The organism is Ignavibacteriales bacterium (genome assembly GCA_016700155.1).
In the GTDB taxonomy this organism is placed as follows: Bacteria; Bacteroidota; Ignavibacteria; order Ignavibacteriales; family Ignavibacteriaceae.
On the sequence record CP065001.1, the window covers coordinates 3,517,535 to 3,748,220 of the forward strand.

General features: G+C 36.6%; 192 protein-coding genes and 2 pseudogenes (1 of these 194 only partly in view). 119 read left to right on the forward strand and 75 right to left on the reverse strand.

The window, feature by feature from the left end; translation table 11 throughout:
- The 63 genes and pseudogenes from IPM56_14595 to IPM56_14905 form a co-directional block, all read left to right on the forward strand.
- Positions 1–3,393, forward strand: partial view of a PAS domain S-box protein gene (locus IPM56_14595; protein QQS35463.1) — the 3' portion only. Its footprint begins 672 nt before the window's first position; 3,393 of the gene's 4,065 nt are visible here — the last part of the coding sequence; its start codon lies off the left edge, out of view; it ends in the stop codon at positions 3,391–3,393.
- A 384-nt stretch (positions 3,394–3,777) separates the two neighbouring features.
- The gene (locus IPM56_14600) at positions 3,778–5,184 is read left to right on the forward strand and encodes a HEAT repeat domain-containing protein (GenBank protein ID QQS35464.1); all 1,407 of its coding nucleotides are present in this window, start codon (positions 3,778–3,780) and stop codon (positions 5,182–5,184) included.
- Position 5,185: 1 nt separating this feature from the next.
- The gene (locus IPM56_14605) at positions 5,186–6,085 is read left to right on the forward strand and encodes a protein-glutamate O-methyltransferase CheR (GenBank protein ID QQS35465.1); all 900 of its coding nucleotides are present in this window, start codon (positions 5,186–5,188) and stop codon (positions 6,083–6,085) included.
- Positions 6,086–6,092: 7 nt separating this feature from the next.
- Positions 6,093–6,458 carry a response regulator gene (locus IPM56_14610; protein ID QQS35466.1) on the forward strand — a complete coding sequence of 122 codons (366 nt, stop codon included), beginning with the start codon at positions 6,093–6,095 and terminating at the stop codon, positions 6,456–6,458.
- Positions 6,459–6,477: 19 nt separating this feature from the next.
- A complete protein-coding gene (locus IPM56_14615; protein QQS35467.1) occupies positions 6,478–6,855 on the forward strand; it encodes a response regulator in 378 nt (125 codons plus the stop codon).
- Between the two features lie 13 nt (positions 6,856–6,868).
- The gene (locus tag IPM56_14620; protein QQS35468.1) at positions 6,869–7,627 is read left to right on the forward strand and encodes a protein phosphatase CheZ; all 759 of its coding nucleotides are present in this window, start codon (positions 6,869–6,871) and stop codon (positions 7,625–7,627) included.
- A 26-nt stretch (positions 7,628–7,653) separates the two neighbouring features.
- The gene (locus IPM56_14625; GenBank protein QQS38322.1) at positions 7,654–9,420 is read left to right on the forward strand and encodes a chemotaxis protein CheA; all 1,767 of its coding nucleotides are present in this window, start codon (positions 7,654–7,656) and stop codon (positions 9,418–9,420) included.
- Positions 9,420–10,502, forward strand: a complete 1,083-nt coding sequence (locus IPM56_14630) for a chemotaxis response regulator protein-glutamate methylesterase (GenBank protein ID QQS35469.1) — start codon at positions 9,420–9,422, stop codon at positions 10,500–10,502. The genes IPM56_14625 and IPM56_14630 overlap by 1 nt, the downstream gene beginning before the upstream one ends.
- Complete coding sequence (locus IPM56_14635; protein QQS35470.1) at positions 10,492–10,734, forward strand: hypothetical protein; 243 nt, start codon at positions 10,492–10,494, stop codon at positions 10,732–10,734. Before IPM56_14630 ends, IPM56_14635 begins: the two co-directional genes overlap by 11 nt.
- A 370-nt stretch (positions 10,735–11,104) precedes the next feature.
- Positions 11,105–11,491: a flagellar basal body rod protein FlgB gene (flgB, locus tag IPM56_14640; GenBank protein ID QQS35471.1), complete on the forward strand. Its 387-nt coding sequence runs from the start codon at positions 11,105–11,107 to the stop codon at positions 11,489–11,491.
- Positions 11,488–11,988: a flagellar basal body rod protein FlgC gene (gene flgC, locus IPM56_14645; protein QQS35472.1), complete on the forward strand. Its 501-nt coding sequence runs from the start codon at positions 11,488–11,490 to the stop codon at positions 11,986–11,988. Before flgB ends, flgC begins: the two co-directional genes overlap by 4 nt.
- A 4-nt stretch (positions 11,989–11,992) precedes the next feature.
- Positions 11,993–12,211: a hypothetical protein gene (locus tag IPM56_14650; protein ID QQS35473.1), complete on the forward strand. Its 219-nt coding sequence runs from the start codon at positions 11,993–11,995 to the stop codon at positions 12,209–12,211.
- Entirely contained in the window at positions 12,208–12,447 is a 240-nt protein-coding gene (locus tag IPM56_14655) for a hypothetical protein (protein QQS35474.1), read from the forward strand. The genes IPM56_14650 and IPM56_14655 overlap by 4 nt, the downstream gene beginning before the upstream one ends.
- 1 nt (position 12,448) lies before the next feature.
- Positions 12,449–12,736, forward strand: a complete 288-nt coding sequence (fliE, locus tag IPM56_14660; GenBank protein QQS38323.1) for a flagellar hook-basal body complex protein FliE — start codon at positions 12,449–12,451, stop codon at positions 12,734–12,736.
- 3 nt (positions 12,737–12,739) lie between these two features.
- Positions 12,740–14,359 carry a flagellar M-ring protein FliF gene (fliF, locus tag IPM56_14665; GenBank protein ID QQS35475.1) on the forward strand — a complete coding sequence of 540 codons (1,620 nt, stop codon included), beginning with the start codon at positions 12,740–12,742 and terminating at the stop codon, positions 14,357–14,359.
- On the forward strand, positions 14,331–15,365 hold the full coding sequence (gene fliG, locus IPM56_14670) for a flagellar motor switch protein FliG (protein ID QQS35476.1): 1,035 nt from the start codon (positions 14,331–14,333) through the stop codon (positions 15,363–15,365). The genes fliF and fliG overlap by 29 nt, the downstream gene beginning before the upstream one ends.
- Positions 15,358–15,990, forward strand: a complete 633-nt coding sequence (locus IPM56_14675) for a hypothetical protein (protein QQS35477.1) — start codon at positions 15,358–15,360, stop codon at positions 15,988–15,990. Before fliG ends, IPM56_14675 begins: the two co-directional genes overlap by 8 nt.
- Positions 15,987–17,315 carry a flagellar protein export ATPase FliI gene (fliI, locus tag IPM56_14680; protein QQS35478.1) on the forward strand — a complete coding sequence of 443 codons (1,329 nt, stop codon included), beginning with the start codon at positions 15,987–15,989 and terminating at the stop codon, positions 17,313–17,315. Before IPM56_14675 ends, fliI begins: the two co-directional genes overlap by 4 nt.
- Before the next feature lie 6 nt (positions 17,316–17,321).
- The gene (locus tag IPM56_14685) at positions 17,322–17,756 is read left to right on the forward strand and encodes a hypothetical protein (GenBank protein ID QQS35479.1); all 435 of its coding nucleotides are present in this window, start codon (positions 17,322–17,324) and stop codon (positions 17,754–17,756) included.
- Positions 17,753–18,373: a hypothetical protein gene (locus tag IPM56_14690; protein QQS35480.1), complete on the forward strand. Its 621-nt coding sequence runs from the start codon at positions 17,753–17,755 to the stop codon at positions 18,371–18,373. The genes IPM56_14685 and IPM56_14690 overlap by 4 nt, the downstream gene beginning before the upstream one ends.
- Positions 18,370–21,219, forward strand: a complete 2,850-nt coding sequence (locus tag IPM56_14695) for a flagellar hook-length control protein FliK (GenBank protein ID QQS35481.1) — start codon at positions 18,370–18,372, stop codon at positions 21,217–21,219. Before IPM56_14690 ends, IPM56_14695 begins: the two co-directional genes overlap by 4 nt.
- An 8-nt stretch (positions 21,220–21,227) precedes the next feature.
- Positions 21,228–21,923 (forward strand): flagellar hook capping protein, encoded by a 696-nt coding sequence (locus IPM56_14700; protein QQS35482.1) that lies wholly within the window; start codon positions 21,228–21,230, stop codon positions 21,921–21,923.
- Positions 21,923–22,300, forward strand: coding sequence for a flagellar protein (locus IPM56_14705; GenBank protein ID QQS35483.1), 378 nt, complete (start codon positions 21,923–21,925; stop codon positions 22,298–22,300). The genes IPM56_14700 and IPM56_14705 overlap by 1 nt, the downstream gene beginning before the upstream one ends.
- A 103-nt stretch (positions 22,301–22,403) precedes the next feature.
- Positions 22,404–24,071, forward strand: coding sequence for a flagellar hook-basal body complex protein (locus IPM56_14710; GenBank protein QQS35484.1), 1,668 nt, complete (start codon positions 22,404–22,406; stop codon positions 24,069–24,071).
- Between the two features lie 168 nt (positions 24,072–24,239).
- Positions 24,240–24,809, forward strand: a complete 570-nt coding sequence (locus tag IPM56_14715; GenBank protein ID QQS35485.1) for a flagellar basal body-associated FliL family protein — start codon at positions 24,240–24,242, stop codon at positions 24,807–24,809.
- A 2-nt stretch (positions 24,810–24,811) separates the two neighbouring features.
- A complete protein-coding gene (gene fliM / locus IPM56_14720) occupies positions 24,812–25,798 on the forward strand; it encodes a flagellar motor switch protein FliM (GenBank protein QQS35486.1) in 987 nt (328 codons plus the stop codon).
- Between the two features lie 9 nt (positions 25,799–25,807).
- Entirely contained in the window at positions 25,808–26,218 is a 411-nt protein-coding gene (gene fliN, locus IPM56_14725; GenBank protein QQS35487.1) for a flagellar motor switch protein FliN, read from the forward strand.
- Positions 26,218–26,565, forward strand: a complete 348-nt coding sequence (fliO, locus tag IPM56_14730) for a flagellar biosynthetic protein FliO (GenBank protein QQS35488.1) — start codon at positions 26,218–26,220, stop codon at positions 26,563–26,565. Before fliN ends, fliO begins: the two co-directional genes overlap by 1 nt.
- The gene (fliP, locus tag IPM56_14735) at positions 26,562–27,320 is read left to right on the forward strand and encodes a flagellar type III secretion system pore protein FliP (GenBank protein QQS35489.1); all 759 of its coding nucleotides are present in this window, start codon (positions 26,562–26,564) and stop codon (positions 27,318–27,320) included. The genes fliO and fliP overlap by 4 nt, the downstream gene beginning before the upstream one ends.
- The gene (gene fliQ, locus IPM56_14740) at positions 27,320–27,589 is read left to right on the forward strand and encodes a flagellar biosynthesis protein FliQ (protein QQS35490.1); all 270 of its coding nucleotides are present in this window, start codon (positions 27,320–27,322) and stop codon (positions 27,587–27,589) included. The genes fliP and fliQ overlap by 1 nt, the downstream gene beginning before the upstream one ends.
- Positions 27,586–28,362: a flagellar biosynthetic protein FliR gene (gene fliR, locus IPM56_14745; GenBank protein ID QQS35491.1), complete on the forward strand. Its 777-nt coding sequence runs from the start codon at positions 27,586–27,588 to the stop codon at positions 28,360–28,362. Before fliQ ends, fliR begins: the two co-directional genes overlap by 4 nt.
- Positions 28,363–29,448, forward strand: coding sequence for a flagellar biosynthesis protein FlhB (flhB, locus tag IPM56_14750; protein QQS35492.1), 1,086 nt, complete (start codon positions 28,363–28,365; stop codon positions 29,446–29,448).
- A 1-nt stretch (position 29,449) separates the two neighbouring features.
- A complete protein-coding gene (gene flhA, locus IPM56_14755; protein QQS35493.1) occupies positions 29,450–31,498 on the forward strand; it encodes a flagellar biosynthesis protein FlhA in 2,049 nt (682 codons plus the stop codon).
- The gene (gene flhF, locus IPM56_14760; protein ID QQS35494.1) at positions 31,488–32,624 is read left to right on the forward strand and encodes a flagellar biosynthesis protein FlhF; all 1,137 of its coding nucleotides are present in this window, start codon (positions 31,488–31,490) and stop codon (positions 32,622–32,624) included. The genes flhA and flhF overlap by 11 nt, the downstream gene beginning before the upstream one ends.
- Complete coding sequence (locus IPM56_14765; protein QQS35495.1) at positions 32,621–33,478, forward strand: AAA family ATPase; 858 nt, start codon at positions 32,621–32,623, stop codon at positions 33,476–33,478. Before flhF ends, IPM56_14765 begins: the two co-directional genes overlap by 4 nt.
- 92 nt (positions 33,479–33,570) lie before the next feature.
- The gene (locus IPM56_14770; GenBank protein QQS35496.1) at positions 33,571–33,774 is read left to right on the forward strand and encodes a hypothetical protein; all 204 of its coding nucleotides are present in this window, start codon (positions 33,571–33,573) and stop codon (positions 33,772–33,774) included.
- Between the two features lie 23 nt (positions 33,775–33,797).
- Positions 33,798–34,427: a sigma-70 family RNA polymerase sigma factor gene (locus IPM56_14775; protein ID QQS35497.1), complete on the forward strand. Its 630-nt coding sequence runs from the start codon at positions 33,798–33,800 to the stop codon at positions 34,425–34,427.
- Positions 34,420–35,295, forward strand: a complete 876-nt coding sequence (locus IPM56_14780) for an HDOD domain-containing protein (protein QQS35498.1) — start codon at positions 34,420–34,422, stop codon at positions 35,293–35,295. Before IPM56_14775 ends, IPM56_14780 begins: the two co-directional genes overlap by 8 nt.
- A gap of 12 nt (positions 35,296–35,307) precedes the next feature.
- Positions 35,308–36,192, forward strand: coding sequence for an HDOD domain-containing protein (locus tag IPM56_14785; protein QQS35499.1), 885 nt, complete (start codon positions 35,308–35,310; stop codon positions 36,190–36,192).
- The gene (locus IPM56_14790; GenBank protein QQS35500.1) at positions 36,189–37,490 is read left to right on the forward strand and encodes a HAMP domain-containing histidine kinase; all 1,302 of its coding nucleotides are present in this window, start codon (positions 36,189–36,191) and stop codon (positions 37,488–37,490) included. The genes IPM56_14785 and IPM56_14790 overlap by 4 nt, the downstream gene beginning before the upstream one ends.
- Entirely contained in the window at positions 37,487–38,179 is a 693-nt protein-coding gene (locus tag IPM56_14795) for a hypothetical protein (protein ID QQS35501.1), read from the forward strand. Before IPM56_14790 ends, IPM56_14795 begins: the two co-directional genes overlap by 4 nt.
- A complete protein-coding gene (locus IPM56_14800) occupies positions 38,161–39,312 on the forward strand; it encodes a flagellar hook-length control protein FliK (GenBank protein ID QQS35502.1) in 1,152 nt (383 codons plus the stop codon). The genes IPM56_14795 and IPM56_14800 overlap by 19 nt, the downstream gene beginning before the upstream one ends.
- Positions 39,299–39,583, forward strand: a complete 285-nt coding sequence (locus IPM56_14805) for an EscU/YscU/HrcU family type III secretion system export apparatus switch protein (GenBank protein QQS35503.1) — start codon at positions 39,299–39,301, stop codon at positions 39,581–39,583. The genes IPM56_14800 and IPM56_14805 overlap by 14 nt, the downstream gene beginning before the upstream one ends.
- On the forward strand, positions 39,580–40,287 hold the full coding sequence (locus IPM56_14810; protein QQS35504.1) for a flagellar hook-basal body protein: 708 nt from the start codon (positions 39,580–39,582) through the stop codon (positions 40,285–40,287). The genes IPM56_14805 and IPM56_14810 overlap by 4 nt, the downstream gene beginning before the upstream one ends.
- A gap of 15 nt (positions 40,288–40,302) precedes the next feature.
- Positions 40,303–41,103, forward strand: a complete 801-nt coding sequence (gene flgG / locus IPM56_14815) for a flagellar basal-body rod protein FlgG (GenBank protein QQS35505.1) — start codon at positions 40,303–40,305, stop codon at positions 41,101–41,103.
- Positions 41,104–41,105: 2 nt separating this feature from the next.
- Positions 41,106–41,753, forward strand: a complete 648-nt coding sequence (gene flgA, locus IPM56_14820; protein ID QQS35506.1) for a flagellar basal body P-ring formation protein FlgA — start codon at positions 41,106–41,108, stop codon at positions 41,751–41,753.
- Positions 41,754–41,756: 3 nt separating this feature from the next.
- Positions 41,757–42,329 (forward strand): flagellar basal body L-ring protein FlgH, encoded by a 573-nt coding sequence (locus IPM56_14825; protein ID QQS35507.1) that lies wholly within the window; start codon positions 41,757–41,759, stop codon positions 42,327–42,329.
- Between the two features lie 7 nt (positions 42,330–42,336).
- Positions 42,337–43,431 carry a flagellar basal body P-ring protein FlgI gene (locus tag IPM56_14830; GenBank protein ID QQS35508.1) on the forward strand — a complete coding sequence of 365 codons (1,095 nt, stop codon included), beginning with the start codon at positions 42,337–42,339 and terminating at the stop codon, positions 43,429–43,431.
- A 5-nt stretch (positions 43,432–43,436) separates the two neighbouring features.
- Entirely contained in the window at positions 43,437–44,252 is an 816-nt protein-coding gene (locus IPM56_14835) for a transglycosylase SLT domain-containing protein (GenBank protein ID QQS38324.1), read from the forward strand.
- 7 nt (positions 44,253–44,259) lie between these two features.
- Positions 44,260–44,706 carry a flagellar protein FlgN gene (locus tag IPM56_14840; protein ID QQS35509.1) on the forward strand — a complete coding sequence of 149 codons (447 nt, stop codon included), beginning with the start codon at positions 44,260–44,262 and terminating at the stop codon, positions 44,704–44,706.
- A gap of 1 nt (position 44,707) precedes the next feature.
- Complete coding sequence (gene flgK, locus IPM56_14845; GenBank protein QQS35510.1) at positions 44,708–46,066, forward strand: flagellar hook-associated protein FlgK; 1,359 nt, start codon at positions 44,708–44,710, stop codon at positions 46,064–46,066.
- 3 nt (positions 46,067–46,069) lie between these two features.
- A complete protein-coding gene (gene flgL / locus IPM56_14850) occupies positions 46,070–47,326 on the forward strand; it encodes a flagellar hook-associated protein FlgL (protein ID QQS35511.1) in 1,257 nt (418 codons plus the stop codon).
- Positions 47,323–48,093 carry a MotA/TolQ/ExbB proton channel family protein gene (locus IPM56_14855; protein QQS35512.1) on the forward strand — a complete coding sequence of 257 codons (771 nt, stop codon included), beginning with the start codon at positions 47,323–47,325 and terminating at the stop codon, positions 48,091–48,093. The genes flgL and IPM56_14855 overlap by 4 nt, the downstream gene beginning before the upstream one ends.
- Before the next feature lie 89 nt (positions 48,094–48,182).
- A pseudogene (locus IPM56_14860) lies at positions 48,183–48,773 on the forward strand (OmpA family protein).
- A 6-nt stretch (positions 48,774–48,779) separates the two neighbouring features.
- Complete coding sequence (gene fliW, locus IPM56_14865; protein ID QQS35513.1) at positions 48,780–49,163, forward strand: flagellar assembly protein FliW; 384 nt, start codon at positions 48,780–48,782, stop codon at positions 49,161–49,163.
- A gap of 11 nt (positions 49,164–49,174) precedes the next feature.
- On the forward strand, positions 49,175–49,414 hold the full coding sequence (gene csrA, locus IPM56_14870; protein QQS35514.1) for a carbon storage regulator CsrA: 240 nt from the start codon (positions 49,175–49,177) through the stop codon (positions 49,412–49,414).
- Position 49,415: 1 nt separating this feature from the next.
- Positions 49,416–50,135 (forward strand): response regulator, encoded by a 720-nt coding sequence (locus IPM56_14875; protein ID QQS35515.1) that lies wholly within the window; start codon positions 49,416–49,418, stop codon positions 50,133–50,135.
- Entirely contained in the window at positions 50,126–50,983 is an 858-nt protein-coding gene (motA, locus tag IPM56_14880) for a flagellar motor stator protein MotA (GenBank protein QQS35516.1), read from the forward strand. The genes IPM56_14875 and motA overlap by 10 nt, the downstream gene beginning before the upstream one ends.
- 2 nt (positions 50,984–50,985) lie before the next feature.
- The gene (locus tag IPM56_14885; GenBank protein ID QQS35517.1) at positions 50,986–51,762 is read left to right on the forward strand and encodes an OmpA family protein; all 777 of its coding nucleotides are present in this window, start codon (positions 50,986–50,988) and stop codon (positions 51,760–51,762) included.
- Positions 51,759–52,154, forward strand: a complete 396-nt coding sequence (locus tag IPM56_14890; GenBank protein ID QQS35518.1) for a response regulator — start codon at positions 51,759–51,761, stop codon at positions 52,152–52,154. Before IPM56_14885 ends, IPM56_14890 begins: the two co-directional genes overlap by 4 nt.
- Positions 52,154–52,810 (forward strand): response regulator, encoded by a 657-nt coding sequence (locus IPM56_14895; GenBank protein QQS35519.1) that lies wholly within the window; start codon positions 52,154–52,156, stop codon positions 52,808–52,810. The genes IPM56_14890 and IPM56_14895 overlap by 1 nt, the downstream gene beginning before the upstream one ends.
- A gap of 53 nt (positions 52,811–52,863) precedes the next feature.
- Positions 52,864–53,517 carry a hypothetical protein gene (locus tag IPM56_14900; GenBank protein ID QQS35520.1) on the forward strand — a complete coding sequence of 218 codons (654 nt, stop codon included), beginning with the start codon at positions 52,864–52,866 and terminating at the stop codon, positions 53,515–53,517.
- A complete protein-coding gene (locus IPM56_14905; protein QQS35521.1) occupies positions 53,510–55,057 on the forward strand; it encodes a hypothetical protein in 1,548 nt (515 codons plus the stop codon). Before IPM56_14900 ends, IPM56_14905 begins: the two co-directional genes overlap by 8 nt.
- On the opposite strand, the gene IPM56_14910 is transcribed toward IPM56_14905, so the two are convergent.
- From IPM56_14910 to tviB, 26 genes are all read right to left on the reverse strand, one after another.
- Positions 55,044–56,480: an OmpA family protein gene (locus IPM56_14910; protein QQS35522.1), complete on the reverse strand. Its 1,437-nt coding sequence runs from the start codon at positions 56,478–56,480 to the stop codon at positions 55,044–55,046. The two genes, IPM56_14905 and IPM56_14910, sit on opposite strands and share 14 nt — an antisense overlap.
- 192 nt (positions 56,481–56,672) lie before the next feature.
- Positions 56,673–58,889 carry a polysaccharide biosynthesis tyrosine autokinase gene (locus IPM56_14915; protein ID QQS35523.1) on the reverse strand — a complete coding sequence of 739 codons (2,217 nt, stop codon included), beginning with the start codon at positions 58,887–58,889 and terminating at the stop codon, positions 56,673–56,675.
- 19 nt (positions 58,890–58,908) lie between these two features.
- On the reverse strand, positions 58,909–59,448 hold the full coding sequence (locus IPM56_14920; GenBank protein QQS35524.1) for an SLBB domain-containing protein: 540 nt from the start codon (positions 59,446–59,448) through the stop codon (positions 58,909–58,911).
- A 370-nt stretch (positions 59,449–59,818) separates the two neighbouring features.
- Entirely contained in the window at positions 59,819–60,940 is a 1,122-nt protein-coding gene (locus IPM56_14925) for a glycosyltransferase family 4 protein (protein QQS35525.1), read from the reverse strand.
- Positions 60,933–61,814 carry a dTDP-4-dehydrorhamnose reductase gene (gene rfbD / locus IPM56_14930; protein ID QQS35526.1) on the reverse strand — a complete coding sequence of 294 codons (882 nt, stop codon included), beginning with the start codon at positions 61,812–61,814 and terminating at the stop codon, positions 60,933–60,935. The genes IPM56_14925 and rfbD overlap by 8 nt, the downstream gene beginning before the upstream one ends.
- The gene (locus tag IPM56_14935; GenBank protein ID QQS35527.1) at positions 61,815–62,711 is read right to left on the reverse strand and encodes an NAD(P)-dependent oxidoreductase; all 897 of its coding nucleotides are present in this window, start codon (positions 62,709–62,711) and stop codon (positions 61,815–61,817) included.
- A gap of 1 nt (position 62,712) precedes the next feature.
- Entirely contained in the window at positions 62,713–63,975 is a 1,263-nt protein-coding gene (locus IPM56_14940; protein QQS35528.1) for a glycosyltransferase family 4 protein, read from the reverse strand.
- A gap of 5 nt (positions 63,976–63,980) precedes the next feature.
- Positions 63,981–64,931 (reverse strand): GDP-mannose 4,6-dehydratase, encoded by a 951-nt coding sequence (locus tag IPM56_14945; protein ID QQS38325.1) that lies wholly within the window; start codon positions 64,929–64,931, stop codon positions 63,981–63,983.
- Between the two features lie 15 nt (positions 64,932–64,946).
- Positions 64,947–66,803: an asparagine synthase (glutamine-hydrolyzing) gene (gene asnB, locus IPM56_14950; protein ID QQS35529.1), complete on the reverse strand. Its 1,857-nt coding sequence runs from the start codon at positions 66,801–66,803 to the stop codon at positions 64,947–64,949.
- A gap of 1 nt (position 66,804) precedes the next feature.
- On the reverse strand, positions 66,805–67,899 hold the full coding sequence (locus IPM56_14955; GenBank protein QQS35530.1) for a glycosyltransferase: 1,095 nt from the start codon (positions 67,897–67,899) through the stop codon (positions 66,805–66,807).
- A gap of 60 nt (positions 67,900–67,959) precedes the next feature.
- Complete coding sequence (locus tag IPM56_14960) at positions 67,960–68,949, reverse strand: class I SAM-dependent methyltransferase (GenBank protein QQS35531.1); 990 nt, start codon at positions 68,947–68,949, stop codon at positions 67,960–67,962.
- Between the two features lie 32 nt (positions 68,950–68,981).
- A complete protein-coding gene (locus IPM56_14965; GenBank protein ID QQS35532.1) occupies positions 68,982–70,076 on the reverse strand; it encodes a glycosyltransferase in 1,095 nt (364 codons plus the stop codon).
- A 30-nt stretch (positions 70,077–70,106) separates the two neighbouring features.
- Complete coding sequence (locus IPM56_14970; GenBank protein QQS35533.1) at positions 70,107–71,336, reverse strand: glycosyltransferase; 1,230 nt, start codon at positions 71,334–71,336, stop codon at positions 70,107–70,109.
- Between the two features lie 4 nt (positions 71,337–71,340).
- Entirely contained in the window at positions 71,341–72,702 is a 1,362-nt protein-coding gene (locus tag IPM56_14975) for a glycosyltransferase (protein QQS35534.1), read from the reverse strand.
- A gap of 35 nt (positions 72,703–72,737) precedes the next feature.
- A complete protein-coding gene (locus IPM56_14980; protein QQS35535.1) occupies positions 72,738–73,709 on the reverse strand; it encodes a GDP-mannose 4,6-dehydratase in 972 nt (323 codons plus the stop codon).
- A gap of 30 nt (positions 73,710–73,739) precedes the next feature.
- Entirely contained in the window at positions 73,740–75,251 is a 1,512-nt protein-coding gene (locus IPM56_14985) for an O-antigen ligase family protein (protein ID QQS35536.1), read from the reverse strand.
- A 27-nt stretch (positions 75,252–75,278) separates the two neighbouring features.
- Entirely contained in the window at positions 75,279–75,836 is a 558-nt protein-coding gene (locus IPM56_14990) for a class I SAM-dependent methyltransferase (protein ID QQS35537.1), read from the reverse strand.
- A gap of 6 nt (positions 75,837–75,842) precedes the next feature.
- Positions 75,843–76,979 (reverse strand): DegT/DnrJ/EryC1/StrS family aminotransferase, encoded by a 1,137-nt coding sequence (locus tag IPM56_14995; GenBank protein QQS35538.1) that lies wholly within the window; start codon positions 76,977–76,979, stop codon positions 75,843–75,845.
- An 11-nt stretch (positions 76,980–76,990) separates the two neighbouring features.
- The gene (locus tag IPM56_15000) at positions 76,991–77,965 is read right to left on the reverse strand and encodes a GDP-mannose 4,6-dehydratase (GenBank protein ID QQS35539.1); all 975 of its coding nucleotides are present in this window, start codon (positions 77,963–77,965) and stop codon (positions 76,991–76,993) included.
- Positions 77,965–78,669, reverse strand: a complete 705-nt coding sequence (locus IPM56_15005; protein ID QQS35540.1) for an NTP transferase domain-containing protein — start codon at positions 78,667–78,669, stop codon at positions 77,965–77,967. The genes IPM56_15000 and IPM56_15005 overlap by 1 nt, the downstream gene beginning before the upstream one ends.
- 89 nt (positions 78,670–78,758) lie before the next feature.
- On the reverse strand, positions 78,759–80,057 hold the full coding sequence (locus IPM56_15010) for a glycosyltransferase family 4 protein (protein ID QQS35541.1): 1,299 nt from the start codon (positions 80,055–80,057) through the stop codon (positions 78,759–78,761).
- A gap of 129 nt (positions 80,058–80,186) precedes the next feature.
- Complete coding sequence (locus IPM56_15015; GenBank protein ID QQS35542.1) at positions 80,187–81,461, reverse strand: glycosyltransferase; 1,275 nt, start codon at positions 81,459–81,461, stop codon at positions 80,187–80,189.
- 37 nt (positions 81,462–81,498) lie between these two features.
- The gene (locus IPM56_15020; protein ID QQS35543.1) at positions 81,499–82,476 is read right to left on the reverse strand and encodes a polysaccharide deacetylase family protein; all 978 of its coding nucleotides are present in this window, start codon (positions 82,474–82,476) and stop codon (positions 81,499–81,501) included.
- A gap of 3 nt (positions 82,477–82,479) precedes the next feature.
- Positions 82,480–83,850: an MATE family efflux transporter gene (locus tag IPM56_15025; GenBank protein ID QQS35544.1), complete on the reverse strand. Its 1,371-nt coding sequence runs from the start codon at positions 83,848–83,850 to the stop codon at positions 82,480–82,482.
- A gap of 22 nt (positions 83,851–83,872) precedes the next feature.
- On the reverse strand, positions 83,873–84,799 hold the full coding sequence (locus IPM56_15030; protein ID QQS38326.1) for an SDR family oxidoreductase: 927 nt from the start codon (positions 84,797–84,799) through the stop codon (positions 83,873–83,875).
- Positions 84,800–84,846: 47 nt separating this feature from the next.
- Positions 84,847–86,124: a Vi polysaccharide biosynthesis UDP-N-acetylglucosamine C-6 dehydrogenase TviB gene (gene tviB, locus IPM56_15035; protein ID QQS35545.1), complete on the reverse strand. Its 1,278-nt coding sequence runs from the start codon at positions 86,122–86,124 to the stop codon at positions 84,847–84,849.
- A gap of 820 nt (positions 86,125–86,944) precedes the next feature.
- On the opposite strand from tviB, the gene IPM56_15040 reads away from it, so the two are divergent.
- From IPM56_15040 to IPM56_15050, 3 genes are all read left to right on the forward strand, one after another.
- Entirely contained in the window at positions 86,945–89,104 is a 2,160-nt protein-coding gene (locus IPM56_15040; GenBank protein QQS35546.1) for a right-handed parallel beta-helix repeat-containing protein, read from the forward strand.
- 200 nt (positions 89,105–89,304) lie between these two features.
- A complete protein-coding gene (locus tag IPM56_15045; protein ID QQS35547.1) occupies positions 89,305–90,564 on the forward strand; it encodes a T9SS type A sorting domain-containing protein in 1,260 nt (419 codons plus the stop codon).
- A 271-nt stretch (positions 90,565–90,835) separates the two neighbouring features.
- Positions 90,836–92,326: a discoidin domain-containing protein gene (locus IPM56_15050; GenBank protein QQS35548.1), complete on the forward strand. Its 1,491-nt coding sequence runs from the start codon at positions 90,836–90,838 to the stop codon at positions 92,324–92,326.
- Here the strand turns inward: IPM56_15050 and mnmA are convergent.
- From mnmA to IPM56_15070, 4 genes are all read right to left on the reverse strand, one after another.
- Complete coding sequence (gene mnmA, locus IPM56_15055) at positions 92,316–93,362, reverse strand: tRNA 2-thiouridine(34) synthase MnmA (protein ID QQS35549.1); 1,047 nt, start codon at positions 93,360–93,362, stop codon at positions 92,316–92,318. The two genes, IPM56_15050 and mnmA, sit on opposite strands and share 11 nt — an antisense overlap.
- A gap of 2 nt (positions 93,363–93,364) precedes the next feature.
- Positions 93,365–93,880, reverse strand: a complete 516-nt coding sequence (locus IPM56_15060) for a hypothetical protein (GenBank protein QQS35550.1) — start codon at positions 93,878–93,880, stop codon at positions 93,365–93,367.
- A gap of 101 nt (positions 93,881–93,981) precedes the next feature.
- Complete coding sequence (locus IPM56_15065) at positions 93,982–94,791, reverse strand: hypothetical protein (GenBank protein QQS35551.1); 810 nt, start codon at positions 94,789–94,791, stop codon at positions 93,982–93,984.
- An 18-nt stretch (positions 94,792–94,809) separates the two neighbouring features.
- The gene (locus IPM56_15070) at positions 94,810–96,165 is read right to left on the reverse strand and encodes a PhoH family protein (GenBank protein ID QQS35552.1); all 1,356 of its coding nucleotides are present in this window, start codon (positions 96,163–96,165) and stop codon (positions 94,810–94,812) included.
- 385 nt (positions 96,166–96,550) lie between these two features.
- Between IPM56_15070 and carA the strand changes: the two genes are divergently transcribed.
- The 3 genes from carA to IPM56_15085 all read left to right on the forward strand — a co-directional run bounded on the left by carA (position 96,551) and on the right by IPM56_15085 (position 103,498).
- Entirely contained in the window at positions 96,551–97,630 is a 1,080-nt protein-coding gene (gene carA / locus IPM56_15075; GenBank protein QQS35553.1) for a glutamine-hydrolyzing carbamoyl-phosphate synthase small subunit, read from the forward strand.
- Between the two features lie 94 nt (positions 97,631–97,724).
- Entirely contained in the window at positions 97,725–100,919 is a 3,195-nt protein-coding gene (carB, locus tag IPM56_15080; protein QQS35554.1) for a carbamoyl-phosphate synthase (glutamine-hydrolyzing) large subunit, read from the forward strand.
- 98 nt (positions 100,920–101,017) lie between these two features.
- Positions 101,018–103,498 (forward strand): T9SS type A sorting domain-containing protein, encoded by a 2,481-nt coding sequence (locus tag IPM56_15085; protein ID QQS35555.1) that lies wholly within the window; start codon positions 101,018–101,020, stop codon positions 103,496–103,498.
- A 17-nt stretch (positions 103,499–103,515) separates the two neighbouring features.
- Here the strand turns inward: IPM56_15085 and IPM56_15090 are convergent, their stop codons facing one another.
- Positions 103,516–104,460: an AEC family transporter gene (locus tag IPM56_15090; GenBank protein ID QQS35556.1), complete on the reverse strand. Its 945-nt coding sequence runs from the start codon at positions 104,458–104,460 to the stop codon at positions 103,516–103,518.
- Between the two features lie 224 nt (positions 104,461–104,684).
- Between IPM56_15090 and IPM56_15095 the strand changes: the two genes are divergently transcribed.
- Positions 104,685–107,363, forward strand: coding sequence for a M6 family metalloprotease domain-containing protein (locus IPM56_15095; GenBank protein QQS35557.1), 2,679 nt, complete (start codon positions 104,685–104,687; stop codon positions 107,361–107,363).
- A gap of 146 nt (positions 107,364–107,509) precedes the next feature.
- Positions 107,510–108,586 (forward strand): redox-regulated ATPase YchF, encoded by a 1,077-nt coding sequence (gene ychF / locus IPM56_15100; protein ID QQS35558.1) that lies wholly within the window; start codon positions 107,510–107,512, stop codon positions 108,584–108,586.
- Between the two features lie 128 nt (positions 108,587–108,714).
- Here ychF and tnpA read toward each other — a convergent pair whose 3' ends face one another.
- From tnpA to IPM56_15120, 4 genes are all read right to left on the reverse strand, one after another.
- The gene (gene tnpA, locus IPM56_15105) at positions 108,715–109,167 is read right to left on the reverse strand and encodes an IS200/IS605 family transposase (GenBank protein ID QQS38327.1); all 453 of its coding nucleotides are present in this window, start codon (positions 109,165–109,167) and stop codon (positions 108,715–108,717) included.
- A gap of 126 nt (positions 109,168–109,293) precedes the next feature.
- Positions 109,294–110,430: a hypothetical protein gene (locus IPM56_15110; GenBank protein ID QQS35559.1), complete on the reverse strand. Its 1,137-nt coding sequence runs from the start codon at positions 110,428–110,430 to the stop codon at positions 109,294–109,296.
- 4 nt (positions 110,431–110,434) lie between these two features.
- The gene (locus tag IPM56_15115) at positions 110,435–111,760 is read right to left on the reverse strand and encodes a hypothetical protein (GenBank protein QQS35560.1); all 1,326 of its coding nucleotides are present in this window, start codon (positions 111,758–111,760) and stop codon (positions 110,435–110,437) included.
- A 54-nt stretch (positions 111,761–111,814) separates the two neighbouring features.
- A complete protein-coding gene (locus tag IPM56_15120) occupies positions 111,815–113,248 on the reverse strand; it encodes a DNA integrity scanning protein DisA nucleotide-binding domain protein (protein ID QQS35561.1) in 1,434 nt (477 codons plus the stop codon).
- 352 nt (positions 113,249–113,600) lie between these two features.
- Between IPM56_15120 and nifJ the strand changes: the two genes are divergently transcribed.
- The 3 genes from nifJ to IPM56_15135 all read left to right on the forward strand — a co-directional run bounded on the left by nifJ (position 113,601) and on the right by IPM56_15135 (position 119,762).
- Complete coding sequence (gene nifJ, locus IPM56_15125; protein ID QQS35562.1) at positions 113,601–117,191, forward strand: pyruvate:ferredoxin (flavodoxin) oxidoreductase; 3,591 nt, start codon at positions 113,601–113,603, stop codon at positions 117,189–117,191.
- A gap of 37 nt (positions 117,192–117,228) precedes the next feature.
- Entirely contained in the window at positions 117,229–118,218 is a 990-nt protein-coding gene (locus IPM56_15130) for a dihydroorotate dehydrogenase-like protein (protein QQS35563.1), read from the forward strand.
- A gap of 401 nt (positions 118,219–118,619) precedes the next feature.
- Positions 118,620–119,762 (forward strand): metallophosphoesterase, encoded by a 1,143-nt coding sequence (locus IPM56_15135; protein QQS35564.1) that lies wholly within the window; start codon positions 118,620–118,622, stop codon positions 119,760–119,762.
- Between the two features lie 80 nt (positions 119,763–119,842).
- On the opposite strand, the gene IPM56_15140 is transcribed toward IPM56_15135, so the two are convergent.
- The 7 genes from IPM56_15140 to IPM56_15170 all read right to left on the reverse strand — a co-directional run bounded on the left by IPM56_15140 (position 119,843) and on the right by IPM56_15170 (position 128,231).
- On the reverse strand, positions 119,843–120,775 hold the full coding sequence (locus IPM56_15140) for an outer membrane beta-barrel protein (GenBank protein QQS35565.1): 933 nt from the start codon (positions 120,773–120,775) through the stop codon (positions 119,843–119,845).
- A gap of 263 nt (positions 120,776–121,038) precedes the next feature.
- Complete coding sequence (locus IPM56_15145) at positions 121,039–123,486, reverse strand: sigma 54-interacting transcriptional regulator (protein QQS35566.1); 2,448 nt, start codon at positions 123,484–123,486, stop codon at positions 121,039–121,041.
- A 100-nt stretch (positions 123,487–123,586) separates the two neighbouring features.
- On the reverse strand, positions 123,587–124,963 hold the full coding sequence (gene hslU / locus IPM56_15150; protein QQS35567.1) for an ATP-dependent protease ATPase subunit HslU: 1,377 nt from the start codon (positions 124,961–124,963) through the stop codon (positions 123,587–123,589).
- Positions 124,964–124,983: 20 nt separating this feature from the next.
- Positions 124,984–125,517, reverse strand: a complete 534-nt coding sequence (gene hslV / locus IPM56_15155; protein ID QQS35568.1) for an ATP-dependent protease subunit HslV — start codon at positions 125,515–125,517, stop codon at positions 124,984–124,986.
- A 48-nt stretch (positions 125,518–125,565) separates the two neighbouring features.
- Positions 125,566–126,207, reverse strand: a complete 642-nt coding sequence (locus IPM56_15160) for an isoprenylcysteine carboxylmethyltransferase family protein (GenBank protein ID QQS35569.1) — start codon at positions 126,205–126,207, stop codon at positions 125,566–125,568.
- The gene (gene rpoN / locus IPM56_15165) at positions 126,204–127,661 is read right to left on the reverse strand and encodes an RNA polymerase factor sigma-54 (GenBank protein QQS35570.1); all 1,458 of its coding nucleotides are present in this window, start codon (positions 127,659–127,661) and stop codon (positions 126,204–126,206) included. The genes IPM56_15160 and rpoN overlap by 4 nt, the downstream gene beginning before the upstream one ends.
- A gap of 3 nt (positions 127,662–127,664) precedes the next feature.
- Positions 127,665–128,231 (reverse strand): DUF3109 family protein, encoded by a 567-nt coding sequence (locus IPM56_15170; GenBank protein QQS35571.1) that lies wholly within the window; start codon positions 128,229–128,231, stop codon positions 127,665–127,667.
- Between the two features lie 509 nt (positions 128,232–128,740).
- On the opposite strand from IPM56_15170, the gene IPM56_15175 reads away from it, so the two are divergent.
- The 13 genes from IPM56_15175 to IPM56_15235 all read left to right on the forward strand — a co-directional run bounded on the left by IPM56_15175 (position 128,741) and on the right by IPM56_15235 (position 142,825).
- A complete protein-coding gene (locus IPM56_15175; GenBank protein ID QQS35572.1) occupies positions 128,741–130,060 on the forward strand; it encodes a GTPase in 1,320 nt (439 codons plus the stop codon).
- Entirely contained in the window at positions 130,057–130,998 is a 942-nt protein-coding gene (gene arcC, locus IPM56_15180) for a carbamate kinase (protein QQS35573.1), read from the forward strand. Before IPM56_15175 ends, arcC begins: the two co-directional genes overlap by 4 nt.
- 18 nt (positions 130,999–131,016) lie before the next feature.
- Positions 131,017–131,949: an ornithine carbamoyltransferase gene (gene argF, locus IPM56_15185; GenBank protein ID QQS35574.1), complete on the forward strand. Its 933-nt coding sequence runs from the start codon at positions 131,017–131,019 to the stop codon at positions 131,947–131,949.
- Positions 131,950–132,107: 158 nt separating this feature from the next.
- A complete protein-coding gene (locus IPM56_15190) occupies positions 132,108–132,878 on the forward strand; it encodes an SDR family NAD(P)-dependent oxidoreductase (GenBank protein ID QQS35575.1) in 771 nt (256 codons plus the stop codon).
- A 160-nt stretch (positions 132,879–133,038) separates the two neighbouring features.
- Positions 133,039–137,715: a lamin tail domain-containing protein gene (locus IPM56_15195; GenBank protein QQS35576.1), complete on the forward strand. Its 4,677-nt coding sequence runs from the start codon at positions 133,039–133,041 to the stop codon at positions 137,713–137,715.
- A gap of 32 nt (positions 137,716–137,747) precedes the next feature.
- Positions 137,748–138,209: a DinB family protein gene (locus tag IPM56_15200; protein QQS35577.1), complete on the forward strand. Its 462-nt coding sequence runs from the start codon at positions 137,748–137,750 to the stop codon at positions 138,207–138,209.
- Positions 138,210–138,285: 76 nt separating this feature from the next.
- Positions 138,286–138,705 (forward strand): hypothetical protein, encoded by a 420-nt coding sequence (locus IPM56_15205; GenBank protein QQS35578.1) that lies wholly within the window; start codon positions 138,286–138,288, stop codon positions 138,703–138,705.
- Positions 138,706–138,736: 31 nt separating this feature from the next.
- Positions 138,737–139,264: a GNAT family N-acetyltransferase gene (locus tag IPM56_15210; protein ID QQS35579.1), complete on the forward strand. Its 528-nt coding sequence runs from the start codon at positions 138,737–138,739 to the stop codon at positions 139,262–139,264.
- 417 nt (positions 139,265–139,681) lie between these two features.
- Positions 139,682–139,966: a hypothetical protein gene (locus tag IPM56_15215; GenBank protein ID QQS35580.1), complete on the forward strand. Its 285-nt coding sequence runs from the start codon at positions 139,682–139,684 to the stop codon at positions 139,964–139,966.
- Between the two features lie 191 nt (positions 139,967–140,157).
- Entirely contained in the window at positions 140,158–140,841 is a 684-nt protein-coding gene (locus IPM56_15220) for a DUF4397 domain-containing protein (protein QQS35581.1), read from the forward strand.
- Positions 140,842–140,997: 156 nt separating this feature from the next.
- Complete coding sequence (locus IPM56_15225; GenBank protein QQS35582.1) at positions 140,998–141,729, forward strand: ABC transporter ATP-binding protein; 732 nt, start codon at positions 140,998–141,000, stop codon at positions 141,727–141,729.
- Between the two features lie 42 nt (positions 141,730–141,771).
- Positions 141,772–142,212, forward strand: coding sequence for a DUF2721 domain-containing protein (locus IPM56_15230; GenBank protein QQS38328.1), 441 nt, complete (start codon positions 141,772–141,774; stop codon positions 142,210–142,212).
- 13 nt (positions 142,213–142,225) lie between these two features.
- Entirely contained in the window at positions 142,226–142,825 is a 600-nt protein-coding gene (locus IPM56_15235; protein QQS35583.1) for a leucyl/phenylalanyl-tRNA--protein transferase, read from the forward strand.
- Between the two features lie 32 nt (positions 142,826–142,857).
- Here IPM56_15235 and IPM56_15240 read toward each other — a convergent pair.
- Positions 142,858–144,046: pseudogene (locus IPM56_15240) on the reverse strand (aminopeptidase P family protein).
- Positions 144,047–144,526: 480 nt separating this feature from the next.
- Here IPM56_15240 and gdhA (IPM56_15245) point away from each other — a divergent pair.
- The 8 genes from gdhA (IPM56_15245) (at position 144,527) to IPM56_15280 (ending at position 157,389) form a co-directional block, all read left to right on the forward strand.
- Positions 144,527–145,867, forward strand: a complete 1,341-nt coding sequence (gdhA, locus tag IPM56_15245; GenBank protein ID QQS35584.1) for an NADP-specific glutamate dehydrogenase — start codon at positions 144,527–144,529, stop codon at positions 145,865–145,867.
- A gap of 177 nt (positions 145,868–146,044) precedes the next feature.
- The gene (locus IPM56_15250; protein ID QQS38329.1) at positions 146,045–148,969 is read left to right on the forward strand and encodes a histidine kinase; all 2,925 of its coding nucleotides are present in this window, start codon (positions 146,045–146,047) and stop codon (positions 148,967–148,969) included.
- A gap of 179 nt (positions 148,970–149,148) precedes the next feature.
- Complete coding sequence (locus tag IPM56_15255; GenBank protein ID QQS35585.1) at positions 149,149–150,558, forward strand: PAS domain S-box protein; 1,410 nt, start codon at positions 149,149–149,151, stop codon at positions 150,556–150,558.
- Positions 150,559–150,578: 20 nt separating this feature from the next.
- Positions 150,579–151,211: a response regulator transcription factor gene (locus IPM56_15260; GenBank protein ID QQS35586.1), complete on the forward strand. Its 633-nt coding sequence runs from the start codon at positions 150,579–150,581 to the stop codon at positions 151,209–151,211.
- 178 nt (positions 151,212–151,389) lie between these two features.
- Positions 151,390–152,751, forward strand: a complete 1,362-nt coding sequence (gene gdhA / locus IPM56_15265) for an NADP-specific glutamate dehydrogenase (GenBank protein QQS35587.1) — start codon at positions 151,390–151,392, stop codon at positions 152,749–152,751.
- A 228-nt stretch (positions 152,752–152,979) separates the two neighbouring features.
- A complete protein-coding gene (locus IPM56_15270) occupies positions 152,980–155,883 on the forward strand; it encodes a histidine kinase (protein ID QQS38330.1) in 2,904 nt (967 codons plus the stop codon).
- Positions 155,884–155,935: 52 nt separating this feature from the next.
- Complete coding sequence (locus IPM56_15275) at positions 155,936–156,139, forward strand: hypothetical protein (protein QQS35588.1); 204 nt, start codon at positions 155,936–155,938, stop codon at positions 156,137–156,139.
- A gap of 2 nt (positions 156,140–156,141) precedes the next feature.
- Positions 156,142–157,389, forward strand: coding sequence for a Glu/Leu/Phe/Val dehydrogenase (locus IPM56_15280; protein ID QQS35589.1), 1,248 nt, complete (start codon positions 156,142–156,144; stop codon positions 157,387–157,389).
- Between the two features lie 59 nt (positions 157,390–157,448).
- On the opposite strand, the gene IPM56_15285 is transcribed toward IPM56_15280, so the two are convergent.
- The 5 genes from IPM56_15285 to IPM56_15305 all read right to left on the reverse strand — a co-directional run bounded on the left by IPM56_15285 (position 157,449) and on the right by IPM56_15305 (position 164,266).
- Entirely contained in the window at positions 157,449–158,474 is a 1,026-nt protein-coding gene (locus IPM56_15285; protein QQS35590.1) for a polysaccharide biosynthesis protein, read from the reverse strand.
- 18 nt (positions 158,475–158,492) lie between these two features.
- The gene (locus IPM56_15290) at positions 158,493–159,167 is read right to left on the reverse strand and encodes a PIG-L family deacetylase (protein QQS35591.1); all 675 of its coding nucleotides are present in this window, start codon (positions 159,165–159,167) and stop codon (positions 158,493–158,495) included.
- Between the two features lie 22 nt (positions 159,168–159,189).
- Positions 159,190–161,022 carry a right-handed parallel beta-helix repeat-containing protein gene (locus IPM56_15295; protein QQS35592.1) on the reverse strand — a complete coding sequence of 611 codons (1,833 nt, stop codon included), beginning with the start codon at positions 161,020–161,022 and terminating at the stop codon, positions 159,190–159,192.
- Between the two features lie 217 nt (positions 161,023–161,239).
- Positions 161,240–162,157 carry a sigma-70 family RNA polymerase sigma factor gene (locus tag IPM56_15300; protein QQS35593.1) on the reverse strand — a complete coding sequence of 306 codons (918 nt, stop codon included), beginning with the start codon at positions 162,155–162,157 and terminating at the stop codon, positions 161,240–161,242.
- A 66-nt stretch (positions 162,158–162,223) separates the two neighbouring features.
- Positions 162,224–164,266: a thioredoxin domain-containing protein gene (locus IPM56_15305; protein ID QQS35594.1), complete on the reverse strand. Its 2,043-nt coding sequence runs from the start codon at positions 164,264–164,266 to the stop codon at positions 162,224–162,226.
- A gap of 124 nt (positions 164,267–164,390) precedes the next feature.
- Between IPM56_15305 and IPM56_15310 the strand changes: the two genes are divergently transcribed.
- The 4 genes from IPM56_15310 (at position 164,391) to IPM56_15325 (ending at position 168,328) form a co-directional block, all read left to right on the forward strand.
- Positions 164,391–165,122: an SIMPL domain-containing protein gene (locus tag IPM56_15310; protein QQS35595.1), complete on the forward strand. Its 732-nt coding sequence runs from the start codon at positions 164,391–164,393 to the stop codon at positions 165,120–165,122.
- A 149-nt stretch (positions 165,123–165,271) separates the two neighbouring features.
- Positions 165,272–165,697, forward strand: coding sequence for a cytochrome c (locus tag IPM56_15315; protein QQS35596.1), 426 nt, complete (start codon positions 165,272–165,274; stop codon positions 165,695–165,697).
- Positions 165,698–165,946: 249 nt separating this feature from the next.
- Complete coding sequence (locus IPM56_15320; protein QQS35597.1) at positions 165,947–167,161, forward strand: PQQ-like beta-propeller repeat protein; 1,215 nt, start codon at positions 165,947–165,949, stop codon at positions 167,159–167,161.
- Between the two features lie 15 nt (positions 167,162–167,176).
- Positions 167,177–168,328, forward strand: coding sequence for a T9SS type A sorting domain-containing protein (locus tag IPM56_15325; GenBank protein QQS35598.1), 1,152 nt, complete (start codon positions 167,177–167,179; stop codon positions 168,326–168,328).
- A gap of 93 nt (positions 168,329–168,421) precedes the next feature.
- On the opposite strand, the gene lpdA is transcribed toward IPM56_15325, so the two are convergent.
- From lpdA to aceE, 4 genes are all read right to left on the reverse strand, one after another.
- A complete protein-coding gene (gene lpdA / locus IPM56_15330) occupies positions 168,422–169,837 on the reverse strand; it encodes a dihydrolipoyl dehydrogenase (protein QQS35599.1) in 1,416 nt (471 codons plus the stop codon).
- A 39-nt stretch (positions 169,838–169,876) separates the two neighbouring features.
- On the reverse strand, positions 169,877–170,287 hold the full coding sequence (locus IPM56_15335; protein ID QQS35600.1) for a four helix bundle protein: 411 nt from the start codon (positions 170,285–170,287) through the stop codon (positions 169,877–169,879).
- Positions 170,288–170,329: 42 nt separating this feature from the next.
- Positions 170,330–171,994 (reverse strand): dihydrolipoyllysine-residue acetyltransferase, encoded by a 1,665-nt coding sequence (locus IPM56_15340; GenBank protein QQS35601.1) that lies wholly within the window; start codon positions 171,992–171,994, stop codon positions 170,330–170,332.
- A gap of 193 nt (positions 171,995–172,187) precedes the next feature.
- Entirely contained in the window at positions 172,188–174,863 is a 2,676-nt protein-coding gene (aceE, locus tag IPM56_15345) for a pyruvate dehydrogenase (acetyl-transferring), homodimeric type (protein ID QQS35602.1), read from the reverse strand.
- A 362-nt stretch (positions 174,864–175,225) separates the two neighbouring features.
- Between aceE and IPM56_15350 the strand changes: the two genes are divergently transcribed.
- From IPM56_15350 to IPM56_15360, 3 genes are all read left to right on the forward strand, one after another.
- Positions 175,226–177,661 (forward strand): T9SS type A sorting domain-containing protein, encoded by a 2,436-nt coding sequence (locus IPM56_15350; protein QQS35603.1) that lies wholly within the window; start codon positions 175,226–175,228, stop codon positions 177,659–177,661.
- 81 nt (positions 177,662–177,742) lie between these two features.
- The gene (locus IPM56_15355; protein ID QQS35604.1) at positions 177,743–180,784 is read left to right on the forward strand and encodes a T9SS type A sorting domain-containing protein; all 3,042 of its coding nucleotides are present in this window, start codon (positions 177,743–177,745) and stop codon (positions 180,782–180,784) included.
- A 1,628-nt stretch (positions 180,785–182,412) separates the two neighbouring features.
- Positions 182,413–182,790 (forward strand): T9SS type A sorting domain-containing protein, encoded by a 378-nt coding sequence (locus tag IPM56_15360; protein QQS38331.1) that lies wholly within the window; start codon positions 182,413–182,415, stop codon positions 182,788–182,790.
- 5 nt (positions 182,791–182,795) lie between these two features.
- On the opposite strand, the gene IPM56_15365 is transcribed toward IPM56_15360, so the two are convergent.
- The gene (locus tag IPM56_15365; GenBank protein ID QQS35605.1) at positions 182,796–185,105 is read right to left on the reverse strand and encodes a hypothetical protein; all 2,310 of its coding nucleotides are present in this window, start codon (positions 185,103–185,105) and stop codon (positions 182,796–182,798) included.
- Between the two features lie 342 nt (positions 185,106–185,447).
- Here IPM56_15365 and IPM56_15370 point away from each other — a divergent pair, with 342 nt between their 5' ends.
- From IPM56_15370 to IPM56_15400, 7 genes are all read left to right on the forward strand, one after another.
- Positions 185,448–186,260: a T9SS type A sorting domain-containing protein gene (locus IPM56_15370; protein ID QQS35606.1), complete on the forward strand. Its 813-nt coding sequence runs from the start codon at positions 185,448–185,450 to the stop codon at positions 186,258–186,260.
- Between the two features lie 28 nt (positions 186,261–186,288).
- Positions 186,289–187,002, forward strand: a complete 714-nt coding sequence (locus tag IPM56_15375) for a hypothetical protein (GenBank protein ID QQS35607.1) — start codon at positions 186,289–186,291, stop codon at positions 187,000–187,002.
- 6 nt (positions 187,003–187,008) lie between these two features.
- Positions 187,009–188,358: a TlpA family protein disulfide reductase gene (locus tag IPM56_15380; protein QQS35608.1), complete on the forward strand. Its 1,350-nt coding sequence runs from the start codon at positions 187,009–187,011 to the stop codon at positions 188,356–188,358.
- A gap of 150 nt (positions 188,359–188,508) precedes the next feature.
- Positions 188,509–190,293: a T9SS type A sorting domain-containing protein gene (locus IPM56_15385; protein QQS35609.1), complete on the forward strand. Its 1,785-nt coding sequence runs from the start codon at positions 188,509–188,511 to the stop codon at positions 190,291–190,293.
- Between the two features lie 1,385 nt (positions 190,294–191,678).
- Positions 191,679–192,326, forward strand: coding sequence for a T9SS type A sorting domain-containing protein (locus tag IPM56_15390; GenBank protein ID QQS38332.1), 648 nt, complete (start codon positions 191,679–191,681; stop codon positions 192,324–192,326).
- 39 nt (positions 192,327–192,365) lie between these two features.
- Positions 192,366–193,970, forward strand: coding sequence for a T9SS type A sorting domain-containing protein (locus IPM56_15395; GenBank protein QQS35610.1), 1,605 nt, complete (start codon positions 192,366–192,368; stop codon positions 193,968–193,970).
- Positions 193,971–194,081: 111 nt separating this feature from the next.
- Complete coding sequence (locus tag IPM56_15400; GenBank protein ID QQS38333.1) at positions 194,082–195,926, forward strand: T9SS type A sorting domain-containing protein; 1,845 nt, start codon at positions 194,082–194,084, stop codon at positions 195,924–195,926.
- Positions 195,927–195,984: 58 nt separating this feature from the next.
- Here the strand turns inward: IPM56_15400 and IPM56_15405 are convergent, their stop codons facing one another.
- Entirely contained in the window at positions 195,985–196,833 is an 849-nt protein-coding gene (locus IPM56_15405; GenBank protein ID QQS35611.1) for a prolyl oligopeptidase family serine peptidase, read from the reverse strand.
- Between the two features lie 53 nt (positions 196,834–196,886).
- Here IPM56_15405 and IPM56_15410 point away from each other — a divergent pair, with 53 nt between their 5' ends.
- Positions 196,887–197,450, forward strand: a complete 564-nt coding sequence (locus IPM56_15410) for a DUF192 domain-containing protein (protein QQS35612.1) — start codon at positions 196,887–196,889, stop codon at positions 197,448–197,450.
- Between the two features lie 65 nt (positions 197,451–197,515).
- Here the strand turns inward: IPM56_15410 and IPM56_15415 are convergent, their stop codons facing one another.
- From IPM56_15415 to IPM56_15495, 17 genes are all read right to left on the reverse strand, one after another.
- The gene (locus IPM56_15415; GenBank protein QQS35613.1) at positions 197,516–198,097 is read right to left on the reverse strand and encodes a D-sedoheptulose 7-phosphate isomerase; all 582 of its coding nucleotides are present in this window, start codon (positions 198,095–198,097) and stop codon (positions 197,516–197,518) included.
- A gap of 8 nt (positions 198,098–198,105) precedes the next feature.
- The gene (locus IPM56_15420; protein QQS35614.1) at positions 198,106–198,522 is read right to left on the reverse strand and encodes a type II toxin-antitoxin system VapC family toxin; all 417 of its coding nucleotides are present in this window, start codon (positions 198,520–198,522) and stop codon (positions 198,106–198,108) included.
- Complete coding sequence (locus tag IPM56_15425) at positions 198,500–198,736, reverse strand: hypothetical protein (GenBank protein QQS35615.1); 237 nt, start codon at positions 198,734–198,736, stop codon at positions 198,500–198,502. The genes IPM56_15420 and IPM56_15425 overlap by 23 nt, the downstream gene beginning before the upstream one ends.
- 7 nt (positions 198,737–198,743) lie before the next feature.
- Positions 198,744–199,502, reverse strand: a complete 759-nt coding sequence (locus IPM56_15430; protein ID QQS35616.1) for a geranylgeranylglyceryl/heptaprenylglyceryl phosphate synthase — start codon at positions 199,500–199,502, stop codon at positions 198,744–198,746.
- A gap of 105 nt (positions 199,503–199,607) precedes the next feature.
- Positions 199,608–200,471, reverse strand: a complete 864-nt coding sequence (locus IPM56_15435) for a polyphosphate kinase 2 family protein (GenBank protein QQS35617.1) — start codon at positions 200,469–200,471, stop codon at positions 199,608–199,610.
- A 25-nt stretch (positions 200,472–200,496) separates the two neighbouring features.
- Positions 200,497–201,714: a hypothetical protein gene (locus IPM56_15440; GenBank protein QQS35618.1), complete on the reverse strand. Its 1,218-nt coding sequence runs from the start codon at positions 201,712–201,714 to the stop codon at positions 200,497–200,499.
- A gap of 40 nt (positions 201,715–201,754) precedes the next feature.
- Positions 201,755–204,229, reverse strand: coding sequence for a T9SS type A sorting domain-containing protein (locus IPM56_15445; GenBank protein QQS35619.1), 2,475 nt, complete (start codon positions 204,227–204,229; stop codon positions 201,755–201,757).
- A gap of 152 nt (positions 204,230–204,381) precedes the next feature.
- Positions 204,382–204,969 (reverse strand): T9SS type A sorting domain-containing protein, encoded by a 588-nt coding sequence (locus tag IPM56_15450; protein ID QQS38334.1) that lies wholly within the window; start codon positions 204,967–204,969, stop codon positions 204,382–204,384.
- 2,085 nt (positions 204,970–207,054) lie between these two features.
- On the reverse strand, positions 207,055–208,041 hold the full coding sequence (locus tag IPM56_15455; protein QQS35620.1) for a c-type cytochrome: 987 nt from the start codon (positions 208,039–208,041) through the stop codon (positions 207,055–207,057).
- Positions 208,042–208,533: 492 nt separating this feature from the next.
- Positions 208,534–209,025, reverse strand: coding sequence for an SRPBCC family protein (locus IPM56_15460; GenBank protein ID QQS35621.1), 492 nt, complete (start codon positions 209,023–209,025; stop codon positions 208,534–208,536).
- Between the two features lie 35 nt (positions 209,026–209,060).
- The gene (locus IPM56_15465) at positions 209,061–209,732 is read right to left on the reverse strand and encodes an outer membrane beta-barrel protein (GenBank protein ID QQS35622.1); all 672 of its coding nucleotides are present in this window, start codon (positions 209,730–209,732) and stop codon (positions 209,061–209,063) included.
- A 37-nt stretch (positions 209,733–209,769) separates the two neighbouring features.
- The gene (locus IPM56_15470) at positions 209,770–211,326 is read right to left on the reverse strand and encodes a hypothetical protein (protein ID QQS35623.1); all 1,557 of its coding nucleotides are present in this window, start codon (positions 211,324–211,326) and stop codon (positions 209,770–209,772) included.
- Between the two features lie 18 nt (positions 211,327–211,344).
- The gene (locus tag IPM56_15475) at positions 211,345–212,325 is read right to left on the reverse strand and encodes a c-type cytochrome (protein QQS35624.1); all 981 of its coding nucleotides are present in this window, start codon (positions 212,323–212,325) and stop codon (positions 211,345–211,347) included.
- 28 nt (positions 212,326–212,353) lie between these two features.
- Positions 212,354–213,061 carry a hypothetical protein gene (locus IPM56_15480; GenBank protein QQS35625.1) on the reverse strand — a complete coding sequence of 236 codons (708 nt, stop codon included), beginning with the start codon at positions 213,059–213,061 and terminating at the stop codon, positions 212,354–212,356.
- Between the two features lie 9 nt (positions 213,062–213,070).
- Entirely contained in the window at positions 213,071–213,538 is a 468-nt protein-coding gene (locus tag IPM56_15485) for a hypothetical protein (GenBank protein ID QQS35626.1), read from the reverse strand.
- Positions 213,539–213,849: 311 nt separating this feature from the next.
- Positions 213,850–214,494, reverse strand: coding sequence for a response regulator transcription factor (locus tag IPM56_15490; protein ID QQS35627.1), 645 nt, complete (start codon positions 214,492–214,494; stop codon positions 213,850–213,852).
- A gap of 85 nt (positions 214,495–214,579) precedes the next feature.
- On the reverse strand, positions 214,580–217,624 hold the full coding sequence (locus IPM56_15495; GenBank protein ID QQS35628.1) for a hypothetical protein: 3,045 nt from the start codon (positions 217,622–217,624) through the stop codon (positions 214,580–214,582).
- 234 nt (positions 217,625–217,858) lie between these two features.
- Between IPM56_15495 and IPM56_15500 the strand changes: the two genes are divergently transcribed.
- From IPM56_15500 to IPM56_15510, 3 genes are read left to right on the forward strand one after another with little or no spacing between them, the layout of a single operon-like run.
- Complete coding sequence (locus tag IPM56_15500) at positions 217,859–218,074, forward strand: hypothetical protein (protein QQS35629.1); 216 nt, start codon at positions 217,859–217,861, stop codon at positions 218,072–218,074.
- Positions 218,075–218,111: 37 nt separating this feature from the next.
- A complete protein-coding gene (locus IPM56_15505) occupies positions 218,112–218,687 on the forward strand; it encodes an isoprenylcysteine carboxylmethyltransferase family protein (GenBank protein QQS35630.1) in 576 nt (191 codons plus the stop codon).
- 11 nt (positions 218,688–218,698) lie between these two features.
- Positions 218,699–220,252: an N-acetylmuramoyl-L-alanine amidase gene (locus IPM56_15510; protein ID QQS35631.1), complete on the forward strand. Its 1,554-nt coding sequence runs from the start codon at positions 218,699–218,701 to the stop codon at positions 220,250–220,252.
- An 86-nt stretch (positions 220,253–220,338) separates the two neighbouring features.
- Here the strand turns inward: IPM56_15510 and IPM56_15515 are convergent, their stop codons facing one another.
- Positions 220,339–221,187, reverse strand: coding sequence for a DUF3078 domain-containing protein (locus IPM56_15515; protein ID QQS35632.1), 849 nt, complete (start codon positions 221,185–221,187; stop codon positions 220,339–220,341).
- Between the two features lie 311 nt (positions 221,188–221,498).
- Between IPM56_15515 and trxA the strand changes: the two genes are divergently transcribed.
- Complete coding sequence (trxA, locus tag IPM56_15520; GenBank protein ID QQS35633.1) at positions 221,499–221,834, forward strand: thioredoxin; 336 nt, start codon at positions 221,499–221,501, stop codon at positions 221,832–221,834.
- Positions 221,835–221,890: 56 nt separating this feature from the next.
- Here the strand turns inward: trxA and IPM56_15525 are convergent, their stop codons facing one another.
- On the reverse strand, positions 221,891–222,277 hold the full coding sequence (locus IPM56_15525; protein QQS35634.1) for a hypothetical protein: 387 nt from the start codon (positions 222,275–222,277) through the stop codon (positions 221,891–221,893).
- Between the two features lie 206 nt (positions 222,278–222,483).
- Between IPM56_15525 and IPM56_15530 the strand changes: the two genes are divergently transcribed.
- Positions 222,484–224,448, forward strand: coding sequence for a cation:proton antiporter (locus IPM56_15530; GenBank protein ID QQS35635.1), 1,965 nt, complete (start codon positions 222,484–222,486; stop codon positions 224,446–224,448).
- A gap of 89 nt (positions 224,449–224,537) precedes the next feature.
- On the opposite strand, the gene IPM56_15535 is transcribed toward IPM56_15530, so the two are convergent.
- Positions 224,538–225,206: a nitroreductase family protein gene (locus IPM56_15535; protein QQS35636.1), complete on the reverse strand. Its 669-nt coding sequence runs from the start codon at positions 225,204–225,206 to the stop codon at positions 224,538–224,540.
- A gap of 224 nt (positions 225,207–225,430) precedes the next feature.
- Between IPM56_15535 and IPM56_15540 the strand changes: the two genes are divergently transcribed.
- The 4 genes from IPM56_15540 to IPM56_15555 all read left to right on the forward strand — a co-directional run bounded on the left by IPM56_15540 (position 225,431) and on the right by IPM56_15555 (position 229,354).
- Positions 225,431–226,369, forward strand: coding sequence for a DUF4097 family beta strand repeat protein (locus IPM56_15540; protein ID QQS35637.1), 939 nt, complete (start codon positions 225,431–225,433; stop codon positions 226,367–226,369).
- A gap of 154 nt (positions 226,370–226,523) precedes the next feature.
- Positions 226,524–226,982, forward strand: coding sequence for a TPM domain-containing protein (locus IPM56_15545; GenBank protein ID QQS35638.1), 459 nt, complete (start codon positions 226,524–226,526; stop codon positions 226,980–226,982).
- 55 nt (positions 226,983–227,037) lie between these two features.
- Positions 227,038–228,882: a right-handed parallel beta-helix repeat-containing protein gene (locus IPM56_15550; GenBank protein QQS35639.1), complete on the forward strand. Its 1,845-nt coding sequence runs from the start codon at positions 227,038–227,040 to the stop codon at positions 228,880–228,882.
- Positions 228,883–228,952: 70 nt separating this feature from the next.
- Positions 228,953–229,354, forward strand: coding sequence for a hypothetical protein (locus IPM56_15555; protein ID QQS35640.1), 402 nt, complete (start codon positions 228,953–228,955; stop codon positions 229,352–229,354).
- Positions 229,355–229,416: 62 nt separating this feature from the next.
- Here the strand turns inward: IPM56_15555 and IPM56_15560 are convergent, their stop codons facing one another.
- Positions 229,417–230,646 (reverse strand): PQQ-like beta-propeller repeat protein, encoded by a 1,230-nt coding sequence (locus IPM56_15560; GenBank protein QQS35641.1) that lies wholly within the window; start codon positions 230,644–230,646, stop codon positions 229,417–229,419.
- Positions 230,647–230,686 lie beyond the last annotated feature (40 nt).

A 230,686-nucleotide genomic window follows, 5' to 3' on the forward strand; every position in this document is an offset into this window, starting at 1 on the left:
ACATCAAACGCTAAGCTCGATTTTACAATCCAAATTAGTGATACAAACATAACTTCTGTAAAAGGGGTTCTGGGGAGGCAGGGCGAACTCGATGGAATTGATTACAGAGGCGTATCAGTACTAGCCAACCTTCAGAAAATTCCGGGGACCGACTGGTTTATAACTTCAGAAATTGATAAAGATGAAATCTACAAAGACATCATTTACAGAATAGAAACTCTGATTGCAATTGTATTGATCTCAATGATTGCCCTGTTACTTGGTTATCTATTTCTAAAAAAGTCTGAACAATCAAAACAGTTTGAAAATAAATTCCTGAAAGAAAAAGAACTGGTTGAGATTCAGAAAGAGTTCAGAACAACCCTGTACAGTATTGGTGATGCTGTAATAACCTCGGACAGCAACGGCAGAATAAAATATATGAACACAGTTGCCGAGTCATTAACAGACTGGACAGAATCTGAAGCAAGCGGACTACCGCTTGAAAAAGTTTTCAAAATTATAAATGAAACGACAAGAGAAAAGATTGATAATCCTGTACAAAAAGTTATGAAGCAGGGAACTGTAGTCAGTCTTGCTAACCATACTTTATTGATCTCCAAACAAGGTAAAGAAATACCAATTGCGGACAGCGGCGCACCTATAAAAGATCATCACGGAAATATTATTGGAGTAGTACTTGTATTCAGAGACCAAACAGAGGAAAGAGCTAAAGAAAAAGCAATATTGGAAAGCGAAGAAAAGTTTAGAAAGATGACCCTAAACTCTCCTATGGGGATGCACTTTTATGAATTGAAAGAAAATAATTCTTTGGTCTTTATAGGAAGTAATCCTGCGGCAGATAAATTACTAGGAATTGATCATAAAATGTTTTTAGGTAAAACTATTGAGGATGCATTTCCTCAATTGGCAAATACCGAAATTCCGCAAAGATATATTGAAGCTGCTTCCAAAGGAATATTATGGGCTACAGAACAGATATCTTACAAGGATGAAAAGATTGAAGGTGCATTTGAAGTAAAAGCCTATCAGACAAAACCTAATAATATGGTTGCTGTTTTTACAGATATAACAGAACGTAAGAGATTTGAAGCTGTCCTAAAAAACGAAAGAGATAGAGTTAGTACGATTCTCAACCTTATAGTAGATCCGATATTTGTTAAAGATGATCAGCACCGGTTTACATTTGGTAATAAAGCATTGTTTGAGATGGTCGGGCTTGATGAAAAAAATGTGATCGGAAAAACTTTAGCAGAGGACATACCAAAAGATGAGATGGATCATTTCCTTAAAGTTGATCGTCTTGTTCTTGATACCGGAATAACTGATACGCGTGAGGAAGAGCTAACTATCAACAACCAAAAAAGAATAATTATTACAAGTAAAACCCGGTTAACTGATGATTCCGGAAACAGATTTTTAATTGGTTCTTTACATGATATTACCGATCGTATAAACGCTGAAAATGAAAAAGCGCATTTTAATGACTTGATGAAATATATTATCTCTAATACAAAAAGCTCTATATCTGTGTTCGATCCACAAATGAATTACATCTATGTAAGCGAGCGGTATTTTGAGGATTTTCATCTTTCTGATAAAAATATAATCGGGCGTAATCATTATGATGTTTTTCCGGATCTGCCCCAGTTTTTGCGTGACATACATAAACGCTCCCTGAGAGGCGAAACTATTAGCGGTGAAGATGATCCGCTGTTACATCCAGATGGTTCTATGGATTGGGCAAACTGGACATGTATGCCCTGGTACAATAATGATGAAACAATTGGTGGAATAATAGTCTATATAGAAGTTATTACTGAGCGTAAAAAAGCAGAGGAAGAATTAAGAAAACTATCCCGTGCTATTGAACAAAGTACTGCAACAATTATGGTAACAAGTGCAGATGGTACAATTGAATATGTCAATCCACGATTTTCAGAAGTAACCGGTTATACATTTGAAGAAGCTGTTGGTAAAAATCCAAGATTATTCAAATCTGATTACACATCGAAGGAAGAATACTCGGATTTATGGAATACCATTTTAAGCGGCAGAGAATGGCGAGGTGTATTTTACAACCGGAAAAAGAACGGTGAGCTTTACTGGGAGTCTTCGGTCATCTCACCGATTGTAAATAAGGATGGAAAAATTTCGAACTTCGTTGCCATAAAAGAAGACATCACCGAACAAAAAAGAATTACTGAAGAATTGATACGGTCTAAAGAAAAAGCCGAAGAGATGAACAGAATAAAATCATACTTCTATGCTAATATGAGTCATGAATTACGAACACCATTTGTTGGTATTCTTGGTTATTCTGAACTGCTTGTTGATGTACTAACTAATCCTGAACATCAGCAAATGGCAAAACAGATTTTTACATCCTCAAAAAGACTTACAGAAACTCTGAACAACATTTTAAATATTACCAAGCTGGAGTTTGACAGAATTGTTCCGGTTATAGCCGAAACTAATCTTTACGCACTTTTATATGAGATCAAATCGCTTTACGAAATAGCTGCCAAACAAAGGAACACCGAGTTACTTCTTGAATATGAACATTCATCCAAGATAATTCCTACAGATGCAAAATTGCTACGTGAAGTCCTGGTAAATCTTATAAACAACGCAATTAAGTTTACCTCAAATGGTTCGATAAAAATAAAAGCTGAATCCTTTATTGAAGGTAAAGATGAAATGATACGCATTAAGGTTTCTGATTCAGGACTGGGTATTCCAAAGGAAAAACAAAATATTATCTGGCAGGAATTCAGACAGGTAAGCGAAGGTCTTAACCGTTCATTTGAAGGTACAGGGTTAGGATTAACAATCACAAAAAAATATGTTGAAATGCTCGGTGGAAATATTTCTCTCGAAAGTGAAGTAGGGCAGGGTTCGGTTTTTACAATAATATTACCATTATTAAAAAATTATCCTCTCAATGAACCTGAGACTGAATCAATTGCCAATACGGCGGGAAATGTCATCGAACAAAAAAAACAAAAACATCCTCACCTGTTATATGTTGATGATGATATCGTATCAAGAGAGTTCATAAAACTTGTGGTAGAAAGAACTGATTGCACCCTGGATATTTCTCCAAATGCTATTGAAGTTCTTAGACTGATCAATGAAAAGAAATATGATGGATTTTTAATTGATATAAATCTCGGTTCGGGTATGGATGGAGTTGAACTAATTAGAAACATCCGTAAGATCAGTAATTACAAAAACACTCCTGCTATTGCAATTACTGCATATGCGGCTGAATCCGACAGAGAAGAATTTTTATCAAAGGGATTTTCACACTATATTTCTAAGCCATTTACAATAAATGAACTTAAGGAATTACTATTCACAATGTTAGCCAATGACAATTATAAAACGTAATTTTTTTTTTGAATATTGAATATTAAAAACTAATTTTGCATCGTAGTTCTGCAATCCCACCACACTGACTAAATCATGCAGGACTACATAAAACCCCACGCCCGGAGTGTTCCTGCCCGTCACTTCGGGCATTTGTATTTTAAAACGTGGGTGACAAGTCCGCATAAAAACCTGATCACATATTCACACCTGGCTAATAATAGGCAATCACCCAAACTTTAAATGATGATTATCACCACAAAATATCTTTATAAAAAAAGGCACTTATTTTGTTTATAAAGGGCAGTTATCTATAAATAATCATTAAAATTATTCGATAATCATAGCACTGGGGAATAACAAAAACCAAATAAGTCCTGAAGATCTATACATAGAAAGAAAAAAATGGATTCAGCTCAATTAAACAAAGAAGAAATTTTGCGGCTTTTGAATTCTGCAGACCCGGTTTCCAAAGCAGAAATTATCAATCAGCTTGAAGATGAAACTGCTGATGAAACTGTGGTGGAAAAATTATGTTCACTTCTTTCTGATGAGGATAAGTGGGTACGATTTTCCGCGTCTGTAAAACTGAAGGCACTAAGCAATTCTAAAATTCCTTTTATGCTGGTAAAATTTATTCCGTCTCCGGATATCGCATTAAGAAATCTTGCGGGAGATATTCTTCTTAACTGCAGAAGCAACCCTGTAACCGCATTAACGGAGTTTTTACCTACCGGAAATGATGATGACAAAAAATTCGCGGCGGATTTACTTGGATTAATCGGAGATAAAAATGCGGCGCCTTCAATAATTCAGTTATTAAAATCTTCGGACAATGATAATGTAATACTCGCATGCCTTGAGGCGTTCGGTAATATGCAATGTGATGCCGCTGTTGATGATATAATTACAATATATGATAAGAACGAAGTATTCAAACCAACCGCGGTTGAAGCACTCGGCAAGATAGGCTCGGATGACGCACTGCGTTTTATAATTTCCCGATACGAAGATGAGGACTCTTTAACTCAATTCTCAATGATCGAAGCTTTGGGTTTAATAGGATCGGAAGAAACTTACTTCTTCTGTCTTAACCAGCTTAATAACACATCCGGTCCTTTAACGTGGCCATTGCTTCATTCTATCCAGCAGTTAAAAATGAAATTCGGGTTTGATATTCCTTATGATGAAAAAATTAAGAACTCCATTTTATACACACTTAAAGAAGGCGAAGTAAAATACAAACTGGCGGCAGCGCATATTGTTTCCGTGTTCGGTGACCCTGATCTGCTTGTTGAAACCCTTAATGTTCTTGGTATTGACGCTGAGCTTGATGATGAAATAAAATCAAAAGTGTTTGAGAATGCCGGAATGCTTCTTCCAAAACTATCAGCATTGATAAAAACCTCACCGGCAGGTTTGAAAAACTTATTACTTATAGTCGAAGAACTTCTGCTCATTAACAGGGAAAGGTTTGTATCACTTATTTCACCGATTGAATTCAGAAACCTTGTGGATGGTTTTGCGTCATGTCTTGAAAACCCGGATGAAGAAATAAGAAGGCTTGCAATGGAGTTGCTGTTTGGTGTTGATGAATCAACCGCAATGTTGTTTACCGATATTATGCTCGGTGATTCCAACATCTGGAATAAACTTAAACTTGTGGAACTGCTCGACTCTGTACAGAGTGAGCAGTCAAATGAAGCCTTAAAGAAATTAGCTGATGATTCAGAAGTTATGATTGCAGACAGAGCATCTTTCACGTTATCATCAAGAAATATTGCCACGACAACTTTAGGAATTAACAATTAACATGGCTTTACAAACGAATACTTTTCAATCTGCGTTTCAACCTGCTACATACGATACCGGTAAAGATCTTGTTCTAAGCGCCCAGGGGTTTTCCAACTGGAGAAAGTATATTTATGACAACTGCGGTATTTATTTTCAGGATAACAAAAAATATCTTCTTGAAAGCAGGCTGCTTAAAAGAATAAAATTTCTCGGGCTTCAGACTTACGAAGAATATTTTGATTTCATACGCTTTAACACAAAAGGATTAAGTGAAAAAAAATATTTGTATGAAGCTATAACCATTAATGAAACTTTTTTCTTCAGGAATCAGCCGCAGCTTGATGCGATGGTCTCGACAATAATTCCCGATCTAATAAAACAAAAAGCAAATGGCGGTAAAACAAAAATTAAAATATGGAGCGCGGCATCATCATCAGGTGAAGAAGCGTACTCCATTGCAATGGTGCTGACTGATCTTATCAAGCCAAAGTATCCGAATGTTGAATTTGAAATTGTAGGTACGGATATAAACTTTGCAGTTGTTGAAACCGCGAAGCGCGGTGTTTACAGGGAATATTCAATACGAAACGCACCTCCCTACTATCTCAAAAAATATTTCCGGTTCAATAACGGCGAGTATGAAATTGATGACAATATCAGGAAGATGGCATCATTTAAAATTTTAAACCTGTTCGATGAAGCAGGGATGAAATCAATGATCAACTTTGATATAATCTTTTGCGCAAACGTGCTTATTTATTTTGACGCAGCGTCAAAGATCAAAGTTGTTTCCAACCTTTATAATTCACTTAACCGCAGCGGATACCTTTTTATAGGTTATGCTGAAACGCTGCATGGTATTTCAAACGCATTTAAAATTGTCAGCTATCCAAAAACAATTGGTTACAAAAAGGAGTAACTAAGGAATGAAAAAAGTTATCCTGGTTGCAGATGATTCTCCAACCATTCGCAAGTTCGTTTCATTTGCTCTAACTGTTCAGGGCTTCGAGATAATCCAGGTTTGCGACGGTATGGAAGCTCTTGAGAAACTGCCGGCGGAAAAAATAGATCTGATTATAACCGATCTGAATATGCCCAACCTTGACGGGTTTGAACTCATAAAATCAATCCGCGAAAATCCGGAGTTGAAAGAGATACCTATCATCATACTTTCATCACTATCGGGAAGTGAAGAAATTGAAAAAGGTTTATCATCAGGCGCTAATTCATATATAATAAAACCATTCGATCCGAAGCGGATAGTTTATGAAGTTTCAAAATATTTAAATTGAAAAGAAGAGGAACAATGTTATGTCACTAAAATTTTTGGTTGTTGATGATTCAGTTACAATGCGAAGAATAGTTGCTAACTCACTGAAAAATCTTGGTTATAATGATTTTGTTGAAGCAGGCGACGGTAAGGAAGCACTTACTAAACTTGCTACGGACGATTCAATAAATTTTGTAATCACTGACTGGAATATGCCTGTGTTCTCAGGACTCGAACTTATAAAAGCCATTCGCAGTGACGACAGGCTTTCCAAATTACCTGTGCTAATGGTAACAACCCGCGGGGTAAAGGAAGATATTGTTGATGCGCTTCAGTCGGGCGTAAATAATTATGTGGTAAAACCTTTCACGCCGCAGATATTAAAAGAAAAAATTGACCAGATAATGGCAGCGGCATAATAAGGAGAAAATGATGAAACAACTAAGTAACATGCAGCAGATTTTCGATAAACTTGATGATCTGAAAAAATTATTCCTCTACGGCGAAAAGATTATTCCTGTAATCAAAAATCTTGTTGACTTTATGCGCGAGACGGGTCCACTGCTTGAGAACATTAATAATTCTATTGCAGACAGCACAAATAAAATTCCCAAAGCTTCGGATCAAATAGATAATGTTACAAGTGCAACGGAACTTGCAACAACTGAGATTCTTGATCTTGTTGATGTGATTTCAAACGAAGTTACTCTCATTGAGAAATCTCTCAAACAAATTGTTGATGTTGAAAACAAAAGAGAAAAAATATTAGCGGCAATCAGTTCTGAAGCAAAAGATAATTCCAAAATCATTTCGCTCCTTAATGATTATAAATCTTCCGGAAATATTATCCAGGTTGCGACTCCTTTACTTGAATCGTTAAAGAGGATCGGAACGGATGTTTACAACATTACGCTTTCATTACAGGTTCAGGATATTACCGCACAGCAGTTAGCTGCTGTAAACCATCTTATCGGTTCGGTTCAGGAAAAACTTACTTCTCTAATTACAGAAATCGAAGATACTGATGTACGAGACCTGAGCGATAAATCAGTTTCGGTTCCTGATTCAGGTTCATTTAATCCTGACGCAAGATATAACAGTTCTGCCAGCAGGCAGCAGTTAGCAGATTCACTTGTTAACCAGGAAACAAAAAAAACAACACAGGCGGAAATAGATAAATTCTTTGCATAACCATGGAAAACAATAATACATACGCAATGTTGACCGATCCCGAGATGAAGGAAATCGTCGACAGTTTTATAGTTGAAACAACTGAAATTCTTGAAAACCTGAATTCGGATCTTGTTGTACTGGAAAAGAAACCAAAGGATGCAGAGCTCCTTAACAAGATTTTCAGATCCTTCCATACTATAAAAGGTACATCAGGATTTTTAGGACTTGAACAGACAACTAAAGTAACTCATAAGTGCGAGGATATCCTCAACAAACTGCGTAAAGGTGAAGCCGACCTGACCACCGAGATAATGGACGGAATACTTCTCTCTTATGATAAGATAAAGAGTCTGCTGGCAGCTATCGCAAATGATAAAAATGAAAATGTTGAAGTTGAGGAGACAATAGAAATTCTTACTTCACTTATCAGTGAAATGGAAACAGGTACACAGCCGGCAAAGAAGAAATCCAGAAAGAAGCAGACAAAAAAAACTGAAGTAAAAACACCGGAACCTGTTGTTGAAGTAACTGCCGGTAAAGTTGAAGAAAAACCTTTGGTTAAAGAAAAAGAATCCCCCGTTAAAGTTGAAAAAACTGCTGACAAAATTTCTACAGCTAAGATTGAAGATACAAGCATACGAGTTGATGTAGAACGTCTTGATGAACTTTTGAATATAGTTTCTGAGCTCGTTCTCGGCAGGAACAGACTTGCACAGGTAAACTCAGAAGCGGCACTTGAATATGAAGGGACAAAACTTTCGCGCGATCTTTCTGAAGCAGTAAAACAAATCGACCTGATGACAAATGAACTTCAGCTTGTTGTGATGAAAACAAGAATGGTTAAAATAGGAAAGGTGTTTAACCGGTATCCGCGCATTGTACGTGACTTATCAAAGGAAACAAATAAAAATGTCAACCTCGTTATCAGGGGTGAGGAAACTGAACTCGATAAAACTCTGATTGAAGAAATTAATGATCCGCTTGTTCATCTTATAAGAAATTCTGTCGATCACGGTATAGAAAAACCAGATGTAAGAAAAAAGAAAGGTAAAGATGCAGCCGGCACAATAACTCTTTCCGCGGAACATGAAGGCAACAACATAATTATTACAATTGAAGATGACGGAAAAGGAATTGATCCTGAAATGCTTAAAGAAAAAGCTGTTGCAAAAGGATTGATAACAAAAGAAAGAGCAAAGGAACTTTCAAGACAGGAAGCGCTGAACCTTATAATGCTTCCGGGATTTTCGACTGCGGAAGTTGTTACAAATGTTTCCGGCAGAGGCGTTGGTATGGACGTTGTTAAAACCAATGTAACCAAGCTGCGCGGATTGATTAACATCGAATCAACGGTTGATAAGGGAACAAAAATAATTATTAAGCTTCCTCTTACCCTCGCAATTATTCCGGGTATGATCGTAGGAATCAAATCAGAAAAAGTTGTAATACCGCTAAGTACCGTGATAGAAGTTGTAAGAGTTCACCAGGAAAATATTTATACAATCAATCAGCGTGAAGTGATAAAAATGCGTGACAGCATTCTGCCGCTTGTTGATATGACGCCGGTTCTTGCGCCGCATTATAACGGGGAGTTAACATCAATCTGGCAGTACGTTGTTGTTGTTGGAATTGCAGAAAAAAGATTCGGAATTAAAGTTGATGAAATGGTCGGACAGAAAGAGGTTGTTATCAAATCACTCGGAAGCTACCTCGGAAGTATTCACGGTATAGCCGGCTCCACAATAATGGGCGACGGCACTGTTGTAATGATCCTGGATATCGGCGAACTACTAAATGACGTGACACAATAATGGCAAGAAAAATAAAAGTTGTAGTTGTAGATGATTCGGCGTTTATGCGCAAATCACTTTCAATCATGCTGGAAAGTGATCCAGATATTGAAATAATCGGTACAGCCCGCGATGGTGTGGAAGGATATGAACTTGTAAAGAAAACAGCACCCGATATCGTAACTCTTGATATTGAGATGCCGAGAATGGATGGTCTTACAACGCTAAAAAAAATAATGAAAGACTGTCCAACTTCCGTGCTTATGGTAAGCTCGCTTACTACAGAAGGTGCAGAGGCAACAATGAAAGCATTGGAATACGGAGCTGTTGACTTCATTCCCAAAGAACTTTCATTCGTGAATGTTAACATCATTAACATTCGTGAAGACCTGATTCGAAAAGTAAAAGAGATTGTCAAACAGAAATCATTACGTGACAGGCTTAAAAGATTACAGAGTTTAAAACCCGTTTCTGATACTACAAAGTCAGCGCACCCGGCAAAACTTGTACTTCCTAAAATGCTGTACAAGGCAGTGGCGTTAGGAATTTCAACAGGCGGACCGATGTCTCTTCAAAAAGTAATTCCAACTCTTTCAAAAAAAATTGACATGCCGGTATTTATAGTTCAGCATATGCCGCCGAAGTTTACAAGGTCACTGGCGGAAAGACTGAACGGAATGTCGCAGCTTGAAGTGAAAGAGGCTGAAGCTGATGAAGTTGTAAAAAACGGAGTGGTTTATATTGCGCCGGGTGGTTATCACATGACGGTTAAAAAAAATTCCGGCTCACAAATTGTAATTAAAATCTCAGATGAACCTTCAACAACATTGCACAGACCTTCAGTCGATGTAATGATAAACTCCGTCGTTGAAATATACGGGAAGCATACGCTGGGCGTGATAATGACAGGAATGGGAAAAGACGGATATGAAGGTATAAGAGAAATAAAAAGATTAGGCGGATATTGTCTTGCACAGGATGAGGAATCATGCGTTGTTTACGGCATGCCAAAAGCAATAGTTGACGCGGGATTTGCAGATGCAATTGCGCCATTAAATAAAATTTCAGAAACAATAAATAATGCGGTCAGTTATGGGAAATGATTTTGAACAAAACCTTTACAAGGAATTCGCCGGGAAACTTTCATCAGGCGAGAATGTTATTAAAGCTTCACAGCTTGAGCTGAACGGCAAAACAAAGATCGATGTTGAGCAGGACTCTCATGGCGGAGTAAAAATCATTCTTAAAAAAGATGAACACGACGCAATTAAAGAGATCAAGTTTGTCTGCTCTTGCGGTGAAACAAAATCCATCGTACTGGACTACACCGAATAAAAATATCACACCCGGTTACTTACAAACATCAGAATAACTCTGTGGTTCTCCGTGACTTCTCTGTGAATCTCCGTGTAATTTTTCTCCTTCATTTATTAACCTGTATTTTCTCATTTGATTTTAATGTACACCATCTAGGTCAATCAAGGTGATAAAATCATAATTAGGCTGACATTCATTAATGCATTTGAGGTTTACTATAATCATTCAACCCAATCTAAAATTGTTAAGCGGAATACTGACCAATAATTTGCACCTGCACACATTTAGCCAATCACTTTGATATTAAATCCCCAATCTTCGTTTTATTTCATTTTTACCTGATGGCATTTCGTTTGAGAATTCTTATCAAAAATTAAGGATTAACTGAATGTCAACATCAAACATAAGCCTGCTTGAAAAGTTTATCGGCTATTGTTCTGATAAAAACAAAATCATCAGCCAGAACATCGCAAATGTAGGTACTGAAAATTATAAACGGCAGGATGTAGTGTTTAAAGATATTCTTAATGAGAATATGAATCCCCAGATAAAGTTAACTAACCCGAAACATTTCGAAGGCATTACTCCTGTTTCATCCCCGGAAATTATTGATGATAACAACAAGGACATGGTTTCCGGAATAAACAATGTTGATATCGAAAAAGAAATGACAGACCTGGCACAGAACTCAATCAACTTCAAGTTTGCATCAAGAAAAATAAGCGATCATTTCAAAGGACTTCAAAACGTAATTAAAGGAGGAGGCAGATTTTGAAAATCGGCGGTGAATATCCCGGCTTTAATATCAGCGCAAAAGGTTTAAGCATTCAGCGTAAGAAGATGAACCTGATTGCAGAGAACATTGCCAATGCTGATTCAGTAAGAACCGACAATGGTATGCCTTATAAAAGAAAACAGTTACAGATAACTCAGGCAAAAAATAATTTCCCGGTTATGCTGAATAACAGCACAAGCACTATCAGGCTAAAGACTTCTGATGAATTTCATATAAACACATCACCATCACTTAACAAAGAACTTGCTGAAACAAAACAGACATTAAACTCAAGTGTTAGTGAAGATCAGACTGAAGGTGATCTTGTGTACATGCCTGATCATCCGAATGCGAATGAAAAAGGTTATGTGCAAATGTCGAATGTAAATATTATCACCGAGATGGTGGATATGATTGCAGCTTCACGAAGTTATGAGGCAAACCTTACAGCGCTTAATTCATCAAAACAAATGGCTAAAGATTCATTAGAGATCTGAGACTATGAGAAATTTATCATTTGAAAATTATAAGCAGAGGAATGAAGATTACATCTTCATGCCCGGACATCCCGATGCGGACAAACGAGGCTATGTGAACACTTCGAATTTAAAATTCATCAATGAACTAATCGAAATGATAAATGCAGAACGCGATCAAAATATCAGCGATGAAATTAAAACCGTTCAGACAAAAATAAACTTCCCCGGAACTATTCAATGAAAATTTCTACAAATCCTGTCGGTAACTACACCAGACCAATGATGCGTACAACAGCCCCGTTACAGAAACAGGAAGTACAGGCAAACCAGCCTGCGAAAGTAACTGCAGATGAAAAAGATTTTTTTGTAAAACTCTATCCTGAAAACAAAACCGAAATAATAGACTACCATTTTTACGGACGCGAAGGAAAGATGAATGGCGTGTCCATCGGTTCATTATTCGACAAGAGAGGTTGATATGGAAATTGGTTCAATAGGTAAAATATCTGACCTGATACATTCCTATGAAATAAAAGAGAACAAAGGTAAAAAGTTTGAAAATGTTCTTACAGAATTTATCGGTGAAGTAAATACGAATCAGATGGATTCAAAAAATATTACCGAAGATTTTATTGCGGGCGAAGATGTTGAACTTCACGAAGTTATGATAGCCGGTGAAAAAGCAAAGACAAGCCTTGAATTATTAATGGAGATCAGAAATAAAACAGTAGATATGTACAAAGAATTAATCAGAATGCAGTCATAAGCCATGAATAAAAATCCACTCGAAGCATTACTAGGTATATTCAACAAAATATCTTTACAGCAAAAATTATTAATCGGGATTGCGTCAATCATTGCGGTTGTCCTTTTAATCTCTGCACTTGTTTTCCTTAATGAGCCTTCATATTCGGTTTTATATTCAAACCTTTCTCAGGAAGACGCTTCAAAGGTACTTGAAGTTTTAAACACACAAAAAATTCCTTACAAAATTGAGGACAATGGAAGCTCAATAAAAGTTCCTAAAGACAAAGTCTATGAAACCAGGCTGGTACTTGCAGGAAAAGGAATTCCAAATTCAGGAATTATTGGTTACGAAATTTTTGACAAGACAACAATGGGAATGTCCGAGTTCATGCAAAAGCTGAATTACAAACGGGCACTTGAAGGTGAATTAGCGCGTACGATTATGCAGCAGGATGGAATTCAAGGTGCAAGAGTGCACATAGTATTCCCGGCAAAAACAGTGTTTAAAGATGATGAAAAACTTCCGACTGCATCGGTTGTACTTAAATTAAGCGGCGGCACAACTCTCTCGCAGGCAAATGTCGCGGCGATTGTAAACCTGATATCAAGCAGTGTTGAGGGGCTTGTACCCGGCAAAGTAACTCTTCTTGACACGAAAGGAAGATTACTCTCTAAAGAGAACAATGAAGATCCGCTGGCTGTATCGAGTTCAAAGCAATATGAGATGAAGCAGTCTGTTGAAAATTATCTTTCACTTAAAGCACAGAACATACTTGATAATGTTGTCGGTTATGATAACGCGATTGTAAAAGTTGATGCGGATATAAATTTTGATCAGATAGAAAAAACAATGGAGCTATATGATCCTGACTCGCAGGTAGCAGTAAGTGAACAGAATGTGAGGACGGAAAGCAACGGCAGAAATATGAGTGATACCAGTGTAACGGTAAGTGAAAACAGCACAACAAACTATGAGATAAGTAAAACAATTCAGCGTGTTGTTGAGGGTTCCGGAACAATAAAGCGGTTAAGCGTTGCGGTAGTAATCAATGATATACCCAAAGAAGTAGTGAAAGATGAAAAGACTGAGATAGTGTATGAACCGCGTTCACAGGAACAAATGAGGAAGCTGGAGGAGATAGTTAAAAATGCTGTAGGATTAAATCCTGAAAGACAGGATCAGTTCTCCATTGTAAGTATTCCCTTTGAAACAAGACTCGTAGATGATGTTCAGCTTGAGGAGCCGACAATTATCGAAGATGTTAATGAATATATAAATCCCCTGCTGATACTTGTCGCTATCGGAGCTTCATTATTTATACTACGCGGATTAATGACAAAACTTAAAAATGAAAAAATAATTATCGGTTCAATTGACTCATTGAACCTGAACACAGAACATTATTCACAACCGGCTGTTACTTCGGGCTCAACTGCTCAGGCACCGCAGATAAAACCCGCAAAGAGAAAAGGACTTCTGCAGGTTGGCGATCTTGAAGATGAGATCTCTGACGAAGCAGTTCTTAAAAAAACACAGCAGGAAAAAATCAGTAATTACGTTTCCAAAAACCCAATGGATGCCGCAAAATTAATAAACGCCTGGTTACACGAAGATGAATTCGAATCAAAGACTGTCCACTAAAACTTCAGACATAACCGGTGCACAAAAAGCTGCACTGCTAATGATCGCCCTTAATGTTGAAACAGCTTCATCAGTATTCAAATACCTTGATGCCGAAGAAGTAGAATTAATTTCAACCGAAATTACAAAAGTAAGGAACATCCCTTCTCACGTAGTTGATAACGTGATGGAAGAATTCCACACAATGGTAACTGCACGTGAGTATGTGCTTGAAGGCGGAATTGAATTCGCGCAGGCTGTGCTTGAAAAATCTTTCGGCATTTCAAAAGCTGTAGAGATAATTGATAAAGTAAGAAACCTTACAACGCTAAAAGGATTTGATGTTCTAAAAAAAGCTGACTCATCGCAGTTAATAAATTTTCTAAACAAGGAACATCCGCAGACTGTTGCGCTGATCCTTTCGCATTTAAATCCCGAACAGACAGCAAGCGCTTTAAAAGATCTTCCGGAACAACTCCGTGATGATGTAGCATTCAGAATTGCGACACTTGGTAAAATTTCCCCACAGACCCTTAAGCAGATCGAGAAAGTGGTTGATGAGATGGCGGGGCTTACAATGAGCCAGACGGTTGGAAAAATCGGCGGCACAAAAAGCCTCGCTACTATTTTGAACAGAGCAAGTGTTACTCTCAGTAAAGAAATACTTGAGAATATCGAGCAGCGTGATTCGGATGTCGCACTTGAGATTAAAAGACTGATGTTCCTGTTTGAAGATGTTATCAATATACAGGATAAAGATATTCAGAAGATTATGCGTGAGATCGACAGAAAAGATCTGGCACTTGCATTGAAAGTTTCAGATGACAAGCTGAAGAATAAAATTTTCGCAAACATGTCGGAACGTGCATCAGACCTTCTTAAAGAAGAACTGCAGTACATGGGAATGGTAAAACTTAAAGAAGTAGAAGCTGCACAGGCAAAAATAATAGATGTGATAAAAGCCCTTGAAGAAGCCGGTGAAATTTCCCTCAACATCCGCGGCAGTAAAGAAGAAGTATATGTCTGAGAAAATTAAAATACCAGCTCGTGCTACCAAGATAGCTGTTAAGATAAAAGACAATAATTCCACGAAACTTAATTCACAGGATTCAACTGAAGATTTTATTCAGAAACAGCTTGACCAGTACTATCAGCAGGGATTCACGGAAGGTCAGCAGAAAGAACGCCAGGAACTCGAACAGATTTTTTCACAAAGGCTGATCGACAAGTATGAAGAGCTGAACAATCTTATGTCATCTGTAGATCAGAAAGTTCTTCTGTATGAAAAAGAATTTGAAAGCCTTGTCATCAACCTTGCTTTTATTGTCGCTGAATCAATTACCAGGAAAGAAATTCAGCAGCAGCCAAATATTGTTTCGACTTTAAAAGATGCTGTGAAAAAAATTCTCGGCGCAAATGATGTTAAAGTAAAACTAAACCCCGAAGATCACAGCGAAATTGCAGGCAGCGATGATCCCATATTCAGAGATGATTCATTCTCACGTATAAAATTTGAAGCCGATGACAGAATTGAAAAAGGCGGCTGCTTTGTTGAAACCGAAATCGGAAATGTTGATGCCAGAATTTCAACACAACTTGGAGAACTTAAACGGCAGTTTGACTCATACCTTTCAATATCGCAGGCACAATGAATTTATCAGAACATTATATCGACAGGTATAAAAAAATAATTTCACGGACTGAACTTTTGAAAATAAATGGAAAAGTATCTGATGTAATTGGTCTTGTTATTGTTTCAATCGGACCAAATGTTGCGCTGGGTGAAGTCTGCACAATCGTTGATAAGAATGGTCAGGAAGTTTGTAAATCAGAAGTAGTCGGGTTTAAAGAAGGTAAAGTCTTATCAATTGCAATTGGTGAAGTTCACAAGATCTCACCGGCATGTGAAATAATTGCAACAGGTAAAACTTTTTCAATAGGTGTTGGTAAAGAATTACTCGGACGAGTGATCGATGGTCTCGGAAATCCAATTGACGGCAAGGGTGAAATATTTTGTTCTTCAATAAGAAGCATACACAACTCTCCTCCCAATCCGCTTGAGCGTAAAAGAATTTCAACTCCATTACAAAGCGGAATCAGATCGATTGACGGCTTGCTGACAATGGGTCGCGGACAAAGGATGGGAATCTTTGCTGGCAGCGGTGTCGGCAAAAGCGTTACACTTGGTATGATCGCTCGTAACACGGATGCAGATGTAAACGTGATTTGTCTTATTGGTGAACGTGGAAGAGAAGTCCGTGAGTTCATTGAAAAAGATCTTGGTGAAGAAGGATTGAAACGCTCAGTAGTGATAGCTGCTACAAGTGATAAGTCAGCTTTAGTAAGATTGAAAGGTGCTTTCATCGGCACAACCATTGCGGAATACTTTCGCGATCTTGGAATGGATGTGGTTCTTATGATGGATTCAGTTACACGCTTTGCAATGGCACAACGTGAAATCGGATTAACTATCGGCGAGCCTCCCACAACAAAGGGATACACGCCTTCAGTTTTTGCTTTACTTCCTAAACTGCTTGAACGTGCCGGGAATCTTGATAATGGTTCCATCACAGGCTTATACACTGTACTTGTTGACGGTGATGATATGAATGAACCTATTGCTGATGCGGTACGCTCAATACTTGACGGACATATTGTTCTTTCACGTAAACTTGCAAACCGTGGTCAGTATCCTGCTGTTGATCCGCTTCAAAGTGTAAGCAGGGTTATGCCTGATATTGTTTCACCGGATCACTTTGAGCGTACAATTGCGTTCAACGAAATACTTGCAACATACAAAGAAGCTGAAGACCTCATAAACATCGGGGCTTATGTAAAAGGCAGCAACCCGCAGATTGACCATGCTTTATCAAAAATTAATCATCTGCGCTCTTTCCTGAAACAGGATATAAATGAAACTGCACTTTTTGCAGAATCCGTTTCCAGGCTCGAACAAATAATCGAAAAACCATTGTAGTAAACCATGAGTAAATTCATTTACAAATTTGAAGCAGTAAAGAATGTAAAAGAAAAACTGGAGAAAAAAGTTCAGAAGGAACTCGCACTCATTGAAGCGCAGATAGACAAATGCCAAAAAGATTTTGAACAGCTTGTTGATGAGGAAACAAAAAATAAATCTGCTGCAAAAAGAAGAACTAAAATCTCCGAGATAAACTTCAATAAAGGCTATGAACTTTACATGGAGAAGCGGAAGAATATGGTTCTTCAGAAAATAAATGAACTGAACAAACAAAAAGAAAAAAAGATGAATGAACTTGTTCAGAAAAGCAAAGAGCACAAAATTTTTGATTCACTTGAAGAAAAACACAAAGAAATTTTTATGCAGGAACAAAACAAAGCCGAACTCGTTAACACAGATGAGATGGCTATTCAACGATATGTGAGGGAACCAAATTGAATGTAAAAATTTTATATGCTGCTTCCTTCCTGGCGGTATTTCTTCTTGTGACCGGCGGAGTTATGTACGTCAATACAATTTTCAAAAATATTTTTGCGTTTGATTTCAGATCTGTAAATGAAACCGGAGTTGAAGTTGAAGAACCGGTGCTTGCCGGCGGTCCTGAAAACCTGAACCTTGCTGAAATTAAAAAATATTTTGAGACTGAATTTAAAGGACAGATACTCGATTCACTAAAATCATTATCACCAAACGGAAAAACAGATACTGTAGTTCAAACCGTCTTAATGGATTCAAGTCTAATTGACAGCCTCGTTCACCTGCAAAAATTACTTACGTCAAAAACAAACACACTCGCAAATAACCAGTCAACTGTTGAAATAAAGCCAGTTGTAGAAACAACAACCGAAAAGCCCGACAGCAGCTACAAAGAGTGGCTAATAAAAACCGCTGGACTGTATGAGTCAATGGACTCCAAGAAGGCTGCTAAAATAATAGAGAATTACTCCGATAATGTGGCAAGAGATATTATTTATTTAATGAAAAAGAAAAAAGCAGCGGAAATACTTTCAGAACTAAATCCGGATTTCGCTATAAGAGTTACAAAATCAAAATGATGAACTTCAATCCACTTTTTATCGGACAGGTAAACACAGCAGCGGGAACAAGCAGTTTAGGCGCTGTCAAGCTAAGCAAATCCTCGTACCTGTTTTCTGATATAATAAAAGTTATACTCGAAGATGAAAACTCATCATTGCCTGTTGAAGGAATTGAAGTTAACCAGTTAAATGAAAATGATAATAATACTTCTTCATACTCAACTGAATTATTATCCGGGATCGTTTTATCACCAAGCACACGCTTATCAAAAGATTTTGTAGAATTAAATCCTGATACAATTAATAGTTATTCTGAATCTTTTTCAGAAGCAGAATCCTCACCAACATCCTTTGAACTTGATAAATCTGAACTTCAGAATTTACTTTTGACTCTGACCGGTTCAACCTCAGCACCAACAGTTGTTAGCTTAGCTGAGAATACATTGCCGGAAGCAGTTACCGGAATTCTGAATATGGTAGATGAATTACAAAGTGATAATAGCCTTGTTATCGAAGTTGAAGGATTAACAGAACCGCTGAAAGTAGAGATAAGCAAACCACAACAAATTGTTAAAGAATATTCTGTCAGCATAACAGTACCCTCTTCAAAGTCCAATCCTGAAATTGAAATACCTGTAATTAAAAACAATTCCAACCCTATTGATCTAAAAAATGTTACAGGCGATGTTTTGCCGGAATTGCATACAAACGATGGCAAGTCAATTTCATTCACACTGCAAGAAGCAACAAAGTTTGCGAATACCAGTGACCACGTCACTGAGCCTAAGATTGAAACCGAATCCGGTAACAATATCTTAAAGAAGATAAAAGTTAAGACAGCCAGTACAGCCCCTGAAATGAATACTAAACCAGGCATAACAGCAGATACTGCTAAAAATGTAATTGTAAATACAAATACTCAAAACAACACAATAAAAGTTGAAAAGGATGTCTTAACCAGCGAAAATATTCTACCCGATAAAACAAAAGATAATTTTGCGACTATTAAGCCTGAACAAAAAATTAAACTTGACGAGAAGATTAATTTTTCACCCGATGATGCCGAAAGTGATATTAAAATTAAAGCTGCGTTAAAACCAAATCAGTTTGTACAGTCAACACATCAGGATTTAAAAGAATCAGTTTTTACATCTTCCACAAAAAATATTCTTGTCTCAAATAAGCTGACTAAAGAGACTACCTCGACTCCAATTAAAGTCGCCGAAAAAGAAATTGCAACAACTTTGCCCAAAGTTAAAAGTGAATCAACAGTCCAAAAGTTTTCTGCCGAAGAAAATTTAATTACAGATACAAAGAAGGCTGAAATTAAAATCGAGACTAACACTGCAAAGTTTATAAACAGTGAGAACACACACAAAGATCAGCCTGTAAAAGTTGTTAAGATTAAATTTGAGAATCCTGAACAAGTCAAGGTGAAGGATGTACTTAAAACATTGTTGAGCAATGAAAAAGAAATTATTACTTCGGATAAAATTCCTGTCGACAAAAGTAATGAGAATAAACCGGTAAGTGTTTTGCACCGGAATTCAACCAAACTTGAACAGAACCAGGTAAGAATAAATTCCGGCTTGAACATTTCTGATCCGGTCAATGCAAAAACTGAATTGAAGTCGAATAACAGTTTTATTCAGGTTCAGGAAAATTCATTCACAAAACTGTCGGAACTTGAAAAACCTCAGTTGAATATTAAACCTTCTGAACAAAAATATTCTTCAGGGTTAAATGAAAAGAACGTAATTGTTGAAAAGAACTTGCCCAAGATTGAATCAGAAAAACATGTTGAGCATAAAGCTGACAATGATATCCAGCCAAAAACTGAAATTAAAAACAAGCCGTTAACAAATCTTTCAACAGATATTCATACAGATGATACTGATAAGCCTTTGAAGCTTGTTACAAATAGTGATTCAAAAAATATTCAACTACAAGATGACAAGAATACGATTGATTTGAATAAAGTAGAGCACAGTTTTAACAAAGTAAAATTTGATAAAGTTAACAATGAAATTGATCCTGAACCTCAAGTAATAAAACAAAATCCTGGTACCGAAAAAATTGAGTATAAGAATCCTGAACTAAAAGCACGTATTGAAGAGTCATTTGAAATCCCAACGAAAACAAGGGAAGAAAAAGTTCAAAGCGAAACAAAAACTTCAGATACTAAACAGGAAATAGTTTTTACTTCTGACGTAGAGAATGAAAATAACTTATCTCAGCAAAGTCACGATCAGAAAGAAAACGGTTGGCAGAATCAGCAAAAAGAAATTCCTGTTGCTAAGACAGAAGTTGAAAAAAATGTTAAATCTCCTGCTGATTCATCATCAAAACAAACCGAAGAATCTAAAATTGAAGTAACAACCAAAGTTGAAGTGAAGGAAAACCAGGTTATCACAAAAGAAAAAATTGTTGTTGAAACAAAACAGATGAATGAAACTTTCAAAACAATTAAATCTTCGGAGATAGTAAAAGAGATTTCAAACTTTGTTAAAACAGGTGAAACAAAAACAGTTGTGTTCAAAGTGGTTCCTGAAAATCTCGGTAAAATAAAGGTATCACTTGATGTTGCTGAGAATTTTGCAAAGGCAACAATAGAAGTTGAAAATGAAAGTGTTAAACAGATAGTTCAGTCAAACCTTGAGACACTTAAAAATTCTTTATCGCAGAACGGCATCACGTTAAGCGCGATAAATGTTACGTTAAACGGCAATCAGCAAAAAGGCTACAAGCCGGTTGACAGTAAACGCAGAGTAAATGACAACACAAATGAAAATAAAATTGAAACTGCACCTGAAGTGTTGTTAAGAAAAGACCTTGGCTATAACACTTACGAATATTTAGTATAGGAGGTAGAATGTTAACAGGAATATCAGGTTCATCGACAAGTCCCGTTTATACCGAAGCAGGCGCGAACGGAGTACTTGGCAAAGATGATTTTATGAAGCTCCTTCTGACTCAGTTGAGATATCAGGATCCTCTCAGCCCGCTCGGTGGTGCTGAGTTTGCTGCGCAATTAGCTCAGTTCAGTTCGCTTGAACAACTTTCAAACCTAAATGAACTGATGACACAAAGTGTTGATGCAAACTACTATCTGACCCAGTCAATCAACAATACAATGACAGCCACATTGATCGGCAAAGAAGTAAAACTGCTGGGTGATAAAATTCAGTTTAACGGACAGGAAGAAGCAAAGCTGGGTTATAAACTGCCTGCAGATGCTTCAACAGTGACCATAAATATTTATGACAAAAACGGTGTTTTGGTAAGAACAATTGATGATGTTCCCAGGGACGCAGGTGACCATAAACTTTCATGGGATTTTCTCGATAATAATGGCAACGAAGTACCTAACGGTGAATACAGATTTGAAATAACTGCAAAGACAATGGACGAAAAGGATATGGCCGTCGAATCATACAAATGGGGAACAATAAACGGACTGAGATTCAGTGAATACGGTACCAAACTATTGGTAGACAACATCGAATACATGTTATCCGATATACTCGAGATCATTAAGCCTTCGGAGACAGGAGGAGGCGAAGGATAATGGCAGAGATAAACGGTATAAGCGTACCATTTATTCCAATAGTTCAGAATGACGGCCTATCCAGGGTTAGTTCAACTCCTGACAGCGCGGTTAGTTTTGATTCAATCTTCCAGCAGGAACTTGAAAAAATAAAATTCTCTAACCACGCACTTAAAAGATTAGAATCACGAAACATTACTCTTGGATCTGAAGAACTGAACAAAATTAATTCAGCGGTACAAAAAGCAGAACAAAAAGGATCAAAGGATTCATTGGTGATGATGCAGGATACAGCATTCATCATAAACATACCTAACAGGACTGTTGTTACAGCATTGCCTGTTGGTGAATCAAATGAAAATGTTTTTACGAATATAGACAGCGTAGTTTTTACATAACAAAATAAATAACAACAATAGAGCGGGACCTTTTGAGGACGCTCTGGTTCCGGCTGACTGACTGATGCCGGGACAAATAACTTAAAAACCTTAGGAGGTTACAATGGCACTTCTCAATTCTCTTTTCGCAGGTGTATCAGGTTTACGCAATCATCAATCAATGATGGACGTAATCGGCAACAACATTGCAAACGTAAACACAATCGGATTCAAAGGTTCCCGCGTTACTTTCAGCGATACATTCAACCAGTTTGTAAAAGCAGGAACAAATCCTACCGAAACAACTGGCGGAACAAACTCATTCCAGATTGGTCTTGGTATGAAAATTAATTCGATAGACAGAAACTGGAACCAGGGAACATTTGAAAGAACAGGAATAGCAACCGACCTTGCATTACAGGGACCCGGTTTATTTGTGCTTAAGAGTGACGGACAGAACTTCTTCTCAAGAGCCGGAGCTTTTGTATTTGATGCTGACGGTAAACTAGTAAGTCCACAGAACGGCGCAATTGTTCAGGGTAAAGTTGCAAACGATGAAGGCGTTGTTCCTCCTGGAAATAATCTTGAAGATATCATCATCGATACAAATCTTAAACTGCCTGCAGTCGCAACCACACTGATCGAATGGGGCGGAAACTTAAAAAGTAATTCAGTGTTAACAAGAACTGAAGAAGTTGTACAAAGAGGAAATATTAATTCAGCACTGGCGGGTCCGTTTGAAACAACAACAACCGTGTATAACGAATTGGGAGAAGCATATACATTAAGAATGTCTTATGCTAAAACAGCTAACCCGGATGAATATACATTAACGTGGGAAGTTCTTGATAGTGAAACTCCCCCCAACCAGGTAGGCACCGGTCAAATAACACCTTTACAATTTGAAGATGATGGCAACGGAAACTGGAATCTTAATGCAGCTTCAGTGGCTTTATTTGACGGTACAAACAACAGAGTAAATATTCCAAGCAGCAATCTCGACTTTACTTTTGATGCAACAGAAATCACACAGAATTCTGCAACCTCAACATTAAGCCTCTCTGCAGATGGTAACAGACAACCTAACATAGTAACTGGTGCAGTTACAATATTTGATTCGTTAGGAACCTCACACCAGGTTACAATACGATTTACAAAGATCGGAGATAATCAATGGCTATTCAAAGCATCAGTTCCGGCCACAAGTACTGATAACGGACTTGAAGCATATACAACAGGTTCAGTTACATTTAACCCTGATGGTACTCTTGATCCGGCAAATATTTCACCAACTAATCCTCAGTTAACATTTACACCTAAAGGCGGCGCAAATCCTGTAGTGCTTGATCTTGATTTCGGACAAGGATTTGAAGGTATCACACAAACATCAGCAAGTTCAGTTATATCTGCATTGAGCCAGAACGGTGCTGCATCCGCATCACTTTCAAATATCAACATTGATCAGTACGGAAACATAGTTGGTATTTTCTCGAACGGAAATTCACGGACACTTGCACAGGTGATGGTTGCAACATTTAAAAACCTTAATGGTTTGATAAGTGTTGGTGACAACATGTACACAGCATACGCAAACTCAGGTGAACCGAGAATCGGAGCTCTTGGTGAAGAAACAGGAACAACGGTTCAGTCAGGTGCGCTTGAACAATCAAACGTTGATCTTTCAGAAGAGTTTACAAAAATGATAGTATCACAGAGAGGATTCCAGGCGAACGCCAGGGTGATTACAACTGCTGATACTTTACTCCAGGAAATTACCAATCTAATTAGGTAACACGCACAAAGACCCATCGAATAAGCCCGTCAATTGACGGGCTTTCTTTTTAATCTGGTATTTCAGCCAGGTGTTTAATAATAACCAATAAATAAGCTGAATAGCTGACATTCAATTGAAACAATGAAAAAATCTGCTGGCATATCTATTGAGTAATAATTACCACTTATGGATACAAAAGACGAAAAACCCGAATCAAACGAAACGATTGAAGTTCCGGCGGAAAAGAAAAAATCAGCTTTAAACCCGAAGGTATTTATCTTCGGTGTTCCGTTGTTCATACTTCAATTATTAATTGTGTACTTCGTAACAGCCAATATTCTTTTAAGTAAGATACATCAGAATAATCCTGAACTGGCTGGAGGCGAAAGTGAAAACGGACAGCAGACAGAAAATGCTGATACGTTACAGAACAGTCAGCAGAATGTTGAACTGGGTAAATTCATTTTTCTTGTTGAAGATGTAATTGTAAATCCGGCAGGAACTGAAGGTAAAAGATTTTTACTGACCACAGTCGGATTTGATATTGCAACCGAAGAAGAGATGAAGGAACTTCAGAGTAAGGAAGTGCTGGTGAAAGACATGGTCATTTCAAAATTATCTTCAAAAGATATTGTCCAGTTAAACAATTCAGCTTACCGCGATACAATCAGAACAGAACTTTCATCCGAAATCAAAAGATTAATACCGCGGGTCAATATCAACAACATTTATTTCAGTAAATATATTTTTCAATAACTATGGCAGAAGTACTTTCACAACAGGAGATTGATCTTCTTCTGAACAAAATGAAAGACGGTACAGCGGAAGAGCCTGCGCCGACAGAAACAAAGGAAGTTATTCCTTTTGACTTCCGTCTGCCTAACCGTATTTCTAAAAACCAGCTTCGTACATTGAAAAATGTTCACGAAAATTTTTCAGAAAGTTTTGCTTCCTACCTTGTCAGCAAGCTGCAGGCAATTGTAAATATTAATGTCACATCTGTCGATCAGATATATTATTCAGAATATGTTCTTTCAGTTTCCAATCCCGCATGTCTCTTTACCTTCGATATAAACAATACGGACATAAAAGGCATACTTGAGCTAAGTCCTGATTTTGCTTTTGCCCTGGTTGACCGTTTGCTCGGCGGAAACGGTTTGGGAACAAAATCAAATAAGATAATAACACCTATTGAACAGATGGTGCTTAATGTAGTGGTAGAAAGAATTATGCTTGATCTGAAAAAAGCATGGCAGGCAATTGATTCTTTTGATTTTGCTGTTGAGCGATTTGAACCGGACATTGATTTTGCGCAGATCACTTCACAAAGTGAATCAGTATTGCTTATTAGTTTTGAGATAACATTCGGTGAGCAGAGTTATATGATGAATCTCTGTTTCGCTTTATTTGCGTTTGATACTATACTGACAAAAATGTCATCTCAAAAACTTTCTGCCATTCGTCCCGGTAAATACCAGGGCACAACGGCTCAGGAAATAATATCGTCACAGCTTTACAAAACCATCTTACCTGTTTCAGTTGAATTCGGCAAAGCCTCGATATCAGTAAATGAACTGATTGAACTTCAAAAAGGTGATGTGATAAAACTCAGCACAAAAATTTCCGATGAACACAAAATTAAAATCGGGAATAAAGAAATGTTCCTCGGCAGAGCCGGAACAGTAAACAGCAAAAAAGCAATTAAGGTTACTGAACGTATCGAACAAAAAGAAAATTTACTTTAAGGTATAAACATGAGTGAAGAAATATTAAACGAACAAAACAACCCCGGAAAAACTAAACCTGAATCGCTTCCCGACAGCACAAACGGTTCATTGAAAGTCAGCGGCGCAATTGCGGACTTTGACGAATTCGATGAATCATTTAAACATGGCGGCTACGGCGAGGATAAGCTGGAATTCCTTAAAGACCTTCAGCTTAATGTTTATATCGAACTTGGAAAAACACAGATGCAGATTAAGGATGTTCTTGAACTTGAACGCGGTTACGTAATTGAGCTTGATAAACTTGCAAGCGAGCCGGTTGATATTTATGTCAACAATAAAAAAATCGCTGAAGGCGAAGTAGTTGTTATCGATAAACACTTCGGAATAAGAATAACAAACCTTCACGATTCGAATAACAGGTTAAAGGGATTGTACTGATGTCATTCTTCGATATTCTGAAGACGGTACTACCTTTAATTTTTCTTCTTGGATTCCTTTATCTCGTTCTTTACCTGGTAAAGAAATATTCTTTTTCATTCCGGAAAAAGAATATCAAAATGCTGAACGTAAAAGTTCTTGCAACTCAAATGATACTTCCCAAAAAATTTATTTCAATTATTAAAGTTCAGGATAAACTGCTTGTACTCGGTATAAGTGATGCATCCATAACACTTCTTAAAGAACTTGACAGTACTGATGAAATTGATCAGGAGCAGTCAGCTGCCGACAGCGATGTAAAGCTGGACTTCAAAGATATCTTCAAAAAAAATCTCGGCATAAAATGAAAAAGTACTTTTTATTGATACTGGTAATCTTCTTCGTTCTTACTGCTGGACTTACCCCTGCTCAGCAGAACCCGACGATATCATTGCCTAAAATCGGTATCGATGTTGGTACTTCCGATTCGCCGCAGGATATTTCTGTAACGCTCCAGATTCTGCTCCTGATGACTATTCTTTCATTAGCTCCTTCTATCATGATTATGACGACATGTTATCTCAGGATCATAATCGTATTTCACTTTTTAAAAAGTGCTATGGGAACACAATCAATGCCTCCGGGACAACTGCTCGCGGGCATTGCGTTGTTCATAACATTTTTTGTTATGGCTCCAACCTGGAAACAGGTAAATGATGAAGCGCTTAAACCATTAATGGATGGCAAGATTACAGTCAATGAAGCTTATGATAAAGGCATTGAACCAATACGAAGTTTTATGTTCAGAAATGTAAGGGATGAAGATCTGGAACTGTTTATCGGGCTTGCGTCACTGGAGCGTCCGGCAAACAGGAATGAATTACCTACATACATAGTGGTTCCGGCGTTCGCAATCAGTGAACTCAGAGCAGGATTTATAATCGGTTTCTTTTTATTTATACCTTTCCTTATGGTGGATATGATCATATCAAGTATTCTTATGTCAATGGGTATGATGATGCTTCCTCCAATGCTGATATCGCTTCCTTTTAAAATTCTTCTATTCATATTAGTTGACGGATGGAACCTGATAATAGGCTCTGTTGTGAGGAGTATTCAATAATGACAGAAGAATTAATTATAGAAATAATGAAGGAAGTTTTCTTCACAACTTTTCTTGTCCTGCTTCCCGTACTTGGTGTTTCGCTTGTTGTAGGTATAATCATCTCGATTTTCCAGTCCGCTACATCAATACAGGAAATGACATTAACTTTTGTTCCTAAAATTTTAATTACAGCACTCGCAATAATTTTTATGCTGCCGTGGATGATGGACAAGATGATAAACATTACACTCAAACTATTCACAATGTTTACCACGGTAGTCCGATGACTAACATACTTGTAGCTGATTTTGTCCTGGTTCTTTTGATCTTTTTGCGGATAATATCTGCTATGGTTGCCTCCCCTGTTTTCAGCAATAAAGCATTACCGGTAATTCCCAAAATTTTTATCTCGTTTGTAATTGCTTACATAGTTTTTCTTTCTGTTGACACGGCACAGGTAAAGTTTGATATCACTGTATGGTCGCTTTTCTTTTTTGCTGTCAAAGAAATTATTACAGGACTGATTATAGGCTTCATGATGAATTTCGTGTTTTACGGAATTTCATTTGCTGGACACATAATAGGATTTGACATGGGTTTAACAATTGCCGATGTATTTAATCCAATGGAAGAGACAAACAATAACGTGGTCGGTGAAGTGATTTACATCTCTGCGCTGCTCGTTTTTTTTCTTATCAACGGACACCATTATTTAATAAGAGGTCTGGCTTATTCATTTTCAGTTGTTCAGCTCGGTAAGTTTTCAATCAATGCCTCCGTTTATGATCTTCTTGTAAAATACTCAGCATCAATATTTATAATTGCTGTTAAGATTTCATCACCGATACTTGTTTCATTTTTCCTGGTACATCTTGGTGAAGCAGTAATTGCACGCGTGATGCCCCAGGTTCAGATATTTTTTGTGACTCAACCTTTGAAAATAGGGATTGGGTTTTTACTGATTATGATCGCGGTTCCGTTTTGTATCTATGTAATAAAAATTCTTTTGAAGGATTATGAGAATAATCTTTTCACACTTGTTAAAGCGATGGGTTCATAAATGGCAGAAGTAGACGGCCAGGAAAAAACCGAACAACCTACCAGTAAAAAGCTGCAGGAAGCACGCGATAAAGGTCAGGTTGCAAAAAGTATGGAGATAAACTCCTTTGCAATATTTACATCGGGACTACTTCTTGTTTTAATAAGTCAAAGTCATTTGGGAACACAAATGTCCGAAATGTCTATAAAAATTTTTAATTCACTTGATGTGCTTGAACTAAACGCAAATATGATACAGGGATACGCCGCACAGGCTTTAGCATTTTTTGTTATAACAATCGGACCTGTGTTCGCTGGTATTTTTGTTGTCGCGTTAATTGCTGGAATTTCCCAGGTCGGATTTAAGATCAGCGTAAAGGCATTAAAACCAAAATTCAATAAACTTAATCCTATCAACGGAATAAAAAGTTTGTTCTTTTCATCAAGATCTTTTGTTGAATTCGGCAAAGCACTCGCTAAACTAACAGTGATTGGATTGTTCACTTACTTAGTTCTTTACGATTTTGTAATTAACTCGCCATCATTAACTGATCTTACTGTTTCTGAAATCGTTTCATACCTGCTTGACGCGGCTTATTCATTCCTATGGAAAGTTGCGTTGGTATTTGCGGCTATAGCTGCAATTGATTTTCTATATCAGCGAAAAAAGTTTAACAAAGATATGATGATGACCAAACAGGAAGTGAAAGAAGAATTTAAACAGAGTGAGGGTGATCCTTTAATTAAATCGAGGATTAAAAAACTTCAGTATGAAGCTGCAAAAAAACGTATGATGCAGAATATTCCCAAGGCTGATGTTATCATAACAAACCCTACACACTATGCCATAGCATTGAAATACGATATGCAGAAGGATAAAGCTCCCCGCGTATTAGCTAAAGGCGTAGATGAGCTTGCTCAAAGAATTAAAAAGATTGCAGCAGAAAATGATATACCGATGCATGAAGACAGGGAACTTGCAAGGATGTTATATAAAATGTGTGACATCGGAGACTTAATTCCTACTGTGTTATTTAAAGCGGTAGCACAAATCCTGGCTTATGTCTACCAATTAAAAAATGAAAAGAAAAAAAGATCGATAGTATAACGTGAAATCATTAGGAAGAAATTCAGATTTAATACTTGCATTCGGGTTGATATTTATGTTAGCCCTTATGCTGGTCCCGCTTCCGGCTGGATTGCTTGATTTCTTTCTTGCACTCAACATTACACTTTCAGTATTGATACTGATAGTCGCATTGTATATTCAATCACCTCTTGATATATCTGTCTTCCCCGGCTTGTTGCTTGTACTAACTCTTTTCAGACTTGCATTAAATATCAGTTCCACAAGATTAATACTGATTGATGGTTATGCCGGAAAAGTTATTGAAACTTTCGGGTCATTTGTTGTAAGCGGAAATTACGTTGTAGGATTTATCGTCTTTATAATTCTTGTAATCATCCAGTTTATAGTGATCGTGAAAGGTTCAGGAAGAATTTCAGAAGTTGCCGCAAGATTTACTCTGGATGCAATGCCCGGCAAACAAATGGCTATTGATGCTGATCTGAATACCGGACTAATAACTGAAGCTGACGCACGCAAAAGAAGAGATGAAATCAGTCGTGAAGCAGAGTTCTACGGTGCAATGGACGGTGCAAGTAAATTTGTAAAGGGAGATGCAGTAGCGGGAATTTTAATTAATGGTATTAACATCATCGGCGGATTTATTATTGGTGTCGCACAGCGAGGCTTAACATTTGGTGATGCACTTCAGTCATATACAATACTTACAATTGGTGATGGTCTTGTATCTCAGATTCCGGCGCTGATAATTGCCACAGCCGCCGGTCTTGTTGTTACAAGAAGCGCTGCCGGCACCGCGCTTGATTCACAAATGAAAACGCAGTTGTTCTCAAACCCGCGCGTACTTGCAACAGTTTCAGGAATGGTTTTATTGTTTGCTGCTTTACCGGGAATGCCTACAATACCTTTCGTCGTGTTAAGCATTACACTGGGCACCTCATCTTATCTGACTAAGAAAAAACGTTCCCTAGTACAGACAGTTGTTAAAGAGGAAGAAGTTGCACCCGAACAGACAGAAGAAAGAGTTGAACAATATTTACAAGTCGACCCAATTGAAATTGAAATTGGCTACGGGCTTATAAGTCTTGTTGATGAAAAACAGGGCGGAAATCTTTTTCAGAAAATTTCTTCAACAAGAAAATTTATGGCGCTTGAGTATGGAATATTAATTCCGCCGGTTCGGGTAAGAGATAATCTCCAGCTTGAGCCGAACGAATACCTGATAAAAATAAAAGGCAACATTGCTTCAACATTTGAAATTTATACCGACAGATTTCTTGCAATGAATCCCGGAGGCATAGCAGAAACACTTAACGGAATACCAACACAGGATCCTGCTTTTAACCTGCCGAGTTACTGGGTTACTTCGCAGGAAAAAGACAGGGCTGAAGTTCTCGGATATACGGTGGTCGATAGTATTTCAGTTCTGTCAACACATCTGCAGGAAACCTTGAAACAAAATTTCGATAAAATATTAACAAGGCAGGCTGTTAAACAACTTCTTGAAAATCTTAAGAAGGATTACCCGGCTGTAATTGAAGATATTCATCCGGATGCACTTTCAATCGGGACAATTCAAAAGGTACTCCAGAATCTTTTAAAAGAGTTTATTCCTATAAAAGATCTTGTACAGATTCTTGAAGCATTGATCGACTATTCGAAAGTAACTAAGAACATAGATGTATTAACTGAATACGTGCGTCATTCAATAGGCGATACAATTGCAAGCCTTCACAAAGACAGCAACGGAATAATACACGCAGCAGCACTCGGTGAAGTACTTGAATCATCAATAACAAAATCATTACAGAACCAGAAGGAAGCCGTACAAACGCTGGGTCTTAGCCCGAACGTGCTTCGTGAGCTTAACAATATTCTTGAACAAACTGTAGAAAAATTTAAAGGTCTGGGCTATTTGCCGCTCATAATTACATCGGCGACAATCCGACCATACTTTTACAGGTTAATCAATTCAAGCTTCAGGGATATTATTGTGTTGTCATATTCGGAATTACCATCACAGATAGAAATTGAGTTAATAGACAGGATAGAGGTTTCAAATGCAAATTAAAAAATTTGTTGCCCCGACACTTAAAGACGCAACTGAACAAATGAAAAGTGAACTCGGAAGTGATTCACTGATTCTCAGCACAAGGATCATCGAAGGCAATAACAAGTATGGTAAGAAGAAAATGTTTGAAGTTACCGCCGGCATCGAGGATACATTTGATAAAATGCCCGGGATGAAACATACTGCCGTTGAAGAAGCTGAGGATGAAAAAAGTTTCGCCCGTGAACTTAAAAATCTATCAGAAAAGATCTACGCGGAAAAGGATAAACAAAGACGTAAGGTTGTACAGGAACGGCTGCCGGTATTTGATGAAATATCAGACAACGGCAATTCGGACATTGAAAAAGAATTAAAAGAAATTGTTGATACCTTATTACTTCGCGAAGTTCAGAAACCAATTATCACTTCTATTCTTAATCAATTAAAGAAGTACAAGAGTTTCCTTCATTCTTCCAACATCGATAACTACGTTGTTTCTTCAATCGCATCAATGATACCGACAACAAGTTTTCAGTTAGTCAAAAGAGATAATCCGAAAATTGTTGCACTGGTTGGTCCTACCGGAGTTGGTAAAACAACCTGTATCGCAAAGCTTGCTGTAATTTCAAAGATACTTCACAATCTTAACATCGGGTTGATATCAATTGATACATACAGACTCGGAGCAATTGACCAGTTAAGAATTTTTTCCGAGGTAAGTAATATCGATATGCTTGTTGCTTATGAACCGGATGATATCCCTAAACTTATAAACCAGTTTAAGAAAAAAGATCTGATATTTATTGATACAGCCGGAAGAAGTCAGAAGAACAAAGAATATCTTTTAAAGACAAAACAATATCTTGATGCAGCTAAAGTGGATGAAACCTATCTTGTAATGAGCGCTACCAGCACTACTAAAACTTTGTTTGATGTTGCGGAAAATTTTAAACTCTTCAACTATAAAGCGTTGATGTTCACAAAGATTGATGAAGCCGTAGCACTCGGTAATGTTCTAAACATGGTATCTAACTTTAAAGTGCCAACAATATTTTTAGCTAACGGACAGGTTATTCCGGATGATATAATATCTGCCGATGCTGAGTTTATTGCAAAAATGATTTATACAGGAAAGTTCAGTAAATGATAGGTCAGGTTGAAAGGGTTGTTGAACTAAACAATCTGAAAAACGGAAAGAACAAAAAAACTGCAGTTAAGACGATTGCTTTTACTTCCGGAAAAGGAGGAACAGGTAAAACTTTTCTGGCAGTTAATATGGCGTATGCAATTTCCGAGTTGAACAAGAAAGTTCTCCTTGTCGATCTTGATTCAAACCTGTCGAATGTGAATATCCTTCTAAATATGAATTCAAAAAAAACATTAAATGAATTCTTCACCGGAAGGAAACTGCTTCCCGAACTTATCACGCCTTTCGAAAATAATCTTCATATAATTTTCGGTGATTCAGGAAAATTAGATTATGATATTCCAAAACCTGAAATGGTAAAACTTTTGTTCAGTCATCTTTCAAAAGTCTCCGCAGATTATGATTACATTTTTCTGGATACCGGTGCAGGCGCACACGATGACACGATAAATTTTTTGCTTCACTCATCACTCAATGTAATTGTAACAACACCGGAGCCTACATCGGTGATGGATGCTTATGTTATGGTAAAGCTTTTAAAAAGCAACGGCTACGCCCATAAAAATATTGTGATCGTGAATAAGTGTTCGACTGATGAAGAAGGAGCAATGGCATTCAATAATCTTAATGTCGCATCAAAACATTTTCTTAGTGAAGATCTTCACCTGCTCGGATTTGTACTGTTGGATTCACTTGTAAGAAAATCAATTATTGACCAGGAAGTACTTCTTAAAAATTACCAGAACACGAAATCCGCAGGTCAGGTTCGCAAGCTTTCACAGGGTTTAATTGAATTCATTCAACTGGCCAATATTAACCAATCTAAAGTTTCAGCATATCAGCATAACCGCTGAAAACCCTTTATTTATCAACACATAACTGATCTTTTCATTCGCGTTCCGGTGGTATAGTCTTTGAGTTTATCATCTGAAAAATTGAAAAGGTTATGAATAAAATAGTACTTCACTTCGGTTTGCTGGTCTTCTTTTTAACAATAATATTCTTCAGCCAGAAAGGGGAACCGCTGGAAGGTATTCTGTTAAAATCCACCGTAGTTTTTATTCTTACCACTACTATCCTGAGCATACTCACATTACTCTTCATGCGCTCGATAACCAAAAGTACAATTAATAAACAAAAAGATTTGTAGGATAAACAGCAGGAAGTAAGGGAATGAACAACACAAACTTATGGACGGAATATAAAACCTCCCCTTCATCAGGTCTTAAAAAACAAATTATGATGAATTATACCAGCCTCGTTCACTACGTTATTCACCACTCTAAATTCGTAAACCTGGAAATACTCGATGACAGAGATTACTTTCAATTTGGTATCGAAGGGTTGAGTGAAGCCATTGACAGGTTTGATCCTGATTATGGAACCAAGTTTGAAACTTACGCAATCCAGAGGATCAGGGGAAAAATTTTAGATGAGCTGAGAAAGATCCAGATCAAACCACGACCTGTAACCGCGGATAGCCAGAATGAAGTTTACTATTCAAACGTATCTCTTAACAGTTCCTATGATGATGAAGACGGATATATGCTTTATGAAATGATACCCAACCAGGAAGAAATACCTGACGTTACAGTTGAAAAAATTGAAGCAAAGGAAATGCTCGTAAACGCAATGAAGGAACTGGAAGAAAGGGACCGCTTAATACTCAGTTTATACTACTACGAAAACCTAAACTACAAAGAGATAGCAAAAATTTTAAAGATAACCGTTTCGCGTGTGTCACAAATCCATTCACGAATACTTGAATTGTTAAAAGATAAACTTGTGTTTTTAAATGACTAATACTCAATCAAATACTAAAACTGCAGCTATAAAAAAGTTTAACCTTGAAAGCATAAGGAATCTTCCCTCAATACCTATTGTGATGCTGGAAGTTTCCCGTATGCTTGATAATCCCGCTACCAATGCTTCAGAGCTTGGTAAAGTAATAAGCACTGACCAGGGAATGGTTGCAAAAATACTTACAGTAGCTAACTCACCTCTGTATGGTCTTCCGAGAAGGGTCTCTACAATTGATTTTGCAATTGTAGTGCTTGGATTTGATCATATAAAAAATATTGTCATCGCTCTTTCAATGATGGAGGCTTTTAAGGAAAGTTTTGATCCGGCATGGAATAAAAAAGCATACTGGGTGCATTCACTTACAACGGCAAGTGCCGCAAAAAGAATAGCGGATGAACTCGGTTACAGAAAATCTGGTGAAGTATTTACTGCAGCATTACTGCACGACCTTGGTATTTCAGTTATTCAAAGATACCTGCACGATGATTACAAAAGTATTTGTGAACTGGTAAGACAAGACGACTGCTCGTACCTTGAAGCCGAGAATGAAGTGATGGGTTTAACACACCAGGAGATCGGTGAGTTCCTGGCTGACAGGTGGAACCTGCCTTCAGTGCTTGGTGATGCAATTGCTCATCATCACACACCTTCCCAGTCAAAGGAAAATAAAACACTCACATCAATAATTCATCTTGCGGATTATATGACGCAAAGATTAAACATTGGACATTTTGAGTGGGACAACAAAATAGCATTAGATAAAGAGATTATTTCAATTTTAAATCTTGGGGATGAAAATTATCTAAACAACTTCATAGCCAGCTATGAAAAATTATTCCAAAGCCAACTTGATTCACTAAACAATTAAAAAGAAAAAATTATGATGACGATGATTTCAACTCAACAGCAAAGAAAATCCAAAACAGAATTGGTGCTGACAAATATTTACAACCTCCCTCCTATTCCAAAAATTATTACGGAGGTTTTAAAACTGATCGAAAATGAAAAAACAAGTACATCTGAATTAAGTAAGGTGATCTCCAAAGACCAGGGACTTGTAACAAAGATTTTAACAATAGCCAACTCCCCTCTTTATGGTCTTCAGAGAAAAGTAACAACTATTGACTTTGCGGTGATGATACTCGGGTTTAGTGAACTGAGAAGCATCGTTTCTGTGCTTTCGATGATTGAGTCATTCAGAAATAAAACTGATAAATATCTTGATCAGAAAGAATTCTGGATACACTCTTTCCTTACAGGTACCGCAACAAAACGTATTGCCGAAGATCTTGGATTTTCAAACAGCGGTGAAGCTTTCATCGTTGGTTTTCTGCATGAGATGGGAGTATCCGTAATGCACAGGTATCTGCATTCAAACTTTATGACCATTTGTGATCTCGTAAATACAAAAGGATATACTTATCCTGAAGCAGAGATGGAAGTACTCGGGATGAACCATCAACAGATAGGAAATTTTCTTATGGAAAGATGGAATTTCCCATCAACACTTTCACAGGCAGTGTTAAATCATCATACTCCGACAGAGAACAGCAGCAATGTAATTCTGCCATCGCTCATTCACCTTGCTGATCTTATGACAAAAACATTAAGAGTCGGAAATTTTAAATGGGATGATCACCTTGTAATGGATGTTGATGCTATCAAAGCGCTTGGATTTCATTTTGAAGACGATGTTGAAAAATTTATAGCACGATACAATGAATTATTTACAAACCAGTTAGAAGCGATAAGGCATATCAGTTGAGAGTCATAAAACAAAATAATCTTAGATTTGAATCATTTCAAAAATCACTACCGGTTGTTGACCGGAACGGTGATCCGGTAAAAAAACTTAAGCTTGTTGTTAACGGTACTGAAAACAATATAGTTCAGGAATCCGTAGTTGAGAACAGGTTCGTTTCGATATTTAACAGGTACTCTGCAAAAGTTTCTGTTCTTAATGATGAACAGGAAATTGCCGAATTATTTTCTTCAGTTATAAAGCAGATCATCCCGGCATCCCAGGCTGAAATTTTTCTTCTTAATAAATCACAATCACAATTTGAAGCAGTACGAAATAACTGCGATCAAAGCCTGCTGCGTTTCATTAATTCGGCTTACAAAGAAGGGATAATCGATTGGATATTTGAAACTGGTAAACCTAAAATAATTCCAGAACTAAGTTCATATAAACTGAATGAAAGAAAATATAATTATATCCTGCTTCCGATTTCAGAAGGAGTTGAGAATAAAGGTATACTACTGATACTGACTTCTCTTCAGAATCTTGGTGAAGAAGGAAAAGATTATCAACTGGTCCGCATCGTTATTAACTCAACATTAACAAAACTTGAACTGCTCAAGGCAAGATCCGAACTTGTTTCCACATACAGGGAAATGCAGGTTTATCAATCAAAGCTCTCCAATGATTTTAAACTTTCCGCGATAGGCGAGCTCACATCAGGAATAGTTGAAGATATTTTATCACCATTGCAGGTAATCATGAGCAATGCAGATTACCTAAGCAAAGGAATAAATGATGAAGATGCGGGGATTGTTGACAACATAAAAAGCCAGGTTAAAAAAGTTGAGAACGTGATCAGCCGGCTTGTTAAGTTTGCTGATGTCGGTGATGAGCAGATAAAAATTTATCCTTGCAGCGTAAATGAGCTTATCAACGATTATTACAGCGTTGTACAATCCTCTTTAAGAGCTAAGAATGTAGAATGTATACTCGATTTTGAAAAAAACATTCCTCCTGTTTTAACACACCCTGACTATATAAGCCAGCTATTAACAAATGTTTTCAGTCTGATTGGTTCTACGAAAAGCGATGAGGGTGGAATACTTCTTCAGACCAAATACCAGCAGGAGAAAATTCATATAAGAATAATCACAACAGTTTTTATCAAAGAACTTAATAAGGCTGAACAAAGCGTTGAAATGCAGATAATCTCCAACCTGATGAAAAAACACGAAGGTAATGTTGATGCAAGTTCAGACCTGTCAAAAGGTTCAACCATAATTTTAAGTTTTCCTTTAAAAAGAAAATTAAGAAAATGAAAAAACTCTGCCCGTTTTTATTGCTGGTCTCACTTAACTATTTAATGATGAGCAGTTCCGCTCTGTCGCAGAAAATTTATCTCGACAGTATTGCTGTTGTAACGGAAACACAATCCGGTGATTCGATTAACATCAGTGAAATCGTAAGCCGACAGATAGAATCAGCTCTGCTAAAGCAAACTTTAGCTGATCAGATTGATTCAGTTAAAATTGATTCAACCTCATTATCAGTATCGGATCAAAAATCAGAAGAGACTGACAGCGCTGTTGTAATACCGGCTGCTAATCTTAACAATAATATTAAGGTTGAGTTCAACACTTCAGGTATAACCAAAAACATAAAGAAGGAAGAAAGCGGAATTGATTACCGTGTAACCGTCCTCTCAGCAGCGGTTTTACTTGCTGCAGGTGTTGTTTCCTTCAGAAGAATAAGGATAAACCGGAAATCAGGTTTTAAAAATTTAAAGCAGAATATCAACCTTTTGCGTGAAGAAAAAATTATTAAATCAGCCGATAAAAAATTATCCCGTTTAAGAACGGCACTAAAAAAATCTGCTGACACAATGGGTGACCTGGAAAAATCAGTTTCATCGACAGCAAAAAATCTTAACATCGCAAAAGGTGAACTTATGCTTGCCGCAAAAATTAAATCATTTGAATTATCCAAATCATGTACACCACAGCAATAAGCAAGATACTCCCCGTCTTTGATGTGATTCCGGTTCAGGAAATAACACTCCCGAAATCAGCATTAAAAATAAATTCACTTGTTGATATAACTGTTATTGACAAAGCCCAATCATTATACCGGATACTTGCAGGCGGTAAAGTTTTTGAAACAAGACTTCCTGTTCCTGCCAGCATCGGTGAAAACCTGTTAGCAATCGTAGTTAATAATAATCCGACTGTATTCAGGTTGAATAACCTTTTCGGTTTTATACCGGGAGATAAAATACTTTCTGAAGTGTTAATGAAACTTAATCTGCCCATAACCCGGGATACAAAAAATATTTTACAGCTTCTTATCGAAACCGATAAACCGTTATTAAAGTCAAAGATAAAAAAGCTTGCAGAACTTATTGAAAGCGGAGATACCGAGATTGACAAAAGTTCGGTTGAACTTTTTGCTCAACTTATCTGGTCTGCAGAAAGCTTTGAAGATTTTGATAAGAAAAACCTGAAGCATTTCTATTACAGTTTTGAAGACCTTGCACAAAAGATTCTTATTGAACTGAACCACATTTATAAAAAGAATCCTTACGATGAATTGTTTCCGTCACTTAATAACTGGTTGATAATTCAGCCGGAAACAATCAGCGGTGATTCAAAAATGCTTCTGCACATCATGAAACATTTTGAATCCAGTTTATCTGAATGGCTGGATAACAATTCGGAATTGAAAAACTCATCCATTTACTCTCTTCTGAATTCATACTCAATGCAAACATACTACAGAAAAAGAGCGGGACTAACAAACGGAATGCTTCTTATAAATACAGATGACTCGCTGGAGTATGCTTCCTATGAATTAAAAAATGCAGGCATACAGGATGATACATTGTTTTTCAAACTTCAGATGAATCCTTCGGCTCTTGGCAGGATTAACATTGAAGGATATTATAGTAACGGGAGTATGCGGGTAAATTTCATAAGTACATCAGATTCAAAAAAAATAATTGAAGCAAATTCAGCAGAGTTGAAAAATTCACTGGACAAAAAAGCCCGATTGATTTCATCCATAACCGCACATGCTTTTGGTCAGAATGATTCGACAGTTATAACTCAAACTTTTTCAAACAGGAGTATAAATGCTACAGCCTGAAAAAATTAAGGGTGCCGTTGCTTTGGGCTATGATGCTGAAACCAATTCCGCTCCGGCAATTCTTGCAAAAGGAAAAGGTGAACTGGCAGAAAGAATTATCAAAGCCGGTGAGGAGAACAATATTTTTATTCAACAGGACGAGATGTTATTCGAATCACTATATCCTTTAACAGTTGGCGATGAAGTCCCGGTAAAAGTATACAGAGCGGTTGCTGAAATATTAGCATTCGTTTATAAACTCGAAGAAAAAGAGAAAGCAGGAATAATATGATAAAAGGAATTTATGTTGCAGGCAGAAGTCTTGATCAGAAGATGAAGAACATAAGCACGGTTGCAAATAACATTGCAAACCTGAATACAACAGGTTATAAAAGAGAAGTCCCTTTTCTTGAAATTCTCTCTCAGGTATCACAACCGGTTGTAAAGGATATAACGGACTTCAACCAGGGTGATGCTATCCCGACCGAAAACCCGCTTGACCTTTTTATAAATGGGAAAGGATTTTTCACAATTAAAACCGAGCGCGGGCTTGAATTTACACGTAACGGAAAATTTAATGTATCGAATGACGGTTTTCTTGTAAACGACCAGGGCTATAGGGTTATGGGAAGAAACGGCGAAATAAATTTAACAACTACAAAGTTTGATGAGAACCAGACCTTATCAATTTCAAAAACAGGCGAGATAAAAATCGGTGAACAGCCGGTTGATACACTTTTAATTGCTCATCTTGATAATCTACAGCAGCCTAAAAGAATTGACGGCGCAAGTTTCATTACTGTTGATGATGAATTTCAATTAGCAGGTGAAAGTGATTTCGAAATCAAACAGGGTTATTTAGAAGAATCGAATGTGAATGCTATCATCGAAATGGAATCGATGATACAGATCAACAAAGAATATGAAACTGCAAGCAAGATGATCGCAGCACTCGATCAGTCACTTGAAAAAGCAGTGGATATTGGAAGAGTTTAATAACAGGAGGAGAAAATGCCAACAAGAGCATTAAGAACAGCAGCTTCGGGAATGTACGCTCAACAGCTTAACATTGAAATTATCTCGAACAACATTGCAAACATGAACACAACCGGCTTTAAGAAAAATAAAGCCGAGTTCCAGGATCTTATGTACCAGGATGTAAACGTCCAGCCGGTATCATCTCAGACTCCGGGTATTTATGACTCGGCAACAAATAAAATTCAGGTTGGTAACGGAGTACAGACTTCTTCCACATCTAAACTTTTTAAACAAGGCGATGTTACACCGACAAACAATCCTCTTGATGTTGCAATCCAGGGTGAAGGATTCTTCCAGATAAGAAAACCCGACGGATCGTTTGTGTATACAAGAGATGGTTCATTCAAAATAAATTCAGAAGGACAGATTGTTACTACAAACGGTTATGTTCTTGATCCCGAACTAACTCTTGACCAGGATGCGCTTAGTGTAGCAATCGGAAGAGACGGCACAGTAGAAGTTCACCAGGTCGGCGGAGAAAGTTTTGTGATCGGTAGTATTGAACTGGTAAGATTTATGAATCCCGGCGGCTTAGATGCACTTGGTGAAAATCTTTATGCTGAAACTGAAGCATCAGGCAACCCGATACTTGGGACTCCCGGTACAGATGGCTTTGGTGAAGTGATGCAGGGCTACCTTGAAGCATCCAACGTAGATATTGTTGAAGAAATGATCTCAATGATATCCGCACAGAGAGCTTATGAAATAAACTCCAAGACTGTTAAGACAGTTGAAGAGATGATGACAATGACCAACAATCTTAAACGCGGTTAATGATGTTAGCAATACTGCTTAACATATTGTTAATGTTTAATGGAAATGATCAGCTAAAAATTTCAGTTGAGGAATATTTAAAGAATAATCTTACTGGTTATTCGTCATTTGAATTTCAGATAATCAATCAGCCTGAGAATTATAAAAGCATTTCAATTGATGAAAGCGGTCTTTTCACACTGAACGGAAATTTAGCAACCGTTCCTGTGAAAGTTTTTTATGCTGATAACTCATCTCAAAAGAATCATCTCATTTTGCGTATGCGTTTATTTAAAGAAGTGTTCATTGCTTCAAGACAAATAAAAAGGAATGAGAGCATTGCAATTTCAGATATTAAAATTGAAACTAAAGACATCACACAAATGCGCGGCACTCCTGTTCAAACAATTTCAGAATTGAATGACTATATAGTTAAATCAAATATTCCCCAAGGTTCAGTTTTGATTTATGAATACCTGACCACGGCACCAATAATTAAAGTCGGTGAAAAAATAACCGCGCAATCACGTTCAGGTAATGTTTTAATAACTGTTGAAGCATTTGCCAAACAGGATGGTGCTGAAGGTGAAACCATAAAAATTCAAACAAAAGATAAAAAACAGTTTAGGGCACGGGTCCTTGATTCACAAAACGTTTTAATAATTGAGTAAAAAATGAAAACGATATTCACCCTTTTAATTTTAATCACTGTACCAACATTATTTGCACAGGATATGCGGAACAATTCATTCAGTTCTTTGTTCTCAGATCAGAAAGCAAACAGGGTTGGTGATGCTGTTACAATACTTGTTGTTGAATCTTCGCAAGCATCAAACAATGCAGAAACTTCAACAGGTAAAAAAAGTGACCTTGGTTTTAACTTCAGCGGCGGACTTGATGATACGCAGCTTCCTTCTGTTGATGTTGGTATTGGCAGCAACAATGATTTCCGCGGAGCCGGATCAACAAAAACGACAGGGATGATACGCACTAAAATCAGCGCTACAATTGATTCTGTTCTGCAAAACGGAAACCTTCTTATAAGAGGAAGCAGAAAAATTGTAATCAATGGTGATGAACAGGTTCTAAACATAAAAGGAATTGTAAGATCATCAGATATATCTGCTGATAACTCTGTGTTATCGTATAATATTTCTGAAGCAGAAATTGTATTTGAAGGTTCAGGTATGATTCAGGACGCACAAAACCCAGGCTGGTTAACAAAATTTTTCCACTGGATATTTTAGGATGAATATGAAAAAGTTGTTAATGATTTTATCGTTTGTATTATTCATTCACTCTTTATCCTTTGCACAGAGGATAAAAGATATTACATACCTGACAGGAGAAAATTCCGAACAGGTAATCGGATATGGAATTGTAGTTGGTTTATCAGGGACCGGTGATAGTCACAGATCAATTTTTACAGTTCAGTCCATTACAAGTATGTTAAAAAGATTTGGAATAACCGTTCCTCAATCTGATTTAAGAACAAAAAACGTTGCCGCAGTTATGGTTACAGCAACATTAAATTCATACCTGAAAACAGGGGCTAAGTTTGATGTTACAGTTTCATCTCTTGGTGATGCATCAAGTCTGTTAGGCGGAACTTTACTTATGACTCCCCTTTCAGGAATGAGCGGAACAGTTTATGGTTTTGCACAAGGTCCGGTTTCTGTCGGAGGTTATGATATAAATACACCCACCGGAAATCGTGTTGCAAAAAATCAAACTCTTGCGGGTAGAGTTCCAATGGGTGGTGTTTTAAAAGAAGCAGTTAAACAAAATCCATTATCAAACCAGGATTTAAGTTTGTATCTAATCAAACCTGATATGACAACATCATTTAATGTTACAACTGTTATTAATGGAAAGTTTGGAGACGGCACTGCAATATCAACAGATGCAACAGAAATAAAAGTTAAAGTTCCTGCTGACAGGCAAGCTGATATTGTAGGATTTATTGCTGAACTTGAATCAATTCCAGTTACAATAGACAACACAGCAAAAGTAGTTTTAAATGAAAGAACCGGAACAATTGTCGCCGGAAGTAATGTTAAAATTCTTCCTGTGACAATCTCACATGGAAATCTTAACATAACCATAAGATCATATCCAATCATTTCACAGCCGGGAGCTTTTTCTTCAGGAAGAACTGAAGTATTCAACAACATAGTTCCTTACGCAACACAGGATTCAACAAACTCAATTGCAATTGAAGGTGCATCAAACGTACAGGAAGTCGCTGCAGCTTTAAATTCATTAAAGGTTAGACCACTTGATATAATCCAAATATTCCAGGCGTTAAAAGAAGCCGGAGCTTTGGTTGCAGAATTAGTAATCATCTGATAATGATGGACGAAATAAAATTAAAAATAACTGATCCGAAAAAACACTTTGAGCAGTCGGCTGCTATAACAAAAAATTATAGCGACGAACAGAAGTTCAAAATTGCAAAGACATCAAAAGATTTTGAAAGTCTTTTAACATCTATGATGTTGAAGAGTATGACTTCAACAACGAACGGTTTATTCGGTGATGAGAGTTACGGCGGTGATTTCTTTAACACAATTTTTGAAACGGAACTTGCAACGCACATTTCAAATCAACAGAGTCTTGGTGTTGCCCAGATGTTGTACAAAAAAATAACCGGCGAAGAAATGCCCAACCAGCCGGTCAAAATAAATATGAACCCGGTTGAATCTAAACCAAAATTAGAACTGAAAGTAGATATTCCAGAGAATCATACTATCAAACCGACCAATCAGTCATTAAAAAGACTGAATAAATATGAAAACATAATTGAAGATGCAGCTAATAAATTTGGGTTGGATAAAAACCTTATAAAATCGGTTGTTTTAACAGAATCTGCCGGAAATGAACGTGCTTTATCAACAGCAAAAGCAAAAGGTTTAATGCAATTAATGGATGGAACCGCCTCTGATATGGGTGTAAAAAACGTGTGGGATCCCCGCGAAAATATCTTCGGCGGGACTAAATATTTAAGCGAAATGCTTCGACAATATAATGGGGATTTGAAGCTTGCCCTTGCCAGTTATAATGCTGGTCCGGGCAATGTAAATAAATATAATGGTGTTCCTCCTTTTGAAGAAACGAGGAATTATATCCAGAGAGTTCTCGGATATTACAATCATTTAAATCAAATATGAGATGATGATGAACGAACTATTAAATTCTTTAACCGAACAGCAATCAAATCTTCAGGAGTTTCTTGGTGTTGTACAGAAGCAACAACGAGCATTGGTGGAAAATAATCTTACTTCGCTTGAGGAAAGCATCAGCCTTGAGGAAAAGGTTCTTCAAAAAATTGAAATGACTGAAAAGAACCGTGAAGAAATAATGAAGAACTTATCAAGCGCTTATTCGATCAAAATTAAATCGTTAAGTGTTAGTGATTTTTTAAAGCAAATAGGAAACGTCAATCATCCTTTGGTTCAGAAAATAACAGAACTATCGGATGCAATAAAAACAGTTATCACAGATATAACTAAAGTTAATTACCAGAATAAACAGTTGATAAATCACTCAAGAAATTTTATTAAGGAAACAGTTAACCTGGTATTTGGAACAAGCGGGAGTCAACTCTTAGATAAGAGGATGTAAAATGAGTATCAGCAGAATATTTGATATATCAAGAAGGTCTTTAGCAGTTTATCAGCGTGCGCTTGATGTTACTGCTCATAATATTTCTAACTCGTCTAATCCGAATTTTTCAAGACAGAGAGTTTTAATCACCACAGAGACTCCGGAAATAACTGCCGGATTTATCTGGGGAACAGGTGCTAAACTTGACAATATTCTGCGTGCCCGTAACCAGATGAACGATTCACAGATAAGAACAAATAATTACAAGTTTGCAAGCAGCTACAAACAATCAGAACTATTGGGACAGGTAGAAGAAGCTTTTTCCGAACCATCCGAACTGGGATTATCAAGTTTGATGAATGAGTTTTTCAGTTCATGGACTGAATTATCCGTTTCACCAAACTCAACACCTTTAAGAAGCAACGTTGTGCATGCCGCGCAAAAACTTTCATCAAAAGTAAAAAGTATTCACGATAATCTTGAAGTAATAAAGAATGATACTTTAAGTGAATATAAAGAAGGTGTAAATACACTAAACAGACTTCTTTCAGAAATCAAAACTCTTAATCAGCAGATCTATGAAACAAGTGTGGCGGGATATTCGCCTAACGATTTACTTGATCAACGGGATGCAGCGATTGACCAGTTAAGCACGCTTACAAACATTACTGTTTCAATGGACAGTGATAATATGGTCAGCATATCCATTGGCGGCGTGTTTGCGGTTAACAGGAATCATTCATCAGAATTTAAGATAAAAACAACAAACGGAAAACTTGGATTAACAACAACGGATTCCAATCTTGATGTGAATATAATCGGCGGTGAACTTCACGCTTTATCCGATGTTTATTCAAACAAGATTCCCGACTACCTGGATAAAGTTGATGAAGTAGTTAACCAGTTATTTAATTCAGTTAATGCTCTTCATACAACAGGTCATACTTTAACTGATCCTCCGCAGACGAATATTAATTTCTTTGAAAGTTTTACGAACGGTTTCCTTACAATAAATAATGATATCATCAATAACCCTAATCTCATCGCCGCTTCTGCAGATGGAACCTCCGGCAACGGAGAGATTGCTTTGCAGATTTCTGAATTGATGAATCAAACGATTTTAAATGGTTCCACTCTGGGCGATATATACGGTAATCTGGTAAGCCAGATTGGAAATGAAAAATTATCAGCTTCGCAATCTGCTGAATCAAGCTTGCTGATACTTGAGCAGCTTGATATGCAGCGCGCATCTTATTCAGGTGTTTCGATTGATGAAGAGATGACAAATGTTATAAAATTCCAGCGTTCTTACGATGCATCGGCAAAATTAATAAAGGTTGCTGATGAAATGCTGGAAACACTAATCAATATGGTGTAAGCTATGAGAATATCTGATTTAATGATCTCTAATAATTACCTGAGAAACCTTAACAGGAATAAATCACGTCTTGAAGAGATCCAGTCACAACTGTCGACAATGAAAAAAATTAATAGACCTTCAGACTCGCCGGCGGCTGCAACTAAAATTTTAAGATTAAACACACAGATCGGACAATCGGATCTTTTCGCAAAAAATATTTCTAACAGCCTGTCGTTTATACAGGAAACAACATTCGGTATGGAGAACATACAGGATGAGATCACGAAAATAATGTCGACCCTTACAGAAATTGGTAATACTACAAACCAGGAAAATCTTGACCTGTTTGCAGACCAGATAGACCTGGCAATAAAGGCAATTCTTGATGCCGCTAATTCAAATTATGACGGCAAGTATGTATTTGGTGGTACCGACTATTCAACTACTCCTTTTGGTTTTACTGCCGACGGAACAGCTATCGAAATCAAACCAGGAGATATTTCAGGTAAACAGAATGTGAAAGTTGGACACAATATCTTTCAGAAAATAAATATTACGGGTACAGAATTATTCGGAACGATTGTTAAACAAGCAGGTAATCTTGATGTAAATGCTGCTGTTGGTTCAGTTACAACTAATCAGCTTTCAGTTTATGATGCACAGGGACAACAGTATACACTTACCCTTAACTACACAAAAACCGCCGCAAACACGTATGATCTTTCTTATGATATAACAGATAGTGGCGGCACATCAGTTTATACAACAGCTCCTGCACCAAAACAAATTGTATTCAATTCTTCTACAGGAAGAATTGAAAGTATTGACGGAGACGAACCATCCTCTTTTAATATAACCGTCCCGGGAAGAAATATTAATTTTAACTTTGATCCGCTATCACTTAAGGAAACGAATGCAGCGGCTTCAATAAGTATGAGTGCAAACCAGGATGTAGATATTTTTAATACTCTTATAATGATCCGCGATAATCTGAGAAACGGTGTTGTTCCTACTTCTGTTGAAGAAGAAAGAGTAAAATCATTCAACAGGCATTTACTTAATAAAATGTCTGAACTGGGAAATGTCACCAACCAGCTATATTCTGCCGAAGAATTATTAGGCAGCCAGAAACTTATTCTGGAAGGATTGAAATCTAAAGAACAGGACGTTGATGTTGCCAAAGCAATAATGGATTTGCAAACACAGGATTATCTTCTTCAGGTATCATATAAACTCTCTGCGACTGTGCTACCGAAGTCGCTTCTTGATTACTTATGATTAATAAACTCGGCACATTAAACGGCTTATTTTTGGGGATTGCATCGATATTCGGTGCATTTCTTATTGAAGGAGGTTCCTTATCAGCGCTTTTTCTCTTTGCCCCGCTGCTTGTTGTATTCGGCGGAACTTTTTCGGCAACTATAATTGGATTCGGGATGGAGAGGTTCAAAAATATTTTCAGCCTGATTAAAAGAGCGTACTTCCCCGTTGAGTATAATCTTAGACAGATGATTTACAGCTTTGTGGATTTTTCAGTAAAGAGCCGGAGAGAAGGATTGCTTTCCATTGAACGTGATATCGAAACACTTGAGTATGAATTCCCGAAAAAACTTTTGAAGTATGCTGTTGACGGAACTGATTCAGAATCACTGCAGAACCTTGCATTACTTGAAATGAAAGCGACACAGGAAAGACACTATTCCAATATTTTTATTTTTACAAAGATGGGCGGTTATGCCCCGACAATGGGAATACTTGGAACAGTTATGGCGTTGATAATGACCCTTGCCAACGCAGGCAGTGAACCAACAATACTTATTAAGAATATTGCATCCGCATTTATTGCTACACTATGGGGTGTACTTAGCGCAAATATAATATGGCTCCCTATCGGAGATAGATTAAAGAAATGTCATTTAGAAGAAAAACATATGATGGAGATATCCTTGGAGGGGGCATTAGCATTACAGAATGGCGAGATCCCTTCAATACTGAAGGCAAGAATGGTAAGCCTGCTGCCCCAAAAAGATCAACTAAGCATGTAAGGCTGCTCGAGCTCGAAGATACTCCATATACTGAAGACGCTGAAAAAGACCGGTACCTGATAACGTACGCTGATCTTATAACTTTGTTATTAGGACTTTTTATTATTTTGTATTCAATTTCAAATGTTGATGTTCAAAAGTTCAGCAAGATGATTTCCGCAATGGGTAATTTTTTTGGAAGTGAAGGAAAGATCATCGGGCTAACCCAGAACCAGAATATAATTGATGTATCACCGATTGAAAATCTTAAATCGGGTCTTGACAAACTGATTAAAGAAAACGGATATGAAAGTTCAATACGTCTTGAAGAAAATGAAAGAGGTATAACACTTCATATTCTTGAAGATATATTGTTTGCATCCGGCAAAGCCGATCTCAATTCAGGTTCGGATGTTTTACTGAGCAGGATTGCCGGAATAATCCGTGAACTGCCCAACGATTTAAGAGTTGAAGGACACACGGATAATGTTCCGATTAATTCGGTTCAGTTCCCTTCCAACTGGCATCTGTCAGTTGCGCGAGCTTTAAGCACGGCATATTATCTGATACATAGTGAAGGACTTTCTCCTGAAAAAGTTTCGGTTGTCGGTTATTCAGAATATAAACCGATGGCAGATAACAGCTCGGAATCAGGCCGGGCACAAAACAGACGAGTAGATATAGTAATCATAAAAAAATAAGTAAGTATGAAAATCAACACACATCAATTCGGTGAAATAACTTTCGAAAAAGAGAATATCGTTAAATTCTCTTCCGGTTTATTCGGCTTTGAATACCTGAAAAATTATCTTCTCATAAAAACAAATGAAGATCTTTTTTACTGGTTAAATTCTGTTGAAGAACCTGAAATCTCATTCCCGCTTGTAGGAGTAAGAGTAATAAATCCTACTTTTCCTGAAAAGGAAAATCACGAAGCTTTCGGGATAGTAACATTAAACCAGGATCCGTTAAAAGTTACTGTTAACCTTAAAGCTCCGGTCTACATTGATCAGAATTCAAAAACCGGGTATCAGTTAATAATTGATGAAGAAAATTTCCCGGTTGACTATAACCTTTTTATTGAAAATTAGAAAAGAGCGTTATGCTGATATTAACAAGAAAACCAGACGATGAAATAATTATTAACTCCAACATAAGAGTTAAGATTCTTTCAGTTAATGATAATCAGGTCAGGCTTGGTATTGAAGCGCCTGCAGAAATAGAAATTCTAAGGGGCGAGCTTTATGAAAAAGTAAAAGAAAATGCTATCAAAGCTTCTCAGCAAAGTAAACAGAAACTGGCTGATGTCTCAAAATTAAAAGTAAACAAAATGGGGTCGTAAATTGGAAAAGCCGAACAGGAATATAACGATACTTGTTGTTGACGATTCTGATATTATAAGACAGTCACTCAAAACTTTTTTCAGAGATTATAATATTGATGTGATAACATGCCATGACGGTCTTGAAGGAATTCAAAAATCGATTGAGCATAAACCAAGCTTAATTTTCCTTGACCTTATGATGCCGAATTTCGACGGTGTAAAAATGCTGCAGGTAATCAAAGTGCTTGATGATCTTAAAACAATTCCTGTACTGGTAATAAGCGGCAACACAAACAAACGTAATGTTATTGCGTCGATTGAAGCCGGCGCGGACAGGGTAATATCAAAGCCTTTACAGAAAGATGTGATACTCAAAAATGTCGGTGAAATACTCGGTGAGGATTTCCTGGCATCTCACAAAAAAGGAAATATTATTTCTGAACAGGATAACAAAGAGATTATCCAGAAACTTAGAGAATTTTTCATAAACAGCTTTCAAATAAAGCGTGACGGGATAAATCATGCTTTACAAAGTAAAAATAATGTTTTGTTGAGAGCAATAATTCATGAAATCAAAGGAACGGGCGGCGCTATTGGTTACCCCGAACTTACTAAGGTAAGTACGGATATAGAAACTTTGCTTAGATCAGGTAACGTAGACTGGGACTTAATTAAAACTAAATGTGATAAAATATTATTAATCGCTACTGAAATAGAATCTTCATTTATATGTTTGTAATAATTGGCTTTGCTGTAGTTGTCGTTTCAATTGTAGTCGGTTTTTTAATAGCCGGCGGAAACTTAGTGTTGCTTTTGCAATGGGCTGAATTTCTTATCATCGGCGGTGCCGCAATCGGCAGTATGCTGATCTCTGCGCCCCTGTCTCTAATAAAAAAGATAATGGCTGCTGTGCCTAAGACTATGAAACCATCCCACTACAGTAAGCAGGACTATATGGAACTTTTAAAATCATTTAATGATCTGTTCCTTGTTGCGCAGCGTGATGGCTTGCTTGCAATAGAAAAGCACATAGAAACACCCGAGCAGAGTGAAATACTCTCAATGAATAAGAAATTTATTTCGAATGAGTTTACCAGGAATTTTTTCTGCGACACAATGAAAGTGATGCTGACAGGCGGTGTTCCGCCCCATGAACTTGAGGGATTGATTGACACAGAAATCGAAACATACGAGCTTGAGCAAAAACCTATTTCAGCAACTATAGGTCGGGTTGGAGATTCATTACCCGGTCTTGGAATTGTAGCCGCGGTATTGGGAATTATTGTTACTATGGCATCCATCAATGAAGGTGCGGAGGCAGTCGGTCATCACGTAGCCGCTGCTTTAGTGGGAACATTCCTCGGCGTGTTAATGGCTTATGGTTTTATTAATCCGCTAGCAGCAAATATTGAACATGGACTCGAAGAAGAAATCCGTTACCTCGAAACAATTAAAGCATGCATAGTCGCTTATGCAAAAGGTAATCCGCCAATCATTGCAACTGAAATTGCACGCAGGACTATTTTTTCTGATTACAGACCAACATTCACCGAACTTGAACGTTATATTCGCGGAAAGAAAGAATAAAAATGTCCGGCGGAAACGATTCACCCCCCATCATACACAAAAAGAAAAAGAAATCGCATGGAGGACACCATGGCGGCGCCTGGAAAGTTGCGTATGCCGACTTCGTTACCGCTATGATGGCATTGTTCATAGTACTCTGGGTTCTTAGTCAAAGTGAAGAAGTCAAAGAAGCAGTTGCCGGATACTTCAAAGACCCGGTCGGTTTTCAATCTGGCGGCAGTATGAACCTGCTCGATGGAAAACAAAATAATGTAATTGATCTCGATATGCAGAACGAAGCACTGATGCGTGAGAATGAGAAAAAAGAACTTGCTAAAATGGGTGAAGCCATACTTGAAGAGTTATCAGATAACGAAGAGTTTAAAGACATGCTTGACCAGATTCAGATTGAAGTAATTGAAGAAGGATTACGTATCGAGATGATCGAATCAACCGATGACATCTTTTTTGAAATTGGTACCGCGCATCTTAAACCTGAGGCATTTAAGCTGATTCAAAAAATTGGTACACAAATAGCAAAAAGACAAAATAAGATAATCGTTGAAGGGCATACTGATTCAAGACCCTACAGCGGGGACGGAACAGGATATACAAATTTTGAACTGAGTACGGAACGCGCTAACTCTGCAAGAAGAGCATTAACACTTGGCGGTGTTATAGAAGCGCAGATTGATGAAGTAAGAGGATTTGCCGATAAACGTTTACGTGATGCCAATGATCCGTACAGCGCAATTAACAGAAGGATTAGTATTATATTAAAATTTACAGAGAAGAAATGAGAGACAAAATTGTTGTAGTTGAAGATGACCCGTTCTCAAAAGATTTTTACAAGATAATCTTCAATCGGGCGGGATATGAAACGATTGTACTGGAAGATGGAAATGAAGTTCTGAAAACAATTTCAGAAAATAAAATCAGCCTGGTAATAATGGATATAAATTTGAAGAATACCTATCTTGACGATATAAAAATCGACGGGATAAAATTATCCCGGACGATCAAGGAGGACATACGGTTCAGTAATATTCCTATTATCCTGGTCTCTGCATATTCCGATACTTACAAAGATGCAAACCTTCTTGATGACAGCCGTGCGGATGATTTTATCACCAAACCTATTATTGATTTTAACGTATTCCTGAAAAAGATTAATAGTTTTATTTTAGCTTAATGGAAAAAGATAAAGTACTTATTGTTGAGGATGAAAAAGATACACGGTTCATCCTGGATAAACTCCTCAGCAAAAACGATTATCATGTAGTTACCGCTAATAACGGTGAGGAAGCTCTTGAAGTGCTTAAAGAGTTTGTCCCAAAAGTTATACTAGCGGACTGGACCATGCCGGTGATGGATGGACTTGAATTATGTAATATCTTAAAACAGAATGATTCCTTTAAACTCATTTATTATATAATTCTGACAGCACGTACTTCATTAAAGGACCGGATAACCGGGCTTGATGTTGGAGCGGATGATTTTCTTGTTAAGCCAATTGAAAACCAGGAACTTCTTGCAAGGATTCGTTCAGGCGTAAGAATACATAATCTTCAAAACGAGCTTAAGAACATTGAGCATAACAAAGCAATTGTTGAAATGGCTTGTACAATCGGGCATAAAATAAATAATCCGTTAAGCAGCCTTATTATGACGCTGAAAGGTCTTGAGGACGAACTTAAATCGGAAAATAAAACTTCACTGAATGAGGATTTCACGGTAATAAATAAATCTATCGAACGAATTAAATCACTTGTTAATGATCTTACACATCTTCAAAATCCCACCATTATTGATTACGCTTCCGACAATAAAATGATTAAGCTGGATTAATCCGCCTCTCAATTAATTGAGGAATTTTTCGATAATTAATCGAAGGAATGGGTATGTTGGCTAAAATTCTAAATATTACGCCCGGTTCAGGATTTAAAAATTCTTCGAAAGCTCCGGGGTTGATGAAATATATTAAAGGCAGCAGATCGTCCTTTATCAGCATGAATGATTCCGTAAACTTTTCACCGGCAATTCAGTTCCTTTCAAGGATAGAATGGCAGTTGAAGGAATTGAGTCAAACAGTCAATGAAAAACTTTTATTGACTTTTGCTGTTCATAATATTGAGTTTAGAGTTGTAATTGATATTTCTGTAATCAGCAGATTATCATTTGTCACTTATGAAATATCCAGGAACAGGACAGGTTCATCAAAAGAAAAAACGCAGATAGTCATTACTTCAATACTTGAAGAATTTTCCTATGATGAGAATAGTATTCTACTAAACCTTAGCGCACTGAATATTCTTTTTGACAGATATGATATGATGAACCTTACGGAAGAATTAAATGGTATTGACGTCGCAACTATGAGTTATCTTGCAGATGATCTTGCAAACAGGCTTCAATCAGAATTTCAATACATCAACAAACTGCTTTTTATTTTTATAGAAAAACTCACCGGCAAAAAAGTGTCCGATGTACAGAAAAAAAATAACGGGAAAGATTCGCTAATTATAATTGAGAAAATGAAAACGATAAATGCTTAAGTATGTAAATATTGATGAGTTGGCTTTAAAAAATAATTATACTGTTTTGTCTGAGTTATATTCTTTTGAGGAATTGCCGGATACAAATCCGTTTGTGATTTCTGATTTGCACGGACAGATATCATTTGCAAATAAAACCTTCTGGAAGACATTCAATCTGCAGAATGGCAACAATCTTTCTCAGCTTAGTTTTGAACCTGACCTTGTTACATCTCTTTCCATATTTGCAAAAAGTAACCTTAGTAATATTAAATATGATCATCTTTTTACTTCAGAGTCGGGATTTAAATACTTCTCCGTGGATGTTGAACGAATATTTCTGAATGACACACAATATTTCATCCTCAATTTTAAAAAGAATGACAGGAATAAAAATCTTGAAGAAAGAGTAACCTCACTCAGCAAAGCGCTTGAGTTTTCCAAAGTTGCTATGATAATTGCAGATAACACCGGTAAAATAACTTACGCAACCAGATCATTCGAATTACTTCTGAACAGGGATATAGAAACTATATTCAGTAATACAATTCCGTCTGTGCTTTATTCGCATCTTTCTGACAGGGAGTTTGGCAAATTACTCTCAGCGGTTAATCAGAAAAAAGAGTGGAAGTACAGAACTTCATTTTTACTTGAGTCTGTTGAGATGAAGGAAGTGGAGCTTGACTTACATATCTTAAAAGATGATACGGATAATAACATAACTTACATTTTAACTGCAGAAGATGTTAAAACTAAAGGCACGTTACCAGACAGCAGTGAAAAGTTTTTACAAAAAGAAAACATTAATGAACCCGATGAAACCGTTCAGAAGCAAATAAAAATTGTTCTGGATAAGGAAAACTGTCTTGATCAGTTAAGAGATTCACTTTTAAACAATCTTTCACATGAAATAAGAACACCTTATACGGCTATTGCCGGCTACTCGGAAATTATTGAAGACTATTTAAGCGAGGGAAATTTTGATTCCGTAAAGGAAATAGTTTTTTCTGTGAAGGAAGTTTTAAAACGAGTATTAAATGTTTTCTCCAATGTAGTTGAACTTGCTCAGATAGAATCATCTGAATTTAAACTCGATCTAGTTAAACTGAACTGCAACCAGGTGCTCAGATCAGTTTATAATAAATTAAAAGACTCACCTGATAGGAATAACATTGAATTCACTCTTAAAGAAGATGAGCAGGAATTGCTGATTGAAACAGACTGGATCAAATTAGAAAAAGTGATCGCTGTGCTAATTGAAAATTCTATTAAGTTTACCGAACAAGGTAAAATTGAGATAAGATCATTCCGGAAAGAAAATAATGTTTGTATATCAGTATCAGATACTGGTATTGGAATAGCTGAGAATAAACTTGAAGATCTTTTGCAGCCATTTGCCCAGGAAGAAAATGGTTATACACGCAACAGACAAGGTGCTGGTCTTGGACTTACTGTAGCTTATAAACTTACAAAACTAATGAACGGCAATTTCTCAATCACAAGTGAAAAGAATTCCGGTACACAGGTAACTTTGAGCTTTCCTTCCGTCAGTTCGTTTTAACTATCTCTATTCTTCTGTTCTTTGCTCTGCCGAACTCAGTGTTATTATTAGCAATCGGGAACTTATCCCCCATTCCAATCACTTCAAACTGGTAAGAAGGCAGTCCTTTTAGAATAAAATAATTCAGAATTGATTCAGCTCGTTTAAGTGAAAGTACCCTGCTGTAATCAGACGAATTCTGGTTGTCCATATGTCCTTCAATGCGCCACTTAGCAGATGGATAAGCCCTGAGTAAGTTAACGATCCTATCAAGTTCAGTAAATGCAGATGATTTAATGTCTGCTGAATTTACTTCAAATGTTGATTCACCATCGAGTAAAATTTCTTTTGGTGAAAATGAATCTTCGTTGAGAGGGGCTATATCCGGGCATCCGTCTTCATCCTGGAATCCGTTAAAAGTCTCAGCTTCATCCTTGCATTTATCATTTATATCAAGGATACCATCGCTATCATTATCAGGATCGGCACAACCATCATCATCCTGGAACCCGTCAAAGTCTTCAGGTTCATCAGGACAACTGTCGAGCCTGTCCATTATGCCGTCATTATCATTGTCATTATCCACGCAACCGTCTTCGTCTTTAAAACCATCAATGTCTTCAGCTTCATTAGGACACTGATCTAATTCATCAGGTATGCCGTCGAGATCATTATCAGATTCAGGACATCCGTCATAATCCTGGAATCCATCAAAGTCTTCAGGCTGATCCGGACAGCTGTCATCAGAATCAAAAAGCCCGTCACCATCTGAATCTCTGTGACCTAAAAATGAATATGATAATCCAATTGTAAATGATGAGTATAAATCATTATGACTGCCGACTGCAATATCATCTATGTAGTCTGTCCCGAGAAAATGGATGGCTCCGCTAAATTGCAGTCCGAGTTTTTCATTTAAAGGAAACCGAATCCCTGCTTCAATATCCCAGGACAAAGTGGTTTTATCATACATTCCAAGAACATTAGATTGTGTTACTGTTCCGCCTCCATCTTTAGGACTGAATTTTAAAAATGATATTCCTCCACCTATGTATGGCAGCACAATATCATTTAATGATACTCCATATGTAAATCCTAAACCTGCCAGGTACATGTCGGACTTAATGACCTCGGGTATGGGGAAATAATCTGCTAACTTTTCATCGTACAGTACTCCTCGGTAGTCTTTACCATAAACATTTTGTCCGCCTGCATAAAGCTTAGCACTAATAATGTGTACTGATCTTGTATCGAAAAAGTACTCAATCGCTCCGGATAAAGTACCTCCCATTTTTATTTCTTTATAATCTGAGATACCAATTGTAGCGCCGCCGTTAAGCGAAAGATTCAGTGTTCCAATATATGGAGATGATTGTGCAGACAACCGTTCTATACACAAAACAGATATTAAAACTATTATTCCTACAGAAAAATATTTTCGCATTTAAATCCCTGATAATTACCGGCTAAAAAATTTCAAAAGCCAAAACCCCTGATTACTTGCGGACAATTTACCGAAAAAATAAATAATAATTGAATATCACATCAAGTGAAGTACATTTCACTACTTACATTTCATTTAAAATGAAAAAGGTGATACTTGGAAGTATCACCTTTCAATAAGTTACTGATGTCGTTAATTTGCTTTAGACTCACCATAATAATAATGGGAATATTTATAATAAGGCTTATCACTTCTCTTATGATCGAAGTTATTCAATATTACCCCAATAAAAGTACCCTGAGGATTTTTTAACAATTCAACTGAACGCTGCATAGATTCGATCTCAGTTGTTTCTGCGGTAACTACAAGAATGCTGAAATCAACAAGCCGTGAAAGAATTTCTGCATCAGCAACTGCGAGAATTGGCGGGGAGTCAACTATCACCATATCATATTCAGTTCTTAATTTTTGCAAAAATATTTTCATTTGAGGCGATCCAATTATCTCAGCAGGATCAGGAGGCAATGTACCACCGGTAATGAAATCGAGGTATGGATTTTCTGATTTTTTAACTATTTCTTCGATCGAAGATTTTCGGGTAAAATAATCTGTCAATCCCGGTGTCCGTTTTTCATTAAACACTGCATGCAACCTTGGTATACGTAAGTCACAATCTATTATAATTGTTTTCTTATTAGTCAACGCAAAGCTTGCTGCAATGTTACTTGATAATAAAGTTTTACCTTCTTTAGGGGCTGAAGAAGTTATAAGAATTGTTTTAACATCCTTTTTAAGATCGAGCAATTGAAGTCTTGACCGTAAAGTTCTGAATGCTTCTCCGGGAATAGAGTTTGCCTGCTTTATTGCGATTAATTCTGATTCCTTGTGTCCGTTTTTATCATCAAATTTTACTTTGGGTATCCAGCCGAGTATCCTAACATCCCTGTGTTCAATATCTTCAGGGGTTTTAACAGTACGGTCAAACATATTCCTGACGTAAACAAATCCGAATCCTAAACCAAGTCCTAAAAATAATCCCAGCATCATAATCATTTTTCTATTCGGCTTTGATGGAAGCAGGGGTGGTTCAGCTACAGCGACAATGAAAACATTTCCGGCTGTTGATTGTTCATTAATTAATGCTTCCTGGTATTTCTGTTGTAAAGCTGTATACAACTGTTCAACGGAGGCGCGTTCTCTTTCAAGTCTTGCAAGGTCAACTGTTTTTGAAGGCAGTTTATCAATCTTCGCTTCATTCTGTTTGATAACTTCATTCAACTGGTTGTATGAAGCAAGAAGTGATTTATATCTTACTTCTTCTTCGAATATCCGCTGCGTTAGTGCTTTTATTTCTTCAGGGCTCGCAGCGCTTATTACCTTTTGATATTCTTCAATACTTTTGCTCAGCCTGTTCTTCAACTCACCGATTTTAGTATTGTAATCCTTAATCGCAGGGGAATTGTTATTTAGGTCCCGGTTATTTAAAAGTGCATAGTCACGCTGTGCTTCAAGCTTTGCAATTTGTTCCTGCATCTGAAGCAGGTACGGTTCGGATGCTTTATTTTCAAGGTACGACGAGAGTGAAGGATCTTTTCTTGAAAGTTCATTTTTATATTGAATCCAGGTTTCTTTCACCTGAAGCATATTTATATACACAGTGTTTTTCTCTGATTCAAGATCCTGAAGCTGAGAAAGTAACGCACTTGTCTGAGCGTCAAGATCAAGAGTCCCGCCGGCATACTGATAATTCTTTTTATTGTCTTCCGCGTTCTGAAGTTCACCTTGTTTTTCGGCAAGCTGTTTTTCAAGTATCACACGAACACTTGTAAAGTTCTGTCGGTTTTCTGAAAGATTAAATTCCTGATAAACTTTAGCATAAATATTAGCGATTAAAGCCGCCTCAAACGGTGACGGTGATTCAACATCAATTTCAATTACATCAAGATTTCTCTTTTGGCTTATATACACTTTTTGCCCGAGTGTTTCCATGATGAGTGAATAGGGCTTAAGAGTGTATTCCAACTTACCAAATGAATCTTTATTCAGAATAAGATAGAACTTGCTCTTGTTCTCAGTCACCTTGAAGGTATCAATTAACTCATCAATAACTTTTTCACGTATTGTTCCGCTCTTCAGTGTTTCAATCTGGTTTGCAACAAGGTTGCCTGTATATTCAGATAAATCCTGAACAAGAGGACCCTGAACAATATTCGTCTGAGGTTTTGAAACTCTTAATGCTGTTTTTGCATTGTAGATATTTTGGGCAACAAGTGCATAGATTATTGAAGCCGCAAAGATGGTGAGACTTATAATTATTATCGGGACTTTGTTAATCCGTGCAAGATTTAATAATTCTTTTATCTTGTTGCTTTCAGGTTTAGCCTGAGTTTTAAATTTAAATTGTTCCATTCCTTTTATTCCTGTTCAATCAGTTTGTTCTGTTCAATCCTACAACTAATACAACTACAGATAATATCATAGACACTATTGAAAGCGTAAGAGAAAACCAATCTCTGAAATACATTTTGGGTCCGCCTGGTACAAGAAGTACATCGCCAGGTTCGAGTTTTGGTACGTTTCTGTTTTTAATAAGGTAATCCGCATCGAGTAAATCATCATAACGGAATTTAATAAGCTGCGGTTCTCCACTTTGAGGTGATCTGTATAACCGTAAATCATCCATGTCTGCCATTTCATTAGGTCCCCCTGCCAGTGATATAAGATCAATCATTGTTGTATAAACAGGTATTACATACCGTCCGGCATTTCTGACATTTCCCCAAATAGCTACTTTAATATTTACTGTTTCCGCATCAGAAAAATCGTAATAGCTGCCGGGATATTGGCGAGCAACATCAGAAGTTCCCAGTCCAATCTGCACGTCTTTCCTGCTTTTATCTTCCTGGGCCGAGATTGTTACTGAAATAAGGAACATCATTACAATTAGAAGAATTGGTCTGTTAAGCATTCCGAATATCCTTGAGAAAAATTTTGTGATGATTTAATCCAATATATGTTTTGTAATTGATAAAGTCGATGAAATTTTACCTGCATAGCAGAAGTTTAGTTCCAGGGATTTAGACACTTGAGTTATGTAATTGTTCAAATAAATTATGGGGAATATTACATGACCTATATTCATTTCTAATCCTCAGAAAAAGCAAAATGTCCAAAGAATATGCCATTAAAATAATTTATTTAACGAGTATTTGGCGGGAGAGTCCCAAAACCATCCATACATATTGAGAATGGAATCAGCTTATGGATCAAAATACAACAATGTACTCGACAGGAGAGGTGAATAATTGCCCAATAAATTCCTTGAAACTTTACAACGATTAAGTATTTGCTATAAGCTTTAAGTGTTCGTTAATCACAGTATCCCATGAAAAGTTTTGATGAACTCTTACATTAGCCAGCTGAGCAAGCTTCTTTAATTCAGCCGGATGTTCAAGTGAGTAGATAAGTTTTTCATAAAGAGAATCTGTGTCGGACTGTTTAAAAGTTAGTGCTGTATCACCAACTACAAAAATATTTTCTTTAATATCACTGCAGAGTAAAGGAGCACCGATTCCCATCACCTGGAGAATTACGGGTGATAATCCTTCGATATCAGAAGGCTGAATATATAAATATGAGTGTTTCATAAGATTCATCGTATCATTACCATAAATATACCCGGGAAAAATTATTCTTGGGTCCTTCGTACTCTTAATCATAATTTCATATTCAGAAGGATTAGGCGAACCGCCTACAAGAACTAATTTTTTATCTGTCTTAAGTTTTTCAAAAGCAGGTATCAAATAGTGAAGACCTTTGTCGGGAATAAATCTTCCGACAAAAAGAAAATATTCACCAGGAGTCAAACCGAGTTTGTGACAGATCTCATCACTCTCAACAAAGTCTCTTATCTCACTTCCATAAGTGTTTAAGTCAAATTTCTTATTAAATTTTTTTTCAAATAATTCTTTTGCATAAACATTATCAAAAATAACTCTGTTAGGAAGTTTAGCGGTCAGGTATGCAGAAAAGTACAGAAAGAGTTTTCCATACCAGGGCCATTTTTCTCTCATCCAGTCAACACCATCCTGGAATACAAAAACTTTTTTCCCGAACATTCTCAGGAACAACGCCCAAATACTGTTGCCGCCGTTGCCAATTTCAACAATGTCCGCAGTGTTTTTAAATATTATATGAAATGTTGCTTTGAATGAATGATATAGAGAATCAAACCCTGCAACATTTATTGTTTTCATATTTACGAGTTTGATACCTTTGTACTCAGACAACAACTCAGTGTCACTTTTATAAACACGGTTATAACATGTAACTTTGTGTCCGCGTTCAACGAATCGTGTATAATACTCGGTAGCGCTAGTATCCGCACCTGCTGAACCGGGACGCGGAGGAATTGATCGAATGCCAAAAACGGCTACTCTGTATACCGGATGTTCATTCATAATTTTCTGCCAAATACCTTTCAAGAGATTTCTGCCAATGAGGCATTAAATTAATTTCAAGTAGCTTTAATTTATAATTTTCAATTGCCTCTGATCTTGCCCTTGGAGCCGGTAATGGAAATTGTGCTGAGTTAATGGCGTTGATTTTTACTTTATCTGAAAGTTTCATTAACTCAACAATCCTTGATGCGATCTCAAATCTTGAAACCATACCACCATTTGCGATATGATAAATTCCATACCTGCCTGTTTCAACTATCGGCAGAATTTGTTTAGCAAAATCAAAAGTAAAACATGGGCTGCCGAATTTATCATTAACAACGTTCAGCTCAGTTTTTCCTTCTTTAAGCTGCTGAACAATTTTAAAGACAAATTTTTTATCGATGTCTCCCCCGCCTATCATCCAGCCTGCACGAAGAATAAAATATTTTGTTAACAGGTTTTGAATAATGGTCTCGCCCCTTAGTTTTGAATCAGCGTATTTATTTACCGGATCGGGAATATCAAACTCTGTGTATGGTGAAGGCTTTTGTCCATTGAATACCCCACCCGTACTGATGTATAATAACGGTATTTCATACTTATAACACATCAGGGCAATGTTTTCTGTACCAATAAAATTAACTCTATATGCAAGGTCAGGATCCTTTTCACACAGATCAACATCAGTTAATGCTGCAAGATGAAAAATAAAATCAGGTTTATTTTTTATAATAATTTCTTCAACTGATTTAATGTCTGTAAAATCAAGTTTTTCTATCGAAGGTAATCTAAGATTAATATCAGTTTCAATTACGGTATGACCTTTTGATATTAATTCCGGAACAACCTCCGCAGCAAGCATACCTGCCGCACCTGTCACAAGTATTTTCATTTACAAATAGCCTTTGTAATAGTCTTTCAAATATTCTTCCAACGCTGATTCCCATTGACGCATAATATTCACACCTCTCAAGGAGAGTTTTTTGTTGATCAGTCTTTCGCAGGGAGGTCTTTCAGCAAAATATTCTTTCTTAAAATATTCTGAATCAACAGGAGTGATTTTAATTTCATTATCAAGTTTGAGCAGTGAAATTAATTTTTGTGCAACTTCTAATCTTCCTGTTTCACCGCCGCACACCATATTGTATAATCCCCAGTATTCTTTTTCAAGAAGAAGTTTAACATTCTTTGCAAAATCATGTGTATAAGTCGGTGTACCTAACTTATCATTAACAATTTTCAATTCTTTTTTTCCATCTTTAATTTGCTTCATAAGTTTCTGAATGAACTTCTTATCTTTTTTAGGACCCGAACCCATCATCCAACCTGCGCGGCAAATTAAATGTCTTGATGAATTTTCTTTTACATACAACTCACCGGCATATTTTGAGCGCGCATAATGTCCAAGAGGATTTGGTAAATCCCAGTCGTCGTACAATTCTTTGTTGCCGTCGAATATACCTGCAGTACTTATATACAAAAGCGGAATGTTAATTTCATTGGAAATATAAACCGCATTCTCTACCGAAAGTGTGTTGGTGACATAAGTTTCATCTGGATGAAGTTCACAATATTCGAGATCAGTGAATGCACCAAGATGAAAAAGATAATCCGGATTAAATTTTTTAACATCCTCTTTATATGCGTTCAAGTCCCTGAAATCAAGGTACGAAAGCCATTCTTCGTTTACATCAATATCAGTACACCTCAGTTCAAAGTCTGACTTGAATTGTTTATAAAAAGCTTCTCCAAGCATACCGCCGCATCCAGCGATGTATATTTTTTTCATTTTAATTTTTTCCGGTTAGTCTGTTATAAATTTTCATCAAACTCTGGTAGTGCCGTTCACCTGAATGATAATCGCTTGCACGCTCATAAGCATTTTTTCCGTAAGATAAGCAAAGTGAAGTATCATCCAATAATTTTTTCATTTTTTCTGCAAGATCTTTTGAGTTTCCCGGTTTGAATAATAACCCGGTTTTTTCATGATCAATTAATTCCGTAAACGAACCATGATCTGAAGCAATAACTGGAGTTCCAAGCGCTAGACTTTCCAAAACTGAGTTTGGCATGTTATCATACCAGATTGAAGGTGAAACTGTAAATAGTGATTCACTGATCAGTTCATCGATTTTTTCTTTTTCGATGTAACCTGTTAATTGAATATTCTTCAAATCATTTTCTTCAATAAACTTTTTTTGTTCGTTGACATATTCTTCAGAACCAAATCCGGCTAGAATACAATCAAAGCTCATGTTATTTTCTTTCTGAAGAATCCTAACAGCTTCAAGCAGTACATGTACACCTTTTGTTTTTTCTATTCTTCCAACAAATAAAACCTGATTTTTTTTTTTGGTTGAGACAGAACCATTGGTTTTTACAAAAGTCGGAACGTGAATAAATCTGTGTTCTTCATATCCGGCTTCGATCATCTTACTTCTTGTAAATTTACTTGGAACAACGAAATATTTTATCTTGGAATTAAATCCGGCAATTGATTGAAAACTTGAAGCAGCATAATCTACAAGAGAAGCCCCTAGTGAATCCTGCACACATTTATATTTGACGCTGTTAAACCGGTTTCCTTTCACGCATATTTCACAAACCTCTTCATTACGAAGCATGTGTGAGTTAGCACACACCATTCCAAAATCTGAAAGGCGAACTACAAAGGGGATTTTCGTATCGTGCAAAGCACTGATAACAGCAGGAGATAATTTTCTTCCGTAATGAAGCACAATTGCAAAATCAGGTTTTGTATCATTTATCAAATGAACAAAATTTTTATAAACCTCAGGTGAATAGAAAGCACGTTCGATAGTCTTATAAAAACTTTTTACTGTCCATGATTGATCTCTGAAATAAACTTCATTTTCATCTGAAAGAGGCTGAACAAAATACTTTTCGTATTCTGATTTTTGATTTTTCGCATACCTGATAGAAAAAGGAATGATGTGATGCCCGTGCTGTTCCAGCAGTTCTTTTAGATTGAACATGTACCGTTCAGGTCCGCCTGAAATGAAATACCTGTAATTAACTATAACTATTTTCATATCAATTAATTTTTACGCAGCCAATCTACAAATTTTTTAATTCCTTCGTCCATTGATGTAACTGGATTATAACCAAGTTCCTTCCTTGCTTTTGTAACATCGGAGAAAGTGAGTTTAACATCACCCGGCTGTTCAGGCAGATAATTTAAGATTGCCTTTTTACCAATATACTTTTCAATAAGTTTTATTAATTCAATAAGCTCAATTGTTTTTGATTCACCAAGATTGTAAATGTGATAACCGCCAAGATTATTTATTGAAGCTATAACTCCCTGGATAATGTCATCTATAAAAGTATAATCTCTTTTTGTCGAGCCGTCACCAAAAACATTAATCGGCTTTCCATCCATAATATTTTTAGCAAACTGATGAATAGCCATTTCAGGACGCTGACCCGGACCATACACCGTAAAAAATCTCAGGCAGGTAATATCAAATCCGTAAAGATGATTAAATGTATGACAAACAAGTTCGCCTGCTTTTTTAGATGCTGCATAAGGTGAAATAGGATAGTCAACATTATCATCTTCTGAAAAAGGAATTTTTGTGTTGTTGCCATAAACTGAAGATGATGATGCAAAAACCATTTTAGTGCAATTGTGTTCTCTCATTACCTCAAGAATATTTATTGTTCCATTTACATTAACATCAAAATAAAGTGCAGGAAGTTTTAATGAAGGACGAACTCCGGCTCTTGCAGCAAGGTGAACTACCACATCAATTTTATTCTTCTTAAAAATACTTTCGACCGTAGTTCTGTCGCGTATATCGCCTTCAACAAGACGGAAATTATTTTTATTCAAAAAAGAACTGATATTTTTTCTTTTAATTTCCGGGTTGTAAAACTCATCGAAGTTATCAAGGCAGAAAATAAAATTTCCCTGTTCACTTATTAATTTATTTATAAGATGTGAACCAATAAATCCAGCACCGCCGGTTACAAGAAAGTTCAAAATAAAATCTCCATACTATTAGAGGAATTTTTTAAGCACAAATAATGACCAGATAAAATTTCCATAATCACCTTCAGCATTTTTATTTTTTTCAAGAATGCTGTTCAGATATGAATTATGGAATACATCTTTGCTGTTTTGTGAAAGCGATGCCAGGTATGAATCAAACCCGCTGCCTTTAAACCACTGACGCAGCGGCACACTGAAACCTTTTTTGGGTGCGTTCAGCAGGCTTTGAGGAAGTCTTTTCGCAACAGTATTTCTTAAAACACTTTTTCTTTCATAACCTTCCATCTTAATATCTTTATGAACCCGATATAAAAGCTCAACAATACGATAATCAAGAAACGGGACTCTCGTTTCAAGTGAATATGCCATGCTCATTCTATCAACTTTTGTAAGCATATCATCAGGCAATGATGATTTTAACTGGAGAAACATCAGTTTGTAAAAATCATCTTTGAACCTGCACTTTGAAAGAAACTCTTTATAAAAATCTGTAATACTCTTCTGAGTTGTTGAAAGCGGTTCCAGCAGATTCTTTAAATCCAATCCTGAGGGTAATGATTTGTAAATTGTCCTTTCGAGAAAATCCATATTGGATGATTCAAGAACATTGACAACTCTGTTCGCTTTATATCGCATGTTACCAGAAACAGGTTTAGAAATAACCTTAATGAATGAAGGCAATCCGGTTCTTACAAATGACGGATATGATTTATATTTATCAGAAAATTTTGTCCCCTGGTAAGCGGTATAACCTGAAAGGACTTCATCGCCGCCGTCGCCGGTTAAAACCATTTTTACTTTTTGTCTTGCTGCCCGTGATACATACCCGGTGGGTATTGCAGAAGGATCACCAAAAGGTTCGTCGTAATGATCAATTACTTTTTGCAACGCTTCGTCAAAGGAATCTGGCGAAACAAGATATTCGTTGTGATCTGTTTTAAATTTTTCAGCTACTTCTTTTGCAAGTCCGCGTTCATCAAAATGTTTATCATCAAATCCAATCGTAAATGTCTGAACAGGATAGCTGCTGATCTTAGCCATTGAAGAAACAATACTTGCTGAATCAAGTCCGCCGCTTAAAAAAGCACCGAACGGAACATCGCTTCGCATTCGGATTCTTACTGAGTCATCAAAAAGTTCTTCAAAGTTTTTATGAATCACTTCCCTGTCTGTCAGCATGTCTTTTTCATTTATATCGGGAAGTTCCCAGTATGAGTGTTCTTCAACTTTTCCATCCTTAACTACAAGATAGTTTGCAGGATGCAGCTTAAAAATATTTTTATAAAAAGTATCCGGCGCGGGTATGTATGAAAGATTCAGGTACATTTCTATCAGATCAAAACGTTTTTCAACTGGGATTCCATAACTAAACAAACATTTTATTTCCGAACCAAATACAAGTGTATTATCGTAAACAGAATAGAACATAGGCTTTTCGCCCATACGATCACGTGAAAGTAATAGTGTTTGCTTTTTCTCATCCCATAAAGCAAATGCCCACATACCGTTTAGCTTTGACTGGAATTCCAGTCCCCATTTTTCATACGCTTTAATTATTACTTCAGTGTCGGAATCAGTATGAAAAACTTTTCCGTGAGTTTTTAATTCTTCTCTCAATTCAATGTAATTGTATATCTCCCCGTTGAAGATAATGGCTATGGTTTTGTCATCATTAAATATTGGCTGGTCACCTGTTTTTAAGTCGATGATTGAAAGCCGTCGGTGACCGAGAGCTAAATTATTTTTACAGTAAAATCCTTCACCATCTGGTCCGCGATGAGCAATGACATCTGACATCCTTTTAATTTTTTCAGATGATACTGTTCTGTTCTTATCGAAATGGATATAACCTGTTATTCCGCACATATCAGTTTAGCACTTCTTTATAGAGTTCTATTGTTTTGTTAACCATTTGTTCAATGCTGAATTCGTTCTTTACTTTTTTCCTGCCGGCTTCACCCATACTTTTTCTTAGTTCCGGTTGATTCAAAAGATATTGAATCTTTTCCGTCAATTGCTCTGAAGAATCTTCATCAACAAGAAAACCTGTAACTCCATCCTCAACAATTTCCGGTGTACCGCCGCCATTAGTTGCTATAACGGGTTTTCCTAAAGCCATATACTCAAGTATAGAATTTGAAATTCCCTCGCCATGAATTTTTTGATTTGTTGTAAGCACTCCGATGTCAAAAATATTTATTAATGATTCTGAATTAGTCTGAACTCCGAGAAATTTTATTTTTGATTTCAATTCTGAGGGGACAAAATTTTCAAGTTCAGTTCTCAATGGTCCGTCACCAACAATAATGAATACAACGTCTTTTCTTTTATCAATAATATTGATTGCAGATTTGATGAATACTTTATGATCCTTTCTTTCCTGTAATGCACCAACAATTCCTACTACTAATTCTTCCTTAAGATCATACTTTTTTCTCAAAGCAGCAGGATCTGTAATATTATTCATCCTGTCGCTGGAGAATCCATTATGAATAAATCTTCCTTTTTTTTCAGAGATGTGATATGATCTTAATCCTGCCTCTGAATTCGCTAACATTATATCTGAGAAGCGAGAGGAAAACTCAGTTCTTTTTAATGTTACATCATCCAAATTCACCGGAGCTTCCGTTATCATTCCATTAATTAATTTAATACCGAGTGTTTTTGCTATCGGGGCAGCATACATTGCTGTCATCGAATCCCAGACATGGATTATATCAGGTTTATACCTTCTGCAGACTAAAAGTAATTTGAGAAAAATACCCGGGTCCTTTCTGATTTTTCGAATCAGAAAAAATACTGGAATATTCAGATCAAGAATTTCTTTGTAATAGATTTCTTTATTCATTAAAGCAATTGCATATTCGACTTCATCAGATCTTCCCGAAGCTTTCACCAGTTCAACCATTCTGCGTTCTTTACCGCCCATTGCTAAACCGTCGATGAACATTAAAATTTTCATTATGAATTTCCCCGATATTTTACAGTTTCATTTTTCAAGCAGATGAGTTCAAAGTTATAATTATGGAACTACACCTCTTCCCTCAACTCCATTATAACCTTTGTGAACTTCAATATTTTTAAGTCCGGCTTCTTCATGCCATTTTCTAAAACCTTTTACTGTCTCAGGTAAATCATAACGCGGTGAAAGAAAATCAAACGTATCAAGATACGCCCATTCTTTCAGAGTTTTATCATCCGCATCAGGAAGCATTGTTGAATGATCTGCAATCATCAGCTTCCAGTTTAATCTCCAGCCGATGACGGGAATCTTTCTTAACACTCTTGCAAGAGGCCACATTATATCGATATACTTTTTAGAAACAGCATATAACTTTTCAGGATTTGCGTTTCTTACGAGTGGTCTGATATAAAAACCGATATTTAAATACCGTCTTGTGAAACTCCACAAATAGATGTCTGAAGCAATAGCTCCGCCGGGTTTAACAAATTTCAGAATTTCAAAAAAAGAATTTTTAGGATTCGGGGTATGTTGAAGTACGCCAAAACAGAATGCCCGGTCAAAAGATTTTTTTTCGAATGGCATTTCATAAACGCTTGCCTGGATGATAAAGACATTGTCCTTTGAACCGTTTGATTTATAGTTTGCTTCAACCGCATTTGAGTAGTCAATTGAAATTATCAGAGCACTGGATTCGGCGGCAATAGTAGTAAACCTTCCCGAACCGCTGCCAACTTCAAGTATAACTTCTCCTTTTAAATCTTTAGGCCACTTGGTTTCCTCTTCAAATCTTTTTTTAGATACTCCGAGTAAAGAATATGAATCATACTGAGTATCTGAATGAAGATTCCATTCAAACCCAAAATTATTTGCATAATTATCGGATGGAACAAATCTCGGTATGAAATTTACAACAGGATACCTGTTGCCGCTTATCGGCTCAACAAGTATTCCGCTTTTGATTCTATCATTTTCAATTTGGGGTTCTTCAATTATAAGTTTTTTATTTGTTTTAGGACATCGTAAAAATTTGAGGTGTTCCTGATTCATAATCGCGACAATAATTCATGTTTAGAATAATTTTATGATAGTACTTCTGTATAAACAGAGAATGTTTCATTAACCATCCTGCTAAGATTAAATTCTTTCTCTAATTTTGTTCTACCTTTAATTCCCATCTCTTTTGCTGCTTCCGGATTGTCTAAAAGAAACAAAATTTTTTCTGCCATTTCAGCTTCATCACCTTGTTTGACCAGATAACCTGTTATATTATGTGCAACAATTTCCGAAGAACCTCCTCCTTCTGTTACAACGACAGGTTTAGACAAAGCCATATATTCCATTATGGAGTTTGATATGCCTTCATTAAAAGTTGATAGAACGCCTATATCAAAAACATTAACTATGTTTTCAACGTTCTTTTGTTTACCGGTAAAAATAATTCTGTCAGAATTATTTTTTTGAACAATAGATTTACACTCGTTTAATTTTGGACCGTCACCCACACAAACGAATAGCACATCATTTCTTTTTTCAAGAACAATATTAGCGGCTTTTATAAATGTTTTATAATCTTTGAACGCTGAAAATGCCGCTACCATTCCTACAACTTTTTTATCATTCAATCCGAACTGAGTTTTTATTTTTTCAATACTCTCCAATTTTGCAGTCCGATTAAAATTAAAACCGTTGTGAATTACTCTTCCTTTTGCTGAAGTAATATTATGAACTTTCAACCCCGCGTAAGAATTTGCAAGCATAACATCGCTAAAGAAATGAAATACTTTTGTACGTTTCTTCATGCCGGAATATTCAGCAGGTGAAGCATGAGTGATCATTGCATTGATTAATTTTATTCTTAACAAGAAAGCTACAGGACTTGCATAAAATCCTGTCATCGGATCCCAGACATGAATTATATCCGGTTTAATTTTTATACACAGGAATGCTAATCTGAAAAATATTAACGGATCCTTTTTAATTTTTCTTAAAAGAAAATGAATCTTAACATTAAGTGAATGAATCTCTTCATAATGAATTTTTTTATGCATGACTGCAACTTCACATTCAATATTCTCATTTGCTTCAAAACCTTTCAGCAATTCAATCATCCGGCGCTCTTTACCCCCTGCAACTAACGCATCAATAAACATTAATACTTTTATTTTATTTTGCATCAGGTTGATTTAAGAAAAGAATTTGAGCTACTATTTAATTTCAATATTGCCGTAATATTCTGACAACTTACCGTAAGTGGCTTCTACTGAGAGGTGATCTTTGACAAATTGTAAAGCAGCATTGCCCATTTTTGTTCTCATAGAACTATCAGTTAGCAATTGAACAGTGTTATGGGCAAGATCTTTATTGCTATCTGAAATAAATCCTTCAACTCCATTTGAAATGCCGACACAGTTAAGAGCTTTCGGAGTTCCAACCACCGGAATGCTCATTGCCATAACATCAACAACTCTTCCTCTGAAGCCTGCCGCAACATTCAAAGGAACCATAAGCAAACTTGATTTTGCAAGATGAGGTCTTACATCCTGAACGAACCCGGTTACTGAAACATTTTTATTTTTTGTTAATACTTTTATTGAATCAGGTGGATTAGCGCCTACGATATTAATTTTAACATCGGGTACTTTTTCTTTTACCGCAGGATAAATTTCATTCCAGAACCGGAAGAATGCATCTATATTTTCATGTCCGCCCATACTCCCATAAAATAAAATTGTTTTTCCATCATCTGATTTTGTGTAGTCAGAAAAATAATCTACCGGCTGACCGATCGGTATAACAATTTTTTTACCTGTAATCTTATACTCTTTGAAGACATCATTATCAACTTCAGAAATTGAAATTAAAAGATCTGCAAGTTCAAGATTCTCCAGTTCCATGCTTTTATATTTCTGAAGTTCTTTCTGTTTAGATGCAGGAATATTTTTGCCAAAATGATTTTCAAATGACTGCCTCTTTTTATCAAACAACACATCAACGGTATCAATCACTTTGAAAGTATATGGATCAATGTGCCTGAAAACTTCCGCCATAAACCAATATTCGGCATGAACAACATCATATTTGTTTGCCGCTATTATATCAGCAAGAAATTTTATGTATGGTTTTTGCGTGCTGTAAAAATAGTCTTCAGGAATTTTCTTGAGTTTATTGCTGATCAGAAATTTTATTCCGTAAAGTTTTCTTTTGAAGTTGTTGTTTGACGGATTAACAGCATGAACCGGATAAAATTTATTGCAAACTGATTTCAGTTTTTCATTTGATTCTTTGAGTTCATTTTCATTCCTGATTATAGCCGCTATGTCAACGATGTGATCCTTGCTCAACCTTTCGGCAATCCTGTAAGTTCTTTCCTGGCTCGCCATTATTTTAGGAAAGATACTAAGCGGACTTAGTATAAGTATCTTTTTTTGTTTCATCTTATTATTGAATTGTCGCTGGAACTTCTTTTATTTTATCTTTAAGTGTAAAACTCAACTGTTGCCTGAATTTTTCTCTTACAACTTTTGCATCGTGAAAATTTTGTGCAAGTGATTTACTCTGCTCACCAAGTTTTCTACGGAAATTTTCATCTGAATAAATATTTTTTATTGATTGCGTAAGCTTAGTCTGATTTTGTTCACTCACAACATCAGCCCATTTTTTATCAACAGCATAACGTGCTAACGCAGTATCCGGATGAGCATAAACTAGTATGGGCGTTCCTGTTGAAAGATATTCAGATACTTTTGTTGGCATTGATAACCAGATATACTTTAAACTCTTATTATCAAAATCCATCGGCAGAACAAGCAGATCAACTGACGAAAACTTTTCGGGTAGTTTTTCATAATCAAGAGTCGGGACAAGTTTTACAGATTTATATCCGGCAATTGCCTCACTTAATTTTTTATTGTTCGTCCTTGTTTGAATTTCAAAGACGATCTGCAAACCTTCTTCATTGAGTTTTTCAACAGCATCAGCAATATCAATAACGGCGTTTAATGTACCTATTCCGATTCTTCCAGCATATAAAATTGTGAAAGGTTTTTCATATAGCCATTCATTCTTTGAATGCTTCATCCAAGTTTCCGTTTCAACAGGATTGTGAAATGGGATGAAATCAAAACCATACCTTCTTTTATAATCCTCAGACATTGCGTCACAAATGCTTAATCTTACTGAAGCATTTGACGCTACTTCCTGAAAAACATTTTCTGTTTTATTCTGCCAGTATTTTTTGAAAAGTCCGTTTGGTTCAACCTCTCTTAACCAGTCGTCCATCATATGAATGACCAAAGGGATTTTTGTTTTGAAATGTACCTGTTGAACAAACTGCATGAATTCTAGATAATGCAGATGAGAATAAATTACATCCGGTTTGTATTCATTAATAAATTTTAAAAGTTTTTCTGAAACTGAATACCTGTAGATAAAATGATAAAAGCCAAAAAAAGAAAATACCTTACCGACCAATAGATTCAATGCTAAATACAACTTTACTATTGCAGAGATTTTTCCCTCATCATTTCCTGCAGATTTAATTTTGGTTTCTTGCTTTAGTTTTAATGGCCCTGATTGTGAAGTAACACGGAAATAATTGAATGGCCATGGTCTTACTTTTTCTTCACCGCCAATCACATAATAATTATCGGTCAACGACGCATCGGCATTATCAATATACTCGGTGACGACAGCTAGTTTTTCGTTATCCCACCCTCTGAATAAATTACTCATAGTAATGCCCGCGCCTGTTCTGTTGTTAAAACATTCGCCGATGATTAATACTTTTGGAAATTTGTTCATGGATAAGTTATCGATAAGAAAATATTTTTGATGGTTCAGTTTTTCTTTAATGATTCAAGCTCGTGTTCAATCATCATTTTAATAACATCTTCAACAAAATATTTTACTTTCCAGTTTAGCTTTGCAGCAGCTTTGGAAGGATTACCAAGTCCGAATGGAATATCGGTTGGTCTGTATATAGAACTATCTATCTCAACATGATTCTTATAATCAAGGTTGAAATAATCAAAAGTTAATTTAACAAACTCTTCTAATGAAATTGATTTACCGGTTGCTATAACATAATCTTCAGGCTTATCCTGCTGAAGCATCAGGTACATAGCTTTGGCATATTCAGGAGCCCAGCCCCAGTCGCGCTTAATATTTACATTGCCAAGCTTTAATGTTCCGGTTTTGGTCTGAGCAATTCTGCATGCAGAATTAATAATTTTTCTTGTAACAAATCTTAAAGGACGAAGAGGTGATTCATGATTAAACAGCAACCCTGAACATGCAAAGAGATTGTAAGCTTCCCTGTAATTTGCTACCTGCCAGAACGCCGCTGACTTTGCTACTGCATAAGGACTCCGCGGGTGAAAGGGAGTTTCTTCATCTGCAGCTTTGCCATGTGTATCACCAAAACATTCACTGGAAGATGCGTTATAAAACTTGATCGGAAGTTTATGGAATCTTATTACTTCTAAAATATTTAGTGTTCCCAGACTTATACTATCGAGTGTTTCAACCGGTTGTGCGAATGATAACCCGACTGAACTTTGTCCTGCAAGATTATAAACTTCAGATGGTTGAACTTCAAGTATAACCTGCATCACACTTCTGAAGTCGATAGACGACATTGAATGCAAATGAACTTTACTAAAAATGTTTAAAGTTTTAAGAGAACTGAATGATGAAAGTTCAGCATCGCGTGATGTACCATGAACTGTATATCCTTCATTCAGCAATAGTTGTGATAGATAAGCACCGTCTTGTCCGGAGATTCCAATAATAAGAGCTTTCTTTTCCATTTAAGAATACCAGTTTGTTTGAATTATTTATTAGCTAAGAGAAAATTCAGGTTGCGCGGCAGGTCTTTCGACGGAAATAACCTGCTGTAAATGTTCAATGGCATTTTCAAGTGTTAGTGTTTCTCCCACTGTTTCATATTTATAAACTAACCATTCAGCTATGCCTTCGTAATTTATTTCGCTTTTATCAGTGATTGAATACTTCCCAAGGTATTGATAATCTTCATCCATCGTTTCGAATTCTTCGGCTTTAACTCCTTCGATACGTGCATTAACTACTTCAGTAACTGTTGCATCAAACCGATCAAAATCACCGAGTAATTTATTTCTGTGAAGAATCATAGCAATTGAAAATACAAGCATGAAATAACATACTTCATTAAAAAAGACGACGTTTGCATACGCAAACAATAAGTAAAACATTATCAACAAACCCATTTGCCAGGTAATTTTATCTGCTCTGTTTTTCGCAACAATCCAGAACGTACTTGCAAGTATTAATACAATCATTCCAAAACCAACGGCACCCTGACTTGCTAAAATCGAATAAACAAAATTGTGTGGAGTGTGATCATCAGCAAAGCTGTAGAGATAATGTTTATCATGAAGCATTGTTCCATTTACAGGGTTAGCTTCGAAACACTGCCATGCCAATTCCCATCTTTCTTTTCTCAAACGGACTGCTTCACTCTCAAAATCTGTTGAAGCGCTGAGAGAGATTAAAAATGTATCAAGTAACTTTGAGAACTTTTCAGTTTGCGACAACGGAATTGCTATCAGCATAAGCACAGCAAAGGATACAGCAAGCTTCTGAAATTTTTGATTTTTTATTTTAACATTGAAAATGTTCACGAAGCCTATCAAGGCGACGGCAAGATAACCTGACTTATGGTTTGCCGAGATAATCCCAAGAAGCGCTGTCCCTACCAGTATTAAATTTGTTTTGAACCCGGAAAAATAACCAAGGCTTGTTGCTAAAGTGAATGTAAAGATTACAGCTACCTCACCTGTTGCCAAACGCAATGTGCCTTCATCTGTATGAGAAACATCACCAAGTATGGTAAAGTTTATGAATATAATAACAAGCAGAAATACTGCCGAGATATTAATCCATTTGATTGGTATGGTGCTGTCTTTAAAGGTCGGCAGGACAAAGAAATAAAATAACGGGATCACCATAAATATCTGGCGCGGAAGATTCTTTAATACCACTTCCTGTATTACCATTCCCGTTTCATTTTTTGCAAGGTAATTGATAAAAACGCCCTGGTAAATGCAGTAAAGAAGAACTAAAAATATGACAACTTTGTTCAGTGCTATTCTTTTATTTTTACCTGAAGAAAATTCTTCTTTGATCTTTTTGTTTTTGCTTACATACAGGAATACAAATGCCAGTATAGTTGCAACTATTGCAAACTGATAGTAATCAAATGGAATACGGGGCATTCTGCCATTAAACATTTTAAAGTAATCCCTGTTCTCCGATAATACCTGAAGAATAATATAGAATAGAAAGATTACCTTGCCTGCGTATTTATCCATTTTTAGCGACGATGTAATTCAACTTATTCAAAGTGTTGCAACTAAAAAAATCCGCTCATTATATCCGTTTAATAATTTTCCAAACTGACCGCTAAGCTCAATTTTAAAACCTGAATCTGTAAAAAAAACTTCAAGCTCTTCCGGGGTAAAATGTTTAACAACTGTTGTATCCGGATTATAGTTTTTGCTTAACGGTTTCATTTCGATATCCCACATTCTGTTCGGAGTTATTACTACAATCTTACCTGAAACTTTTAAATATTTCTTAACTTTTTCAAGTACACTTTCAGCATCCACTATGTGCGCGAGAGAGTGCATAAAATAAACCGTGTCATAACTATCTGATAAGTTGTTTATATACCAATCAGGAATTTCCCCGGTTCCAAGATACTGAACATCAAACCCGCTGATTTCAACATTACATTTTTCTTTTATAAAATTTATCAATGTCCCTGTTCCGCATCCGTAGTCGAGTATTCTTTGACCTTCCCGAGGTTTTATCAGATCAAAAAGAAATTCCATTTCCTTTTTATATTTTTCTGAACTATTAAACCTTATAAGCCGTTCTGTATAATTTAATTCCATTTTTTCTCAGTTGGATTGAATTGCTTTTTTTAATTGCTCTGCGATGTAACTTATTTCTTTTTCCGTTAACGCAGAGTACATTGGAAGAGTTATTTCATTATCCGTCACATACTCTGTTTCCGGCAATTTTGCGTTCGCGTTTTTATAAATCGTGAATCGATGTACTGCAGGATAGTGAACACTGGTTTGTATACCCTGCGAGTGTAAAAAATTTCTTACACTTTCACGCTTATCATAATCCGAGTCGAGAAGAACTACAGGGAAAATATAATTAGAAACAAATTCTTCATTATCTGAAAAAGGAATTACAATCCCGGACATATCAGCTAATTTTTCACAATAAATTTTTCTCACTTCTTCCCGCTTTGCAAGATCAGATTTTAGTTTATCAAGCTGCACAATTCCAATCGACGCCCTTATATCATCCATTCTGTAATTGTATCCTAATTCAACCACATCGTAAGAAGTTGAGTGTCCTTTCGATCTTTCGTAAGACATTGAGGTCATTCCGTGTGAACGTAACAATTTCACTTTGTCGTACAGGTCAGTGTTATTTGTTACCAGCATGCCGCCCTCGCCTGTACTTATATTCTTATTAGAAAAAAAACTAAAGCAACCGACATCGGCAATGGTACCAAGTTTGTCGGATCCGTATTCTGAAAGGGGGGCATGACATGCGTCTTCAATAACTTTTAAATTATTTTTTTTGGCGATACTCATTATACGGTTCATATCACAGGGAAATCCGGCATAGTGCATTACAATAATAGCTTTGGTTCTTGGTGTGATAAGGTTCTCTATCTGTTCCGGATCAATAGTCAGATTTGATTTACTTATGATATCACAAAAGACCGGTACTGCATTGACATATTTAATTGAATTGACGGTGGCAACAAATGTTAGTGATGGACAAATCACTTCATCTCCATCTCCTATCCCCAGCACTTTAAATGCCATATGCAAGGCAACCGTACAATTAGACAAAGCAACTGAATGATTCACATTAAATAATTCACAAAATTTATTTTCGAATTCAGATGTTCTTGGTCCGGTTGAAATCCATTTTGAGTTCAATGTTTCGACAACGGCAGCAGTTTCGGCATCACTAAAATTCAAATCGAACAATGGTATTTTGTAGCTCATCAGTTTTAAAATTAAATATTGTACAGTTCAGGTTTAAAGAACTGCATATTATTCTTTATCCAATTAATTGTTTCCTGCAGTCCGTAATCAAGATTATAATCAGGTTTCCATTTTGTATTGCTTGCCAGTTTATTGTTATCACACCGCAGTTGATTTACTTCGCTTTTATCAGGTCTGATTCTTTCATCATTAAAATCTATTTTTGCATCTGAACCGGTGAGGTCAATAATCCTTTGTGCAAGATCTCCTACCGATACTTCGGTATTCATCCCTATGTTTGTCACTGTGCCAATAAGATTATCCGTTTTTGCAATTTCAATGAATCCATTCACTGTATCCTTTACAAATGTTAGATCGCGGGTCGGGCTCAGGTTGCCTAAATTTATCTTTTTCTGACCGTTAAATATCTGGCTTATTATAGTCGGGATAACTGCTCTTGCTGATTGACGCGGTCCATAAGTATTGAACGGTCTGACAATTTTAACAGGCAGTTCAAATGACAGATAATAACTCAATGCAATTTGATCAGCCGCAATCTTTGAAGCAGAATAAGGTGATTGACCAACAAGCGGGTGTTTTTCATCAATCGGAACATACTGCGCAGTTCCATATGTCTCACTTGTTGAAGTGACAAGAATATTTTTTAGCCCTAATTCTTTAGCACTTTGAAGTACATTGTATGTACCTTCAATGTTTGTACGGATGTAAGCAAGAGGTGAAACATACGAGTAAGGAATTCCTATTAATGCAGCGAGATGAAAGATTGTATCACACCCTTGCATAGCAGACATAACCGAATCTTTATCCCTGATGTCACCCGTGATAACTTTTATATCATTTTTAAATTTTGAATTTTCCAGCCAGCCCCAGTTATTTTTGGAGTTGTACCTGACAAACGCAGTTACATCAAATCCAAGTTCAACGCATAGTTCTGTGAGATGTGAACCAATAAACCCACCTGCACCAGTAACAATGACTTTTTTCATTATTGATTTTCCTGGTTAAAATGTGCCTTAAAAGTTTCCTGAGCCTGTTCAAAATCATCAACTCTACCAATATCCAGCCAGTATTCTTTGATCTCCCATTTAGATATGGGAATATTTTTTCCAAGCATTGATTTCATTAATGTATCCATGCCATAGTACTGATTGTCCGGAATCAAGTCCAGTATTTCAGGTTTCATCACATAAATACCTGCAAGTGCGTAGGTAATAATATCCGGTTTCTCTTCAAGATTAGTAACATAATCACCTTTAAAATAAATGTTACCAAAGTCATACGGAGTGACTATCTTTTTTACTGAGATCGTTAAAAGAGTATCCTGCTTCAGTGCAAATTTATAGAACTCAGAAAAATTAATTAAACTTAAAATATCACCGTTCATAAGAATGAATGGTTCAGTAAGGAATTCTTTTAATAGTTTTACCGGACCAGCAGTTCCTCTTGGTTCATCCTCTTTGCTTATAGTTAATTTAACTCCATAGCGTGAACCATCACCAAAGAAATTTTCTACGTAGTCCGATTTATAATTTGTTGCCAGAAATATTTCATCAAACCCGAAACCTTTTAAATGCTCAAGCTGAATTTCCAGTACAGCTTTTTCACCTATCGGTAAAAGCGGTTTGGGAATAACCTCTGTGAAGGGTCTTAAGCGTGTACCTAACCCTCCTGCAAGAATTACTGCTTTCATTTATTACCTGCTCGTTATTGTGGATAAATAATCAAATAATTTTGTGAATGTGCGAATATCAGATCTATTTTCCCCTCAAGAACTATTTTTCAGATGTGCGCGGCTAATAATTCGCTAAGCTCGAGTAAACTGAACAAATTGTACATTGTTAATTTTTTTGAACGTACAATTTGATTTTTATCGGAAGAGATTGTGCTGTAAATACGTAGTAGCTCATCAACAACTTTTGAAGCTCTGAAAGATTTTTCAGCGAACTTATATGCTTCACCTGCGTATTGATTTAATTTTTCAGGATTGCTAAGTAATTCGGAAATAACTTCACTAAGCATTACTACATTACCCGGCTCAACCAGTCTTCCGCTTACTTTATCATTAATCATAGATGGCAGACCACCTATATTATAGGATACAACCGGAACTCCTATTGTCATGCTTTCAGCAACCGAACGCGGACCGGTGTCAACCATAGTCGGTAGTACAAACAGCCGGGATTTTTTTACTTCCATTAAAACATCTTCATAATCAGGAAGGAAACCAACAAAATTAATATTTTCAGATAAACCGCAAGATTTAATTTTCTCAAGGATTACCTGTTTATATATCCCGCCTCCATATCCAATAATTTTTGCTTTTATTGATGGAAAATCTTTTTTCAAAATTTTTACCACTTCAACAAAATCAGAGACACCTTTCCGCTTTACTATCTGTCCAACAAAAACAATATCAGCATTTTTTTCGGGGTTCAGCTTTTTAATTTCGAATACCTGCTCAGAATTGGGATGGAAAAGATTAAAATAATTTGCGCCAGGATTATAATCACTTATAAGGTTTTCCATACTACCTGCAATGGTTATAAAATTCTTCTGCTGCTTTAACAATTCTTCTTCACTCTTAAGGCGGAATTTATATTTCAGATTCTTATCAATCTTTACCACCTGGGTCATAAGACCCTGTACCCAAATCACAGATGGAAATTTGATGTCATTCAGTATAGTGCCGAATTCTCCTTCAGTTCCATGAAGATTCACAACATCCGGTTTAATTTCATCAATGATTTTCATCACCTTGTGTTTGAGAAAAGTATTTATCACATAAGGTTCAAAAAAATGATATGCACTCTGAAATATATGCAGCGGCAGATGCTGCGCGAATCTCTTTATTGAATTTTTGATGATATAGTACGTTACATTATTTTTTCTGATTACATAATCTTTATCAACTGCTGGTGATATAGTAATTAAATGAAGGTCAATTCCCTGGCGTGACTGTATCTCAGAATCAAGATAGTGCATCCAGGTTGCAGGATGAAAAAAAGAAGATTCTATTTGAGTATCGATATCTTCTTTAAGATAATGTAAAGAATAGTAGCAAAGCCAAACTACTTTCATTTTGTACGCCCAATGTAATTATTGGTGAAAATTCCCTTGAAAAATATTTTAAAACCCGGATAGATACTTAGTAACTCTAAGTGCGAATGAATATACATTTTTATTTTTCAAAAATAAAAACTATGTGATTTAATTATATCCGGTTATCTCTCTGTAAATCTCTATTACACGTCTTTTTACTTTTTCGGGGTTGTGCCTTTCCAAAGCTCTTTTTCTTGCGTTCGAACCATATTGACCGGCAAGCTCTTCATTCAAAAATAATTCATACATTGCCGCAGCCATTGTGTAAGGCTCGCCATCCTGAATTAAAAGACCTTCTTTCTGGTCCGATATTATACTGCTTGTTCCTCCAACATTTGTACAGACAATCGGCATTCCTAAAACCATAGCTTCACAAACACTATTAGGGCTGTTCTCTATATGCGAAGGATGAACAAACAAATGAGATTTTAACATCTCTTCAACAATCTTTCCCGCCTGAATATTATAGCCTAATGTTGTGACAAAACTTTTAAGCGACCCCTTACCTAATTTTCTGTCAACAATTTTATAAAGTTCTGATTCTTCCGATATACCTGAAACTCTTAGTTCAACATCCAACTTTTTCTTTTCCTTGAGCAGTAACGCGGCTTCACATAAAGTTTCAAACCCTTTATAGTTTGCAGGCATCATATTTGCGAACACAATTTTTTTATCTCCGCTATTTTTTTTCCATTCATTTGAATAAAACTCCTCACGTAAAACTTCTTCACAATGAAAATATTTTGAGTCATTGGAAAGAAATTGAGTCAAACGCCTGTCCATCTCTGTTCGGCCCATAAAGAATTTACATTTAGAGTAGATTCTCAACTCTCGCTTAGCTCTCTTTCTGAAATAAAAATAATCGTGATACACTCCCATACCAAAAAGTAAATCTTTCTTATTTCCATGTACTATAGTCTCAAATTTGCTTATACCGGAAAAATATTTTTGAGTAATAATTGTAAGGTTTCCCTGAAGATGAATGACGGCTGGGATTTTTATTTTTTTAATTACAAGCCCCTGGCTTCTTTCTGTACCAAAAATATGTATTAAATCCGGTTTAAAATCTTCTATGGCTTTCAGGTAATATTCAAGTATTGTTTCCGGTTCAATTTCATGAAACCAGCCGGATATTTTGCCGCTGATAAATCCGTCTCTGTAAAGATTCGGCATACCATAATATTTTACCGTATTTATTTCAAACTGTTCATACTTCCCGGTCGGAGATGGGAAAACTATTCCAAGTGTTACTTCTGGATCTCCATGTATCTTATCTTTCAGTGAGTTCATCCACACAGCATAATTGAGTGGTGTCTTTCCAAGGTGCTTTGATGCATCCATTGAAGGAACATTTGAAAACCATAGGGCTCTGATTATTTTCATTTTTTTATTCTGTTAAGTGAAGTATGAGAAGAAGTTTCTAACGTTTAAGTATATATTGACGCAGGTTAAGGTAAAAATTTAATAGTCTGTAGTCATTCCTGATGAAATTCAATCTTTCATCAAAGTTATCTCCCATCACAAATGTGTAACGGTTAATGAGCAGCATTGATTGATTAAATAGAATGGGAAAAAAATTTTTCTGATGAATTGTTGTTAATCCTATTTTTAATCCTGATTCACTTGAGACTCGGACAAGTTCATCATTATGATTTCCATTAGGAAAAGAAATATAGTCAGGAAGTTTTCCTGTTATTTGAAGAAGATCATTTTGGGCATTTACTATCTGATCTTTAGCTTCATCAATTTCATAATTTGTAAGTACGGCGTGATCTGTTGTGTGGTTTCCAATATGGACAAATTTTTCTTCAGAAAACTTTTTTAATTCTGAAGGTGTGAATGTTCTGTCAATATCACAGGTCGGTTTCAACGAATCTTTACCAAAATTTTCAACGAGATATTTGTCTATAAAATCATGCTTTTTTGATTTAAGAAATACCTGCTCTTCTGAAATTATTTGAATACCCGCACCTTGTTTTTTCCTATTGCGGTAAGCCACGTCAACCCAAAATGCTTTGTTCTGTTTAATATGATTTGTAGAAATAAAAAAGAGAGCGGGGATTTTGTATTCATTTAATAAAGGAAGAATCAAGCTGTTGCTGTAATATCCATCATCAAAAGTCATAAGTATATTTTTTGCTGAAGTATCAACAGCTCCCGACACATCATCCGGACTTATGAACTTATAACCACTTTCCAGGAAGTATTCAAAAAATCTTTTGAAATCATTAACAGTAAAGCGCTGCTGCGGATCAACTATATCAGCGTTCAACTCTTTTTCATCAGCAAAAATTCCATGAAAGTAAAACGAAATAATTTTGGGTTTTTCGCCGATTATTTTTAATACAGCAGGAGTGATCTTTCTGTCAATTGAATCAATTGTGTTATAAATACCCAACTGCTATTTACCCCAGATTCCGTAATCGGTTTTTGTGATAATCTTTTTGTACTGCATTGGCCACAACACAAGCGCATAAACTGTGCAAACACACGTTGCAAGAATTACTCCGGCAGAACCTAAACCAAGAGTTTTTGCAAAATATATTGAGAGAGGAATATTTATTAATGCTGCGCCAACAGACATATACAATTGAAGTTTGATTTTGCCGACACCATTAATAAACAAACAGAAAATCGTCTCCCAGATTTTTATAATAATATATAAACCCATAAAAAGTGAAATCATTATCGGCACATGTACTTTTCCCTGAAGCCATGTATCAAACACAAATGTTGAGGATGCAACCATTATGATTGTGATGCCTATAAATCCCGACATTATATACATCAGTTTTTTCATTGTGCTTTTTATCCAGTCAATCTCACCTTTGTAATACGCTTCCGTAAAGCCTGACCAGAACGGAGTTGCCACGATCATAAAAACCATGTTCAGCATTTCAAAATATTTGTATGATATGCTGTAAGGTGTTACTTCTGCCGGTCCTAGTGTTTGTGTAATTATCATATTATCGGTCGAGTAGATTACAACACCTGCTATCTGGATAATAAAAAATTTTACTCCGAGTGAGGTAAGATCGCGAGCATACTTAAGTTCTATAAATTTGATTGAAGGAATAAACTCAGGATATTTTTTCACGAACAAATAAATTGTGGCAACAAGTGTGATTACAACGGGAACAAAACTAAAACTGATACCGAGTAAAAGCAGAGAGCTTTCTGTTGTCTGGATGAGAATAATCGTAATAACAATTGTAAGAATACTTGCACATAGATTTATCAAATCATTTATCGCGGGCTTTTGATCAGCCATTAAAATTGGTTTTATCAATTGAAGTATAAAACCAAGAGCGAATGAAGCCATCACGTACAAAACTAAAATTTCCACATCAGCAGCAAATGCGGGTGGAGCCTGAAGTATTGCGACCCAGTTTAAAAACGGATTTATGATTAGGAATAGTAATGTCCACACCAGCACTATTGCAATGATCATTGCGTAAGTTGTGCTTACATAAATCCTGGCAAGTGTTTTATCATTCTTTGCTAAAGCTTCTGCAAATTTATTTCTGAGTCCGTGTCCTAGTCCAACATCAAAAAAAGCAAACCAGTTTATAATTGAACCAAGCGTTATCCAGACACCATATTGTGTGTTGTTAAGATAAGTAAGTGTAAGCGGTAACTGAACAAGACTTATTGCAATAGCAATTCCTCTATAAACAAAAGAAGAGGCAATGTTCTTTTTTATGTTTATGGTTCTTTCATGTCCTTTATTAAAAAAGGTCAGGAAAGAGAGTGATTTAATTCTGTTTAACAAATTTGGTTTTTAGGAAATATAATTAACGTGAAGTGTATTCAATTGTTTTTTTCAATCCTTCAAGGAAAGAAACTTTCGGTTCAAAATTAAGTTTAGACTTGATCAGTTCAATATCGGCAAATGAATGTTTGATATCTCCCGGACGCTCTTTGTCATAAACCGGTTTAATGTTCTTACCAATAATTTTATTTATTTCATCTACCAATTGATTAAGAGTAATTTGTCCATGACATGCGCAATTAGCAACGAGTGATTTTTCATTTTTATAATTCGCTGCGAGTACGTTTCCTTCAATTACATTTTCTATAAAAGTAAAATCGCGGCTTTGTTCACCGTCACCGTAAATAACAGGACGTTCATCTTTCAACATTGCTTTTATAAACTTTGGGATAACTGCTGAGTACTGTGAGTTAGGATCCTGCTTAGGTCCGAACACATTGAAATAACGGAGACAAACTGTTTCGAGTCCGTAAAGATTTGAAAACACCTGGCAGTATTTTTCTCCGGTTAATTTTGTAACAGCGTAAGGTGATAATGGATTTGGAATCATTCCTTCATGTTTTGGCAGAACAGGATTATCACCGTAAACAGAGGATGAAGAAGCGAACACAACTTTTCTAACTCCATTTTCTTTTGCGGCATAAAGAATATTTAAAGTCCCCTGAATGTTTGCCTGGTCTGATGAGATAGGGTCCGCGACTGATCTTGGCACTGATGGAAGCGCAGCCTGATGCAAAATCACTTCAACATTCTTAACAGCTTTTTCTACAAGATGAAAATTCCTGATATCTCCTTCAAAGAGGTCAATGTCTTTTTCAAATGGTTTTATGTTTTCTCTTTTACCTGTTGAAAAGTTATCCATTACTCTAACGGAGAAACCTTTCTTCAATAAAGATTCAACAATGTTTGAACCGATAAATCCGCCGCCGCCGGTAACTAAAAAATCTATTTTGCTCATTCTTATTTTGTTTTCCTTATTTAGCGATAACTGTTTTATTAAAGACGATCATCAATTATATCTTTAGCAAGAAATCCTTTAACATCATAGATAACCGTATCGTTATTCTTAAATGATTTGAAATCAATTTCATTAAATGCTTTATGCGAAACTGCGAGTACGAGCCCGGAGTAATTTTTATTTTTTAGTTCATCAGTCGAAGTAAAGATATCAATACCATATTCATGTTTAACTTCCTGCTTGTCAGCCCATGGATCAAACACGTCAACACTACATCCGAATTCTTTTAGTTCATTGATTATGTCAATCACTCTTGAGTTTCGTATGTCAGGACAATTTTCTTTGAACGTAATTCCCATCACCAGTATTTTTGAGCCATTGATCTTGTGATCATTCTTTATCATTAACTTGACGAGATTCTTTGCAACGTAAGCACCCATGCCATCATTTATTCTTCGACCAGCTAAAATTATTGCGGGGTTATAACCAAGATGCATCGCTTTATGTGTAAGATAATACGGATCAACGCCAATACAGTGTCCGCCAACCAGTCCCGGTTTAAATGGAAGGAAATTCCATTTTGTTCCTGCAGCTTCAAGTACATCAAGAGTATCAATTCCCATAAGATCAAATAACATTGCAAGTTCATTAACAAATGCGATGTTAATATCACGCTGAGCATTCTCGATAACTTTCGCTGCTTCAGCAACTTTTATTGATGAAGCTAAATGTGTACCCACAGTAATTATGGAACCATAAAGTTCATTTAGTAATTGTGCTGATTCAGGAGTGCTGCCACTTACTACTTTTTTTATTGTGTGAACTCGATGTTCTTTATCACCGGGGTTTATTCGTTCAGGGCTGTAGCCGCAATAAAATTCCTTGTTGAATTTTAATCCGCTGAATCTTTCAAGAACGGGAACACAATCATCTTCAGTGCAGCCTGGATATACTGTTGATTCATAAACGACGATATCCCCTTTCTTTAAAACTTTACCAACGGTCTCACTTGCTTTAATTAGCGGAGTAAGATCGGGTCTCTTAAAATCATCGACCGGAGTTGGAACGGTGACAATAAAAATGTTTGCGTTTTTTAATTCATTCAGATCGGCTGTGTAAGAAAGATTACCTGCTGATTTAAGTTCTTCCGCTGATACTTCTAAAGTTTTATCGACACCATTTTTTAATTCATTAATTCTAATAGTGTTGATATCGAATCCAATGACTTTATATTTTTTACTAAACTCGACGGCGAGAGGTAACCCTACATAACCTAATCCGATAACACCAAGTTTTAATTCAGAAATTGAACTCATAAAATTTCTTTCATGTATTGTGACTCGATAGTGGGGAAATTGCTTACTGTATTTTAAATGGCTTCGCCCCGTCAGTTACACTAATAACTGAAATCAGCCAAAGACTGACCTTTACGGGGGAGGAAATCAGAAATTCTATTTAGAAGATGCACTCACAAAGAATATTCTAATGTTATATTCAATGAGTTAAGTGCAATTTTAATTCGAATAGTTAAATAAATTGTTTGTAACTTAATAAAAACTTAAATATTTAATTATTATATTTTTGTAACTACTTCAGGTTCAGGGTCAAATATTAATTTTTATTTTTCAATTAATAATTCGGTGTATAATTTTACGATCGCAAAACATAATTTCAATAGATATGCCAAGATAAGCAATTGAAATATAATGACTTATAAATTAAATACCGAACATTTCGAGTTTCAAGATGAGAAAGCCTGATACGTAGTACTTATGTATTCAGCTCAATATGATTAGTAGCGGACAAAGACAAGACACGTAATTCATGATTCGCGAAATTTATACAGTGTTCAGCACGATCATAAAGACGATTACATAAAAAAATTTGTGGCAATAATTACAACTTTCGGACATTATGGATTTGTAAAACTTACCACTAAACAAAGAAGACTCAACAAATAAATAATTGGTTACTATAAACCAAAGTTGTAAATTTAGATACATTACCAAATAAGAAATTTTTTTACACTCACTATTAAGAAGAATTTTAATTCACCTTTTAAGTACATTATGGCATAGTAATTGTCAAAATCTGTTTCTGGGAAATAATTTGACTAACTAAGGAGAGATGATGAATATGAAAAAAACCTTCTATCTAATTGCTTTGATAATTCTTTATGCAATAAATGTATCTGCGACAAACTATTACATTGACGCTACGAATGGTAATGATTCGAACAACGGAAGGTCACCCTCCCTTGCCTGGAAAACACTTCAAAAAGTTCAAACTTCATGGAGTACTTTCGTCGCCGGTGACAGTATACTATTTAAACGTGGTGAAATTTGGGCCCCGACTTCTGGTGGTGGATCCGAATCCCTGCTACAACCAAATGTTCACTTGACAGGAACTGCGACAAATTATATCGTTTTCGGTGCTTATGGATCCGGTAACTTGCCTGTGATAAGTTGTGCTAATCAAACTAATAAATATGCGATCTATACTATTAGTTCAAGATGGCAATATGTTATTCTTCAGGATATTGAATTCAGGGGTTTATTATCCCTTTGGTCTTACAATGGCGCAATGCATCATGTCAAAGTTTTAAGATGCGTTGTGGATGGAACAGGAGCTGTAGGTTCAGGAATTGATTTCTTTAGAAATCCCTCAAATGAACCGGCACCGGAAACCTGGACATTTGAAGGCGGTGGTGATATATATGATATAGAAATTGGATATTGCACAGTTTTAAATTCAGACTACGATGCAATTTTTGTTTCTGCAAGCAGAAATGTTTGGGTTCATCATAATGAAATTTATAATGCAGGTGAAGATGGAATTGACTTACAGGGTAGCAACAACTTGATGGAATATAACCTTGTCTCAAAAACAAATGCGACAGGTATAAAGAACATGCCTCACTATGGTGGTGGAGCCAACAATGTCATTCGTGGTAATCTGGTATTAGCATCAGGTTATGCTGCTGGTATAAACGTGCCGAATGCTAGAAACACAAAAATTTATAATAACACAGTTGGGTATACAGATTTTAGTGCCATACTTGGTTGGCAGGAACTTAATCCACTGGCTTATACTACCGGCGGAACAACCGGATTTAATGATAATCAAATTTACAATAACATCTTTGTTGGAATCGTTTATATATATACAGCCCAAAATTATAACTTCACTTACAAAAATGGTTCAACATTAACAGGTTATCATCAGGATTCACTTTGGTTGGATAATGAATGGAAAAATAATTTATATCATAACGATATAAGCTCTCGTTTATATTTCAGGTACTATTCCGGTTCAGCTTATTGGACAGGACCAAATACAATTCACTACGCATTTAACAGCAGTTTTAATGCACTTGAAATTGGAAACAGCAATTTCAGTTACTGGACTAACAAAGTTAATGTTGATAATGAAAGAAGTTTAAATCCTCAGTTTGTTAGTAATACCTGGACTCAGTCTATGCGCAAAGCCCAGTTGATTGCAAACTTTAGTCTTCAGGAAAGTTCCCCAGGCAGAAACTCCGGTGTCATCATCCCTGAATATTTATTTGATATTAACGGCAATCCTATACCACCCGGTGTAACCCCGGATTTAGGTGCAATTCAACATTCAACCGGTGCAGGCGGAACCCCAATAGCTAACATCAAAATATTTCTTGAAGCACCTTTCCTTAGCGGTTCGATGAATACTAATTTAAGAAACCAGGGTTATGTACCTTTGACTCAACCATATAATGTTGCGCCGTGGAGTTACTCAGGAAACGAAAGTGTTGCTTCAATTCCTGCCGGAGTTGTTGATTGGATATTGTTGGAATTCAGAACAGGTACATCATCATCGACTGTTGCTGCGAGAAGAGCCGCATTCTTAAAGAGTGATGGTTCTATTACTGATCTCGATGGTAGCAGCACAATTACTTTAAACGGACTTGCAGCAGGTTATTACTATCTTGTAATCAAACACAGGAATCATCTTCCTATAATGAGTGCGACACCAGTAGCCCTAACTGAATCATCTGCTCTTTATGATTTTTCGGATTCACAAGGCAAGGCATATGGTTCAAATTCCATGGTTAGTTTAGGAAGCGGGCTATACGGATTATTTTCCGGGGATGGGGATCTGAATGGTTCAATAAACGTAATTGATTATGGTTCTGTTGGAAATAATCTTTTCCAAACCGGATACCGGCTTGGTGACATTGATATGAATGGAACAATCAATGTCCTTGATTATAGCAAGATAGGATCTAACCTATTTAAATCTTCTCAAGTACCAAATTAATTTTATCACTTATCTTTAACTTATGCCCGGAATTATCCGGGCATTTTTTTAAAATTATTTTCATTCTACACCTTTATTTTATTATTTTGCCCGCGAAAAATTAACCTCAATTTGGGTAATCTTTCACCGGGGAAATTAGTTGTCATCTTTATTAATTTTTTTTGAAGACGGATACCTGTCTGCGTGGGAGTTATTACACCATGTTCAAACTTGTCAAAAGATATACTTTTGTATCTTTCATTACATTAGTATGGATCTTTTGGGGAGATCTATCAGCACAATCAGATTATTTAATTAGTCTTGCCAACGGACAGAAAACAGATGATAATACTTTTGAGTTTGATGTTCTATTAAGAAGTTCTCTTACGCCATTTTTATTAACCTCCTATCAATGTGCATTTTCATTTAATCAGGCTTTGCTTAACAACGGCGAGTGTACTTTTTCAGTCATCCCCGGCAGTTCTGAACTTACTGAATTGAGACCCTCTGAATCGATTGGAATTATGGCTGAGAATAATCAGCATTATATGACTTTCGCTTCATTGGCAGGCGAAGAAATTATTAACAGCAGCCTAAAAAAAATTGGTCGTTTCAAATTGTACAACAGTGTACCCTTTAATGAGGGTAATCTGAATATCAAATGGGGATTTTTAGGTAATGCCCGGTCAATAATTACAGGGACAGGTTTTAACGATATAACAAACCAATTGAACCATATTTATTCGATAAGCAGTAATGGAACTATTCACTATCCAGTTATTAATGCTTTTGCTTCATCAGCGGATTTCAATTCATCTGCTTATGATGCGGTTGACGGTTTTGGATTTCAAGAATCCGAGTTGAATCCCGGCTGGGTAGTTGAAACGCTGCCTCAATGGATTGTATTTGACCTTGGTGCTGTTCGTTCAGTCCACCTGTTAAAATTATCGTTTATGAATTTTCAGGATGGAATTACTTATGCTCACAATATCAGTTTTTCTAATGACGCTGAAAACTGGTCCGGAGCAATATCTGAAGCAGCATCATCTCACGAAGAATGGACAGAACACTATTTCGACAATGTTGACAGCAGATATATAAAGCTGGAAATACTATATCCTTCAAATGGACAGGGAAATCCTGCAGGTATTTGGGAAGCTGAAATTTGGGGAAGTACTGTAGTATCATCATCTGACGATCCTGAAATTTTACCGGAGAGTTTTTCTTTAACTCAAAATTATCCCAATCCATTTAATCCCTCAACACAAATACAGTTTTCAATTAAGGAAAAAAGTTTAGCTAATTTGGCTATCTATAATTTACTTGGGGAAAAGGTAAGGATTCTGTTCGACGGCGAAGTTGAAGCAGGAAATCACACCGTATTATTCAATGCAGATGAGTTACCCAGCGGGGTTTACTTTTATAAGTTGATTGTTCCAGATAAGTTTTCTGATGTAAAAAAGATGTTATTAATTAAGTAGCTGCAGGTTGCCACACCTAATATCACAATAAAGAACGGGGAAATGAACTGCGCTAAACTATCTGAAATATCATCCGATAATAAGATAGTGTCAAAATCTTTTTGTATTCATTCTTAGCATTAACTCTATTTCCTGTAAGTATTACCGGGAATGAAAAATTACTTTACAAAAAGCTCTTTTACTTAATAAATAACAAGATTTTTTTTAGCATAATTATTGAAACGATGATATGAGCAAAAATATGTTGACTAACTATAGAAACCGAGGACTTATGAAGACTACCATTACTAAAGCATTCCTTTTCGTGCTTCTTGGGTTTACCCTTTCCTATGCGCAGGTAGATTATCTGATGACACTTTCAAACTGGGAAATGACTAACGCCACTACTTATGAATTTGATATCTTTATTAAAAGCCGAAGCACTGATTTTGGCTTAACATCTTATCAATGTGCATTCGGATTTAATCAAAATATAGTAAACAGCGGAAATCTAACCTTCACATATATTAATGGGTCATCGCAATTTACATCCATACCTCCGGAAGTTGGAATAAGTGTAACTAATACTGATGGTTTATATGAGCTATCTTTTGCGTCAATGCCCGGATTAGAAAATATATCAGGAACAGAAGTCAAAGTGGGAAGATTCAGACTTGTGAACACAGCTAATTTCACAACCGCCGATCCATCATTCAAATGGAATTTTAACGGCATCGTTTCCACAATACTTACAGGTTCCAATTTTTCAAATATCACAGTACCAGCAAACCACATTGATGGTGCTTTGGCTATGATGCAGGTATCCAATGTTTGGGCTTCGGCAACAACGGACTTGAATACATCCCCACAAGGTACAACTGATGGATTAGGTTACTATAGCGGAAATAATAACTCCAGGTGGGCTGCGAATCCTATGCCTCAATGGATTACCTGGGATCTTGGACAGGTAACGAATATCAGTCAGACCAAAATATCTTTTTATGATTTTCTTGGTGGTAGAATTTATGTTTATTCTGTTCTGGTGGGAACAGATACAGTTAACTGGACAACGGCTGTTAATAACGCATCATCCGTTGCTGACGAATGGACAGTTAATCAATTCTCACCGATACAAGGCAGATATGTTAGATTAGTTTGTCATAGCAACAGCGCCAATGACTGGGCTAATGTTTGGGAAGTTGAAATCTGGGGCTCAGATCAGACAACAGGAGTTGATCTGAGTGCATTAACTGCAGCAGTATCCAACAACAATGTAACACTCAGCTGGAGTACTTCATCTGAATCGAACAATAATGGATTTGAGATTCAACGACGCTCAGACGGAAATTTTGAAACGATAGCTTTTATCGCCGGCAATGGTACAACAACAACTGCACATAACTATACCTATACAGATGTTCAACCAATCATTGCACATTACGTTTACAGATTAAAGCAAATTGATTTTGACGGAACTTTCAGCTATTCAAATGAAGTTGAAGTAAATCTGCTTCCTGAATCCTATGAATTATTCCAGAACTATCCTAATCCTTTTAACCCGAGCACAAAAGTAAAATTCAACCTGCCGGTAGCTGAAAGAGCAGCAATATATGTTTACGATATGCTTGGACAAAAAGTTATGGAAGTTGTTAACAAAGAATTTACTGCAGGCACTCACGAAGTTGAGATAGATGCAAGTAATTTATCAAGCGGTGTATATGTTTATCAACTCAATGTTGGTAATAATTTTTCTGCCATAAAAAAAATGATGGTTATGAAATAATAACCGCTCCGCCAAGGCAATAATCATTTTCATAAAAAACAGCAAACTGACCAGGGGCAATACCCTGGTCAGCTTCTTTTAAACGGACTATCCCCTCTTCTTTTTCAATCTCAAGAGAACAATCATAAAATCTCGCTCCGTGTCTTATCTTCACTCTAAGATTTTTTCCGGAAGGTTTATCAGCTATCCAGTTAAACTTTCCAACATCAAAAATTTTACGTTCACGCATAGCTTTGTTTTCGCGGGAGATGTATATAAGATTTTCTTTCACATCTTTATTAACCACATACCAGGGACCACCTGATAGTCCAAGTCCTGAACGCTGCCCAATTGTGAAATAATAATAGCCGTGATGCTTTCCAAGAATTTTTCCTGAGTCAACATCAATTATATCTCCGGGTATTTCTCCAAGATGATGTTTTACAAATTCATTAAACTTTATCTGACCAAGGAAACAAATTCCCTGGCTGTCCCTTCTATGCATCGTGGGAAGACTATATTTCTCAGCCAGCTCACGAACATCTTTTTTCATGTACTTATTTAGCGGGAATAATGCTCGTGATATTTGTGCCTGAGTAAGATAAGCGAGAAAGTAAGTTTGATCTTTTACAGGATCGGGTGAACATTTCAATTTGTATAAATCATTTTCATTGATGACACCCGCATAGTGACCGCTTGCAACTTTATCAAAAGATGAATCGATTTTTTCATAGAACTGTCCGAACTTAATTAAACTGTTACAGTAAATATCCGGATTAGGAGTCCTTCCTTCTTTTATTTCATCAATTGTATAAGAAACAACAGAAGCCCAATACTCTTCCTGCAACGGAAGCACTTTTAATTCAACATCAGCCTGATCACAAACGTCGCGGGCATATTTAAGATCTTCTTCCCACGGACAATCACCAAGAAAAGAGAACTCATCCTGCAGCCATATTTTCAGGTAGTACGCAGTAAGGTCATGCCCTTCTTCCTTAAGAAGGCGAAGTGCAACGGAACTGTCAACACCACCGGATAATAATACTGCAATTTTCATTTTTATTTTGATTTGAGTGGAACTGAGTTGATTTTTTTTAGCTTCCCGATTTTCGAGATCGCTTCATCATAAACTGCTTTGTTTACCTTACTAAGAATAGCAGTGAGAAGGACATTAAAATTTTTTATTCTGTCCGAAATAACCATTTGCCTGTTTTGCTTTTCATCAATCAGCATTATCATACCGCTGATTTTGCCGTCGAAGATACCGCCGCTCAAACCTGTAATCTCGCTGAACAAAATCTCATTTGATTTAGAGGAAAGAAAATATTTTACCGCAATTATTCTATCATCTTTAACTGAAATTTCAAGCGGAAGATTTTTGTAAAGTTTAATAAACTTCCGGTTCAATAATAGCAGCAGTGAAATACCCAGCAGTAAAAATACAATATGCAGCGTATCAAATTGTGATGTTAAAAATATCTGAACGATATAGAAAATCAGCAATAGCGAAAACGGTAAACTGCCAAGCGTATAAAACAACCTGTAGACTAATGGATAAACAAATTTTTCCGGCATAATTACTCAATTTTGATATCTAAAATTAACCAGATTTTTTCTAACTAAATAATAAAGCCGCACTCGAGGCGGCTTAGAAAAATTTTTTGTTATAACCTTAATTAAAACTGTACTGAAACTTTCCTGTTCATTTCAATTCTGATACCTGGAATATCTTTTAGAATTTCTTTCGCTTCCTCAAAACTCTGGGGATTAGTATCCTTTAATAATTTAAGTTTATCCTCATGCTTCAGCAGCTCTCCGAAATTAACATCGAACAATGTAATTTGATTACCATCAACGTAAGATGCATCTGTGCTTTTTATTCCATCATTAAACTGCATAGCAATCGAAATCCTCATATCCTTAAAAAACTGTTTAGCTTTTTGAAGATCTCCGAAATCGTTTTTCTCCTGTCCTTCAGACTCTGTCTTTTCTCCCTTCTCTTTTTTAAAATCTTTTTCCGGAAGCACAATTGTAAGCTTAGAAGGATTTCCCTTTTGAAATGCGAAAGTCAGCAATTCAGCTTTATCACCTTCTGCATTTTCCCCTTCCGACATAGGAATTTTATCATCTGGAGACTGATTAATTTTTAATTTTCGTATATCCTTAAAACTGAATGTAGCAACGTATCCTTCCCTGCCTGCTTTCTTTAATGGTTTGGCAGAGACGAATTTAACCCCCTCACCCATTTTTAGAGCACTCTCTTTTATTTTTGCTTCATCCATAATAGAAAACTTTTGTGTTCCGGAATCGGGCATAGATTCGGCAAATTGCTTTATCATTTGAACAACTTCAGAACTGAACAACAATGTTTCCTCAACCGTTCCTGAGCCGTCTTTATTGACCTTAACGAGTGTATTTACTTCAAGGCATCCGGTTGATATTATTGAAATAATTGTTGTGAACAACAGGATAAAATATTTCTTCATAAATCTTTCCTCTGATTATTATAAAAGATTGCTGGCAAGTTCAGCGAGTTCTGATCGCTCTCCCTTTTCCAGATTAATATGAGCATAAAGTTTTTGACCTTTAAATCTGTCAATAAGAAATGATAACCCATTTGACTGACCATCGAGATACGGATGATCTATTTGGTAAATGTCTCCGGTAAAAACAATCTTCGAACCTTCACCAGCGCGGGTGATAATCGTTTTGATTTCATGCGGCGTAAGATTCTGCGCTTCATCGACAATAAAAAATATCCGTTGAAGACTCCTTCCGCGAATATAACTCAAAGGTTCGATCACTAATTTTTCATCTTTCAACATTGTATCTATTAGCTGATGCTGTTTGTCCGATTCCGGAAACTGATCCTGTATTACTTTTAGGTTATCCCATAGCGGCTGCATGTACGGCGCAAGTTTACTTTCAACATCCCCTGGTAGAAATCCAATATCTTTATTGCTCAAAGGAACAATCGGTCTTGCTATAAAAATTTGTCTGTAGGATTTTCTTACCTGCAATGCGCTGGCGAGAGCAAGCAATGTTTTGCCTGTTCCCGCTTTTCCCGTTAGTGAAACAAGCTGCACTTCGTGGTTACAAAGAGCGTCAACAGCAAAAGTCTGTTCGGCATTACGCGGCTTGATTCCGTAGGTTAGATTTTTTTCAACCTTCCGGAACTTACCCATATCCTGATCCAGATAAGCCAGAACCGATCTTGCTGTATTACGAAGTATATAATATTTATTCGGGTAAGCTTCTGCTTTAGTCTTCTTAAGAATAAGTTTTGCCGGTACCTCAAACGGAGATTGAAAAATATTAAGTATTAATTCATCATCTATTTCTTCAATGATTTCTTTGCCACTGTAAAGCTCTTCAATGCTTGCGACTCTGTCTGTAGTATAATCCTCAGCAAGAATACCGAGAGACTTTGCTTTCATTCTCAGGTTAACATCTTTGGTAACAAGTATGATGTTTGCCCTGTTCTCGTATTTTTCTTTCCATTCGTGTGCAATGCTAAGTATGCGGTGATCAGGTGTATCTTCCCTGAAGATGTCCCTTATCAATGGACTGATACCGCGTGATATTGCAATGCGCAATTTACCTCTTCCCTTACCCATCGAAATGCCGCCGTTAAAAAGAGCCGTGCCTGTTATCGAATCAAGAGTACGTGCAAATTCTCTTGCATTAAGGTTTATTACCTGGCTGCCTCTTTTGAAATGGTCAAGTTCTTCAATTACTGTTAGTGGAATTACAACATCATTTTCCTGGAATTGGCTTATTGATGTTGCATCGTGTAAAATTACATTTGTATCAAGAATAAAAATCTTAGGGAGCTTTTTAGGAGTTTTATTTTTTTTCATAAAATGGAAATGAATTTGGGTTTGATAAAAAAAATCTGGAGTTAACGCCGGTTAATTTGCCCCGGACTAAGAATTTCAGAACAGGATTTTCAAATATTTGAATAATTTTTTTCTCTGGCGATGAATAAGTTGGGTTTAATTTCGTTAATAGAAAATTAAATATCAAATAAGTGAATGTTAAATTGATATTATTAGTTGATTACCTTATCTTTAAGCCAATCAAATGCAAAAGAATTTTAACGGAAATATTCATAAGAAGATAAAACCATTGATTGTGACTTTTTTTATTTTTTAATAGCCGCTCATTGAGTGGCTATTTTTTTATGTGGAAGAAACTCTGTTAAAACATGTTTTCAATTTTTCCGAATAGTATAAGCAGCATTAAATGATTCAACATCAAAAAAAGAAAGCTAAACTCATTCTTCAGGATGGAAGTATGTTCGAAGGGATTTCATTTGGATATGAAGGCAACACAAATGGTGAAGTTGTTTTCAACACCGGAATGGTTGGCTATCCTGAAACAATGACTGACCCCTCTTATCGCGGACAAATACTCGTCTGCACATACCCATTGATCGGCAATTATGGAATTCCATCTGATGCAAAAGAAAATGGTATGTATAAGTTTTTTGAATCAGACTCCATTCACGTAAGAGCTTTGGTTGTTTCAGAGTATTCAGAAAATTACTCGCACTGGAGTGCAAAAAAATCTTTATCAGACTGGATGGTTGAACAAAAAATTCCCGGCATTTCTGGTATTGATACCCGGATGCTGACAAGGAAACTCCGCGAGATCGGAACAATGCTTGGCCAAATTATCATTGACGAAAAAAATGAAATTAATTTTGCTGATCCAAATAAAACTGATCTTGTTGGTGAAGTAAGCATTAAAACACCGGTTGAATATAAAGCCGGTAAACAAAAAGTGGTTCTTGTTGATTGCGGAACCAAGAACAATATCATCCGTGCATTCCTTGGTAGAAATATTTCTGTTGTTCGTGTTCCTTATGACTATGATTTCACTGAGATCGAATCAAACGGAATTGTAATTTCAAATGGTCCCGGCGACCCTAGGATGAACAAGGCAACAATTGAAAATGCAAAACGAGCAATGGAGTTGAGCAAACCTATTCTTGGAATTTGTCTCGGCTCACAGATACTTGCACTTGCTGCCGGTGCCGATACTTATAAACTGAAATATGGTCATCGCGGTCATAATCAGCCGTGTAATGAATTCGGAACAAAGAGATGTTACATAACATCGCAGAATCATGGTTACGCTGTAAATTCCTCAACGCTGCCGGTTGACTGGCGTGAATGGTTTATAAATGATAACGATGGAACAAACGAAGGAATCATTCATATATCAAAACCGTTCTTCGCATCACAGTTTCACCCGGAAGCATCACCAGGACCCGATGACAGCGAATTCATTTTTGATATGTTTGTCAGAGCACTGAACTGATGTTAAATGTCATTCCGAACTAGGTTCGGAATCTCCTACATAAATTAAAGATGCTGAATGGCATTGCCATCAGCATGACAAAAAGAAAAATGTTATGATAAAAAAAGGTAAACCAAAAAAAGTTTTGATATTAGGAAGCGGTGCGCTTCAAATAGGTCAGGCTGGTGAATTCGATTACTCCGGCAGCCAGGCAATAAAAGCACTTAAAGAAGACGGTATAACTTCTGTCCTTATCAATCCAAACATTGCGACAATACAAACATCCGAAAACTTTGCTGATAAAGTTTACTTCCTTCCCATCAAAACTGAATTTGTTGAACGAATAATTCAAAAAGAATCACCCGATAGTATTCTTCTTCAGTTCGGCGGACAAACAGCATTAAACGTTGGTGTAGATCTTTATGAAAAAGGAATCCTTGCAAAGTATAACATAAGAGTTCTAGGTACACCTGTCGAAGCCATCAAAGCTACTGAAGACCGGTTAGAATTTGCTAACAAAGTAAATGAAGTCGGATTAAAAGTTGCCGTAAGTAAAACCGCCACAACAGTTGAAGAAGCAATTGCCGCAGCAAATGAAATTAAGTTTCCTGTTATGGTCCGTATTGCTTATGCGCTTGGCGGACTTGGCTCAGGTATAGTAAACAATGAAAATGAACTCAAAGAAAAAGCGAGAAGAGCATTTGCGTTTACCAATCAGATATTGATTGAAGAATCACTTTACGGCTGGAAAGAAGTAGAGTACGAAATAGTCCGCGACCGTTATGATAATTGTATCACAATCTGCTCAATGGAAAACGTTGATCCGATGGGAATACACACCGGCGATAGTGTTGTGATTGCGCCGGTGCAGACTTTATCAGCACAGGAAAATTTTAAACTTCGCTCAATAGGAATAAAACTTATACGTCACCTTGTGGTTGTTGGTGAGTGCAATATTCAGTATGCGCTAAGTCCGTTTTCAGACGATTACAGAATAATTGAAGTCAACGCTAGACTAAGCAGAAGTTCAGCACTTGCATCTAAGGCAACAGGATATCCGCTTGCGTTCATCGCCACAAAACTTGCATTAGGTTACGCACTTAATGAAGTTGAAAATATTATCACGAAAGAAACATCTGCATGCTTTGAGCCTGCACTTGATTATGTCGCATTAAAATTTCCGAGATGGGATCTTCAAAAATTCAGACAGGTTAGTACACAACTTGGTTCCGAAATGAAATCAGTCGGTGAAGTAATGTCTCTCGGAAAAAGTTTTGAAGAGGTTTTACAGAAAGCTATCCGGATGCTTGATGTTGGTTTACCCGGATTTACAGGTCACGATCTTTCTTTCACTGACCTGGATAAAGATCTTTCTGAACCGACCGATAAAAGAATTTTTGCAATCGCAATTGCTTTACAGAAAGGATACACTGTTGAAAAGATACATCAACTTACAAAGATAACACCGTGGTTTCTTTTTAAGATGAAAAATATTGTTGATACCGAAAAGAAACTTAACAGCGATAAGCTGACTAATATTAATTCATCTTTAATTCGGGAAGCCAAGATGAATGGCTTCTCGGATTTTCAAATTGCACAACTGACATCCTCAAAGGAACTTGAAGTAAGAAACTATAGAAAAAAATTCAACATCGTTCCTGTTGTAAAACAGATTGATACACTCGCTGCCGAATTTCCTGCACAGACAAATTATCTTTATATGACTTATCACGGTTTAACTGATGATATTATTTTCGGTGAACCAAACCAGGTTGTTGTACTTGGCAGCGGGGCTTACCGTATCGGTTCATCAGTAGAGTTTGACTGGTGCTGCGTTAATGCTGTCCTTTCTCTCGGCAGGATGAACTACAAAACAATAATGATAAATTGTAATCCCGAAACCGTAAGTACCGACTATGACATTTGCGATAAATTATATTTTGAGCAATTAACATTTGAAAGAGTTTTAGATATTTATGAAAAAGAAAATCCTGAAGGTGTAATTGTCTCAATGGGCGGTCAAGTTCCCAACAACCTTGCAATGAAACTTCATAACGCAGGGATAAAAATACTTGGCACTTCACCCGAACAAATTGATAACGCTGAAAGCCGACATAAATTTTCGCAGATACTTGATTCAATACAAGTCGACCAGCCTGAATGGACTGAAGTAACATCGCTGGCAGATGCGAAAAGATTTTCAAATGAAGTTGGATATCCTGTGCTAATCCGTCCGAGTTATGTTTTAAGCGGCGCGGCAATGAGTATAGTTTTAACAGAAGATGAGCTTGATACATATCTAAAAAAAGCAACTGAGCTAAACAAGGAACATCCTGTAGTTATTAGTAAGTTTATTACTGATGCACGTGAAATTGAAGTTGATGCTGTCGCGGATAATGGTAATGTATTCTGTTATGCAATTGCCGAACACGTTGAAAACGCGGGAGTTCACTCTGGTGATGCAACAATAGTTCTGCCGCCACAGCGAACTTATTTGGAGACGATGCGTAAGGTAAAAATGATAACCAAAAAAATTGCAAAAAAACTTGAGATCACAGGGCCATTTAACATTCAATACATCGCTAAGGATAACGAAGTGAAAGTAATTGAATGTAATCTTCGTGCATCGAGAAGTTTTCCGTTTGTATCAAAAACTTTGAAGATCAATTTTATAGAGTACGCAACGAAATTAATTATGGGAGAAAAAGTTCCTAACATAGATAAGTCATCTTTCGATCTTGATTATGTCGGGGTAAAAGCATCCCAGTTTTCGTTTACAAGATTGAAAGGTTCAGACCCCGTAACCGGTGTTGAAATGGCTTCAACGGGAGAAGTAGCATGTCTCGGTGATGATTTTAACGAAGCATTTCTAAAAAGCACATTGGCGATAGGACAGAAAATTCCGACAAAAGGAGTATTACTTTCCACAGGCACATTGAAAAATAAAGCTGAACTGATCGACGAGCTTAAAGTAATGCGAAGTATGGGATTAAAATTTTACGGGACGAAAGGCACCGCAGATTTTTATAAGGAAAACGGAATCGACGTAGAAGTGCTATTCAGACCATTTGATAATGCTGAACCATCAATACTTACTTACCTATCAGAAAATAAAATTGATTTAGTCATAAACATTCCCAAGACCGCAGAAAAAGTAGAACTCGACAGCGATTACATTATCCGAAGAAAAGCAGTTGATCTGAATATTCCATTGTTCACCAACATACAGGTAGCAAAACGATTTGTAAAATCGTTGAAACATTACTCCCCTTCTACACTCACCATAAAAAGCTGGGATGAGTATAATTGAGATTCAATAGAAATTGGCTCTAAAAATTTAGTTGTTTTCTCAATTGCAGGTAACGGTATTATTTAATACGTTATAACTGAAAATTCGGGAGAATAGTTATGGGCACAATAGTCAGAACTACTGCATTAGCCTTTCTAATGATTTTCCAGATTAACACCTTAGCTGAAGTTAACACAACGGGATCTGCTGTTGATAATAACGGCAACATAGTTGTGATCGGTTATTGTCTTGGCAATGTTAGAATTGCCGGTCAGGAATATACAATAACTCAACCCTCCGTTTATATTTTAAAGTTAGATCCGAACGGTGAAATGATTTGGGTTAAGTTTGCAAACAGCAACGGCTCAGTTAAAGCCAATGCAGTTGCTGTGGATAGCTCCGGGAATATTTATATTACCGGTGAATTTTCAGGCACTGCTAATTTTGACACTTACTCTCTTACAGCCCCAACAACTGATGCCTTTATAGCAAAATACAATCATGCAGGAGAAGTAAGCTGGGTAAAACACGGAGCTTCTCCAGGTACAGCAAGAGGAAATGATATTTTTATTAAGAGTAATTTAGTTTTTGTTTGCGGGTTTGCTGAAACAATTACTTTTGATTCCCTTTCCACACCCGGTGGAGGATTTGTTATAATATATAATTCAAACGGCAGCATTATTAATCTTTATACTACAAGAGATTATGCCTATAAATTTACTGTAGATAAAGATAGTAGTCTTATTCTTTACACCGGTGAACTAATTAGTCAAAGTTATTGGCCTTCGCTTTCAAAATATCTTTTTTCCGGTGAAAATTTATGGATAGAATATATTAATGCTCATCATGATCAAACTTTGTGCACTGATACCAGTGATAACATTTTTTCAGTCAGTGGTTTTATTAATAATCCTTTATTTTTTAAAAAATTTGATTCGAGTGGAAATTTAATAAACTCAGTAGGTTTTGGTCCCGGTGGTTCAGGGAAAGATATGATTCTTCATTCTCAAAACGATTTGATTTTGTGTGGATTATATACTAACACTTTTAGTTTTGGAAATACTACAATACAAAGTGTTGGTCTAAAAGATTTCTTTATTGCAATGATTGATACAAGTTTTAATCCTATATGGACTAAACATGGTGGCGGATCTTATGACGATGAGTTGATTAACATATCCCTGACTAATGATGGTAATATTATTTGCAATGGAAATTTTACAGGTGCAGTCACAGTTGATACAATTCAAATAACCGGGGGTATTTCTGCTACGGATAAATGGGTTGGTATTACAAAATTTGATCCGGATGGAAATCTTATCTGGCTAAAAAAAATAGTTGAACAATTCACCCCACCTTCAACAGCAAATTGGTTTCCTTTAGAAGTAGGGAATAAGTTTCAGTACTTTAAGATATATAACAGTTATTCAAGTGTTGGATATGGCGATTACTCGATAAAATTGTTTCAGGTAACTGATTCAGTGCGTATTAATAATAAAAAATACTTTTCTGTAGATGGATTTTATTGGTTCAGTACCGGAACAAAAATAAGGTATGAGCAAGAATCGCAACAAATATTTGTACTTTATAATAATCAGGAATATCTATTCATGGATTTCTCGAAAGTACCCGGAGAAGTTTTCTCACAGATTCAGTATAATGGCTCATTCCGAAATACTAGTATATTAACTACAAATCTTTTTATTCTGGATGATTCAGTATCAACAAAAGGATTCTATAACATCGTCCGGGTTGGTGGTGGTGGTTGGCCTCCTATGCCTTATGCGGATATAGCGACCTGGTGTTATTTCGCACCAGAAGTAGGATGGGTTTTCCAGGATGAAGAATCTTACATATCAACATTTCCAACTACTGATTTATTTATAATTGAATATTTAATTAATAAAGATGGACAGCCCATTCATAAAAAACATACAGAATCCGCTACATTAAATTTTAATCCTGTTCTCTTTATCCCCTATGGGGATTCTTTACATCAAAATTTTGTAGTACTTCATCCGTTTTCAAAGCAAAATGTTCCTGCGAGTCATGGTTACTTTTCATATATGAATGCTTATCTCCAATCATTTTATTTTAATGGCTCTGATACTTTATGGAATCCTGAATTTCAAATTCAACAGACAACAGAAAAAGATTTTACATTAAACTACCAGTTCGACACCACGAAGTACAACGAGGATTATCACCTTTACTACCGTATCGCTGCTGTGGATAAAGGTATTGTTGCTGATACTTTCTATTCACCTCCAACTGGTTTTTATAAATTATTCTGGAGAGACAGTACTACTTCTGTTAATCAGCTAAGCCCTGATGTGTTTGATTATTCTCTTTCGCAGAATTATCCTAATCCCTTTAACCCAAGTACCAAGATTAGTTTCTCATTACCTGGAAGAGAGTTTGTTACTCTTAAAGTGTTTGATATTCTTGGTAAAGAGATTACCACACTCGTTAATGAAGAACTTGACGCTGGTAAATATGAAGTGGATTTTGATGGTTCTGATCTTTCAAGTGGCATATACATTTATCAATTTAAATCAGGAGTCTACTTTAGCACAAAGAAAATGCTCCTCATAAAATAGAAGGCAAATAGATTTTGCTAAATCAAACCGGTTTCTTTAAGTACAAATAATCCTAACGTCATTGTAACAACGGAACCGAGTGTTGTGACTAAAAGAATATTTGCGGCTAATTTACCATTAGATCCCATCGCTTCAGCCATTATAAAACTTGCAATTGCTGTAGGACATCCGAATAAGATAAAAATAATTCCAAGGTCCGTCCCCCTGAATCCAAGTAAATAAGCCGCGTATGTTACTATCAACGGAGTCAGCACAAGTTTAATAAATGAGGAAATCATAGTAAGATTAAGTCCGTTCCTTGCTTCGTTAAAACTCATAAATCCGCCAATACCAATAAGTGCCAGAGGTATTGACAGATCAGCAAGATAATCTACAGTACTTAATAGAACAGGATGTATTGCAATGTTAAAGTATGAAAATGGTGTTGAACAAATTACTGCAAGGATTAATGGATTGGTAACAACTTTTTTAAGAAGATCGGAATTGCCGGAACTTCTCTCTTTTCTTAAAGGAACAGTTAATGCAATAACAGACAATAAATTATATAGTGGAATTGTGAACGCAAGCACCAGTGCGGCTTTACCAAGTATCCCCTGTCCAAACAGATTCGCGATAATCGCAAGACCTATAATCGCAAAGTTTCCACGGAATGCGCCCTGAATAAATACTGTACGATCCCTTAAGACTTTTACAAGTGGAACAGATACCAGCCAGCTGAATGCAAAAACGAAAAGTGTACCCGAATAAACAAAAGTGATAATCGAAAAATTAAATATCTGACTGATATCCAGCAGAGCGATCTCCTTAAAAATTAATGCGGGTAATGATACATTAAATACAACAGCCGATGATCGCTTTACAAAATTTTCATCAATCAATTTTATTTTTCGTAAAAAATAACCGAGAGCGACAATTAAAAAGACAGGCGCTACAAGACTGGTTATGAAAATCAGATTTTCCATATATCTAAAATAGTATTATAGATGCAGCATAAAAAAAATAATTAGATAAATATTAATTGAATGAATAAAGATTTTGAGTTATGTTAAACACAGATTTTTCCGATCCCGATTTCCTCTGGTTAAACCCGGAAAGAAATACTGCCTGATAAAATAAATATTTATTTATGGCTGGTATCAGGCGAAACCCCAAAGTGAAACTATAAAATAATTCATTAGGAAAATAAATGAGACCATTTATACTTTTTTCTTTCATACTTATAATTTGTAATACTGCTATTGCGATTATCCCGCCTAAACACGGCGTAACCCCGCCGCCTGCATTCTTTGAATTTCATAATAAGGTCAGGGATAGTTATCAATCAGGTTACTATGCGGAAAAATTTGAATACAGGAAGGAACTAAGAGAAAAAATATCGATGGGATTATTAACCGATGCTGTACTGGCTGATGATACGGTTAATGCACTAACACTTATGGGACAGTACACAAATCTTGCCGGATTTTTTTCGCAGCAGCAGATGCAAAATAATCTGTTCGACGGACCAAACCCTACGGGTACAATTACAGACTATTACACCGAGGTATCCTACAATCAACTATTATTTACGGGAGACTGTAAAGGCTGGTATGATATGCCCCACACTCTGGAATATTACGAAGGCGGAAACAGCGGACTTGGTGCAAACGGAGGTCCCAGGTTTGTGCTTGATCTGATTCAGGCTGCTGATCCTTCTCTTAACTTTGCTGATTATATCCAATATTATGACGGTCAGGGGAAACCACATATCGGGTTTGTTGCCGTTATTCACTCAGGCGCTGATGCAGCAGCAGGTGCATTTAACATCTGGTCACATCGCTGGACTTTTGGCGTAATTACAAACGGACAGCCATATATAACAAATGATATCGATCCTATATCCGGTCAAGCTGTAATTATTGATGGCGATTACGCGATACAACCCGAGCGCAGCGGTTCAAATAACAACGGTGGTTCTATAACAACTATAGGAGTTTTCACTCATGAGTTTGGTCATATCTTTGGATTACCGGATTTGTACGATACCGATAATTCATCAGAAGGATTAGGTAACTGGTGTCTGATGGCTGGTGGTACTTACGGCGGTAACGGATCTAGTTCACATACACCTGTTCATATGAGTGCATGGTGTAAAGTTGAACTTGGGTGGGCAACACCAACAAATATTACCACAGCAATGGATAACCTCTCGGTTATTAATGTCGAACAGAACCCCGTCATATACAAAATGTGGAAGAACGGATTAAGCACAACACAATATTTTTTAGTGGAGAACAGACAAAAAACCGGATTTGATATTAATCTTTATGATTCAGGCTTCCTGATATATCATGTTGATGAAACAAGACAAGGAAATACCAATGAAGATCATTACCTGGTTGACTTAGAACAGGCTGATGGAATGAGGCACCTGAATCATGGACAAGGGAGAGGAGATGCTGGTGATCCATTCCCGGGCTCAAGCAATAATCTCAACTTTGATATGGTAAGTAACCCAAATAGTAAAGATTACAATCTTGCGAATACCTATGTAAGTGTAAGAAACATTCAAAGAGACGGTGCTAACATGATTGCTGACTTTGATATTGGTACTCAGCCATTCATAGCGCTCGATTCTATTTTTATTTCAGAAACTAATATTGAAAACGGAAGGCTGGAAGCAGGAGAAACAGGCACAGTAAGCTTTAAACTTTCTAATCTAAATCCGGTGAATTCATCAAATACGACGATAAGATTTTTCATTGATGCACCCGATATTCAGGTCAATCAAAATGAATTTTCATCTTCACTAAGCGGCTTGACAACTCAAACGTTTTCAATTAATTCTGCAATCACTGTTATGCAAAATTTTCGGAGCAGGGAAATAAACTTACGTTATGAAGTTGAAGGTGAAAACAACTCAATAGTTGATAGCGTTTACATTACAATCGGTATTCCGCCATTACTTATCTTATCAAAAGCTGACATCAAATCACTAAGCAGTTATTATAAAAGCTCCTTACTTGAGCTAAATAATTATTATGAAGAGGTATATCTGACACAACCAGCATTTTTGTCACAACGCTCTGCTATAATAATTATATCCGGCAAATCCGAGGTTGATTTGTTTACGCAATCAGAAATCGACTCCCTTACAAATTATATCAACAATGGCGGAAAAGTATTTTTCTCGGGTCAAAATATCGCCGAGTATCTTCAATCAAATTATCCGGATTTTTTAAATTCCGTAATAGGTATTACCTGGCTGCAAAATATAAGTCCGCTTGTTAAAAGAGCTTATGGCATAAACGGGGACATTTTAGGAACTCAATTAAGTGAAATAAAATTCAATGGAACAGAAGGCGCCAACAACCAGACAAGAGCTGATGTCATCCAGTCAAATGGAGTTTTTAATTTATCTTTGACTTACAATTCCAACGGAACCAATCCAGCAGGCGGGTGGATTACAAATCAAATTGGTGGAAAGATTTTCTTCCTTGGTTTTGGATTTGAAGCGATTAACAATAATGAATCTACTATTTCAAGAACTCAATTTCTATATACCATCCTTAACTGGTTTGGCGTTCCAACTAATGTGGATGATAATAAATCTCTTCCTGTTAGTGATTATACCCTCTTCCAAAACTACCCGAACCCATTCAATCCCACTACAAAGATCAGCTTCACTCTTCCGGAAACGAATATTGTTTCACTTAAAGTCTATAATATTCTTGGTGAACAAATTTCTTTGATCAGCAACCAGGAGCGAGCTGCAGGAATGCATTCTGTTGAGTTTGATGCACGCAGTTTATCTAGTGGAATATATTTTTACAGACTTGAAGCAGGCAGTTTTGTTGAAACGAAAAAGATGCTGCTGATAAAATAAACTGCTAATGTTTATGCAATTAAGGCTGTGATTTCACAGCCTTTTTTATTTCTGATCGATTGATTTTTATTTTTTGACAACCGAATAAATTCACTCCTTCTCCAAACTTTTCTTAAATTTGCATTCGTTTTTAAAATGAGGAATTTATGCAAATAGGAATTGTTGGACTGCCGTACTGCGGTAAATCAACTTTATTTCAGACAATAACTAAAACACATTTTGATGCTTCCACTCAAACCAAAAGCGAATCGCATCAGGCTGTAGTAAAAGTACCTGACAAAAGATTGGATATGATGACATCAATGTTCAATCCTAAAAAAACTGTTCACGCAACAATTGAGTTTGTTGATGTTGTCGGCTTACAGAAAGGCGATACCGGCTCGACTCAGTTCACCAGCAACTTTTTATCAAAAGTAAAAACCAATGATGCATTGATCCAGGTCGTACGGTTATTTAATAATGAAACCGTTCCTCATCCGGAAGGTTCAATTGATCTGAAGCGAGATTTATATTCTTTTGAGGCTGAATTTATTTTATCCGATTTGGCAATTGTTGAAAAAAGACTTGAAAATATCCGTAAGCAAATTCAAAAATCTCAGGATGAAAATCTGAAAAGAGAATTACCTGTTCTTGAAAAGTGTAATGAAATACTTCAAAGTGAAAAACCATTGCGCGAAGGTACCTTTAGCAAAGATGAATTGATGGTTTTAAAAACATACCAGCTGCTTTCAATAAAGCCTATGCTGATAGCTTTAAATCTTGATGAAACTCAGATAAGTGATGCTGAAAAATATTTATCACAAGTTCCCATAACCGGAAAAAATTCAAAAGCACTTTTCTTCTTTGGAAAAATTGAAAGCGAAATGGCTGAACTTGGCAGTGATGATGCGACAGTATTTATGAGTGAATACGGAATTAAGGAATCCGCACTCGATACCATAATCAGAGAAGCATACGATCTGCTTGGGTTGCAATCTTTCTTGACCGTTGGTGAAGATGAATGCCGTGCATGGACGATTAAAAAAGGAATGAATGCACAGGAATCAGCGGGAGAAATTCACTCAGATTTTTATAACAAATTTATACGTGCTGAAGTTGTCGGATATGATGACTTCATTAATTGCGGAACTTTTGCCAAAGCTAAAGAGCAAGGATTATGGAGATTAGAAGGTAAAGAATATGTTGTTAAGGATGGAGATATTATTTCAATCAGGCACAGCTAATTTGAATAGTCCCGAAGGGACGAAATCTACCTGCACAGGACGAAGTCCTGTGTGGCTGTATAGTTATGTAACCTGTATGATGATATAAAACAAATCCACATAAGCCCCGAAGGGGTGAAATCAATCAGCTAATCCCAGACATACCGTTCATCAAATTCAACATTATATTTTTTCAGAAATATTCTGTATTCCTCCTGGAATGTTTTTCTTCTGTGATGTGTTTTCTGATTTGCAATGTAAGCAACTACCCTATCAACCTGAGATGGATTAACAGAAAAAGCGCCATATCCATTCTGCCAATAAAAATTCTTTAATGAATCATCTTTCGTCTTGACCCATTTTGATGAATGAGCTTTTACTTCTTCCAGCAATTTCATTAAGGGAATTTTTTTTGACAGCATACAAAGAATATGAACATGATCAACATAACCCCCTACTTTTATTGGTTGACATTCCATCTCCTTGCAAATGCCGCCGAGATATGCGAATAATTCATCTTCAATAGATTCCTTAATCATTGGCTGGCGGTGTTTTGTGCTGAATACAATGTGCAGATAATTTTTTACTAATGATTGTCCCATAGCTGGCATATCCCGCCCCGATGGGGCTAATATTATTGATTGTGAATTGGTTTAATCGATGGTCTTCGACCATCGGTGATGGATTACGTCCCGTTGGGACTTTGACTGCCTGTAATTTAATCGAGTTTAATTATTATTCATAATTATAAACTCAGATACTTTTGTTGTTCCATTCTCTAAATGTTCTTCAATAATTCTGTTTCTGTATGAATCATAATAATTCTGATCCAGAATTAATTTTTTTATCAGCACAGGTAATTTGTTTATATCTCTTTCAAAGATTCCAAATTTTTTATCAACAATAAACTCAACATTACCCTTTTCCTGTTCCCACAAGTAATCGTTTATCACCGGGACTTTTTTTATTGACAATATTTCAAATATTGTTGAGGCGCCGCATTTGGTAATCACAACATCTGAAACATTAATTAGCTCATAAATAAAATCCACAAATCCAAACACCCTAAGATTTTCAAATCGTTTCGCCAGAACGTTTGCATTGTGAAGCAGTTCTTCATTTTTTCCGCAAACTATATTAATGTTGACATCAATATCAGCGTTTAATAACGCGCGTAATATCCTTGTCCCTTTCGGTATTCCATCTCCACCGCCAACTATCAGAATATTTTTTTTATCAGAATTTATTTTGTGAAGCTGTTTAAATTTTATTTTTTCTTCTTCATTCATTTCTGTTGAAAATTTTTCTGCGATAATGAATGGGAAAACATTAATGTTTTTGTCACTTATTCCTTTTTTAACAGCATGTTTTTTCATCCGTTCACTAAAGACGATCATATTCAGATCTTTTCTCAAGAACCATAAAGGATGTGCTGTATATGGATCTGTTACTATTGTAAAAACAGGTATTGTTTTACCAAGCTGCTTCAAAGTATCATAAACAGATTTGATAAGAAAAAAATGAAGTATGATGATCTTATCAGGCTGCTCTTTTTCAATTAACCGGCTTAGTTTAGGTTTAACAAATCGTGTAATCAAAACATTCAACGACTCAGCCATAAACGGAATTTTGTTAACAGCATAAATAATTGTGTACAGCCATTTCGCCCTTATTTGAAGCTGCCGGTAGCCATCTTCAATAGTTGAGCGGACTAAACCTGCAACATTTGTAAATCCGTCCGCGACTATTGTTTCTATTTCTTCAGGATGATGTTTCTGAATGTAAGATGAAATTGATTTTGCAGGAGCTAAATGTCCCCCGCCGGTTTTCAAATAAAGGAAAAGATATTTTTGTTTTGGTTTCAATTAATCACCTTAATACTGGTGAACTTTCGCGAACCATTTTTCCAGTCTCAAGCACTTCAAGAATTTTATATGTACCAAGCTTTCTTACTTTTAAAAATCCCGACCATGCAGCGTCTGCCAATCTTCCTTTGTTAATCATATCAAACAACCATTGATCAGCATATTCAGGATTGAGTTGTTTAAATCCAGCCTGCACTTCAAGCAGCCATCTTTTATTAAACAACTCCTGTGAGCCGATGGCAGGTGCCATTACAATTGGAATTCCTAGTCCAGTATAAAATGATAACTCACTTGGCTTGGTCCAGAGTATGTCGGTCACTCTCATCAGATCATTAAACTTTTTAAAATATTCCTGCTGATTTGTTGTGTGCATAATTGTCAGGTTTTCACATCCGGCAAAATGTTCTTTCTGAAGTTGAAGGAAATAGTCATTGACCATTTCCTTGGTTCCTGCTATTAGAATTAAGTGGACATCACCTTTAAGAATTTTTTCTTTAAGGCTTATGGCAATTTTTCTTCCAATTTCTTTTTGTGCACCTGCACCACCGACAGCAAATGTAATGGTAAGCTTTCTTTCTTTTTTAAACACACAATTTTCTTCACCAAGAAAATGCTCGACATTTTTACTGTGTCTTTCCCAGAATCTTTTATGCGGATCGAGATAAAAAAGTCTCTGAGCTAAATCTGATTTTAGTAAATGAAGGTCTTTTCCTCCGAGTAATTCAACGGAAAGCGGAAAACCGGTAAGATGAATTCTTTCATCAGGTACACCGTACGCGCGAAGTCGTTGCGCAGCTTTTCCGCAGGGCGCAAAATATTCTATGCGGCTGTCCCAGGGATCTTTTGCAACCCAGACTCTGTTCATATCTGCGTCACAGATTATACTGTAAATTTTATCAAGCCCGTTAAGATCAGCAGCAATTGCAGGCGCATAAAATGAGGTTATAAACGGAAGATGTTTTGATTTTACTTTTTCAAGAATACCTCCGCAAAGTCCGTTCTTTATGCTTCTGTCAAGCAGGTTAACCTGGAAAGTAATACTTGATAAATTCCTCATCGGGTAAAATGAAGGAATGTGCATGAATGTATCGAGAATATTAAAAAGCGCTTTTCCTATTAAAGGTATACTACGTGCACGGGAAAGTAATTCATAAGCTCCAAGCACTCTCGACCATAATTTTTTTTCTGAATCCGGAGTTGAATCATTATCACCAACAGTTAGTATTCCGCCTTCAGCAATACTCTGCAATGGATACACAGCGCGCTGATGCCCGTATCCCATATCGGCAGAGATAACCCATGCTTTTTTATCTGTTTGAAGTTCATTCATAAACTTTAAGAAATATAATTCCCAAAATCATTTTCTGTTGTTAAATAATTATTATTACTTCACTTTAACATCAATTACAATAGCATCGCTCTCACCATCAGACAATCTGAAACCCGGAGGAATATTGAGTCTTCCGGGAACCATCACAGAAGCGTTAACAAGATTCAGATCAACAGGCTGTGTAAATATTTTTTTTGTTGATGGAATTTCGCTCTGAGGAATCAACATTTTTACTTTAGATGGTTCCGGTGAAATTGAAACAAGCTTCAATTTACCGGGAAGAAGTCCGGTAGTTTTCACTTCAATCTGTAAAGTTACTTCTACTAATTCCTGCAATTGAATTTTCAGAGCCGATGGTTCAACATTAAACAAACTAATATTTGAAGGAAGGTTAAGATTGTTTTCTGTTATGATAAATGATGATGTTCCTTTTTTCTTATTCTCAAGATCGATTGAAATCAAAATTGAATTAGGATCAAACGCGCGAAATGACTGCTCCGATGCTGCAAGCGTAATACGCGTTTCAAGCGGAACGGGTTCTTTCATTACTAAGTTTGAATGAAGATTCCTGAATTGAATCGGAACAACAAATGATCTGTAAACAACATCGGACTGGTACGCGAATAAAAACCACAGCGTCACCGCAATAGCAAATGATGCGGCTGCTCTGAGTATTCTTCTTTTTATAAACCACGTTGATCTTGAATTTTTATTCGGTTCATTTGTATTACTAAGGAATGAGTCCAGCCTGTTCTTTAATTCACTTGACGATCTTACAACAGAAATTTTTCCACCGTTAGCAATGCTTATCGTTCCTCTTTCCTCTGAGACAACAATGATCATCGCATCACATTGTTCTGATAAACCTAAAGCTGCTGCGTGTCTTGTTCCGCCATCAATGTTGGAGAGGTTTGTTGATAAAGAAAGATGTGCCCCGTATTTAACTATCTTATCGCCTTCAATTAAAACCGCGCCGTCGTGTCCCGGCGAACTTGTGTTAAAAATGCTGAACAATAACGGTTGACTGATCAAGCCTTCTAACGGAATGCCGCCTGTCACAGGTCTGTCCCATGGTTCTCTTCCTTTAATTGCTATCAGCGCACCGATTTTTTTATCAGCCATTTTAGAGACTGCCTGAATTATAGTGTCGATAGTAGGTGTTGATGGTTTTATGCCGGGAATTCTTCTTAATAAAATCCAATCGCCGACAAGGTCAACCATTCTTCTTATATCAGATTGAAAGACAATGAGCGACGCAAGAATAACCAGGACTATTATTGTCCGTATAACGATTTCTGTCAGGTACAAATTGAAAAGAGATGACGCAACATAAATTACAATGAATGCTGAGAAGGCGGCGATAATTCTTTTTGAAGCACTTCTTTTAAGCCAGGTTAGTACAATGTAAAGAAAGCAGGTAACGATTATTACATCGATAACATCTGCGAATCTTATGTTACCTAAAAAAGAAAATATTGAACCGGACATTTAACTTTCGGATTATTTGAATTCAAATTTACTGATTAAAATTTTCCTGTTCTAATTTTCCGGAATTCATTTTGTAGAAAGAAAAACCATCATATCGTTTGTCTAAACAAAATAGTTGACAGCTATTAAAGATTAGCCTGGCTAAAAGAAATTTCCATTCACCTAAACACCACAGAAAGCCCATTCTCACAATCAAGAATACACTTTATCTCACACGGAATTCATTTTCAAAAATGGCAATTATTCTTACTGTAAACTGTGAAAACAGCCGGAAATCGCTTGGTATAATATTTGGCTTTTTAGGGTCTCAAAATTATCCGTGATTTTTAATTATTCAACAAATGGTAGAGAAATGGAACGAAAGAAAGTAACAATTGATGGTAATGAAGCTGCGGCGTATGTAGCGTATCATACTAATGAAGTAATAGCGATTTATCCAATCACTCCTTCATCAAATATGGGTGAATGGTGTGATGCCTGGTCTGCAGTAAATATGAAAAATATCTGGGGCGAAGTTCCCAGCGTAAGTGAATTACAAAGTGAAGGCGGTGCTTCAGGAAGTGTACACGGCGCATTACAAACAGGCGCATTGACAACTACATTTACTGCGTCACAAGGTTTGCTGCTGATGATCCCGAATATGTTTAAGATAGCAGGTGAATTAACATCAACAGTCTTTCACGTTTCTGCAAGATCAATTGCAGCACAGGCATTATCGATCTTCGGTGATCACAGCGATGTTATGGCAACACGCTCAACAGGCTTTGCACTTCTTTCTTCCAACTCAGTTCAGGAAGTAATGGATCTTGCACTTGTAGCACAGGCTGCTGCCCTTGAAGCAAGAGTACCATTTGTACATTTCTTTGACGGATTCAGGACTTCACACGAAGTAATGAAAATTGAACAGCTTACAATTGAAGATATGAAAGCAATGATGGATGATGAACTTATCATTGCTCATCGTAATCGTGCTTTAACTCCTGACAGACCGGTTATGCGCGGTACAGCACAGAATCCCGATGTTTATTTCCAGGGACGCGAAACGGTAAATCCATTTTATAATAATTGTCCTGACATCGTTCAAAAACAGATGGACAAGTTTGCAAAGTTAGTCGGAAGACAATATCACCTGTTTGATTATGTAGGCGCAAAAGATGCTGAACGTGTTATAGTTATGATGGGCTCAGGTTCAGAAGCTGTTGAAGAAACAGTAAACTACTTAGTCGCTAAAGGAGAAAAAGTTGGTCTGATTAAAGTTAGATTGTACAGACCATTCTCAATCGATCATTTCATAAAAGCAATTCCAAATTCAGTTAAGGTTATAACTGTTCTTGACAGAACAAAAGAACCAGGCGCAAGTGGTGAACCATTATACCTTGATATAGTAAACGCAATTTCAGAAAAACATATTTCAGGAGAACTTGGATTTAATTATCCAAAGATAACCGGCGGACGTTACGGTTTATCATCAAAAGAATTTACGCCTGCGATGATAAAATCTGTTTACGATGAAATGAAAAATGCTAAACCTAAAAATCACTTCACCATTGGTATTGTTGAAGACGTTACAAACTCAAGTCTTGATTTCGATCATTCATTTTCAGTTGAAGCTCCCGAAACATTCAAAGGTAAGTTTTATGGTTTAGGCGCTGACGGAACTGTTGGGGCAAATAAAAATTCAATTAAGATTATCGGTGAAGGAACTGATTATTTTGCCCAGGGTTATTTTGTTTATGATTCAAAGAAATCAGGTTCAACAACCGTATCGCATTTAAGATTCGGACCAAAAGAAATAAAAGCCACGTACCTTATCAACAGGGCTAATTTTATTGCATGTCATCAGCAGGTGTTTTTAGAAAAGATGGATATGCTTAAAGACGCTGTTGAAGGCGCTACATTCCTGCTTAACACAAAAGTTTCAAAAGATGAAGTATGGGATTCACTTCCTGAAAAAGTCCAGAAAGATCTTATTGATAAGAAAATGAAATTGTTTATCATCGACGCATACAAAGTCGGTGATGAAACCGGAATGGGTGTACGTATTAATACAATTATGCAGACCTGCTTCTTTGCTATTTCAAATATCTTTCCTAAAGAAGAAGCAATCGGGTTGATTAAAAATTCAATCAAGAAAACTTACGGCGCAAAAGGCGATAAGATTGTTCAGATGAACTTTAACGCTGTTGACAAAACACTAGCAAACTTATTTGAAGTTGAAGTTCCGAATAAGATGACAAGCAAAATTCAGTTACAGCCTGCAGTATCAGGCAATGCACCAAAATTTGTTCACGAAGTTACCGCAAGAATTATTGCCGGTGACGGTGATAACATTCCTGTAAGTAAAATGCCTATCGACGGTACTTACCCAGTTGCAACATCTCAATGGGAAAAAAGAAATATTGCACTCGAAGTTCCTGTATGGGATATGGATGTTTGTATTCAGTGTAACAAGTGCGTTATAGTTTGTCCGCATGCTACAATCCGCGCAAAAGTATTTGATGAAAAATTAGCAGCTAACGCACCTTCAACATTCAAGTATACAAAGTTCAAATCTAAAGACTACGGCGATGGAATGGCTTACTCATTACAAGTCGCAGTTGAAGATTGTACCGGCTGTGCACTTTGTGTTGATGTATGTCCGGCTAAGAATAAACAGGAAACAAGACTCAAAGCGATTAACATGGCTGAACAGTTACCATTACGCGAAACCGAAAGAGCCAATTGGGACTTCTTCCTTACACTTCCTGAACTCGATAGAAAATCAGTTAACGTGACCAAGATAAAAGATTCACAGTTCCTTCAGCCTTTATTTGAATTTTCGGGAGCATGCTCAGGCTGCGGTGAAACACCTTATGTAAAATTAGTAAGCCAGTTATTCGGCGACAGAACAATTGTAGCAAACGCAACAGGCTGTTCATCTATTTACGGCGGTAATTTACCAACAACACCATGGGCAGTTAATAATGAAGGAAGAGGACCGGCATGGTCTAACTCACTTTTTGAAGATAACGCTGAATTCGGATTGGGATTCAGATTAGCAATTGATAAACACAATTTACAGGCAAAGAATTTACTCGTTAAATATGCCGGAGATTTCGGCGGAAAATTAGTTGATGAACTTCTTAGTTCTGAACAAAAAGATGAGTCCGGGATCTATGAACAAAGACAGAGAGTCGATTCTCTCAAATCTAAATTAAATGATTTACTAAAAGCTGGCGCTAATGGTAAATCAGCTGACTATAAACATTTACTAAGCCTTGCAGATTACCTCGTTAAAAAATCTGTATGGATAATGGGCGGTGATGGATGGGCTTATGATATCGGGTACGGCGGGTTAGACCACGTCTTGGCATCAGGGAAGAATGTAAACGTGCTCGTTCTTGATACTGAAGTTTACTCGAACACCGGCGGACAGATGTCAAAAGCCACTCCTCGCGCGGCTGTAGCAAAATTTGCTGCAGCAGGAAAACCTATGGCAAAGAAAGACCTTGGATTAATGGCAATGTCTTACGGAAACGTTTACGTCGCTAAAGTTGCTATGGGTGCAAATGATCAGCATACACTTAGAGCTTTTCTTGAAGCTGAAGCTTATGACGGACCATCATTAATCATTGCTTACAGCCATTGTATCGCTCACGGAATTGAAATGAGTACAGCGATGAAAAATCAGAAAGCTGCTGTTGACTCTGGTCACTGGCAGTTATACCGCTTTAACCCGGATGATGCAGCACAGGGTAAAAATCCATTCAAACTTGAATCGAAAGGATTAAAGATTCCATTTAAAGATTATGCTTACATGGAAACAAGATATAAGATGCTTACAAAATCACATCCGCAGCAGGCTGAAGAATTAATTAAATCAGCCCAGGAAGATGTTGTTGAAAGATGGAAGATGTATGAAAAACTTGCATCAGGTAACGGTGCCGAAGGTACAAAAGAATAATTAACGGAATAAAGAATAAAATTATAAAAGGTTTAAAATGGATCTCAGAACATCATATTTAGGTTTACAGCTTAACAGCCCTATTGTTCCTTCTGCTGGACCTTTGTCAGAAGACCTGGCAAATATTAAAGCGATGGAAGATGCAGGTGCCGGTGCTGTTGTTCTTTATTCATTATTTGAAGAACAGATAGAACATGAATCGCTTGAACTTCATCATCATACTACCACACACAGTGAAAGTTATGCTGAAGCTACGAGCTATTTTCCTGAACCGTTTGAATTTAAAGTCGGCCCTGAAAAATATCTTGAACATATTCGCAAAGCAAAAGAGTCGGTATCTATTCCTGTTATTGCAAGCCTTAACGGCAAATCATCAGGCGGATGGATAGACTATTCTAAAAAAATTCAGGAAGCCGGTGCGGATGCACTTGAACTGAATATTTATCTTCTTGCAACTGAGTTAAATAAATCAGGCACAGATGTTGAAAAAAATTATCTTGAAATAGTTAAAGCAGTTAAATCAGCAGTTGATATTCCGTTTGCTGTAAAATTAAGTCCTTACTTCAGTTCTGTGAGCAATATGGCTTCGCAGCTTGATAAATCAGGCGCGGATGGTTTAGTATTATTCAACAGATTTTATCAGCCAGATATTGATCTCGATAAACTTGAAGTTACTCCGAACGTTTTACTCAGCACGCCGATGGCAATGAGATTACCTCTACGCTGGGTTGCAATTCTTTATGACCGTATTGAAGCTGATCTTGCCGCAACAAGTGGAATCTATACCGAGAAGGATGTTATAAAGATGATCATGGCTGGTGCAAAAGTAACACAAATGCTTTCAGCACTTTTGAAATTCGGAATAGGACACATTGCTGATACAATAAGTAAAATGAAATTATGGATGGAAGTAAATGAGTATGAATCAGTCGAACAGATGAGGGGAAGTATGAGCTATATGAACGTAGCCGATCCTTCACAGTTCGAACGCGCTAACTATATGAAGGTGCTTCACTCATATAAATAACAGAGTCTCACATCAAACGGCCGCGAGCGTTTTTTAATACGGAAATGACTCGATTCTAATGCGCCCTCCTAAAAAATTAGAGTCGAATTATTTTCAAAGGACGCTGGCGGCCTCTCTCTTTTAAACAAAAAGATAATTCGTATTTTAAGCCTCGATATTTTTTACTAATTCTTAAAGTCATAACAAATTGATTTTGACTTTAGAGGTATGTTGCATAGCTAATAAATGTCACTCTGAACTCGTTTCAGAGTCCCTATTAAATACATTTTACAACCTTTGATTCTGAAATAAACCTGCCTGACGCTAAGGCAGGTTCAGAATGACACCTATGCGACGAACTCTTTAATCAACAATAAAAGTTTTTAACTACTTTCTGGCTTCAGCCACATTTATAGGATTTTATGTTTTTCTTTTTCACAATTTTCTTTACGATTTACGCAACCATCAACTTTTATATTTTTATCAGGGGCTGGCAGGCGCTTAACAGCATCCCCGCATTGAAGCCGTTTTATCTTGTATTATTTTTAATTGCCGCTTCATCTTATATACTCGCAAAAGTATTATCAACATCACTCCCAAAAGTAGTCTATGATGTGATGCTGTGGGTCGGATCGTTCTGGTTCGCTTATATACTGTATTTGTTTTTAGCTATAGTCTTTATTGATGCTATAAGGCTTGTAAACTGGAAGTTTGATATTTATCCCCTGTTCGTAAAACAAAACTTCGAACTGACAAAAAGAATTATTTTCTTTTCTGTATTTGGTTTATCAACCGCAATAATTTTTTTCGGGTTTTTGAACACTCGTAACCTGAAGATAAAAACACTTGAAATTGAAATTCCCAAAGGCAATAGTGAATTAGCTGAACTTAATATTGTATCGGTTTCGGATATTCATCTCTCGCCAATGAATGGAGAAAATTTATTGAGTGATATAGTCAATAGCATAAATTCACTTAATCCCGATGTTGTTCTGATGCCGGGGGATATTGTTGATGACAAGGCAGTCATATTAAAAGAACGAAACATCGGGGGTGCATTAAAAAGCCTGAAAGCAAAATACGGTGTGTTTGCAAGCAACGGTAATCACGAGTTCATTAGCGGGATAGGGGGTGCCGCGCCTTATTTAAGAGAAAATAATATTCACCTTCTTGAGGATTCGGTTTATAAAGTTGAAAATAGTTTTTATGTAATCGGAAGAGATGACAGAAGTAAATCAAACTTTGCGGGTAAATCAAGAAAAGCTCTGCAGGAAATAATAACTGCAATAGATAAAGATCTGCCGATGATACTTCTCGATCATACCCCGCTCAATCTTGAAGAAGCTGAACAAAACAATATTGCACTCCAGTTATCAGGACATACACATCACGGACAAATGTTTCCGGCAAGTCTTATAACAAAAATGATATACGAAGTAAGCTGGGGTTATAAGAAAAAAGGTTCAACAAATTTTTATGTAAGCTGCGGGGTTGGAACGTGGGGACCACCTGTCAGGATTGGAAGTGATTCAGAAATAGTTCAGATTAAAGTGAAGTTGAAATAAAAGTATTTGTAAATATTAAGATTAAAATAAAAATGTCAGACTTCGACGGGCTCAGTCTGACATTTTTAGTGTTACACGAATTATAATGTAAACGTAACTCCAAACTTAAACTGATCATAAGAAACCGGGGCTTCTGATTTAAATGGCCAGTTCATCTTTTCTTTTCTTAATTCATAAACACCGAATGAGAGTGCATTCTTCAAAAGAAAATTAACAACCGGCACTGCCATAGGAGTTGATTTCATGATTTCTTTTATGAAAGAATCAACAGCCCACTGTCCGCACGCTTCGAGTAAAGCACTGCCAGCCCATTTCCAGAATAAATGTCTTTGAAATACTGCTGAACGTTCATAACCGGCTTCAACAGTTATTTGCGGGATGATACTAATCCTTATTCCGCCTTCACTGCTTGTACCAAACCTGAATGATTCGTGATACATATTTACTTTATTAAATTCATCAGGATCAGCCGGACCTTCTTTAAATTCAATTCTTGACCAATCCATTGAGTAAGCATAATAAGGGATAATTGCTGAATGACCGAGTTGATATCCGTAACCGCTTGCTCTTCCAAAACCAAAACGCCACATATTGGTTTCAATTTCAGGTGAAGTTTCTGAAACATTTGCTAGTTCAGTTGAGATGTTGCTCAGATATAAATACCTGTAAGAGTAATTGATTATATCTTCACACTTCTTTGAATTTTTTTGTGTTGTGTATCCCAGTTTCAATTCCAGCAATCTTGGATCAGCAAACTTTGAATCAAATTTATCGATTGACATTTTTGCTAAGCCATAATTCAGTGTTATTGTAGGTGAGCCGCGGAAAGTATAATCGAACATTTTGTCTTCCCAGTTGTCCCAATTCCAGGTCGTGTCTTCCTCTGAATCCCAATCCCACTCCCATTCCCAGTCATCGGCTGGTTTGGTTGAGTCGGGTTCCTGCTGTGCCTGAAGAAAGGGTACAGAGAGAAATGAAATAAATATGAATAAGGGTAGTAATCTTTTTAACATTTGATCCTCCATAAAATTATTTATTTAACCCGGCTGCTCAGTCAATCGTTGTGCCATCTATTTGTTTTTAATTTTTTCTGAAACCCTGCAGTAAAAACTCTTGCTGCATATTCAGCTATACACAAAAGTTTTAATTAATAAACAAAGCATCCGAATTACTGATACAATTTTAATAAAGAACTTTTAGCTGGTGTATGTTTTATACTTGAACAGTATATAACAATGAGCAACGGCGTTTATATAAGATTTAGGTGCAGGAATGGTTATACGCGATTGTTCAATTTCCATCTGATAAATTCATCTATATAAAAATGAAACTTCTGCGGAAGGTTTTTGTATTTAGAATTTAGTGCGCCCTTTGCCGTTTCAAAATCCTTAAGTGACACAGCCGATAGATCTTTTTCAATGTTGCTGATCAGCAGCTTCATTTTTGAATTTACACGCTCAACGACTTCCTGTTCATCTGTTCCGGCAAGCAGTTGTGCGGTCAAATCCTGGTTGTAATTAGTTTCACTCAAAGTTTTAAAAACCAGTCCTCTGAAATTTTCTGCAATAACAGTTCTGCCAATTCCACCAAGTTCTTTTGCAGTTTCAGTTACAGCACTGTGTGAAAACTTTTTTACACGAAGTGATTCAATAACCACATCTTCAAATAAAAGCCTGCTTTCTTTTACTATTTCCTTCGGCAGGTCGGCAAGCTGAATGATTTTTCTTGAATCAGATCTTGCAAAAATCGCGGCGTGTTTGATAACCGCTTCAAGCTCACGCACATTTCCTCTCCAGTCGTAATTCTGAAATGCGCTTGAAACTGATTTTGATAATTTCAATCCCGGGTAATCAGTCGAAAGGATTTTTTGCGCAATGGCAAGTATGTCTTCCTTCCTTTCACGTAAAGGCGGAAGATTAATTCTTATTACGTTCAGCCTGTAGAACAGGTCTTCCCGGAACTTATTTTCTTTTACCGCTTGTTCAATATTTACATTTGTCGCAGCAATAATTCTTACATCTGCGTGTGAACTTATTGACGAACCAACTTTTTCAAAATCACCTGTCTGGATCACTCTTAATAATTTTACCTGGAAGTTTTCATTTGTCTCTGCAATTTCATCAAGAAATATTGTGCCCTTATCCGCCGCCTCGAACCTGCCCAGCTTATCATTCACAGCGCCTGTAAACGCCCCTTTAACGTGACCAAACAATTCACTTTCAAGAAGTGTTTCTGATAGTGCCCCGCAATTTACCGCGACAAACGCTTCCCTGTTTCTTTTACTAAGCGAGTGGATTGCTCTGGCGACAAGTTCTTTTCCTGTCCCGCTTTCACCAAGGATTAAAACTGTGGCATCTTCGGGGGCAACTTTTTTTGTAATGTCGACAATTTTACTCATCACTTTTGATGTATAAACAATACCTTCAAAAGAGTGAACTTCTGTTGAAGATAAGTCAACAGGTTCCATTTCCGATTCATCTGCCGAACGAAGTTTTTGTATATCTGATTTTAAACCTTCAATTTTTTTAACAAGCAAAGAAGATTGTTCACCCGATTTTCGTTCAAGCTCAAATTGAATGTTTTTTAATTCGTCTTCTTTTTTTGCCAAAAGATTTTTTAAGAGAGTGCTTTCATCAACGGCACCTTTAAGCTGATCTTTTTTATCGATGTAAAAAATGATTAGCTCATAAACCATCAGAATTGAAAATGAAACAACAATAAAAAGTGCGTTTACCTTTATGTAAAAGAAGCTGAATAAGATGAATGATATAACCAATCCGGTAGTGAAATAAACAATGAGTGAAAAAAGTCTTTTGTTGTTATCAGAATTTCTAACAAGAAAAACAATTGACAATAAAACAACGAACAAAAGTATAGTTGACATCAAATGATAAGTACTGTTTATCCATCTGTCGTTTACCAGGTTATCAACTGCAAATGCATGAAAAGCTACGCCCGGCAGGGTTTCATCAAATGTAGTTTGAACTGATACGGCGATTAAAGGATCAGTAACGCCGATTATCACTGTCTTGTTTTTTAATGAAGACAAAGCCGGATCATCATTTTCAACCAGTTCAAAAAATTCAAGTAAACTGAAATTTCGAAAACTCTTCCAGCTCGAAAATGTATTGACTTCAATTTCTGTTTCTGTGAATTGATTCTTGTCAGAAAGTTGAAGTGCAAAAGCATTTTCAGTTTCACGTCCGGTATTTATTTTGAGCGGAATTTTTAACTCATCCTTGCCAATAAAATTAAGATGCCCGGTAAGAATTTTTTCATTCAAAAGTTTTGGACTAGGATAACTTAAAGAATCTGTCGTGAATAAACTTCCGTTATCTGCAAGGCTTCCGGCAACAGATGATAAAACTACATTCCCCGCTTTATTAATTTCTTTTACAAGAAGGTTGTCATATATAGTTTGAGTAACAACTCTTGAGCTAAGAAAGATCTCAATGCCGATTTTTTTTACTTCGTACTTTGTGAGATTATTAATTAGCAGTGCATAGTAACTTCGTTTGAGCGGCCACGGTCCTATGGCTGAAAGATCTTCTTCTGAAATATCAATGATCACAACATTAGTATCGGGAGTTATTTCCCCTCTTACTGAATAAAAGATCTTATCAATTGAATTGTTGGTTGATGAAAAGTTAGGTCCCCAAAAAAGAAAAGTCAGCAAAACCAAAAGCAGTAGAATTACTTTGACGAGCAGCGGTTTATTTATCAATTCTGACTGCAATAGTTTGACCAGTTTGATTTTTAATTACTGAAAGATAATAAATTCCTTTATTCAAACTTTGAAAGAATAATTCAAACCAACCAGGAGATTATAAAATAAATTTACTCAGGTCACGGTTCTTTACAATCGAATCCAATCTCTTCTTAACTTCTGCCGCCGTTATTTTAACTTTAGCATCGGGAAGAATATCGGGCACATTAAAAAGTATTTCATCAAGCAGAGTTGTTAAAATTGTGTGAAGTCTCCTTGCCCCAATATTTTCAACCTGTTCATTTACCTCTGTAGCTATGCGTGCAATTTCTTTTATACCATCTTTGGAGAATTCAAGATTCACACCTTCAGTTTCAAGCAAGGCCGAGTACTGTTTCAGCAAAGCATTTTCCGGAGTTGTAAGTATTTTGATGAAGTCCTCCTCGGTAAGACTTTTTAGTTCAACGCGTATCGGAAATCTTCCCTGGAGTTCGGGAATAAGATCCGATGGTTTGGAAACATGAAACGCACCCGATGCAATAAATAATATATGTTCTGTTTTTACAACACCATATTTTGTGTTAACATTTGACCCCTCAACAATAGGTAGAAGGTCACGCTGCACACCTTCTCTCGATACATCGGGACCTTGTGATTTACCGCCGCCTGCTACTTTATCAATCTCATCAATAAAAACTATTCCTGTATTTTCAACACGCTCAATTGCTTCTTTCTGAACCGCATCCATATCAATTAATTTTTGCGCTTCTTCCTGAGCAATTATTGTACGAGCTTCAGCAATCGAAGTTTTCCGTTTCTTTTTCTTCTTAGGCATAATGCTGCCCATAATTTCCTGAATGTTTATTCCCATATCATCCATACCGAACGGACCGAGCACCTGCATTCCAACATTAGGCTGGGAAGATGAATCGAACTCTATCATCTTTTCATCAAGTTCATTGTTCTTAAGCTTCATCCTCATCCATTCACGTGTTCGCTGATTCTGAAGCGCTTCATTATTTTCTTCTGTCTCGTTATTGTCGTTTGTCTGTACAGCTTTTTTAACCGGAGGAATGAGTATATCAAGAATTTTTTCGTCAGCAAGATCCTGTGCTTTTGATTTTACTTCGAGAGTTTTTTCAGACTTCACCATGTTAACAGCAAAGTCAGTTAAGTCACGTATCATTGATTCAACATCACGACCAACATAACCAACTTCAGTAAATTTAGATGCTTCAACTTTTACAAAAGGTGCGTCGGCAAGTTTTGCGAGTCGTCTTGCAATTTCAGTTTTACCAACTCCTGTGGGGCCAATTAAAATGATATTGTTCGGAAGTATTTCTTCACGAAGATAATTTTTGATCTGCTGTCTTCTCCACCTGTTCCTCAATGCAATTGCAACAGCTCTTTTCGCATCAGTCTGTCCGATAATATATTTATCAAGTTCATGTACTATTTGAGCCGGTGTCAGTTCTTTCTTTGATTTTTCAAACATTATTATTCCAAAATTTTATTCTATAAACTTTCAACATTAATTTTATCATTAGTGTAAATACATATCTCCGAAGCAGTCATTAAAGATTCTCGTACAATTTCCTCTGCTGAAAGATTGCTGTATTTCTTTAACATCTTTGCTGCGGAAAGAGCATACATTCCGCCTGAACCTATTGCGACAATATTATCATCGGGTTCTATCACATCACCATTACCTGAAATTACGAGAGCCTTTTCTTTGGTAACAACTGCGAGCATAGCTTCAAGTTTTCTAAGGAATTTATCTGTCCGCCAGTCCTTCGCAAGTTCAACTGCAGCTCTGAAAACATTTCCACGGTATTGTTTTAATTTATCTTCAAATCTTTCCATCAAAGTAAAAGCGTCAGCGGAAGCTCCTGCAAATCCGCACAAAACTTTTCCGTCATCAAGTTTTCTGATCTTCATTGCGTTATGTTTCATAACAGTATTGCCGAGAGATACCTGTCCATCACCGCCAATTGCGGCTTTACCATTGTGAACTATACCTAATATTGTTGTCGCTTTAAATTGTTCCATTAAAATTTTTAACTCCGTCTGTTGTCATTATAAATTATTTCATTCGACCTAAGCCTGTACATTGTAAGGATGAAATATTTTCAAAGGAAATATTGAAGGAACATGTTTTTTATATTCTTCATATTCTTTCCCGAACACTTCAACTAATTTTTTTTCTTCATAAAAAGAACCGATGTAAAAATACAAAATAATACAAACGAGTGCAGTTGCATAGAATAAGTCCATGACCGGTCGAAAAACCAAAAATACGATAGAAAAAAAATATAAAGGGTGTCTTGAAAACCTGTAAGGTCCTTCAATCCGCAATGTTAATTGTTCATCAAGTTCTTCGTAGTCATAATTTTTTTTATACCACCTTATTAGTTGATTAATCCCGAGAAATTCTTTTGCTGAAAAAAATTTTAGTGTCCAGATAAATCCTGCCAGTGCCGCAAGCTGTGGAATTAGGATTAGAATGTCGAAAGGAGATTTAAGATCATATACTATTACATTTGGTCTCGGCGCGTATTCAAAAATCATCCACAAAGAAACAAGAGAAACTACATTATAGAACAGCCTGTAAAACGGAAGAAGTTCTTTAAAATGATAGATAAAGATTTTTTTTGTTTTAATTGATGCAAGGTATGTATGTGAAATTCCGAATAAAGCGAACAGGAGTAATATTATAACAACATCAAACGCATAACTCATATTAACTCTTTACGTAATCTTGCAACGGGAAGTCTTAATTGTTCCCTGTACTTCGCAACTGTTCTTCGTGCGATGTGTATTCCCTCTTCGTTCAGCATCTCGGCAAGTTTATCATCGCTGTAAGGCGCGTTTTTATCTTCCGCTTCTATAATTTCTTTTAATCTTTCTTTGATATGTTTGTTTGAAACTTCCTCACCAAAATCTGTTGTTAATCCTTCACTGAAAAAGTATTTAAGTTCATGAATTCCCATCGGGCTTTGAACATACTTACCATTAACAACACGGCTGATTGTCGATATATCCATATTGATTTCTTCTGCAATGTCTTTATAGATCATCGGCTTTAACAACTTTGGTCCCTTTTCAAAAAACTGGTACTGCCTCTCAAGTATTGCTTTCATGATCTTCATCAGTGTTTCGCGTCTCTGTTGAATGCAAGCTATAAACCATTTTGCAGATTCAAACTTTTCTCTTAAAAATTTATAAGTCTCTTTTTCTCTTGGATTGGATTTTCTTTTTTTCTTATTCGAATCAAACATCTCAAGATAAGTTTTGCTTACAGTTACTGAAGGCATACTCTTATCATTAAGAGTTATCACAAAATCATTATTAACTTTTTCAATGAGGAAGTCCGGAGAAATCTGGTTCATCTCCATTGCTTCAATATTGCCTTCACCGGGTTTTGGATTTAATCCCTGAATAAGTTCAACTGTAGCTTTAAGGCTTTCATCCGTTAAATTCATTTTCTGTTTGATGATATCGAAACGGCGTTTTGTAAAATCATCATAAAAATTCTGAAGCATTTGTTCAGCGAGGTATTTGTAATAAGGATCAAACTTCAAATTCTGTAACTGAACAAGAAGGCATTCCTGCAGGCTTCGCGATGCTATTCCAATCGGATCAAACTTTTGAATTTTTTTCAGTAAAGATTCTGCGGCTTCAGAAGAAATTTTTATGTGCTCAAACATTTCCAGTTCGTTCAGTATTTCATCAAGTCCGCGTTTTAAATATCCATCCTGATCCAGATTACCTATTATTTCTTCGCCGAGATAGAAGAGGTCTTCGTCAAGATTCAATAATCTTAATTGTTTCTCAAGGTTTTCGGTGAGGCTTTCACGAGCCGGAGCGAGAGGCTGATAAATTTCATCATCTTTACTTCTGTTAACCCTGTCATTCTCAAAGTTTTCATCGTTCATGAAATCTTCAAGTTCAAATTCCTCTTTGGAATAATCTTCAAAATCTTCTTCAACTTCATCATCATTTTCTTTTGAATCTTTTTCCTGGTTCAGATCAATTTCCTCTTCCATTACTTCTTCGAGTATTGGATTCATTTCAAGTTCAGTTTTTATTCTCTGTTCAAGAGCAAGAGTATTTAACTGAAGAAGTTTCTGATATTGAATTTGCTGAGGAGAAAGTTTCTGCTGTTGTGATAATTTCTGTGTTAACGAAAGCATGATTTATCCGATGTTTTCCTTTAATGATGAATACCAGTTTTTTCCATATAAACGTGTCAGAGAATCTTCGCAAAACTCTGCGATGGTTTTATTATTTAATTTTCCCTTTTCAAGAGCCGGCGCACATTCCGAAAATTTTTCATATCTCAGAACATCACTTCCAAAATTTGAAATCCTTATCGGGAACAAATGACAGCTTATCGGTTTTTTGAAATCAACCTTTCCGTCATTGTAAGCTTTTTCAATTGCACACTTTGCTACGTTACCTTCATAATAAACGAATACACAATCTTTATCATCTATACTTGATGTCATTGGTTCATTTTGTATAACATTGTAAAAACCATTTACATCAATTTCTTTTCGGTTTCTTTCGGAAAGGTATTCTTTAACTATATCAAGAATTTCACTTATTTTACCAATTTCATCATAACGAAGCGGGGCGCCGTACTCACTTTCCATTGTGCAGCAGGCTCCTTTGCATTTTTGAAGATCGCACTCGAATTTTGTGTTAAGAACTTCAATCCTTACAAGCACTTCTTCTATCGATATTACGTTACTTTGAAACATTGGAATAATTTTTGTGCCAAAATAATGATTTGTCTTTTAATACAAAAATTTAAAGAGATGTTTTCATAGCAAACACCGAACCATGCGGTAAAATCAGTTCTTTCTATTCAGAAATTGGTTCTAAACAGCATAGCGTACCCTCGTATAATTATTAATTTCTGATTCTGACAAATGATAAAACAATTCAAAAAAATAAAATTTCCCTACCCTTTAAAGCCTCATTTTATTAGATTTGATAAGCAATTTTATAAATACTCGACACATAATTTTCGATAATAGTTTATAGAATTAATTATCACTAAATCACAAAACGTGATAAAATATTTAGAACGATGGTAACATCAATTAAAAATAAAAACGGTAAGAATTTCCTCATTAGTTCTGCCAGAAGAGTTAATCAGCTCCAGCTTATACCTTACCAGATAGCTTTCAAATAGTCTTCCTTTTCTTCCTCATACTAAAAACGAATTTTAAATTTTAATTATTTATTAAAAACAGGAGAATTATTTATGTCCCGCAAAAATGTATTAATCATGGGCGCAGCCGGTCGTGATTTCCATAACTTCAATGTTTATTTCAGAGATAACAAAGATTATAATGTTGTTGCCTTCACCGCAACTCAAATCCCGAATATTGAAGGAAGAGTTTATCCAAAAGAATTAGCCGGAAGTTTGTATCCTGACGGAATAAAAATTTATGAAGAAGCACAGCTTGAAGAGTTGATCAAAAAATTTAATGTTCAAGAAGTTGTTTTTTCTTACTCAGATGTTCCATTCAATTATGTTATGACAAAAGCTTCGATAGTAAATTCTTTGGGTATATCATTCCGTTTAATGGGCGGCGCTGAAACAATGGTTAAAAGTACAAAACCTGTTGTTGCGGTTCTTGCAGTCAGAACAGGATGCGGTAAATCCCAGACATCAAGAAAAATTGTTGAGTTGCTAACTGCAGCAGGAAAAAAAGTTGTTGCAATCCGTCACCCGATGCCTTACGGTGACCTTGTAAAACAAAAAGTTCAGCGCTTCGGTACTTATGATGATTTAAAGAAACACGAGTGTACAATAGAGGAGATCGAAGAATACGAACCGCACGTAGCACGCGGCGGCGTTATTTATGCCGGAGTAGACTATGAGGCAATTTTACGTGAAGCAGAAAAAGAAGCTGATGTAATTTTATGGGATGGCGGAAATAATGATATGTCATTCTACAATGCTGATGTTACTTTTACAGTTGTTGATCCGCACAGACCGGGTCACGAATTAACTTACTATCCGGGCAATACTTCGTTAAGAATGGCTGACGCTGCTGTAATAAATAAAATTGATTCAGCTTCACCTGAAAATATTTTAGCTGTAAGAAATAATATTTCTGCTGTAAATCCTAAAGCCGCAATTATTGAAGCTGCCTCACCGGTTACAGTTGATAAACCGGAACTGATAAGAGGCAAGAGAGTTCTTGTTGTTGAAGACGGACCCACACTTACACACGGTGAAATGAAATTCGGTGCCGGAGTTGTAGCAGCTCAGAAACTCGGAGCAAAAGAAATCGTTGATCCTCGCCCGTTCACAGTTGGCTCAATAACAGATACATATAAAAAATATCCGAACATCGGTATTCTGCTTCCTGCAATGGGATATGGCGAACAGCAGATGAAAGATCTTGAAACCACAATCAATAATACTGAATGTGATTCCGTTATTATCGGAACACCAATTGATCTTGGAAGATTGTTGAAGATCAACAAGCCGTCAACAAGAGTTAAATATGATCTGCAGGAAATCGGCGATCCAACTCTGGAAACAATTCTGAAAGAGAAAGGATTGTTGTGAAAAAAACTGCAGTTGTCGCATTCGGCGGCAATGCTCTTTTAAGAGGCAATCAGGTTGGAACGATTGAGCAGCAGGAACAGAACACTTATAATACCTGCATCAACTTAATTGAGTTGATGACAAATGGAAATCATCTTGTTATCACTCACGGTAACGGTCCGCAGGTTGGCAATATTTTATTGAGAAACCTTGCAGGTTATGATCAATATAAAATACCAAGAATGCCGCTTGATATTTGTGTAGCCGATTCGCAAGGCGGTATCGGCTATATGATCGAAAGGCAGCTAAGGAATGTCATTGCTGATCATTCAATAAATAAAAACGTTGCGACTGTTATCACACAGGTTGTTGTTGATATAAATGATTCAGCTTTTCAGAATCCGACTAAACCTGTCGGCGCGTTTTACCTTAAAGAAGAAGCTGAACTGCTTGCAAAATCCAATGGATGGATATTCAGAGAAGACCCGAGAAAAAGAGGATGGAGAAGAGTTGTTGCTTCTCCTTCTCCTGTTGAAGTACTTAATAAGAAAACCGTGACTGATCTTTTGGAAAAAGATAATATAGTAATTGCTGTCGGCGGAGGAGGAATTCCTGTTTATAAAGATGAGCAAAATAAACTCCGCGGAGTTGAAGCAGTTATTGATAAAGACCTGGCATCTGCTGTTCTTGCTAAAGAAATTTCGGCTGAATCATTTTATATTCTGACTGACGTTTCAAAAGTTTATATAAACTTTAACAAACCTGACCAGCAGGCGATTGATAAAATTTCTGTAAAAGAAATAAAAGAGTTTTATCAAAAAGGTGAATTTGCTGCAGGCAGTATGGGACCAAAAATTCTTGCGGCAATAAATTTTCTTGAAGACGGCGGTAAAGAAGTGATTATAACAGAAGCGTCTAAACTCGCTGATCAGAACTATGGAACAAAAATTTTTAAATGATAATTAAATGAGGACTTTATGGCAGTTAATATGAAAAGAAGAAGCCTGGTATCAATCAATGATCTGACCATTGAAGAGATTTACCAGATCTTTGACGTGAGCAAAACATTAAAAGAAAAACTATACATCGGTGAACCGCACCGCGTACTTGAAGGTAAAACACTCGGGATGATTTTTACAAAACCTTCAACAAGGACAAGGGTTTCATTTGAAACCGGTATTTACCAGCTTGGCGGTATTGGCATGTACTTTGGCCCGAATGATCTTCAATTAAAAAAGAGTGAAAGTATTCAGGATACAGCCAAAGTTTTATCAAGATATTTAAGCGGAATAATGATCCGAACTTTCGATCACCAGGATGTTGTTGAACTTGCGAAGTATTCTACAATTCCTGTTATCAATGGATTGACAGATCTTCTTCATCCCTGCCAGGTACTTACCGATCTGTTTACAGTTCTTGAAAAGAAAAGAATCTTAAAAGGATTGAAACTCGCTTATATCGGTGATGGAAATAACATGGCGCACAGCTTACTTAACGGCTGTTCAAAAGTCGGGATGGATATTGCGATTGCATCTCCGTCAGGATTCAAACCTAATGAAGACATTGTTAAGAATGCAAAAGTAAATGCAAAGTATATGGGAAGTAAAGTTGAAATTCTTGACGACCCGACAGCCGCGGTTAAAGATGCTGATGTAGTTTACACTGATGTATGGGCAAGTATGGGACAGGAAGCCGAAGCTGAAGAACGAAAGAAAAAATTCATGAAGTACCAGGTAAATCCTGAACTGGTTAAGAACGCTAAAGAAGATTATTTATTCATGCATTGCCTGCCCGCACACAGAGGTGATGAAGTGGTTAACGAAGTTGCTGATTCACCAAACTCAGTAATTTTTGATGAAGCAGAAAACAGGCTGCATGTTCAAAAAGCTATAATGGCATTGACGATGTAGAATCTTAATGGTACACTGATTGAACTGATTATTATGATCAGTTAAGATCATAAGAAATCTTAAGTAATCAGTGTACCATTGTTTTTTAATTGTCCCAACAACCACTCATTCGATTCCAGAATTTATTAATTTGCATTACAATTTTGGAATACGATCAAATGAAACTCAAATCAATAAACATCCTTCTCACGGGTGCATCAAGTGGGATTGGTTATGCACTCGCAAAAAGACTTGCTGCTGAAGGCGCTAATCTTGCTCTTGCTTCCAGGAGTAAAGACACACTTGATAAGCTTGCAAATGAGTTATCGTCATCAACAAATAAAATTGCTGTGCACTATTGTGATGTGAGTGATAAATCTTCGATAGTGGATTGTGTTAAAAATGTTACAAATGATTTTGGTACAATTGACATTGCAATTCTAAATTCAGGAGTAAGTATCCGTTCACAATCATCAGAAACAAAATCAGGAATTGCAGAAAATATTTTTGCTGTTAACACATTAAGCATCCATCATTTTAATGAAGCGCTGCTTCCTGTTTTCAAAAAGAATAAAGAAAGTATGCTTGTCGGTGTTACAAGTCTTGCTGATGTAAGGGGTTTTCCCGGAAGCGGACTTTACTCTGCAAGTAAAGCCGCGGCTTCAACTTTACTTGAGTGTATGAGAATTGAATTGAAGAAGTTGAACATCAAAGTGATAATTGTTAAACCCGGATTTGTTAAAACTCCAATGACTGACAAGAATGAATTTCTTATGCCGTTTATGTTAACTGCTGATAAAGCTGCACACATAATTGTCAAAGGTATAAAACGCGAGAAGAAAATTATTTCATTTCCCTTCCCTATTGTCTGGTCAACAAAAATTTTAAGAGTTATGCCGGACTGGTTATTTGATTTTCTTTTATCCTGTAAACTTCCGGCAAAAAAGTAAAAGCTTCAACTTGAATGGTTGAACTCTGATTCTTGTCAACAAGCTTCGATCCCGAACCGAGTTCGGGATGACTGATGAGAAATTATATCGCTAACGGTTGAATTATTCATTTCATTCTCTTATGTTGACGTCAAGTCAATCACACCATTTAAATTATCAGTTGAAAAAATATTTTATAACAGCAGCACTGTTTTGTTTTTCATCTCTTGTAATTGCACAAGCCGATACTTCAGTAATAATTTCTGAAATTATGTTTAACCCAACCTCGGGCAATAATGAATTCATTGAGATTTACAATACAAGTGAAACCGAATCAATTGACATAAATAATTACAGGCTTAAGTACTCAACCTCAACTGCTGATGTAATCATAGGCGTTGGATTTGGTACAACACTTCCACCAAATTCTTATGCGATAGTGTTGGAGGGCGATTATGATATTGTCTCAGGTATTTATAACAATCTGATTCCACCAAGTGCACTTATACTAAAAATTTCTGATAACTCTTTCGGCGCATCAGGAATGGCCAATACTGCGGACAGACCCGTATGGTTTATCAACCCTGTAGACGATACTCTTGATGTCCGTACTTACTCTGCAAATAACACGACTGCAATTTCTGATGAGAAAATAATTCTCAATAAAGACTCAACTTCAAGTAACTGGGCTAACTCATTAAATACAAACGGAACACCAGGATTCAGGAATTCAGTTGCACTTACTAATTATGATTTAAGATTAAGTTCAATAAATATTTCACCTCTCATTCCTGTTCAGGGAAATGATCTGCAGATCAATGCCGTTGTAAAAAATTCAGGGATCCAAAATGCTGACAGTTACACAATCGAAATCTTTAATGATACTAATTTTGATTCGGTTGCGGTTCCTTCTGAATTAATCTTTTCTAAGAATTATTTTAATCTTGTATCCGGGGATTCAATTAGTGCATCAACGTCAATTACAAATGTGCTGGCTGGTAATTATAACATCATTGCAAAAATTCTATTTGCGCAGGACGAAGACACAACTAACAACAGACTGTTAAAACGGATTACAGTTTTCCCTCCGGGCAATAACTACAATGATGTTGTGATAAACGAAATTATGTATTCGCCATCAACAGGTGAGCCTGAGTGGGTTGAGATTTATAATAGAACAACCTCGACAATAAATCTTAAGAAATGGACTTTGTCTGATCTTTCATCAACCGTTATAATTACAAACTCGGATAAGATTATTTTGCCGAATAGTTTTGTAGTGCTTAGCAGGGACTCAAGCATATTAAATTTTTATAATGTGCCGGTTGAAATAATAACATTCAGTTTACCCACATTAAACAATACCGGCGACGCTGTTGTGATAAAAGATTCAATAGGTATCGTGCTTGACAGTATTAATTTCTTATCATCCTGGGGCGGCAACACCAGTGGAAAATCTCTTGAAAGAATTGATGTTAACACCGCCACAAATCAACAAGCGAATTGGGGAAGTTCACAAAGTTTATCAAAGGCAACTCCCGGAAGAGTAAATTCACTCACACCAAAAGAAAATGATCTATCCGTTTCTTCATTTAAACCTGTTACTGAATTCGGAATTTTAGGAGAATATATTTATTTCGATTTGATTGTTAAGAATCGTGGAGTTATAACTTCGCCAAGTTACTCCGTTTCATTTTTTAATGATGTAAACGCAGATTCAATTCCGCAGCAAAGTGAGCTGCTGTCAACATTAAATCAGCTTCCTCTTTTATCAAATGACAGTATCACGATTACATACAATACAAATTCATTTATTGAAGGGCATAACCATTTCATTGCATTGATAAACGTTACGCCCGACGATGACTCAACAAACAACATTGCTTTTACAAAATTGATTGGTGTTGAAGTTAATGAGTTAAGGAATGATCTGGTCATAAACGAATTGATGTATGCCCCTAATTCACCCGAACCTGAGTGGATTGAGATTTATAACCGAAGTAACAAGATAATCGATCTTAAAAATTATCAGTTAGCTGACAATTCTGATACTGTCACAATAAACGATAATTCTTTTCTGATAAATCCAGGAGAATTCGTTGTAGTTGCCACTGATATATCTATCAATAACTACTACAACATTCCATCGCAGGTTATTGTTCATACATTTCCTGCGCTAAATAATTCGGGAGATAAATTAATTCTTCTTGATTCACTTTCACGTGTGATTGATTCTCTTCAATATTTATCAGGCTGGGGTGGGAGTGCAGGAAAATCATTAGAAAGAATTTCACCTGAAATTAATTCTGTTGATTCACTCAACTGGAAAACTTCAACAAGCAGATATAAAGCAACTCCGGGTTATATTAATTCAGTAACACCAAAACAATTTGATGTTGAAGCAGCCGAAATAATTTCTAATCCCCTCTTCCCGCTTTACGGAAGCGATGTTTCATTAACCGCAAAGATAAAAAACAACGGAAGCAACAATGTTGTTATTGATATTCAGTTGTTTGAAGATACTAACCTCGATTCTATACCGGATGTTTTGGTTGAAACAATTCAGGGCGTGCCAATAAACTTTAAAGATTCAACTGTTGTTCCATTTAGTTATTCACTGAGCAATATTCAAATGGCTCGCGGAATGTTTATAAATGTTTTGTTCAACTCAGACCAGGATACAAGCAATAATTATTTTTATAAAACTATTTCACCCGGATATCCTCCTTCAACAATTGTCATCGACGAAATAATGTACACACCAGCCGGAGGTGAACCGGAATGGATTGAATTGTTCAATACTTCTCCGCATTCCATAAACTTAAACGACTGGAGCCTAAGCGATGTTGTAACTACTCCTGTTATGGCAAAAATTAATTCCGATGTATTTATTCCCTCGAATGGATTTCTTGTTGTTGCAAGAGACTCTTCAATATTAAATTATCACAGACTCATTCCATCAAAGCTTGTTGTGATAAATTTACCGTCATTCAATAATGATGCTGATGGAGTTGTGCTGAGAGATAATCGTGGTTCGACAATCGATTCAGTACGTTACAGCAGTGACTGGGGCGGAACAGGCGGATATTCCCTTGAAAGAATTTCTGTATCAATAAATTCAAATATTCAATCTAACTGGGGTTCTTCAATTGATATTGAACAAAGCACCCCCGGAAGAGTTAACAGCATTACCACAAAACAAAACGACCTTTTGATTTCCAATGTAGGTTTCAACCCCCGTTTTCCGGTAGCAGGTGATGATGTATTTATTTCGGCAACAATAAAAAATAATGGAACTTTACCTGCTTCAAATTTCATAACTGAATTTTATATTGACACTGATTCAAATAACATTCCTGATTTGTTGTTAAGCAGTGTAACATCATCAACACTGCTGCAGTCGGATTCGATAAGCATTAATTCACAATCAGCTATTAGTAGTATTCAATCAAAAATTTTAGCTGCTGTAAGAGTGGTTAACATGAATGACGAAGATACTCTGAACAATTATGTTGAAAAATCCGTTGAACCCGGTTTTCCGCAAAATTCACTTTTGATTAATGAGATTATGCATTCTCCATCACAGGGTGAACCAGAATGGATTGAGATTGTCAATGCTTCCAATGATAATTTTAATATTAAGAACTGGAGTATCAGCGACATTCTTACAACTCCGACTAAGAATATTATTATTCCGTTTGATTACCTGATTTCTCCAAATGAATATTTTGTGATTGCGAAAGACACTTCATTTTATTCATATCACAACAACATTAACTATAAAGTTTTTCTTGTGAACTTCGGAACACTCAGCAGCAGTGACGGAGTAATGTTATATGATTTCAGGGACGGAATTATCGACAGTGTTCTTTACAAGTCTGATTGGGGAGGTTCAAACGGTTATTCGATTGAAAGATTATCATTCACAAAATCAGGTTATGACAGCAGTAACTGGAACACATCATTAAGCCCGGACAAAAGTACTCCCGGAAAAGTAAACTCGTTAAACTCAATTCCTTCGTCAGCGAGAAATGATTTTGTAATAAATGAAATTATGTTCGATCCCGATATTGATAACTGCGAGTTCATTGAATTTATTAATCTTAGCTCAGATACAATCAACACAGGTGGTTGGAAGATTGAAGATGAAAAAGGAAACACAAACAAACTTGCTGATATTAGCTTGCTGGTACCGCCATCTGAATATTTTATTCTTGCGGCTGATTCTTCGATCATTAAAAAGTATTCATTGCAGGAACATCAATCAATCAGCATTATAAATGAAACCGACTTAGGATTGATCAATACCGGCGAATTAATTCTGCTAAAAGATCTACACGGCAATGTAATCGATTCGATTTGGTATTCTGATAAATGGCACAACAGGAATTACGTCAACACAAAGAACCGTTCACTTGAAAGAATAAATCCTGATCTTAACGGAAACGACAATTCAAACTGGAGCAGTTCTGTTTCTTCCTCTGGCGCAACGCCGGGTTTGCGGAATAGTATTTTCACAAACCTTTCTCAGCGTGAACAAAAGATTTCAGTTTCACCAAATCCCTTCTCTCCAGACAATGATGGTTATGAAGATTTCACTATCATCAATTATAACCTTACACAAATTACTGCACAGATAAGAATTAAAATATTTGACAGCAAAGGAAGGCTTGTCCGGACTTTAGCAAATAATTCCGGCAGCGGAAATTCGGGTTCAATAATATTTGACGGGCTTGATGATTCGGGAAATGCACTTCGTATCGGGATTTATATTATTTACATGGAAGCGTTAAACGAATCTTCAGGAGTTGTTGAAACACAAAAAACCACAGTTGTGGTTGCAAGAAGGCTTAACTAATTTTGCTTATCTAAAACTTTGAAAGAATGAAAATGTCAAATAATCATTCCGCTTTATTACTCAACAAAATAAATGATAATCTCGGTCATTTAAAATCCCTGACGGAAGAAGAATTTAACTCCTGTCCTGACGGGATGGATTGGACACGCAAAGAGATACTTGGGCACCTCATTGATTCTGCCTCAAACAATCATCACCGGTTTATAAAAATTCAGTTTGAAGAATTACCTTATCGAATTATTTCTTATCAACAGGATGAGTGGGTCGCAACTAATCATTATAAAGATGAGAACAAAGATGACCTCGTCAGCCTTTGGTATGCCTATAATACTCACCTTGTGCATGTGATAAAAAACATTCCGCAAAATCATTTACCCAATAAATGCCTGCTTAAAGATGATTCCATTGTTACACTTGAGTTTCTGGTAAAGGATTATATAGAACACATGATCCACCATCTTGAGCAAATATTTTCGTCTTCAAGTACAAAATAAAATTATTCTCCGGCTGATTATTATTTAAAGTAGTAAATTAGGGATGCAAAGATGTATTCATTTATTCAGGTGTGATATGAAAAAATTTAATGTTTTGTATTTGATCCTGTTCACTTCACTGATTGCCTTGAACTGCGGAGGGGAGAAAGAAGATCCTGCCTTAGTAATAAGAGATAATATTAAGTTCGCCAATCAGAAAGATCTTGATTCCTACATGTCAACAATTCATAGTGAGAATCCCGGTTACGAAAATATTCATCAGTATATGGGTGAAGTTTTTTTCAAATACGATATCAGGTACGAACTGGTTGAAACTGAAATTATAAGTGACGAAGATGATGAAGTAAAAGTCCGGTTCATACAGATAACATCCAAGAAGGACGGTGACAATATCAAAAAAAACCAGGTGAATGGTATTTACACTCTCCGAAAAGATGCAGGTTTCTGGAAGATATATAACACCGATGTAACGGATTCCAAATTTATCCGTGAATAACCAAATCATTCTATCTTAAAGAAAAACTGCTATGGAAATAGTTGTTGATAATGAAATCTATCTCTCACAAGTAAACAAGGTCGACATTGAAAGACTTTGCCTGCTTTTGAACGATAAAGATATTTACGACAAGACGCTGATGATTCCATATCCATACACAGTTAAGGATGCAGAATGGTGGGTCTTATTCGTTGAAGAAAGTAAGTTCAATAATGGCAGGCTAACCAACTGGGCTATCAGGGACAGAAACTCTATGCTTATCGGTGGAATCGGGTTTCACATTAAATACGGGATTGATTCACACCGGGATGAAATAGGTTATTGGCTCGGCAGACCGTACTGGAACAAAGGTATAATGACGAAGGTGGTCAGAAAAGTTTGCGAGATTGGTTTTGAAGATTTCAATTTAATGCGCATTGAAGCTGTGGTCTTTGAATCAAACACACCATCCTGTAAGGTTTTGGAAAAATCCGGATTTGGCTATGAAGGACTTCTAAAAAAGTATGTATTAAAAGATTCACGATACATTGACGGAAAACTATTCGCTATCACCCGCTAAGGAGATTTTTTTATCCTGTCCTGATTTTAGTATTGAAAAAGTAATCCCCTGTTTTTATTTTTGAAACGACTTGAATGATAATGGAGTGTATACGATGAAGACAGGTAATATTACCGGTGAGATGAAAATTAAGCAATCTGAAAGTCAGATCTACACATTACTACTCGTAATATTGATATTCGCATTATTCCTCTTTAAATAATCAGAAACCGCGGGTGACCGCGGTTTTTTTATTTCCTTTTGAAGGTGGGAACCCAGCCAGGTATACCATAAGAAAAAAAAATTTTTATTGACTTGAATCTTTAACCATGATTACTTTAACAAATAATATTTAATCCACTTTTGCTAAAGTAAAAACCCTGACACTGACTGAACAAGTAATAATTAATAAAGTTATAATTTCATTCAGGAAAGAGTATGAGCGATACAAATATGAGAGAATGTCCATATTGTTCTTATAAAGCCGAGATCAGAGAATTTTCATCCTGGAAAGGAAACGGGAAAAGCGGAATGCTTGGCAAAACCGACGAAGGATTTGTTATGCTGCTTTGCCCAAGTTGTGAAAGTTCTTTAAAGTTTGATCCTCTTATAAATAACTTTTTAAAGAATGAACGTAAATCCAGTAATGGTATTGTTGTCAGCCTTACTTTTGCTGCGATACTTGCACTGCTGATCTTTTTTCTTCTTTATAAAGTGATTTAATTATCAAGACGGATACTTCTTTCGGGCTATAAAACAACGGTATCTCCTTCCACACAAAAAATCTTATCTCTTTTAAATTTTCCGGGAACTGATTTAACCGGATTTGTGTTTTATACATTGATCAAATGCATGCTGATCAATTAATAACAACACCAAAATCTAAATCAATAAGGAAACCAAAGGAGGTTTTAATGTTAAAGTTAAAATCAGTGATCTTATTAATTATCATATCAACAGTCGTATTTATTGGCTGCAGCAAAGATGAAGACCCTGTAGTACCGACACAATCAATATCCAAAGTCATGGTAGTCCATTCTTCTCCGGATGCACCGGCGGTTGATCTTCTCGTTGATAACCAGGTGGCAGGTACAAATCTTAGCTTTCCATCCAACACTTCATATTTAGAAGTAAACTCGGGTACAAGAAATTTTAAAGTTAATGTAGCCGGTACTAACACAACAGTTATTGATGTAAGTCCATCCCTGACTATGAATACATCATACTCAGTATTTGCGGTGAATTCTGTTGCATCAATTGAACCTCTTTTGCTGACAGATGATCTTTCAACACCTGCATCAGGGAAGGCACATGTCCGCTTTATTCACTTATCGCCAGACGCACCCGCTGTTGATATTACTCTGACAGATGGAACTATTGTTTTTGGCAACCGTGCTTTTAAGGAGTTCACACCATTTACACCACTTGATGCAGGAACTTATAATCTTCAGGTACGTGTAGCTGGTACTTCAACTGTAGCACTTGATTTACCCGGTATAACACTTCAGGCAGGAAAAATATATACTGTTTTTGCCAAAGGTTTTTTGGCAGGCTCAGGTGCCCAGGTTCTCGGTGCACAGATAATTGCCAATAATTAATTTATTCACGGCTGTCCGAAAAATTCATCGTACAATTGAATTTATTTTAATCATCATATAAAAAATTACGATTCGGACAGCCGCATTCCGCTATCAGAACAAACTAATTTGATTTTACCTATCTTTGCGATACAAAATTAATTGTTTTGATGAAAGATGATTGAAATAAATAATCTCAGGAAGTCTTTTGGTAAAAAGAATGTTCTTAATGGTGTAAACCTGAACATCAACAATGGAGAAACACTTGTAATTATAGGCAGAAGCGGCTGCGGTAAAAGCGTACTTATAAAACACATAGTTGGTTTGCTTGAACCGGATGAGGGTTATATAAAAGTAGAAAACAAAATTGTCAGTGACTTGAAAGAGAAAGAATTATTTGAGCTTAGAAGAAAATTCGGATTTCTGTTCCAGGGAGCCGCTTTATTTGATTCAATGACAGTTGAAGAAAACGTTTCTCTGCCGCTTATCGAATCAACCAACGGCGCTGATAAAAAGAATATACTCCCGGTCGTAAATGAAAAACTTGAGCTTGTAGGTCTTAGCGGTTCAAATAATTTAAAGCCATCTGAACTATCCGGCGGAATGAAAAAAAGGGTTGGACTTGCGAGAGCACTTGTTACTAACCCGCAGTATATTCTTTATGATGAACCAACAACCGGACTTGATCCGATTATGTCTGATTCAATTGATAATCTTATCGCAGAGCTTTCAAGCAAACTAAAAGTTACATCAATCGTAGTAACTCATGATATGTACAGCGTAAAAAATGTTGCTGATCGTGTGGCAATGATGCATGAGGGAAAGATTTATTTTACCGGAACACAGCAGGAACTTCTCAACTCAAGCGATAAAGTGATTATCGATTTTATAAAACGTACAGGCGCATAAAAAATGAGTAACTCAGTATCAATTGTTGAAGTTATACAACTAATGCTTGCACCCGGAATCATGATCTCCGCATGCGGATTATTATTACTCGGAATGAATAATAAATATTCTCTGGTTGTAAACAGGATAAGACTCTTAAATGAAGAACGAAGAAGGTTTGTCGCAAAGGTAAGTGAACGGGATTTTACTTACGAAGAAACAATAAGGCTTGAAAGTATATCCAGGCAAATCGCTGCTCTTGTTTACAGGGTTAAGCTTGTCAGAGGAGCTGTCTTCTCTTATACAATTGCCGTTGCATCATTTGTATTAACTTCATTATTTATCGGCGCACAATATTTAGCTGGCTGGGGCAAACTTGATTATATAATTACCATTTTATTTCTGCTTGGAATGATCAGTGTTTTAACAGGTGTGATCTTTGCAGCTTACGAGACACTGAAAGGATATTTGATCATTCAAATGGAAGTAAAAATTGATGAATAGATAATTATGTTCAATGAGCAAATCCGACTACAATCAAAACCAGTTTCTTGAACCTGGAAATATGATAAGATTGTATGCCAGCGGTGCTTTCCCGATGGCTGATTCACGCACTGGAAAAATAAACTGGTATATGCCTGATATCAGAACTGTCATCCCTCTTAATGATTATAACATCCCAAGATCTTTTAAACGTATTATCAGCGAATTAAATTTTACAATAAGATTTGATACAAGTTTTATTGATGTTGTAAATGGTTGCGCTGACAGAGAATCAACCTGGATTTCTGATGAGCTTATAGACGCTTATAAAAGGCTGTACAAAAGAGGCTTTATTCATACAGTAGAAACATGGAGGGATGATAAACTTGTCGGGGGACTTTATGGTATTACATTCCGGGGTGCATTTTTCGGTGAGTCAATGTTTTCAAAAGTAAGCCAGGCATCCAAAGCGGCATTAACAGCGTTGATCATCCATCTGAATAAAAAAGATTTTGTTCTGCTTGATGTGCAATACAAAACTCCTCACCTTGAAATGTTCGGCGCAAAGGAAATCACTTTTGAAGAATATCAATCTCTCCTGTATAAAGCTTATGAACGTGGTTGTGAGTTTTAGTATAAAATATTTTCCATCCTATTCAGAACTAATTAGATAAGAATCAATTCCTTCTGCGGTTTTGAAATAAACTCGCAGCCATTTTTAGTTATAACAACCTCTTCCTCAAGTGTTGATACACCATAACCTTGCACCGGTAATCTTGGTTCAATAGTAAATATCTGTCCTTCTTCCAAAGGAATGTATGGTGCGTTGCCGTAACGTTCCCATTCAGGAAATAGTCCAGCCCCGCCATCATGAACCTGTCTGCCAACCTGGTGACCAAGTCCGTGAGGATATTCTGGATAACCATTTGAAGTAATATAATCACGAGCAATTTCATCCATATCACAGCCCCTTACACCCGGCTTTATTTTATCCGCTACCATTTGAATTGCGTCGCGAATTATTCCAAATCCTTTCTGCACATCAGCCGGAGCTTTAACTTCACCATCATTTAATACATACCATGTTTCTTTGAAGATCGGAACAATAACCATTCAACTTAATCCCGAAATCAATATTTATCATATGACCTTTTTCAACTTTCCTGTCTGTGGGTCCGGAATGTGCCCCGAGAGGATCCGGTCCTGTAAACACTGCAGGGCAATGGTCAGCTTCCCACGCAAGTTCAAATCCCTTTTCTTCAACAATTTTATTTATGAATGACGCGATATCCTTTTCACTAACACCTGGTTTGATAAATTGAGTTACTTTGTCAAATATTTTCAGAGTTTCATCAACAGCATCTTTCATTATACTTAATTCTGTTGAAGATTTTCTTCCTCTAAGCGCTGAAATAATTTCTTCAGAGCTTACGATTCTGTTTTCAAATCCCAAATCTTTCAGATGCTCTAATAAAATGTTATACATGCCGAAAGTAAGACCATCAGCAAGAGTAGAATTTTTAGAAAAGTTTAGAGCGATTGTTTTAGGATTTTTTTTCTTTAAATACTCCTGAAGCGGTTCTTTAATTGATTTCAGATAACCAATCACATCTTTGTACAGACCCGGATTCTTAAAGTTATCAAGTTCCAAAGAACCGACTACCGCCGTTGTATCACCGTCCTTAGAAATCATAAAAGCTGATTGCCAGGTAGCGTTTGACCCTATTATCATTTCAATTGCAGGGTCTTTTATGATCGAACTTTCACGGATAAATGTCAGCCACATATCAATATTTTTTTCTTTAAGAATTTCAATTGCCTGACCTATTTTTTCTTTAAGAATAACCTGTTTCATCAGTACCTCTTTACTTCATTAATAATTAAGGTTCTATTGGTTTCAAATGTATAAAATAAAGGGACTAATTACTAAAAATATTTGTTTTTTAAGCTGAAAAGGCAGGATTAACAGATAATTTGTCTGTATAAATTATTGAGGTTTTGAGATAATATTTCACTAAGTTTGAGTTAGTAAAATTTATGTTTTACTGCTGACTGACTGTTAAATTCTTCGCAGCCGGTTAGTCTGTTAAGTGGAACTTATGAAAATAGTTTGCACAATAATTAATTGTATGGGTTATTTTGTAAATCTTAATCTTTTTTTAATAAACGTTTTTACGTTTTTATTCCTGTTAGTTAAACGACCGTTCAACCTCCAATTGATGCAGGTAAACTTTAATAATACACTTCCCTTTTTCCACACGAAGATTAATTTTCATTCATTAACTAATGTCCCCTGAAACAGAGGACAGCAATCTAAAAATATTAAGAGGTCTTTATGTCCGAGTACGTAAATAATCTGATAGCAAAAGTTAAAACATTAAATCCGGGAGAACTGGAATTTCACCAGGCAGTTCAGGAGGTTGTTGAATCTCTTGAGTTGGTACTTGCCCGACATCCTGAATATCGTTCAGCAAAAATTCTTGAGAGAATGGTTGAACCTGAAAGAACGATAACCTTCCGTGTTCCATGGATGGATGACCAGGGAGAAATTCATGTTAACCGCGGATTCAGAATTGAAATGAACAGTGCGATTGGTCCTTACAAAGGCGGTTTAAGATTCCACCCATCCGTAAACATAAGCATATTAAAATTTCTTGCGTTTGAACAGGTATTCAAAAATAGTTTAACAACACTACCAATGGGAGGCGGTAAAGGCGGTTCCGATTTTGATCCGAAGGGAAAAAGTGACAATGAAGTTATGAGGTTCTGCCAGAGTTTTATGACAGAACTTTTCCGTCATATTGGTCCTAACACAGACGTACCTGCCGGTGATATTGGTGTTGGCGGAAGAGAAATCGGCTTTTTGTTCGGACAGTATAAAAGATTAAGAAATGAATTCACCGGAGTTTTAACCGGCAAAGGTTTAAACTGGGGAGGATCACTTATACGCCCTGAAGCAACAGGCTACGGCGCAGTTTACTTTGCTCAGGAAATGTTAAAAACCAAAGGAATGGATGTAGAAGGAAAAGTATTTTCAGTATCAGGATTCGGAAATGTTGCATGGGGTGCTGTGCAAAAAATATCACAACTCGGCGGTAAGGTCGTTACATTGTCCGGTCCAGACGGATTTGTTTATGATAAAGACGGAATTAGCGGTGAGAAGATCGACTATATGCTGAAGCTTAGAGCAAGCAACAAAGATGCTGTTGAAGATTATGCAAAAGAATATAAAGTTGAATTTCATAAAGGAAAACGTCCGTGGGGAATTAAAGTCGATGTCGCAATGCCTTGCGCAACCCAGAATGAAATTTTTGAAGATGATGCAAAAGAACTCGTTAAGAACGGCTGCGTTTGTGTTTGTGAAGGTGCAAATATGCCTACAACAATTGAAGGTTATAAAGTATTCACAAATGCGGGAATACTCTATGCACCAGGAAAAGCTTCTAATGCCGGCGGAGTTGCCACGTCAGGACTTGAAATGTCGCAGAACAGTATGCGTCTTCCCTGGATGAGAGATGAAGTAGACAGAAGACTTCACGAAATTATGATAAGAATACATGATACATGTGTTACCACCGCAGAAAGATTCGGAACACCCGGGAATTATGTTAACGGTGCAAACATTGCCGGATTCCTTAAAGTTGCGGATGCTATGCTGGACCAGGGTCTTGTATAATTATTCTGAAAATTAATTTTCTGTTTTATATCTTTAACCCGGAGTTAGATAAAACTAATTCCGGGTTTTTATTTTGTTCAAAATCTTCTAACAAAAACTGAACACTATATGGATAAGTTCAAACAATTCAGCCAGGAAGATCTTTTCAGCAGCCGGGTCAAACGATTCCAAAAACTTATGCGCCACAAGATACGGGAGATACTTCTCGTATCAAGTTTATATGATTATTACCTGTTTGAAGAAGACGGAAGATTGTATGAACTCATCCGGCAGGAGTACCAGACTCTTAATCTTAGCCAGGCACCGGAAATAACTCATGTTACAACCGGTGAAGAAGCGCTTGAACTTGCAAACAGCGATACACACTTCGATCTTATCATTACCACACTTCATATTGAAGACATGCACGTTGTTAAGTTTGCTCAGATGTTCCGCAAAGCAGGTAATGATGCACCTATAATTTTACTCGCTTATGATAACAGGGAAAGAAAAGAATTAGTATCGAATTATGATACTTCAATCTTTGAACGGATTTTTATCTGGCAGGGTGATTACCGGCTACTGATAGGAATTATTAAATATGCCGAAGACAGACTTAATGTGGAAAATGATTCAAGCAGTGTTGGTGTTCAATCAATAATCCTTGTTGAGGACAATGTAAAATTTTATTCTTCCTACCTCCCGCTGATATACACGGAAATATTCAATCAGTCTCAAAGACTTATATCTGAAGGGGTCAATCTCACTCATAAGTTTTTAAGAATGAGAGCACGTCCCAAAATTTTATTGTGTACAAACTATGAAGAGGCATGGAGCTATTTTGAAAAGTATGAAGAGTTTGTTCTTGGAATTATCACAGATATAAATTTTAAATACCAGGGTGTTAAAGATCCTGAAGCGGGAATCAAGTTTGCTATGAATGTAAAAGCCAAACAAAAAGATATCCCGATTCTGCTTCAATCAAGTAACCCTGAATTTGCTGAACGGGCGCACCAGGTCGGAGCTTCATTCATTGTGAAAGGCTCACCGAGGTTATTGCATGAACTTAGAAATTTTATGGTGAATAATTTCGGGTTCGGTGATTTTGTGTTCCAGACACCCGGTGGACAGATTGTCGGAAGAGCACAGAATTTAAGAGAGCTTGAAGAACAGCTCAGGATTGTTCCCGATGAAAGTATTCTTTACCATGCGGAAGGAAATCATTTTTCAAAATGGCTGAAGGCAAGAACTGAATTCTGGCTTGCTCATAAACTCAGACCAAGCAAGGTAACAGATTTTCAATCTATCACTCACCTTCGAAACGAACTGATAAATGCTCTTAAAAGTTATAAGGGATACAGGCAGCGCGGCATCATTACAGATTTTAATAAAGAAACCTTTGATCCGAAAAATAGTTTCGCTCGTATCGGGTCCGGTTCGTTAGGCGGAAAAGCTCGCGGACTTGGATTTATTAATACACTTATTAATAACAATAAAGTACGTCATCGCTTCGAGGATGTTGAGATTGTTGTTCCCTCTGCAATTGTTATCGCGACAGATATGTTTGATCAGTTCCTTGCGGAAAATAAACTGGATGTATTCGCACTGCACGAAACTGATGACGATATTATAACACAAAGATTTATAGAAGCGGATAAAATTCCTTCCACACTTATTGATAAGCTTATTGAATATCTCGAAGTTATCAAAGATCCACTCGCCGTTCGTTCTTCAAGTTTATTAGAAGACTCCCAGTTCCAGCCTTTTGCCGGTGTGTATGAAACTTATATGATACCGAATAACAACCCCGATATTAAAGTACGCTTCGCAGAACTTATCCAGTGCATCAAATGTGTTTATGCATCAACCTTTTACCGCAAAGCAAAAGACTACATGAAAGCTACTGCCTACAGACTTGAAGAAGAAAAGATGGCAGTGATTGTTCAGCGTTTAGTGGGTGCACCGCGTGAGGAAAGATTTTATCCGGATTTTGCCGGTGTCGCAAAGTCGTATAATTTTTATCCTGTTCCACCACAAAAATCTACAGATGGTATTGCACAGGTTGCGCTTGGACTCGGCTGGACAGTTGTAGCAGGCGGCAACACAGTAAGATTTTGTCCAAGGTATCCCAAACATCTTCTTCAATTCTTTTCAACGAAAGAAACAATTAAAAATGCTCAACAGGATTTTTACGCGTTGAACTTAAGCCGTGAAACTCCGCATAATCTTAGCAAGCCGCTTGACGTTCTTGTTCAGCGGTATGATCTTGAAATTGCTGAAGGTGATCAGACACTTAATTATGTAGGTTCAACTTATTCTGCTGAAAATGATGCGGTGTATGATGGTATTTCACGACATGGCAACAGGGTTGTAACTTTCGCACCGATACTTAAACATAAAGCTTTTCCTTTAGCAGAAATTCTTGACCTTCTGCTTGAACTGGGAACGTGGGGAATGGGAGTTCCAATTGAAATTGAATTTGCCGTTAACTTGAAAGTTGAAATCGATAAACCAAAAGAGTTTGCACTTCTCCAGATGCGCCCGCTTGTTATCAGTCATGAATCAGAAGAACTTGACGTTGATTCAGATTCAGCAGATGAACTATTATGCCATAGCCAGCAGGTTCTCGGCAACGGCATCATTGGCGGACTATATGATGTTGTTGTTGTTGACTACCAGAAATTTGAGAGGGCAAAAAGCAGAGAGGCTGCAAATGAAGTCAGTCACATTAATACAAGACTTGTCAATGAGAAGAGACCTTATTTATTAATTGGTGTCGGACGCTGGGGAAGCCTTGATCCGTGGCTTGGTATTCCTGTTACCTGGGATCAGATTGCTGGCGCCGCAGCGATTGTTGAATCCGGCTTCAAAGATTTAAATGTAACACCATCACAAGGCTCACATTTTTTTCAGAATATAACTTCATTCCGTATTGGATACTTTACTGTCAATGCTGCTTTCGATATGGGATTTATTGATTGGGATTGGCTTCGTGATCAGAATGCTGAAGAAGAACTTGAATTCACAAGGCACATTCGTTTTGATAAACCGATAACAGTTAAAATAAACGGACATAAAAACCGTGGAATTATTTTGAAACCCGGTTCTAATGGAACAACATAAAATTGAAGTTTGTTCGATTAATTCCGGTTAAGTAAAAATTTTGGTGTACGAATTTCATATTTATAATATGAGATGAATAAGTCACTGATGACAGCAACGTCAGGTTGACAAATTGTGAAAGCAGTACACACTAAAAAATAAATAGAGTTTCGAGTTTTTGATTCCCGAGGTGATTTCCTGTGCAGAAAAAATTCCTCACTGAAGAACTATTCAATGCAATCGATGATGCCGTTTGCCTGATCGGCGTGAACAGAAATATCATATTCTCCAACCAGTCATTCTCAAAATTTTTTAACGATGATGAGCCCGCTGATAAAAACTTCATAAAATATTTTGTTCCTGAGCAGAGATCCGAGGTTCAAAAACTTTTGGATAATTGTGTGGAAACTGATAAACCTCTCCGAACGGAAAAAGAAATTCTTCTAAGGGACAAGCGAAAAATCTGGGTTGAGTTTACATTAAGCAGAATTGATTCATCTGAAGAAAAATTATTTCTGGTCAACCTAAGAGAAATTACGAAGCGTAAACAATATGAACTGGAACTGCTCAGAAGTGAAAGTAAATACCGTAATGTTTTCAACCAGGCGAATGATCCAATGTTTGTATGCTATCTCAACTACGGTGAAACAATAAGTAACTTTATTGATGTTAATGAAGTTGCATGCAGAAATCTTGGTTATTCAAAAGAAGAATTACTTGGGATGAATCCTTCATCTTTGATGTTCAACAATAATGAAAATGAGCAGACAAGAATAGTCGAACGACTCTGGAATGATAAACATTTTATTTTTACTTCAACTTGCATTACAAATGATAAAAGAAAAATTCCGAATGAAATAAGCGCGCATTTGTTTGATTTGAATGACAGACCTGCCGTTCTTTTTATCGCGAGAGATTTAAGTCAGCGTGAAGAAGCAGAAAACAAGATCATCGAAGTTTCTGAAAAACTCAGGAACCTTGCACTTCATTTACAGAATGTACGTGAAGAAGAACGAGCAATGATTGCAAGGGAAATTCATGATGAACTTGGACAGATGCTGACCTATCTGAAGATCCAGGTTACGCTTGCGGGTAAAAAAATTCATGATGATCCTGAACTGTCAAAAAATAAAATTGATTCATCATTAAAACTTATTGATGATTCAGTTGAAGCTGTACAAAGGATAACATCGCAGCTTCGCCCCACACTGCTTGATGAGCTTGGATTGGCAGCGGCAATAGACTGGCAGGTTAAAGATTTCAGCGCAAGGACAGGTATTCAATACTCAATACAACTTCCAAAAGATGAACCAATATTGGCAAAAGAAAAATTAACTGCTGTTTTCAGGATATTCCAGGAAGCACTTACAAATGTTGCGCGTCACGCAAACGCAAGTAAAATTTTTGTGACAATGAATGAGTTCAAAAATAATCTTATACTTGAAATAAGAGATAACGGTAAAGGTATAACACAAAGCCAGGTCAACAGCCCAAATTCACTTGGTGTTCTTGGAATGAAAGAACGCGCTCTTGTATTTGGCGGAGATGTTGTAATCAAAAGTTCTATGAAGAGCGGAACTACAGTTCTTGTTGAAGTTCCGATGGAATAATAAAATTATTGAAAGCAGAAATGATTAACATACTTATAGCAGACGATCACGCGATTGTGAGAGAAGGTTTAAAACAAATTGTAGCTGAAGAACCCGATATGAAGGTTACAGGCGAAGCATCGAATGCGGATGAAGTGATTTCAAAAATGAATGATAAAGTTTTTGATGTGGTTGTACTTGATATAAATATGCCCGGCAAATCAGGTCTTGATGTATTAAAAGATTTGCGGATTCAGCATCCTGAAATTCCCGTGTTAATATTAAGTATGTATGCTGAAGAACAGTATGGAATAAGGGCACTTAAAGCCGGTGCTTCCGGTTATCTGAAAAAAGTCAGCGCACCCGATGAACTTGTATCGGCAATCAGAAAAATTGTCGCCGGCGGAAAATATGTCAGCGCATCACTAGCTGAAAATCTTGCAAAATCTGTTGATGAAAATTACAGTAAACTTCCTCATGAAAATTTATCGGACAGAGAATTTGAAGTAATGTGCAGAATTGCTTCCGGTGAAACAGCGGAAAATATTTCAGATATATTATCTATCAGCATTCATACCTTCTATTCATACCGGAACAGGATTCTCGAAAAAATGAAAATGAAATCAAATGTAGAACTAACCCAGTACGTTTTAAACAACAAACTGATACAATAACTGCTTTCCCGCTATCAACTATTCATACAGGCTGTAATAATTTTTATTACAGCACATTCATAATTCCTTCTGCTTCGTAAAAAACTTTCCAGGTTTATATTCATAACGAAAACTATTTGATCATAAATGATCTTAACAATTCCAAATAACATTTCATCCTACTAACCGGAGGTTTATAATGTCCAATTACGTAAAAGACCTGATGGCAGAAGTAAAAGCAAAAAATCCTGCCGAACCTGAATTTCACCAGGCAGTTCTTGAAGTTGCAGAATCACTGGCTCTTGTACTTGAGCGACACCCGGAATACCGTGCTGCAAAAATCCTTGAAAGAATTATCGAACCGGAACGCGTATTAATGTTCCGTGTACCATGGGTTGATGACCAGGGCGAAGTGCATATTAACAGAGGTTTCAGAATTGAAATGAACAGTGCAATCGGTCCATACAAAGGCGGACTTCGTTTTCACCCTTCTGTTAATCTTGGCATTTTAAAATTCCTTGCTTTCGAACAGGTTTTCAAAAACAGTTTGACAACACTACCTATGGGCGGCGGTAAAGGCGGTTCTGATTTCGATCCTAAAGGAAAAAGCGATTTAAAGATCATGCGTTTCTGCCAGGCTTTCATGAGTGAACTGTTCAGACATATTGGACCCGATACAGATGTACCTGCCGGTGATATTGGTGTCGGCGGACGCGAGATCGGTTATCTCTTTGGTCAATACAAAAAATTAAGAAATGAATTTACCGGTGTACTTACAGGAAAAGGTTTGAACTGGGGCGGTTCACTTATTCGTCCTGAAGCAACAGGTTACGGCGCAGTTTATTTTGCTGCTGAAATGCTTTCAACGCGCAATCAAACTCTTGAAGGAAAAAATTGTCTTGTATCAGGTAGCGGAAATGTTGCTCAATACACAATTGAAAAAATAAATGAACTTGGCGGTAAAGCTGTTACAGTTTCAGATTCCAACGGATACATTTATGATGAAAAAGGTATAACACCTCAAAAACTTGCGTACATAATGGAACTGAAAAATGTAAGACGCGGAAGAATTAAAGAGTACGCGGATAAATTCAAAGAAGCAGTCTATACTGAACTAAATCCGAATGCAGATCACAACCCGTTGTGGAGCCATAAAGCTCATTGCGCATTCCCGAGTGCAACACAAAATGAAATAAACGGAAAAGACGCACAGAATCTCATCAATGGTGGTGTATATGTTGTAAGTGAAGGCGCAAACATGCCGACACATATCGATGGTGTAAAAATATTCTTAGACAACAAGATACTTTACGGACCTGGCAAAGCTGCTAACGCTGGCGGTGTTGCAACGTCAGGACTTGAAATGTCACAGAACAGTATGCGCTTACCATGGACACGCGAAGAAGTTGACAACAGGTTAAGAATGATCATGAAGAGTATTCACAAAACCTGTGTCGATGTTGCTGATAGATTCGGAACACCCGGCAACTATGTTAACGGCGCAAACATAGGCGGATTCTTAAAGGTCGCAGATGCAATGATCGATCAGGGCGTTGTATAAGTTCTTTCTTTTTTGAGGCTCATTCCGATGGGATGAGCCTCACTTAACGCAAAAAAAATTATCTGATATTCGTTCTTTTAAATCTTAAATTTAAGCGAGTTAAATATTGATTTGCTCATGATGAATACAGAAAATTCTCCAACCCGGTTTGAGGAAATACGGAACACATTTGACGACCTGCTTGTTGAGCATGGTTACGGAAACCGCTTCCAGGGATTTCAAAATCTCATGCGTTTGCGCATCCGGGATGTTCTTCTCGTATCAAGTCTGTACGACCTTTACCTGTTTGAAGAAGACGGAAGATTGTATGAGCTGATCAGAAACGAATACCAGGGTTTAAGTTTAAGTCACTCACCGGAATTAACAAGAGTTTCAAGCGGTCACGATGCAATAAATCTTGCACGCGATGAAAAACGTTTCGACCTGATAATTACAACACTTCACATTGAAGACATGCACGCTTTGCAGTTTGCCAAGCTGGTTAAGGAATCGGGTTTAAAAATTCCTGTTGTACTACTTTCGCACGATAATAAAGAACTCACCAACCTGATAATGAATTACGACACCTCGATGTTCGATAAAATTTTTATCTGGCAGGGTGATTTCAGAATTATCATTGCTATAATAAAATTCCTTGAAGATAAACTTAATGTTGATCACGATACAAGAATGGTTGGCGTTCAAAGTATAATTGTTATCGAAGACAACGTACGATACTATTCTTCATTCATGCCGATCATTTACACGGAAATTTTAAAACAATCACAGAGATTAATTTCTGAAGGGATTAATCTTACTCACAAATTTTTAAGAATGCGTGCCCGCCCGAAAATTCTTCTTTGTTCAAACTACGAAGAAGCGATGAAGTACTACCAGAGGTATAAAGAATTTTTACTCGGGATAATTTCTGATATAGATTTTCCAAGAGCCGGGCGGCAGGATTCTGAAGCAGGAATTCATTTTGCTAATGAAGTAAAGAAGGAACATCCCGATATCCCTATACTACTGCTTTCAAATAATGCTTCTAACGAAAAACTTGCTGATGATGTAAACTCCTCTTTCATTTTAAAAGATTCCCATCTTCTTCTTAACGAGTTACGGCAGTTCATGAACCAGTATTTCAGTTTTGGTGATTTTATTTTCAGAACAGATGAAGGAATTGAAGTAGGTCGTGCGAATGATCTCCGAAGCCTGGAAGACCAGCTAAAAATAGTACCGGAAGAGAGTATAATATATCACGCATCCAGGAATCATTTTTCAAACTGGTTGAAAGCAAGAACTGAATTCTGGCTTGCGCATCGTTTACGACCAAGAAAAGTAACAGACTATATTTCAACCGAAGAACTCCGCCAGGATCTTATTTTTTCTCTTAGAAACTACCGGCACATGCGACAGCGCGGCATCATTACGGATTTTTCAAAAGAAACATTTGACCCCAGAAGCAGCTTTGCAAGGATCGGCGGCGGGTCGCTTGGCGGTAAAGCACGCGGACTCGGATTCGTTAACACACTCATCAACAACTACAATGTCCGCAACCAGTTTCCCGGTACAAAGATTTTTGTTCCGTCTGCTGTTGTGCTTGGTACAGATGTATTTGATCAGTTCATTGATGATAACAATCTCAGGAAGTTTGCATTAAACACAAACGATGATGAAGAGATAACAAAAAGATTTATTGAAGCAGAAAAATTTCCGGCTGAAGTTCTGGGTGAACTTTCCGCGTTCCTTGAAATTATACGTGAGCCGCTTGCTGTGCGTTCATCAAGTCTTCTTGAAGATTCTCAGTACCACCCCTTTGCCGGTGTATATGAAACTTATATGCTGCCAAACAGTCATGGCAATCCGCTCATTCGTTTAAATGATTTGCTGAACACAATTAAACGTGTTTATGCTTCTACATTTTACCAGAGCGCAAAAGATTATATAAAGGTTACATCGTACAGACTTGAAGAAGAAAAGATGGCTGTGATTGTTCAGAAGATGATTGGTGTAACTCATGCAGATCGTTTTTATCCCGATATATCAGGGGTCGCGCGATCATATAACTTTTATCCGCTTCCGCCGCAAAAGTCTGTTGACGGTGTTGTGTCTGTCGCGTTAGGTTTAGGCAAAACAGTTGTTGATGGCGGAAATACAATAAGGTTCTGTCCAAAGTATCCGACTGACCTTATCCAGTTTTATTCAAATGATGAATCGATAAATTCAACACAGCATGATTTTTATGCTCTTGATCTGACAGGTAAATCAGATTTCGGATTTGCAACACACGATCTTCTTCAGAAAAAATTTCTTCTTGATGTTGCTGAAAAAGACGGAACACTTCACTATGTCGGTTCAGTATATTCACCTGAGAATGATAGAATATCGGATGGACTATCACGACCCGGTACACGCATTGTTACATTCGGACCGATACTAAGAAATAAGTTGTTCCCACTTCCTGAAATAATTGATCTTCTGCTTGATATGGGAACATGGGGAATGGGCACTCCGGTTGAAATTGAATTCGCCGTTAATATGTCTGTTGAAAAAGATATGCCGCGCGAATTCGGTTTACTTCAGATGAGACCGCTTGTAATCAGCCGTGAATCCGAAGAGTTAAACATTGAAGAACTTGATCAGAAAGATATGATCTGTGTAAGCAACCAGGTGCTTGGCAACGGAATCATCAGAGAAATATATGATGTTGTTTATGTTGATTATCATTCGTTTGACCGCGCACGCAGCCGGGATGTTGCAAGAGAAGTAAGCGCGTTCAATCAAAAATTAATTTCAGAAAATCGACCTTACCTGCTGATTGGCGTTGGCAGATGGGGCACTCTTGATCCGTGGCTTGGAATACCCGTTAACTGGGAACAGATAGCAGGAGCCAAAGCAATTATTGAAACAGGTTTTAAAGAAATGTCTGTTGAACCTTCACAAGGCTCGCACTTCTTTCAGAATATAACTTCATTTATGATCGGTTACTTTACAGTCAATGAACACAAACACCAGGGATTTATTAATTGGGATTGGCTGCTCAGTCAAACGCCTGTTGAAAGTAAAGAATTCACAAGAGTGCTGCGATTTGAAAAACCAATAACAATAAAAATGAATGCACATCAGAACAAAGGAATTATTTATAAACCGTAAGGTTGAACCGGAAAAATATTTAAGTTAATAACAGAAAATATTTGTAACGAAAATGCCAGAAGAAAAATTAGATACAGCAAAATATGATTCGTGTCCGCACTGCGGGCAAAAACTAAGTCCGTGGCAGCAGGTACTTCTTAGTGTAGATCGTGCCATCACCTGCAAGAACTGCTGGTACAGAATAATTCTCGAACCTCCCGCAAAAAGCGAGGATGATAATAAAACGGATGAAGCAAAATCAAAGTTTGAGGAATAAAAATGCAGTCATACAATTCTTTCAGAGTTGCACAGCAGCAGATAATTGAAGCGGCAAAATTATTGAATCTTGATGAAGCAACAATCGCTCTGCTTTCACTTCCGCAAAAGGAATGCAGTTTTACAATACACGTAAGAATGGACAGCGGTAAAACAAAAATCTTCCAGGCATACAGGATTCAGTATAACTATTCACGCGGACCCGCAAAGGGAGGGATACGTTTTCATCCTGCTGAAACTATTGATACCATACGCGCACTTGCCTGCTGGATGACATGGAAAACCGCTGTGCTGGATCTTCCACTTGGCGGTGCTAAGGGCGGCGTGTGCTGTGATCCTAAAAAAATGTCAGAGCGTGAACTTGAAAATGTTTCTAGAGAATATGTAAGAGCAATCGCACCCATGATAGGGGTTGATATCGATGTTCCCGCACCTGATGTTTATACCAACCCGCAAACAATGGCATGGATGATGGATGAATATGAAACGATTATCGGGCATCATCATCCCGGAGCTTTTACAGATAAGCCGACACAAATCGGCGGAACAGAAGGGCGTAGAGACGCGACTGCAAGAGGCGGAGTTATAACCGTAAGAGAAGCATGCAACAAACTTGGAGTGGATCCCTCAGGAAAATTTGCGATACAGGGATTTGGCAATGCCGGACAGCGTGCGGCGCTTCTTCACCAGGAAATTTTAGGCGGAGGAAAATTAGTTGCCGTCAGTGATTCACGCGGCGCAATATTTAATTCAGATGGATTCGATGCCCTGGAACTTGTTCAGCATAAACTTAAAACAGGTTCGGTTCTGAATTTTCCCGGCGCAAAGGTAATTCCGCACGAACAATTATTGGAACTTGATGTGGATATACTTTATCCTGCGGCACTTGAAAATGCTATCCACGAAGGCAACGCATCAAAAATAAAAGCAAAGATTATTTGTGAACTGGCAAACGGTCCAACGACACCTGAAGCTGATATTGTTTTAAGCAAAAGAGGAATTCATGTTATACCAGATATTCTTGCCAGCGCGGGCGGAGTAACAGTATCATACCTTGAAATGGTTCAGGATAAATATTCATTCTTCTGGGATGAAGCATACATTCACAAAATCGTTGATGAAAAACTTACCAAAGCGTATCACCGTGTTGATGAAGCGGTAAAAGAAAAACATGTTCATCCCCGTTTAGGCGCAATGGTAGTTGGTGTTGCCCGTGTTGCAGAAGCTTGTAAGCTAAGGGGATGGGTGTGAGGAATTAACTACATTCTTAACATTCATTACAGATTTATTGCCGTTAAAAAATGTTGCAATTATGTTCTATTTAATTCTTTGTTTAGACTATAAAAATTAATGTCAAATATTTCTTCACCGTTTTTGATTGAATATAAATCAATAACATATAAACCGTCTTTAAATATTGCGCTCGATTTTTCTTCATTCGTCATGAAATCTTCTTCAACTTTTTCTCCATTCCTTGAATCAGCAACAATAACATTGTATAAGTTGGGATCTGAAGTTGAATTAACCGCTACCAGTTCCTTTATCAATTCACTGATTAAAACCTGATCCTTCATATCCATAATAAAAAGCTGACCGTCTTTGCCAGCAGAAGCAGCTTTGATACAAAGGCAAACAGCCTGGTTAATAGTCATAAAATATCTTTTCATATATCTGCCCGTAAGTGTAACCGGTAAATCATTCTTTATCTGATACGTGAAAATTTCAGATGCACTTCCACGGCTTCCTATAATGTTACCCAACCTTACTATTATATATTCTGTAGAATAAGAAACACCAATCAGATTTATTAATATCTCTGCTTTCTTTTTGGACTTACCCATTACCGAAACAGGATTTACAGCTTTGTCTGTTGAGATAAACACAAATTTTTCTGCTTTATATTCACCTGCTAACTTAACCATGTTGTATGTCCCAAGTATATTAACCCTCGAGGCTTGTTCCGGAAATACTTCCAGGACAGGAATATGTTTATATGCAGCTGCATGAAAAATGATGTCGGGTTTAAATGATTCAAATACTTTTTTTAATTCAGATTCAATTGATATATCTGTAAGAAAAATATTTACCGGAAATGTTGTTATGTTTTCAATTACATATTTCAACATCACCAATCCGCTCTCGTTAATATCAAGTAATCCAAGTCCTGAAATATTTAATTTTGAAACCTCTTTAACCAATCCGGAACCAATTGATCCGGCAGCCCCGGTAATTAAAACTTTTTTATTGGAGAAAAAAGTGAGCTCTTCATTTGTTAAAAAAGTTTCAGAATAATTATGACCCGTTAACTTTTTTAGAATATCAGAATACTGCTCCAATATGTACCTCCCTAAGTATTAACAAACTTCCCTGATTAGTATGAAGGCTTCTGCCGCATTACAATGAATGACCGAGCCCCATTTTTTTGAATTAATTATAATATTATCCACCGAGCGCGGGTGAGGTGATTCTCTGGTTTCGTTTTTGTAAAAAGAGAGAAGGTAAATTTTCTTTTCTAAAAAATCCGATATGTTTACAAAATAATTTGGGAAAAAACCCTGATAGCCCCATTCAGTAGAAGAAGGAATTTCCGCGCTTAGTATTTTAGACGGATAATTATTCTGAGCTGGTCTGAACGCGTTTAATACTGCTGTGAACGTGATCCTGTGATCTTCATTAACATCGTAGTTTGAATGAGTGTAAACTATGTCCGGACGAATTTTTTTTGAAAAACTCTCTATTGATTTTGTGATGCTGATGAGAGGATAAGTATCAAGCATTTGATCATCATAATTATCAATCAATAAATCTTTGACTGCAAGAACCTTACTCACTTCTTGTGCGGCAGCTTTTCTTCTTTCAATTGCATTCCCGAATTCTTTAGAACCCGAAACTTCATTTAACCTTGATGATTCGCCGTTTGTGAGTATGTGAACAAAAATGTTATCTCCATTTGACTGATGCTTTAATAATGCCCCGCCCATCCCTAAAACTTCATCATCCGGATGTGCTACAACAACAAGAATTTTCATTTTTTCCCTGCTAAATATTATATCATTTCAACAAAATCATTTTTTTCATATCTGAAAATGTTGGGATTTGTCCTTCGCCTATTACTTCTATCCTGTATAAATAAATTCCGCTGGCTACATTACCATAGTAACCTGTTTCAAACTCTACATATCCTTCTGCTTTTTTTCTTTCTGTTTTATTAGGACTGAACTCTACTTCATAATATCCGGCACTTTGATATTGATTTACCAACACTCTTACAAGCTCTCCTTTTATATCATAAACCATCACCTTTACATAGCCGCCTTCTTTTAATCTGTATGGAATTGTTGTTGACGGGTTAAATGGATTTGGATAATTCTGAAGCAGCCTGAAATGCTCAACCACAACCGGAGGAGCCTCCGGTATGCCTGTTATTGTTACGTGTACTTCTTCACTTGCTGCTGACTGGTTCACTGCTGTGTCTATTGCTGTAAGCTTGTAATAATAATTTCCCGAGTTTATCCTGTCAGGTACATCATCATAATAAAATGTATCTGCAACAACAGCTATTAATTTTGTAGGGTCATAAATGAAATCAGGAACAGTATCCCTGTAAACTCTGTAACGGAATAAATCCGCTTCTGTGTTTTTATTCCATTTAAGATGAACAAGTCCAGAGTCGAGTGAAGCGGTTAGATTGCGTGGAGGTTTAGGCGCAAGATCCATATAGGTGTATTTCTGTCCCAGAGGTCCACCGAAAATTCCTATGTCGCTTCTGCTTCCGTCAACATCTAAGATGTTTGGGTTTCCTTTGTCTATTGCTGGAGAATATTTCTGAAGATGATAATCGAAATCAAGTTGTGAATTTGGTATGGTATCATTCACAAACATTGGGTCAGCTACAATATTGCTGTCGCCTAAAAATGTCTGCCCTCTCATTAATTCCTCTACCTGCCAGAACTGATTATAGTCTGAACGAACGTGGGTAGAGTTGTATCTATGAATTCCTGTGGTACTATTAGTTAGAATATTATTTTGTATTGTCGACTGGCTTCCTGTGCCTGTCATTATGGCTCCGCCGTCAAATCCATTGTCAATAATATTTGTGACTATATTGTTTATTGCCTGCTGGCTGCCTCCCGGCATAGATGACAAATCCATTCCAGTATGCCTGTAACCAGAAATGATATTGTTTGTTAACGTTAGTCCTTTGGTGTAAGTATCAACCCCGGTCCAGGTAGTTGTTCCTTCCTCAATCACAATGTTATTTGTAAAGGTGGGGTAGCCACCAAAAGAAAAGTACATAGCTATAGAAGCATTTTTAGAAAGCAGTATGTTATTTTTATATACCGATTGACAGCTATCATTTCCACACTCATCACGAATATTTACTTCGCTACAATTTTTAATGATGCAATTTTCGACAAGAGAAGTGGACAGAGTAATATCTATTCCATATTCAATATTACTAATCCGACAATTTTTGATTACTATATTTGCGTTAAATGTTCCTATCCCAATAACAGCAGCAGAATTATTTCCTATTACATTAAAATTTTCTATGCTACCATCTACAGGAAAATGAACGACATAGTAAGGCACTGCATTCATACCATCAATTATGGTACTATCCATACTCATTCCTATTAGAGATATGGATGTATTAACAGTTATCTGTTCAACATAAATACCATTAGCGACGATAATTGTATCATCAATCCAACTCACATCAATAGCTTTCTGTATGCTGTCCGCCGCGGTCTCCCAACTCGTGTAAGGTGGTGTGCTGCTGCCGGTTTTGCTTACGTAGCGCACTTCGGCGTGGGTAATGTATAATGTACAATTTACAATGTACAGGGAGAGGAAAAGAAGAAGAAACTTATTTGGTTTCATAAAGTTACCCGTCGGTTTATAACCACTGGTTGTAACTTAATCTTTTATAAATTGATTTGCGAGAGGGAAATAAAAAAGTGATACGAGAGTGAGGTTCATCTTAACAATGTTATAACACGTTGAGATGAGCCTCACTTTGCAAGAATTATAGAGCACTTCAACGCAAACACCGTCAGTCTTCGACAGGCTCAGACTGACATAGAGTTGTTTTAATAAACTACATCATTATAAATACTATCAACAAAACAAGAAGAAAAATTATAACGCCTACCATTATCTTAACAAGCGGCGGTTTTTTGTCAGCATTATCTGAGCCTGAACGGACTCTTGCTTTTGCTTCTTCAAGAATTCTTTTCTGCTCAAGTTTCTTTTTCATTTCTTCTTTATCAACAACTTTTACTTCCCTGCCTGAATCATCGCCAAAGTGCCGTACGACACCTTTCACTTCTATCTCTGTTGTATTCTTAATCCGCAGTTCATCCAATGCTGTTTTTACTGATTGCCAGAGATCATTAGCGGGATTTATTTTTTTCTGTAACGATACAAACTTAGTCCGGAAAAATTTTTCGGCATATTCAAAGTCCTCTTCCGTGTTGCCCGCACGTTTGTTGAAATCAACAATAACCAATCCTTTTGCAACATTAAGAAGATCATTAGCGTCCTCATAACTAATATTAAGTATGCCGGCAATATCCATTACAGAACATCCGCCAAGTTCATTCAGTACAAATGCTATTCTTTCATTCAGCGGAAGTGCGTGAATTGATTCCTCAAGTGCGACATTCCCGACAAACCTCTTTCCGCTTCGCTGTTCATCCGGTTCTTCTACTATCGTTAAACCTTTACGATTAATTTTCAGCTCATTGTTTTCAACTTTATTCAAAACGGTGCGGATAACATTCTGTGTAAGCCAGAGTGAATAAATATCATCATCCTGGATTTTTGAAACTGTGTGAAGCGAGTTAATTAATATTTCGCGGGTAAGGTTTTCAGCGTCCTTATCATTCGGAAGAATACGCAGAAGTAAAGCGTACACACGATCGACACTAACTGTATATAACTGCTGAAGCGCAGCTTTGTTCCCTGTTTTAGCAGTCTCTACGACTGACCTGATAAGTTTGTTGTCTTGTTCCAATCATCACCGATAGCATTTTTTTATTCCCACCTACTCCGGCTGCAAATATAATATTTTTTTCTTTTTTCAAGGTGCCTGTTCAAGAAGACTGATTAATTTTCCGGGTGAGTCAGCAGGAATTTCACAAACATAATTTTTGCACACATAGGCAAATGTTTTGTTTTCATCCTTGTGAAAATATTTAAGATACGGCATCAGGCTTTCCGCTTTACCTGAATGTTTTACTATAACTTTATTGGGAATATACTTTTGTATTAGAACACGAAGCATCTCAGAAAACTTTTCCTCATCCGGTGCGGAAATCACAATCTCATAAGCCGGACCGAATGCAAAATCAAGCCCTGTTAGTGTGAAGGCAAATGATGCCGGATTTGAATCGATCAATTGTGAGAATGAATGAGTCAACTGGTTTGCTTTTTCCTCATACTCAGATTTTGAAGTTAATCTTGCAAGTCGAAGCAGGTTTAAAACGAAAACTGAATTACCCGAAGGTATTGCGCCGTCATAAAATTCTTTTTGTCTAAGTAATAATTTTTCCGCTTCATCTGATGTAAAGAAAAATCCGCCGGAGGATTCATCCCAGAAATGTTTAAGTGAATAATCCGTAAGTCTTATCGTTTCTGACAAATAATTAAACTCAAACCCGGTTTCATACAGATCAATCAATGCGTTGATGAGAAATGAGTAATCATCAAGCATCGCGCTGATTGCTGATTCACCCAGCCTGTAACGATGAAGAAGATTTCCGTTTTTGTCTTTCAGATTTTTCAGCAAAAAGTCAGCGGCAGCTTTAGCTACTTTGTAATATTCTTTGTTGTCAAAAACCTGTGATGCTTTTGCGAATGCGGAAATCATCAACCCGTTCCAGTCAGTAAGTATTTTATCGTCTTTGTGAGGATGAATTCTTTTCTCGCGGTGATCAAACAATCTTTTTCTTACTTCTTCAGCAATTTCTTTTTCTTCTTCCCCAAGTTCGGATTTCAGGTGAAGAATATTTGTTCCGTTCAACCCGCCGTGTACCTGGTCGATCCAGTTTCCGTTTTCAGAAACATGACATGCTTTAACCGCCAATTCATATTCTTCTTCACTTAGCAGCGATTTTAATTCATCCGCTTTCCATAAATAAAATTTACCTTCTTCACCTTCACTGTCAGCATCTTCGGCGGAATAAAATCCGCCTTCGGGTGAAAGCATATCTCTTTGAACATACTCAAGAATTTCTTCAGCGGTTTTTCTGTAAGCTTCATTTTTTGTCAACTGGTACGTTTCAGTATAAGCAATAACAAGCATTGCCTGGTCATATAACATCTTTTCAAAATGCGGAACAAGCCATGCACTGTCAGTTGAGTATCTGCTGAATCCGAAACCGATATGATCGTAAATTCCTCCGAGCCTCATTGCTGCCAGAGTCTTTTCAACAATTTGAAGTGCTTTTTCAGTTTTATTTCTTTTGTAATATCTTAAAAGAAAAAGAAGTGTGTGCGGTGAAGGAAACTTTGGCGCTGTTCCGAATCCGCCGTTCTCTTCATCAAAACTTTTAGCAAGATCATAATATGCTTTTGTAAGAATCTCTTCCGTTAATGTTTCTTTTTTTCTAGATGAACTTACATTTGTAAGGACAGAAAAAATCTCTGTTGTTGACCGGTTAATTTCTACCCTGTTGTTTGTCCACAAATCCGAAATTCTTTGAATGATCTCCTGCAAGCCGGGTCTTCCGTACCTGCTGCTTCGTGGAAAATATGTTCCTGCAAAAAAAGGTTTTTTGTCCGGGGTCATCATTATAGTCAAAGGCCAGCCGCCGCCGCCTGTAAGCATCTGGCAGACTGTCATATAAATAGAATCAATATCAGGGCGTTCTTCCCTGTCAACTTTAACGGGAACAAAAACATCATTAATAATTTTTGCGGTTGCGTCGTGTTCAAAAGATTCCTTCTCCATAACATGACACCAGTGGCAGGTTGAATATCCGATTGACAGAAATACAGGTTTGTCCTCCTTCTGAGCTTTTGAAAATGCTTCCTCATTCCAGGCATACCAGTCAACCGGATTATATGCATGCTGAAGCAGGTAAGGACTTTTTTCATTTATCAACCGGTTTGGATTTTTCATAATATCACTCTTCAACTATTTTATTGATGATATCAACCCCAATTTTCATTGTTAAAAATCGGCAATTTTAATATGTTTGCTGCGTCCCGATAAATCAAGCTGAAAATTATTTAAAAGTGAAAATATGGAAATAAAAAACAATTCTTTAATGCCGATGACTGTGCTGGGTATAAGTTTTATTGTAGGAGTAATCATCTTTGTTAGTGCGTGGAGATCAGATCAAAGTGCAAACCAGACAATAACTGTAACAGGATCAGCAAAGAAAGAAATTGTATCCGACCTTGGTGTATTGAAAGGAACAATTTCAGTCCAGGCATATACAGCGGATGCGGCTTATAAAGAATTGCAGAGACAAAAGCCTCACCTGATTTCCTACCTTGAATCAAAAGGATTTAAAAAAGATTCAATAGAATTTTACACTGTGAACAGTTATCCTGTTTATGAAATCGGGTCGAGCGGGTACCAGACGGGAAATATAACCGGGTACAATTACAGCCAGAGAATTTCAATTCAGTCTGCGGATGTTTATAAGATAAAAACCATTTCACTTGAAATTCCCTCACTGATTGAAAAAGGTGTTAACTTTAATGTTGAAATGCCCGAGTATCATTACACAAAACTTGCTGAACTGAAAATTGAAATACAGGCAGCAGCCGCAAAGGACGCGATGATACGCGCACAAAAAATTGCGGAAGCAACTGACAGAGATTTAGGTCCTATGCGGAATGCAAGAATGGGTGTGTTACAGATAACACCAAGGTTATCAAACATGATCTCTGATTACGGCGTTAACGATCTTAGCTCAATTGAAAAAGAAATAACAGCAGTTGTTAATGCATCATTTGAAATTGAATAACTAACATTACACAAATGTCATGCTGAATTCATTTCAGCATCTAAAAACATGACAAGGGAAGATTCTGAAACAAGTTCAGAATGACAAAATTATTAACTTTGCGTAAAGTGAATGAATAATTATATACTTGCTATGAAAGAAAATTTATTATGACAAAACCTCAGATTTGGGTCTCAGTTTTTTTAGCGTTATTTATTTTATTGTTTATACTGCAGCGGGCTGTAAGTGATAAAGATTCGATGACTGAAAGAAGCGGAATGAACAATGTTCCGCAGTCAGAGGATATGTCATCCGCCGAAGTAACTCCGCAGCAGCTAATGCTGAAACTCGGATGTACAAACTGTCACGGCGGTGATTTAAAAGGAACACGTCTTGCGCCTAATTTGCACGGGGTTGGACAATTCTGGAGCAGAGATAAACTTATTAACTATTTGCGCAACCCGATGGCGTTTATGGACTCGGATAGATTTAAAGAATACAAACAACAATATCCCGGCTCAATAATGCCCGGCTTTGGTAATATTGATATTAAAGATCTTGGCAGAATTGCTGATTATCTTTTAACATTGCAGTAAAGATTATTTTGAGTTAATAATGAAAAACCCGCTTATATGAGCGGGTTTTTTTTTGTTAAAAACATAAATATGTTTTTTGTGTTGACAATCATTTGGAAGTGATTTACGTTTGTCCAGATTCAAATAATGAAAAGGTGTGAATGGCTTTGCAATAGTATACGGGTATTTTAATTCTGCAAAAAAATCTTTGTTTTGCCATTACCACCTGAATAATTCACGCATCCGAAAAAGAAAGGAGCAGAGGGGAAAATGAAAAGAGTAATTTTACCAATCCTTCTTTTAATAATCTTACAACTTAGTTGTAAAGAAAATGTTATAACTCCACCAGACAACAAACCACAGGGTTACCAGGAAGACTTACCTTGGCCAAGTCTTGCAGATAGTCCGTGGCCGATGAATCATCATGATCCTCAAAATACAGGAAGGAGTAAATTTATTGGACCAATTAATGGAAATATAATATGGATAGACTCAGTTGAGTACATGCAAGCATCAGCTTCGTTTATTAATGACTCTTTAATTGTAATAGCAGAAAATAATCGAATAAAGTGTATTTCCCTAAGCGGAACTGAGAAGTGGACATACAATATTGGTACCCAAGTTTTTTTAAGCCCACTTGTCACAGCCGATAGTATGATTATCTCTGGTGGTTCATCAGCTGATGGAAAGCTCTTAGCAATAAATTTCGACGGTTCAAAAAGATGGGAATTAAATCTAGGTACTCCGATTCAATCATCCGGCGTTAATATAGATAAAATGGGAAACATCTATGTTGTAGCTGGATTTAATTTATTTGCAGTTTCAAAAGAGGGCGTCATTAAATGGATACTTGGAGATCATCGCATAAATCCTGCTGCAGCAAGTTCGTTTTCACCAGATGGAAATACAATATATATTTCCGCACTTAATCCTTCATTACTTGCCGTAAATACTTCCAATGGAATGATAAAATGGGAATTTGGTTCTGCTTCGCTTCTCGCCAGCCCTTTCGTTGATTCTCAAGGCAATATCTATTTTATACCCAAACCTGATGCAAGCAATTCTTCGAATGCAACATTATTCTCAATCGAGAATAATTGGAACATCAGGTGGCAGTTTGACTTTAATGTAGATCCTTCTGCTGGATTCTATGGTGCAACTGGAACCATTGATAAAGAGGGAAACATATATTTTGCCTTTGATACTCTTTATGCTCTAGATTATCAAGGAAAATTAAAGTGGAAAAAGTTTTTAGCCGGAACAAGCGATGCACCATTAATCTGTGATATCAATTCAAATATCTATGTAAGTGCACAATCGATGATTAATTCAGAAGTATTTCTATCTAAATACAGCAGTATCGGTGGTGAATTATGGAGAAGGGAATTTACGCATCATCAGGTTGGTCTTTCACCAGTTATAGGCAAAAATGGAACGATAATATTTATTCCTTGGAGAGCTGATAGAATCTATTATCTAAACTAAATTGTGGGAGCTGAAGTGAAATTATTTGTAGTTATATTTTTATTAATGTTAGCCAGTAAATTAATTGCTCAAGACTTACTTGGTTATCGTGAAATTTATACGTTAACCGAAAATGCAGGAGCGACTTTCCATCTAACTGCTTTAGGTGCGATTTGGGGGCATGATTTTGAAATAAGTGACTCGTTCTGCAGTTATTCCTTACGTGATAATCAAATCACTGTTCCTTCATACAATACCGGTCCAACTTATGGATGGGATAACGTGGTCTTAAGTTGTATCGCTCCTAATCTTCCTCCTTTTTTTGGTTATAGTATCTATAAAGTTAGTATTGCGGGTACAAGGTTTGTATTTTATTTTGACACACGCGATTGCGACTATGATGGCTCCTATCCTTGCGGTAATGACTTCTATCTATCGTACAATTATTCTTTAAATACATTGACAATTTCAACAGAAGGAACTTGTTCCGACAAAGCAGTAACTAATAATTCTTATATAAACATTTGGGATATTAATGAAAAAACTAACCCTCCCTTAGTAGACCATTTTGAAAATTTTTGGCAAAACTGTTTAGTTCTAATTCCCTCCCAATCAGGCAATCACCCGCGACTTGTCTGGGGACCTCATCCAACTCTGACCGATGTTGTTGGCTACCGTGTTTATCGAAAATATGGTACAACGAATTTCGTTCCTATTGCAACTACTGACTTTGATGAATATTATTATACTGACACTGAACTTACTTTAGATTTTGTTCAAGGCGGTACAAATGCATATTATTATCTTAAGGCAATTGTAATCCACGAAAGTGAAAGTGAGGCAACAAATACTGTTGTTGCTAACATCGACGGGCAAAGTCCTGAAAAACAAATTAGTTCAAAAAGTATAATTGATGATTTTCAAATAAATAATTATCCAAATCCATTTAATCCTTCAACAATTATTAGTTATTCAATTCCTGAAAGATCAAATATTCAGATAAAAGTATATGACATACTCGGCAGAGAAATTCAGGAACTTGTTAACGAATTAAAAGAAGCGGGTGAACACAACATTCAATTCAATGCAGAATCATTAAGCAGCGGTGTTTATATTTATTCAATCACTGTAAGTAATGGTAACAGTATTCTATTCAGAGAATCAAAGCAAATGATTTTGATGAAGTAAGTTGAGCTTAGAGTAGATGACAAAAACAAAACCCGCTCATAGTAAGCGGGTTTTTTATTCTGTTGATACTTCATTATTCGATATTCTTTTTCCTCACCTCTTCGGTTTATAAGTATGTGTGCTTTGCCCGAAGAAAACTTCTGCTGACTCCATAATTGTTTCTGACAATGTCGGATGAGGATGAATAGTTAATTTTATATCTGTAACATTCGCACCCATTTCAATTGCAAGAACACCTTCGGCAATTAATTCACCGGCACCGGGTCCGCAAATACCAACACCAAGTATCCGCTGTGTATCAGGATCAACAATTAATTTTGTTACACCATCATTCCTGTCAAGTGTAACAGCTCTTCCTGAAGCAGCCCATGGAAATTTTGCTACTTCGTGTTTTATGCCTTTTTCTTTTGCCTGTGTTTCTGTTAATCCAGCCCATGCAATTTCAGGATCGGTGAACACAACTGCGGGAATTGCCTGCGGCTCAAATGCTACTTTATGTCCCGCAATTGCTTCCACTGCAGTTCGTCCTTCGTGTGATGCTTTGTGCGCAAGCATCGGTTCGCCGACAATGTCGCCAATTGCATAGATTGATGGATCATCTGTCTGCAATTGTTTGTTTACGTTTATCCAGCCGCGTTCATTTACTTTTACTTTTGTGTTCTCGAGTCCGAGTCCTTTTGTTTCAGGTCTTCTTCCTATTGACATAAGAACATAATCATAAACAGTTTCTGTTATGTTTCCGTCGCTTGATTGAATCTTTACATTAATTCCTTTTTCAACTTCCTTTAACTCAACAACTTTTGAGTTGAGCATAACTTTTTCAAATTGTTTTTCAACTCTTCTTGATAAGAAAGTTACAAGATCCCTGTCAGCACCGGGCAATAATCCGGCAGTCATTTCAACAACAGAAACTTTTGTACCGAGCGCGTTGTAAACAGAACCAAGTTCAAGCCCGATGTAACCGCCGCCAACCACTAAAAGGCTTCTGGGAATTTCAGGAAGATCAAGTGCTGAAGTAGAGTTCAATAATTTTTTGCTGTTGATACTCAATGAAGGAATTGTTGCAATAACAGAGCCGGTAGCGATGATCGCTTTATCATATTTATGTTCGATTGTTTCACCGGATGATTTTTCAATCTTCACTGTATTTGAATTAATAAAAGTTGCTCTTCCCTGGATGAAGTTAACCTTCCTCATTTTGGAAACTGTACCCACACCGCCTGTGAGTTTGTTTACAACATTATCTTTGTAAGTACGAAGTTTATCGATATCAATTTTGGGTTTCCCAAATTCAACTCCCCAGTTTTTTGCTTCATCGGCTTCATGAATAAGTTTGGCAACGTGCAGTAATGCCTTTGATGGAATACATCCGCGGTAAAGGCAAACACCTCCGGGATTTTTTTCAAGATCAACAAGCGTCACTTCCATTCCAAGATCTGAGGCAAGGAACGCGGCTGCGTATCCGCCGGGTCCCGCACCGATTACAGTTAATTTTATTTTGTCAGACATATTAGAACTCAACGATTTAGATTAAGATAAAGAATAAGATTAAGATGTTTTATTATAGTTTTCAATTTCTTCATAAACGCGATCTGAATTGCTTCTGATTAAGCCGATCAACATTGAAAATATTTCTTTTAACTTTTGTTTACCAAATGTTTTTTCATCTTGATCGATATTTTTTTTGATAAAAATAATATCAATACATGAAGATGATTCCAAAACAGATCCTTTTGAAATGTCAAAGTACCTGCACCTGTCCTTAGAAGTATATTTACCGTTACCTTCTGCAATATTTAATAGAATTGAGTTTGAAGCTCGTTCAAGTTGATTCCGAATGTCAGAGCGATAATCTAATTTAGATAAGATAGGTTGTATCCACTCTATAAACTCAAGTGATATTTGATTCACTAATAATTTTTCATGATCAAAATAAATTAAATTTGAACCCTCATTCATAGCTTTACCTTTCTTAATCTTTATCTTATTCTTACTCTTAGTTTACAAGAGCAGCTTCATCGGCTCTTCAAGCGCTTCAACAACCCATCGTAAAAATCTTGCCGCGTCTGCACCATCGATAATCCTGTGATCATAAGACAAAGACAAAGGCAGCATTAATCTTGCGTCGAATTTATTATCGCGGTAAACGGGTTCCATTTTTCCTCTCGATACACCAAGTATCGCTACTTCCGGTGCGTTAACAATTGGAGTGAAAGATGTTCCGCCTATCCCGCCAAGATTAGTAATTGTAAAACATCCGCCCTGCATTTCTTCGATAGATATTTTTCTGGTGCGTGCTTTTTCTGCAAGTTGAGTCATCTCAACGGAAAGTTCAATAAGATTTTTCTGATTAACATTTTTTACAACGGGAACGATCAATCCGTGTTCAGTATCAACTGCAATTCCGACATTAAAATAATTTTTATAAATGACTTCCTGCTTTTCCATATCAATGCTGGAATTGAACTGAGGAAATTCCTTTAAAGCGGCACCAATAACTTTTAAGAGAACAGAAGTCATTGTAAGTTTTCCGCCTGCTTTTTCCGCTTTGGGATTGAAAGCAACGCGAGCCTTTTCAAGCAACGTAATGTCTGCTTTATCAAACTGTGTAACGTGGGGAATTGTCGCCCATGCGTAACTTAAATGTTCAGCAGTTTTTGCACGGATTTTACTGAATGGTTTCCGATCAACATTTCCATACTTGGTAAAGTCAGGTAACGGTTCCTGTTTAAATCCGAATGAACCGCCGGATGCTCTTTCTTCATTGAGTTTTTTAACATACGATTTAACATCGTCCATTGAGATTCTGCCGGAAGGACCTGAGCCGGGAACTTTGTTTATATCGATTCCAAGTTCGCGCGCAATTCTTCTTACTGATGGCGCTGCTGGTGCAGAGCCTCTTTGTATCGGGGGCTGTTCATCAAGTTCTGATGCTGCAACTTTTTCTCTTTCACCTTTTGATGAATCTGTTGTTGAAACTGGTTCAAACTTTTGCTCTTCTTCTTTTGCTGCAGGTTTTGGTTTGTCTTCTTTCTGTTCAGCCTTTACAGTAGTGCCCTGTGTCACTTCAACTTTAATAATAGTCTGACCGACTTTAGCTTTGTCGCCGGCTTTTATCAAAACTTCTTTAACTGTTCCTTCAAGTGATGATGGCACTTCTATTGTTGCTTTGTCGGTTTCAATTTCAAGTATTCCCTGGTCTTTTGAAAGTGAGTCGCCGACTTTGACAAGAATATTTAGCACATCTGCTGATTCAATATTTTCTCCAAGGTCAGGAAGTTTAAATTCAACTATTTCTGTTTTACCGGGAACGACTTTGGTTTCAGGTTGGCTGGTTGTTTTTGCTTCAGCAATTTTTTTTGATTCAGGTTTTGATTCTTTAACTTGGCGTTGTGGTGGTTCGGTCTTTGTTTCTTTTTGTGAACCGTTTGATGACTCAACGCTGATCAAAACCTGTCCGACTTTTACTTTGTCGCCGGCCTTTACTTTTACTGATTTTATTGTTCCTTCAACAGTTGAGGGAACTTCTATAGTTGCTTTGTCGGTTTCAATCTCAATAACCGATTGATCTTTTTTTATTACATCACCTTCTTTGACAAGAACATTAAGTATGTCGGCACTTTCAATGTTTTCACCAAGTTCGGGTAGTTTGAAATCTGTTGTCATTTTTTAGATCCTGATTTTCATTACTTCTTAAATTGTAAACGTCAGTCTTCGATTGCATTGCCACTCAGACTGTCAATTGTTATCACACTGATTATTGTCACCTTGAACTTGTTTCAAGGTCTTACATCATACAAAAACATAACGGAGATTCCGAACCAAGTTCGGAATGACATTGCTTTTATACTCTGCTGTTTTACGAAATCATCGGGTTAAGTTTATCCGGATTTATTCCAAGCTGTTTAATCGCACCTTCAACTACCGTCTGTTTTATCTTTCCTTCTTTGAACAACGCATTCAATGTTGCAAGCACAATATGTTTTGCATCGACTTCAAAAAAGTCACGGAGTTCTTTTCTTCCTTCACTTCGTCCGAATCCATCTGTACCCAGGGATGTTAGTGACCCCGGGAACCATTTGGAAACAGAATCCGGCAATGCTTTGACATAATCAGAAGCAGCGACAAAAACACCTTCTTCGTGTTTTAACATTTTTGAAATGTAAGGTACTTTTTGTTTTTCAGTCGGGTGCAGAAGATTCCATCTTTCAGCATCAAGAGCATCGCGTCTTAACTCCTTATAGCTTGTAACACTCCACACATCTGCCGATACTTTATAATCATCTTCAAGAATCTGCTGAGCTTTAATTACTTCATTAAGTATTGTACCGCTTCCGAATAACTGTGCTTTAAGTTTTGCATTCTTCTTTTCAGAAGAGATGAGTTTATACATACCTTTAACAATACCTTCCTTTGCACCTTCGGGCATTGGAGGCATCGGGTAATTTTCATTCATCAATGTGATGTAGTAAAAAATATTTTCCTGTTCTTCATACATTCTCCTGATACCATCACGAATAATAACTGCAAGTTCAAATGCATACGCAGGATCATACGCTACAAGATTCGGAACAGGATATGCGAGAAGATGACTGTGTCCATCCTGGTGCTGAAGCCCTTCGCCGTTAAGAGTTGTTCTTCCTGCTGTACCGCCGAGCAAAAATCCTTTTGCGCCAATATCGCCTGCAGCCCATGCAAGATCACCGACTCTCTGCAAACCAAACATTGAATAATAGATGAAGAACGGTATCATATTTATTCCGTGAGTTAAGTAAGCGGTACCCGCAGCAATAAATGATGACATCGATCCCGCTTCAGTAATTCCTTCTTCGAGTATCTGTCCGTTCTTTGCTTCTTTGTAATAAAGAAGTGAGTCTGCATCAACGGGTTCATAAAGCTGACCAACGTGTGAATAAATTCCAATTTGTCTGAATAGTGCTTCCATTCCGAAAGTTCGTGCTTCATCAGGAACGATAGGAACGATCAGCTTTCCTATTTCTTTATCCTTTAAAAGCTTGGCGAGTATTCTTACAAACACCATTGTTGAAGAAACTTCTCTTCCTTCCGTTCCTTTGTAAAACTCTTCAAACAGTTCTTCAGGTGGAGTTTTGATAGGTCGAATATCTGTTCTTCTTGACGGAACTGAACCACCGAGATTTTTTCTTCTTTCTTTTAAGTAGATCATTTCAGTGCTGTCTTCTGCAGGTCTGAAGAATGGTGCACTTGAAATATCATCATCAGAAATTGCGATACCGAAACGGCTTCTGAACTCGCGCATTTCTTCTTCATTTAATTTTTTCTGTTGATGTGTAATGTTTTTTCCCTCGCCGCTTTCACCAAGTCCGTAACCCTTAATTGTCTTTGCAAGAATTACTGTCGGTCTTCCTTTATGTTCAACAGCAGCTTTGTATGCGGCAAAAACTTTTTCGGGATCGTGTCCACCGCGTTTCATTTTTCTTAACTGCTCGTCAGACATATTCTCTACCATCATTAACAGATCTTCATCAACCCCAAAAAAATGTTCGCGGACATAAGCACCGCTTTCAACAGAATATTTCTGATACTGTCCGTCAACAACTTCACCCATACGTTTTACAAGTTTGCCTTCAACATCGTTATCAAGAAGCGGATCCCAATCACTTCCCCAAATTAATTTTATAACGTTCCATCCTGCGCCGCGAAATGCTGCTTCAAGCTCCTGAATAATTTTTCCGTTACCGCGAACAGGTCCGTCAAGTCTCTGCAAATTACAGTTGATAACAAAGATAAGATTATCAAGTTGTTCACGCGAAGCAAGAGTGAGCGCGCCTAATGCTTCCGGTTCATCTGTTTCTCCATCACCGAGAAATGCCCAGACTTTACTTCCGTTTTTATTTCTAAGTCCGCGGTCTTCTAAGTAACGATTAAAACGAGCCTGGTAAATTGCCATGATTGGTCCAAGCCCCATTGACACTGTCGGAAACTCCCAGAAGTTAGGCATTAACCATGGATGTGGATAAGATGAAAGTCCGCCGTTAGGTTTTAATTCTCTGCGGAAATTTTCAAGTTGTTCAACAGATAATCTTCCTTCAAGAAAAGCTCTTGCATAAATGCCCGGCGAAGCATGTCCCTGGAAATAAATCTGGTCTCCGTCATAATCATCTCCTTTACCTTTGAAGAAATGGTTAAAACCTATTTCATATAACGTTGCTGCTGATGCGTAAGTAGAAATATGTCCGCCTATTCCGTTCTCGAGTTTGTTAGCTTTAACAACCATCGCCATTGCGTTCCAGCGGATAAGACTTTTAATCCTTCTTTCAATTTCACGATCACCGGGAAACGGCGGCTGCTTTTCTCTTGTAATTGTGTTGATGTAAGGAGTGTTTGCTGTAAACGGAATTGCAACTCCGGCTTTGTGCGCGCGTATCTGAAGCTGCTGTAAAAGTTCTTTAACTCTTTCGGGTCCGCCGTGTTCAAGTACATAATCAAGTGAATAGAGCCATTCACGGGTTTCAATTTCTTCTGTTAGTGGATCGAGTCTGTTATTATCGCTCATAAAAAGAATCCTTTATCAATAATTCTGGATTAAATCATAATCGTGTTAAATGAAAAACCTCCCGGCTAACAATAATTGCTAATGAATTTTAGTGCGGGATTATTATTCAAATTGGAGTGAAAAAATAAAGTAATTGTAACTGATATACAAGAAACGGAACAATAATTGAAGAATAGATAACATAATATTCATTTGCGCCTTACAATATGAAGTATAAAGCAGATAGTCAGAAAAAAGCTGTAAAAAGTTTTGGCAGATACCGTGTTCGCGGTAAAAATAACGGAAAAAAGTTCTCTTAAAGATCAAAAGCAGGATGATTATTCCGATAATAAAATAATAAGAAAAATTATTACGGGGTCTTTATGAAAGCGGGTTTGCTCAAGTCACTGTTCATTAGTCTGATAATGTTTTCATTACAAACATTCGGGCAAAATCCTGAATGGATAAACTATACTGACGGCAACTTAATATTCTCAACTGTTGAAGATGATGATTACTACTGGGCTGCAACCTATGGCGGGTTATCCAGAGTTTCAAAAACAAACGGTGAAATTTTTGTTTTTACAAAAGCTAATTCAGACTTGCCTGATAATTATATCTATTGCATGACTCAGGATTCAAATGGTATTAAGTGGCTTGGCACTTATAGTAGCGGAATAATAAAATTTGATGGCAATAGTTTTACAACATATAATTCATCTAATACGCTCCTGCCGGATAATAAGATAAATTCAATCGCTGTTGATCACCAAGATAATTTATGGGCAGGCACAGATAGCGGGCTGGTTAAATATGACGGCGTTAACTGGACTTTATACGATTTTCAAAATTTAAACTATACAGATATAGATGTAGGGGCTTTATTTGTTGATGACACCGGTGATTTATGGGTCTCAACTCAGGAACTTTTGAGATTTAATGGTACAACCTGGACTGAGTATCTGGATCAGATATGGCCAATTTATTCAATTGACCAGGGACCAGATGGTACAATATGGTTTGGCGGAAACGATCTAAAAAAGTTTGACGGAATTAATTGGACCACAGTTACAGGTTTTCCTGATGATCAGATAATGAGTCTCTCGGTTGATGTAAACAATGTTTTATGGGTAGGAACGGCTTTCAAAGGACTCGCAAGCTTCAACGGAACAAACTGGTTTGTTTACAATAAGAGTAATACTCCGTTTAGGGAGCCATGGATTATGCACGTAAGGGTAAATAATTCCAACGATAAAATAATAGGGACACAAAAAGGGCTGTATAAATTTAATAACATCAGTTGGTCTGAAATTGAAACTTCAAATTCATCACTGCCAAGTAACTACATTGAAAGGATTTCTATTTCTCCAAATGGAAAAATATGGATGAGCGGAATACATGGGCTATGTTCTTTTGATAATGAAGAATGGCAAAGTTATCCGGAGTTAAATACTGATTCAGCATGGACTGAAATCCAAAGTTTGAAAGTTAGTGCAGATAACATGGTATGGATAGGAACTTACCACCAAGGATTGATAAAATTTGATGGAATAAATCAAACCATATTTAATACATCAAATTCTCCTATTCCAAGTAACTGGATTTCATCAATCGAGATTGATGCTATGCAGATTATGTGGATAGGAACCGGTAATGGTCTTGTAAAATATGATGGCATCAATTGGACAGTATACAATACTGGCAACTCCGGATTACCTGGAAATGGAATCAGCACAATTACAATTGACAGTGAAGGTAAAAAATGGATAGGAACAAATGGTGTTGCAGTATTTAATGATTCAACCTGGATAGTTTACGATACGACGAACTCCGGACTCCCATCAAATACGATTACAGCAATTGATATCGACTCAACAGGCATTGCCTGGATAGCAACTCATGATGATGGGCTTGCCGTTCTAACTGGAACTACTTGGACACTATATAACACTTTAAATTCGATACTCCCGACCATCTGGATTGAAGATGTTACCATAGACTTGAATAATCAAGTTTGGATCGGCTGTAGCGATTTATATTATCCATATGACAGAGGAGGCTTAGTACGGTATGATGGAAACCAATGGGAATTATTAAATACAAACAATTCAGAACTTCCCGGAAACTATTTAAAAGCAATTGAGATTGACCAGTTTAACAACAAATGGATTGCTATGTTAGATGGCGGAGTTTCAGTCTTCAATGAAAACGGTATCACTCTTCCAGTCGAACTGATTTCCTTCACAGCAGAGGTTCTTAACAATACAGTAAATCTAAAATGGTCAACTGCTTCTGAACTTAACAACAGAGGGTTTGAGGTAGAACGCAAGCAAGTCGCCAGTCATCAGTCTTCAGTAAACAATTCAGAGTGGAATACAATCGGGTTTGTTGATGGAAGTGGTACTCAATCACAAACACATAATTATAATTTTATTGATTCAAGTGTAACTTCAGGCAGGTATTCTTACAGACTTAAACAAATTGATTTTAACGGCACCTATAACTATTCAAATGTAGTGGAAGTTGATTTATCATTACCTCTTACATTTTCTTTAGAACAAAACTTCCCAAACCCGTTTAACCCAACAACTAAAATTCGCTACACCGTAGGGGACGCATATTATGCGTCCCCTACGCGCGTGCTTCTGCGCATTTATAATATACTCGGTAGTGAAGTTGCAACTTTAGTAAACGAAGTAAAACCCGCAGGAAGTTATGAAATTGAGTTCGATGCTTCACAACTGGCTAGCGGTGTGTATTTCTATTCACTCACTGCCGGTGATTTCAAAATGACTAAGAAGATGGTGATGCTCAAGTGATAATTCACTTGAGCAGAAGTCCCGATTTACGGGAGTGTTGGTGAAATAAAAAAGTTTAATAAAAAAATCATAGGTAAGAAGATGGAGTCCACTAAATACTTTTCATTCAATAAAATGATTTTATTGAATGTACTTTTCGTTTTATCCTTTGTGATATCCAGCAGTACGTTTGCTCAATCACAAAGACCCATTAAGCCGATAACTGAAAACACATCATCTTTCTACGAAGTACAAAGTTCAATGAATGATTACTGGCTTTCAAAAAATGCTGTTGATGGTTTTGTAAATGTAAATGGTTCACGCAGCAAAATGCCCGGATGGAAATTATATAAACGATGGGAATATTTCTGGGAACAAAGAGTAAATCAAAGCTCAGGTGAATTCCCTTCAACTAATTCTGTAATTGAATATGAAAAATATTTACAGAGTAATAATCATCTTAATAAAACAATGTATGATGAAAGCTGGACTAACCTGGGAACAAATTCTTCAACGGGAGGATATGCAGGCATTGGAAGAATAAACTGTATAGCTTTTCATCCGACTGATGTAAATACATTTTGGGTTGGTAGTCCATCCGGCGGAATATGGAGAACAACTAACGGCGGAACAAGCTGGACAATTTTAAATGACAATCAGCTTGTACTTGGTGTAAGCGATATTGTTATTCCAGGTGATTACGCAACATCGAACACAATCTACATTGCAACAGGCGACCGTGACGGCGGAAGTATGTGGTCACTAAGCGGCGGACAAAATGCTGATAACGTCAGCATCGGTGTTTTAAAATCTACTGACGGCGGAACAACATGGAGTACAACGGGACTTTCTTATACAAAAAATTTGGGGAAGATCATCTATAGGTTATTAATTCATCCCTCAAACAATTCAATACTCTTTGCTTCAACTTCAGATGGAATTTATAAATCAACAAACGGAGGTACTGACTGGGTTTCTAAATCACTTAACCGATGGATAGATATGGAATTTAAACCCGGCGATCCGACAGTAATCTACGCATCAAGTTATGGTTATACTTCAACATATATTAACAGGTCAACTGATAGCGGCGAGAACTGGTCATTTTCTTCAATCGCAACTGACGGCAGACGGGGTGAAATAGCCGTTACTCCTGCTGATCCATCAGTTGTTTATTTATTATCTGCGAATAGCGGTGGTGGAGTTTACGGCGTTTATAAATCCACAAATAGCGGGGCGAGTTTTACAGTTGTCAATGCAGGTTCACCCGCAGGAATGTTAGGATATTACACAGATGGTTCAGGAGGCAGCGGCGGTCAAGGTTCTTATGACTGGTGTATCGCAGTTTCACCAACTAATGCAAACACTGTTTTTATTGGAGGTATCACAACATGGAAATCAACAAACGGCGGAACAACATTTACAGCAAACACAAATTGGACATCCTACTCGGGATATAACATATCAGGTGTCCCGGTCACACATGCAGATAAACATTGCCTTGTATATCAAAACTCTTCCGTTCTGTTTGAAGGAAATGACGGCGGTATTTATAAGACTACAAATGGCGGAATTTCGTGGATTGATCTATCTGATGGATTGATCATTAGCCAGATTTACAGGATTGGTGTTTCGCAGACAAGCCAGACAACTGTGTTAACGGGTTTACAGGATAACGGAACAAAATTGTACAACTCCGGTTGGACTGACGTTAAAGGCGGAGATGGAATGGAATGTATTGTAGATCCTACCAACTCAAATTATATGTATGCAACTTATGTTCGGGGTCAGATTACGAGAAGCATAAATGGTTTTACCAACTGGGTAACCGAAGTTGATATTTCTGCAAACATACCCGGCGGTCAACCCCAAGGTGCATGGGTAACGCCGTATGTTATGGATAAGAATAGCAGTACAACATTGTTTGCAGGTTATGACAGGATCTGGAAAACAACCAACCGTGGTGATAGCTGGACAAGCGCATCACAGGTTTTAAGTTCTTCTGATAAACTTCGTTCACTTGCAATCGCGCCTTCAAACTCAAATGTACTTTACACTGCTGACAGAACTAACATGTGGAAAACTACAAACGGTGGTTCAACCAACTGGACAGCAGTTACAATTCCAACCACATCACTTTATGTTACATACATTGCAGTAAAAGAAGATGATCCTAACACAGTCTGGATAACCTACGGTGGTTATTCTGATGGTATAAAAGTTTATGAATCGACAAACGGAGGAACAAGCTGGACGAACATTTCAACAGGATTACCAAATCTTCCAGTTATGTGTATCGTACACTACAAAGCGGCGACAAACAGAAATGTATTGTTTGTCGGAACTGATGTAGGTGTTTATGTAAAAGACGGTTCGAATAACTGGGCATCATTCAACAACGGTTTGCCTAATGTTGTCGTAACAGAACTTGATATTTATTATGGTGGTGTCACAAACAAACTTCGCGCAGGCACTTATGGTCGCGGATTATGGGAAACAAACATTGATGCAACATTGCCTGTTGAACTTTCATCTTTCACTGCAACAATAAATAATAATTTTGTGGTGTTGAACTGGACTACAAAAACAGAGACAAACAATTTTGGATTTGAAGTGGAGAGGACGTCAAACGTGAAAGGTCAAATGTCAAATGAATTGCAGTCTATTGGATTTGTGAATGGCAGTGGTAACAGCAATTCACCTGTCAGTTATGTTTATGAAGATAAGAGCGTTAGCTCAGGAAAATATTCTTACAGACTAAAACAAATCGATAATGATGGACAGTATTCATACTCAAATATTGTTGAAGTTGATGTTTCTGTTCCAAACAAATTTTCACTTGAACAAAACTATCCTAACCCATTTAACCCAACTACAAAAATAAAATTCACCATTCCTCAAGCAACGTATCCCCTCTCGGGAGGGGGAAGGGGTGGGTTAGTGACTTTAAAAGTATATGATGTACTCGGAAATGAAGTTGCATCACTTGTCAATGAATACAAAACTGCAGCCAGCTATGAAATTGAGTTTGATGCAAGCAATCTTTCAAGCGGTGTTTACTATTATCAACTTAAAGCTGGTGATCCTTCATCAAACTCAGGACAGAGTTTTATTCAAACGAAGAAAATGATACTGATAAAGTAATTTTTTATTTTTGAAGTAAATTTATTAATCAGTTAATCATTAGAATCACTGATTCTGATGATTAAATTTTATTCTTATAAATACTGAAACTTCAGAGGCATTCTGTGAAAGCAATAATCACTTCCGTTTTATTATTAAGCATTTCAGTTATGATCAACTCTCAAACAGAACTTCCGGAAGAAACCTCTATCTTATTCAGCGGTTCAGGGAATTGTTTATTATGTCACAATAGTAATGGCAGCGCAATGACCTGGAATGGAATTGATGTTTCCCCGATTACTTATTGGCGTTCAACAATGATGGGTAATGCCAGCAAAGATCCATTATGGAGAGCAATGGTCGTTGAAGAGGTGAATAATTTTCCCCAGCATCAGGAATTAATCGAAAGTACATGCCTCAAATGTCATTCACCTATGGGTTATACCGAGGCGATTTATAATGGACAGAGTGGATACTCGATGGCTGAATTAAAACAAGACCCGCTTGCAAATGACGGAGTTAGCTGTACAGTATGCCATCAAATAAAACCAGATAACTTTGGAACGCAGCAGTCTTACTCTGGTAATTATATCATAGAGGCCGACAGCATTTTATACGGACCTTATGAAAATTCGGATACTACTCTGATGTGGCAAATCATTGGCTATAAATCACGATTCAGTCCGCACATGAATCAATCTGAACTTTGCGCTACATGTCATACTTTATATACTCCGACATTGGATGAACAAGGAAATGTAATCGGAAGTTTTCCAGAACAGACTCCTTATATTGAATGGAAGAACAGTGTTTATTCAACTCAAAACATTCAATGCCAGGATTGTCATATGCCTAAGATTGATGACCCGATAAAGATTTCGGGGATGGGAAACTTTCCAGATCGAACTCCATTCTGGCGGCACACTTTTGTTGGCGGAAATGTTTATATGCAGAAACTGCTCAGAAGTAATATTGATTCACTTGGACTCACGGCTGAGCCTGAACATTTTGATTCGACTATTGCCAGAACCGAATATGGATTGAAAGAGCAATCAATAGAATTGACGACTGCGGCAAGTTTTCAGAATGATTTATTGGAAGTGAAGCTATATATCAAAAATTTAACCGGGCATAAAATTCCAACAGGAATTCCTTTCAGACGAATGTGGATTCATCTTAAGGTTGAACAAGGCATTGGCAATGTTATTTTTGAATCTGGTGCATGGGACTCTACCGGCAAAATAATTAATTATAATTCGGATTTCGAACCTCACTATGATATAATTGATTCCGAAGAAAAGGTTCAGGTTTATGAAGGAGTTTTTGTAAATAATGAACAGCAGGTAACGTATACTTTGTTGAGAGCCGCAGAATACATAAAAGACAATCGTTTACCGCCGCAGGGATTTTTAAATACTCATCCAAGTTATGATTCAACCAAAATTGTTGGTAACGCAAACGATGATACAAATTTTAACAGATCAGGGATTGATCAGGGTTCCGGAGCTGATAGTTTAACATATTTAATTCCGACTCAAAATAACTCAGAATACAGAATTACTGTCGAAGTATGTTATCAAACAGTAAAAACAGAACTGGTTGATCACATCAGACCAATCGAGAATACTGACATTAGCAGGTTTGTAAGCATGTATGATGCGCTTCCAAACATTCCGTTTATAATGAAGAAGGAAGTTCTCGATTTAGTTACAGGTGTTAACGATGAAAAACAACTTATTAATGATTTCTACCTCGAACAAAACTACCCGAATCCATTTAACCCATCAACGAAAATTAGTTGGCAGTCTCCAGTCGGCAGTTGGCAAACTTTAAAAGTATATGATGTCTTAGGAAATGAAGTCGCAACACTTGTGAATGAATACAAAACTGCAGGCAGCTATGAAGTTGAGTTTGATGCAAGTATTCTTTCAAGTGGTGTTTATTATTACCAACTAAAAGCCGGTGATCCTTCATCAAACTCAGGACAGAGTTTTATTCAGACGAGGAAGATGATATTGATTAAATAAATCTATTACTCATAATCAACTTCGCACAATACTGAATTCAGATCATTAAAAATTATTTCATCCGGTTCTGTGCCAATCGGCGGCAGCTTTACTATTGTCTCTTTTCCTTTTACTTCAATTCTCAGCCGGGCAAACTGATCATCATCTAATACAATTTTAATAGGTACATACATTTTAAAATCATCCGGCACATTTTCCTGTAAGATTTTACAAACTACAACGTACTTGCCGTCATTCTGTGCTTCAGTGGTATAGGAAAAAGTGTAGTGTGGAATTGCCGTTCCATAAATAAACTGATCAAAGAACCATTTCATATTTTCGCCGCTGTATTTGTCAACAAGTCTTTTAAAATCATTGGTAGATGCTTTTTTGCCTTTATGTGTGTTGAAGAATTCTTTCATTAGTCCTGAGAATCTATCTTCGTTCATTGTCTTAAGATCGATTAACAAATTCCTTAACATATGTAAAACCCAGGCGCCTTTTTGATAAACTATTACACTGTAGTCGCCTGCTGTTTCACTGGAACTGTTCCTTCGCCCGAGCCAGACGGGACCGGCTTCCTGCCCATCACCCAATAAGTATTTTCTGTTGCTGAATATTGTTTTCTTCCATTCATCAAGAATATCAAAATAATCTTCGTTACCGAATGCAGCCTGAATAAAATATAATGCTGAAAATTCCGAAAGACCTTCGCTTAACCACTGATCATGATAATTCTCAAAATCTACTGTTATCCCCCACCACTGATGCGCGACTTCATGCGCTCTGAATAATTCTCCCGCTCTGTCATATTCAATTCCCTGGTAGTTGTACCAGGACAAATAAATGAGTCCGGGGAAAGCCAATCCATAAAAATATGGTATCTCTGTTACGTTCACCTGGCTGATGTCTATTTTACCAAATACTGTCTGATAAAATTTCAAACTTGCCAATACATCCGAACCGATTTTTTCCTCCATATCAGAGCCTGAAAGGATTCCCTCTTTCACAAGTTCGCTTGCAATAAACCGATGAATATCAGGATTCAAATAAACATTTACTTTTGGGAGCCCCTCTTCTGTATATGTAAAAGTTTTAAATTTTCCCAGGTTAAAAGAAGCACTATGTGCCGGAATATTTGTGGTCCAGCTTGACATTGTGCTGTCCTCCGTCTGCTGATAGGATGTCCTTTCACCAATACTAACTAACGCATACTTGCTCGGGTAAATAAAATTAATTTCATAATTGGTATTTATTCTGTCATCAAGATTCGGATACCAGTTATCCGGTGAACTAATTGAGTATAATTCATCTTCGGATGAAGAGAATAATTCACCATGGTAGTGTACAGTTAAAAGCTGCTTTCCGGTTGTAGTATTCAATGGAAATTTTATCCACAGCTCAGGATTGTCTTCTGCCCTGTAAAATTCAGTTGCCCTTTCACCATTAAACTTAATCGAATCAATTTCTAATTCACTGTGTAAAAAAAGTCTTAACCATTTTGTATCGGGTTGGGCAGGCAAATAGAAAATATCACACGCGCCGGTAACTTCAAGATCATCATCAAAAGAAATATCAATTTTATATGATGATATATTAATAGGAATAAATGAATCTTCGAATTTTGTATATGGCGGATTGTTATCATCAAGACTAAAGCTGTTAATCAGGTCGCTTTCGCGGGATCTCGAAAATATTTTAGATATTTTTTTGAACAATGAAATTTCTTCTCTCTCATAAGGACTAATTTTATACAATAGTGATGGCAGTTTATCAAATTCCATATGAGCATAAAAAGTTCTTTCATTTTTCTGATCTAAAAAACTTTGCATGAAATCATTGTCAAAGTATCCCTTTTCATCGTGATAAAGGAAACTTGTAAAGTATTCCACCCGTCCTTGAACGAATTCAATTTCACCTGAATTAGTAAACTCCAGTTGAGAAAAATAATCAAGGTTGGTTGTATCAGAAAAAAATAAAAATAACTCAGTAAAAGTCTCATTCAGCTGTTTAATATTTAATACTCTTTCAAGTTGTTCCTGTTCAAACTGCGTCGGCGGTGTGTAGACAACTCTTCCTTTGCCCTTAAATAATATAGCTGCATCCTTTCCGGATACTTTAGAAAATTTATAAACATATCCCTGACGAAGATTAAATGAAATAGAATCCTTGGTGATGACAATGCCGGTTGAGGGTACACTTGCCGCACCGATGATTGAAAGGTTTTCAATATCTTTTAAGAATTTTGAATATTCGTTTTCATAAGATTGTGGTTTTATACCGGTAGTGCAGCAAATAAGATAAATGAAGATTACTAAGCGTTGGATTTTTTTCATAATAAAACCTGCCTGAACGTTTATTGATGGTCTGGACCATAGATTAATATGTGAACAATTTATCTTTTTAAAACTAAATAATTGAACTCTAATTTTAAATTTTATTTTCTTGTTAATTAAAAAAACTTCCGCGTTGTTTCCACATTACACATTGATTTTGCGGTGTTGTATGCTTGCTGCCAAGCAATAGTTTTTGACTTTAATATTAATTTGATGGAAATTATTGACAGATATTTACGCGCCTTGTTATTAACGCGGTTTTATATTTACAGAAATTTATTTTCAATGAATTTCTTATAAGGAACGAAGCGCTCTTAAAATAATAATTGTGAAAGGGGTTGTATGAAACTAATTAGTTTTTGTTTTTTCCTTTCTTCAATTCAGCTTTTCTCTCAGTCATTTCTTAATCTTCATTTTTCAGACGGTAGTTATAAATATTCAGCGATCAGTTCACTGCAAAAAATAACTGTCAATGAATCTGAAGGCTTGTTCAACTTTTATATCGATAACGACAGCATCGTTTCTGAAAACATTGCCGATATAAATAAGTTTACGATTGATCCTTTACCTTTGGGACAACCATTCCCGGTGGAACTATCATCGTTCAATATATCAGTTGTTGGTTCCAGCATTCAACTGAATTGGAGAACAGAATCTGAAACAAATAATTTCGGATTCGAAATAGAGCGAACGGTTGGCGAGACTTCAACTGCTTCCGGATGGAAGAAAATTGGATTCATTGAAGGAAGTGGCAACAGCAGCAGTCCGAGAGAATATTTATTCACTGATAGCCCCCCGCCTAATGAATATTATCATTACAGATTAAAACAGATTGATATAGATGGAAAATATTCGTACAGCAATGTTATCGGTGTTGAGTTTGGAACACCAATACAATTTGAGCTGGAACAAAATTTTCCGAACCCGTTCAACCCGGCGACGAAAATAAATTATACAATTCCGACTCGTGGATTAGTTACTCTTAAAGTATTTGACATCTTGGGTTGTGAGATTTCTATAATAGTGAATGAAAACTTGAATCCCGGTTCTTATACCTCAATATTTGATGGAAGGGCATTGCCAAGCGGGATCTATATCTGCAGATTAACTGGTAACAGCGTGACACAATCTATAAAAATGCTGTTGTTGAAATAAACTTTTGAATTATTTATTGGATAAAAAAATGAAAACATCATTTATCTTAATCGTCTTTATATTATTTACACTCCCTACTTTTGCTCAACACAAAACGCTGACACTTTATTACCCCAATGACAGTATCAATGTTGTGAGTATTACTGATCTTGATTCAATGTCATTTTTTATTTGCGGTGCAAGCAAAGTTAATTACGGAGGGAAAGACTATAACACAGTATTGATTGGTAATCAATGCTGGTTAAAAGAAAATCTCAATATAGGCACAATGTCTAGTCCAAGTAACAATGGTCAAATCGAAAAATTCTGTTACGATAATGACACTGTAAACTGCACGACGTATGGCGGTTTATATTATTGGGATGAAGCAATGCAGTATGTAACTACGGTTGGTGCCCGGGGAATATGCCCGGAAGGCTGGCATATGCCGACATATGCTGAGTTTCAAACCTTAGCAAACTTTGTAAACAATAATGGCAATGAACTTAAAAGAGAGGACCAGGGAACCGGTGCTGGTCTTGGAACTAATACAAGCGGATTCTCTGCTTTAATTGCAGGCGCCAAGCAATATGCAGGCGGGCCCTTTATTGGCATGGGTGAATTTACTAATTATTGGATGGGTGAGCCCGGTACAGGTAGTTATGCCTGTAATTTCCAAATAATTGGCAACGACACAACGATATATCTATGGAACAACGGAATAAAATCCTGGGGATTAAGTGTCAGATGTATTCGTAATTAATTATTAATGAAGAAATTTTTATTTCTTGTATTAATATTTTCAGGTTTAAATTATTCTTTTGGCCAAACCCTGAAGTTCAGCGTTGATAATCTCGATGACAGCAGCGTTGTGTTAATATCATTGTCCGGTGAAAAATTTTCTGTTATCCGGTCAATCGATACAAAAAGTAAAGGTAAATTTGAATTTGATTTAGACAATAATCATCCCGGTATTTATCGTCTTGGATTCAGTAACAATAAATCGATAGATTTTATTTATGACGATGAAGAAGTTGAGATTGAGACTGATGCTCTCAATATCCTCGGAAGTATAAAAGTAATACAATCAGAATCGAATAAAATTTATTACAACTTCATCAAACTCAATAAAGACTATAAAACAAAATCAGAACTCCTTCAGCTTATACTCGCCCGCTATCCCAGTGATGATGATTTTTATCAAACAACAAAAGAAGAACTTATCCAGATTCAGGAAGAATATTTATACTTCGTAAATTCAACAGCCCAGGCAAACCCCAATTCATTTATTGCAAGATATGTCAGATCATCACAATTGCCTGTAATTGATCCTGAAACAGAACTTGTTAAACAATTAGTTTATCTGAAATCACACGCACTTGATAATATTAATTTTTATGATGCTGAACTTATTTACTCTGATGTTTTTACGAACAAATCAATTGAGTACTTATCATACTATCGTAATCCTCAATTGCCGCTTGAACAGCTTGAGAAAGAATTTGAATCCGCCATTGACAGCATACTAAACAAAGCAAAAGTAAATGAAGTTGTTTACAAACATATAGTTGAATATTTGCTTGACGGATTTAAAAAATTCGACTTTGATAATGTGATTAACTATATAGTTGAAAACTATGTGATCAAGGATGAGCTATGTCTTGACTCACAATTAACTTCAACACTTGAAAGAAGAATTGAGCAGTCAAAATATTTTAAACCCGGAATTACAGTTCCTGACATTAATCTAAGTGATGAAGCCGGCAAGCTAATTTCATTAAAGGATATACGGGCAGATAGAACCCTGATAATATTCTACGCAAGCTGGTGCCCGCACTGTAAAGACCTGCTTCCCAAGATATATGAGTTGTATAAAAAACAGACTCACAAAAATTTTGAAGTCCTTGCTGTTTCAATTGATACTATGCAGACAGAGTGGAAAAGATTTGTTGAAACTAATAATCTTGCCTGGATAAATGTCAATGACCCTATCGGCTGGGATGGAAAATCATCAGGTGATTATAAAATCTTTGCAACACCTACTATGTTTCTTGTTGATAAAGAATTCAAATTAATTTCCAAACCAACAGAATTTGAAGAACTGACTAAGCTGCTTTAAGTATTTTAATTTTAATACTGAGTTCAACTCTTCATCCGCTTTTGTTATCTCATTAATTCTTAACATCTCTTATTGATAATTAAATAGTATATTTTTACATTGATTTAGATTCCAGCCAAATGTGTCTCAATAATTAATACGGAGGTCAATGTGAAAACTATTTTTACTTTTCTGTTCCTTTCGATGTCACTATTAGTTACTGCACAGGATGTTTCTGTCGAAAATCCAAAATTCCCACAGCCTTCTTTAAGTGATTGGGCTGCGGATAACCTGGTTCTTGATTTTGAACCTGTTGGACAAATGTATGGAGTTCAAAAAGCTGATGGAACAATTTATCTTGCAGTAAATGATACTCTATCAACAGCTAACCTTGGATTAGTAATCTTAACATCAAATAACAACGGAGAATCCTGGAGTATGTTCCCGTCAGGAATTACCTATCGGGGATACTATGATAAAATAAAATTATTAAGAAGCGGATTAGACTCTGTTTATTGCTTCTTCCAGATAGGTCCTTCAATTTATAGCTGGAATTTTCTCAGCGGTAATTTAAATCAATTTCCGTTCGTAGGTTACAGATCATTTGATGTTGTTGCATCATCAACTGGTAATTTATATATGTTTTTAGATTCACTTGCAACAAATAATATTTTACGTTACGGCTCTATAAATGGAGGCGCTAACTGGGGAGGCAGAGGTAATGTAACTTCAGCCGGCGCGAACCCGATTATGTGTATGTCTGGTACTGGTGATACATTAATTATGAACTACTATGGACCCATACTGGCTGACACATCAACATCAGTAATCCGTCAGGCAAGATACCGTGAATCAGGTGTTGGTACACTGGCTTCTGTTGCTTTTATTGATGTCGCAACTGAAACCACAAACAAGACAGAATATTTATCAGCAATGAATAATGGTGAATCCTGGTTTGTTTACACTTCAGGGCCAACAGGTGCAAGGGATATCTGGGCACGTAAAAGTATTAATAACGGATTGTCCTATGATCCAGCTGTTCAGCTTGCTGCAAATGTAAATACAGATGAATACTGGTTTGACATAAGGCACTTTAGTGATGGTGCTGGTAACGGGTTTGATTTTATTTATTACTCGGATAGTCTTCAGGCGGGTTCCGGAACTGTACAATCAGATCAGCTATTCTATTCAAGTGTTCCGTACGGTTCAGCAACATTTTCATCGGTAGAGAGAATTAATGATAACCCTATGGTTTATTCAAATAATATGTACGCACCAAAGATTATTGGCATTAATGTTCCCGTGCGCGATGTTTCAGCAGTTTACGTTGGTGAAACCGGTGCTAACAAAAAAATATATCTTGATAAACTCAGCAGAATTGTTCCCGTTGAATTAACTTCATTCAATGCTCTTGTCAGCGGAAAAAATGTTCAGCTTAAATGGACAACTGCTTCAGAGAAAAACAACAGCGGTTTTGAAGTTCAGAAAAAGGTGAACGGGACATGGAGTAAAATAGGTTTCGTTACCGGTAATGGAACTACTAGTGAAAACAAAACTTATTCATACACGGATGAAAATCTTCTGCAGGGAAAATATTCTTACAGGCTGAAACAAATTGATTATAACGGCACATATGAATATTCAGATATTGTTGAAGCAGAAGTATCAATACCAGAGGTTTATTCACTTGAGCAGAATTACCCAAATCCGTTCAATCCTGCAACCATAATCAAATATTCACTCGCAGATGAAAGTTCAGTAAAATTATTTATCTATAATTCAATTGGTGAAAAAGTTGATGAACTTGTTCACAGAACTCAATCATCAGGCAGCTATGAAATTAATTTTGATGGAGGCAATCTTTCTTCAGGTGTTTACTTCTATTCACTTGAAGCAAATTCATTAAACGGCAAAACAAATTTTAAATCTATGAAGAAGATGATACTTGTTAAATAAAGTTTAATGAATGAATAAAAAACCCCTCCTTTGCGAGGGGTTTTTTGATTTTAAAAAATTGTTGTTTCATTCATTGATTTTGGCAGGAAGAATTGTTTTATTTAGTCAGAATAAAAAAAAGTAGGGCAATGGATGAGTTAGAAAAATGGGTTCGCAGGAGATATTCCAATCTCAATTCACATCTCTTATTAATTTTTGTGGTTTTTACTTTTAGACACAAAATAAATACCTGTAAACAAAGTTTTAACAAGTTATCATTCAATAGTCAGTTATAAAAAATAGGAGGAAATATGTACAAAGTAATCATAAAAATGATGCTGTCACTCCTTCTCTCTTTTTCAGTTTTATATTCACAGGAAATTTCCACTCAAAGAGGAAGAGATTTATATCTTCAGCATTCAAGTACTGTATCCAGCTGGACGATTGTTGATTCAATACAGAGTTGTGTCGGTATGGCATTAGGCACACTAAACCCTCTAGCGTTTGATTCAGATGCCGATGCCTTAGTATTTGTTCATTTATCACATACGAATTATTCCACTTCACAGCATGATCTATGGTATAACCTTTCAACCGATGCCGGTATAACTTGGTCAAGAATTTCATCGTTGTCGGGTGGTTTCTCTGTTTCAGCAAGATATCCCAGTTGTGCCATATCCAATCCTACTGGCGGAGACATAACACAGACCCGTGGAATAGCATCATGGACTCAATACGCCGGGGGTTCACCGAGTACAGGCTATAGTTTTGCTTACCCATTAATTAATGGAACAGTTCATTCAGATACACTGCCAGGTGTAGGCTCATCGGAATGTTGCTGGACCGGTGGTGACTGGTCATTTTGGACTGGCGAATCAGATGTGGCATCAAGAATAATTTTCCGAACAACTGACTTTGTAAATATAGAAGCTATTGAAAGCCCTAACCTTAATGCGTTCGCATCTATAATATTAGGCGGCGTCACTTCAGAAAATGTAAGCTACATCGGACTAGTGGGAACTATGGACCCGGAGAACACTCTTGAACCTATTGCCAGTGGCTGGTATCCCGGATATTCAAAATCAACTGATAATGGTCTAACCTGGAGTGAAGCTGTAGTTGCGGATTTTAGAACAATCCCATCATTAAGTCAGTATGACAGGCTTTTTGATTTTATAAAAAATGATGGTGATGCCGTATCTTATTCTGCGGGTGATATTAATGTGGATGCAAATGGTTTTGTTCATCTGGTTTTTTCAGTAACGGATACGACAATAAATGCCAACACAGGAATAAATGCAATAGTTGAAGTATTTGAAACGACTAATGGCTGGGATGGCAAAATTATTTATGAAGGAATATCGGAAACTATTTTTACTGATAGAGAAGGTGTCGCCTGGGGGCAGATGGGACCTAACGGTTATTTGGCTTTTGACAAAGATCGTGAAATGATGGCATGTGTTTGGGTTACTAATAATTCATCAAGCGTCCCGGATTTGTGCGATGTTTATATTTCATATCGTGGTTTAAATTCTGAATGGTCAGAACCAATAAATCTAACCCAGACAGAAAATATGAATGAAAATGGTGCTCACCTAGCACCCGTACTCAGAAAAAATAATGATAATTCTTATACTGCTTTTGTTGGATATTTTTATGAGCTGGGATATTTTGGACCTGACCCTGACCGGTTTAATCCTGCAGGATTTTGGGTTACTCCTTTTACATTCACACCTACAAATATTTCTGTACCGATTTCTGTAGTATCAGATTATTTATTGAATCAAAACTATCCTAATCCATTTAACCCGTCAACTACGATAAAGTATGAAGTTAGCAGCAGACAGTTTGTATTACTTAAAGTCTACGATTTACTCGGGAGAGAAGTTGTAACATTGATAAACGAAGAAAAACCTGCAGGCAGTTACGAAATAGAATTTGATGCCGGTGATCTTGCAAGCGGTATTTATTATTACCAGTTGAAGGCAGGTGATCCTTCGTCAAGCTCAGGACAGAGTTTTATTCAGACTAAGAAGATGATCCTTTTAAAGTAAAGCATATTTTGTTATAGAGTTACAGCAAGGGAGGAAAAGATGAGAACACTGTTTCTGTTATTTACCTTCAGTATTTTATTTTCTATGAATATTTATCCTCAAAAAAATTTGGGTGAAGCTTCATTATTATTCCTTGATTACAAACTTCTCGATACCAGCAATGTTTATGGGGGTTTTTATAACATAGGGTTAACTGATTACCCGCATTATATAAACTGGAGATTAATAGATCCATCAATAATTACCTTCGGTTATGGATTACATGTAATCGGTAAAATAAATGATTATCCGCATCTTGCTATAGCACAATGGTCGTCTGCATATTCCCCAGGACCAATAATAAATGGACAGGCCGCAATGTTGATTCATCCGGAAGATTCTTTGAGATACCGGATATATAAAATCTCTAAAGGCGACAATGTTTCGAATCCAGATTATGCAGAGTGGCCTTCTGATTTTGGAGCGCCTGTAAACTCATTGGGTGAACCGCAGGTTTATGGGGATCAAACCTTGTGGACAGTTTATAATTCTATGGATTCCACAGTTGAGTACAGAATAAACTGGAATAACTATCGTGATTCACTTCCTGTAATGCCTCTGGAAGTTCAGCAATTGATTTATTCAAGGTCCGGCTATCAAACAGATTATGAAGATTTATTTTCGAATACTATGTTTTTCGAGTTTAAAATTCTGAATAAAGGCTCTGAGCAAATTGATTCTGCTTTTATTGGATTCTGGACAGATATTGATTTTTGTTTTGCTGGTTCAAATCCTCCCGCAGTTGATACCTCAATTCAATCAGGTTTTTGTTGGACTACCAACTTATCAACCTGCAGTATTCCACCGGCAATTGGGTATGCTATGTTATATGGACCGATTATAGAATCACAAGGCGATACTGCTCAGTTTGGTCAAACCAGAATTCCGGATTTTAAAAACAGTAGCTTGTCATCGTTTTATCCTGTTGCTCAGGATCAACACCCATACTTTGATGCATATTACACCCTAGAAGGTGCATGGAATATAGCTCGCGGATTTTACGAAAACGGTGAGACAATTGTAAATCCAATTACCAATCAGCCAACAAAATTTCCATTGGATGGTGACCCTGTTACAAACCAAGGTTGGATTTGGCAGCAGACACAAACGAATGGAGAAGCAGGTTTTTATTTGTTCACGGGTCCCTATACCCTTGCGCCTGGTGATTCACAATGGATAATGCTTGCATTGGCACCTGCGCTCGGAAGAAACAATTTAGAGAGCATTTCTCTGATGCGAAAAAAAATATTAACCCTTCGAAATCAACCATATGATTCTCTGGCGTTTGGAACAGCTTCACTGTTTATTACATCAGTTGAAGAGACACCTGTAGATAAACCAAATGATTATTTATTGTATCAAAACTACCCAAACCCGTTTAATCCAATTACAAAAATAAGTTGGCAGTCACCTATAGGCACCTGGCAAACATTAATTGTTTATGATGTACTCGGAAATGAAGTGTCAACATTGGTGAATGAATACAGAGATGCAGGAAGTTACGATGTTGAATTTGATGGTGGTGGTCTTGCAAGCGGTGTCTATTATTACCAGTTAAAAGCTGGTGACCTAATTCAGACAAAGAAGATGATTCTACTAAAGTAACAGAGGGATTAAAAAATGAAATCAAAAAATCTGTTTATAACTCTGATTTTATTCTTTTCAGGATCATTAGCTGCGCAAAATATATCATCACAATTCTCTGAATTACGGGGGATGGAGGATTCAACGGGGAATACACTTTTGTTTTACAGAATATTATCCAAACAAGAAAGCGGTAATGTATATTCAGGCGCAAATAATATTTATAAGATGATACCGGGAACCGAGACAGATACATTATTTTTAGTCGACGATTATTCCTGTTTTGATCTGAATGGATATGGAATAAGTGTTTCGGATTTTGATTTTTGGCACAACAACGAGAATCAATTCATTTATACAGGAACCGAGTCAAATTGTTTTGAAGGCTGGGGCTATATTTCAAGATTTGACTCTGGTTTTGTTTGGGGCGGATTATTTGAATCCTTTAACAGACTTTTTATCTCAAACCAAAATGACAGCCTGATTTATGCATCTCCTTTTATTTCCAAAAGCTCGGATGGCGGTTTTAACTGGGTTAATCTAAATGATTCCATGAGCCTACAGTCACTCTCTCCATTTGATGAAAATATCTTTTTTTCCACTGGTCCCTATCGCTGGTGGGGAACAACCTATTTATATAAAACAACTAATTCGGGAATAAGCTTTCAGGCAGTTGATACTGTTGGACTTAATGATGAGTATTTTTACTATGATACAGACGGTGATCACGTCTACAGAAAATTTGCATCGAACTATCCTAATTATTCTCTAAAATCGTCCGCATTTCAGGGTAACGCATTTACCTGGCAAACAATCTATTCTACCAACAAAGAATATTATCTTTCTCTGAACCCGGATCAATCAGGGGAGATTTATTTAGCCGATGGGAAAAAAATTTTCAGATCAAATAACTATGGTTCAACATTTAACCTTTATAAAGAGCTTGATAAAAGTATAATCGGAATTTATAAGAAACCTAATATTGGTGCTGAAGACAACAAACTTTACGCAGCATCAAGGTATAATTTGTATGAAGTGAGTGACGATACAGTTTCAATTATAAAATCACTTCCAATTCCTCAGGAGATTTTTTCGTATTACCCGTTGCAAACAGGAAATAAATGGTTCTATAAGCGGATTGATTATTCACAGGACCCAGGTGGCTGGCAGACAACAGACACAAGCTATTTTACAAGATTTATTTCCGGATCTGAAATAAAACCAAATGGAAATGTATACTATCGTGTTGAGGATAAAAATTTATATACAAATGATGATGTAGTTTATTTCGAAAGAATTGATTCTTTGACAGGAAAAATTTTCAGATTTAATGAATTTGATACAACCTTCAATCAAGAATACCTGATTGATAATCTTTGGTCAGAAATCGATGACATTATTTATTCCGGCAGAATTTCCTTTCAATCAGAAAATTACCCAATGCTCTATCAATTTGATGATTACTTTACTGATTTTAATCTCACGCATTATAAAGTGAGAAAAAATTTCATTAGCCTTGATATGGGTTTTCAAAGTTATACCCTAACAGAAGGAATCGGGCTTGATTCTATGTTTTTATCTGTAATAGATTTATTCAATGCATATATCGATTTAAAAGGATGCATCATTAATGGCATAGCGTATGGAGACACGACATTAACTAACATCGGTGAAACTCAAAAATCTCCTATTATTTTTTCTTTATCACAAAACTTTCCCAATCCATTTAACCCGTCAACTACAATAAAGTATGAAGTTAGCAGCAGACAGTTTGTAGTACTTAAAGTCTACGATTTACTCGGCAGAGAAGTTGTAACATTGATAAACGAAGAAAAACCTGCAGGCAGTTACGAAATTGAATTTGATGCCGGTGATCTTGCAAGCGGTATTTATTATTACCAGTTGAAGGCTGGTGATCCTTCGTCAAGCTCAGGACAGAGTTTTATTCAGACAAAGAAGATGATTCTTTTAAAGTAATTAACGGAAAACGGAGTAAGAATAAGATATGACCATATCTTTATCTTATTCTTAATCCTTATTTAAGGTACTTCTCAAACCATTTCCTTCTCATCTCATCAACTTCTTTCCGGTGTGATTTCATAAAATGATCCCCGCCTTCAAGCATTAACAAACGGAATGGAATTTTTAATTCAAGAAGCTTGTAAGAAAGATCAATTGAATCGTGCGGAAGAACCCTGTCATCTGCGTTTCCGTGAATGATTAACATGGGTGTAGTTCGCGAAAGTTTTTCGGGAAAATTTATTATTGATCTTGTTCCGCACTTAGCTTTAAAATCTTCTTGTTCATACTTACCCATTGTATGTTCGTATAATCTTCTCATAAATTTACTTTCATCGGAATTACATCGGAGGTTTGCAATCCCTCCAAGAATAATTGCAGCTTTAAAGATGTTTGTTTGTGTTAAAGTAAGATACGCCATCATACCGCCGCGGCTCCAGCCTTCAATTCCCCAAATATTATTATCTGCCTGCTTTATTTCATCAGCAAGATGAATAAGATTGAGTACATCATTAATATCATCTCCCCCAAATTCATCATACCCTTGGCCCCCGTCATTACCACGATACTGCGATGCGAAAACGCAATATCCCCAGCTTGCCAGTTGTCCGTAAATACCCCGAGCTGTGAATGAATCGATAGCACCTGCATTACCAATTCCGCCTCTGTTCCAGATTATGCAAGGATATTTTTTTGAATCATCTTTTGGATAAGCAATGTATCCCTTTACTTTCAAACCATCTGAGTCATAAATTATTTTTTCAACAACTGTATTGGTAAGAGTAGATTCTCCCCAACCGCTGACAATCATTTTCTGTTGAGTTTCATTAAGCTGAATTACCTCACGGTCAATAATTTTACTCATTGTCTGATGTTCTCTTTGCTTATATTTGATGAGTAAATATCGGGAAAATAATTATGGCTCAAAAGAATCAGAAAAAAACTGAATCATCATATCAGAAAGGCACTAAAAAAAAGTTACCTTTAAGCCGTGTAGTTGCTATCGGACTGCTCGTTATCGCTGCGGGTTTTTTTGTAATCAATAATTTTATGAATAATAATAAACACGAAGTGACATATTACACTTTTACCAAAGAAGGTGAACTTGTTTTCACTGATAGTCTTGGCAATACCAAAACAAAGATTGAAATGGAATACGCCGCTGATGAATATGAAACACAGCTCGGTTTGATGAACAGGAAAGAAATGAAAGAAAACCAGGGAATGCTTTTTATATTTCCTGATGAATCACCAAGATCATTCTGGATGAGAAATACATTGATTTCCCTTGATATGTTATTTGTTAATTCAAACAAAGAAATAGTTACAATTCACAAAAGCACAAAAGTGCTGTCTGATCAATCCTATCCTTCATCAAAACCAGCAAAGTATGTTGTTGAGGTTGTTGGTGGATTTTGCGATAAGTATGGAATTAAGGAAGGTGATAAAATTTCCTGGATGGGTACAAGAATGGGGTTGTAAAATTAGCAGGTGTCATCCCTCTACTACGCTCAGACTGACACAGAGTTTTTATTATAAAATTATTATTATCCGTACAGTTTTTCTTCAACAGCCTCACAAATTATATGTGCAACTGTTATATGCCCTTCCTGTATTCTTTGTGTGTTTGAAGATGGAATGACAATCGGGTTATCAACCAAGGATTTTAAATTACCTCCGCTGCCGCCGAGAAAACCTATCACCTTCATCCCCTTTTGATGAGCCATCTCGACTGCCTTTATAACATTCGCTGAGTTGCCGCTTGTTGATATTGCAAGCAGTACATCACCTTTGTTCCCGAGTCCTTCAACGTTGCGTGCAAAGACATTTTCAAAACCAATATCATTCCCGCCCGCTGTTAAGTTTGATGTATCAGTAGTAAGAGCTATTGCAGGTAATGCAGGTCGTTGTAAATGATGACTAAGTCTTATCATAAACTCTGTTGCTATGTGCTGACAGTCAGCGGCGCTGCCGCCATTGCCGCATAGTAAAAGTTTGTTTGAGTTCTTGTAACAGATCACAAGCATCTCAATTGCGGAGATGATATCATCAGAACAACTCTCAATAATTTTGAGTTTTGTTTCTGAACTTTCCTTTAGATTGTCTGTTATAAATTTTTGTATTTCCATATTATCAGTTAAATCCGTTTTAAATATTTTTGGATTATTTCATTATCAAATGTTATTAACTCGGAATTAAACTCAATTGCAGTTGCAACTATTATAGAATCCATCCCCCTTAGTCCATATTTAATGGAAACATCTGCGGCTTTAGAAGATAAGTCATTACCTAACTCTATAAGTTTAATCTGAGATGTATTAAGAAGCAACTGTTTAATATTTTCCGAAATTTTTATAGAACCGGTCCTTCTTTTAATAGCACTCACAACTTCAACTAAAACAGTATTGGGAATTATTACAGATGTATTTTCAGAAAAGAGTTTATTCCAGATTTGATTTGTTCTGCTTCGGTGTATTTCTTCGTCAATCAGATAGGATATAATTACAGATGAATCTAATGTGATTAAATTTTTAGTCCCTGTTTCGCTGGGCACGAATTTCCTCAACTGAATTCATTTTACCATCCCACAATCCAGTAACTTCAATACGAAGTTTCTCCCACTCATCTTTTGCATTAATTTTGGGGGAAACACTTTTAGTATTTTTACTTTTTTTAAGCCTGATTTTTTCCTTGTTCAATTCTTTTTCAAGTTCAGTCAAATCTCTTTTAATTTTTTTTAGCTTATTATCTATTTCTTTCAAACTCATACTTTTCTCACACAACTATATACTGTTTAACATGCACTGCTTCAGCAAACGATCTTATCATATCCCAGTTATTTTCGTTTTCAAAAAAATTGCCGGTAACGATTATGTTTGCGCCGTTATCAACTTTTTCTTTTGCTGATTGCGGAGTTCTAATTCCGCCTCCAACTATAACCGGAACTTTACAATTATCGCTTACTGCTTTTATCATTTCATTCGGCACTGAATTTTCAGCGCCGCTTCCTGCTTCAAGATAAATTAATTTCATACCAAGATATTCAGCAGCAAGTGCCGTTGCTGATGCAATCTCAGGTTTATTTCTTGGCACAGGCAAACTTCCGCTCATATACTGTGCGGTTGTCGTTTTTCCTGATTCAACAATTATATAACCGGTTGAAATTGGTTCAATACCAGCCTTCTTAATTATTGGTGCAGCAAGTACGTGCTTCCCTATTAAATCTTCCGGATTCCTTCCACTTACAACTGACAAATAAAGTATCGCATCCGCAGATGCTGAAACCTGGTTAATACTTCCGGGGAATATGATTGCAGGCAAATCTGTAGTTGTTTTAACTTTATCAATGAATGAATCAAAGTTATTGCTCATCATCAGGCTGCCCCCGATAAGGAAAGCATCTACTCCCGCTTTTGCACAGTGTTTTATAAAACCCGGTAGTTTGTCTTCACCAATTTTATCGGGATCTAATAAGACGAGATATGCGGCTCCCTTTTCAGAGATTGTATTCAGCAAGTATTGATATATTTTCATAAATAAGGGCTATTCTTGTTGAAATATATACATTTTGCCCAAGAGATAAAAGATTAAACTATCTCAAGTTATACAAAGATTGGACTGAAAGATTAAAATACATTCCTACTTTTCATTAAGCAGAGATTCTTTGCAAACTTCCAGTTCACTTAATTGTTCCTTTGAAAGTTTGGGATAATCAAGATTAAGACTTTCCAAAGTTTCAATAATAATTTGCGAAACAAGTAATCTTGCAAACCATTTTTTATCTGAAGGAATGATATACCATGGAGAATGTTTCTTACTGGTATTGTTGATAACTTCTTCGTAACACTTCTGATAATCATCCCAGTATTTCCGCTCTTCAATATCGGCTTTTGAAAACTTCCAGTTCTTTGATGGGTCGTCAATCCTTGAGATAAATCTTTTTTTCTGTTCATCTTTGGAAATATGAAGAAAGAACTTGACAGGTATAATTCCGTTTTCATAAAGATATTCTTCAAATCCATTTATCTGTTCAAATCTTCTTGACCAAATATTTTTATCAATACGGTTTTCCGGAAGTCTTGATGATTTAAGATAATTATGAACACGCACAACCAGAACTTCTTCATAATGCGAACGATTAAAAATACCAATTCTTCCGCGTTCAGGAAGTGCTTTATTTATACGCCATAAATATCCATGATCCATTTCCTCCAATGATGGCTGCTTAAAACTAAAGACCTGTGTCCCTTGCGGGTTTAGTCCGCTCATTACTCGTTTAATAGTTCCGTCTTTTCCAGCAGCGTCCATAGCCTGAAAGACTAATAGTAATGCAAATCTGTCTGAGGCATAAAGTTTTGATTGCAGCTCACGCATTTTTTTAATGTTAGCTTCAAGTAATTCCTCCGCTTCTTTCTTTGATTTTATTTTGCCGGTGTAATCTGTTTCAAAGTCTGCGAGTTTTACTTTTTCATTTTCTTGTGCGAGAAATTTTTTTGTGTCCATATAATTATTTTAATTTTTAAATAAATTATTTTGTCTTGTATTCAATCTTTGATTCTTTCTGAATTATCCATTCATTATTGCTCCACAAATAAGTTTTGATGTTAACAATATTATTATAAATATCTCTTTCGTACTGATGTTTTTCTTGAAGTTGGAATATACCACCATTCTCAAATGATCTTTCCACAAAAGACACTTGATTTTGTTTGTCATAATAAAAATCAATTAAACCGAATAATGTGCTATCCATATCATTTGATTCAATTTTATACTGTGAACACCTTACAAAATTATCATTTTCATCATACAAATAATTACTAACAAGTCGATTAAAATTTTTTACATCAACGTCCAACATGTTTCCACTTTTATCCATAGGTCTATAAGAGGATCTTATTTTTGATATGTTCCCATTATCAAAATATTCATAGCTAATTACAGATTCAGTTGACCAGGATGAATCACTCCATTTCATTTTGGTTATATCCAAAGGTCTACCCGTGATATCAACAACATTTAGATGTTTAATTCTTGGTTTCAAATTTTCTTTTTTCATATCATAGCTCATGGTTTCAATAGTATTCTCACTATAAATAATTTTAAAACAATAGGGAAGACCTAATGATTGCTCATTGTTCTGATCATATTTTATCCCAACCATTTTTCCATCTGAATATTCGTATTCCTTCCCCCAATAAAATTGCCATTGCTCTTCGTTATTTTTTTTTATCTCTTTTTCTGTAGTTACTAAGTTATTATCCCAATCATAAGAGTATTCAATTTTTATTTCCTGGTAGCTGGATTTGTAATTGATTTCAGACTTGTTATCAAAATTATCATAGATAATTTCCGTTCGTTGATCTTCAACCCATTTACCATCGATAAACTCTTCTGCCTGAACTGTTGTAGTTCTTAACTTTTCATCATAAGTGAAAAATCTTCTATACTTTTTATACTTCTCAATTTTTTGCATCAAATTTTCAAATTCAATGGAATGAACAATAAATTTTTCATTTGAGTTAAGCAGGTTTATATCATTGATGATTAAGCCTAAAGAACTGGTCGGAAAATTGACTAGTGAGTTATTTCTGAAACGAATAGAATCTTCCGGATCGTATTCATAGCTCACAAAATCAGATGTCATAATCGGTGAAGCTTCTATAACCTGTTGAGCCAGTGTTATTCCCCATACGCCCCAACAGAATAGACAAATCAAAATTGTATTAAAAATTAATTGATACATAATTAACCCCTTTCATTCTATAAATAATTATTTAATAATATTACTTTATCACCATCATCTTCTTACTTGATGTAAATCCACCGGAACTTAGCTTATAGATATACATTCCGCTTGCCAGTGATGATCCATCAAACTCTACTTCATAACTACCTGCTTCTTTGTATTCATTTACTAATGTTGCTACTTCATTGCCAAGTACATCGTACACTTTTATTGTTTGATGACTGCCAACTGGTGACTGCCAACTTATCTTTGTACTTGGGTTAAATGGATTCGGATAATTCTGATACAGTTCATACTTAAATGGTATCAGGCTTACTTTTACTTCTTCGGAATATGTATAGGTTCCGTCATAGTCTATCTGTTTTAACCGGTAGTATACTTCACTCGAATTTATTCCAGCTACATCATCTGTGTATGTGTATTCATTCTTTTCTGTTGTTGTTCCTTTGCCTTCTTTGAAACCTATTGTCATCCATTCAGCATTCTTTGACTTTCTCTGTATCTCAAATCCCCGGTTATTTAGCTCACTTGCTGTAGACCAATTTAACGTAACTCTGCCTGTTTCTATGCTCGTCGTAAATGTAAGTAACTCAACAGGAAGTTCTCCCGTGAATACATATATCCCGTTACTTGTACAGGCATATAATGTTTGGTTATCATCCAGATAAATTCGATTGATTGTACCTGTTAAGCCTGTGTGATCAAGCCGCATCCAGTAATTGCCTTGATCTAATGATCGGTAGATTCCATCTCCGGTTAGTGCAAGGAATACTTCGGGTTTTAAGATTAGCTGAGTAACTTTTAAACTTGAAAGACCGTTATTCAATTGTACAAACGTGCTACCATTATCACTAGTTTTAAGAACGCCTAAAGAAGAAGAAGAATAGCTGCTCATAGCCATATACAATTCACTATTGAATAAATACATATTATTTGCAATTTGATTTTCAAACAAAACCTGTTCATTAAAACCAGGCTCTTTCTTAACAACCCACCGTCTATATTCAATTGACGGGGGTGGCGTTGGATATAGAATAAGATTGAATGACAAAAAAAGTGCCCCTGATAAATTTTCAATGATTGAATGTGCATCAGTTGATGCATTACAAGCACATGTTTGACTGAATTGAGTTATCCAACTACTCCCAAAATCAGTTGACTTAAGTCCTATTATATAAAATCCTTGGACAACAAGATTCTGAATTGTAAATATGTAGCCCGAATCATTTATAAAAATATTCTTAATTTCTCTCGGGTTATCCGATTCCATGTCATGTGGGATTTCCCACGTCAACCCAAAATCGGTGGAACGATATAGATATTTCGAAGTAGCATATATGTTTCCGAAGTTATCATTTTTAATGAATTTTATTGATGGATGTACAGATGTTTCTACCCAGGATTCCCCAACCTCTTCAGAGTGCATTAATCCTCTCGCGGTTCCGATAAGTTTTCTTCCTTCAGCAGAAAGATTTAAAATATCACTAACAATTGCATTTCTATCATGATACTCAAAACACAAAGACCATTGATTACTAGATATGATCGAAGTTCTCAAGCCATTTGATGTAGCTATAAAGAACTTATTTTCAACTCTTATAAAATCATGTGCTTTTAATCCTGCCAACCCCATGAGTTGCCAGTTTGATCCTCCATCTGATGATAAAATCATATTGTAATAAGTATAACCAGAATCAACCCAACCTGTGTACCCCTTATATTCAAGAGCAGCATAAATATTATTTTCAGTATCAATAAATAATTTTTGTATTATTCCTGAATATATTTCATTCCAATTGATACCATCAGTAGATTTATATATTAATCCACTGGCACCGTGATACTTGAAGGTATAAAAATTTCCCAGTCGATCAATCTTAAAGTCATTTGAAAAAGAAACTTCCATAATAGAAACTAATTGCCAGGAATTACCATCATCTGTTGATTTATATAATTTGGAGTTAGGATAACTATGTAAAAGGATATATATGTTTTCAACCGAATCTTTTTCAATTCCAACTACTGAATATCCATCAGTGGGCAAACCTGCCATAGGTGATGTCCAGGTATTCCCCCCATCATTTGAAATATAGATGCATGGTAGAATACTGGTATGTCCAGATGAAACCATAAAAAGATTTCCATTCGCATCAAATTCCAAATCCGTTATAAAATATACAGAGTGTTGGAATAATTGTTTTTCATTCCAGGTGAGACCGATATCAGTCGAATAAAGATACCCTCCAATAATCCCCGCATATATTGTTCCTGCAGGACTAATGTCTATACATTGCACCACATTGTTTAACGTTGCAACTTTGCTCCAATTACTTTGAGCTATATCACTTCTAAAAACTTCATTTTCATTTGTGATAGCTAATACATATCCATTAGGATGATACGCTACTTTTTGAATATCCGGTGTAGCTAACGGACTGTTCATCATCTGCCATTGTGAATATGCTGATTGCAAAAAAAGAAATGCAAAAAGAAAAGTGAATATTGTTTTCATATTCCTACCCTGATATTCATTAAGAATATATTTATTCGCTATAACTAAGCAGTTTAGGACTACAAAATCAAATTATTAATGTTTGATAAGCAGCAATTAATAGCCGTTCCAATTATTCAGAACGGCTCTTTCATTTTTTAATGCTTATATAATTATTTTATTAAAATCATCTTCTTACTTGATGTAAATCCACCGGAACTTAGTTTATAGATATACATTCCGCTTGCCAGTGATGATCCATCAAACTCTACTTCATAACTACCTGCTTCTTTGTATTCATTTACTAATGTTGCTACTTCATTGCCAAGTACATCATATACTTTTATTGTTTGATGACTGCCAACTGGTGACTGCCAACTTATTGTTGTTGTTGGGTTAAACGGATTCGGATAATTCTGCGATAATTCATACTTAAATGGTATCAGGCTTACTTTTACTTCTTCGGAATATGTATAGGTTCCGTCATAGTCTATCTGTTTTAACCGGTAGTATGCTTCACTCGAATTTATTCCAGCTACATCATCTATGTAAGTATAATCACTTCTTTCCGATGTAGTACCTTGGCCGGGTTTGAAATCAATGATAGTCCATTCTGAGTTTATTGTTTTCCTTTGTACTTCAAAACCGCTGTTATTTGTTTCTGAACCTGTACTCCAGTCAAGTTGAATGTCTGCTCCAACCACAGATGCTGAAAAGGATAACAATTCAGCAGGAGTATTTTCTGAATAATTTACTAACATTTTAAGTGTGTTAAATGCTACAGGATCTTGAACCACAAAACTACCAGTCCCGCTTATATACACGTTAATGAATGAGCCATTTATAACATCCTGAATAAAACCATTTATTCCTTCAGTTAGATACCACCGTAACTCAATACCGTTATTCATATTTTTTTGATAAGATATTCTGTACTCTTTTGAACCCACATATGATTCTGGTGCTTGTCTTATATCCCTATATGAACTGTGAGTACCTGAAAAATTATTCCGTGGGAGAATTAATCTTTTATCGAATGCCCCGATTGGTGGAAGTGGCGGCAGATTTGATTCACTAAATATCTCATCGATACCATCATTTGCTAACGGATGAGTACCAAAATACAAATTACCAGATGCTGTACCACTAACTACTTCAATTCTACACTCGGCAGAAGGGGTTAGAAGATAATTTGCAACAATAATCGAGTCAGGTGAATTAACCGCATTATGGTAAATCCTGACAATTCCCAATTCTGAACCTGAGGCTGAGTTAAGATATACTTCAAAAACTTTTGTAGAACCAGGCGGTACTGAAACAGGAAACAAATTCGGAACTACTGCATAGTGATTATTTGTTGAGATTATATTCGTAATTAATAGTGTATCAGCCATGCCTGTGTTTGTTACCCAAAATATTCTTTGGGAAGGGTCAGACGTAAAAAATAAAGAAGAAACATTTAGAACACACTGTGCCCCTGTCGCAACTGATCTAACACGCAGCATTGAAGGTGAGCCCGGGGCATTATGATCAAATTCCAGCAATCCAGTTTGTAATGTATCCGCTGAAATATAGGTAACAAAAAACTCGTGACTTGAGCGAGGTTCAATTTCAATCGGAAAAATAACCGGCAGAATATTGAAATAATTATTTGTTGAGTTTACAGAATTTATGTTCAATGAATTAAGATATCCATTATTGAAAACAGTTACTGGAATAGTGTCAATTGTTCCCAGTAATTGTTGTGGAAAAACTATTTCGTTCGATGAAAATTCTAATAGAGGACCAGGAGGTAAACCGGGTGGAGAGGATAAGTTTACATATGCGGGTGATCCTGAAGCATTATGAATAATTTCCATTGAACCGGTTTGTGATAGTGAAGTTGCAGTGCATATCACATAAAAATCTAAAGAAGATTGCGGAGCAATAAAAATCGGAAATGAATTGGGTAAAACTATAAAGTGAGTATTTGTAAATATGATAGAAGAAATGTTTAGCGGATTTGATAAGCCATAGTTAGAAATAGTTAATTGCAAAGTATCTGTAGAACCAACCGGAACAGGACTGAAATTTAATGATGTAGAAGATATCCCGAATATCGGTCCTGACGGATCACCGCCTACATTATTATAAAACATTGTAAGGTTAGCAGAGCCAAGCTCGATGTAAGGAACTGAATAAGTTCCTTCTCCGGATAGTGTACCACTGTTAAAAAGCACTCCTCCAAATAGATCTCTTACTTCCATCGTTATCCCAATCGGCAGGTTGTATGAAATTGAAAACCCAATGGAATTGGAGGATAACTGCCATCTTAGTCTATGTTGATGAGAGCCTGTATAGGGAAATGATGGCGCATTTCTGTAATCCTTCCAAACTAATGCCTGCACACCATAAGGATAAAGATCAAGTGCACAAAAAAACATTCCGGTCGGTGGGAATATTGGAAGCGGCGCTTCACCCAAGTGCGGATCTATTCCGGTTGTTGCAGTTGAATCAACGCCAACATTTACAACCTGTGAAGAAATTCCATCTGAAAGATTCAGGGGAATATCAACACGCGGAGTGATTGTTTGACCTGATAGGTATTCAAATGAAAAGGAAACAATTAAGAACAAAAAAAAATTTTTCATATTTACCTCAAGAGAATATATATACAATTTTAAGTTTGCTAATGACACCTGACTTATATTCTCTCCCTGCCTTCAACCAAAACTTAGTTTAATTGACCTGAAGAATCAACGACCTGCAAATAATATCAATTGCTTATTGACAATTAAATTTTCATTTGCTTAACAAAAAAGCCGCATAAAAAATGCGGCTTTATGATTTTGATGGTGTAAAAGAATCTATTTCTTCGCCAGAGTAAATCTCTCAACTTTATTCTTTACAGGTTTTGCGGTTCTTAAGTATTCATATATTGCTCCAAGATCTTCATCAGTCATTCCTGTGTACATTAACCACGGCATTGGTGTATTAAATTCTTTGTTCATATCAACAGGAATATTCTTTGCTTCTTCTGTTCCATAATTTCTGAACCTCTTGATAAAATCTTCTTTGGTCCACTTACCAATTCCAGTTTCTTCATCAGGAGTTATATTTAATGAACGAACAACTCCTGCAGGAAAATTAAATTCAGCACCACCCGCGAAAGTCATGCCCGGCAAGGGTTCTCCCTTATCCGATTGCGTATGACATTCATTGCAGGATGCTATTGTAACAAGATATTTTCCATAAGCAGTTGTGTTCGATTTATCTATCTCCGGTGCAGGTGTATATTGCGGAATCGGCATTGTCTTAACAATAAAATTCAATGGAAAGTTGAGTTCGGTTTCAGGAACATCTCTTTGTTTAGATTGCAGAGTCCTGATATATGCGACTAATGAATATGCATCTTCTTTAGTTAATTGATTGTAATTAGGATAAGGCATCATAGGGAACAATGCTTTATTGTCCTTTGTTACCCCGCAAGTCATTGCACGTAATATTTCACCGTCAGACCATGAACCAAGATTTGCGGGAGTAAGATTTTTAGTAACGACTTTACCGGGGAAACCAATGTTTTCATCAAACACCTCCCCGCCGCTACCTTCAGTTCCCGGTTTTATTGGACCTGCAAATTTTGTAAAGTCTCTCTCCGAATGACAATCGATGCAAACAGCAACATGATTAGCAAGATAATCACCCCTGGCAATTCTTTCAGATGTAGCTTCTATCTTAATATCCGAAGGCGGATCAACTTTTGGATAAGTGGAATTGAAGTAAATGAGCGCCCCAACCAGCAAGACTACAATGATAACAACAAGAGTTCCAAGAATCTTAAAGAACTTTTTCATTCGATCTCCTATGATTGTTGGTTTGATTAATTTTAATCCCCCGCCGCAGAAAATAAATTGAACTGAAAGGTATTACATGAGAATGTGAACAATTGTAGTTTTCCTTTTAAGCATAAGTGTGGATTTGATGACAGATGAAAACCACCCGGAGGAAGTAATCCTCCGTGATGGCTGCAATGATAGAGAACTTATTTTTATTTGTCAACACGCAACTATTAATAGTCCGGTTAACTGTTTCGTCTTCTGAATGACACTCTTCTTCTTCTGAAATTAAGTATTGAGGTTATATCAATATTCTTTCGGGTGAGAAGATACTGAATCAGTAAATCCATTTTATTCTTTCTGTTAAGTGTTAAAAGCATATTTGTTTATATAATTTTTTTTGTTGTTAGTGTATTAGAGTTCTGTCCAAACGCATTCCGCCTGTGAAGACACACCACAGGCAATGAATGCGTAATTCTTTATAAATTTTTTGAAATTTTTGAAGAACTTTTATGAATAGAACCCGAAAGGAATTTTATACTCAGTGTATTGACGTACCTTGTAAACATACTCTTCATCAAGAATCATTTTCAGTTTTTCAAGATCACGTTTTACTCTTTTTGAATACATTGAAACAATAAACGGAGAAAACAATTTGTAAACTCCTCTCAGTTCAAGCGAAAGAGAGTAAGTAAAATTGGTTGAACCGTTCACATCCTTTAATTCTCTGTAACCGTTCACCGGAACTTCCGATACAACTGATCTGAATGCTATCCGGTTATAGGGCGAATACTCTGTTACTCTTGCGACGGTAATAAAATTTCTTCCCAGCATTTTCATAGTCTCACGTGTCCTTGTACCGATAAAAATATTATCTCTTGTTGAACATTTCATATCAATCACACCCTCGCGCCATTTTACATCATTTGAGTAATCGGATATAAATCCGAAAACAAAATTTGCGGGAGCGTTTATCATTATTTCATCTTTTATCGTTGCCATCGTTTTCTCTCTTGGTTTAAAGTTTTAGTATTTCGTTATAACACTGCAAACTTGAAAGCTACATTTGCCTGTATGGTAAGGATCTTCCAGTTAACGTCTTCAACTACATTGGTAAGTCCGTAACCAAAAGTTACCTGCGGGGCGATATCAAATCCGTTTGCAACACGGATATTATAACCCATGCCTGCTTTCAGTTCAAAACGGACATTTGTATTTCTGATAGTACCTTTGGATTTGCGGGTTGTATTTTGTCCGTCAAATGTCCAGCCGGGAGTTGTTATCTTTTCAACAATTTCATTCTCAGCACTCAGGTTAAAACCTATAGCCGGTCCGATCATAAGATAAAATCTTGACGGGAATTGAAATTTAAATAATGGTTCAATAGTGAAGTAAGAAAGACTTACACTATTTTCAATCGTACCTACAACACCAGGTTGAAACGTAATATCATCTTCATACGAACCGCTTCTGTTGTCATAGAAGCCAATGTTTGTTAATAAGCCGACGGATTGATTGAACTGCATATCTATCAGAGCGCCTGCAGTTACACCAAAACCATTCCCGCTTTGATTTAAATCCGATCCATTGTGAATACTGAATCCCATGCCTGTTACAGGCGCAACTGACATCCTGAACTGGGCAAATGAGTTTGAAGATAACAGCAGCAATATTGCTGCAACAGTTAAAAGAATTTTTTTGTTTTTCATTTTTGTTTTCCTTTTATTTTTTTTGATTGTTATTTGTTTACCATCCGAATCTTATCTGCGCAAAGAAAGAGTAATCCTCAACAAAGTTATCATATGCATATGCGGCATCAAGATGAAATACCCGGAGATTCACCCCAAAACCGACTGTTGGTCTTTTATCTGCAAGTCCTGCCCGCACTGAAAGATAATTTTCAAACAGCCTGTATTCAGTACCTATTCTGAATCTTTCAAAATAATCTGTGTACTTTTCATCCTGTGCAATCATATCAACCCATTCAAGTGACACGTCCCAGTCTTTTGTTATAGGATGTGTTGCCCCGGTATTTATGAGCAGAGGAGCCTGCAGTTCAAAAGGAGAAATTATATCGACCATCTGGCTTATCTGATATAGAAGGGTATCTCCCGCAGGATCCGGAGTGTAATTTCCGTTTTGATCAACATGACCAACTAAAATTTGATTTGTATTCTGATCACGTGCGTAGTCGTATCCAATTAAGTTCGCAGGAATATTTACATTCGAAGTGATTTTAGTAACAGGAATCAGGTTCTGAATTGATAATCCGATTTCTGTTTCTGTTTTTTCAAATTTATACAGTGCGCCTAAATCAATTGTAAATCCTGTAACATTCTTTTTAAGTTCTTTACCTGCTTCAACGAGTATATGTTCATAGTTATCTGCCGTGATAAACTTTGTTGAAAGTCTTCTGTTAATAACTTTAAGATTTGCGCCCACCTGAAAATTTTTCGTGACTTCAAATCCGTAACCAACAGCAGCAACAATGTCGGCATAACTCATAGCAAACATCTGCGGAAGAACACTGGTGGAAATGTTATTTGAATTATCTATAATCTCAGCAGCAATAGCCGCCAGGTTTAAAAGAAACTCAGTTGTTATTTCACTGGCGTCATTAGGTATTTGCAGGTTCCTTAATTGTATCATTGCCTCTGTGGGCAGCCCGATAAATCCTGCCTGCCCGGTTCCATGTACTGAAAAGCCAAAGTTTCCAAACTGTCCTGATATCGTTGGAATAATCCTTACTCCGTGTACATCCGGATCATTATAATCTCCAATTACCTGGTCTGATAGTCTTGTTGGAAAGTCCAGCGCATCTTTTAATTTTTTTAGAGCGTTGTTGTAATCATCATAGGTTTGCGCAACTCTGAAATCATTGTAAGAATCATAAACCTGTTGAAGAAAATAGCCATCCCTTAATTGAGCCTGATTATTCCTTACAAAATTAGCAGCTTCAAAAGTGGTAGCCGGCATACTTGCGCTTAAATTCAAAACATCAAAAGTATTTTTCTTTCTTGAAAGAAGCGCCGGATTGTACATCATCGCATTGAAATATTTTCCGTTTGCGATTTGTGTTTTTCCCATACCAATTGATTTAACATTTTCAGGATTAACTGAAAAAGGAAGATCCGTTTTATCAAGAAAAGCAGTTGTATCTGGGTAAGTCAGTTCTCTGTAAATAACGTAACCTCCCTGCGCTTTTATTATTCCGCTGCTAAGTAAAATTATCATTAGTAAAACCCAGAGAATAATTCGCGATGAACTTGCTTTGCCTTCCGGCTGAATGTTTCTTGTTTTCACGGTCTTCCTCTTTAAGTATTAGTTGGCTGGAGTGAATTTTACAACCTGGTTCTTTACAGGTTTCAGGCTGTGAAGATAATCATAAATTGCACCTAAATCTTCATCTGTCATTCCTCCATACATACTCCAGGGCATGATAGTGTTAAAGCTTCCCTGTTCTACAGGAATGTTTTTCATTTCATCAGTTGCCATCAGCTTAAACCTTTGAATGAATTGTTCTTTTGTCCATGCACCCAACCCTGTTTCAACATCAGGTGTAAGATTAGCTGAACGGATTATACCGAAAGGCAGATGTATTTCTGTGCCGCCGGCGAATTCCATACCTGCAACCGGTTCACCTTCATTTGATTGTGAATGGCAGTGATGACAAGAAGCCATCTTAACAAGATACTTTCCGTATTCTTTTGTATTTGATCTATCAGGAGCCTGGCGAGGTTTGTAAGTATTGAGTGGAAGAGTTTTTACAATATAGTTTACAGGAAAATCCAGGTTCCTTTCACCGATTTCATTATCAATCGGCTTGAGTGTTCTTAAATATGCTATGATTGAATAAAGATCTTCCTGATCCATTTCGGCAAAACCATCATAAGGCATTATAGGGAAAAGAGCCTCACCGTGTTTATTTATTCCTGATGTTAATGCACGAAGTATTTCACCGTCAGTCCAGTCACCAATTGCAGCGGGAGTTATGTTTCTGACAGGAATTGTTCCGGGTAATCCCATTTCCTTGCCAAAAATTTCTCCGCCCATTCCTTCTGTGCCTTCTTTAACCGGTCCGGAGAATTTTGAAAAGTCACGTGAAGAATGACAGTCAATGCACATAGCAACGTTGTTTGCGAGATACTTTCCTCTTTCAATCCGTTCCGGTGTAAGTTCAACTTTCAGGTTTGATACCGGCACTTCTTTAGGGAATGTTGAGTTAAAATACACTGAACCACCGATCAAAAGAAAAACAAAAACCCCTACAACAATTGAAACAATTTTCATGAACTTTTTCATTTTATCCTCGTTTATTTTTTATTGATAGTTAAAAGCTGATTGAATTAAAGTATGCTGTAACGCCGATCTGTGCAGTAAGCATATCAGTTTTGGATTTTGAAACATCATATGAAACTCTGCCGTTATTAATTCTTACAGAACCTTCCTTGAGATATTCCGCACTGGAGCCGAAAAGATAGCGTGCCTTTATGTCAAGGAATATTGAGGAGAAGTCTCCCATTTCATTATCAGTAAGTTGTATTAAAAATCCTGCGCCGCCGCCGTAACTCCAGGCAAAGTCATCAAAGTTTGTAGAGCTTGCTACTTCATCATTTCCACGGCTGAGTATTTGTGTTTCAGTAAACAGGTAGCTTCCTCCGAATAGTGCTTCTGCATACGGTCTTACCACTCCGCTGGTTGCACCCACCTGGAACAAAAGATGAAAGTTGACAAGGTTGTTTGATCTTTCTACATCTACAGTTACATCGGGAATTGTAGAACTGAAAGGTTCTCTCCTAAGCTCATTTCCGTAGTTTATAAAGCCGATATTAAGACCGACTGAAACCGGAAGATCGGAGGTTGGTAACCAGAACATAAATGATCCGCCGATTCCAAATCCTGTTTTATCAAGATTATTTTTAAATTCTCCCATCGGAAATGCAGATGTAAAATTCAGCGAACCGGATTGCGCGGATAATGACTTCGGAAATAATATTACAAACGCGGCAACAATAAGTATCAGAAATAATTTTTTCATAGTTGTCTCCTAATAATTTGAATTTATCGTTATGATCTCGTTCAACCTTGAATTGAAATCTCTTATACTCTCAGGAACTTTTCTGTCAGGTGAAATACCTGCCCAAGAAATTCTGTGTGCTTTGGAACTATCCTTAAGTGTAATAAAAGTCGTGATGTTACCCTTTCCATCATACTGAGTGTTAAGAATATCTGATTCCGAAATAAGCGAGTTTATTTTTTCAATCTGAGTTGTTCCAAGGCTGCCAACATAAATCCTTTTCGCTCTGTCATAGCTGATACCCTGCCAGTGATTTACGTTACCAACCACATCTATATCATATCCTTCATAGTAGCCTGAAAATCCTCCGCCGGTTCCAGTTATAATATTATGTTCAAGAAGAACAGATTTTTCAGCCTCGTTAATCAGCGTCGCAGTTGAGCAGCCGGCTGCTATTGTTAAAAGTGTTATTGACAGATACATTTTTATCTTCTTCATAGTTATCATTAAAATTTTTGGTTCAGAGATCGGAGAAGTAAGAGAATAATTACGATGTAAAACTAAGGGATGAATTTCTGCGGGGGTATAGATAGCAAGCACTAATTTGAAGAGGACATCTGCAGTATATCAGTGTTTTATATAGTCAATATGAACGATAGGTTTTCATTTCGACGTAAAATGAAATGATTTTTAGTTAATGGGAAGTTTTATAAAAGCAGATCTGTTTGTTAAAAAGTGTTAAATGAAAACCTTTGCTTGATAAGCTGAAATGAATTAATGAATTGATTTAATCTAACTACGCAGTAAAATTATTTCTTGGGTACAACACGTTCCTTCAAAGCTTTTGCAACAGCCTGTGATTTTGTGTGAACGTGAAGTTTCTCATAAATATTTCTTATGTGTGCGCGGATTGTAAACGTACTGAGGAATAATTTTTCAGCGATCATTTTATTGTCGTAACCTTGTATCAAAAGGTCAAGCACTTCAAGTTCACGCGGAGTAAGATTGTAATCGGCTTTTGGCGGAGGAAGATGTTGTTTAAACATCTCCAAAACTTTTCGCGCAATGTGCGGGGACATTGGTGATGAACCGCCAAACGCCTGCTCTACAAGGTCAACTACCTGTGCAGGCATAACAGGTTTTGATACATAACCGCAGGCTCCGGCACAAATTGCCTGGAAAACATTTTCATCATCTTCATAAACTGAAAGCATAACTATTTGTACATGCGGATGATCTTTTTTCAAAATAGCGGTTGCTTCTATACCTGACATTCCCGGCAATTCAATATCCATAAGAACCACATCAGGACGCAGATCATCAAATGAATCGACTAATTCTTCTGCTGATTCAAATGCACCAACAACTTCAAATGACGGCGAAGAACGGAGTACAAACGCGGTACCCATCCTTAAGTCGTGATTATCTTCCACCAATGCTACTGATATTGCCATAATATTGTTCTTTACAGTTTATGTTTAATTCCGTTTACAATATTCAAATTACCGCTCCAATGGGCAATAGTCCATTTGCACTATATTAAAACCGCAGGTTCAGTATAATTGTAGTGCCTTTCGAAGGTGCTGAATCAAAGATCAATTCAGCTCCCAAAGTATGCGCACGCTTTTTCATCGTCCCCAATCCTTTACCATTGTAATTCACTGCAGTGTTAAACCCTTTGCCGTTATCCTTTATAACTATTTTTATATGCTCTCCGTCATAAAGGGTTATTACAATCAGTTCAGTGCAGCCGGAATGTTTTACTGCGTTTGATAATGCTTCCTTCAAAAGCATCCACATATCTCTTCTTTGCTCGGGTGAAAGATTTTTTGACGGAAGCAGTTCTTTGTTAGGCAGATCGTAATTAAGTGTTATCTGTTTTGCCCGGCAGGAACTTATTATCATATCCCGTACACGTGTGAGCAGGTCATGCATTGTTTCTGTTTTAGGATCGATCGCCCAGATAATATCACGAATGGACACAACTGATTCCTGTGAAAGAGATATAATTCTTTCAAGTAGCTGCGGCATCATTACAGATGCTTTTGAAGGTGTGTTTGCCTCATCCTGAATAATTTTACCGAACATAGCAATACTGCTTAGGTTCGACGCGATTTCATCATGCAGATCCGCCGCAATCCTCGTTCTCAGTCTTTCAAGTTCTAATAACCTGTTCACCCTGTACTGATAAGCTATCAGTATAATGCCAATAATAAATGAACCCGCAATAAGTATAAACCACCACCGCTGCCAGAAAGGGGGAACAATTGTGATGGATATTTCTTTTACATGTTTACCCCATACACCATCACTGTTCGTCGCCTTAACTTTGAACATATAGTTACCGGGGGAAAGATGCGTGTAATTAGCATATCGGCGGCTTCCTGCGTAAATCCAATCCGGATCAATTCCTTCAAGCATGTATGCATATTGATTTTTTGAAGGATCGGAAAAATCTAATGAGGCAAATTCAAACGAGAAAAGATTTTCATCAAACGCCAGGTTTATATGTTCGATTTCATTAATGTTCTTATCAGTTTTATAATCTTCACCAAATACGCTGAACCTTGTTATATAAAGAGGAGCTTCGTAAGGATCATCAATTATACTGTCAGGATTGAACATAACAAAGCCGTTAACAGTACCAAGATAAAAAATCCCGTCCCTGTCTTTCATAAGCGCGCCTGAAAGAAAATCATTAGAAGGCAACCCGTCATTTTCATCGTATACTTTTACTGTTAACGTTGAGGGATTAAATTTTGCCAGACCTTTGTTTGTTGTTATCCATAGGTTGCCGAAATTATCCGGAAGCATTCCTTTAACATAGTTGCTCGGTATTCCGTTCCTTTCAGTAAACGCTACGAAGTTATCATTCTCCCTAAAGTACCGGTTAATTCCACCTCTGAATGTTGATATCCAGATATTATTTTCGTTATCCTCATTTACGGAATAAACAACCGCGCTGCTTATACAGTCGGTGCAGTTAAAATCTTTCTGATAACGTTTTAGTTCATTGGTTCGCTTGTTGTATTTGTATAGTCCGCCTCCGAAAGTTGATATCCACACGGTACCGCTTTTATCCTGATAAACAGAATGAACATCAGTGTTTTCATGTGCTAATTCAAATTCAATTAATTTGCCTGTTGAAAAATTGTACCTGAAAATTCCGCTTTTTTCTGTAGTTACCCACAAGTCTCCATCACGATCAGAATAAACGTACTTTATATGTACATCAGATTTACCGGCAGGAAAAATTTCGTCACTATTCAGTCTCCTTATTCTCCCCGTTTTAAGATCAAGAATATTCAAACCGCCGCCGAAAGTAGCTATCCACAACATCCCGTTTTTATCCGGTGTGATCGAATAAACTGAATTATTACTTAAGGAAGAATTATCAGAAGGATTATACCGGAATTTTTTAAATGTACTTTTTACGGGATCAAATTTATTCAATCCTCCGTCTTCTGTTCCGATCCAGATAAACCCGTTCCTGTCTTTATAAAATGCTTTTACTCCCGTTCCTGAAATTGAATTTTCATCGAAGTCATTATGTATATATGAATTGAATTTATTTAACCTCGGATCATAACGGTTTACTCCGCCTTTATAAGTGGCTATCCAGATTGCGCCGGCTCTATCTTCCATAAGATCATAAATGCGGCTTGATGAAAGTGTGGTTCTGTTCCGCGGGTTATAAGTATAGTGGTCAGTTTTTTTTGTTTTCTTATCTAACTTAATTAATCCATTAAATCCGCCGACCCAGATATTGTTTTTACTATCTGTAAGTAAAGCAAGTACAAGTTTATCTTTGAAGTATTCAGGTCTGTCTGAAAAATCTGATGCTCTTAAAAACTTTTCACTCTTTCGAACGAACAAATCAACTCCGGTCATCGTCCCGAACCAGATATCACCATCGTGATCTTCTTTAATCAACACAACAACAGGATTAGACGGTGAATTATCAGACCCGTATTTGTACTTAAAATGCTTTGATGATTTATCCTCAGGATTATACCTGATAACCCCGTCATCAATTCCGACCCAAAGTAATCCTGATTTATCCTGAAGAAAACACCTTATGAAATAACCGGATGTTAGCTTAATCAGATCTTCATACTTACCATTTTTTAAGAACCTGTCTTCATCCGGATCGTATTCAAGAAATCCCTTTGTAGAAGTACCAACAAGCAGTGTTCCTTCTTTATCTTCGAATATACTTCCGACACCGAAAATCTGTTGCTTGTTTTCCATATCATCAGTAACGAGTGAGTATATTTTAAATGTTGATGTTACAGGCAGATACCGGTTAAGCCCGTTGGATGTGCCTATCCAGATATTTCCTTTTGAATCCTGGAATACTCTTGTTATCCAGTCATCAGATATTGAACCCGGATTAGCTGGATTGAATTTAAAAATTTTAAACTCATATCCATCGTACCTGTTAAGCCCGTCTTCTGTGCCGATCCAGATAAATCCGTCTTTATCCTGGATGATTGAAGTAGCAATATCATTTGATAAACCTTCCTTAATTGAAAAGTTTTCAAAATTGATATGACGGCTTTGTGCTAAAGCAATTTTAGACACAAATAAAATCAGTAATACAGCGACTTTAAAGCCGTTATTTTTTATCACCGGGATTTGATTTTGAAGTTCATAGGAGTGGTAAGAAATTATCCTTACCTGTTTTTCTATACAAATATAGTTAATCCTGATTAAAACTATTAATTCTGTTTGTGCTCTGCAATAGTTGTGTTAAGTTTTTATCTTTGAACTGAAGTTTATTAAGTTTTCAACAATAATTTTATTTAAGGTATAAAGATGATAAATCCTGAATTGCTTCAGATACTCTGCTGTCCCGAATCAAAAGCAGACCTGATACTTGATGGTGAAACTCTTGTATCAACCGACAGAAAAACAAGACGAAGATACAGGATTGAGGATAATATTCCCGTGATGCTGATTGATGAATCTGAACAACTGAGCGAGGATGAGTGGACAAGCATCATGAAAAAACACGGTGTAAAGTTTGAATAGTAAACCCATTCCATTAACATAACTTAATACTGAAATTATGGATCCTATTAATATTCTTATCGGAATAAATATTATTGCTTCATTCGGTGCCAATGTTGCCGGCGCAAAAAAGGGTTTAAAATCATCCGTTATTGCAGTTAAGGAAAGACCTGTAACATACCTTCAGAAACTGCCTTTAGTCCTGTCGACTATTACATTAGTCGCATTAATTCTTGCGGTATTCCAGGTCGGTACACTTGAATATAAAGAAGAGTATTTCAGTTTAAGGATCACTGGATTGATCATTTACATTATTTTTTCGTGGATTCAAATATCTGCGTACAAATCACTGGGGGAAAATTATTCACAGGAGATTTTGATATTCAAAAACCATTCTCTTGTACAAAAAGGTATGTTCAGAATTATAAGACATCCGCAATATTTATCGCAAATTCTTCTTGACATTGGAGGGGCGCTTGCTACACTTAGTTTTATTGTCGCTCCGGTTGCGTTGCTACAAATTCCATTCATTGTTATGCGCGCATCAATGGAAGAAAAACTGCTTGAAAAATATTTTAAAAATGAATTCACGGAGTACAAAAAGAAATCAGGTTTTATGATCCCGTTCCTTTAATACCTTTTCGCATGAAAATTACCTCCACAAATAAAATATTCTTTGTAGTTCTGCTTTTACTTATTGCTGCAGAACTTCATGCTCAAATTACTCGGCTTGAAGTAAAAACTGAAAACGGCACATCATACATCCCGGCATTTGAACGGCAGGGCATAATTTATTTTTCAATTAAACACCTTGCAGAGGTTACTTCCGTCAACTATTACTTCAACAGCAAAGCAGAAAAAATTGAACTTAAACCTGAATCTTACCGGATAAAAATAACTGCAAGAAATCCATATATACATATCATAGCAAAACAAAAATCCGGTGATGTGATACAGCAAATTCCGACTTCCACATATTTGCAGGATGACAATATTTATATCCCGGTCGTCTATTCAATGGAAATGTTAAGAATGATGTATGGCAAAGTAGTTGAGTTTGAATCGCCCTCACGGTTAATCATAACCGGAGAAAAATATGTAAAAGGTTCTGAAAGTTTTATAAATGAAAAAAGCGGGTTTGATATTTACGGAATTTCAATCGATGAAAAAGCAAACGGTACATTAGTAAGAATAAAATCTAAAAAAAGAATTCCATCCTACAACAGTAGCTTTAAAGATGGTGTGCTTACATTAATTTTCAGAAGTGTAAAATGTGATGAACAGGTTCTTACCAAATCGGGTGAAAAAGGTTTGATTAGGGAAATCAAAGCAAAAAATATTAAGAATGATACTGAACTTAAGTTTTCCCTTTCGAAGGAATATACAACGAGTGAAGTAATGAATGCCGAGGGCAGTAATGATATCCTGATCACGATTCACAACAAAATTTTTTCAGGTAATGATATTACTAATAAGAATAAATCAAAATGGAATTTTGATGTTATTGTAATAGATGCCGGTCACGGCGGTAAGGATGGCGGGGCTATTGGTGTTAACGGTGTAAAAGAAAAAGATGTGAATCTCGGCGTTGCATTAAAGCTCGGCAAACTGATTGAAAGTTCCCTTAAAGATGTTAAGGTTGTATATACACGTAACAATGATACATTCGTTGAACTGTATAAGCGCGGAAAAATTGCAAATGATCAGTCCGGTAAATTATTCATTTCAATTCACTGCAACTCAACTCCGAAAAAACCAACAGATGCAAACGGGTTTGAAGTATATCTTCTGCGACCCGGAAGAACACAGGAAGCAATAAACATTGCCGAGAGAGAAAACAGTGTTATTGAATATGAAGAAGATCCGAAACGTTATCAGAAATTGACTGATGAAAATTTTATACTTGTCAGTATGGCGCATTCGGCATATATGAAATATTCAGAGAAGTTTGCCGATTTACTTAACCTGCAGTTCAGCAATGATCTTTCATTGGCGTCAAGAGGTGTTAAGCAGGCTGGCTTTTATGTGCTGGTTGGGGCTTCTATGCCGAGTGTATTAATCGAGACCGGATTCTTATCAAATAAAAAAGACGCTGAGTATTTAAAAAGTACTAACGGGCAAAAACAGATCGCCAATTCTATTTTTAACGCGATAAAAAATTTCAAAGAGTATTACGAAAAGATGATTGATTCCGAGTAACTATGATAGTTATGTAGTAAAATTTTTTCTTAATCCTGACCTCACTCTTTTTAAAGCAAGGTCAGGAAAAAGAAAAAGATTGATTATCAGAACAGAGTATAAACGATACCTATTTGTAATGCTTCTTTAAGCTGTGTTTTTCTTGATTGACTTATCTCGTGTACAACAACCACAGCAAAATTTACATTTATATACTCGTTAACTTTTGCTGTAATAACATTGTCCCACCTGACATCCCAAACATCAAGTTTATCAAAACGAGTGAACAGCCTTAGAAAAGTAGCGTACTGCATGTTTTCCATAAAATCTATTTTTGAACCCGTAACGGATTCAAGACCAGTTTCAAATTTCAGCTTCTCGATTTCATTAGTTGTTTCAGGATCATCCGAATACAATGCCGCAAAGTCATTTGCAAATGTCTGTTGAATAGCTATACCCAGTCTTGATGAAAAGTTTGCATTGGGTTCATATAAGAAACCGAGTGCTTCGGTTACATACCCGGGATCAAACAAGTTTACAATCTGCACTGCAGGATCAACTTTGTAATCATAACCTTTGGTGATAGCCGTTCTTACTGTAACTGAAAAATACGGATCAACAGCCCAGCCAAAATGACGTGATAGTACACTTTCAAAATAGATTTCATTGTCGGTCGTTCTGTAACCGGCATCTTCAATATTGGTTCTTCCAAATGATGCCTTTAAAAAGTTTTTCCATTTCCACGGCTGATTAAGATATGCAAGACCAAGATTAGTATAAGCGACAAATGCCAGCGCGTTGCTGCCTCCCTGTGTCCAGTTTTCAAAAGCGACCTGGCTTAAATTCAACCCTACCACACCGTAAGGGTTCCACCCTTCTACAAGGGTTGAATCGTGCGGCTGTGCAAAAAGATTCACTGAAATGAACATCAAAATGACCAGTAATAACTTTTTCATTTTATTCCTTTTTTTATTGTGATTATTAAAACAGTAAACTTTAAATATTAGTTTCAAATTTATGGACAGAGGATTTGAGCAGGTTTTATCAAACAATTGACATGAAAAAAACCGCTTTTCCCATTGAAACCCGGCTTAATCCTTTTACAAATTTAGAACTTGAACCGTCAAAAAAAAACATCGCTAAGTTATACTAAAGTATTTTTAAGTATGTTCAGTCGGATGAAGTATGCCGAAAATGGTTTCGTGGTACTTGAATCCTGTTCAGGAATTTATCATCTCACATAGTGAAAATTTAATAAAGGATAAAAATGAAAAGTTACATCGAAGGAACTGATTCAAATTTTGAACAGGAAGTATTAAAGTCAGATATTCCCGTACTTGTAGATTTTTGGGCTCCGTGGTGCGGACCTTGCAGAATAATAGCTCCCGTTGTTGAAGAAATTTCAAATGAGTACCAGGGAAAAATAAAAGTTGTAAAGATAAATACGGATGAAAACCAGGTTACCGCAATTCAATATGGAATAAGAAGCATACCAACATTAGGAATATTTAAGGACGGAAAAGTTGTAGATGCGGTTATCGGTGCGGTACCCAAAAAACATATCGTTGATAAGATTACACCTTATATCGTATCGGTTAACTAAAATAAATTAATTTACTTTAAACGCTGCCCTGTGCAGCGTTTTTTGTTTTAAATCATTTATACTGAAGAATTATTCAGCTTACCGGATTTATAAAAAATTAATCCGGTTATACCGTGAATTAAAAGATAAAGAGGAACGATTGATGAAAGGATTATTAAACTTTCTGAATTGATACTGCTGGTATCAATCAGAAATTCGTTAATCAGAAAAAGAATAATAATAACAAACGATGTTGCAATTAAGGAATATTTCCCGATCTCGTAGGAGACACACCAGAATTTATCTTCCAGGCTGATTTCTATTTTTTCCAGAAGTAAAGGACGAAGAGCAAAAAGTGAAAGAAGAAAGATCAGGTTTGGATCAATAAAATAAATAAGCAGAATAATAATAACACCGGCAGCAATTTCAATTGAGTAAGCTGTGAACATATTTTTGTATCTCATATCCACCTCAGTGATCATGCTTTTATCTGCCGATAACTTACTTTATAATTTATTACATTTCAATTTATTTACAGATTTTTCGATTGCTGTTTAACAAGTATGAATAAATATGTTATAATACATCAGATCGGCCGGAAGAAAGCAATACATTTCTTTTTCATATATTAAACAAGGATTTTAAATCAACCCACACTGAATTTTAGAATATGCACGAATACGGAATAATTAAGGATATAGTTATAATTCTGCTGGTATCGATACCAATTATTTTCCTTTTTAAAAAACTAAGTATACCTGGAATAGTTGGTTTTCTTATAGCGGGTGTAATTATAGGTCCGTATGGTTTCCGGTTAATTTCTGAAGTAGAACAGATCAACATCATGGCAGAAGTAGGTGTTATTCTTCTTCTCTTCACAATCGGGCTGGAAGTTTCATTCGGTAAGCTTATAAAAATGAGGAGGATGCTGCTGCTTGCCGGAGGATTGCAACTGATCATTACAATAACTATTTCCGCTTTACTTCTTTATGTGATAGGTTTACCGCTGCCCAATTCAATTTTTGGGGGAATGATAGTAAGCCTTTCAAGCACAGCTATAGTATTAAAACTACTAACTGACAGAGGTGAACTTGAAGCCCCTCATGGAAGACTGGCATTAAGCATTTTGATTTTCCAGGATCTTGCCGTCGTACCTATGTTTATTTTATTACCGATACTCGGCGGAAAACTTAACACTTCATTTATTGAAATAGTTCTTCAGCTTGTTTATGCTTTTACTGCTGTTGCTGTTATACTTATACTTGCAAAATTCCTGATGCCGAAAATACTATTTCATCTTGCAAGGCTCCGGATACGCGAAGCTTTTACAATTGGTACAATACTGCTGCTGCTCGGTACAGCATATCTTACTTACTCGTTCGGATTATCATTTGCGTTAGGTGCTTTTATTGCAGGAATAATTCTTTCGGAATCAGAATTCAGTCCGCAGGTCGTTGCTGATATTGTTCCATTTAAAGATGTATTTAACAGTATCTTTTTCGTATCAGTCGGACTATTGTTAAATATCAACTTTGTCATTCTCAATCCTTTAACCTTTTCTGTCACTGTTATTGGTGTGATCATATTGAAAGCAGCGATAATAATTATTATCGTTAAATCAATTAAGTATCCGCTTAGAGTGGGAGTTTTAACTGCAATATCACTTGCGCAGATCGGCGAATTCTCATTCGTTATTGCACAAGCAGGTATGAAGTATGACCTTCTCACAGGAGATTTATTTAATGCGTTTATTGCAGCTTCAATCTTTACGATGATGCTGACACCATTACTAATAACTCTTGCGCCGGGACTTGCATTAAAATCAAGTTCACTTGAACCTGTAAAAAAAGGAAAGACTGATGATACTCTAAAAGATCATGTGATAATTGTTGGCTTTGGCTTAAATGGAAAAAATCTTGCAAGAGTTTTAAAAGAAGCAGGAATAAAATACGTAGTAGTTGAACTCAACCCGGAAACAGTTAAAAAAGAAAAAGCCGGTGGGGAGAATATTATTTACGGAGATATTAATAAAGAGGAAATTCTTCATCACGCGCATATCAGGGAAGCGAAGATAATTGTGTATGCTATTTCTGATCCTGTTTCTTCCAGGCGGGGATTGCAGGCTGCCAAAAAAATTAATTCATCCATCTATGCAATCGTAAGAACAAGGTACACAAATGAAATAGAAGAATTAATGAATCTCGGCGCGGATGAAGTTATCCCTGAGGAATTTGAAACTTCACTACAAATTTTCAGTAAAGTACTTGAACGATATCACATCCCCCTTAATGTTATAATGAAACAGGTAGCAATATTGCGAGGTGAATCTTATATGTTGCTGAGGAAAGAAGAAGCGGGCATTGGATCATTTGTTCATCTTGGAGAAATACTTGCTGCAGGATTAACTGAAACTTTTTATGTGGATGAGAAAAACCCTCATCTTGGTAAAGCGTTGACGGAAATAAATCTTAGGGCACAAACTGACGCTACAATTATTGCAATCGTTCGCGGATCAAAAACAATCTCAAGTCCATCCGGAAAGGAAACATTACAAAGCGCAGATACGCTTGTTATTACCGGCTCACATCAGGCTGTTGATAAAGCTATAGAGCTATTAAGTCTCGGAAATAGTTAGTACTAAAACCAGCAATCCTTCTTAGCCCAGGCAAAAACAAGAAATTGATACTTCCTTACTTTGGTTACTATCTGACGAGCGAAAAAAATTTATATGAATGTAACTATTTCGGAGATCGCTTTTCTTTTTATATCGGGAACTTTAACCCCGGCTGCGGGATATCCGGTTACAAGAAGAAGAAAAGGTTTTTCATTTGACGGTCTGTTCAGAATTTTATTCAGAAAGTTCATTGGACTTGGAGTGTGTGTAAGTGTAGCAAGTCCGCACTGGTGAAGCGCAGTTATTAATATTCCTGTAGCAATTCCAGTTGACTCAACTGCATAATATTGTTTCACCTTTCTTCCATCTTCAGACACTTCGATGTTCTTATAAAAAATTGCTATAAGAAACGGCGCTGTTTCCAGGAAAGGTTTATTTTCATCAGTACCGAGAGGAGCCAGTGCTTCAAGCCATTCCCTAGGCGCGCGGGAGGCATAGAACTCTTTTTCTTCCGCTTCAGCTCCCTCTCTTATTTCTTTTTTAACCTGCTTATCTGAAACAACAACAAAATGCCATGGCTGCATATTAGCCCCGCTTGGTGAAGTACCCGCAGCTTTAATACAATTAATAATAATTTCTTTACTTACTGATTTATCTGAAAACTCACGTATGGTTCTTCTTTTATCCACTAACTCAAAAAAAGCCTCCGAGCGTTGTAACATTACCTCTTCACTGAAAGATTGAAAGTTGTCAAGTTTTTTGAATTCAGCTTGTTTCATTTGTTAATTCCTTGTAATGAATTTCAACAAAAAGTTCAATTTGATTTTTTTTGACAGAATAAATACCGTTCAAATAATCATCGTACCGTATATAAAAGAAACATCGACAGGCAGATATATATTTATTTTATTTGTACCGGTCAAAATATTTAACAGAGAGTAAATAACTAACTAATAGTAACCTTTTTTTTATTAGAAAGTCTAATGAGAAAAACGGAGAACAGATGAAAAATTTAAATAGTACTTTCAGATTATTTTTTGCGATAACATTCCTTTTAACCTCAACATTATTCAGTGCCTGCAGAATTGAAAACAGTTATGCCGGTGACGATAATTTAAGAGTGCTTCACGAAAAAACATTTCCTATTTCAGCCGGTAAAGATCTGAAACTTGAAGCTGCTTCAGGCGATGTAATGATCCTGACCTGGGATAAAAATGAAGTTTATGTAAAAGTGCTTGGCAATGATAAGGCTGAAGAAAAAATTGATTTCAGGTTTATCGGAAACAGTGATGAAGTTGAAATCATTGCCAAGAAAGAAGGTTCGGTGTTCAACTGGTTTTCAAGCGGTATAAAACTAAAGTTTGAAATAAAAGTACCCGCAAGTTTTAACACAAAAGTTTCTACCGCGGGTGGCGATATAAGATTAGCTGATGTAAAAGGTGAAAATAATTTAAAAACTTCCGGCGGCGATGTTTGGGTAAAAAACACTAACGGAAATTTAAATCTCTCAACGTCAGGTGGTGATATAAATCTTGATAACAACTCCGGCGAAATGAGTGTTTCAACCTCCGGCGGTGATATTATGTGCAAAGATTTTTCCGGTAGCCTGAATGCTTCGACTTCGGGCGGCGACATCAAACTATTTTCAGGTAATGCTAAAGTTTCAGCATCAACATCAGGCGGCGATATAGCTTTTGAATATAACGGCAAAAACAATGGTATCGAATTGACAACATCGGGCGGTGATATAACTTTGAAAGTCCCCTCTGATTTTAGTGCCGCAGCAAGGTTATACACTTCAGGCGGAGACATAGAGTGCAACCTTACAACCAACAATGTTAAAAAGATAAGTTCAACAAAGTTTGAAGCAGACATAAACAACGGCGGCAGTCCGTTAGTTTGCAAAACATCAGGCGGCGATATAGTCGTGTCAAAAAAATAAAAGTTTGAGAATCGCATCTCATCTCCAAGGCGCATTCAAATGAACCGAAAGGTTTGTGCGAGTGCGCTTTTATTTTTGTAATAACCCCTTCTTTAAACAAACCTTGTATTATTAAACCTACTTCAATAGTTTTGTTCGGAAACAAATTCTGATTATGAAGAAAAAACTTTTATATCATTTTATTGATGATGATGACCTGCTGAGAATTACAAAAGCAGTAAGGAATGTTGAAAGTACGACACAAGGTGAAATCTGTGTCAGTATAAAAGAACAGAGGTCATTCTTTGAAAAGAAGAAGACCATTAAACAGCTTGCTGATAGTGAATTCTTTAAACAGGGTGTTAACAAAACAAAGTTCGGAACAGGAATTCTGATCTTTCTGATTTTGAAAGAAAGACAGTTTTACATTCTTGGCGACAAAGGCATAAATGAAAAAGTAACTCCCGAAACCTGGGATTCAATAAAAAATAAAATGCAGGAATATTTTAACATAGGTGAATTCGGTAAAGGAATAAAAACTGCTGTTGAAATGGCTGGCGAGATTCTGACTGCCCATTTCCCGATTAAACCGGACGATAAAAATGAACTAAGCGATACAGTTAAAATAAGTTGAAAAATAATTTTTATAAAATCTTTTACTCCATATAAAAAAATTTGATGAGGCTATAATGAAAAAATTACTTCTACTTTTTTGTTTTATCTATTCAGTTTCAGTTTATGCGCAGTATACTACTCCCAACACCGGTGTAAACTGGAACCTTGCTGATCTTGTAACCAACTCGGGTGGAGTTGTGACCGGTACATTTCCAAACTACCTGATAATAAATAAGATTAATGTTTCGGCTAGTGACAGGATTTATATTCTTCCAGGAAGTGTAGTGACATTTACAGGCTCAACCTCGGGGTTTGATGTATCCGGAAAATTTTTTGCTGTGGGTACTTCAACCGATTCAATTATTTTTACATCAACATCTAATGACTCAACCGGTAATGCATATAACGGTTTTTATTTTCTTGATGCCTCGGTTGATACTGCCTGCATAATAAGCTATGCAAGAATTGAGTATGCATATTATGGATTCAGATGCCTCGGCGCTTCACCAACTTTGAGTCATTCATATCTCTGGAAAAACAGGAGAGGTGCAAATCTTTCAAGTGATTCACATCCGGTAATTTCCAATAATAAAATTGAGAGAAGTTATGAGTATGGAATTACAATGACTTTGGGATGTTCACCATTGATTGAAAATAATATTATCGCGTTTAACAATACGGAGAATACCTCTGCTAAAAATCAGATCAGCATTGGACTTCAGGGAAATAACTCCCCCATCATACGCAACAATATTATTTATGGCGGAACAAGTATCGTTACTGGTGGAATAAGTGTTTGGGTCAGCGGAGCTTCCGCTTTTTCAAACGCAGTAATTGAAGGCAATGAAATTTATAATAATAGTTTTGGAATGACTCTATTAAGTTCTTCAAACGGAATTATTAATGCACAGGTAAGAAATAATAAAATTTATAACAACAAACTTAATCCGAATGCACAGGTTTCGGGAAGCGGAATTAATGTTAACGGTTCACCCTTTAATACACCTGTTATAACAGGTAATGAAATATTTAATAACTGGTGGGGAATTACTATTCAAAACGGAACTACAGTTCAGGCGGGACCACAGCCGAATATTGGTAATTTAGAAAATGCTGACACAACTGATGACGGACAAAATATTCTCTATGATAACATTCAGGGAACAACCGTGTATGATCTGTACAATAACTGCACTAATGATATTATGGCTCAGAACAATGATTGGAGAGTATATGACTCTCTTTCAATTGAGCAGCATGTATTTCACAAGGCAGATAATTCACTTCACGGCACCGTAAAATTTATACCTTTCTCCCAGTTCCTTCCTGTTGAACTCGTTTCTTTCTCAGCAACAGTGAATAATAATTCCGTGATATTAAAGTGGCAGACAGCAAGCGAAATAAACAACCGGGGATTTGGTATAGAAAGGCGTCAAACGTCAGATGTGAAAAGCCAGATGAGTTGGGAATCTATAGGATTTATCACCGGAAAAGGAAGTACATCTGAAATAAATAACTATTCATTTACCGATAATAGTGTAGTCGCCGGGAAATATTCTTACTGGTTAAAACAGTTTGATTTAGATGGGTCATTTACTTACTCCAATGTGGTTGAAGTTGATATTAATCCGGTCACTGATTTTGTTTTATACCAGAATTATCCCAACCCGTTTAATCCATCAACAAAAATAAAATTCATATTACCAAATGTAGAGACGCATCGCGATGCGTCTCTACTAAAGACGCTTAAAGTGTACGATGTACTTGGCAACGAAGTAGCAACTTTAGTAAATGATAATATGAATGCCGGAAGCTACGAGATTGATTTTGATGCTTCCAGCCTTTCTGCCGGAGTTTATTTCTATCGGCTTACTGCAGGTTCATTTATCCAAACGAACAAAATGCTATTGTTGAAATAAAAGATTGGTTAGACAATAATTGATTTAATTATTACCTTGTAACAAATGTAAAATCAATTCTGAGGTGAGTATGAAGAAATTAATAAGCATGTCTCTCATGTTTTTAATGATTCTGACTTTCTCATTCAACTGTTCAGAATCTGAGATCAGTCCTTCTGAAAATATCGTTCCGCCTGTAACGGATGAGGCATTTGTTTTTGATCCTGCTGTAGGCGAGAAGTGGATGCCTGGAGGTCAGTATAAAATAAAATGGAGTTACCCGGGCAGTGTCGAAGAAGTGAATATCATCCTCCTTAAGAAAAAACAATACAACAAACTTGAAATACAAATGAACGCCGTTAACAGCGGTATTTTCACCTGGAATATTCCTGAGAATATTACTCAGTCAGTTTCTTACCAGATCAAAATTGAAAACAGTGCTGACCCCAGGTATTTCTTTTACAGTAATGTTTTTGAGATTTCAAGTAATTGAGGATAGACTTAATTGAAAAACAAAACCCGCTGACGAGAGTGGGTTTTTCATTTTTATCCCTTTCATTTAATTGAATAGAAATACTTTTTAGTTCCGCGAACAGTACCAAGATATATTCTACCTTCTGATGAGATAGCTGGCGAATATAAACTCTGACCATCTAGTTGGAGTTGCCATTTTTCGTTCCCCAAGCTATCAACTGCCCCTATTTTATTTCCATCAAACAAAAAATAGATGCATCCATTAACATCACTGATTAAACTGAAAAATGCATTTAAAGCATAGGACTTAGACCACCTGAATTCACCTAGATGGGTAAATGAAATTAAATGATTACTCGCTCCAAGAATAGCATTACCTTTTTTGTCTATTGTTGGATCAATATAATCTGGTACTAATTGCAAAGAATCTGGGATTCCATAGTACGGTAATCGCTCGCCTATTGAGTTTATCTTCGAGAAGCCAGATTGCACATGTATTATTCCTGATACATCAACTAATGGTGTAGAAAATAAAAAATCAATCACAGAACCTATGTTTGATCTCCATTTAAGCTCACCATTTAGAGAAACAGCATATAGTTCATCATTGGTTACATACATTGTGTTTCCATCTGGTGAGAATACAACCGCTGATGATGATGAACCGAAATCATCAAGTGTTAAACTCCATACTGTTTCTCCTGTTTTCGAAAACTTGTACAACACTCCGTTGTGTGCAAATGCATACAGGTTTCCTTCCTTGTCAAGGTTCATCATACTGTATATACCTGTAGATTGTGCAAATGTAACTTCCCACTTCATTGTACCGTCAGGATTTACAGCAAACAATTTATCTCCCCACGTTGCAACGTATATTGTTCCGTCTGATGCAAGTACAGGTGGTGATGAATTTTTCTGTGTTGGTGACGGCAGCGGAAATGTCCACTTTATGCTTCCGTCAAATCTCAGTGCATAAAGAAAACTTCCCGGGCTTGCTGTGTCTTTATACGACACGAAATAGATTGTTGAATCACCAACCACAGGTGAAAGAAATGAATCGTGTGTCAGGTTTGTAGTTGGTAGTTCAATCATCCATTCAACCTGTCCTAATTGTGGTCCTGCGTATTTACTTCTTCCTGTAAACTGTGCATCTCCGTGATGAATGGGCCACGGGTTTGCATCAAGACTTGGCCAGGGAATATCTTCCTGCCAGCCCGGCGGATTAACTTTTGGTGGTGGAGTAACTCCGTTGTCTTTACAACTTAATTGTAAGATTAGTAAAAGAAGGATTGGTAAAATTATTTTTTTCATTTTCCCCTCTGCTCCTTTCATATAATGATGTGCGATTTAT

Coding starts and splice junctions, on each gene's coding strand:
- IPM56_14600 (QQS35464.1), top strand. CDS start 3,778: ATGGATTCAGCTCAATTAAACAAAGAAGAAATTTTGCGGCTTTTGAAT.
- IPM56_14605 (QQS35465.1), top strand. CDS start 5,186: ATGGCTTTACAAACGAATACTTTTCAATCTGCGTTTCAACCTGCTACA.
- IPM56_14610 (QQS35466.1), top strand. CDS start 6,093: ATGAAAAAAGTTATCCTGGTTGCAGATGATTCTCCAACCATTCGCAAG.
- IPM56_14615 (QQS35467.1), top strand. CDS start 6,478: ATGTCACTAAAATTTTTGGTTGTTGATGATTCAGTTACAATGCGAAGA.
- IPM56_14620 (QQS35468.1), top strand. CDS start 6,869: ATGAAACAACTAAGTAACATGCAGCAGATTTTCGATAAACTTGATGAT.
- IPM56_14625 (QQS38322.1), top strand. CDS start 7,654: ATGTTGACCGATCCCGAGATGAAGGAAATCGTCGACAGTTTTATAGTT.
- IPM56_14630 (QQS35469.1), top strand. CDS start 9,420: ATGGCAAGAAAAATAAAAGTTGTAGTTGTAGATGATTCGGCGTTTATG.
- IPM56_14635 (QQS35470.1), top strand. CDS start 10,492: ATGGGAAATGATTTTGAACAAAACCTTTACAAGGAATTCGCCGGGAAA.
- flgB (QQS35471.1), top strand. CDS start 11,105: ATGTCAACATCAAACATAAGCCTGCTTGAAAAGTTTATCGGCTATTGT.
- IPM56_14650 (QQS35473.1), top strand. CDS start 11,993: ATGAGAAATTTATCATTTGAAAATTATAAGCAGAGGAATGAAGATTAC.
- IPM56_14655 (QQS35474.1), top strand. CDS start 12,208: ATGAAAATTTCTACAAATCCTGTCGGTAACTACACCAGACCAATGATG.
- fliE (QQS38323.1), top strand. CDS start 12,449: ATGGAAATTGGTTCAATAGGTAAAATATCTGACCTGATACATTCCTAT.
- fliF (QQS35475.1), top strand. CDS start 12,740: ATGAATAAAAATCCACTCGAAGCATTACTAGGTATATTCAACAAAATA.
- fliG (QQS35476.1), top strand. CDS start 14,331: ATGAATTCGAATCAAAGACTGTCCACTAAAACTTCAGACATAACCGGT.
- IPM56_14675 (QQS35477.1), top strand. CDS start 15,358: ATGTCTGAGAAAATTAAAATACCAGCTCGTGCTACCAAGATAGCTGTT.
- fliI (QQS35478.1), top strand. CDS start 15,987: ATGAATTTATCAGAACATTATATCGACAGGTATAAAAAAATAATTTCA.
- IPM56_14685 (QQS35479.1), top strand. CDS start 17,322: ATGAGTAAATTCATTTACAAATTTGAAGCAGTAAAGAATGTAAAAGAA.
- IPM56_14695 (QQS35481.1), top strand. CDS start 18,370: ATGATGAACTTCAATCCACTTTTTATCGGACAGGTAAACACAGCAGCG.
- IPM56_14700 (QQS35482.1), top strand. CDS start 21,228: ATGTTAACAGGAATATCAGGTTCATCGACAAGTCCCGTTTATACCGAA.
- IPM56_14705 (QQS35483.1), top strand. CDS start 21,923: ATGGCAGAGATAAACGGTATAAGCGTACCATTTATTCCAATAGTTCAG.
- IPM56_14710 (QQS35484.1), top strand. CDS start 22,404: ATGGCACTTCTCAATTCTCTTTTCGCAGGTGTATCAGGTTTACGCAAT.
- IPM56_14715 (QQS35485.1), top strand. CDS start 24,240: ATGGATACAAAAGACGAAAAACCCGAATCAAACGAAACGATTGAAGTT.
- fliM (QQS35486.1), top strand. CDS start 24,812: ATGGCAGAAGTACTTTCACAACAGGAGATTGATCTTCTTCTGAACAAA.
- fliN (QQS35487.1), top strand. CDS start 25,808: ATGAGTGAAGAAATATTAAACGAACAAAACAACCCCGGAAAAACTAAA.
- fliO (QQS35488.1), top strand. CDS start 26,218: ATGTCATTCTTCGATATTCTGAAGACGGTACTACCTTTAATTTTTCTT.
- fliP (QQS35489.1), top strand. CDS start 26,562: ATGAAAAAGTACTTTTTATTGATACTGGTAATCTTCTTCGTTCTTACT.
- fliQ (QQS35490.1), top strand. CDS start 27,320: ATGACAGAAGAATTAATTATAGAAATAATGAAGGAAGTTTTCTTCACA.
- fliR (QQS35491.1), top strand. CDS start 27,586: ATGACTAACATACTTGTAGCTGATTTTGTCCTGGTTCTTTTGATCTTT.
- flhB (QQS35492.1), top strand. CDS start 28,363: ATGGCAGAAGTAGACGGCCAGGAAAAAACCGAACAACCTACCAGTAAA.
- flhF (QQS35494.1), top strand. CDS start 31,488: ATGCAAATTAAAAAATTTGTTGCCCCGACACTTAAAGACGCAACTGAA.
- IPM56_14765 (QQS35495.1), top strand. CDS start 32,621: ATGATAGGTCAGGTTGAAAGGGTTGTTGAACTAAACAATCTGAAAAAC.
- IPM56_14770 (QQS35496.1), top strand. CDS start 33,571: ATGAATAAAATAGTACTTCACTTCGGTTTGCTGGTCTTCTTTTTAACA.
- IPM56_14775 (QQS35497.1), top strand. CDS start 33,798: ATGAACAACACAAACTTATGGACGGAATATAAAACCTCCCCTTCATCA.
- IPM56_14780 (QQS35498.1), top strand. CDS start 34,420: ATGACTAATACTCAATCAAATACTAAAACTGCAGCTATAAAAAAGTTT.
- IPM56_14785 (QQS35499.1), top strand. CDS start 35,308: ATGATGACGATGATTTCAACTCAACAGCAAAGAAAATCCAAAACAGAA.
- IPM56_14795 (QQS35501.1), top strand. CDS start 37,487: ATGAAAAAACTCTGCCCGTTTTTATTGCTGGTCTCACTTAACTATTTA.
- IPM56_14800 (QQS35502.1), top strand. CDS start 38,161: ATGTACACCACAGCAATAAGCAAGATACTCCCCGTCTTTGATGTGATT.
- IPM56_14805 (QQS35503.1), top strand. CDS start 39,299: ATGCTACAGCCTGAAAAAATTAAGGGTGCCGTTGCTTTGGGCTATGAT.
- IPM56_14810 (QQS35504.1), top strand. CDS start 39,580: ATGATAAAAGGAATTTATGTTGCAGGCAGAAGTCTTGATCAGAAGATG.
- flgG (QQS35505.1), top strand. CDS start 40,303: ATGCCAACAAGAGCATTAAGAACAGCAGCTTCGGGAATGTACGCTCAA.
- flgA (QQS35506.1), top strand. CDS start 41,106: ATGTTAGCAATACTGCTTAACATATTGTTAATGTTTAATGGAAATGAT.
- IPM56_14825 (QQS35507.1), top strand. CDS start 41,757: ATGAAAACGATATTCACCCTTTTAATTTTAATCACTGTACCAACATTA.
- IPM56_14830 (QQS35508.1), top strand. CDS start 42,337: ATGAAAAAGTTGTTAATGATTTTATCGTTTGTATTATTCATTCACTCT.
- IPM56_14835 (QQS38324.1), top strand. CDS start 43,437: ATGGACGAAATAAAATTAAAAATAACTGATCCGAAAAAACACTTTGAG.
- IPM56_14840 (QQS35509.1), top strand. CDS start 44,260: ATGAACGAACTATTAAATTCTTTAACCGAACAGCAATCAAATCTTCAG.
- flgK (QQS35510.1), top strand. CDS start 44,708: ATGAGTATCAGCAGAATATTTGATATATCAAGAAGGTCTTTAGCAGTT.
- flgL (QQS35511.1), top strand. CDS start 46,070: ATGAGAATATCTGATTTAATGATCTCTAATAATTACCTGAGAAACCTT.
- IPM56_14855 (QQS35512.1), top strand. CDS start 47,323: ATGATTAATAAACTCGGCACATTAAACGGCTTATTTTTGGGGATTGCA.
- fliW (QQS35513.1), top strand. CDS start 48,780: ATGAAAATCAACACACATCAATTCGGTGAAATAACTTTCGAAAAAGAG.
- csrA (QQS35514.1), top strand. CDS start 49,175: ATGCTGATATTAACAAGAAAACCAGACGATGAAATAATTATTAACTCC.
- motA (QQS35516.1), top strand. CDS start 50,126: ATGTTTGTAATAATTGGCTTTGCTGTAGTTGTCGTTTCAATTGTAGTC.
- IPM56_14885 (QQS35517.1), top strand. CDS start 50,986: ATGTCCGGCGGAAACGATTCACCCCCCATCATACACAAAAAGAAAAAG.
- IPM56_14890 (QQS35518.1), top strand. CDS start 51,759: ATGAGAGACAAAATTGTTGTAGTTGAAGATGACCCGTTCTCAAAAGAT.
- IPM56_14895 (QQS35519.1), top strand. CDS start 52,154: ATGGAAAAAGATAAAGTACTTATTGTTGAGGATGAAAAAGATACACGG.
- IPM56_14900 (QQS35520.1), top strand. CDS start 52,864: ATGTTGGCTAAAATTCTAAATATTACGCCCGGTTCAGGATTTAAAAAT.
- IPM56_14905 (QQS35521.1), top strand. CDS start 53,510: ATGCTTAAGTATGTAAATATTGATGAGTTGGCTTTAAAAAATAATTAT.
- IPM56_14910 (QQS35522.1), bottom strand. CDS start 56,480: ATGCGAAAATATTTTTCTGTAGGAATAATAGTTTTAATATCTGTTTTG.
- IPM56_14915 (QQS35523.1), bottom strand. CDS start 58,889: ATGGAACAATTTAAATTTAAAACTCAGGCTAAACCTGAAAGCAACAAG.
- IPM56_14920 (QQS35524.1), bottom strand. CDS start 59,448: ATGCTTAACAGACCAATTCTTCTAATTGTAATGATGTTCCTTATTTCA.
- IPM56_14925 (QQS35525.1), bottom strand. CDS start 60,940: ATGAATGAACATCCGGTATACAGAGTAGCCGTTTTTGGCATTCGATCA.
- rfbD (QQS35526.1), bottom strand. CDS start 61,814: ATGAAAATACTTGTGACAGGTGCGGCAGGTATGCTTGCTGCGGAGGTT.
- IPM56_14935 (QQS35527.1), bottom strand. CDS start 62,711: ATGAAAAAAATATACATCGCTGGATGCGGCGGTATGCTTGGAGAAGCT.
- IPM56_14940 (QQS35528.1), bottom strand. CDS start 63,975: ATGAAAATAGTTATAGTTAATTACAGGTATTTCATTTCAGGCGGACCT.
- asnB (QQS35529.1), bottom strand. CDS start 66,803: ATGTGCGGAATAACAGGTTATATCCATTTCGATAAGAACAGAACAGTA.
- IPM56_14955 (QQS35530.1), bottom strand. CDS start 67,899: ATGAAAATTTTAATGTTCATCGACGGTTTAGCAATGGGCGGTAAAGAA.
- IPM56_14960 (QQS35531.1), bottom strand. CDS start 68,949: ATGAATCAGGAACACCTCAAATTTTTACGATGTCCTAAAACAAATAAA.
- IPM56_14965 (QQS35532.1), bottom strand. CDS start 70,076: ATGCAAAATAAAATAAAAGTATTAATGTTTATTGATGCGTTAGTTGCA.
- IPM56_14970 (QQS35533.1), bottom strand. CDS start 71,336: ATGAAACAAAAAAAGATACTTATACTAAGTCCGCTTAGTATCTTTCCT.
- IPM56_14975 (QQS35534.1), bottom strand. CDS start 72,702: ATGAACAAATTTCCAAAAGTATTAATCATCGGCGAATGTTTTAACAAC.
- IPM56_14980 (QQS35535.1), bottom strand. CDS start 73,709: ATGGAAAAGAAAGCTCTTATTATTGGAATCTCCGGACAAGACGGTGCT.
- IPM56_14985 (QQS35536.1), bottom strand. CDS start 75,251: ATGGATAAATACGCAGGCAAGGTAATCTTTCTATTCTATATTATTCTT.
- IPM56_14990 (QQS35537.1), bottom strand. CDS start 75,836: ATGGAATTAAATTATACAGAACGGCTTATAAGGTTTAATAGTTCAGAA.
- IPM56_14995 (QQS35538.1), bottom strand. CDS start 76,979: ATGAGCTACAAAATACCATTGTTCGATTTGAATTTTAGTGATGCCGAA.
- IPM56_15000 (QQS35539.1), bottom strand. CDS start 77,965: ATGAAAAAAGTCATTGTTACTGGTGCAGGTGGGTTTATTGGTTCACAT.
- IPM56_15005 (QQS35540.1), bottom strand. CDS start 78,669: ATGAAAGCAGTAATTCTTGCAGGAGGGTTAGGTACACGCTTAAGACCC.
- IPM56_15010 (QQS35541.1), bottom strand. CDS start 80,057: ATGAAAGTAGTTTGGCTTTGCTACTATTCTTTACATTATCTTAAAGAA.
- IPM56_15015 (QQS35542.1), bottom strand. CDS start 81,461: ATGAAAATAATCAGAGCCCTATGGTTTTCAAATGTTCCTTCAATGGAT.
- tviB (QQS35545.1), bottom strand. CDS start 86,124: ATGAGTTCAATTTCTGAATTAAAACTTGGTGTTATCGGATTAGGTTAT.
- IPM56_15040 (QQS35546.1), top strand. CDS start 86,945: ATGAAAAAAACCTTCTATCTAATTGCTTTGATAATTCTTTATGCAATA.
- IPM56_15045 (QQS35547.1), top strand. CDS start 89,305: ATGTTCAAACTTGTCAAAAGATATACTTTTGTATCTTTCATTACATTA.
- IPM56_15050 (QQS35548.1), top strand. CDS start 90,836: ATGAAGACTACCATTACTAAAGCATTCCTTTTCGTGCTTCTTGGGTTT.
- mnmA (QQS35549.1), bottom strand. CDS start 93,362: ATGAAAATTGCAGTATTATTATCCGGTGGTGTTGACAGTTCCGTTGCA.
- IPM56_15060 (QQS35550.1), bottom strand. CDS start 93,880: ATGCCGGAAAAATTTGTTTATCCATTAGTCTACAGGTTGTTTTATACG.
- IPM56_15065 (QQS35551.1), bottom strand. CDS start 94,791: ATGAAGAAATATTTTATCCTGTTGTTCACAACAATTATTTCAATAATA.
- IPM56_15070 (QQS35552.1), bottom strand. CDS start 96,165: ATGAAAAAAAATAAAACTCCTAAAAAGCTCCCTAAGATTTTTATTCTT.
- carA (QQS35553.1), top strand. CDS start 96,551: ATGATTCAACATCAAAAAAAGAAAGCTAAACTCATTCTTCAGGATGGA.
- carB (QQS35554.1), top strand. CDS start 97,725: ATGATAAAAAAAGGTAAACCAAAAAAAGTTTTGATATTAGGAAGCGGT.
- IPM56_15085 (QQS35555.1), top strand. CDS start 101,018: ATGGGCACAATAGTCAGAACTACTGCATTAGCCTTTCTAATGATTTTC.
- IPM56_15090 (QQS35556.1), bottom strand. CDS start 104,460: ATGGAAAATCTGATTTTCATAACCAGTCTTGTAGCGCCTGTCTTTTTA.
- IPM56_15095 (QQS35557.1), top strand. CDS start 104,685: ATGAGACCATTTATACTTTTTTCTTTCATACTTATAATTTGTAATACT.
- ychF (QQS35558.1), top strand. CDS start 107,510: ATGCAAATAGGAATTGTTGGACTGCCGTACTGCGGTAAATCAACTTTA.
- tnpA (QQS38327.1), bottom strand. CDS start 109,167: ATGGGACAATCATTAGTAAAAAATTATCTGCACATTGTATTCAGCACA.
- IPM56_15115 (QQS35560.1), bottom strand. CDS start 111,760: ATGAATGAACTTCAAACAGATAAAAAAGCATGGGTTATCTCTGCCGAT.
- IPM56_15120 (QQS35561.1), bottom strand. CDS start 113,248: ATGTCCGGTTCAATATTTTCTTTTTTAGGTAACATAAGATTCGCAGAT.
- nifJ (QQS35562.1), top strand. CDS start 113,601: ATGGAACGAAAGAAAGTAACAATTGATGGTAATGAAGCTGCGGCGTAT.
- IPM56_15130 (QQS35563.1), top strand. CDS start 117,229: ATGGATCTCAGAACATCATATTTAGGTTTACAGCTTAACAGCCCTATT.
- IPM56_15135 (QQS35564.1), top strand. CDS start 118,620: ATGTTTTTCTTTTTCACAATTTTCTTTACGATTTACGCAACCATCAAC.
- IPM56_15140 (QQS35565.1), bottom strand. CDS start 120,775: ATGTTAAAAAGATTACTACCCTTATTCATATTTATTTCATTTCTCTCT.
- hslU (QQS35567.1), bottom strand. CDS start 124,963: ATGTTTGAAAAATCAAAGAAAGAACTGACACCGGCTCAAATAGTACAT.
- hslV (QQS35568.1), bottom strand. CDS start 125,517: ATGGAACAATTTAAAGCGACAACAATATTAGGTATAGTTCACAATGGT.
- IPM56_15160 (QQS35569.1), bottom strand. CDS start 126,207: ATGAGTTATGCGTTTGATGTTGTTATAATATTACTCCTGTTCGCTTTA.
- rpoN (QQS35570.1), bottom strand. CDS start 127,661: ATGCTTTCGTTAACACAGAAATTATCACAACAGCAGAAACTTTCTCCT.
- IPM56_15170 (QQS35571.1), bottom strand. CDS start 128,231: ATGTTTCAAAGTAACGTAATATCGATAGAAGAAGTGCTTGTAAGGATT.
- IPM56_15175 (QQS35572.1), top strand. CDS start 128,741: ATGTCCCGCAAAAATGTATTAATCATGGGCGCAGCCGGTCGTGATTTC.
- argF (QQS35574.1), top strand. CDS start 131,017: ATGGCAGTTAATATGAAAAGAAGAAGCCTGGTATCAATCAATGATCTG.
- IPM56_15190 (QQS35575.1), top strand. CDS start 132,108: ATGAAACTCAAATCAATAAACATCCTTCTCACGGGTGCATCAAGTGGG.
- IPM56_15200 (QQS35577.1), top strand. CDS start 137,748: ATGTCAAATAATCATTCCGCTTTATTACTCAACAAAATAAATGATAAT.
- IPM56_15205 (QQS35578.1), top strand. CDS start 138,286: ATGAAAAAATTTAATGTTTTGTATTTGATCCTGTTCACTTCACTGATT.
- IPM56_15210 (QQS35579.1), top strand. CDS start 138,737: ATGGAAATAGTTGTTGATAATGAAATCTATCTCTCACAAGTAAACAAG.
- IPM56_15215 (QQS35580.1), top strand. CDS start 139,682: ATGAGCGATACAAATATGAGAGAATGTCCATATTGTTCTTATAAAGCC.
- IPM56_15220 (QQS35581.1), top strand. CDS start 140,158: ATGTTAAAGTTAAAATCAGTGATCTTATTAATTATCATATCAACAGTC.
- IPM56_15225 (QQS35582.1), top strand. CDS start 140,998: ATGATTGAAATAAATAATCTCAGGAAGTCTTTTGGTAAAAAGAATGTT.
- IPM56_15230 (QQS38328.1), top strand. CDS start 141,772: ATGCTTGCACCCGGAATCATGATCTCCGCATGCGGATTATTATTACTC.
- IPM56_15235 (QQS35583.1), top strand. CDS start 142,226: ATGAGCAAATCCGACTACAATCAAAACCAGTTTCTTGAACCTGGAAAT.
- gdhA (QQS35584.1), top strand. CDS start 144,527: ATGTCCGAGTACGTAAATAATCTGATAGCAAAAGTTAAAACATTAAAT.
- IPM56_15250 (QQS38329.1), top strand. CDS start 146,045: ATGCGCCACAAGATACGGGAGATACTTCTCGTATCAAGTTTATATGAT.
- IPM56_15260 (QQS35586.1), top strand. CDS start 150,579: ATGATTAACATACTTATAGCAGACGATCACGCGATTGTGAGAGAAGGT.
- gdhA (QQS35587.1), top strand. CDS start 151,390: ATGTCCAATTACGTAAAAGACCTGATGGCAGAAGTAAAAGCAAAAAAT.
- IPM56_15270 (QQS38330.1), top strand. CDS start 152,980: ATGCGTTTGCGCATCCGGGATGTTCTTCTCGTATCAAGTCTGTACGAC.
- IPM56_15275 (QQS35588.1), top strand. CDS start 155,936: ATGCCAGAAGAAAAATTAGATACAGCAAAATATGATTCGTGTCCGCAC.
- IPM56_15280 (QQS35589.1), top strand. CDS start 156,142: ATGCAGTCATACAATTCTTTCAGAGTTGCACAGCAGCAGATAATTGAA.
- IPM56_15290 (QQS35591.1), bottom strand. CDS start 159,167: ATGAAAATTCTTGTTGTTGTAGCACATCCGGATGATGAAGTTTTAGGG.
- IPM56_15295 (QQS35592.1), bottom strand. CDS start 161,022: ATGAAACCAAATAAGTTTCTTCTTCTTTTCCTCTCCCTGTACATTGTA.
- IPM56_15305 (QQS35594.1), bottom strand. CDS start 164,266: ATGAAAAATCCAAACCGGTTGATAAATGAAAAAAGTCCTTACCTGCTT.
- IPM56_15310 (QQS35595.1), top strand. CDS start 164,391: ATGGAAATAAAAAACAATTCTTTAATGCCGATGACTGTGCTGGGTATA.
- IPM56_15315 (QQS35596.1), top strand. CDS start 165,272: ATGACAAAACCTCAGATTTGGGTCTCAGTTTTTTTAGCGTTATTTATT.
- IPM56_15320 (QQS35597.1), top strand. CDS start 165,947: ATGAAAAGAGTAATTTTACCAATCCTTCTTTTAATAATCTTACAACTT.
- lpdA (QQS35599.1), bottom strand. CDS start 169,837: ATGTCTGACAAAATAAAATTAACTGTAATCGGTGCGGGACCCGGCGGA.
- IPM56_15335 (QQS35600.1), bottom strand. CDS start 170,287: ATGAATGAGGGTTCAAATTTAATTTATTTTGATCATGAAAAATTATTA.
- IPM56_15340 (QQS35601.1), bottom strand. CDS start 171,994: ATGACAACAGATTTCAAACTACCCGAACTTGGTGAAAACATTGAAAGT.
- aceE (QQS35602.1), bottom strand. CDS start 174,863: ATGAGCGATAATAACAGACTCGATCCACTAACAGAAGAAATTGAAACC.
- IPM56_15350 (QQS35603.1), top strand. CDS start 175,226: ATGAAAGCGGGTTTGCTCAAGTCACTGTTCATTAGTCTGATAATGTTT.
- IPM56_15355 (QQS35604.1), top strand. CDS start 177,743: ATGGAGTCCACTAAATACTTTTCATTCAATAAAATGATTTTATTGAAT.
- IPM56_15360 (QQS38331.1), top strand. CDS start 182,413: ATGTATGATGCGCTTCCAAACATTCCGTTTATAATGAAGAAGGAAGTT.
- IPM56_15365 (QQS35605.1), bottom strand. CDS start 185,105: ATGAAAAAAATCCAACGCTTAGTAATCTTCATTTATCTTATTTGCTGC.
- IPM56_15370 (QQS35606.1), top strand. CDS start 185,448: ATGAAACTAATTAGTTTTTGTTTTTTCCTTTCTTCAATTCAGCTTTTC.
- IPM56_15375 (QQS35607.1), top strand. CDS start 186,289: ATGAAAACATCATTTATCTTAATCGTCTTTATATTATTTACACTCCCT.
- IPM56_15380 (QQS35608.1), top strand. CDS start 187,009: ATGAAGAAATTTTTATTTCTTGTATTAATATTTTCAGGTTTAAATTAT.
- IPM56_15390 (QQS38332.1), top strand. CDS start 191,679: ATGGGACCTAACGGTTATTTGGCTTTTGACAAAGATCGTGAAATGATG.
- IPM56_15395 (QQS35610.1), top strand. CDS start 192,366: ATGAGAACACTGTTTCTGTTATTTACCTTCAGTATTTTATTTTCTATG.
- IPM56_15400 (QQS38333.1), top strand. CDS start 194,082: ATGGAGGATTCAACGGGGAATACACTTTTGTTTTACAGAATATTATCC.
- IPM56_15405 (QQS35611.1), bottom strand. CDS start 196,833: ATGAGTAAAATTATTGACCGTGAGGTAATTCAGCTTAATGAAACTCAA.
- IPM56_15410 (QQS35612.1), top strand. CDS start 196,887: ATGGCTCAAAAGAATCAGAAAAAAACTGAATCATCATATCAGAAAGGC.
- IPM56_15415 (QQS35613.1), bottom strand. CDS start 198,097: ATGGAAATACAAAAATTTATAACAGACAATCTAAAGGAAAGTTCAGAA.
- IPM56_15425 (QQS35615.1), bottom strand. CDS start 198,736: ATGAGTTTGAAAGAAATAGATAATAAGCTAAAAAAAATTAAAAGAGAT.
- IPM56_15430 (QQS35616.1), bottom strand. CDS start 199,502: ATGAAAATATATCAATACTTGCTGAATACAATCTCTGAAAAGGGAGCC.
- IPM56_15435 (QQS35617.1), bottom strand. CDS start 200,471: ATGGACACAAAAAAATTTCTCGCACAAGAAAATGAAAAAGTAAAACTC.
- IPM56_15440 (QQS35618.1), bottom strand. CDS start 201,714: ATGTATCAATTAATTTTTAATACAATTTTGATTTGTCTATTCTGTTGG.
- IPM56_15445 (QQS35619.1), bottom strand. CDS start 204,229: ATGAAAACAATATTCACTTTTCTTTTTGCATTTCTTTTTTTGCAATCA.
- IPM56_15450 (QQS38334.1), bottom strand. CDS start 204,969: ATGTTAGTAAATTATTCAGAAAATACTCCTGCTGAATTGTTATCCTTT.
- IPM56_15455 (QQS35620.1), bottom strand. CDS start 208,041: ATGAAAAAGTTCTTTAAGATTCTTGGAACTCTTGTTGTTATCATTGTA.
- IPM56_15460 (QQS35621.1), bottom strand. CDS start 209,025: ATGGCAACGATAAAAGATGAAATAATGATAAACGCTCCCGCAAATTTT.
- IPM56_15465 (QQS35622.1), bottom strand. CDS start 209,732: ATGAAAAACAAAAAAATTCTTTTAACTGTTGCAGCAATATTGCTGCTG.
- IPM56_15475 (QQS35624.1), bottom strand. CDS start 212,325: ATGAAAAAGTTCATGAAAATTGTTTCAATTGTTGTAGGGGTTTTTGTT.
- IPM56_15480 (QQS35625.1), bottom strand. CDS start 213,061: ATGAAAAAATTATTTCTGATACTTATTGTTGCCGCGTTTGTAATATTA.
- IPM56_15485 (QQS35626.1), bottom strand. CDS start 213,538: ATGAAGAAGATAAAAATGTATCTGTCAATAACACTTTTAACAATAGCA.
- IPM56_15490 (QQS35627.1), bottom strand. CDS start 214,494: ATGGCAATATCAGTAGCATTGGTGGAAGATAATCACGACTTAAGGATG.
- IPM56_15500 (QQS35629.1), top strand. CDS start 217,859: ATGATAAATCCTGAATTGCTTCAGATACTCTGCTGTCCCGAATCAAAA.
- IPM56_15505 (QQS35630.1), top strand. CDS start 218,112: ATGGATCCTATTAATATTCTTATCGGAATAAATATTATTGCTTCATTC.
- IPM56_15510 (QQS35631.1), top strand. CDS start 218,699: ATGAAAATTACCTCCACAAATAAAATATTCTTTGTAGTTCTGCTTTTA.
- IPM56_15515 (QQS35632.1), bottom strand. CDS start 221,187: ATGAAAAAGTTATTACTGGTCATTTTGATGTTCATTTCAGTGAATCTT.
- trxA (QQS35633.1), top strand. CDS start 221,499: ATGAAAAGTTACATCGAAGGAACTGATTCAAATTTTGAACAGGAAGTA.
- IPM56_15525 (QQS35634.1), bottom strand. CDS start 222,277: ATGAGATACAAAAATATGTTCACAGCTTACTCAATTGAAATTGCTGCC.
- IPM56_15530 (QQS35635.1), top strand. CDS start 222,484: ATGCACGAATACGGAATAATTAAGGATATAGTTATAATTCTGCTGGTA.
- IPM56_15535 (QQS35636.1), bottom strand. CDS start 225,206: ATGAAACAAGCTGAATTCAAAAAACTTGACAACTTTCAATCTTTCAGT.
- IPM56_15540 (QQS35637.1), top strand. CDS start 225,431: ATGAAAAATTTAAATAGTACTTTCAGATTATTTTTTGCGATAACATTC.
- IPM56_15545 (QQS35638.1), top strand. CDS start 226,524: ATGAAGAAAAAACTTTTATATCATTTTATTGATGATGATGACCTGCTG.
- IPM56_15550 (QQS35639.1), top strand. CDS start 227,038: ATGAAAAAATTACTTCTACTTTTTTGTTTTATCTATTCAGTTTCAGTT.
- IPM56_15555 (QQS35640.1), top strand. CDS start 228,953: ATGAAGAAATTAATAAGCATGTCTCTCATGTTTTTAATGATTCTGACT.
- IPM56_15560 (QQS35641.1), bottom strand. CDS start 230,646: ATGAAAAAAATAATTTTACCAATCCTTCTTTTACTAATCTTACAATTA.